We start from the raw sequence: 230,686 nt of genomic DNA on the forward strand, positions 1-230,686 counted from the left end.
ACTGTCCCTTGAGACCCATCTTTATAATTTACAAGAATGTTACCGTTATCTTGAGGAACTAAAGGATTAGAGCTTGCTAAGTAAGTCGATTTGTTAGTATTTAGTCTTTGTACTTTATCTTTACCTTGATTTTTTTCTTGTGTAGTAAAATTAGTAGGATTTACTACAAGAATTCTATTACCAGCAGACAAAGGAGTAAGTGGATAGTCAGTCGCTAAGCTCCCAACATTTACATTGATAGTTTTAGTTTGTTGGTTATTATCATTATCTGTAGCTGTTAATCTAAGGGAAATAACACTATTTAGAGCTTGACTACGACTGATAGTACCTGAAACTGTTAAAGTACCAGTTTCGTTATTAGAATTTTTAACAAAGGTCTGAGTCCATCCAGATGGTAATCCTTCTACACGTATTTGATTAAGTCCAGAACCTCCGTGATTTTCAGTTACAGGTATAGAGAATGAGACATGATTATCTCTATAATATTTTGCGTTTAATCCTACAGGCTCACCAAATGATGGAGGTGTGCTATCACCAGATAGAGTAATGATATTACTAAAGTTAGATTGAACATTCTCGTTAAAATAAGTGATAGCTTTTAATTCAGCGGCTCTTGGAAGACCCTGTACATAATCACTAGCTGTAAAAGTAACCGTTCCAGTAGGTGTAGCATCTGCACTTGCTATCACTGTATAGTTCTCAGGTTTAGTATAAGGATCTGAGAAAGGATCAGTTGAACCGTTTTGTCCTCCAACAACAAGTAAAACTTTAGCATTAGTTTCGTGTGGCACATTAGTAACTATAATTTCTGGCTTTTGACCTGCTTTTCCTCTAAGTTGCATTTCAGTTGTTTCAATTATCGGAGGATTAGGTTTAGCACGTACTTCGAATTGTTCTTCTCTATCTCCTAAACTTACTGTAATAAAATAATCTCCAGGTGCTAATGTTCCGACTAAAGAGAAGTTTTTCTCGTTGGCATTATTAGTTTGACCTTTAGATTCTTCTAATCTCAATGTATTTGGGTATCCATATACCGACCAAGTATTATCTCTAATAGGTTCATTACTCGTTAGTTGAACACGTATATCTTGCTGTTTAGGCGAATTATTATGCATATCTCCAGCCATAATTTCATATACTGGATGACCAGCTTTTTTAGATTCTGAATAACTTTCAATACTTTGTCCTTCATTGTTATGCCAATAAGAAATCTTTTGTTTAAGAGCTGGTTTAACATACAAATTTACTGGAACTAGAGTTTCTGGGTTATGGTGACGATCTCGCGCGTTAAATCCAATCATTAGCTTAATTGGATTTCCTGTGCGAGCAGCTTCCTCCAGATTATTCTTTGAGAATGTACTCTCGATTTCAACTGGATTTAATTCATCTGCACCGAAAATGCGGACTTGGTCGTAAGCATCATTATATCGCATAAAACCAAAGATAGATCTACTTATATGTTTTACATAACTTAAAGGATCGTCGGCATAATCAATAGTATGATCTCCATCAGAGTCCAATATAGCTCGATCGGTATTTTTACCTATAGATGGATCATATACATACTTAGTATTACCTAAATGCATAGTACGATTTTTAACTTCTACGAAAGATTGAATACGATTTTGATATTCTTTCATCGGTTCAACATATAATTGGTTGTAATTAAATAATTGTCTAAATTCTAGTGCACGACCACCTGCTGCATAATAAAGACGTTCTGTTGGAAGACCACTAGTTTTAAAGGAAATTCTATAACTTACATCTCCTTTACCAATAAAGCTATATATTGAATCTAAACCTTGTCCTAGTTCAGGTCTCTCACCATTTAAGAAAGCAAAGTTTTCGTCACCATAATAACGCGCTGTAGATGATGCACCATTTCGATTGAAATAAGAATTACGATCATATTCGTTGCTACCTCGAGCAAAATCCCAAAAGTTATTTATTTGAACGGTAGGCGTATTATAAAATGGATAACCATGAGCGGAACCATGTCTAAAATATCTAGCTACAGCGGGATCAATGCCTTCAGCAGTTTGCCAAAATTTAGGTAAAGGTGCGCCTGAACCTGAGCCCACACCACCATATGCTGAGCTTGTTCCATTTTTGTTTATGATAGAAAATGTCACTTGACCTACCGGTGTTTGATCACGTGGGATTCCAAACCAATAAATCATATTCTCATGATTTGAGTGTCCTTTGTTAAATAATATATCCCACTCGTAACCATCTTTAACCCTTTTAGTAGTTATATAAGCGATACCTTTTACATCTGATGCATGTAATGTGTTATAGGGTGTTGATGGTAATTGATAAGGCGCCCCTTTATTAGAAGCGTGTAAAAATGTTCCTATTGGATATCCGGAACCATCATCATCACTTGATACATAATATTCAGTCCATGCATCTAAATAAGCTGAATTAGATTTTCTACTAGCCCGATCTTTATTAACGCTTCTAGTAGAACGGTTGTTTTTATTTATTTTAGTTGTACGCATTGGCAGCGTACGAGCTAATTCAATCGCTTGTTCTAATTGTTGGTACATCAAATCAAGCTGTTTTGATTCAGAATTTTCACTATTACCAAGAAAATCATTAATTTTGTCAAAAGTAGCTTTAACTTTATTATATTCAATTGTATTAGCTTTATCAGTATCTATCATTCTGTAATCATGGTATGACGCATCATATAAAGCTTGTAGTCTAGTCTTATCTAAAGGCGGTTGAACAAGTTTTGGTTTGTTAGTATCTTCAACTTTTTTATTATTTGAATCTTCTTTAGTAGATTGTTTATTGATAATTGATTTTTCTTTTAAATTATCTTTTTGTTTTTCTTTATCACCTGTTAAAGATTTTACAGCGTGTGTTTTTATCTTAAGACTGTTTTTATCATTAGGATAGTTAGATGGTGAGTTCTTAGTATTTTCTCCCGTGCTCTCTTTAATTTCATCACTATTACTATTAGATGTTTGTACATTTGATAAAAGTTCAGTCTCGTTTTCAGGTACTGTATAGACATCATTTTTATTTTGGTCAATTTTAGAGTTAGTTTGTTGTTTTGCAGTGGAGTCTTCTTCACCTCCATTTAGTGCAGTTTTTTTAACTATTGTAGCAGGTTGATCTGATTCATTTGCTTGAGCTTGACCTGTATTAAAACCTATAAATACCAGGGTTGCGATTACAGTCGAAAATGTTCCAATGGCATATTTTCTGATACTAAATTTCTGTAATTTATCTCGATTATTCAAAGCTATTGTTCACTCCTATTCTAGATGTTATGTCTTTGTTGTTTGATGTGATTTAATATATCGTGTGCTTAAAATTGACCATAATGACGATATTTAAAATGAAAAGAATACCATTCAAAATGAGTTTAATAAAATTTAGAGCTAATGTCGGATTATAAAATCATAATTTGAATGCGGCATGCTCACTCATCTATCACAATAGAGTTTCGAACAATATTTTATTTGTTCTAAACAATAATATCACTTTATATAAAGAAAGTGAAATTAATTCACAATATTTATATAAAATAAATTTTATGTTGCGTAGATGATGGGTATAAAATAAACCAAATGGCTTTACGAATTAATTTCGATAAGTCCATTTGGTTTAATGGTTAAAAGTTGCTTGCTAGATATTTTCCTGAAACATACAACTCATGTTCGTTACAAATTGAAAGTATTTCATTTAGTTCATGTGCGTATGCCATTTCATTAAAGAGCTGTTCTGATTCAAGTGGCACTTGAGTGTGAATTTCAGCTAATGATTTTGATAAATGTAAATTGTTAATGTTATCGTTAATTTTCTTTTGCTGCGCTGGTGTCAATGTAGATATATTTCGGATTACGTTTTCAACGCTATGATGATTTTGAATTAATTTGATAGCTGTTTTCTCGCCGATACCTTTTACTCCAGGATAACCATCTGCCGTATCTCCCATGAATGCTTTAACATCTATTAATTGTTTGGGTTCTAATCCGTATTCGTCTTTAAATCGATCTAGAGTATAGCGATTATAAATAGTAAATCCTTTTTTAGTAAGCCAAACTTCTACATTCTCATTTATACATTGGAGAATATCTCTATCTCCTGTAATGATAAAAACTTCATTGTTATCAGAATAACTGTGAGCGAGGCTCCCAATCACATCATCAGCTTCATAATTAGTTACACCAATGTTTACAAATCCAAATTGTTGTGAGATTTCTTTAACGTAACCAAATTGTGGTATAAGTTCTGCTGGTGGTTCTGGCCGATTTTGTTTATACCCTTCAAACATTTCGTTGCGAAAGGTTTGTTGCCCCATATCCCAACATACTGCAACATGTGTAGGATTAATTTCTTTAATAGCACTGAAGATATGTCTTACAAAGCCTTGAACGCCATTTGTAGGAATACCTTTAGAGTTATACATAAATTGATTGTGTAGACTCGTTGCATAAAAATGTCTAAATAGTAGAGCCATTCCGTCCACGAGTAATACTCTATTTGTCATGATAGTGTCCTTCTTTCTTCTTAAATGATTTCATCAAGTTGTTTAGATTTAGTTTCCAGCTGTTGGATGAGCGTATCATCTAATTTGAATGATAGTAATTCATCAATTTGTTCTTGAATTTGTTGCTCTAGTTGTTTGAATTGCGTCTCAGCTTGACGTGACATCTGCTGCACATAGTCGTTCAGTTCTTGTTTTAATTCACTCAAACCATCTTGTAACAATTCTAATGTTACATTTGCAATTTGTTCTTGGATATCACGTTGTGAATTAGGATTTAGTATTTTACGTTTTGTTAATTGCTTCGGTAAGGCTGCAATCATATCATTTAAATCTATTTTTAAAAATGGTGTTTCCTTTACATCAGGTTCTACATCAAATTGAGCTTTAACTAGTACGTGTATGTGATTTAACTTCTTGATAATTGGTGCAATTTGCTCTTCTAATTGAGAATTAAAATACTTTTTGATTCTTTCAGTAATTAATGATTGTTCTAAATATAATCGTTGATGAATTTGATCAAGATAAGTTTTAGTAGAAATCTTTTTCTCTTCATTAAAATCACTATTTTGAGTCATTTGACTGTTATACACTGATTTCACTTCGTCTAATAATTGAAGATTGAGTCTATTGTTTAAATGATAGATTTGTTCATCAACTTCGTTATTAGTATGTTGCGATGTAGTATTGATCAATTGGCTATTAAGTCTATCTTGGTCTTTAATGTTTAATAATTTTTCTTGTCTAGCTTGTATTTGTTCCTTATTATTATGGAACTCTTCAATCATTTCTTTATAGGAATCATTCATTTGTTGAATTTGATGAACCATCTGTTGTTCTAAAATGGTTTTAGATTCGACATCAGCAAATCGCTGAATGCTATCGCGCAATTGATCTATACCTTGATCGCCCTCTTTTAAGCTTTTACGACTAGAAACGCTAAATATCTCAGAATGAAGGTTAACTTGTCCAAGTGCATCTGCAACATAATCACGCACTGTGTTGAGGTCGTCTTCATTTTCAGCTAAATCTACTGCATTAATAACCATCTTGAATGCTTGATTCTCATTTAATTGATTCATCGCTTTCATGTGCTCGATAAAAGCTTTATCGTTATCCGTGAATGAATGATTAAAATAACTTACGTAGAGGATTAAATCTGAAGAAGTAAGAATCTGCTCAGTTTCGTTAGTGTGTCGTTGATTATTAGAGTGAAGACCTAATGAATCGACGATAATTTTACCTTTTAACCATTCAAGTGGAAGGTTAAGATGCACGGTCTTAACGAATGTAGCGTATTCATCTTCTGCACTCCATTTTTTAACGTCTTCTTGAGAGACGGTATGCACTTCTCCCTCATTTAACATGTCTAGATACATATCATAATGTTTCTCAATGGCATCAATAAATGCGAGTTGATTCTTTTCAAGTTGTGTCTTAAGTTTCTTCAAATCACTGTTAATAAATGATTCTAATGAATCATATGACGCATTGTAATATTCAAGAACATTGTTGACTTCATCTAGTAATTGCTCAGATGATTTTAAGGTGATTTGGCTTTCTTCACCGTATGATAATTCAGTTGTCGCTGCTGTTGTAGGATTTGGTGAACTTACTAAATATTGACCGCCTAATAAAGCATTGATTAAACTACTTTTTCCTGCACTGAAAGTTCCGAATACACCAATTTTAGTGATTTGATTATTGAGGCGATGCATTGTGTCTTTGATGTCCTTTTTCGTACGATCAAATAGAGGGACATCTTCGACTACTTGAAGTGCATTCTGAATATCAACTTGATTTGCTGTTTCTGCTTCATCATGGTTGACCTGTTCATGTTTGTGGTGGTAAGCCGTTGAATTTTCTTCTTTAAGTTCGAAATTTGCTTCAGTTCTTCCGATTAATTTATCCAGTGAATCATCTAAATGGATATAATAATGTTGATAATTATGAGTAGTTAACGATTCTCTTAAATTTTTCAACTCAATGAATTTTTCATATTCTTGTTTATCCTCATTATCTTCTGTTGTTAACTCGCTTGCTTGAGCGTGATTCACAGCATCTTTGAAGATAGGGTTTGATTCATGTTCAATATGTTTATTTAAAGCTTTCACTACTTCATCTGAAAATGTAAGAACATACGTGTTGCTAATACTTGTCTGAGGTTGATATAAATCAGAAATTAATGATGGCTTTATAAGGTAATCTTGGTTTAGGATTTGATTATTAACTTCACTGTCATTTATAAAGCGTGTTAAGAATGACATGTCTTCTCGAAGTGGCTGACGTATTTGTTGGTTCACTTTATCTTGTAACGCGTCAGTAGCTTGATTCAGTCGTTGTTCCTGTTCTTCTTCTTTTTTCTTTTTCTTATTGAAAAGCCCGCCTACTTTGAAGTCTTCAGATTTACTTTCAAGATAAGATCTTAACTGTTCTCGCATATCATGTGTCATGATATAAGCGTTATCTAAAATATCTTTACGTTTCTGCTTTAAATAATTGAGTAATTTATCAGAGTCGTTTAATAGTTGAGCTTCTTCGCTTACTTCTTGATTTTGTTGGAACTTCATGTAAGCTTGCTCAAAGTCTTCCTCTTCGATATCAAGTGTATCGAGGATGTCTTGGATTTCATTTTGGATATAAGCAAGTTGTGCTTCAGTAATAAAATCGATAGTACGATTCACGTAATCTTCGACAGATTCTCGTTGATTGTCCATATAAACGAGGTAATTAGATAATTCATTAATTTGGTTCTCTGGATGCTCAAATTTAGATACATAATAAGTATCTGTTAATTCAATATCCCAATCTTTAATTGATTTCTCCACGCGTGATTTAAATGTATCAAATGATATTTCATCCTCATTATGTTTATCGATTTGATTAATGACAAACACGATAGGAATACCTACTTCATTAATACGTCGCATGAATTTAAAGTTTAATGCAGATTGTACGTGATTATAATCTACAGTATAGAAGAGAATGTTGCTCGTATACATAAATTGTTCAGTACTAGACTGGTGTGTGGCAACATTTGAGTCTACGCCAGGTGTATCTTGTAGTGTGAAACCGTTGTTGAATTTATTTGATGGGAAGTTAATTTCTACTGATTCAACATCCACATTTTGACGATTCATTTGTTTCACATCATCATAAGTTTTTAATTTAGTGTATTGTTGGTGAGGTAAATTCGCGATGATTCCTGGTTCTTCAGCGACTGACACGACTGCAGTATTACTTGTTGTAGGTACTGGTGAGCTAGGTAAGATATTTTGTTCAAGTAATAGATTAATTAGCGTTGATTTCCCAGCTGAAAAGTGACCAACGAAAGAAGCGGTAAATTGATTAAGATATACTTTTTTTATTACTTGGTTAATAGTGTTAACTAAAGCATAGTTGTTCGATTTCTCAACTTCCTTTTTCAACTTATATAAAATATCTAATTGTTCAGTGTTATCCATGTGTTTTGTATCCCCTTTAGCTCCATCGATATGTGATAGAGGTTTTTACTCTGATTATTATAAAAAGTGTAAGGAATTTATGTATATCAACTTCAAAAAAATTAAAAAAATTAGGTTAGTCTAGAAGACAAACCCTAATTTTCAAAAGTTATGATATTTTAAATTTTATCACATAGACAAAGTAAAACCTATGTTAAAATGGCATATTTATTAATCAAACCATGCAGGTTTATCGCCTTCTGTTCCAGGTTTATTAACACCAATATTTTCTTTAGAATGTAGCTCTGGATTTTTAGCGATTTGAACAGCTAATGAAGCAACACTTTTACGTGAAACTTCTGTACCTTTGAATGTCTCATCTTTAGTAGTAACTTCAAAAACATTTTCATTTTTATCAGTTAACCAACCTGGACGGATGATAGTATAATCTAAATTTGAATTTTCAATAATGTCCGATGCTTTGCGATATAGATTTAATTTATCTCCAAATTGTTCTTTATTCCATTCGTTAAATTGTTCAGGTAATTCATTATAGATACCAGGTGCTGCCACAAATATTAAATGTTTAACATTCTTATTAGCCATAGCTTCAACAATTGTCTTAGCTTGTCTATCAAGTGATCCAGATAAACTTGCAAAGACTACATCAACTTCATCTAATGCTTTCTCAAGATCTTCTAAGTTTTTTGCATCGCCTTCATATACTGTTACACGGTTAGAAGCATAGTCAGGGATACGGTGCGCATTTCTTAAGAATAAATCTACATTAAAACTAGAGTTTTCAAGGAAAATTTTAGTTGCTTCGATAGACACTCTACCGTTAGCTCCGATGATTAATACTGTTTTCATATTTATAATCCCCTTTCTAAACATCTTCAATATTTTATTTTTTAGTATTTTTAAAATTAAAACACTCCTATTCAACTGTACTATAGTCGAGATAAGAGTGCGAATGAATTGAATATTTAGGTTACTACTATTACACGGAAATAATAAAAAGTAAACCTTAATTTTTAAAATCGGGTTTTTTACCCCAATATTGATAATACGTACATTCGATATAACCATTGAATAATTTACGACGTTTAGTTGCTTTACGGTTAACTAAATACTCAAATTCTTTATTACTGGTTAAAATATATGTTGATAAATAAGGATGTTGCTTCATTAGTGAACCAATATAGCGATACATTTCTTCTACTTCTTCGCGATCACCTATACGTTCACCATATGGCGGATTTCCTACTAATGCTACTGGTCCTTCTGAATCAATAGTTAAAGTATTAACGTCTTTAACATTAAATTGAATAATATCGCCCAGTCCAACTTCTTCAGCATTACGTTTAGCAATTTCTACCATTTCAGGGTCAATATCAGATGCGTAAACTTCAATTTCTTTATCATAATCTGCCATTCTATCTGCTTCATCACGCAATTCATCATAAATATTTGGAGGCATGATATTCCATTCTTCAGATACGAAATCTCTATTAAATCCAGGGGCAATGTTTTGTGCAATTAAACATGCTTCAATCGCAATCGTACCAGAACCACAGAATGGATCAATTAGTGGAGAATCACCTTTCCAATTTGCTAAACGAATTAAACTAGCAGCTAATGTTTCCTTGATTGGTGCTTCCCCTTGTGCTAGACGATAACCACGTTTGTTTAATCCTGAACCTGATGTATCAATAGTTAATAAAACATTATCTTTGTGTATTGCAACTTCTACAGGATATTTTGCACCAGTCTCATTTAACCAACCTTTTTCATCGTATGCCTTTTTAAGTCTCTCGACGATGGCTTTTTTAGTAATTGCTTGGCAATCAGGTACACTGTGCAATGTAGATTTTACGCTTCGACCTTGAACGGGGAAATTACCTTCTTTATCGATAATTGTTTCCCACGGTAAAGCTTTTGTTTGTTCGAATAAATCATCAAATGTTTTAGCATCAAAGCGCCCCATTACTATCTTAATGCGGTCAGCTGTACGTAACCATAAGTTGCATTTAACGATGGCTGCTTCATCACCTTCAAAGAAGATGCGCCCATTTTCAACCTGTGTTTCATAACCAAGTTCTTGTATTTCTTTAGCCACGACTGCTTCCAGTCCCATTGGACAGACTGCTAATAATTGAAACATTTCATTGCTCCTTTATTTGTATTGTGTTTATTTTACCAAATTCATCATCTTTTTTTAATATAAGGATAAACTCATTTTTATTTTTTGAAAATGATTAAACAAATAGCTTTCATGAGAGCATTTGCGCCCATAAATATAAACAATAAAAAAGCTCTCCATATATAAGGGAGAGCTAAACTAGTCGTAATATTTCTGTAAGCCATGTTCTGTACCGTTGTACTCATCACGTGTACTAGTTACACTGGTACGTCGGTGGTAACCATCTGTCTACATACTTTCACGCTCGTGTGAAAGTCGTCTCGTTTATACGTTGAATTCCGCTAAACAAGTGCTCCTACCAAATTTGGATTGCTCACTCGAGGGGTTTACCGCGTTCCACCTTTTATATTTCTATAAAAGCTACGTCACTGTGGCACTTTCAAACTATTCTAACCATATCATGTGACTTAGGTTATTTCGTTGCCGTCAAATTAATGCCTTGATTTATTGTTTCATCAAGCACGAACACTACAATCATCTCAGACTGTGTGAGCATGGACTTTCCTCTATATTGCTATAGCGATTACCCGAAATATCACTTTTGCGATTATAACACAATTTCATGTGAATAAGTAACAAAAATTTTTATTACTTACCGAAAACTGCTTTTTCTAAATTAGAAATACGTTTTAAAATATCTACATTGTTTGATGAGTTGTTGCCATTATTAGAAGAAAAGTTTTTATTTTCCTGTGGTCTTGTTGTAGCAACGCGAAGTCTTAACTCTTCAAGTTCTTTTTTTAATTTATTATTTTCTTCTGATAGCTTAACAACTTCATTATTCATGTCCGCCATTTTTTGATAATCTGTAATAATATCGTCTAAAAAAGCGTCTACTTCTTCTCTTCTATAGCCACGAGCCATAGTTTTTTCGAAATCTTTCTCATAAATATCTTTTGCTGATAATTTTAATGAAACATCTGACATCTTTTATCCACCTCATTCGAAACTTTGATCTTGAGACCACTGCAAGTCGTTGATGAAGTCAGTGAGTTCATCAAACGTCACAATATCACAAGTATAGTTTGTTTTATCCATAAATTCAACTAACATAGTCTTGAAGAATTTAGGGCTTGCCTCTTGTTCTTCATCATAAATTAGAATGGTATAGTCGGTATGATCTAGCATGAATTGATCTGCTTGTTTAAACTGAAAAGGCCCTTGATAATCAGTATGATGAATACTCTCCGTAAAATCTGCTTGTTGAGCGATTGAAGCGTATTTAGCTTGGTTCTGTTCATTCCAACGATGCGTATGACCTAAGAAAGGTGTGATAATCCCTAACTTTAATTCTGGATAATCTTTCTTTAAGTCTAAAACAACCTCAGCTGTCCATAACTCAATACCCATTTGACCTTGAATCAGCACCCATTCTAGACCTTCATCTAATAATTGTTCTAATTTATGAGATATAAACTTCTTTAAATATGAAACTTCTGGTGCATCATCTTTGAATATATTTAATTCAAAAGATTTGTATCCAGTAACATATACAGTTTTAACCATATTCTCCCTCATTAAACATGATACGTTAAAATATTTTTTAAATCATACTGTACGCTTTTTATTTTTTCTGTGAAAAGCTTTCTACTCGTACGTTTAAAATGACATTCGACAGATAGCGATTGAATGTTTGATATAAGTAAATTAAATTTTAATGGTGTCATATACGGCGTATTAATGATTTGTTGATAATAATTGTTTAATTCATTAAGTTTTGAATCAATCGAATGTGCATAAGGTTTTACTACCTTATAAAAGTCATAATCAACTTCTGAAGATTTTACTCTTTCAAAACGATGATTCATTTCATCAATATCCGAGATAAGTTGTTCTATTAGTTTTCGCATTAGGATGCCTCCTACAAAGTTAATTTAACACAATAAGAAAGCTTAAGTCATGCAAAGTATCATTCTTTCATTGATTAGACATGATTGGATTTATAAAGATTTTGTTATCGGCGAATTTGTTTTGAAAGATTTATGTTACTTTTATCATTTAAGTCTCGTTTAAATAACTATAATTTTAATAAATAATAAATTATAGATTACGTTTATCTTTCATTTATGAAAGAAATCGTGACAGAATAGGCTAATCACGTTAAAATAATGAATGATGTATGTTTGTTAAATAACATATACATTCAAATACTAGAGTTTGATTGAGTTTTTTCATTTACATATCTAAAGTTTTCTCATCAAACTTGTGTGGTGAATATTATGAATTATCCTAATGGTAAGCCATACTCAAAAAATAAGTCTTCGGACGGACGAAAGCCTTCACCCTTTTCAAGTAACATTGAATATGGTGGACGCGGAATGTCGCTTGAAAAAGATATAGAACAATCCAATACGTTCTATTTAAAAAGTGGCATAGCAGTCATTCACAAGAAGCCTACTCCCGTTCAGATAGTCAATGTTCACTATCCTAAACGTAGTAAGGCTGTGATTAATGAAGCTTATTTTCGTACACCTTCAACTACCGATTATAACGGCGTTTATAATGGGTATTATATCGATTTCGAGGCAAAGGAAACGAAGAATAAAACTTCTTTTCCCCTTAATAATATACATGCACATCAAGTTGAACATATGAAAAATACATATCTTCAAAAGGGAATTGTTTTTCTTATGATACGTTTCAAAACACTTGATGAAGTCTATATATTGCCATATTCTAAGTTTGAATTTTTCTGGGAAAGATATACTCAAGAAATCAAAAAATCGATTACAGTTGAAGAAATTCGGAAAAATGGTTACCATATTCCTTATCAATATCAACCAAGATTGAATTACCTCAAGGCAGTTGATAAGTTGATATTAGATGAAAGTGAGGACCGCGTATGACGGAAAATAAAGGGTCTTCCCATCCTAAAAAAAATAATAGTAAAAATGGTGGGAAGTCCGACGAACAAAAGAATAGGAATGTTAAGAGAACGATTATCAAGATAATCGGCTTTATGATTATCGCCTTTTTCGTTCTGTTGTTACTTGGTATCTTGTTGTTTGCTTACTATGCATGGAAAGCGCCAGCATTTACTGAGTCGAAACTAGAAGACCCAATTCCGGCCAAGATTTATGATAAGAATGGGGATCTAGTTAAAACGTTAGATAACGGTCAACGTCATGAACACGTCAACATTAAAGACGTACCAAAACACATGAAATATGCCGTTTTAGCAACAGAGGATAATCGATTCTATCATCACGGTGCGCTAGACTATAAACGCTTATTTGGTGCTATTGGGAAGAACTTAACTGGTGGATTTGGTGCTCAGGGTGCGTCAACTTTAACACAACAAGTTGTTAAAGATTCATTCTTAACACAACAAAAATCTATCGGTCGTAAAGCTCAAGAAGCTTACCTTTCATACCGTCTTGAACAAGAATATAGTAAAGATGAAATATTCCAAGTTTACTTGAATAAAATTTACTATTCTGATGGTGTTACTGGTGTCAAAGCTGCAGCTAAATATTACTTTAACAAGGACTTGAAGGACTTAAACTTAGCTGAAGAAGCTTATCTTGCAGGTTTACCACAAGTTCCTAACTTATATAATATTTACAATAACCCTAAAGAAGCGAATAGCCGTAAAGACACAGTGCTCTATTTAATGCATAAACATCACAGAATTACTGATAAAGAATATGCTGATGCTAAGAAACTTGATCTAAAAGCGAACTTAGTAGAACGCTCTAAGAAAGATCGTCAAGTGAACGCTAATAATAATGATTCAGAGTATGATTCTTACGTTAACTTCGTTGAATCAGAATTAATGAATAATAAATACTTCAAAGACAAGAACTTAGGCAACGTCCTACAAAGTGGTATTAAAATTTACACTAACATGGACAAAGACGTTCAAAAAACGCTTCAAGATCGTGTTAATAATGGTGGTTCTAACTACTATAAAAATGATGACCAACAAGTTGGTGCTACAATCTTAGATAGTAAAACTGGTGGTCTTGTAGCTATTTCAGGCGGACGTGACTACAAAAATGTCGTAGAACGTAACCAAGCTACAGATGCTCACCCTACTGGTTCATCATTAAAACCATTCTTAGCTTATGGTCCAGCTATTGAAAATATGCAATGGGCTACTAACCACGCAATCCAAGACGAATCTTCATATTGGGTTGATGGTTCAGAATTCAAAAACTATGACACTAAAAGTCATGGTAAAGTTTCTGCTTATGATGCTTTACGTCAAAGTTTCAATATTCCTGCTCTTAAAACTTGGCAACAAGTTAAGAAACAAGCAGGTAACGATGCGCCTAAGAAATTCGCTTCTAAAGTTGGCTTAGATTACAACAGTAAAATAGGTCCATCTGAAGTACTTGGTGGTTCATCTTCTGAATTCTCACCTACTCAATTAGCTTCAGCATTTGCTGCAATTGCTAATGGTGGTACTTATAACAATGCTCACTCTATTCAAAAAGTAGTCACTAATGATGGTGACACTATTGAATATGATCATACTAGTCACAAAGCGATGAAAGATTATACAGCTTATATGTTAGCTGAAATCTTGAAAGGCACATTCAAAGCATACGGTTCAGCTTATGGACACGGTGTTTCAGGAGTTAATATGGGTGCTAAAACTGGTACTGGTACTTATGGTTCTGAAATTTATCAAAAATATAACTTACCAGACAGTGCAGCCAAAGACGTATGGATTAACGGATTCAGCCCTCAATATTCAATGTCAATTTGGATGGGCTTCAATAAAGTTAAACAATACGGTACTAACTCATTTGTAGGACATACTGAGCAAGAATATCCACAACATTTATTCGAAGATGTAATGTCTGATATCTCTTCTAAAGATGGTGAAGACTTCAAGAAACCTAATGATGTTAATGGTAGTGATTCGGATAACTTATCTGTTAAAGGTCACCCAGACAACGACACTACTAACCGTAGTGTTCACGGAGATAGTGATTCGTCATCAGGCAATAGCTCATCTTCAAACTCAGGTAATAGTTCTAGCAATAACAGTAGCTCTTCTCAAAGTAGCTCTGGTAACGCACTAACTCGTTTATTTAACTTAAATGCTATATTTGATAACAAAGCATCATAATTGATATAGCAAAGGTCCCAATTTCATGTTTTGAAATTGGGACTCTTTTTATATATTAAAAGAGTCAAATTGCATTGTTTGGAGGAACATCTTCCCTTTCATAACAATACAATTTGACTCTTAAATTTTTAAATAGGCTTACTTAACGATTGCGCTTCTTCCTTATTTGATAAGAGGCATTCATTTTAATTAACTCACTTTTTAACGTTTTCATTTGTCTATATCCCATAAAATGATATTTTCTAGCAATCATATAGTGATACCGTTCATCAAAATTCATAGGTACTACAGGATACTCATTTAAGTGATCAAAATTGATTTCACTGATTTCATTAATTTGTTTAAAGTAATTAAGTATCATCTCAAAATAATCATCAATAATAGGTTTAGCCTCTTGAGATTTTAACTTCTTCTGACTCGCTAACTTATCGAGTAGTGTTTCTAATTGTTCGAAATCATCTTTCTTAATCACTATAAATCACGCTTCCTTCAAACTAGCTTTATAACGTTTCTGACCTTCTCTACAATCATCTAATAAAGGACATATATCACATTTAGGTTTTCTAGCTAAACAATGATATCTTCCAAAGAAAATAAGTTGATGATGACTTCTATTCCATCTTTCGCGTGGGATGATATCACAAAGACGATCCTCAACTTGTCTAACATTGTCTTTCCATCGATTAATACCTAGACGTTTAGAAACTCTTTCAACATGCGTGTCCACAGCTAAAGAAGGTTCTCCAAATGCTACACTCATCACCACATTTGCAGTTTTTCGTCCGACACCTGCTAAACTTTCTAATTCTTTGTGAGTCTCTGGTATACGTCCATCAAATTGATCGAGTAATGAACGACATAATTTTTTTATATTTTTCGCTTTATTACGATATAGTCCTATTGAACGTATATCATTTTGAAGCTCTTCATCGCTAACATTAAGGTAATCTTCCGGTGTTTTATACTTTTCAAAGAGTGAACGTGTCACACGGTTGACTAAATTATCCGTACATTGAGCTGACAGTAATACAGCAATAGTGAGTTCGAATGCATTATCATGCTTTAATTCACACTCTGCGTCTGGAAACATATTCGCAATGACATCTATCATTTCTAATGCTTTCTTTTTACTTATCATCTGGTTTCTCTCCATTTAACCAATCAAATTTAGGAACTTGTTTGACTACATGTTTCATTTTAGGTTGCTTCTGATTAAATTGTTCTCTTATTTTTTTGGAGTCATCTACTGTTTTAACATTGTTCTTCTTCCAATTTAACAGTATGCGATCTATATATTTAAAACTTAATTTGTTTTGACTCAGTGCTTCGTCTAATGCTGCTTGAATGACGGATAAATCATGTTGATCCACATCTATCCATTGGTTTAATGTTTCTATTTCGTAGGGTGAAAGTGGTCTCCCAAAGGATTGTTCCATCAATTGAAATAGTTGTTTAAATTGCTCTTTACTATCTTGCTCTTGGTTATTTAAATTTTGTTTCTTTAGTATTAGGCTTAATTTCTCATAAAAAGGATCTAAATTCATATACTCAGTGAATTTACCTTCTTCGTCTTTACTCACATTTAATTCTAATAATTCGTGTTGTATTAAATTTTGTATGACGGCAGTGATTTCACGAGGTTGCATATGAGACCCTTTTTGAAGCAATTCTATAGAGGGCTGCTTATTAGATGTTTCTGATGCGTAAATCAATTTAATCAGAATCACTAAATCTTGTTCATCTATACCTAATTCCGCATAATGATCTAATAATTCTCTTCGAATTACGACAGGACGTGTTTTAAGTTGAAACAAATCCAAGTGTTTTCCCCTCCTATTTAAAATGAACGCCCAGCCGTATCAATTGACTGGACGTTTTGGCATCATTTTGAAAATGAAGTTCTTATTTCACCTCTATTATGGGTATAAACGATTTAATAAACGTGGGAATGGTGAAGTTTCACGCACGTGTTCTACTCCTGAAATCCACGCAACTGTTCTTTCTAAACCAAGACCAAAACCACTATGTGGTACACTGCCATAACGACGAAGATCTAAATAATAACTATAACTTTCTTCATCTAATTCATGTTCTTTAATACGTTGTTCTAATAAATCTAAATCATTAATACGCTCTGAACCGCCGATGATTTCGCCATAGCCTTCTGGTGCAATTAAATCAGCACATAATACTGTATCTTCATTGTCAGGGTTAGGTTGCATATAGAACGGCTTAATTTTAGTTGGGTAATTAGTTATAAACACTGGTAAATCATAATGATTAGCGATTGCAGTTTCATGAGGTGCTCCGAAATCTTCGCCCCACTCTATATCATCAAAGCCTTGTTCTTTTAAGAATTCAATCGCATCATCATATGAAATTCTTGGGAATGGTGTTGCTACTTTTTCTAATTTAGTCGTATCACGGTCAAGTGCTTTAAGTTCTAATTCACAATTTTTAAGCACTGATTGTACAACGTGAGTGACATATTGTTCTTGTACCTCTAAACTCTCAGCATGATTTGTAAATGCCATTTCTGGTTCAATCATCCAAAATTCAATTAAATGGCGACGTGTTTTAGATTTTTCAGCACGGAACGTTGGACCGAAAGAAAATACGCGACCATGTGCCATAGCTGCAGCTTCCATATATAATTGGCCACTTTGAGATAAGAATGCATCTTGGTCGAAGTATTTAGTATGGAATAACTCGCTTGTACCTTCAGGTGCACTTGCAGTTAAAATTGGTGGATCAATTTTAGTAAAGCCATTGTCGTTAAAGAATTCATATGTTGCACGAATAATTTCATTTCTAATTTTCATCACGGCATGTTGTTTCTTAGAACGTAACCATAAATGACGGTGATCCATTAAGAATTCAGTGCCGTGATTCTTAGGTGTGATTGGGTAATCATGCGCTTCATGAATGACTTCAATTGATTTTACTTGCATTTCATAGCCTAAATCAGAACGATTATCTTCAGTGATTGTTCCTGTTACATATAATGAAGATTCTTGAGTAATCTCTTTAGATAATTGGAAGGTCTCTTCATCAACTTCTGATTTCACTACCACGCCTTGCATAAATCCAGTACCATCACGTAATTGTAAGAACGCGATTTTACCACTAGAACGTTTATTTGTTAACCAAGCACCAATCGTTACTTCTTGGTTTAGATGTTGTTTCGCCTGTTTAATCGTAGTCTTCATAACCAAACTCCTATTTTTCTATTCTTTTTAATACTTATTTATTTTAACAAAATCTTCTATTAACTTCTACATGTTGACTTCTGTGATTGCTTTCTTGAAAATGACTTCGCTACGTCAAATTAAACTCTATTTTCCTTTTTTAATTGATTTCTGAATGTGCCCTAGTAATTTATTGAATTGTTGAATATCCCCTTTTTTCTGGCGATAATTTTCCAAGGTTTGAGCAAAGAAATTCTTAAAATTACTATTGACTAAGCGATCATCGAACGACACTATAAGCCCTTTATCATCCTCATTACGTATCAAACGACCTAATCCTTGTCTAAAGCGAGTGACAGCGTCTGGAAGGACGTAATCTTTGAACGTTGACGTAAATTCAGTGTCCATAAGCCAATATTTCGTATTGTGTTTATTCATAAATGGTAGCTTAGCTATCATGACACACTTAATACCATCAGCTTGAAAGTCGAAGCCTTCAAAGAATGTTGATGTACCTAACAAGATAGATTTTTCAAAGTTATTAAATTGTTGAACAATTTTATAATTTTGATTCTGTTGTTGAGTGAGTATCACGTAGTCCTCAAATGGTGGTAATTCGTTTAACATATCTTGAACCATATGCATCATCTTGTAACTTGTAAATAAGACGAGACATTTTGATTGAGTCATAGTGACATATTCGACAAGATAATCCACAATTGATGCCACGTAGTCTTCAATATTCTTATAATTATAAGAAGCTACATCAGTAGGAATAAAAACGCTCGTATTTTTAGAGGCTTTCATCGATGTTGATACTTCAAATGTATTAAATTTGGTATGATCGTTAAACCAATTCTTAAAGTTATCAAATGAATGATTGAAAGTTAACGTACCGGAAATAAAAGTGAGCGAATTAAATTTATCAAGAACTTGAGTTGTTAAAATATCTTTTACTGCAAAGTCTTTAACAAGCAAACGAATTGTAGACTTTTGAGTTAGATTTTTGATTGAAATATAACTTGTATGATTATCTTTTAAACTTTGCTCTATTTGTTTAAATCTATCGTTGAGATAAAGTAACTGTTTACGAATTGATTTAATTGTTTTATGTCTAATGCCATTAAAAATTTCCAACGTTTTATTTAGTTTATCAATGAGAGCGTGTAAATCTTTTAATATATTATCAGTCTCAAATTGGTAAACATAATGATACTTATGAACTTCATCGTCATAGACTTCAGATGACTGAATAATTTCATAAATCGTTGTAAATAAACGCTCATTCAATTCGTGGATGTCATTGATGTTTGATTTAAGTCCGAATACATCAATAGGTGCTATATCTAATTTCTCAAGAATACGTTGCTGTTCTAATTTGTCTATAGCTTTAAGTAGTTTTTCATTTTCGTTTCTACCGATTAAGCCTAATTGATATTTAATATCAGAATAGTTCAATTCATTAGTAACTTGATTTAGGGCATAATCTGGTAATCGGTGTGCTTCATCAATGATACAATCGTCGAATAATTGATATATTGAATTTTCTGCATCCGAATGAATTAAATGTGCGTGATTCGTAATACCGATTTGAATATTTTGAGCGTTACGTTTTATAAAATTGTAGTAATGGATGTCATGACGTACAGGAACGTAAGTTTCAATCTTTTGATCGAAATACATTTTCTGTCCGCCTTTTAAGTTTAATTCTTGGATATCACCTGTAGTTGTTTCTGTAATCCAAATTAATAATTGCATTTTTAGAATGCTAACTTCATAGTTATTAGTATCATCTTTTAAGATTTGACTAATCAAACCAAGTGAAATGTAATCATTTTTACTTTTGATCAGAGATGCGTTGATTTTAAATTTTAATGCCTCGTTTAATGCAGGAATATCTTTTTCAAGTAACTGACTCTGCAGTATTTTAGTATTTGTAGATATCATCACGTGTCGCCCAGTCTCAATATTGTACATGAGTGCTGCAAGTAAATATGCAAGGGACTTACCACTTCCTAGAGGCGCTTCAATCATTGCTTTATCACTATGCATCAGTTGATCAAGAATAATTTCTGAAAGATAAAGTTGTTGAGGACGATAAGTCATATTTAGAGCTTTCGTAGCTTTTTTATAAAGTGTTTTAAGAGAACCTTCAAACTTTGTTTGTGGACCTTTTAAATCTACTTGTTTACGATATATGATTTGTTCGAATTGACCAAATTGGTCATCCAATGGTTTCGATTGATTTGTTCTTACCATTTCGAAAAGGATATTGTATAAATCATATTTAAGATTTTTACTTAAATAATAAAGTTGCTTTTGCGTATCTAAAGGTAAACTTTCAAACTTTTTGAAGGCCTTAATCATTAACTTTGCAGTCGTTGTAGCGTCTTCATCGGCACGATGTGCTTTGTCTAAGGGTATATCATGTGCTTGAGCGAGCTCGCTTAACTGGTAACTTTTATCTGTTGGGAACGCGATTTTAAACAATTCAAGTGTATCCATCACTTTCTTAGGTTTGAATTGAATGTCACAGTTATTGAAAGCATTTTTAATGAAATTAAGATCAAAAGAAATATTATGTGCCACGAAAATGCAATCTTTAATTTGGTCGTAAATATCCTCAGCAACTTCATTGAAATAAGGTGCTTGAGCGAGCATGTCCTCTTCAATAGATGTCAAAGCTTGAATAAATGGAGGAATTTCTAAATCAGTGCGAATCATTGAATGATAAGTATCAATAATTTTATGATTGCGTACGAAAGTAATGCCTATTTGAATAATTTCATCATAATCTAGTTGATTACCAGTTGTTTCTAAATCAACAACTGCATAGGTTGCAATTCCCATAACGCCCTCTCTCCTTGTCTTCAGTGTTTATAAATCTATATCTGCACTCATTAGTCGATGTAAATTCCCTTCGTCATCTTTCACAAGTAAGAAACCATCTTGGTCGATATCAAATGCCTCACCTATAAATTGGTGACCATTCTCGGTAAATCTTAATTGACGATTCCACATATTTGTTGCTGCAATATATTCTTCTCGAATCGTCTCAAATGGTTGCTCTAAGAATTGTTTATAACGTTTATTAATCTCATAGAGTAGTATTTTTAGAAAATCATAACGATTTATTTTATCATCAGCATGCAACCTCATACTTGTTGCAATCTGACGTATTTCATCATTAAAGTCGTCCTCAACATGATTCATATTAATACCTATACCACATATAATTGCTTCTATAGCATCATAATTAGCTACCATTTCAGTTAAAAAACCACAAATTTTCTTTTTCCCAATGTAAATATCATTAGGCCATTTAATTGCTACACGATCATTAGAGAATTGTTGAATGGCATCCCTAATTCCCAATGCGATAAATAAATTGTATTTGGGAATCATTGCAAATGGAACATTTGGTCTTAATACTAGAGACATCCACAGACCTTTACCCTTAGATGAACTCCAATTGCGATTAAAGCGTCCTCGTCCTTCTGTTTGTTCATCACTTAAAATTAAAAATGATGATTTGTTGCCTACTAATGCTTTTTTAGCTTTAGTTTGTGTTGAATCAACTGAGTTATAAACTTCTATCTGATCAATTGAATCAAAATCTTTTACGATGGGTTGAACAATGCCACTGTACCATTGATCGGGGAGTGCATTGAGCTGATGACCTTTATGATTGACGGATTCGATGTCACAACCATCGTTTTTTAATTGATCGATAATTTTTTTAACGCCTGCTCGTGATATATTAAGTTGATCAGCTATAAATTGCCCTGAGATGTAATTTGGTTGATTCTCATATAACATTCTTACTACGTCTTGACTATACTTTGACATTCGCATCCACCCATTCTAGTATTTCAACTTTAGTATTCTTAATTTGTTGTGTGATAATTGCCACTTCTATTTGTCTTAACACATCTTTTAACCACGGTCCTGATTTCGTATTAAGGTGTTGGATAATATCACTACCATTGATAGCCATTTCCTTTCGATGATGGATAGGTAGCTGGTTATAAACTTCTTCAATAGAACGTTCATTTAAGATTAAAGGATTAGGTGTGTTAAGATTGTTTTTCTTGATTGTTTCCTTAGTAGCTAATACATTTTTAATATTTTTTATGTCATTATCATAAATCACAATAATTAAATCCTGCTTAGATTGTACCTGTGGTAATGTTTTAATTAAATTCGCTAAGGTGTGAATATTAGATTTTTCGTTATTGCTTATCTTTAGTAATTTAAGTGTATCAGTCATCGGTTGCTGAGCTAGCATGATAGCAATCCACATTTCAAATTCTAATGGTTCATCGATATGAACGCGTTGCATATTAAATGAATTAAAGAATGGAATGTGCTTAAAGGCATCTATCTCCTTCATTTGATTAAAACTTTGAGCAACATTGATACCCTTAATGAGTTTCTTTAGTTCAACAACAATGCGTTCTATAGATAGGTATTGAATATCAGCAATCTGCTTGCGCATCGCATCAAATGTATTGTCTACAATCTTAAAATCGAGTTGAGCTTGAAAACGTAGTCCTCGAATGATACGTAACGCATCCTCTTCAAATCGTTCACGAGGTTCACCTACTGTACGAATCAGCCGTTCTTTTAAATCGCGTTCACCCTCAAAATAATCATAGGTTTTATAATTAGAATCCATTGCAATGGCATTTACAGTGAAATCTCGACGTTGTACGTCTTGGTATAAATCACGTACGAAGTGCACTTCGCTCGGTCTACGATGATCCACATAATCTTCTTCAGCACGAAATGTTGTTACTTCATAATTTTCATGATGATAAACGACATTGATAGTACCATGTTCCTTACCTATTGGAATGGTCTTCTCAAAAATATCTTCAATTTCATTAGGCGTTGCACTGGTAGTAATATCAATATCATGGATGTCTCGTCCCATGAGATAATCACGAACTGAACCCCCAACGAAGTATGCTTCAAATCCATGATGCTGAATATGATCTAATATTGGTTTGGCACGTTCAAATAACTCGTTACTCATCTTAATTTTCACCTTGTTCTAACATTTTTTTATAATAATGTTCATACTGATCAGTAATCAATTCTGAAGCAAAGCGATCACGAATATCTTCAAGCATTTTTGATTGCATTTGTTTATATAAATTGGGATTTTCTAAGAGCTGAATCGCATATTGCGCTGCTTGTTCACTGTCACCAATATTTACTATAAAGCCCGTCTCTTCATGCTTAATTACCTCTTTGATACCTCCAGCATTTGTACCAATTGGTAATACACCCGTCTTCATTGCCTCTAATAAAGTTAAACCAAAACTTTCTTTTTCACTTAAAAGTAGCACGAGATCTGATAGTTGATAAAATGCACTTACATCATTTTGTTTACCTAAAAATAGTACATGCTCTTCTACATTGAGTTCGCGAGCTTTTTGGCGCATATCTAGTAATTCTGGACCGTCTCCAAGTAATATTAGTTTACTAGGAATTCGTTCATGTACTTTGGCGAATGTTTCAATGATTGTATCAATACGTTTTACTCTTCGGAAGTTTGATACATGAATGAGTACCTTCTCTTCAGGTAATATGCCGTAGCAATCCTTTAACTCTTCATTATGTCGTGTTGGGAATTCATTTTCACGAACAAAATTATAAATAGGTACAATTTCTTTATTTGTATCAATAATTTCATATGTTTGTTGTGCAAGAGAATGACTCACACTGGTAACAATGTCACTCTGTTCGATACCAAATTTAATAGCATTCTTAAGCGAATGATCATAACCAAGCACTGTAATATCTGTGCCGTGAAGTGTAGTCATGATCTTTACATCTTTGCCGGACATTTGCTTTGCTAAAATGCCACAAACCGCGTGTGGTACGGCGTAATGCATATGTAAAACGTCTAAATCGTATTCTTTAATGACGTCAGATATTTTAGTACTTAATGTGATATCATATGGCGGATATTGAAATACTGCATATTGATTCACTTCAACTTGATGGAAAGTAATATTCGGTAAAGGTTTACGTATTCTAAAAGGAATATTCGAGGTAATAAAATGAACGTCGTGTCCGCGTTCAGCCATCTTTATACCAAGCTCTGTTGCAATGATTCCAGAGCCGCCCATGGACGGGTAACAAGTAATACCGATTTTCATCTGTGCCCATCCTTTCTATATATTATTTTCTTTCGAAACGATCTTTATCTCGTGTATTAAATTTCTCCATCGTTTCATTAAAACTTTCAGTCATATCTATATCTAGTGAATTAGCGATACATAATAATACAAATAAGTTATCTCCTAATTCAGCTTTGATGGTATTGTCAGCTTCAGAATCTTTTTTCTTCTTTTCACCATAATGATGATTAATTTCTCTTGCTAACTCTCCTACTTCTTCAGTCATTCTAGCGAGATTTGCTAGTGGTGAGAAGTAGCCTGCTTTGAATTGACCAATATATTCGTCAACTTCTTTTTGCATTTGTTCCATCGATTTCATTTTATGGTATTCTCCTTTAATGCGTTTCTCATATAGTATATTACAATTTGTTAGTTGATGCATTTCAAGTGCAATAATAGAAACTGTAGATTTATGTTGAAAATAAAAAACCTGGTAAGTATTACATCTACATGTAATCTTAACCAGGTTTATAAAAAGTATTTATTTAATTATTCGCTTGATCTTGCAAGTAAAATGATACGTGCAAGTTCAGCTAATGCTACTGCTGTTGAAGCAACATAAGTCATTGCTGCTGCAGATAACACTTTCTTAGCGTGTTTGTATTCTTTCTCATTTACGATATTTAAAGCAGTGATTTGCTTCATTGCTCTTGAACTAGCATTAAACTCAACAGGTAATGTCACGATTGAGAATAATACTGCAAGTGACATTAATCCAGCACCAATCCATAATGCAGTTGAACCAAATGCACTTCCGAAAGCAGTTAACACGATACCTAACATGATAACCATGTAACTTAAAGAACTACCGATATTAGCAAGTGGTACAAGTGCACTTCTAAATCTTAATGGTGCATAACCTTGTTGGTGTTGAATTGCGTGCCCAACTTCATGGGCTGCAATTGCTGTACCAGCAACTGAAGGTCTATCGTAGTTTGCAGGAGATAAACAAACAACTTTTTTACTAGGGTCATAGTGGTCTGTTAAGAATCCGTCACCTTTAACGACATCAACATCGTAAATACCATTTGCATGTAGTATTTCTTCAGCAACTTCTCTACCTGTTTTACCACTAGTGGATCTCACTTGTGAATACTTTTCATAATTAGATTTAACTTTATGTTGAGCCCACATAGGGATGACCATTAATATTACGAAATATATAATCATAGATATTAAAGACATTAAACTCACTCTCCTCTAGTATTATTTTACTGACAAAATAGTGTTTAATCAAATGTTTTAACTTTCATAAAACGTTGTAAAACTAAGTATAAAATTAAGGCGCTTATACTCAGACATACTGATAATACTCCGATTTGAAATGTATGTGAAGCAATAAAGTCATAATAAGGAAATTGACCGAAACCATAATCGATTATGTCATTAATCAATACCCATATTAAAGCGACTAAGAACCCAGTCATTGTTACTTTAAAGCGTGGATAAAAATAGATAGCTTCAACGGCCATAATACCGTGGGATACAATTAACATAATACCGTTAATTGTCACTTCACCCTGCTCAACAAACATAAGAATATTCATGATAACTGCCCACACGCCATACTTAATTAAAGTTACAAAGGCTAGAGCATTTAAAATTGCGGAACGTTTGTTAAACAACATGAGCATGATAGATAAGCTTAGAAAAAGTGATGCTGTGGGGCTATCAGGTACAAATGGTTTAAAATAACGTGGAGTAATATATAGTTGTCCACTATACCAATCATAGCCGTAAATCGTTCCTGCCACATTACATATAATTAAGAAAATAAGCACCCATTTCCTATAAAGTGTCATTTCCCATATCCATTTATAGTCACTCATTGTTCTTCCTCGTGTATAGCATCAACGTCTTTCATTTTCAATGCATTTAAAATTTGTGTAAGTTGATAAAATCTTTCTGGTTCATTCATTTGTAAACTCAAATCAATATTTTCTTGTAAATTTTCAATCAAAGAAGATTGCTTTCTTTGATTCATTGAAATCGCATATAAATCTTGTACGTATGCGGAGTAACTTGGTGAATGAATCAATTGTGCCAAGATTAAATCGTCGTAGCGAGGTTCATACTTATGATTATCCGCAAAATGTATTTGAATATCTAGACGAATTGTATTATTAGCGATATATTCAAAGATTTCGTTCGTGTTAATGTATGTTTGATCGTCTTTAGTAAATTGAATTGCAGAAGCATGTGCGTTTACTTCTGCAATTTCTAAAGTATGATGTTGTTTAATTTTTCCACTTACGAAATGAACAAGGTTCAGTTTGTCATGATTTGCTTTTAAGTAATTAAGTACCCAAACGGTAATGCGTGATTTGAAACGGTATTGAAATAGTAAATATTCCAAAAAGCTTTGCTTCATTCGTATGAGCGATTCATTCATTAGTATTCACCCACTTAAGATTGGATTCTCGTAGCTTCATCATGCCAAGTTTCATTACTAGGGTCAATTTCTAATAATTTATCTAAAATTGATTTTGCTTTGTCTTTATGTCCAATTTCTAATAGATAGAAATAATAATCGCTTAAAAATTCAGACTGTGTATTTAAAGTCGGGTATGCTAATTCGAAGAAATGTTGAGCTTCTTTATCGCGTTCTTCATGACCATAAGCATATGCTAAATGCCACATAAACACAGGGTCTAAGTCTTCCTCATCTACAAAGGTAAGAAGTTGAATAATTGCTTCATAATCTTCTTCATTTCGGTATAAATCACTTAATATTAGCAATGGTTCATGATAGGCATTGTCGACTTCAAGTGCTTGTTTTAATAATTCAACACCTTCATTCGCATCGCCATGCTCTATTTCTAAGCTACCTGTAGACACCATAAGCTCTTTGTAGAACTGACTTAGTCTAAGCCCTTCTTTACCAGTTTCAATCGCATCTGGGTAGTTCTTTTCATTTTCATATAATGATTGTAAGTAGAAATAACCTTGAATAAAGTCAGGATCTTTAGACAATAATGTCTTCATGATTTTTATCGCTTCTTGCGTTAAATCGTTCTTTTCATAAGCAATAGCCTTCTTGAAATAATCCTCAGAGTTCATTTCATCTTCACTAATTTCATCAAATAACCCAATAGAATCGGTATAGTTACCACTTTGTAAACTACAGTCGGCCATTCTTGAAAATAAATTAACGCCATTCACTTGGTATTCGCCTGTCTCTAGTACTGTCTCATACTCAGTTGTAGCGCGTAAATATTGTCCATCAAAGTATAGTAATTCAGCTAAAGCGAAATGTATAATTGGGTCGTTAGGTTCAATTTCTAACGCTTCTTGAAGCTTATCAATGGCAACTTCCAACATATTAATTTGTTGATATAAATCAGCTTCTAGCATTAACTTTTCAGTTGATGTTTCAACTTCAGCTAAATATTCTAATGCTTCATCAGTTTGATTCTCAGACATTAATCCTTCAATAAAGTAAATAAGTAATTCACTTTCATCAGGATATTTATGATATAACGTTCTAAACACTTCTAAACCTTGAGGTGTTAAACCGAAATTATATAATGTTTCGCCTAAGATAAATAACGCGTCATCGTTATTTGAACTTAATGCTTCGTTTACACGAGAGTCTAAATTCTCTAATTTTTGTAGATTGATATCGTCTATTAATTTATAGATATCTTCCATAATTTATTTTCCCTCATTTTCTAAAAGCTTTAATTTTGGTAAGAAACCTGGGAAAGATACATTAACTGCGTCAAATTGCTCTATTGTTAAAGGTTCAGAACTTAGTAACGAAGCTACAGCTAACATCATACCTATACGATGATCCGTTTGACTATCTACTGTTGCATTCGCTTTAAATTCAGAAGGATGTATAATCAATCCATCGTTTGTTGGTTGTAGGCTGAAACCTAGCATATTGAGCATATCAGCAGTTGTATCTATTCGATTCGTTTCTTTTACCTTTAATTCTTCTGCATCTTTGATAATACAAGTACCTGAAGCTTGAGTGCATAATAATGCGACTACAGGAAGTTCGTCAATCGCTTTAGGTACTATATCACCTTCAATAGTAATTGGCTTTAAAGTTGGGGTGTATTTAACTCGAATAGAAGCTGTAGGTTCAGCGTCGTGAGTCACGTTGTTTAATTCAATATTACCCCCCATAAGTTCAACGATGTCTATGATACCTGAACGTGTCGGGTTAATGCCAACATTATGAATTGTAATATCGCTTCCAGGTGTAATTAGCGCGGCTACAATAAAGAACGCTGCTGACGAAATATCTCCAGGCACATGGAAATCCTGTGCTTTGATGTGTTGAATTGCATGAGGTGAAGTTCGAATCGTCTTACCCTCAATCTCTATTGGAATATTAAAATGTTCAAACATTGTCTCTGTATGATTTCTACTCACATCAATTTCAGTGACGGTTGTTGCTTCCTCTGAAAAGATACTCGCAAATAAAATTGCACTTTTTACTTGAGCACTAGCAACCTCCATTTGATATTCTATACCTTTAATAATAGATGGCTTAATAATTAAAGGGGTATAATTTCCTTCAATACCTGAAATATGAGCATTCATTTGTAACAATGGTTTTAGGACACGATCCATAGGTCTTTTACCAATAGAAACATCACCAGATAGTACGCTTTCAATTCCTAAACCACTAAGTAGTCCCGCCAATAAACGTGTTGTTGTTCCAGAATTCCCCGTATACAACACTTGGTGTGGTGTCTTAAATTGTTGATAACCAGGTGAGTCAATAATGATTGTCTCTTCATGTTCAGTTATTTTAACACCTAATAACTCAAATATTTCCATAGTACGGCGACAATCTTCTCCAAGTAAAGGCTTATAAATTGTAGTTTGACCTGTCGCTAGAGATGCAAGCATGATTGCTCGGTGTGTCATGGACTTGTCTCCGGGAACTTCTATTTCACCCTTTAAAGGGCCATTGATGTCGATAACTTCATTATTAGTCATGTTTATCACCTACCTAAAATATGACTGTAATTGATTAAATGCTTTAAGATGTCTCGTTTTATCAACATGAAGTACAATAGGACTACCCCAATCTTGAAGTAAGACCATTTGAATACCTTCACTGTTATTTTTCTTATCAAGTAACATAAATTGATATGTGTCTTCAAAACTAAGCTTAGGGATAATTTCTAAAGGATAATTTAAACATTGGAGATAATTAATGAAATGTTGAATATCATATTCGGTATGCAACATTTCATTAGCTACAATAAATTGATAGAGAATGCCTATCATTACTGCATGACCATGTGGTATTTTATGTTCATATTCCACAGCATGACCAAAAGTGTGACCTAAGTTAAGAAATTTTCTCATACCTTTTTCTTTTTCGTCTTCAACAACGATGTGCAATTTCGTTTCTATGCCTTTAAATAAGTAATAGTCTAGTTGATTTAAAGATTTTAACTGTTTATCAGAACTAAAATGCGCCTCTATATTTTGCGTAGCTTCCTTACCATTCAATAATGCATGTTTATAGACCTCAGCATAACCACTCAAAACTTCAGTATAAGGTAGCGTTTCTAAGAAATTTAAATCATAGATGACAGCTTTAGGTCGATAAAAGACACCGATAAGATTTTTACCATGCTTTGAATTAATACCTACTTTTCCGCCAACACTTGAATCATGTGCGAGAATCGTAGTAGGAACTTGGATAAATCCTACACCTCTTAATAGAGTTGCAGCAATGAAACCGGCGAAATCACCTGTTGCCCCTCCACCTAAAGCGATAATACATGTTTGTCGTGTTAATTGATGACTTAATAATGACTCCATTGTTTGATTGTATTGGGCAAATGTTTTAGTTTGTTCGCCAGCAGGAATGATAATTTTCTGCGCATGATGCTTTTTAGTTAAGGTATCTATTTTCTCTGAAAATTGGTGATACACATTAGCGTCAATAATGAAGAATACTTTGTCATAATCTTTGGTAAAAGAATCCAAGTATTCAATTGCATCGTGCTCCACAATAATTGGATAGTTGTTATTTTCATAAGTTGTTTCAAGTTTCATCTTATCACCTCTTAAGGATGGTGTATTTAAAATTCAATGTTTAACTGACGACGTTCTTCGATTTGTGATTTTAATTGATCGATGTGATTAGATTGGAATTCTTCCAGTAATGCTTTTGCCAATTCAAAAGCTACAACATGTTCACATACCACACTTGCAGCAGGAACCGCGCAACTATCAGAACGTTCAATCGTCGCTTTGAAGTCCTCTTTAGTATTGATATCTACTGAGTTTAAAGGTTTATAGAGTGTTGGAATAGGTTTCATTACTCCATTTACAATGATTGGCATCCCATTACTCATACCACCCTCAAATCCTCCAAGGTGATTCGTAGCTCTATAATAACCACTATCGCTATCGTAATGAATTTCATCTTGAATCTCACTACCTTGTTTTTCAGCGGCTTTAAATCCTTCGCCAAAACTAACACCTTTAAAAGCATTAATACTTACAACGCCTTGCGCGATGCGACCATCTAATTTACGATCGTAGTGAACATAACTCCCTACGCCAACAGGCATATTCTCTGCCATAACTTGAACTACACCACCAATTGAGTCGCCTTCTTTTTTTGCTTCATCAATTTTATCACGCATTTGTTGTGCGATATCTTCATTAATTACACGTACATCGTTTTTGTCAATATTGGCTTTGAAAGTTTCAGTATCATAAAGGCCTTCATCTTTAACGCCACCTATTTCAACCACACGACTGTACATATGAATATCTAGTTGTTCTAAGAGTATTTTAGAGACAGCCCCTACAGCGACGCGTGCTGCGGTTTCTCTAGCAGATGAACGCTCTAATACATTTCTTAAATCACGATGATTATATTTCATTCCTCCAACCAAATCAGCATGTCCAGGTCTAGGTTTTGTAATGGTACGCTTCATGTTTTCTCTTTCTTCATCGCTTATTGGTGCTACGCCCATAATTTTTCTCCAATGCGTAAAGTCATCGTTAGTCACGACTAAAGTAATTGGACTCCCAAGCGTATAACCATTTCTTACTCCAGAAACAATTTCAATTGCATCCTTCTCGATTTGCATACGACGTCCTCGACCATATCCGCCTTGACGTTTAAACATTTCCTTATTAATATCTTCAGCTTTAATTTCTAAATTAGCTGGTACACCTTCAATGATGACTGTAAGTTGTGGACCATGTGATTCACCTGAAGTGAGGTATCTCATGAGCGCACACTCCTTTCTCTTCTTTAATGCATTAAATTGTAATATGTTTAATATATTATCATATTCATACACACAACATAAGTCTTGAACTTTAGCGTCATGTAACTTCATTGGTGAAAATAGAGAGAACCGATTTAACTTTCGCTAAATCGGTTCTTAGTGGATAAAATGAAATTCATTTATTTATATTTTTTATTCGTATAACCAGTCTTCTCTTGGTGATGTATAATCAGCAATTTCATTGCTATTAAACCATAAACTAATTTCACGTTGCGCTGATTCTACAGAGTCAGAACCATGAATAATGTTTCTTCCAACTGTTAAACCAAGATCGCCTCTAATCGTACCAGGTGCGGCTTCAGAAGGATTAGTACTACCGATAATGTGACGAGATACTGCGACAGCATCTTCACCTTCTACAACCATCGCAAAAACAGGAGCTGAAGTTATAAATGAAATTAATTTTTCATAGAAAGGTTTACCTTCATGTTCGCTGTAATGCTTCTCAGCTAATTCAGTAGGTACTTGCATCAATTTACCACCAACAAGTTTTAACCCTTTGTTTTCAATTCTTGAAATAATTTCTCCAATTAAATTTCTTTGTACTGCATCTGGTTTGATCATTAAAAATGTACGTTCCACTTTGCGTGTCCCCCCGTAAGTTGTGTTTCATTCATTTACCGAAATATGTATAGGTTTATTTCCTATCGAACAAGATAAGCTTTTATCCTGCCACCATTTCATAGTAACAGGATAGTGAAGCGCTTTCAATACTTTTCGCAGAACTTACTTATTTCTACTGCCCATTTTTTTAATGAGTTTTTTAAATAAATTTTTATTAGGTCCCTCTTCTAATTCCTCAATTAAAGCAATTGCTTTATTTAAATACTTCTCACTTATTGCTTTAGATTCTTCAATGTTATCGGATTTTCGAATAGTTTGAATACATGTATCGAAATCAGATTGAGGACTTTGAGCATTTAAGTTAGTGATTTTTTGTTTGAAATCCTTATTCTTTCTCATTTCTAAAAGTACTGGCAAAGTAATATGACCGTTCATCAAATCGCTACCTACAGGTTTGCCCAATTTCTTTTCTGAGCTTGTGAAATCCAAAACATCATCAATGATTTGGAAACTCATTCCAATATAATGACCAATAAGTTTCAATTTGCGTATAGTTTTTTTAGAAGCACCAGAAGTAATTGCACCTACTTCAGTAGCTAATTGAATCAGTAAAGCAGTTTTACGATTAATACGACGCAAATAATTTGTAATATTTTGTTCGCTATTAAATTGATCTTGAAATTGAAATAACTCTCCCCTACATACGTCTACAATAGAGTTAGAAATAATAGAGTGAACGCGAGCATCTTTAATCTCAGATAGATGTTGAAGACCTAATGCAAGTAGGAAGTTTCCTGTTAATATAGCAGTGGTTTGATCCCATTTTTTAGAAATTGTGGGACGTCCTCGACGCTTGTCACTCTTATCAATAACATCATCATGGACGAGTGTAGCCATATGAATGAGTTCTAGTGCTACAGCCACACGATAGGTATCTTCTGAAGTACCTTCACTTGTGCCAAACTGACTGCTTAAAATTACAAAAACAGGACGTACTCTTTTACCACCTGAAGATAATAAGTGGAAAGAAGCCTCTTCTAGAGTTTGATCCGTACTTTGAATCGCACGTTCCAAACGTTCTTCAACTTTTTTTATTTCATTATTAATGTTTAACTTTGCCACGTTAATCACCTTTGGTAGAATCTTTTTCTTTATAGCCAAGGTGCATTGCAGCAACGCCACCTGTAAAGCTACGTACTGTTATATCATTAAATCCTGCTTCAAAGAATAAACGTTTTAACGTTTGCTTATCAGGAAAATTAAATGTTGATTGCTGTAACCATTCATACTCTTCTTTAGACTTAGCGAACATTTTACCGAATATAGGCATTACAAACTTGAAGTATAAGCTATAAACTTGTTTGAATAATGGTAAAGTAGGTTGACTTGTTTCAAGGCATACTACCATACCACCTGGTTTTAGTACACGGTGCATTTCTTGTAATGCAACAAGATAATCTGGTACATTTCTAAGTCCAAATCCAACTGTCACATAATCAAATGTATTATCATCAAATGGTAAGTTCATAGCATCACCATGAACAAGTTTCACATTGTTTAATGAAGATGTTTTTTCTTTTCCAACTTCTAGCATGTTCTCGCTAAAATCTAATCCAGTCACATGTCCCTTGTTGCCGACTGCTTTACTTAATGCGATTGTCCAATCAGCAGTGCCACAACAAACATCTAATGCTTGACTACCTTCTTTAACACGCATGTGTTTCATCACGTGTTTTCTCCAAACTTTGTGTTGTTCAAAGCTAATAATATTATTTAATCGATCATATTTTTGAGAAATATTTTGGAATACTGTATGTACTTGTTCTTTTTTTGCTTGATTTTCACCCATATTAATTACCTCTTCTTTTTATATAGCTTTGATTAATTGTATTGAAATATTGGTCGATTGCTTGTTCATCATATTGATTTAAATATGAAGGATAATAGCCATCATCATTGTTAGTTAATTCATAGAATAAAGCGTACTTATCAACTTTCTTTCCAAAATGAGCAAGCGTAATATAAGGGAAAAGTACTTCAATATCAATGATAGCTTCATTTATCTCATATTCTGACAATGTTTGCTGATGAAGTGAAGATTTTAATTCGTTTACTTTTACAATAGCTTCACTCATTGATAATTGGTAAGAAAGATCATTAATTTCTGCTAATAACGTATAATAATGAGCACTTAGCAAATCTCCAATTAAAATTCCATTTTTAGATAAGTTATTCTTAGCAATATCATCTAGATGACTCATTGAAGTGTCAATAGTGAGGCAAGCAAGCTTAGCTTTTTCAGGAATAGAATATGAATCAAGTAAATTTCCTAAAGAAGAATTAATATGAATTGATTCGTAATCGTTTATACCTTTAAGCCTTTGTTCTATTTGTTTATTTAGTTTGCTTATTGTCGTTTCCATGTTCACACCTCACGATATTATCATAATAATATTAACATTATATGTATGAAATTAAAATCTATAGGAGTTGTTCTTTTAAGTAAAACTCCATTTGTTTAAAAGTGTTAATGTAAATATTACTCTTAATGTTATATATGTAAAAAAATTGGGGGTAGAATAAAAAATTAATTCCTTTGTTAGGTTCATTATCCTCCCCCTATTTAGTCAATTTATTTTATTTAAAAAGAAAATTAAGTATGTAAAAAAGAATACCTACTATTAAATAATATAAGGAATACATTTGTCTTTGACTAATGCATAAAACCAACTAATAACAACAGAGTTGTTAAAGTTGGTCTAAAAATACAAAAAGCCCCTGTGGGGCTTTTTGTAAGTAAAATTATTTAACAGCATCTTTTAATGCTTTACCAGCTTTGAATGCTGGTACTTTACTTGCAGGAATGTCAATTTCTTTACCTGTTTGAGGGTTACGACCTTTACGAGCAGCACGTTCACGTACTTCGAAGTTACCGAAACCGATTAATTGTACTTTTTCACCTTTAGCAAGTGATTTTTGGATTGATTCGAATACAGCGTCAACTGCTGAACCAGCTTCTTTTTTAGTTAAGTCTGCTTGTTCTGCAACTGCATTGATTAAATCTGTCTTATTCATTATGAATTCACCTCCTGAGGTTTTATAATGATATATTAAATATCATTATGTTTTGACTTTAACACACTGATTACTGTCATCGCAACGATTTATGCGTTAGAAACATTGATTTTACGCGTTTCATGATGAATTTTTTGAATATTCCTTCTAAAAGCGTAATTATACACTTGTCATTCAGCTTTTTTACCTCTACCCATAAGCTCTTTAACGCTCTCATTAACAGGTACATCTTCAAATAGTACACGATATAATGCACTTGTAATAGGCATATCTACATGTTCTTTTTTAGCTAAATGATAAACAGATTTAGTCGTATAAACACCTTCAACTACCATTTTCATTTCTTGTAAAGCTTCATCCATTGTTTTACCTTGTCCTAATTTAAAGCCAAGCGTATAGTTTCTTGAATGTGTTGAGGTACATGTCACGATCAAATCACCAATACCTCCTAATCCTAAGAAAGTCATTGGATCAGCACCTAATTTTTCTCCTAGACGACTAATTTCTGCTAAACCGCGCGTCATTAGCGCAGCTTTAGCATTATCACCGAAGCCCATACCCGCTACAATACCGCTAGCAACGGCTATAATATTTTTGAGTGCGCCTCCAAGTTCAACACCCACCAAGTCATTATTAGTATAAACACGTAAATAATCATTCATAAATAGATCTTGGATTAAAGCACTGATTTTCTCATCCTTAGAAGATGCTGCTACAGTAGTGGGTTGTTTAATAACTACTTCTTCTGCATGACTTGGACCTGAAAGAACACCAATACCCGCATTGTGTTCTGATGAAATAGAATCATCTATCATTTCAGACACACGTTTAAATGTACCATTTTCAATTCCCTTAGCAACGTGTATAAATGTTTTTTTAGAAGTAAGCAGTTTATCAATATTAGTAACTACTTCTCTCATTGCTTTCGTAGGTAGAGCCATTAGATAAACATCTGCATGTTGTGTTGCTTCTTCAAGATGAGTTGTTGCTTGAATCGTTTCATCTAATTTAGCATCTTTTAAATAATTTTTATTCATATGGTGCGTATTTAATTCGTTAACACTATCGTTGTTTTTTCCCCACATTAATACGTCGTGACCATTTTGGGCTAAAACATTAGCAAGTGCAGTACCGAAACTACCCATGCCAAAAACTGTTATTTTTGTCATAATTAAATCCCCTTTTTTAATTAATTTCTCTTTCTAGGAATAATATGGATTGGCGTTCCTTCGAAACCAAACGCATTTCTAATTTGATTCTCTAGATAACGTTTATATGAGAAGTGCATTAATTCTACATCATTAACAAAAACTACAAAGGTAGGTGGTTCTATTGCAACTTGTGTTGTATAGAATACATTTAATCTTCGCCCTTTGTCTGTTGGTGTTGGATTCATTGAAATTGCATCCGTTACGACTTCATTAAGTGTTGAGCTTTGAACACGTTTTTTATGATTTTCACTTGCCTCAGTTATGTATGGGAAAAGTGTTCTTAAACGTAAGCTCTCTTTAGCTGATACAAATGCAATTTGAGCATAATCCAAGAATTGAAATTCATTTCTAACATCTTCAGTGAACTTTTTCATTGTTTTGCTATCTTTTTCAACGGTGTCCCATTTATTTACAACAATAACAATTGCTTTACCTTCTTCATGAGCATATCCAGCTACACGTTTATCTTGTTCAATAATACCTTGTTCAGCATCGATGACGACAAGTACGACATTTGAACGTTCGATTGCTTTTAAAGCGCGTAATACTGAATACTTTTCAGTGGATTCATAGACTTTCCCCTTTTTACGCATACCTGCAGTATCAATAAGAACATAATCCTGTCCTTCATATGAATATTCAGTATCCACAGCATCTCTAGTTGTACCTGCAACATTTGAAACGATAACACGCTCTTCCCCTAGAATTGCATTAACTAGACTAGATTTACCAACATTTGGTCTACCTATAATAGAAAGTCTAATTGTATCTTCATCATAAGGATCTTCGGTTTCTTCGCCAAAGTTCTCAACTACGGCATCAAGTAAATCCCCAAGTCCTAAGCCATGTGACCCAGATATTGGATAAGGATCCCCAAAACCTAATGAATAGAAATCATAAATATCATTACGCATTTCAGGATTATCTACTTTATTTACTGCTAATACAACAGGTTTCTTAGATTTATATAACATTTGTGCAACCATTTCATCACTTTGTGTAAGTCCTTCTCTTACATTCACCATGAAAATGATAACATCCGCTTCATCGATAGCAATTTCTGCTTGTGCACGTATTTGAGTTTGGAAAGGTGCATCCCCAATTTCAATACCACCCGTATCAATGATATTAAATTCATGAGTTAACCATTCACCAGAAGAATAGATACGGTCACGTGTTACGCCTGGGGTATCTTCAACAATCGATACACGTTCGCCCACTACTCTATTAAAAATTGTAGATTTACCAACATTAGGTTTGCCTACAATTGCAACTATCGGTTTAGTCATAAGGTAACTTCCTCTCTTTCTTAATCTCTATAATTTTATCACATGAATGCGCTTATTCAAAACTTCATTAGATGTTTATCGTCATGTATAAAGGGCTTTTTACAATTTTCATAGAAAAATAAAACTCCAATTAATGTTCTAAGAACTACTTAAAGTTCTAAGACTTAATTGGAGTTTATAATATAAAATATACAAGAAAATTAATCGATTATATTAAAATTTAAGGTCTTTAAATTTATCTCCGAAAACATCCCCTAAAGTTGGGTTATCTTCATCATTATCATTTTCTAAATAAGATTGTGTTGTAGATTCATCACTTTCGATAACATCTTCTTTAGGTAATGTAGCTTTAATTGATAAAGAAATTCTTTCATTTTCTTCATCTATTCCTAAGATTTTAACGTTAACTTGTTGACCTGGTTCTAATTTTTCACTAGGTGAACCAATATGTTTATGGTCGATTTCAGAAATATGAACTAAACCTTGTACGGCAGGTGCAATTTCTACAAATGCACCGAAGTTAGCTAAACGTACAACTGTACCTTCAATAACGTCATCTTCGTGGAATTTACCTTTGATATTTTCGAAAGGTGTTGGTAAAGTGTCTTTAATTGATAATGAGATACGCTCAGAATCTTTTTCGACTGATTTGACTTTGACTTTTACATTGTCACCTACAGATACAACTTGTTCAGGTGATTCAACATGTTCGTGTGATAGTTCTGAAACGTGAACTAAACCATCTACACCACCGATATCAATGAAAGCACCAAAGTTAGTTAAGCGAGCTACTTTACCGTCAATAACGTCACCTTCGCTTAATGAATCTAATAATGATGCTTTTTTAACATCATTTTCAGCTTGTTCTACAGCTTTACGGCTTAAAATGACTCTATTGTTTTCAGGATCTAACTCTTCCACTTTAATGCGAATAGTTTGTCCATCAAATACAGAGAAATCTTCAATGAAATCAGTTGAAATTAGTGAAGCTGGTACGAATCCTCTTTGACCAACATCTACGACTAATCCACCTTTTACTACTTCAGTAACTTCAGCTTCAATCACTTCATCATTATCAAGTTTTTCTTGTAAGTATTCATATGATTTTTCAGTTTCAAGCTGTCTCTTAGATAAAATATACGCGCCTGAGTCGTTTTCTTCATCAAACTCAATTTTAGTGACGTAAGCTTCAACCTCATCGCCGACTTTAACTACTTCACTTGGATTTTCGATGTGGTGAGTAGAAAGTTGACTGATTGGGATGATACCATTAACTTTACCACCGTTGATGTGCACAACAACTTGTTTATCTTCAACTTGTTGAACCTCACCAGTGACTTTGTCACCTTCTTTAATATCATTAATCATTGATTCATTGAATTCTTCAGTCATCTTGTTTGCCTCCTTATACACTACATAATTATAACATCTTATAAACTGACAGAATTGTCAAGAAATTCTACTTTAAATATACTTTCTTATTCAAGTTAATCACTTAAGAAAGTTGACTGTCAGTCATAAGCCAACCACTTCATTTAATATTATGGCTTAGATTATGATTTAAATCTTTTAAATGCATCCATCAATTCCTTAATATTATTTCAATGATATCTACTTATTAAGATATGTTAAATTATAAATTTGAAAAAATATAGTTTGTAACTATTCACGGATGCAAATCTTATTTTCCAAGTTAATTATATAGAACATTAATACTTAGTTAAACTGATATGCTTAATAAAAAGACTATAATCATATACCAAGTGGTACATCAATTATAGTCTTTAATAAATTATACTTATTTAAGATGATCTACCATAGATAAAATTTCGTTAGTTACTACTTCAATAGACTTTCCAGTTGTATCTAATGTGATTGCATCGTCAGCTTTCTTTAATGGTGAAATCTCTCTATTCATGTCGTAGTTATCACGATCTTCAATTTCTTGTTTTAATTGCTCTAGATTAGATTCAATACCACGTAATTCATTTTCCTTTTGACGACGTTCTGCTCTCTCTTCAACGGAAGCAATCATGTAAACTTTAAGTTCAGCATTAGGCAATACAACCGTACCTATATCTCTTCCATCCATAACAATCCCTTTTTTGGCTGCTAGATCTTTTTGAATTTGTACTGCAAATGAACGAACAGGTTCTTTTGAAGCAACGTAAGAAACATGATTAGTGACGTCATTTTCTCTCAAATAATCAGTCACATCTTTCCCATCTAAAATAATTCTTTGTCCTTTTTCTTTATCATAAGTTAATTCTAACTCAGTACTTTGAATTAACTCGTCAAAATTACTTGGTTTGCCATTTTGTAAGTATTTATATGTTATGGCACGATACATTGCTCCTGTATCAACATATATCATAGTTAAACGGCTAGCAACTTGCTTAGCAATGGTGCTTTTTCCTGCAGCTGCTGGACCGTCTAATGCAATATTGATTGAACTCATTATTCATTAACCTTCCTTGTTGTTTTGTAAATATTATTTTATCATAAAAAAGTAAAAGATTAATAGGAGGAAAGACAATGAAAAAACTCCTTGTTATACATACTGGTGGCACTATTAGTATGTCACAAGATGCTTCAAATAAAGTTGTAACCAATGATGATAATCCTATATCAAAACATCAAGATATTATTGGTCAATACGCTCGAGTGGAAGAGACACATTTATTTAATGTTCCTTCTCCCCACATGACTATAGAAAAAGTTACTCAACTTCAACATAAAATTATTCAATGCGTTGAAATAAGTGAATATGATGGTTATGTTATTACTCATGGAACTGATACTTTGGAAGAAACAGCATTTCTACTCGACTTATTACTTAAAATTGAAGAACCTGTTGTTATTACTGGAGCCATGAGATCCTCTAATGAAATTGGTTCTGACGGTTTATATAATTTCATTTCTGCAATAAGAGTTGCTTCTTCTAATGATGCCTCAGGAAAAGGCGTAATGGTGGTCTTTAATGATGAAATACATACAGCTCGAAATGTAACCAAAACCCACACTTCTAATATCAATACATTTCAAAGCCCTAACCATGGACCTCTTGGGGTTTTAACAAAAGATAGAGTACAATTTCATCATCATCCCTATCGTCAATCTTCTTTTAAGATGATAAACCATCAATTGTATGTGCCTCTTATTAAGTCTTATATGGGAATGGGTAGTGACCTTTTAGAGTTTTATGCGAACCAAGGTGTCGACGGTATAGTCGTAGAAGCTCTCGGGCAAGGTAACTTACCCACTACATGTTTACATGGACTTAAGCAAATCCTTGATAACTACATCCCTATCGTTCTTGTTTCAAGATCGTTTAACGGTATTGTAAGTCCTGTCTATGCTTATGAAGGTGGCGGTGCTGATTTGTTTGAAAAGGGTGTTATATTTTCAAATGGATTAAATGGACCTAAAGCAAGACTTAAATTATTAGTTGGTCTAAGTCAAAACATGAATCATCAAAAATTAAAAAATTATTTTGAAGAATAATTTATAAAAAACGAGTTGTATGCCTCTAAGTCAAGGTATACAACTCGTTTATTTTATTATGACTCAAGTGGTGTTTGTTTTTTACTAAGTATACTTTGTGTAATAATGCCACCGTGGTATTTACCATTTTCAATGAAGATAGTATTAGCATCATTACCTGCGGCAATGACTCCTGCGATATAGCAATTTTCAACGTTTGTTTCATACGTTTCACGATTGTAAACAGGTGCTGTACCATATTCATTAGTATTGATTTCTATACCAATAGATTCTAGGAAATTGTAATCAGGATGGTAACCAATCATTGCGAACACGTAATCATTTGGAATCTCAATTGTACGTCCATCCTTTTCATAAGTGACTGTATCTTCAGTAATTTGTGTTACATTAGCGTTAAATTCCATAGTTATTTTTTCATGGTTAACGAGTGATTCAAAATTTGGTAATATCCATGGTTTAATCGCTTTTGGATATCTTTCACCACGATAAATGACTGTTACATTTGCTCCAGCTTTTTCTAACTCTAAAGCTGCGTCTACTGCAGAATTTTTACCACCAATAATTACCACATTTTGATTGAAGTATGGGTGTGCTTCTTTAAAGTAATGAAATACTTTAGGTAATTCAGCGCCCTCAACCTCTAATTTATTATGTTGGCCGTAATAACCTGTCGCGACAGTTAAAAATTTGCATTCATAAACATCTTTAGTTGTTGTAATGGTAAACTTATTATCAATTTTTTTAACTGTTAAAACTTCTTCAAATGGATGTATGTTTAATTGATGATGTTTAACAACTTCTCTGTAATAGACGAGCGCTTGATTTCGTCTCGGTTTACTTTCTTCGACAATAAATGGAATATCTCCGATACTCAACTTATCACTTGATGAAAAGAAAGTTTGATGAGTTGGATAATTGTAAATTGATTCTACAACATTCCCTTTTTCTATTACTAAAGTTTCAATCCCTTTTTTCTTCTGCTCTATAGCAGCGCTTAAACCGCATGGGCCACCACCAATTATAATGCTTTCAACTCTTTGCATGATTTGCCCTCCTTTAATCACCAAATTATTATATCAGTTATTAATGATTTTAGCTAAGCATGAAAAGAATAAAATTAAAAAAATTTGAGTATATTCATGTGAATATAAATATAAAAGAATGAAGTTAAATTAAAAAACGTTCTCTTGGCAATTGCCGAGAGAACGTTTTTTATAGTGTGCTTTATGGTTTCTATTGAGGAATAACTAACGTTTGACCGTTATGAATGTCATTACTACTTAAACCATTAGCACGTTTGATTTTATCAACATTTTGCTGAGTACCCTCACCGTAATACTGGATTGCGATACGATATAGGTTTTCTTTACCGTTTACAGTATGAGATTGTTGACCTTGGGTATTTTGTTGATTGTTATTGTTACCTTGTGTAGAGTTACCATTATTTTGTTGATTATTTTGTGTACCTTGGTTTTGGTTGTTAGCAGTACCGTTTTGGTTAGATGAATTATCTGTGCTATTTGCATTTTGATCTGAACCAGCAGCACCACCGTTAGCACTATTACCATTTTCATCTGAATTTGAAGCGCTATTATTTGAAGAAGCTTTATCTTTGTCGCTGTCTTTATTGCCATCTTTATTTTTATCTTTGTCTTTGTCTGAAGAAGCTTTATCTTTATCATTTGCCTTTTTATCAGAATCTTTCTTACTTTGGTCAGAAACTTTATTATCATCGTTTTTACTATTATTATGATTGTTTAATGCCATTCCACCAAAGATAGCAATTGCACCAAGTATAAGCACTGCAGCAATCAGTGGTAATAATATCTTCATTATTCCACCTTTTTTCTTATTGTCACGGTTATCATTTCTACGGTCATAATTGCGGTCGTCTCTATTGTTGTTTCTATCGTCTCTACGCCCATGGTCATGTTGATTGCGATTATCTTTATGTTTGTCATGTTCATGTTTTGCTAATCCAGCAGCTCCAGCGGCACCTGCAGCGCCAGTTCCAACAGCAGCAGCTTTTTTACCTTTACCAGATTTCTTATCATGACGTTCTCTATCTTCATCAAAGTCTCGCTCTTCGTGGTCTTGTTGACGACGATGATTGTCATCAGTTAGATCATTATTATGACCTTCATTAACTTTAGGTCCAGGACGAGCACCTGTTTTTTTATTAGAATGTTGAGCAGCGTTACCAGTAGCTCCAGCACCTGCAGCTCCACCAGCTATAGTTGCATCTTTTCCGCTACCTAATCTATCATCTTGTGCACCTTGGTCTTCACGCACGTTATTACTTGAACGGTTTAAATTTTCATCATGATCGTGTTGACCGTGGTCTGTGCGAGATGCTGTGTCGTAATTATCGTTTTCACCATTATGTAATGATGCTTCATCATAGCGATCATCTAGTGAATTATTTTCATTCGAGTTGTCGTTACGGTCATCTTGTTGTTTATTATGATTAGTAGCAACATCACGACGTCTCTTACGACGTTGTGCGTTTCTAGGAGGAAATTGTTGATTTGATTTATCCTCGATATTTTCTTTTGATTCATCTTGCTGTTCATCGTTTACACGATTGTTGTGTTCTTCTGGATCAATAGATTGACGATTTTTTTCAAAATCATCTTTGAAACTATTATTAGACACAAACATCATCCTTTCTTTGTTTAAGTGAATTTAATAACGTTACATTTAATATACCCACGAATAAGTGTGAATATGTATGAAATTTAAAAATATTTAATACATTTAAATAAGTCTTACGTTTTAATTATAGCTTGATAAAATTCTTTAAGTAAAGCGATAGCTAGCCTGAGAATGAAGATTGCCAATTTAGTCAGAAATAAATGATGCTTCATAATCATTTTAACTAGATATAATTATCTGAAGTTAATCTTCAAATAAGTTTTGCAATTTTTCTTTATAATTCATTTTCCTTTTTACTTTTTTGCGATTAAAAGTTTTTATTTCTTCCAATTCAGTATCATTGTCGCAACATCTTACAGGTTTATCCGGATGTTCACCAAAAAACTCGAGTAAATAATTACGGCGACATTGATCTAAATTTTTATAACCTAGTATGCGCATATATCCTAAACGTTTACGTTGAAATGATTTTTTAAATATTGATTTAAGGTCATTAATTGTAAACTGACGATATAACGTATCTAGAATATCTTTTTTAACGGGTGGTAAAAATTCACCTAATTCAAACATAGAGATATCCTCTTCAGTCATCATATCTGCAAACAATAAGGTTTCTAAAATGAAACTATCATCGGGTTGATACAAACTAATGGCTTGACTCGGTTTACCATCTCTTCCTGCGCGACCAATTTCTTGTAAATAATTGGAAGGACTTGAAGATAAATGAAAGTGAATGACAGTTCGGATATCTTTTTTATTTATTCCCATCCCAAAAGCACTTGTGGCTACGATAATAGGTATATCATTATTTAAAAATTGTTGTTGAACAGTTTGACGTTCTTGATAACTCAAATCACCATGATAAATGCCCGTTAAGAATCCCGCCTCATAAATTAATTTAGCTAATTCTAGACATCTTTTCTTAGAGGAAATATAAATAATCGTGGGTCCTGAATAGCTTAAAAAAGGTATGAGCCACTTTATTTTCTCATCATCATCATTAAAATTCTTATGTTGTAAAGAAATGTTATCTCTATTCATACTCGTTTTAATGACATTTAAATCAATACTAAGAATATGTGATAAATCTTCTTCTAAATGTGGTGGAGCTGTCGCAGTTAACGCTAGTATACGCGCATTTTTGAAGTGAGAAGTGATTTGTCCAATAAGGGCATAATGTGGTCTAAAGTCATAACCCCATTCTGATAGACAATGAGCTTCATCTAAAACTATTAAACCAAAGTCTAAATGTGATATTAACTTGAAATTCTGTGGCTGTAATAGAAATTCGGGACTTAAATAAATGAATCGACTTTGTGAAATTTGATTAATATGGTTTCTCTTTTCGATTTCATCCATACCTGAATGTATATATGAGACGTGAGATTCACCATTAAGTTTCATTTGCATCACTTGATCATCCATTAAAGAAATTAACGGTGATATGACTAACGTTGGTTTCTCAATTAAATATGTAGGAAGTTGGTAACATAAACTTTTCCCGCTTCCTGTAGGTAAAATACCTAAGGTGTGCTTACCTGCTAATATGCTTTCAATAATCTCCTTTTGGCCACGTTTAAAAGTCTCAAATCCAAACCATTCTTTAAGTTTATCTTCTAACACGTAAGTCACCTCGCTCAATACCTACGATGATTAATTTTATTTGAAAATAAGTTAAGTCTTCAAATGCTTGTTTGTATTCTCTTAATCTTAGGCCTATGTGATGATCATAATATTGAATAAATTGATCAATTTGTTTTTGATTGACATAAGTGTTGTAATCATTCTGATAACCTTTAATAAATATTTCCAATACATGATCTTCAATAGTATTTATTTTAACGTTTTGATGTTCTGCTATTTCGTTCATATTCATACCGTGTAGTAATTTTTGATAACTTAGAAAAGTTTGATTTAACAACTGAGGTAAGATAATTGTTTGAGATAGTATAGGATAATTAGATTCGTCTTCAATCTCATCTAATAAATCTATCAGTTGATTCATCTCTAATTCAAATAGTTCAGATTGCTTTATATCCTCTATCAAACTAATTTGCTGACGAGTATACATAGGTTCCTCATACCCTTGTATATAGTAATGTAGCACATTCTTATTATTGCGACGTTCTATTGCGTCGAATAGTGAATATATTTCTGATATAAATGACGCTTCCAATTGAGAGAGTTTGATATGATTATATAGCTGTTTCACTTTCTGTTGTACGTAAGTATTTTGAACTACTGGAATAAATTTAAATGTATCTTTGCGAGTATTCGATAATGTTTGGATAAGTAGTTGTATACAACTAAATGTTCGGGTTAAACTATCATATGTATATCGAGGATGCGTTTTGATATCTAATTCATGATTAAAATCATCCTTTTGTAGTATAAATCGCTCAAAAGTAGGATATTTTAAATTGGGTAAACTATGATATAATGACAAAAGTTGTTGGCTCGAAGCGTCAAAAAAAGTTTGATGAGACTTCTTGCCTATTAAAATATTATAAATACTTTTATTTGTTTTGTAGTTAAATGCATGATCAATAGCATAAGATAATATATCGTACAAATTAAACCCTCACTCTATAAAACGAATATATTGAAATGAAAAATGTCGATGTCTACAATTGTATTAGTAATACTAGTGTAGCATTTTTATCAAAGGAGGCGAATGAAAATGGCTAAATATACAATCGTTGATATGGATACTTGTATAGCATGCGGTGCATGTGGTGCAGCAGCTCCAGATATTTATGATTACGACGACGAAGGTATTGCTTTCGTAATCCTTGATGATAACCAAGGTACTGCAGAAGTGCCTGAAGAGTTATACGAAGATATGGAAGATGCACTAGAAGGTTGTCCTACTGATTCAATTAAAATTGAAGACGAACCATTTGATGGTGACGCGCTTAAATTTGAATAATAAATTGACTCGAATTCTTAATTATAATTATTAGGAATTCGAGTTTTTATTTTTGATTACTACTTGCCTCATTTTTATTAAAGAATGATATCAAAAATGCTCTTGATACTAAGAAGTTTTGAGATAACTTATTATCAAGAGCATTTATTTATTTAAAAATATTTTTTAGTCTTTTATATAGTAAAACAAAGATAATTGAAATGATGATACCTTTGATAATATTAAACGGTATTACACCGGAAACAATTACAATTTTAAGATTTTTAACGACATCTCCTAAATTAAATATCATTCCATATAATGGAAGTAATACAAAGTAATTTAAGATACTAAGTACAATAGTCATAACAATCGTACCAACTATTAGACCATAAATTAAAGTGCGTGTTGAGCGTTTGTTTTTATATACATAATAAGCTGATAATAAGAAACTTGCCCCGGCTAAAAAGTTTGCTAAAGGCCCAACAGGGTCTCCCATGTTAAATAAAAAGTTTAAGATATTTTTAATGAATGCGACAATAATACCTGCAATGGGACCTAATAAAAAAGTAGCAAGTAACGTTGGCACATCACTAAAATCTAACGTTAAGTATGGTGGTAAGAATGGTAGCGGAAACTTTATAAATGTTAATACAAACGCAACCGCACTTAACATACTTATAGTTATAAGACGTTTATTTTGTTGCATATTTAATTTTCTCCTTCCATTCATCTTGCTTAGAAAAGGAGGAAATTTGCACAACAAAAAACCTCCATCTTCTCCCATCCAGACTATACTGTCGGCTTCAGAATCTCACTGAATCAAGAAATAATATGACAACTACGTGTGTTATCGAATTATTTCGTCGCAGGCTTAAATTTACTGCCGGTTGGGAATTGCACCCGACCCCGAAGATGAATATTGATAATGTTTTTATTTAATTTTTATATTACACGATAAAGGTGATAAACTCAATGACTCTGCTTTCTTATTAAAAAATAAAATCGTTAGTATAAAGTACTTAGTTATTTATTATCAAAAAGATATTCGATCAATATAAAAGTGCTTCCTTTCATCAAATCATTCAATTGACCTAATTTTCTATAAACCAAAGATGAAACTTTATCATTGATGTGAAGTTAGAACATATTAGAAACACAAAAATGCACCCCAAAAGTTAGAGTATATCTCCAACTTAATGAGATGCACATCGAATTTGTATTTTAAAATTTTGTTTACTCTGCTTCATTATTTTTAGGTTGAGGGAGCTTAATTATAAATGTGGTACCTTTACCGAGCTCACTTTTTACATCAATTTGTCCACCATGCTCTTCAATAATCATCTTACAAATAAAGAGACCTAAACCAGTTCCCTGCTTACCACGTTTACGTGAGGCATCCACTTTATAGAAGCGGTCAAACACTTGTTGTAAATGTTCTGGAGCAATACCTGTACCTGTATCGCTAATATATAAAATATTATATTGCTCATCTTTACTTGCAGTTACTGCAATTGTGTCACCTGGTTGTGTATATCTTGATGCATTATCAATGAGATTAGTTAAAACTTGATCCATTCGATCCATGTCATAATCCCATAGAAGATGATCATTGCCAGAGTTAAATTCCATCGTTAATCCTAAATCGTCTGCTTGCATACGGTATTTAGCTTTCATTTTATCTAAAAGATTTTTTATTGGTTGTACTTCTTTCTCAACCGATAGACCTTCAGCATCCATTCGTGCAACATTTAATAATTCATTAACTAGACGATTTAATCGTTTAGATTCATCTAATACAACACCAAGTGAATCACGAATTTCATCTGGTTCAGTGACTATACCATCAACAATTGATTCTGTATAACCTTGTAATAAGGAAATGGGTGTGCGTAATTCATGGGATACATTAGCGATAAAGTCTTTTTTCATTTGATCTAAATTATGTTCATTTGTCATATCACGAATAATCACTACAATACCACTTCTGCCATTCGGCTGAATACGATTGATATAACTTGTGATAAAGACGTAATAACGCGTACTAATTTCGATTTCGAGAAATTCAGTTCTTTTGGATTCAAATGTTTTTTCGATTTGTTGTTCGATTGATTCTTTTGAAAAATCATCAATAAAATGGATGATATCATCAGCCATTTTATTAGAAAAGATAACGACTCTTTGATCGTTTATACCTAATACACCTTCGACCATGGAGTTTAATAAACTGTCACGAATACTTTTAGATGATGATAAAGCGTCAATATGTTCTTGAATCTCGTAATTCATATTATTGAAAGCTCTTGATAAGTCGCCAATTTCATCTTTAGTAGATACGGAAGATATTTGACTATAATCACCTTCAGAAACTTTTTGTGCTTGTGTCTTTAATTGTCTCAAGGGTTTCGTAATTCTGTTCGATAAGAAGAATGCAAATACTGTACTAGCTGCTATAAATATAATTGCAGTAATCAAAATGATAATAGTTATAGCATTATTTGTATCTTCAATAGATTTTAAGTCTTTATAAATAAACACGCCACTATGCTTACTACTAGCATCTTCTTGTGGTTTCATTGGATAACCTAATAGTATATATGATTGTGTATTACCGTTATTTTTAATTGTGACGTTTTGAGTTTCAAATTCGCCGTTATTGAAGACTCTTTTAAATTTAGGGCTCTTTTTAATTTCATTGAGCATTTGAGTTTTCGTGTTATTATATGATACGTGTGGTTTATCATTAAAATTATTCATAATGATTAAACCACCAGGGCCATCTACAAGTTTTTGACTGTTTTGAATAGCAAGTGATTTATTGTGAGATTTCTCAACGAGTGAACTTATTCTTTTGGCATCTTCTTTAATAGAATTTTCAGTTTCTTGCGTAAAATAATATTGAATAAAGGTAATTAAGGATACACTTAATAAAATTAAAACTGTCGCTACTATTAAAATAATAGTTAACCACAGTTTTATAACTACGCTATTTAGTCGGTTCATCACTGGCTTTGACCTCGAACTTATAGCCTACACCCCAAACAGTTTGAATCATTTGAGCTGCATCGTTAGATACACGATTTAATTTCTCTCTTAAACGTTTTACATGTGTATCTACTGTTCGCAAGTCGCCATAAAATTCATAATGCCATACTTCTTTAAGTAATTGTTCACGATCGAACACCTTATTAGGTGTCTTAGCTAGATATATGAGTAATTCATATTCTTTAGGTGTTAAATTCACTTGCTCGTTATCTGCAAGTACTCTATGTGCATCATTATCAATCACTAAATGATTGAATTCAATAATATCACGTGCATGTGGTTCGCTTTGTTCTGAGTTTGCAGATTGAGTACGTCTTAATAAAGCTTTAACTCTTAATACAACTTCTCTAGGTGAAAAAGGCTTAACAATATAGTCATCGGCACCGGATTCAAATCCTTCAACTCGGTTAGTTTCTTCTCCTTTTGCCGTAAGCATAATAATAGGTGTATCTTTGTGTTCTCTTAGTTTAGATGCGACTTCTATACCATCCATTTCTGGTAGCATTAAATCTAAAAGAATGCACGCATAGTTATTATCCATCGCAAGCTGATAAGCTTCCTTACCATCACTAGCTTCATGGATTTCAAAAGATTCTCTTTCTAAGTATAATTTAAGCAATCTTCTGATTCTGTCTTCATCATCGACGATTAAAATTTCGTTAGCCATATTACTTTTTACCTCCTACACATGCTGTTCAAATTCATTTGTTATTATAGCACAGGTTGAACATATTAAGTGACTGATAGTTAAAACTATGTGAAAAAAATCTCAATCTTATTGGTAAAAACATATTTTTTGTGTTTATTTACCATTTTCGGCTAAATGTCTTAACGTTTTCACCTCGTGAGGGGTCAACACACGACCTTCTCCGGCATTTAAACCTTTCAAGTCTAAAGGACCAAATTGAATACGTGTTAATTTATTCACTTCATGACCAAAATATTCAAACATACGGCGCACTTGACGATTTCTACCTTCACTTATAGTAATTTCGACTAATGTAGTGTTTTTCTCTTTATCTTGTCTTTTTATTTTTACTTGAGCCGGTTGAGTAAAACCATCTTCTAATTCAATGCCTTGTTCTAATTCTTTAACTTGTTCTCTCATTAAATAGCCTTTTAATTTAGCAACATATTTCTTTTTAATGTGATAACGTGGATGAGTCATTAAGTTAGTGAATTCTCCGTCGTTTGTTAACAATAAAACACCTGATGTATCATAATCTAAACGTCCAACTGGATATATACGAGTTTCAATATCTTCAAAATAATCTGTCACAACTTTACGACCCCGATCATCAGATACACTCGTAATAACTTGAGTAGGTTTATAAAATAAGATATACATTTTATCTTCTTGTTCTATTTTAATGCCCTCTACTTCAACTGTGTCTGAGTGAGACACTTTTGTTCCTAATTCAGTCACAACTTGTCCATTTACTTTGACTTTTCCTTCGGTTATGAGTGTTTCAGCTTTGCGTCGTGATGTATAACCACTATTCGCGATTCTTTTTTGTAGTCTCTCTAATTCTTTACTCATTTGAATCTCCTTTTTGATTAACTAAATTACTAAAGAATTCATCCATTTCAGCATCATCCTCTTCAGTCGTTGGTAATGACTCAAGACTTTCTATACCAAATACATTTAAAAATAAATCAGTGGTTATTAAATGATGACTTCTAGAATGATCGACATCTTTAGCTTCTACTAAACCTCTAGCTATAAGTGTTTTAACAGCGCCATCGGAATTAATCCCTCTTATCATTTCTATATCGCTACGAGTGAGTGGTTGATTATAAGCGATAATTGAAAGTGTCTCCATAGCTGCCTGAGATAACTTCATTTTAGATTTTTGTTCGATGAGCTGTTCAATATAAGACGATGCGTCTTTTTTCGTTGTTAAAACATATGTTGTACCAAATTTTTGGATAACCAAACCAGGAGATTGATAGGTATCGATTAACTGGTCGAGTTCATTTTCATTCAACTCCAAAATTTCCAATAATTGCTTCTGCTCTAATCCTTCATCACCAGAAGTATATAATAAAGCCTCTAATATTCCTTGGTTATCCAATGTTGTAATTCACTCCTCTAATGATATCGATGTCCTCAAATTGATTGTTTTGATTAATATTGACGATACCAGATTTAGACATTTCTAATATAGCTAGAAAATGTGTTACTACTTGTTCTACTGGTTCGTGGAAAGTAAATAAACTAAAGAAATTAAATGATTCATTCTCTTTTAGACGATTTGTAACTTGTTCGGTTGCTTGTTGAATTGTAAATGTCTCTTTTTTAATTTCTACAGATTTAGGAGTATTGAGTTCTACTCTATTTTTAACTCTTTGATAAGCTACGATGAGTTCTGTTAAATCTATAGTCTGATTTGGATCCCATGATTCATCAGTTTCCAAATGTGATAAATCAGTAGGATACTTCGTATAATAAAGTTCTCGTTGATCTTTCATATCATTAAGTATTTCAGTATATTCTTTATAGTTTTGATATTCGATTAAACGCCCTACTAAATCTTCACGGGGATCTTCTTCAATGTCATCTTCTACACTCGTTTGAGGTAGCAATAATTTACTTTTAATCATTAAAAGTTCAGAAGCCATGACTAAATATTCACTAGCAATATTAATTTCAAGTTGATTCATCGCATGAACATATTGCATATATTGCTCAGTTAAAGCTTTCATGGGAATATCATAAATATCTATTTCAAATTTCTGTATTAAATGCAATAACAAGTCTAATGGTCCGTTAAACGCATCTAGTTTTACTTCATACATCCTATCTACCTCAATCTCGTGTTGCATCTTTAGTGCATATTTCACACAAATATTATAGCATGAATATATATAACTTTTAAATTTTGGGTGGATTGCCATGGATGACGCGTTAATTCATTTCTATTATCAATTTCATAAGCATCAACATTATTTTTTATGTCATGATATTTTAGAAGAAGCTTGGAAATTAAATCCCTCTTTCTCTAAAAATGACGCGGTAGTGAGTTTAATACTATTTGCCACAGCTTGTTATCATTATCGCCGGGATAATATTAAAGGTGCTTTAAAATCATATGAAAAGTCACTGTCTGTTATTAAACAAGCAAAAGATAAAACTCAATTACATTTAAATATTGATGAGTATCAGAGCATGATTTTACATCAAATAAATTCTATTAGAGATCATCATGTATTTGTACCTGTCAAACTACCTATACACACATCATTTGAGAAAGTTATTACACGTGTATATCAAGATTATAGTTTTACTCAATTTGTAATATCAGAGCCTTACATTGTTCATCATCATATAAAACGTGATCGAACAGAAGTTATACAAGCCCGTGAAGAAGCAAGACAATTACGTCGTTCACATACTCAACGGCCTTATAATACATTAAAAGACCAATAAACGTATGATAGCTACATTAAATCACTACGTTTATTGGTCTTTTAAATTACAATTAAGCTCTAGGATGAAATTGATTATACATTTTTCGAATTTGAGATTTTGATACATGTGTATATAACTGTGTCGTAGATATATCAGAATGGCCTAACATTTCCTGGACAGCCCTTAAATCAGCGCCATTTTCAAGAAGATGTGTAGCAAAGGAATGTCTTAACGTGTGAGGTGTTAATGTCTTGTTAATGTTCGCTTTAATACCATTCTGTTTAATCATCTTCCATATACCTTGTCGTGATAAAGGTTTGCCATGCATATTAAGAAATAATACATGTGTGACAGTTTGTTTTAATAATTGAGGGCGAACTGTTTCAATGTATGTAGTTAAATACTCAATAACAGCATCACCTAAAGGAACAATACGTTCTTTATTCCCTTTACCAAAAACTCTGACAAACCCCATCATTAAATTGACATCTTCGACTTCTAATTGAATAATTTCAGAAACGCGCATACCTGTAGCATATAAAAGCTCTAACATCGTCCGATCACGATAACCATTATTCTTACTCAAATCTGGTGTTTCTAATAAATCCAAAACTTCCTGAACCTCTAATACGTCAGGTAGTTTCTTTTCGTATTTTGGCGTTTCAATTAACACTGTCGGATCTTTCGCTGCATATCTTTCTCTTAATGCGAACTGATGAAAGCTTCTAATTGTAGATATAAAACGTGCAAGTGATTTTGAGGATTGACCCAAATCTATTAAATGACCTAGGCACTCCTGAATCACTTGACGATCCACGAAATCAATATGGGAAATTTTTCTTTCTTCAAGATATTCTTCATATTTTTTTAGATCCCTACGATAAGCGCCAATGGTATTACTACTCAAACCCTTCTCGATTTGAATAAAATTCAAATATTCTTCAATGATTGTATTCATATAAGCACCTCTATTGAAGCGGTGGCTTCTTTAAACTTATTAGATTGCGTTAGAATTTTTAAGTATATTTGTGAAAATAAACCCCTAATTAGCCTTTACCTTTCGCTTGGCAATCAGAACAAACGCCATGGAAAGTTAAACGATGGTCAAGTATTTTAAAGTTAAATTCATTTTCAACACGATTTTCAACTTCAGGTAGTAAATCTTCATCAATTTCATCTACCTTACCACATTCCATGCATACAAGATGATGATGGAAATGTTTAGCCCCTTCTTTACGTAAATCGAAACGAGCTACTCCGTCACCAAAGTTTATTTTATCAACGACTTTGAGTTCAGCTAACAACTCTAAGGTTCTGTATACCGTAGCTAAACCAATTTCAGGCGCTTTATCTTTCACTTTTAAATACACATCTTCAGCACTAAGATGATCTTTTTCATTCTCTATTAAAACTCTAACTGTAGCCTCTCGTTGTGGAGTTAATTTATAAGATGATTGTTGTAATTGTTGCTTCACGCGATTGAGACGTTCTTCCACGGAAGCCTCACTCCTCTACTAAGAATTATAATCATTTTAATTTAATCTATGATTCACTAAATAAAATATCAATATTCTCAATAAAAAGCAAGAGTTTACGCTAGTTATTTAGAATGATTATAATTTAATAATAAGTGCTGTAGAGCGATAATTGTTTTAGCATCCTCGAGTTCCTTGTTTTCTAACATAGATTTTACATTCTCAATAGATACCTTATGTAGTTCTACAAATTCGTCATCATCTAAATTCATTTCACCTTCAGACAACTGATCTGTAAAATAAATTGATAATTTCTCACTTGAAAAACCTGGAGATCCATACATATCTGTTACAAATTCTAGATTTGAAGCAATATATCCTGTCTCCTCTTGTAATTCACGTTTCGCAGCTTCTTCACGCTCTTCACCTTTTTCAAGTTTGCCTGCTGGTATTTCAAGCAAAGGTTTTTCAGCTGGCTTTCTAAATTGTTTAACTAATAGGACTTCGTCTTCAGGTGTTACTGCACACACTGCTACGGCACCATTATGATAAACTAATTCACGTTTAGATGTACTGCCGTCGGGTAATTCAACATCATGTAGTTCTAGGTCAATAATTTTTCCATTGTAAATGACTGTGCGGTCAATCGTTTTTTCGTTTAATCTCATATGTAAACACGTCCCTTTTATTTATATTTATAAATTGATAAACTGAATGCGTCAGTTAAAGTGTATCGAAAGGAGAATGGACATGCAAAAAAATATTTTAAAAAGTGGCATCGAAATTTCTGAACTTGGTTTGGGTTGCATGAGTTTAGGTACAGATTTTAATAAAGCGCAACCTATCATTGAAAGTGCAATCGAACAGGGTATTACATATTTTGATACTGCAGATATGTATGATCAAGGAATTAATGAGGAAATTGTAGGAAAAGCTTTAAAGAAATATCAAAATCGTGATGACATCGTAATCGGTACGAAAGTCGGCAATCGACTAACTGACGATGGAAACGTAACATGGGATCCCTCTAAGAAACACATTAAAGAAGGTGTGAAAGGATCTTTAAAACGTTTAGGACTAGACCATTTAGATTTATATCAATTGCATGGTGGAACAATTGATGATCCACTAGATGAAACTATCGGTGCTTTTGATGAATTAAAACAAGAAGGTATTATTAGAGCTTATGGTATTTCATCCATCCGTACAAACGTTATTGATTACTATTTAAAACATAGTCAAATCGAAACTTTAATGTCTCAATTTAATTTAATAGATAATAGACCTGAAAGTCTTTTAGATACTATTCATGAGCAACAAGTTAAAGTGTTAGCGCGTGGACCAGTGTTTAAGGGATTATTAACCTCTAATAGTGTCGATGCATTAGATAAAAAGTTTGAAGATGGTATTTTTGAATATACACGTGATGAGTTAGGTGAAACCATTGCATCAGTTAAAGAAATTGAAAGTAATTTAAGTGCCCTTTCATTTAAATATTTAACTTCTCATGATGCTCTTGGTTCAATCATCGTCGGCGCAAGTAGTGTAGAACAATTAGAAGAAAATGTACGTAACTATTATAAGGATGTAAGTTTAGATCAAATTAAATCTGCGCGTGAACGTGTGAAAAATTTAGAATATACTCAACATCTAAAATAATGTAAAAGAGAGTTTAAAATATAAAAGCTTTAAGATGATTTCAACTTACTTGAAATGGTCTTAAAGCTTATTTTTGTTTACTCTGAAGCGAAAGTAGTATGAGTAGTCTCATTATAGATTTCTTGAAACCAATAAACATGTTCTTAATAAAAGCCACCCATCTCAAAATAAGTTTCGATCATTAAAATTGTTTGATGTAAACATGGGGCTTTTGAGTCGTCTTTGCATTCACTTCTATTCCAAGAATCTGATGTTGAATTACAAGTTGATAAAATTTTGCCTCAATATATTCAATTTCAGCATCACTGAGCGTGTTATAAAATTCAGTACCAACTAAATATTCTAAAGTAAAAATCTTATTAATTGGTAGTCGTTTAGAATTAGCGATTGCTTTATTAATAATACCATCGATGCTACATATCATTTATAGCACTCCCTTTTAAAAAGACTTATAGCAAGCCTGCTTCATAATTAATTACTATTCTTTGTTTTTAAATAAATTCGGTAAACAATTTTCCAGTGTTCTCGGTGCAAGGTGATATAATTTTAAAATATTATGCATCCAACCAGGTTGATTGATTTCTTTTTTATTCTTTAAAATTCCTAAAATGATGCGCTCGGCAAGTTGCTCAGCATCAATCATTATAAATTTATATTTATTAAAAAAAGCAAGTGACGGGTCTGCCTTTTTATGAAATGGTGTATCGATAGGTCCAGGATGTACTGCCATAATATGAAGTTCGGGTTCTTCTAATCTCAATGCGTTAAGAACGGCAGTCAATGCAGCTTTAGAAGCTCCATAGTGTGCCGCGTTAGCTTGCGTAACAAAGGCCGCTTGACTTGAAATGCCGATAATATGTGCATGTTTTACTAACTTTGGTCGTAGAATTTGGTACATTAAATTAAAACTTACGAGATTAACGTCATATGTTTCAATGACTTCGTCTAAAGTATGGTTATTAATGGATTTAAAATAACCTAAACCTGAACTGTATATGAAACCATTGACTGGCGCTTTTATTTTTTCTGAGAGTTGGTAAATATCTTCTCGTTGTTGTAAGTTACATTGAATGACATTTATATTTTTAGAATGACTTCTGAAATCAATTTGATTAAATTTAGAAATATTTCTAGCTAAAACAGTGACATGAGCGCCTCTTTTAAGAAGTTGGTGAACGAGGGATAATCCAAGACCACTCGTTCCTCCTGTCACGATATAATGTTGTCCTATCATATTTAACATCCTTTTTGTACTAACAATGCATTTTATAAGGAAAATGAAGCAATATCATGCGTTTATACGAGTTATATTACTTCTTATAGATATGTGTTACTATGTATTTATAATCTTAAGCCAATATAAATGATTAATCAAAAGAGATGAAGGTGATGTGGTTAAAATGAAACTTGTATTCTATGGTGCAGGTAATATGGCACAAGCTATTTTTACAGGAATTATTAATTCTAATAATTTAGATCCCAATGACATTTATTTAACAAATAAATCAAATGAACAAGCTCTGAAAGATTTCGCGGAAAGATTGGGAGTTAATTATAGTTATGACGATAAAGAATTATTGAAAAATGCTGACTACGTTTTTCTTGGAACGAAGCCACATGATTTTGAAGCATTAGCAGAAAGAATTAAAGATGATATTACCGATGATAATCGCTTTATTTCTATTATGGCTGGCCTATCGATTGATTATATTAGACAGCAATTAGATACGAATAACCCATTAGCACGTATTATGCCAAATACTAATGCGCAAGTGGGACATTCTGTAACTGGAATTAGCTTTTCAAATAATTTCGGACCTAAATCTAAAGATGAAGTTAATGAATTAATTAACGCATTTGGATCGGTTATAGAGGTTTCTGAAGATCATTTACATCAAGTGACTGCGATTACAGGTAGTGGTCCTGCATTTTTATATCATGTATTTGAGCAGTATGTTAAGGCAGGTACTGAACTAGGATTAGAAAGAGATCAAGTAGAAGAATCTATTCGTAATTTAATTATCGGGACAAGCAAGATGATAGAACGCTCTGATTTAAGTATGGAACAATTAAGGAAGAATATTACTTCTAAAGGTGGAACTACTCAAGCAGGCTTAGATGCCCTATCTCAATACGATATTGTATCAATGTTTGAAGACTGTTTAAGTTCTGCTGTTAATCGTAGTGTAGAATTATCAAATAAAGAATCTGAATAAATAAGCTAAAACGCTTTTCCCCTTCCCGTCTTATAGGGTAAGGAAAAAAGCGTTTTTTATATTTTATATGTCTCGAAATCTTTAACGAAATAAAATTGTGGAATCTGAGATTGATTGTTAATTTCTTTATAAATGGATTCTACATCTTCTAAGTTGTATCGATTGCTAATATGAGTAATAAGACTTTTACCAACATTAGCGTTCTTAATCAATTGAAAGACATCATCTATGTGGCTGTGATGATAATTGTTGGCAAGTGTCTTTTCCCCTTCTATATAAGTAGCTTCGTGTACCATGACATCTGCGTTTTTAGCTAATACATATTCATTATCACAAGGTTTCGTATCTCCAAATATAGCAATGATTGGGCCAGGTTTCGCTTCTCCTTTAAAGTCATCAGATTGGTACATCAAACCATTATGTTCAAATGTATCTTGTATTTTTACTTCTTGATATTTTGGACCAGGTTCTAACCCAATGGCTTTTAGAGCTTCAACATTAATTGTTCCTGGTGTGGTTGGTGCTTCTATACGATAGCCATAAGATGTAATACCATGATTTAACACTTCTGCTTGTACCGTAAAACCCTCATGATGATATGTAAATTGTTGATTAATTTCGATATATGTAATTGGGTAATTAAGATGTGATTCCGATAACTTTAAAGACGTTTCAATATAATTTTGAATTCCTTTAGGACCAATTAGAGTTAAAGGTTTATTTTCTCCGCCTTGGAAAGAGCGACTTGTAAGTAATCCAGGAAGACCAAATATATGATCGCCATGCATATGAGTAATAAAGATGTGATCAACTTTTCCTAACTTTATTGAATGATGTAGGATTTGGTGTTGCGTTCCCTCGCCAACGTCAAATAACCATACTGAATTTGAATATGGTTCTAAATTTAAAGCGATGGATTGTGTGTTTCTCTCTTTAGTCGGTAACCCTGCACTCGTACCGAAAAATGTAACTTCCATGCATGATCCTCCTCTTCTTTCATATATTCTATCATATGTCATCATATTTTCTATATGAAGAAATAAAATATAATCAATACATTGTTTAATCCTTATACTTGCTAATCACTTATGTGTATTTGTATGGTAAAGATATATGGTTAAATAGGATATAATCATGATATGATTTTGTTAACATTAAAACAATGTACTTCATAGTGTTAGTGCTATTGGAATAATCATTTTCGGAAAAAATAAATTGTGCTTAATTTCAAGCATATTTGATGACCATAAGTAATGATTATCATATAATATAATAATCTAGTATAATGATATATTTATTAAAAATGAAAGCATTGATACTAATATAAATCGGTGAGTCAATTGATATTCATCATATATCTATTTAAGAATTGAGGTTTTGATCTTGAGTACTAAAAGTAAACACATCCCTTGTTTAATAACAATATTCGGTGCCACTGGTGACCTTAGTCACAGAAAGCTATTCCCTTCTATATTTCATTTGTTCCAACAAGATAATTTAGATGAGCATATTGCTATCATTGGTATAGGTCGTCGTGATTATTCAAATGAGGAGTTTCGTGATCAAGTTAAATCATCAATTCAGAAACATGTTAAAGACACGAATAGAATTGATGAATTTATGAATCATGTCTTCTATCATAAGACGGATGTAAGTGATGAAAGAAGTTATGAATCCTTACTACAATTTAGCAATCAATTGGATAAAGAATTAGGTTTACAAGGTAATCGTTTATTCTATTTAGCGATGGCACCTCAATTCTTTGGAGTTATCTCTGATTTCTTAAAGTCATCTGGCCTTACTAATACAAAAGGTTTTAAACGATTAGTGATTGAGAAACCATTTGGTAGTGATTTAAAATCAGCAGAATCATTGAATAACCAAATTAGACGTTCATTTAAAGAAGAAGAAATTTATCGTATTGATCATTATTTAGGTAAAGATATGGTGCAAAACATTGAAGTACTACGCTTTGCGAATGCTATGTTCGAACCCCTATGGAACAACAAATACATTTCTAATATTCAAGTAACGTCTTCAGAAATTTTAGGAGTTGAAGATCGTGGTGGTTATTATGAATCAAGCGGTGCTTTAAAAGATATGGTGCAAAATCACATGCTACAAATGGTTGCCTTATTAGCGATGGAAGCACCTATTAGCTTGAACAGTGAAGACATTCGTGCTGAAAAAGTTAAAGTTCTTAAATCATTACGTCAATTTAAACCTGAAGAAGTTAGAAAGAACTTCGTACGAGGTCAATATGGTAAAGGAACTATAGAAGGTAAAGAAGTTAAGTCTTATCGTGAAGAAGATCGTGTGGCCGAGGATTCTAATACACCTACATTTGTATCAGGAAAATTAACAATTGATAACTTTAGATGGGCTGGTGTCCCTTTCTACATTAGAACTGGTAAACGCATGAAATCGAAATCGATTCAAGTTGTTGTTGAATTTAAAGAGGTTCCTATGAACTTGTATTATGAAACAGATAAATTATTAGATTCCAATTTACTAGTCATTAATATTCAACCTAATGAAGGCGTTTCGTTACATTTAAACGCTAAGAAAAATATTCAAGGCATCGATACTGAACCAGTTCAATTATCTTATGCTATGAGTGCACAAGATAAAATGAATACGGTTGATGCATATGAGAACTTGTTATTTGATTGTCTTAAAGGTGATGCTACTAACTTTACGCATTGGGAAGAATTGAAATCAACTTGGAAATTTGTAGACGCTATTCAAGATGAGTGGACTATGGTTGAACCATGCTTCCCTAACTATGAAGCGGGTACTAATGGCCCTCTTGAAAGTGATTTATTATTAAGTCGTGATGGAAATCACTGGTGGGACGATATTCATTAATTTACTGTGATAACGTAATAGATTTTTAATGATTGTTTAGAAAGTAATTTAAATTTAAGTGAATGATGGCGAACTTATTTATAGTATTGCACATAAGGTGTTCTTATCTAATGAATACTTAGCAAGCTATACTTTAAAGTCCGTTGTTGTTCACTTTTTTGATTTTAATTTTAAAATACTAAGGCTTTCAGATGTATCTTAGGCCAAAATAATGTACAATAATGATTATGATTCAAAGTAATTGGAGTGAAAGTTTTGGACGTTATCAAGCAAATACAACAGGCAATCGTATACATTGAAGATCGTCTATTAGAGCCTTTTAATTTGCAAGAACTCAGTGATTACGTTGGTCTTTCGCCATATCATTTGGAACAATCATTCAAAATGATTGTTGGTCAATCGCCAGAACAATATGCTCGCGCTCGTAGAATGACGATTGCAGCAACAGACGTCATGCACGGCGCAAGTCGTTTAATGGATGTAGCTAAAAAGTATAGATATGCTAATTCTAATGAATTTGCTAATGACTTTAGTGATTTTCATGGCATTTCACCTATCCAAGCCTCAACAAAAAAAGATGAACTTAAATTTCAAGAAAGATTATATATAAAATTGTCAACGACAGAAAGAGCTCCGTATACATACAGGCTTCAAGAAACAGAGGATATTTCACTTGTTGGATACTCTAGGTTCATCCCTACTAAGGACTTATCTAATCCTTTTAATGTCCCTGATTTTTTAGAGGATTTATTGGTTGAGGGCCTTATTAAAGAACTTAGACGATATAATGATGTGAGTCCATATGAATTATTTGTCGTTAGTTGTCCGCTTGACCAAGGTTTAGAACTTTTCGTTGGTGTTCCTAGCGAACGTTATCCAGCTCACTTAGAAAGTAGATTCTTACCAGGACGGCACTATGCGACATTTAATTTACAAGGCGAAATTGATTACGCTACGAATGAAGCGTGGTACTATATTGAATCGAGCTTACAACTCACGTTACCTTATGAACGAAATAGTTTGTATGTTGAGGTTTATCCATTCGATATTTCATTTGACGACCCATTCACTAAAATACAATTATGGTTGCCTATTAAACAAGAAGCTTACGATTTTGATGAACTAGATTAAATTTGAAAATGATAAAAGGTAAAGTGATGTAAACTTTGAATAATACATCACTTTACCTTTTCTTTATGTGGAAGACTGTTGTTATTCGTCTTCTCACGTGGTGTTTAGACTTTAATGACAAACGCTTCATATGGCTGTATTTTGTCAAAGTCTATAACATGGCTACTATAGTTGTGAAGCATGACTTGCTGTTCATTTTCAATGAGATAAGGGACATTGAGTTTTGAAACTTGATCAGTAAGGTTTCCTACTACAAGTACCTTCTTGTTATTCAGTTTACGAGTGTATGCAAAGAGATTAGGATTGTCTTCATCCACTAAATTAAACTGTCCATATGTGTATACTTCATCAGATTTTTTTAATTGAATTAAATCTTTATAGAATTGTAGTATTGATTGAGGATCATGGATTTGTTGTTCAACATTGATTGTTTTATAGTTAGGATTCACCGGGAACCACGGTGTGCCATTGGTAAAACCTCCGTTAGTTGATTGATCCCATTGCATAGGTGTTCTTGAATTATCACGATTCTCCATTTTATATTTATTTAAAAGTGCATTAACATCGCCACCCTGAGCTTTAACGATGTTGTATTCGTTTTTTACTGCAACGTCATTGAACGTTTCTATACTATCAAATGGGTAATTAGTCATACCTATTTCTTGACCTTGATATATAAATGGTGTGCCTTGCTGTAAAAAGTATGTTACAGCATGACTTGTAGCAGATTCGTACCAATACTGTTTGTCATCTCCCCATGTTGATACACGACGTGGTTGGTCATGGTTTTCGATAAATAATGCATTCCAACCAACATCTTCTAAGCTTTTTTGCCAACGATTTAAAATAGTTTTGTAAGATTTTACATCAAATTTTGAATCTCCTGTACTCCATAAACCTAAGTGTTCGAATTGAAAAATCATATTAAATTTGCCTTCTTCTTCGCCAACCCATTCTTTAGCGTTATCAGGGTTTACACCATTAGCTTCACCTACTGTCATAATATCGTATTGACTTAGTGATTTATCCTTCATTTCTTGAAGCCATGGTTGGATACCAGGTTGATTCATATCAACATCAAAGGCTGGCGCATATGATTTTCCCTCTGGCAAAGGTAAATCTCCAGCTTCAAATGTCTTTTTGATATGAGTGATTGCATCAACTCTAAAGCCATCAATACCTTTATCAAACCACCAGTTCATCATTTCAAATACAGCATTGCGTACTTCTGAATTATCCCAATTCAAGTCGGGTTGTTTTTTACTAAATAAGTGGAAATAGTATTGGTTTGTTAATTCATCATATTCCCAAGCTGATCCATTGAAGATACTCTCCCAATTGTTAGGCTCAGAACCATCCTCTTTAGGATCCTTCCAAATGTACCACTCTCTTTTAGGGTTATCCTTACTTGATTTAGACTCTATAAACCACGGATGTTCATCTGATGTATGATTTACAACTAAATCTAAGATTAATTTCATACCTTTATGATGGACTTCTTTAAGTAAACGATCAAAATCTTCCATGGTGCCAAATTCGTCCATGATAGCTCTATAGTCACTAATATCATAACCATTATCATCATTAGGAGATTGATACATCGGGCTTAACCAAATCACGTCGATACCTAAATCTTTAAGGTAATCTAATTTTTCGATAACACCAGGCAAATCACCGATACCATCATTGTTACTATCATTGAAACTCCTAGGATACACTTGGTAAGCTACTGCTTCTTTCCACCATTTTCTGTTCATTTGGTTCACTCCTCATTCGTTATTGTCGTTTGTCTCTCTATAAAGTGTGTTGGATTGATACTCTCTTTTAATATACATTTGTAGTTTAACAATTTTATAATTCTTTGTGTGCATTTATGCAAGCGCTTGCATAGATATTGTAAATAGAGCCTCACTCCTTAAAATTAAAGTTTTGAGTGAGGCTAGTATCTTTATTTATTCAATATTGATAATTATTCTTCAACCCATTGTGTGTGGAATACACCTTCACGATCTTTACGTTCATAAGTATGTGCACCGAAGTAGTCACGTTGAGCTTGAATTAAATTTGCAGGTAAGTCTTCTGAACGATAACTATCGTAGTAGTTAATACTTGCTGAGAAACCAGGTGTAGGAACACCATTTTGAACACCTGTTGCAACAACATCACGTAGTGCATCTTGATATTCAGTTACAATATTTTTGAAGTAAGGATCTAGTAATAAGTTTTGTAATTCTGAGTTATTATCATAAGCGTCTTTAATTTTTTGTAAGAATTGAGCGCGAATGATACAACCCTCTCTCCATATCATAGCTAATTCGCCCAGTTTTAAATTCCATTCATGATCTTCACTTGCTTTACGCATTTGAGCAAAACCTTGTGCATATGAACAAATTTTACTCATATATAATGCTTTGCGAATCTTTTCTAAGAATTCTTCTTTATTACCTTCAAAAGAAGCTTTAGGACCATTCAATGTTTTAGAAGCATTAACACGTTCTTGTTTAATTGATGAAATAAAACGCGCAAATACTGATTCTGTAATAATTGTCAACGGTATACCTAATTCAAGTGCATTGATTGAAGTCCACTTACCAGTACCTTTTTGCCCTGCAGTATCAAGAATTTTTTCAACTAGTGCTTCCTTATCATCGTCTAATTTTGTGAAAATATCACCAGTGATTTCGATTAGATAACTTTCTAATTCACCAGCATTCCATTCTTTAAAGGTATTAGAAATTTCTTCATGAGACATTCCTAATAAGTCTTTCATCATCGCGTAGCTCTCTGCGATAAGTTGCATGTCAGCATATTCAATTCCATTATGAACCATTTTGACGTAATGTCCTACGCCATTTGGCCCAATATAAGTCACACATGATGCACCATCTTTAGCTTTTGCAGCGATTGCATCAAGAATATCACTTACTTTATTATATGCGTCTTCTTGGCCACCTGGCATTAATGAAGGTCCAGTTAATGCACCTACTTCTCCACCAGACACTCCCATTCCGATGAAATTAACGCCACTTTCAGCAAGTGCTTTATTACGACGGATTGTGTCTTGATAGTTTGTGTTGCCTCCGTCGATTAATATATCATCATCATCTAGTAAAGGTAATAAGCCATCAATTGTTGCATCAGTAGCAGATCCAGCTTTGACCATTAGTAAAATTTTACGGGGCTTTTCGAGTGAATTAACAAATTCTTCTAAAGAGTAAGTTGGGTGAATTTGTTTACCTTGTGATTCTTCAATCATTTCATCTGTTTTTTGTCTTGAGCGGTTATATACTGAAACACTATATCCTCGAGATTCAATGTTCCAAGCAAGGTTTTTACCCATTACAGCTAAACCTACTACTCCTATTTGTTGTGTCATATTACTTACCTCTCTTGTTCAAAATTTTCAATAATATTGTAACATAAAACGCATATTAACAATTACTAAAAGACTGTATTATTCGCTAACAAGTTCTATAATTTTTAAAATTTGACTTGATAACATACATAAATCTTTAGTAGCGATACGTTCAGATGTTGTGTGGATGTTTTCATAACCTACTCCTAAAATAACTGAAGGAATTCCATATCTATTCATTATATTTCCATCAGAACCACCGCCAGCAATACAAGTATCACCATTAAGTCCTAAAGCAACTGCACTTGCTATTGCATATTTTGTCACGTCTTCATGATCTTCCACCTTAAATCCTGGATAACTTGTTTCTATTTCTACATGAGCTTCACCACCAAATTCTTTAGCAGTGCTCTCAAAGGTATCTTTCATATGTTGAACTTGTACTTCAATACTTTGGTCATTGTGAGATCGTGCTTCAGCTTCAAGAACAACTTCATCAGCAACAATATTTGTTGCAGAGCCACCATGGAATTTACCAATATTTGCAGTTGTTAAATCATCGATTTGGCCTAAATTCATTCTACTAATCGCTTTAGCAGCGATATTAATAGCACTAATACCTTTAGTTGGGGTACTCGCGTGAGCCGTTTTACCTTTAATGGTAGTATAAATCTTCATTTGTGTAGGGGCACCGACAACAGTTGTACCTACCTCTTTACTTGCATCAACGGCATAGCCAAAGTCTGCATCTAGTAATTGCGTATTTAATGCCTTAGCTCCCAATAAACCTGATTCTTCACCAACTGTAATGACAAATTGAATTTGTCCATGAGGTAAATTATGCTCATTTATCTGTTCGATTGTTTCGAGTATAGCAGCTAAGCCTGCTTTATCATCTGCGCCTAGAATAGTTGTACCATCAGAGTAAATGTAACCATCGTCCTTCACTTGAGGTCGTATATTTACACCAGGCACTACTGTATCCATATGACTAGTGAAATAAAGCTTTGGTATCTGTTTGTTTGATAAATTACTAGGTAAAGTGCATATTAGGTTGTTAGCGCCTAATCCTTCTTGTTCTGAAGCGTTATCCTCCTTGACGATTAGCCCTAGATTTTCAAATTTTTCTTTAAGTATAGGTTGAATAGTTTGTTCATAACCTGTTTCTGAATTAATTTTTACTAACTCTAGAAAAGTATTCAATATACGTTCTTTGTTAATCATGATTGCAAGTCCCCTTTCGTATATAAATATATTTTAACTGACTTTCAAGTTTATCAAAAATAAATTGATTGCTTTTTAGAATTAAATCATATAAGGTTACGATATATAGACGTATTTAAGTCGTTGTTAAACGATTTATATAAATATACGGAGGAATTAAGAATTGAATAATAAAGTTTTACGTATCATTATTATTGTTATGCTTGTAGCCGTAGTACTTGCATTACTACTTACAAGTTTGGCACCAGTTATGAACTAATAAATAAACCGTTACATCGAACTTTTTTCAAAATAAGTTTAATGTAACGGTTATTTTTCATATTTCACTATGCAATTTTAACGAACCAAATTGTGATTTGATATTTAAGTATTCTTCTAATTCATTTAATATCTGTATAACATTTGCTCGTGAATTTAATGCTTGATGTGTAGTTGGTAACGGTAATTGATCTAAGGATAGTCGAATCTCATAAAGTGAGTGAAGTCGCAATGCTGTATAATCGTTACTATTAACGTTGCTGCCTATTTCTGACATTAATTGAGATATTTTTTCAAGGATAGGGTCATCAGTAGAAATACTCTCTATAAGATGCGTCATTCTTTTTAATAACTCTACTTGTTCTTCTCTCATATCAAAGTAGTGATAGTAGGAGTTTTCATTTCTGACAAAATGATTTTTAACATCCCTAAAAGCTAAGGACTTTGCTTTCTTGATGTTCAATAGTAGTGCGTCGAATTTAATATCTAGTTGATCTTTGCGCATTGTACAAGCATGACTAAAAATAGTGAAAATATCTGTAATTTGATGTTCAATATCATTTTTATAACGTTTTAAATTTTTGTCTAAACTTGGCATCATGAGATTCATAATAAAGGCAATACCTAAACCTACTGTTAAAAGTAGTATTTCATTAATCATCAAGTGCCCATTAATTTCTTTAGCATTAAAAACATGTAATAAAATGACGCAACTCGTTATTACGCCTTCTTGAGCATTGAGAACAACTGTTAAAGGAATAAATAAAAGGACAATTAAACCTAAAACTAATGCATGTTGACCTAATAAACTAAAAATAGCTGAGCCTAAAAACAAAATTAATAAACATGAGACTAGGCGTGAAACAATAGCTTGTACAGAATGCATTTTAGTATGCTTGATACATAATACGACTAAAATCGCACTAGAAGCATAATTATCTAAACCTAGTAACTTACAAATTATAACTCCTAGCGTCATTCCTACTGCAGTTTTGAGAGTTCTAAATCCAATCTTATAAGGATTTAACTTTAACATGTGTTTTAGGCCTCTTATCTTTCTTCACAATATTTTTCGAATAAGCCTTGTAATTGGTTGATTACATCCATAACATCATGACCTTCAATTTGATGACGTTCTATCATTTCAGTAATTTTACCGTCTTTAATTAATGCAAAAGAAGGACTTGAAGGTGCATATCCTTCAAAATAATCTCTTGCTTGTTGAGTTGCTTCTTTATCTTGTCCAGCAAAAACTGTGACTAGTCGATCTGGTAATTTATCATAGTGTAATGCGTGAGAGGCTGCTGGACGTGCAATACCACCAGCACAACCACAAACTGAATTGACCATAACTAAAGAAGTGCCATCTTGTTTTAAAACACTATCTACTTCATCAGCAGTTGTTAATTGTTCATAACCTGCTTCTTCAATTTCATTACGTGCTTGTTCAACAACCCCGTTCATATATAAATCGAAATTTAAATCCATATTAGGTCACCTTTCATTTCATTGTTAATTTTAACTTCTTTTATTCTACTAATTAAAAGTATATTGTTCAACAAGCTTGATTAAGTATTCTCACTCATTTTCAAATAAAATAAACTGTCGACAATATCAATGAAGTTGTCGACAGTAATATATGGATATGTGAGATTGAAATCTTAATAGATATTTGTATTCTCAATAGAATATTGTTCAATACGTTTTTTAATATGATTCATAAATTGACCTGTTTGTAGTCCGTCAAGGATACGATGATCGATCGAAATACATAAATTAACCATACTTCTAATTGCAATCATATCATCTATAACAACAGGCTTTTTAACCACAGATTCCACTTGTAATATTGCGGCTTGAGGATGGTTAATAATTCCCATTGAAGACACTGAGCCAAATGAACCAGTATTATTTACTGTAAATGTGCCACCCTCCATATCTGCTTGAGTAAGTTGGCCATTGCGAGCTTTTGTAGCTAAGTCATTGATTTCTCTAGCAATACCCTTGATAGATTTTTCATCAGCATGTTTAATGACCGGCACATATAATTTATCTTTATCAGCTACAGCAATTGAAATATTAATATCTTTATGAATAACTATTTCATCACCTTGCCATGTGCTATTTAGTAAAGGATGTGCTTTCAAGGCATCAGCTACAGCTTTTACAAAGAATGCAAAGAATGTCAGATTATAACCTTCGTTTTGTTTAAATGTGTTTTTGTGATGATTTCTTGTTTTAACTAAATTCGTTGCATCAGCTTCTATCATCATCCAACCATGAGGAATTTCAGTAACACTTGTCACCATATTTTGAGCAATTGCTTTACGAACCCCTTTAACAGGAATTGTACTTCCTTGATTGTATGTTATATCGGACTCAGATTGACTTTGAGATTGTAAAGTTTGTTGAGATGATTGGTTGTTTTGACTCTGATTACTAGTGGAATTGCTAGTTGTATTTTCAATAATTTCAGGATTATTAATTACTTTTTCAATATCTTTTTTAGTGACACGTCCACTGAAACCTGTACCCACTACTTGAGTTAAATCGATGTTGTTTTCAGAAGCTAATTTGAAGACAACAGGTGAAAAACGACCATTATTTTTAGGTTGTAAAGATGAATCATTAGTATTTTCATTTATTTCCGATTGAGACAAATTTTTTTTATGACTAGAAGATTGTTCTTCATAAGAATGATTTGCTTCTGTCTCACTATCTATATCATCTCTTTCTTCTCCTGTATCGATTTTACAAATTACTGCATCAACGCTTACTGTTTCTCCTTCATTAACTATAAGTTCGGTAACTTTACCTGAAACTGTAGAAGGTACTTCAGCGGTAACTTTATCTGTAATTACTTCACATAAAGGTTCATATTCTCCTACTTCATCGCCTACAGCAACTAACCATTGTTCTATTGTACCTTCATGAACACTTTCACCTAATTTAGGCATTTTAATTTCCAATTGATACCCTCCTTAGAATTCCGCTAATTCGCGCATTTTTTCTTGTATCTTTTCAGGACTCATCATTATTTCATTTTCTAAGACAGGTGAAAATGGCATAGATGGAACGTCGGGTGCAGCTAAACGCATAATCGGTGCATCTAGTTCAAATAAGCAATGTTCTGCTATAATTGCCGAAACCTCTGACATAACGCTACCTTCTAAATTATCTTCTGTAACGAGTAAAACCTTGCCGGTTTGTTTAGCACGATCAATAATAGTTTCTTTATCTAATGGATATACCGTTCTTAAGTCTACAACTTCAACATTAATACCGTCTTCAGCTAAAATATCAGCTGCTTGTAAACAATAATTAACCATTAAACCATAAGTGAAAACAGTGATATCATCGCCTTCTCTTTTTACATCTGCTTTTCCTAAAGGTACTGTATAGTAATCTTCTGGAACTTCTTCTTTTAAAAATCGATAAGCTTTTTTGTGTTCAAAGAATAAAACTGGATCATTAGATTCAATTGATGATAATAATAATCCTTTTGCATCATAAGATGAAGAAGGAATTACTATTTTTAATCCTGGGGTTGAAGCGAAAATGCTTTCAATACTTTGTGAGTGATACAAACCACCATGAACACCTCCACCAAAAGGTGCTCTAATAGTTATAGGACAGCCCCAATCATTGTTAGAACGGTATCTCATCTTAGCAGCTTCACTTATTATTTGATTAGTCGCTGGTAGAATGAAATCCGCGAATTGAATTTCTGCGATAGGACGTTTACCCATCATTGCTGCGCCTATTGCAGTTCCTATAATATTTGACTCTGCAAGTGGGGTATCAATTACACGTTCTTTTCCATATTTTTCTTGTAAGCCTTGTGTAACGCCAAATACGCCACCCTTTTTACCTACATCTTCACCTAAGATGAAAGTATTTTTATTTTTTTCAAGTGCTAAATCATGAGCTTGGCGAATTGCTTCTAAATAGGATAATTTAGTCATTTTCTTGGCCTCCTTCATCATAAACGTGTGCATATGCTTCTTCGATTGAAGGATATGGAGCCTCTTCAGCGGCCTTCGTCGCTTTATTAATTAATTCTTTGTGTTCTTGTTCTAAATCAGAAAGCCATTGTTCATCTATAATCTCATTTTCAAGTAAGAAGGATTTAAATTTAATATTACAGTCTCCTTCTTTAAGACTATCACGTTCTTCTTGAGTACGATATTTATCATCGTCATCTGAAGAATGTGGTGTCATTCGAGAAGTAACAGCTTCTATTAAAGTAGCGCCTTCTCCATTTAAAGCACGATTTCGTGCTTCTTTCATAGCTTTATAAACAGCAATAGGATCATTTCCATCTACTTGTTCACCATACATACCATAACCTAAAGCACGATCAGAGAGTTTTTCAGCAGCGTATTGTAATGAATCTGGTACTGATATAGCATATTTATTATTAATAATCACGCAGACAAAAGGTAAATCGTGCACACCTGCAAAGTTAAGACCTTCATGGAAGTCGCCTTGATTTGAACTTCCTTCCCCAACAGTTGCGGTAGCAATATTTTGTTTATTATCCATTTTTAATGCAAGGGCAGCACCTACTGAATGCGGAATCTGAGTTGCTACTGGTGAACTCTGAGATAAGATGCCTTTATCTTTATGACTAAAGTGAGATGGCATCTGTTTACCGCCGGAATTGATATCATCTCTTTTACCGAAAGCAGATAACATCGTGTCTAAGGGTGTTATACCCATATATGTAACAAATGCTAAGTCACGATAATATGGAGAAGAAATATCCCCTTCTTCCATAGCGTATGCCATACCAATTTGAGTGGCTTCCTGTCCTTGACCACTTACAACGAAAGGAATTTTACCTGCGCGGTTAAGAAGCCATAATCTCTCGTCTACCTTTCTTCCTAAGTCCATCCATTTATACATCATCTTGAGGTCTTCTTCAGTAAGGCCTGCTGACTTATAATCAATCATTATTTTACCTCCTACTATACGTGAATCGCTCTACCTTCAACTTTTAATCCTAATTCCATCAAAACTTCAGATAAAGATGGATGAGCATGGGTAGTTAATCCAAGTTCTAAAGATGAGCCATTCATAAATTGCAATAATGAAACTTCATTAATCAATTCAGTTACATGAGGTCCAATCATGTTAAGACCAATGATTTCATCATTTTCTTTATTAATAATCACTTCGCAAAAACCATTTTGCTCACCAATATCATCAATCATCGCTTTCCCAATTGCTTTAAATGATACTTTATAAGCACGCGCTTTAATGTTTTGAGCTTTGGCTTCTTCAATATTTTTACCAATTGAAGCGATTTCTGGATATGTGTAAACACATTTTGGTACCAGGTCATAATTAACGGGTATAGGACGCCCATCAAACATGTGTTCAACTGCAACTAAACCTTCTTTTGAACCTACATGAGCAAGCTGAAGTTTACCTATGCAATCTCCTGCAGAATAAATATGCTTATCTTCAGTTTGTTGATATTCATTAGTGATAATATGTCCTGCTTTATTTGTTTTGATTTTTGTATTATTAAGACCAATATCTTGTGTATTTGGTGTTCTACCAACAGATATTAAAACTTTATCTACTTTAATTGCATTATTTTCAAAATAAATTGTAACACTATCATCATCTTTTTTAATACTATTTTCATCTAATTGGATATTCTCGTAGAAAGTTACACCTCTATGAGATAATTCTTTTTTTAATGATGAAGCGATTTGAGTACTTTCAGTTGGTAAAATACGGTCATTTGCTTCGATAACAGTAACTGAAGTTCCTAGGTCATTCATTAGTGAAGCAAATTCTAATCCGATGACACCACCACCTATAATCGCCAAATGTTCTGGTAAAGACTCAATTGAAAGGATATCGTCACTTGATAAAATACGTTCATGATCAAATTCAATAAATGGTAATAATTTCGGTGTAGAGCCAGTAGCAATTAATACAAATTGATTTGGTATTAAATCAGACTCACCATCTTCGTATTCCACTGAAATCGTACCACTTTGAGGTGAAAATATAGATGTTCCTAATATTCTACCAGTTCCATTATATATATCTATGTGATGGTGTTGCATTAACTGGTTTACTCCTGTATGCATTTGATTCACAATATCATTTTTACGTTTTAAAATATTTTCAAAATTAACATTAAAATTACTTACATCAATACCAAAAGTACTAGCATTTTTAATAGTATGATGTATTTCAGCAGATTTTAATAAAGATTTAGTAGGTATACACCCTTTATGTAAACATGTGCCACCTAATAAAGATTTTTCAACTATTGCTACTTTCTTACCTAATTGCGAAGCTCTGATAGCAGCTACATAACCAGCAGTTCCTCCACCAAGGACGACTAAATCATATTGTTTTTCTGACATGGTCTTACTCCTTAAATATTTAGAAGACTAAATATGTCTGACATTTATAATCAAGACATCTTAGTCCTCTAATAAAATTACTTATTTTAATATTGAATTACATATTGAACTAAAGGTGATGTAATTCAAGATGTTCTTATAAATTAATACTTTCCTATTTTACATCAATTCGGATAGTTATTAAATTTAAAAATTAATGACAAATCTTTAAGAATCGATTCATTATACTCTTTTTGAGAAAAATTTTGAATGTGCTACTACTAAAATGGATAAAGATTAATCTCTGTGATTTTGAGCAATCATTTCTTTAGCGTTTTCTCTTGTTAAATCAGTAACACTAGCTCCGGAAATCATTCGCGCTACCTCGTTAATTCTATCGTCATCTAATAACTCTTTAACTTGAGTAGTTGTCCTGTCATCATGTGAGGCTTTACTTATTAGAAGATGATGATCACTCATTGAAGCAACTTGAGGTAAATGAGAAATACATATGACTTGTATGAATTGAGCTATGTCTCTCATTTTTTCAGCCATTTTCTGTGCTGCCTGTCCAGAAACACCTGAATCCACTTCATCAAATAGAATTGCTGTTTGGCCACGTGATTTAACAAATATGCTTTTTAATGCAAGCATTATTCGAGATAATTCCCCTCCTGAAGCAATTTTATTCAAGCTTTTTAAAGGCTCTCCTTTATTAGGGCTAATTAAAAATTCTACAAATTCGATTCCTTCGTAGTTAGGTTCATCAAGAGGTTTGAAAGATATTTCTAAATTTGCATCTTTCATTTGTAAATTTTGAATTTCAGAAACAATATGGTCACGTAATTCCCTAGCGACGCGTCGCCGTTCTTTTGATAATGCTTTACCTATATCAATTACTTCTTGATAAAGTTGGTTAATTTCTTCTCTTAATTGTGATGAACTTTGTTCATAGTTTTCAATTTTATTAATCTCATTCTCTAACTTACTTTGATAAGCAATGAGTTCAGGAACATCTTTTCCATATTTTCGTTTTAGGTTATTTAAAAGATTCATCCTTGATTCAAGTTCATTTAATACTTGTTCATCAAATTCGGTGTTTGCCATTTCATCATATATATCATGTTTTGCGTCTTCAAGAACATAGTAGAATTGGTCAATATCTTTTTTCAATTTTTCGTATTTTTCAGGAACAATATCATTGATAGATTGAAGATGATTACTTAATTCGTATAATCGATCCGGAATAGCATTCTCATCTGTTAGTACTTGATGCGCATTATTCAATGCTAGGCTCAATTTTTCAGAATTCTGAATACGTTTAATATCAACTTCTAGTTGTTCTACTTCATCTTCTTTTAAAGAAGCTTCTGTAAGTTCTTCGAATTGAAATTTCATCAAATCAAGACGCTGTAGCAATGCTTGATCGGCTGATTCCAAATCTTCTAATTCTTTTCTTTTATCTTTATATTGATTGAAAATATTTTTATATTGTTGTAGCAAATCAGAATATTGATTTTCTGCATAATCATCGAGTAATTGAAGATGATATTTTTGCTTGAGTAATGATTGAGTTTCATGTTGGCCATGAATATCTAATAATTCTTGCATCACTTTTCTTAAATCTTGAAGTGTGACAATTTGATTATTGATACGACAAATGCTTTTACCAGAACTAAAGATTTCTCTCTTAACTAATAAAAAGTCTTCATCAATATCAATGGATAAATCTTCTAGAATAGATATTGCATCTTTGCTTTCATCTATATCGAATATACCTTCAATGATAGCTTTTTTCTCGCCATGACGCACATAATCAGAAGAAGCGCGCATTCCTATTAGCTGTCCAATTGCATCAATGATGATAGATTTACCTGAGCCTGTTTCGCCACTTAGGACTGTTAATCCATCTGAAAATTGTATTTCAAGTTTATCAATGATAGCAAACTGTTTTATTGATAAGGTTTGTAACATAAATTCATCGCATCCTTATAATAAATTAAAAATTCTAGTTTTTATCTCTTCACTTGCTTCTTCATTTCTACAAATAAGTAGACATGTATCATCGCCACAAATGGTACCAAGTACTTCATCCCAATCAATTTGATCAAGTATAGCTCCAATTGATTGTGCGTTACCTGGAAGTGTTTTAAGTACAAGTAAGTTTCCAGTTCCCTCTATATTTACAAAAGAATCCATTAAATATCGTCCTAATTTTTCTAAAGGATGATATTTTCTATCATTCGGTAAACTATAAACATATTGACCTGAAGGTGCGGGAACTTTAATTAATTGTAATTCTTTTATATCTCTTGAAACTGTTGCTTGTGTCACGTTTAAATCATATTCATTTAATCGTTTTACCAATTCATCTTGTGTCTCTATTTGTTCGTTCGAAATAATTTCTCTAATTTTTATATGTCTAACTGATTTTTTTGGCACAATAAACACCTCTAGTTACGAATATTTATACAATGATTTTAACACAAGCGACTCGTAACTACTACTAAACACTATTTAACTTTAACATTATTATTTTTTATCTTTGGCATGATAAAGGCATTTATTATAAAAATCCAAACTTTAACATGATAAATTAATTAATTGAATAAAAATTAGAGAATGAATATTTTTTGTATATGGAAAACAAAATATATATCAAATAATAAGGATTTGTATCTAAGATTTCAAAATGAAAATATAATAGCTAAAACAAATCTAAAATTTAGCCTATAAATGAACTAGAACTCATCCATTTATAGGCTATAAATTAAAATCTAAATATCTTTATTAAATTTAATGATCTCTATTGTAAAATAAATCAACAATTTTTATTAATTCTGAAGTTTGATATTGTGAAGATATATTATTCAGACATTCCAAAGCTTGATTCTTATGATATTCCAGTTTGTCTTCAGCACCCTCTTTACCTAATAAGGAAACATAAGTACTTTTATTATTCGATTCATCACTACCTACCGCTTTACCTATTTTTTTCTCATCGCCATAAACATCTAATAAATCGTCTTTAATCTGAAACATAAGTCCTAAATGTTCGCTGAATTCATTTAGATTGTGAGACGTCTTCTGATCTACTTGAGCAATATCTACAGCAGCCATTACTGCAAAAGTAAGAAGAGCACCTGTCTTAGCTTTATGAATAGACTCTAAAGTTTTTAAATCAACTGTTTGATTTTCGCTTTGCATATCTAATGTTTGTCCGCCAACCATACCGATGTGTCCGCTTGCTTTAGATAATCGTTGTAAGACTTTTACTTTAACATTATCTTCAATTAAATCGTCATTTGAGACTAATTCAAATGCCTTTGTTAAAAGTGCATCTCCAGCTAATATTGCTTTCCATTCACCATAGACTTTGTGATTAGTTAGTTTACCACGACGGTAATCGTCATCATCCATTGCAGGTAAATCGTCATGAATGAGTGAGTATGTATGAATCATTTCTAAAGCTAAAGCACTTTGAAGTCCTTTATGATAATTTTCATTTAGCATATTTAAAGTAAGTAATAATAATACAGGTCGAATTCTTTTTCCTCCGGCCTGAAGTGAGTACATCATGCTCTCTTCTAAATCGGTATTTAGATGAGATTCAGGAATTGCCTGCTTAAGATTAGTATTAACTTCTTCGATTAAATTACTCATTGTTAGCTTCTTCATTTTCTTGTTCCTCAGCTTCTTCTTGCATTAATTTGTTCACTTTTTTCTCTGCATCTTTTAAAGTTGTATCACAAGCAGTTGATAATTTCATTCCTCTTTGATATAAGTCTAGTGATTCCTCTAATGAAACTGTTTCATTATCTAATTTTTGTACGATATTTTCTAGTTCTTGCATCATTTCTTCAAAGCTTTGCTTTTCTTTACTCATCATTACACCTTACTTTCTTTACAGTAGCATCAACGTTGCCATCTTTCATTGTTAAAGTGATTGTATCATTCTCAGTAATATCATGTGTACTTGTAACTACTTTATCATCCTTATTTACAATTGCATAGCCACGTAACATTGTATTAGTAGGACTCAAATTATTTAGATTTTCAATTTTATTTTTTAAATCTGTTTGTAATTTTGATAATTCATTTGTTATTGCTTGAGTCATACGTTCACGATATTGGGACACATGCATTTTATCTTGAGAAATGTTGTTATTGAGTGTTTTTAAATTGAAATGTTGTTTCAATAGCTTGAGGTTTTGAGTATGCTTTTCAAGATATGTCGACATCAATTGCTTAAGTTGTTTTTCAAGGTCATCACGCTTTTGAATTTGTTGATCATACAATAGTGAAGGTTGCTTAAATTTATAATAAGAATTTAGATGATTTAATTGTTTCTTCTGTTGTTCGATATATTGTTTAATAAACCTAGTTAATGAAAATTGATATTGTTTAATTTGTTGCATTAATTCATATTGGTCGGGTGTTGCGATTACAGCTGCTTGTGTAGGAGTAGCTGCTCTAACATCAGCTACAAAATCACTTAAAGTAAAGTCAGTTTCGTGTCCCACAGCTGAAATAATTGGTGTATTACAACTATATATTGCTTTAACTACTTCTTCCTCATTAAAGTTCCATAAATCTTCAATAGAACCACCACCACGCCCAACTATGATGGTGTCTACATCAAGTGTGTCAGCATGTTCAATTTTCTCTATAATATCTTGTTTTGCTTGCGTACCTTGTACCAATGTACTGATGTGTATCTGTTCAACTAAAGGATATCGACTGTTAATTGTTGAATGAATATCTCTAATTGCAGCACCAGTACTAGCTGTTAGGACCGCAATTCTTTTGGGAAATTTGGATATAGGTTTCTTAACGCTGCTATCGAAATAACCTTCTTTTGTAAGTTTCTTCTTAAGTTCTTCTAACTTTTGATATAAATTTCCAATTCCGTCAAGTTGCATCTTATTTACATAAATTTGATAGTTGCCCCTTCTTTCATAAACGGAGACACGAGCTTCGAGTAGAACTTCATCACCTTCTTTAGGTTCAAAGCCTAATTTAGAAGCATTACCTTTAAACATCATAGCGCTAATCACACTCTCTTTATCTTTAACGTTAAAGTATAAGTGTCCGCTTGAATGTTTCTTAAAGTTTGATAATTCTCCCTTTATTAAAACAGATTGCAAATGAGGATCTTGATCAAATTTATATTTAATGTATTTAGTTAAAGTAGTAACACTTAAATATTCAGTCATACATATCACTCATTTTAATTATTTATATTACTTAAAACACCATTAATAAATTTATAGTGACCATCATCACTAAATTGTTTAGTAAGTTCAACAGCTTCATTGATGATAACTTTTTCAGGAGTGTCACTGTGTAACATTTCAAATGTAGCCATTCTTAAGATAATACGGTCAGATTTTAGTAAACGTTCAATTGACCAATCTTTTAAATATGGTTTAAACTTCTCATCTAATACAGCTTCATGATCTTTTACTCCTGTAACTAACCAGTTAATAAAATCAAAGTCTAAATCTGGATAATCATCTTTTATAAAGTTGATTGCTTCAGTGATACTTAAATCAGATTCTTTCATTTCTAATTGAAATAAAGTTTGAAAAGCTTGAATTCTTGATTCTTTACGACTCATATTTTACTCCTTCAAACGTATTTATATAATTAATGAGGCTGAAACATAAAACATTGTCTCAGCCATAATTAGCATATTGGTGAAAATGACTGAATTAAAATTTTTTTAATTTTTTTTAATTCAAATCAGTCTAACCAGTAGGAATATCATAGAATGTACTACATTTATAAGTGACGCTTTATTTTGAATTAGAATTCTAATAAATGCTACTTCTATAATACCTCTACTTTGTATTATTTATTTTTCTACTATAATTTGTGTAATATGAATGTTAATTTGTTTTGGTTCAATTGCTGTCATAGTTGTTATTGAATTAAAAATTGCAGATTGAATATTATTGGCTGTTTTAGAAATATTTACTCCGTGCTTTAAAGCACAATAAATATCAATGTATATACCATCATCTTTAGCCTCAATTTTTACATCTCTATAGAGGTTTTTCCGACTAATTTTCTCTAAATTCGTCTTGCTTAATTCAGCAAAATGGCCTGTGATTCCATCGATTTCTGACGTGGCAATACTAGCAATAACAGATAAAACTTCTGGCGCAATTTCAATTTTACCTAAATTCGATTGAGAATAATCTGCTACATTGACCATCCGATAACCTCCTATTGATCATCATCCATAATATTGTATTTTTCTAAGAATTTTGTATTAAATTCACCACTTCTAAAGATTTCATTATTTAGTAGTCTAATGTGGAACGGAATAGTAGTATCTATTCCTAATACAAGATACTCACTTAGTGAACGAATACCAGTCATAATGGCTTCATCCCTAGTAGGTTCATGTACAATAAGTTTAGCTACCATAGAATCATAATATGGAGGGATTGTATAATTAGTATAACATGCTGATTCTATTCTCACTCCAAAACCGCCTGGTGCTAAATATTGAGTAATCTTACCTGGTGAAGGCATAAAGTCTTTATATGGATTCTCAGCATTTATACGGAATTCTATAGCGTGGCCATTAATTGAAATATCCTCTTGTTTGAATGGTAAAGCTTCACCCATAGCTACTTTAAGTTGTAATTTAACTAAATCCACACCAGTGACCATTTCAGTAACAGGATGTTCTACTTGAATACGAGTGTTCATTTCCATGAAATAGAAATTATCATCATCAAGATCGTAAATGAATTCTATCGTACCAGCGTTCTCATAGTTAACTGCTTTAGCTGCTCTAACAGCCGCATTTCCCATTTCTTGACGTTTTTCTTCACTTAAAATGGGAGAAGGCGCTTCCTCAACTAATTTTTGCATTCTACGTTGAATCGTACAATCACGCTCACCTAAATGTATGACATTACCATAACTATCTCCGACAATTTGAATCTCAATATGTCTAAAGTTCTCGATAAACTTCTCTAGGTATAAACCACCGTTACCAAAGGCAGTTTCTGCTTCTTGTTGAGTCATACGAATACCTGTTTCAAGCTCTTTCTCGTCACGTGCAACACGAATACCTTTTCCGCCACCACCTGCAGTAGCTTTAATTATTACAGGATAACCAATTTTTTTAGCTACTTTCTTAGCATCATCGATACTTTGGATAAGTCCTTCACTACCAGGTACGACAGGTACATTAGCTTTAATCATTTCTGCTTTAGCTACGTCTTTAATTCCCATTTTTTGAATAGATTCATAACTTGGACCAATGAATTTAAGTTGACATGCTTCACATAATTCTGCAAAGTCGCCATTTTCAGCTAAAAATCCATAACCAGGATGTACTCCGTCACAACCAGTAGAAGTCGCAATAGATAATATATTAGGTATGTTCAAATAAGAGTCCTTAGATAAAGTTGGACCGACGCAATATGCTTCATCAGCAATTTGAGTATGTAATGCATCTTTGTCCCCTTCAGAATAAATAGCTACTGTTTGGATACCTAAATCGTGAGCAGCTCTGATTATTCTAACAGCTATCTCCCCACGGTTTGCGATTAATATCTTATTCATTATTTCACCTTAAATAACGGCTGGCCATACTCTACCATTTGTCCGTCTTCTACTAAGATTTCCACGATCTCACCTGATGTTTCAGCTTGTATCTCATTAAATAATTTCATTGCTTCAAGAATACATACAGTTGTGTCGTTTGAAACTTTATCCCCTACTTGAACATAAGCATCTTCCTCTGGCGAAGGTGATTTATAGAATGTACCAACCATTGGCGCATTAATCGTTTCGTAATTATCACTAGCAGATTCTTGAGTTTCTTCCCCTGATTGAGTAGTTGATTGAGGTTGTGGCGCTGCTTGTGGTTGAGAAATCTGTTGTGCAGGTTGTTGAGCTACTTGAGGTGTAATGATTTCAGTTTCTTTCTCTTTTTTAAGATTAACAACGCTACCTTTGTTATCCTCAATGTTAATTTCAGTTAAATTAGATTGATCAAGAATTTCAATTAATTCTTTTATTTCTTTAAAGTTCATTTCGTACTGACTCCTTAGGTTTGTTTTCATCTACCCGTCTATTTTACTTGAGTCATTCACTCAATTCAAGCATGTTCATATGATGAAACATAGATAACAGGCTTAGTAACTAATAATTTAAAAAACAAAAATTGCAACAAACGGGTTTAGTAATAATTATTAATTAAATCAAGAAATATACTCAAATATAGATGCCATTATATTTTCTAGTAAGTTTTGTAGCGATAATGATGCGAAGACGTTTGAATGCTTATCAAAATGATTCTGAGGTTGGGTAAATAGTGGTTCAGATTAATAATTCTAAGTTAAATTAAACTACTACATGAATTAAAATGTTCAGTGGTGGATAAATTTTGATTTTATGTTACTTTTATTGAAGTAAAAGTCCAAAAAATATTAACCCCCTTAAGAATGCACACCAATTTCAATGTACACTTTAAGGGGGGATAGTTAATAAGTATAATTTGTCTAGCCTCTAGAAATGTAACTTCCGTCGCCTGTATTAATTACTAAAATATCTCCTTCATTAACGAATAAAGGCACATTTAAAGTATATCCAGTTTCTACAGTAGCAGATTTTGTTGCGCCTGTTGCTGTATCACCTTTAATACCTGGTTCAGTTTCAGTTACTTCTAATTCAACTGTTTTAGGTAATTCAACTCCAATAATTTCTCCTTCATATGATTGAACTTGAACTTCCATATTTGCTTTTAAATAGTTTAATTCATCTTTTAAATAATCACCAGGTAATTCGATTTGATCGAAAGTTTCATTATCCATGAAAATATGATTATCTCCATCAGCATATAAATATTGCATGCGACGGTTTTCAATCATCGCCTGTTCAACTTTCTCTCCTGCTCGGAATGTTTTTTCTTGGATAGCACCTGTTCTTAAGTTTCTTAATTTAGAACGAACAAATGCAGAACCTTTTCCTGGTTTTACGTGTTGGAAATCAATAACTTTCCAAATTCCATTATCTACAGAAATTGTTAAGCCTGTTTTAAAATCATTTACTGAAATCATTCAGTCTCCTCCTCAATTATACGCGCTTACTCTAAAATAATAAGGTCTTTTGTGCATTTAGTAAAGACATCACAGCCATTTTCTGTGATTAATATATCGTCTTCTATTCTAACGCCACCAAGTCCATCGACATATATACCTGGTTCAATTGTTACACAATTATTAACTTTCAATTCACCTTCGCTATTCTTAGATAGCAATGGTCCTTCATGAATATCTAAACCTATACCATGTCCAAGAGAATGACCAAATTCCTTTCCATAACCATGAGACTCGATATAATCTCTTGATAAAGCGTCAGCTTGTTGAACAGTCATACCAGGTTTTATTTCTTCGATTGCCTTAATTTGAGATTGTAGCACGATTTCATATATTTCTTTCATCTTTGGATCAGGTTCACCTATAGCGAAAGTACGCGTTATATCGGAACAATAACCACGATAGTACGCTCCAAAATCTAAAGTAATCATATCACCTTTTTCGATGCGTTTGTCACTAGCTACTCCGTGAGGTAATGCGCCTCTATAACCTGATGCTACAATTGTATCAAAAGATGGACCATCGGCACCTAATTCTAACATTTTACTTTCTAGGCGCGCTTTGATTTCTCTTTCACTCATACCCACTTTTGCTATTGATAAAATATATTCATATGTTTTATCCACAATTTCTGCTGATTTTTTTATAAGTTGAATTTCTTCTTTATTTTTCACTTCTCTTATCTTATCAATAGAATCCCTTATACTAATCAAAGTAATTATACCTTTATTAAGTTCAACATATGTATCATAACTAATAAAGTGTCCTTCAAAACCGACATTCGTTAACTTTTTACTTTCTAATATTTGTTTTATTTCTGAAATTAACCCACTTTGACGATTAATAATTTCAAATTCAGTTGCTTGATTAGTCGCTTGTTCAATATATCTAAAATCAGTTACAAGATAATTTTTATCAGGGGTTATTATCAAAGCGCCACTTGTTCCCGTGAATCCTGAAAGATATCTTCGATTAAAATCAGATAGAACAATAAGTGCATCCAAACGTTTATGCTCCAAGATTTCATGAACTTGTTTTAATTTATTCATTTGCATCACTCCTAATGATAACGTTTGTACATTTTTATTTTATACATTAAAATGATAGCATAATTAATAACGATTATAATAGTTTTTGGTTTAGGGAGAATACAATGAAAAAATTTATATTAGTGCTAGGAGCATCTTGTTTGTTAGCAGGTTGTGGAAGTCAAAACTTGGCTCCATTAGAGGATAAGACTACTAAATTACGAGATGATAATCACCAACTTAAGTTAGATATACAGCAACTTAATCAAGATATAAGTAACCAAAAATCAAAAATTGCTGGATTAAAACAAGATAAAGAAAATAGTAAAAAGACATCCTCTAACAAATTGAAAATCAAAAATTTAAAAGCATCGTCCAATTATTATGATAAAGTAGCTGAGGCTATAGGAGATTATAAGAATATAGAGGCAGATGTTACAAAGAACAAAGGTAAAAAAGATATTCAAGATAAGTTAGATAAAATTACGAATAAAATTAATGAAGCTTTTTCAACTTATAAAAGTTCGGTTGACAATGATTCTAATTCTGAAGAAGATAAACAGAAAAGAAAAGAGATTAGCAAATTTGATAAAGATTTATCAGGTGCGATGAATAAAATTAGAAACGGCTATCAATCAAAAGACGCTAAACAAATTAAAAAAGGTCAACAAAAACTTACTACCGTAAGTTCAAATATTAGTAGTTAATAGGAGTTTTTAGATGCGTTATATCATCTTTTATATTATATTGGCTATTGCTGCTTTTGGATTAATAATGAATTTAGATGAATTTCTTTTTTCAATAATTAAGACTTTAATAAGTTTTGCAGTAGTAGCTTTAATCATTTATCTCATTTATTATTTCTTTTTCTTAACTGAAGATCAAAGGAAGTATAAGAGAGCTGCTCGAAAGTACAAACGAAAAAATAGAAAGCATTAAACAAAAATAGCATTGAAGTCAAGTTTAATTCGCATACTTCAATGCTATTTTTATATTATTTACGAAACATCCAATCGTCAGAACGATATTTTTCTTCAAGTTCTTTTACCTCAGCAAGCTGTTGTTCTGATAATTCTAAAGGTTTGAACTCAATATTTAATCCAGTCTTGAACCCTTCTTCAAAGGCTTTTTCCATTTCACTTAAAGTAATATGAGTGTCAGAAATGTCATTAATTGCCACTGCTTTTTCAACGAAAGCTTCCTTCATTTTAGCTTTAAGTCTATCATTTTTGAAAATAAACATATCAAATAGTTCATCAATATCAATATCTTGTAAAATTGAACCATGTTGTAAAATGACGCCTTTTTGTCTTGTTTGAGCACTTCCTGCTATCTTTCTACCTTCAACGACTAATTCATACCAACTCGGAGCATCAAAACATACTGAACTTCTAGGTTGTTTTAACTTTTCTCGCTCTTCCTTTGAACGAGGAACGGCAAAGTATGTCTCAAACCCTAAATTTTTAAACCCTTCTAATAAACCTTGAGAAATCACTCTATAGGCTTCTGTAATTGTTGAAGGCATATTTGGATGGGACTCAGGAACTATCACGCTATAAGTTAATTCTTTATCATGTAAGACGCCTCTCCCCCCTGTTTGACGTCGAACTAAACCGAATCCTTTTTCATTAACCTTTTCAATATCTATTTCTTTTTGTAATCTTTGAAAATATCCAATGGAAAGTGTCGCAGGATTCCACGTATAAAATCTTATAACAGGATCAATCTCTCCTCTAGAAACAAAATTAAGTAATGCTTCATCCATAGCCATATTATAATATGGATCTTGACTTCCTGTATTAATAAAGTTCCAAGTTTCAGTCATAAAAAAACCCCTAACAAAATGTTTAAAGACTTAACTATTAAGTATATTTGTATATATCTAGTTTATATGATTTAAACATAAACTAACCCGAAAAAATATTTTGATAAATTGTCCTAACAGTCTTATAATTATAATATCGGTTAATTAGGGAGGATGCAAGATGGGTATCTCTTTGTACATTGCAATTGGAATCATCGTGATTATCATTGCGTATATGGTCATCCAACAAATTCTTAATAAACGAGCTGTTAAAGAATTAGACCAAAATGAATTCCACAAAGGCTTGAGAAAAGCTCAAGTTATAGATGTTAGAGAAAAAGTGGATTATGATTATGGTCATATTAATGGTGCGCGTAACATTCCAATCACAACTTTTAAACAACGTTACCAAGGTTTAAGAAAAGACCAACCAATTTATTTGTGTGATGCTAATGGAATAGCGAGTTATCGTGCTGCTCGTATATTAAGAAAAAATGGCTATAAAGATTTATACATGCTTAAAGGCGGATACAAAAAATGGACAGGTAAAATTAAATCTAAGAAATAATTTTACGACCATATCGTTTCGCCTAGTAATTTTCACCCTTGAAATGTTGTAATTTGAATTATAACTTTTTAAGGGTATTTATTATTGCAGTAAAAAATAATATTTAGGCTTTAAAGATAATCTTTTGAAAAATAAGTTATTTAGCTTAATAAGAGAAAAAAGCTCAATGATGTATTATAGCTTAAACATCATTGAGCTTTACTATTTTAAGTATAATTAATTTTCAATATTAATGTTCAATTGTTTTTTCTTGTTTTAAATCTTCGAATTTAAGAATTGGCTTACGTGCTGCAGTTGTTTCGTCTAATCTATCTATAATGGTTGTGTGCGGTGCTTCAAGCACTACATCAGGATTATCTTTCGCTTCATTAGAAATTTGTATTAGTGAATCTACAAAATGATCTAATGTTTCTTTAGATTCAGTTTCTGTAGGTTCGATCATCATTCCCTCTTCAACATTAAGTGGGAAATAAATAGTCGGAGGATGAACTCCAAAATCTAAAAGTCTTTTTGCCATATCTAATGTACGGACGCCAAATTGTTTTTGTTTCGTTCCGCTCAAAACAAACTCATGTTTACAATATTGGTCATATGGGATTTCGAAATGGTCTTTTAGACGTGCTTTAATATAATTAGCATTCAGCACAGCAGCCTCTGAAACTTCTTTAAGTCCTTCAGCACCCATAGTTCTAATATACGTATAGGCTCTTAAATAAATACCAAAGTTACCATAGAATGGTTTAACTCTTCCAATTGAGTTTTCAATGTTATTATCATACTTATAGAACTCGCCATCTTTAATGACCATCGGCTTAGGTAAGTAGCTAGATAACTCTTTTACCACACCTACTGGTCCTGAACCAGGGCCACCGCCACCATGAGGTCCAGTAAACGTTTTGTGTAAGTTCAGATGAACTGCATCAAAGCCCATGTCTCCAGGTCTAACTTTATCCATTATTGCGTTTAAATTTGCGCCATCGTAATAAAGTAGACCACCAGCTTCATGAACGATTTCTCTAATTTCCATAATATTCTTCTCAAATATACCTAATGTATTTGGATTAGTTAGCATGATAGCAGCTGTATTCTCATTTACAACTCTTCTTAAATCATCAATATCTACTTCTCCGCGCTCATTAGATTTAACAGTGACTGATTTAAATCCGGCAAATGAGGCTGAAGCAGGGTTTGTACCGTGAGCAGAATCAGGTACAATAACCTCATCTCTATGTCCTTGTCCATTATTCTCATGATAAGCTTTGAAAATCATGAGAGCTGTCCATTCACCGTGCGCGCCTGCTGCTGGTTGAAGTGTTACTTCATCCATACCTGTAATTTCTTTTAGCTCTTCTTGCAAACTATAAATAATTTCAAGTGAACCTTGAATGTGTTCTTCCTCTTGCAATGGATGAGATTCACTAAATCCAGGTATTCTAGCAACTTTTTCATTAACTTTAGGATTATATTTCATCGTGCATGATCCCAATGGATAAAAACCAGTGTCTACACCAAAATTTTTATTGGAGAGTTCTGTGTAATGTCGAACTAAATCTAGTTCAGCTACCTCAGGAAACTCGGCTTTATCTTTACGAATATATTTGTCATCTAATACAGAGGAAATTGTAATGTCCTCAATATCACTTTGAGGTAAAGAATACGCATATCTACCTTTTTTGGATCTTTCAAAGATTAATGGACTTGATTTACTAACCATTTAATTCACCAGCTTTCTGAACAAAATTATCAATTTCTTCTTTAGTTCTTAATTCAGTTACGGCAACTAGCATATGATTGTTGAAGTCATCAGAAACTTCACTTAAATCAAAACCACCAATAATACCTTGGTCAGCTAATTTTAAATTTACTTCTTTAATAGGTTCATCAAATTTAACTACAAATTCATTAAATGAATTACCATCTAATACCTCAAAGCCTTTATGTTTAAATAGTTGTTTAGCATAATTAGCATGTTTTAAATTTTGAACAGCAATATCATATATACCTTGTTTACCAAGAGCTGACATAGCAATTGAAGATGCAAGTGCATTAAGTGCTTGGTTAGAACATATATTTGAAGTCGCTTTATCTCTTCTAATATGCTGCTCTCTAGCTTGTAAAGTTAGTACAAATCCACGATTGCCTTCATCATCCTGAGTTTGACCTACTAAACGTCCAGGTACTTTACGCATTAACTTTTTAGTTGTAGCAAAATAGCCGCAATGAGGTCCACCAAATTGTGTTGGTATACCGAACGGTTGAGTATCTCCAACAACTATATCCGCTCCAAAAGTACCTGGTGGTGTTAAAAGACCTAAAGCTAGAGGGTTAGCATATACTATAAATAATGCTTTTTTATCTGCAATAAAACTATTTATTTTTTCAAGATCTTCAATTGAACCATAAAAATTTGGATATTGTACTGCAACTGCGGCAGTATCATCATCAATTGCTTGTTCTAATTTTTGTAAATCAGTTATTGTTCCATTTAAATCGATTTCAACTACTTCAAACTCTTTACGTGTTTTAGCGTAAGTATGTAAAACTTGTAAAGCTTGATAGTGTAAACCTTTTGAAACAACAACTTTATTCTTTTTAGTCTGACTGAAAGCTAAAATACAAGCTTCAGCAAAACTAGTCATACCATCATACATAGATGAATTTGCAACATCCATATCTGTTAGTTCACAGATTAAAGTTTGAAATTCAAAAATTGCTTGTAACTCACCTTGAGAAATCTCAGGTTGATAAGGTGTGTACGCAGTATAAAATTCTGATCTAGAAATCATGGCATCTACAACTGCAGGAGCATAATGATCATATACACCAGCACCTAAAAATGAAGCGTGAGTTTCTTTTGTGATATTTCTATTGGCAAGAAGATTAAGTCTTCTTACTAAACTAGTTTCTGCCTCTCCCTTAGCAATATTTAAATTTCGATCTAATAAAATATCGGCTGGGACATCACCAAATAATTCTGAAATTGATTTTGCTCCAATAGTATCTAGCATTTCTTGTTTATCTTGATCTGTTAAAGGTATATAACGATGACTCACTATTTACACCCCTCCGTATTATTTAGTAATTTGATTTTTCTTAACAATTTTTGCTTTAACTTGGCGCTTACGAACTTGTATAAGCACTTCTTTACCCATTTCGAATGCATCTCTATTTATAATAGCTAGTGCGATAGATTTACCTGAAGAGGGAGATTGAGTTCCGGATGTTACCTCTCCAATGTGGTTACCTTCTAAATCAAATACTTCGTAACCTGTTCTAGCAATACCTTTACCTATTATCTCTAATCCAACAGTTCTTTTAGTGGAACCATTTTCTTTTTGATCTTTAAGAACAGATTTGCCAATAAATTCTTCTTCAATAAGAGGTTTAGCAGCAAAAGCAATACCTCCTTCATAAGGAGTAATAGATTCTGTTAAATCTTGACCATGTAGAGGTAAACCTGCCTCAAGGCGTAAAGTATCACGAGCACCTAAACCACAAGGAACAACGTCATATTCTAATAATTGATTCCAAATGTCTACTGTGTCTTCAGATTTACAATAGATTTCGAAACCATCTTCCCCTGTATAGCCTGATTGTGAAAGAATGATATTTTTATCAAAAAACTTCACATCTTGTTTAAATTCAAACATACTCATGTCACTAACATCCACATCAGTATGTTCATTCACAAGATGTCTAGATTTTGGTCCTTGAATAGCAAGTTGACCATATATATTTGAAGAATTATTCACATTAACATCAAAATTGCTACTTTGCTTAGAAATCCAATTAAAATCTTTATCAGTATTTGCCGCATTTACTATTAATAAAAAGTGGTTTTCTGCTAACTTGTATGTAACTAAGTCATCTATAATACCACCTTCTTCATTACATAAAGCTGTATACATCGCTTTAGTATCTGTAAGATTGTTAGCATCATTTGATAAAATATACTGAACAAAGTTAAATGCTTCATTACCAGTAATTTCTATCTCTCCCATGTGGCTTACATCAAAAAGACCAATTTCATATCTCACAGCGTTATGTTCTTCTTTAATACTAGTGAATTGAACAGGCATAGCCCATCCACCGAATTCAACTATTTTCGCACCATTATCAACGTAGTTTTGATATAAAGGTGTCTTTTTAAGTTCAGTTGTCATTAGAAAACCCCCTATTTTTAATAAAAAACAGTATAGCATAGAGCTACCCTGTTAAAATAATTCATCCAGGAACGCGTTACAGTATTATCCTTTTGCCTGAGAGTTTCGTTAAATAACTTGCACCTTCGGCGATAAAGCTAAATATTTACAATATTCTTAAATTAATTATTATGTAGATATGTTTTAGCTTTATTCTCTCTAATACTGATCAATCGCAAAATAAATTTTGTAAAATCTTTTCATATATTTCAGAAACAGTGAGTGCGCTATTCACCTTCATGAATGCGGTTTCATTATATCTTGAAACCCTTGAACAATACAAGGTATTTAATTGTTCTAGAGATTTATCTTTAGCATTGGGTCTATGAGGATCACTAACTATACGTCGATAAATAACATTGATATCACAATCAAGCCATATAACACTCTTTTCATTTTTAAGTAGTTTCAAAGAATCTTTATTTTCGATTATTCCTCCACCAGTAGATATAATTTCGAATGTATTCAAACACTCTTTTAAATACTTAAATTCTAAATCACGGAATTTTTGTTCTCCATGTTCCTGAAATATATCGGGAATTGATTTGTTTTCATTTCTCTCGATATATTCATCTAAGTCTATATAACTTAAATTTTGTAAATCAGAAAGATATCGTCCAATCGTTGTTTTACCAGTACCCATGAAGCCAACAAATATAATAGGTGCTTTACTTTTAATCAATCTAATCTACCTCTTTTTTAATGTTTTAACAATAACATTATTATAGTAAATATCTAAGTTATGTATTGTCTTTAATTTTAAACCATATTGAGTAATATAAAAAGATATAATTGATAAATAAAATGAAAAAATTACTACTAAATATAAACTAATGAACGCTTTTTGGCTATAAATAGAGGTTTTTCTCTTTATAATAGTTCGTATCTACTTGCTTTATTTTTATTTTTAAAATATTATTGTTCGTATTTATTATTTTGAAAGAAACTACATTGTTTAATAGAGTGATGTTACCTCTCTGATTGATATTTTTATATATTTTTTTATTATTATAGATATATCTAATTTCCTCATCCTTTTTTCTAATTTTGATTGTTGAATCATTATCTTTACTCGGCGAATACTTGGAAGTTTGTACATCTTTAAGAATATCTCTACAAAAAAATTCAAAGTCTAAATCATCATTATTTTTAGCTAAATGTAGGTAGTAAGAAGTGAGATTAATAATATTAGGTGTTAAAGAAAGACATAATAAGGTTACTGATAATGCGAAGAGTATTTCAACGAAAGTAAAGGCTTTAATATTCAAATGAAACACATGTTTTAATGTTAAAGTCTCTATCTTTTCCACATATTTTCTTTTGATATAGTTGTATTTCATATTGATCCATTACAACTCCTTGTTTAAGTTGTTCCTTACTATATTTATACAAGCTGGTAATAATAGACTTTTTAATTTCTATGGTTTTTAAGTTATTATTATAGTTATTATTCATTGTGGAGAGTGTTGGTATCAAAATAAGTGTGATTAATCCGATGATTAGTAAACCTAATAAACTATCGAGTAATAATGAAGCTCTTAGTTTAAATTTTGACATATCTAATACGTCCTTTTTCAATATGTAAAATAATTTTATAGGTAGCTTTATTCATTGCAATTGTTAGAGAACCAAAACGGTTAATATTTCCTTCTCTATTGAAATTCAACGTATTAATTCTAGCAATATTAGTGATTTTCCCGTGAGGGACTTTAAATTTATATTTGCTCCCTTTTTCTTCTACAACTTGGATAACATTTGAATTATTTGTAAAAACTAAGGCTATCGATCTTTGAGAGGCAATTGCTTTAGATTTAAAGTAATTAAGTCTAGTAATGAATTGTTTAATTTCATGTTCTTCATTAATCATTTGTACGTTCATAAAACTTCTTGACCATAAAGTTGTCATTAATAAAACGCTAATGGTAAATAAGACCAACATCATTTCAATTAGAGTGAATGCACTATATTGTTTAGTTCGCAACAGCCTCACCATTTGAAATACTAATAGTTTGTCCGGATTTACAATTTTTCTGTCCTTCTTTTATAAAACCTTCAGCAATTAATTCTTCAATATTATTAGGGTTACGATTATGCTTTAATGTATATGCTTCAATTTGACTATTTACCATTTTTACTTGAGCATCACAACCAGTAGATTGGATATGTGCTGTTTGTTTGGCAATATTAGGTATAATTAAAATAAGTAATAAACTAATAATTAATAAAACAAGTAACATTTCAATTAAAGTGAAAGCTTTAGATTTTTTTAGTTTTTTTAATATTTTCATTAAGAGTCCTCCCTATTTGATGGTTTGCATTAGTTCAAACATAGGTAACATGATTACAAGATATAAAGAAACTATAAATAGACCTAATATAAAGAAAATGACTGGTTGAATAAATTTAGTTTGCTTGAGAACTTTATCTTCAAAATGATGTAGTAACATTTGGCTATATAACTTTAATTCAATATCTAGTTTTCCGCTTTTTTCCCCTTGCTCAATAAATTTGATTAGATCAGGTTGAAAGCATTTTAAGCTATTTAATATAGACGGTAGTGACATCCCTTTATCAATACTTTCTAATAAGTAGTCACCTAAATATTTAAAAAATTCATTGTTTTGCTCATTTCTATATATATGAACAATATGTTGAAGGCTTATACCATTTTTATAAAAAAGAGAGAGTTCATTAGATATTTGATAAGTTCTGAATATTTTATAGTAAGAATTGACAAAGGGGATTTTAACTATATATTTTATTTTTTTATTTATGGGAATTTTGTTTAGGAGTTTATAAATAATTATATATATCACAATTGAACAAAATGTAAGCAATAATACAAAAGCAGGCAACTTTGTAACGAAAACGGTAAGTATATTTTGTAAAGTAGATAGTTGAACATTCATAGTCGCGTATAATTGTTGAAATTGAGGTATCACAGTCATATTTAACACGATTAGCATGATTAGAAATATACTTATCAGCGCTATTGGATATTGAATAGTTTTTAGAAATGCCTTTTTAGCCTTCAAGTTTCTTCTCATATATTCAATGGCGTCTGCCATAGCAACTTCTAAATTTCCATACTGTTCTGCAAATTTTACTTGAGTAAGTATAATTTCGGGGTAACCAATCATCTTCAATACTTCATAACATGTTCCACCTGCTTGAATAGATTCTATTATTATTTTACTTATGTTTTTATCTCTATAAATAAAGTGTAAATTTAGAAATTGAAAGCTCTCATACAATGTGAATCCATGTTCAAATAAATGTTTTAGTCGTTGAAGTAGTTCAATGGATTGAGCTTCGATAAGATTCTTTTTTCTGTTAGGTTTAAGTATACTTATTAACAACCTCTTCACAAATTACCCCTTCCTTAGATAGATTAGTTAGATGTGTAGCCAGCTTAGTGAAGCTATTTGGTAGTTCATGATTGTGCTCAAAAAAGTATTCTACTTGATTTTGGTTCATTACTTCACAAACTAATTCACGCGTATTAGTTTGTGTGGTGATAAGTCTTTGATTAGATATTAAATTTATAGATTGACATAATTCTTGCACTGTTACACCCATTTCTAGTAGACGAAGTAAAGCCCCTTTACAATCATTGGCATGTAAAGTTGTAAGCACTAAATGACCACTTAGACTTGCTTGTATAACACATTTAGCAATATAAGCATCACGAATTTCTCCAATCAAAATGACATCAGGGTCACATCTAAGTATGGCTTTAATAGAGTTAGTATAATTTATTCCGGCCTTTTCATTAACTGAAATTTGAGTTATCCCATCTAATAATTGCTCAACAGGATCTTCAATTGAAATAACATTTAAATTTAAATTTTGATGGGCATGCATTACCATTTGATACATTAAAGTGCTTTTCCCAGAGCCAGTTGGACCACTAAAAAGTAATAATCCTTGTTTTTTATTCATTAAGTGCTTAAAATCTTTAAATTCATATGAGTCACGTCTTTGTTGGAAATATTGAGGTACGATTCTTATAACGCAACTTTCATTACCTAAAGATAAAGGCAGTGTAGAGATTCTTAAGTAATACATATTTTGCAATTTATAAGTATATCTTCCACTTTGGGCTAGCTGTTGGGTCGAAACATCTAAGCCTGATTTGAACTTCATATAAACAAGTAACTTTTTGTAAATAGCATGTGCCAGTGTATCGTAATTAATAAGTTGATCGTTGATTCTTAGTTTAATTAAAGTATGGTGCTCAGTAGGAATAAAATGTATATCACTTGCAGCGTGCTTTATAGCATAATTAACTATCTCTTGGAATAACATTTTCATAAAAAAATCACCTCCTACATATATCAACGTAGGAGGTGAAATAATTACTTTATTTAATTAACCATTTAAAAAAGGGTTTAATTGTTCATCATCAACAGTAGTATATGGACCGTGACCAGGGAATAACGGTAAATCGCCTTCAAGTTCAAATATCTTATCTTTAATAGAATCAACTAATGTTTCGTAGTCCCCTCTATAAAGATCAGTTCTACCAATGCCATTATTAAATAAAGTGTCACCCACTACAGCAAATTCATCAAAAACGTAAGTTAAACTACCTGGAGAATGTCCTGGAGTGTGTAATACGTCAAATTTGAAGCCCTCAATCTCTTTTGATCCTTCTTCTAATTTTGAAGGTTTAGCATAGCTTATAACTTGAGGCATACCATATTGTTTAAATTTAGATGCACCATTTTTTTCTGGATCTTGTAAAAAATCAAATTCCTCTTGATGCATATAAACAGGAACGTCATATTTAGAAATAATGTCATCTAAAGCTCCTATGTGATCGTAGTGAGCATGAGTTAATAGAATCGCTTTCAATGGCTTATTAATTTGATTTAATTTTTTAATGATTTTATCACTTTCACTTGAAGGATCTATTAATATAACACTTTCTTCATTTTCAATGAAATATGCGTTTGTATCCACTAAACCTAAAGTTAAATTTGAAATTCTCATTATTGTTCACCACTATTATTTAAATGTTTTTGAACAGATTTGAGTTTATCATTCATCTTTCTTGATTTATCGCGACGATCATCAATTCGAATATTTGTACATACTCTGTCTAACCCTTTGTTGAAAGGTAATTCATGTATTGCTTGAATGACTTCGAATAGGTCCTTTAGATCACCTTCGATAAGTGTGTTCATTGGTGTTAGTTGGTAATCAATTTTACCTTCTTCTTTAAATTCATTAAGTTTAGTTTGTATTTCTGCTATATATTTGCTTACGCTAGGACCTTCTGTTCCTACTGGAATAACTACGACATCTACAATTGCCATTACTTAACACCCTCTTTATCTAGTACATATGTTTTAATTAATCCTGCGGCACCTGTGATTCCAGCATCATTTCCAAGTTGTGCTTGTACAATTTCTGTTTCAAATTGAGCTGGAGTAAATGTTAAATTGCGATATTCAGTTTTAATATTTTCAATTAGAATTGGTCCAGCTGTAGACATGCCACCACCTAGTACAATATATTTAGGATTACTAGTAACACTTATAATGCTACATAAATAACCAATATAATTTGCAACTTTTTCTGTGATAAAAATACAGAATTGATCACCAGCTTTAGCAGCATCAAAAACAGCTTTAGCCGTTACTTTATTATCTTTTATTAATTGTAAAATTGAAGATTTAAAAGTAAGTTTAGGATAATAGAAATTTACTAAATTAACTACCCCAGTTGCGGATGCTACAGTTTCTATACAACCAGCTTTACCACAATTACAATTAAAACGTTGATCAAAATCTGCACGCATGTGGCCGATTTCAGCTCCTGATCCATTGTGACCATGTACAATTTCTCCATTTGAAATGATACCGCCGCCTAGTCCAGTACCTAATGTAATAGCAACAACATCATCTGAACCTTCTCCAGCACCTTTATGCTTTTCGCCTAACGCTGCAACATTTGCATCATTATCAACATAGACTGGGCAATCTACATATTTTTGGAATATTTCTCTAACATTAACGTTTCCTGTCCAATGCAAGTTTACTGCACCATTCACTACTCCAGTTTCGAAATTAACTGGTCCGGGCACCCCAATTCCTACTCCTTGAACATTAGTAAAATCATAGTTAAATTCTTTTACTTTCTCTACAAAAGAATCATAAATATTTTTCAGCAATAATTCACCTGTATGATCACTAGTATCTGTATGAATTGACCATTTATGTAATTGTTCTAGATGAGTATCAAAAATTCCCAATTTACAAGTTGTTCCGCCAATATCGGCCGCTAAAATAATATTTGTCATTTATGTTCATTCCTTCTCTGATTAATTATCAAAATACATTTTAGATATTCATCTTTAGATAATAGTTGAAAGTTATATAAAGATTTTACCTCTTGTAACATCATTTCATACATATCTTCTGGATCTTTAAAGTAAATGATGAAACCATATTTTTTTAGTAACTGTAAAACATCATAAAAGTTATTTATCTTTCGAGTCACTTGATTCACTCAACTCTTTTTGTAAATTTTTATAATTTGTATTACTAGGATCGCTCTTTGCAGCTTTTTTAGCATATTTCAATGCTTTTTTGTCATCACTTAATGAGCGATTTGCGATGGCTAATTCATAATTGAGTATACCAGAATTAGGATATTTTTTTATTCCTCTTTCCCATTCTGCGATAGCCTCAGATTGCGATTCTTCAGTTGCTGTAATTAAACCGCTCAAATAATAGGTTTCATCATCAGCATAATTTTTATTTAATGTTTGGTTAACCACGTTTCTCGCTTCTCCGTAGTGACCACCTAGCATTTGATCTTTAATAAGATTGTCATAAATATTGTCTTCTTTAATAGTAAATATTCTGATTTGTAATATAACAAATATCAATAGTAAAACAATTAATAATATCCAAAACAAATTACGATTTACATTAAAGTAATATCCTATAAGTGTAATTAAAAGGCCACCAATAAATCCACCTAAGTGAGCCATAATATTAATATTAGACATGAAAAGTGATAAACATATTAAAATTAGTAAGGCTATAAGTAATTGGCCAATAACTTTTCTATCAAAAGTCTTACTTAAGTACATTATTGCGAAAATTGAACCTATTAATCCAAATATTGCCCCACTCGCTCCTACTGAAATTGTGGAGGTATTAAATGATAAGGATACAAAATTACCAAATAATCCTGACACAAAATATATAACTAACATTCTCCAAGAACCCACTAATGATTCAACAATCTTCCCAAAAATGAATAAGGAAAGCATATTCATTAATATGTGTTCAAAATTAAAATGTAAAAACATCGAAGAAATAAGCCTATACCATTCTCCATGAACAACATTAAAATGTACAAGCCCACCTACTTCTAGTAATTTAACATCTGAGAATCGATTAAGATATAAAATCATACATAACCATATGATTACATTTGTGATAATTAAGACATATGTAGCCGGTGTGAATCTTTGCATGTGTCTATCAAGAGGATTATTGGTTAAAACTTTTCTTTTATAGTGAGAATAAGTCTTTTTATCCTCGTTGTTTACAAGCATTTTGTAAAGTACAAAATGTGGGGTAATTGCTTTTATATCTTTAACATTTCTAATAATGTGAAATTGAATTTTTATAGGATGACTCTCATTATTTTTTTCTTCTAGAAAGTCTTTATCAGTGAAATAATAAAAATTGAATGACTTTGGTTTAAAACCTATAGTTTGTTCTAATTGGTTAAAATTCTCTTTAACTTTAGACTTATCAAATCTGATTTCTTGTGAGGTAGTAACATCTCTTCTAAAAACCACTACAGATTTTTTTCTTTTATGTACTAGCCAAATTTCATTATTTTCCTTTTCACTGCTTAACAAATCATAATTTAAATATCTAATCCAGTAGTATAAGGTTTTCCAATAAAGTTTATCGATAATCATTTATTCCTCCACTACATTATTGTTATATATAATTAGTTGATCAACGGGTTGATCGAATGATTCTTTATCAAATGTAGTAAGTTGAAAATCATATAGCAAGCTAACAGTTCGAGTTTTAAATTGAGTTAAAAATTTATCGTAGTAACCGCCACCGTAACCGATACGATAGCCATTCTCTTCAAAGGCAACACCTGGGACTACTAATAAATCCATGTCATTAGTATGTTCAGTATTTGAAACAGCATGATAGATTCCTTTTTCATCTTTTTCAATATCATTAAGAGATAATAAGCGTTTGAATGACATACGTTTATTTTTATAATCTGTCTCAGGTACGTAGACTTTCTTATCATTCATTATAGAGGACTCTATTAAGTGATAAGTGTCGACCTCATGTGGCATTGATAACACAAAACCTATCGATTTAGCATCTTGATAAGCTTGTGTATTAAATAATTCATTAGCTAACCATTGATCTGCGATACTTTTTTTATCTTTATTAAAACCTTTAAGTTTTTCAATTGTTGCTCGTCTTATATGTTTTTTACTCAACATTTTCACCCACTTTGTTCACCTCATATTATAACGTTAATCAATTATGATGTCATTAAGTTGAGATGTATTCTCAGCTATAAAAAAAGAAACCTCATAATTGAGGTTTCTTGATTAGTTAGATTAAGTTTACTTTAGATAAACCTAATTATTTAGTTTCACGGTGTAAAGTTTGTTTATTATCACGTGCACAGTATTTTTTCATTTCAATACGTTCAGGGTTGTTTCTTTTGTTTTTAGTTGAGATGTAGTTTCTATCTCCACATTCAGTACAAGCTAATGTAACGTTTACGCGCATGATTATTCCTCCTTACCTTTTCTAAATACGACCTTATCATTATACCAATTACATAAGTAATTGCAAAGAAGATTTTATTAATAATTTATTATCAAATCTAATTATCATTGTTATCAGCGTTACTATTTTCATTAGTGCTTTCGTTTTGTTGTTTATTGTCAGAGTGAGATTCATCTTTATCATCTTTTTTGTCTCTGTCTCTGAAATAATAGTTGATAACATCTCGGCCTAGGTCTCCGCCATTTAACCAAGGTGGTGGTACAGGCTGGTTAGTATAAACAATAGAGAATGATAATTTAGGATCTTTAATAGGGGCATAACCAATATATGTTGAGTTAACTCTAGATTCTCCGTTTTGGAATACCTCTGCTGTACCTGTTTTACCTGCCGAAGGAACCACAGTATTTTTGAAACTAGCGTAACCAGTACCGTCTTTCTCATTAAACGCCATTTTAAATCCATCTTGTACTTCTTTAATTTCATTTTCGGAGTTGTTCACTTTATTTAAGACGTTTCCTTTAATTTTTCGTTTTAATGGACCTAAATCATCTTTATTTGTAGATTCATGTATTGCAAGACCGATATGTGGTTGAATTCTATAACCATTATTAGCAATCGTTGATACGTATTGTGATAGTTGTAATGGCGTATATGTGTCATATTGTCCTATAGACAAGTCTAGGTAATTACCTGGATTATTAGTCAATGGTTCGATTTGTCCAGGAGTCTCGTTAGGTAAATCAACACCTGTTTTAACACCTAGACCCACTTGATTTAATCCTTTACGCAATTTTTGTCCAGCTATCGCTATATCATTAGGTAGTGGCATACCTGAGAAATAAGGGTCTCCAGCTAATTTTAATGCTGTTTTAAACATATATACGTTTGAAGAGTGCATTAGGGCTTCTTTATCATTTATTGTGACTCTGCCATTTTTATTAAAGTATGAACGCTTAGTAAGACCTCCTTGGAATTTTAAAGGTTCATCAACCATTGTTTCTCCAACTTTAATTGCATGGTTTTGGTAGCCAGCTAATAATGTTCCGCCTTTAACTGAGGAGCCTACTGCATACTGAGCTGTAAAGTTACCAATATCAAAATCTTTTAACTTACCTTGTTTATTAATTTGTTTACCAGCCATCGCTAATATGTCACCATTCTTAGGATTTTGAACCACTATAAGTGCATTATCCATATCTTTAGCGCCTTGGCTTCTTAATGTTGAAATTTCTTTTTCAAGTAAAGATTCAACTTTCTTCTGTAAATCGATATCAATAGTTAATTGTAAGTCATGACCTCTTGAACCTGGATTAATGACCTCTGAGTTTATAACTTTGCCCGATTTATCTGTTGTATATTTCATTTGTTTTTTAGTGCCTTTTAGAACATCTTCATATTGATATTCTAAATATGATTTACCTACTCTATCATTTCTTGAATATCCTTTAGATAAATACTGTTCTGTTAGTTCTTTAGGGATACCTTCTGTTGAAGTAGATACATCACCAAAAATTCCTCTTAGTGAGTCTCCATATGGATATTTTCTATCCCAATCCATTGAAGTATTTACCCCAGGTAATTTTGAAAGTTGCTGGGATACAGCAGCATATTCTTTTTCTGTAACGTCTTCATTTTTTATAGTTTGTGGATCTAAAGTAGATCCTGCGTTCATTTCACGATAAATGGCTAAAACTTGTAAATCATTTTTACTAAGTTCATCTAATTGTTTTTTACCAATTTTGTCTCTTTGTTGATTATCATATTGTTCTTGAGTGATATTACCACTCTCTAACAATGACTGTTCTTTCTTCATTAATCGTTTTGCTTTCTCAGGATGTATTTGTACCCAGAAATCTTTTTTATCTCGTTCAGTAATTTTATCTGTATCCATTTTAATAAGTTCAGATAATTTTTTAGCAGTATCTAACATTTCTTGTTGAGTTGTTTTTCGATTTCGAGTATATGTAATTGCCATTTTTGAAGCATTGTCTACAAGGACTTTGCCATTTCTATCTAATATGCGGCCCCTGGGCACTGATTCGTTAACAGTTATGTTTTCATCATTCTTTATTAATTGTTTATAATGTGATCCTTGTGCTATTTGCAAATAACCTAACCTTAACACTAAAATTGCGAAGATTAACACGATAAAAGCGAATACGAAATTAATCCTCTTATTCATGGTGTTTCTGGTTCTCTCATCATTTGATTTTTCTTTTAATCTTTTCAGCAAAACAACCTACCTCTATTCAACGTGTCTCATACAAATGATATATTATATTAGATTATTTTTCTATCATTTTGACAAAAAAATAACGGTCTCTAGATGAGACCGTTAACAAATGTGCAAAATTATTTTGCTGCTTTGTATAATTCGTCAACTTTTTCCCAGTTAACAACGTTCCAGAATGCACTAATATAATCTGGACGTTTATTTTGATATTTAAGGTAATAAGCATGTTCCCAAACATCTAAACCTAAGATTGGAGTTTTACCTTCAGTTAATGGGTTATCTTGGTTTGGAGTAGTAACGATTTCTAATTGACCGTTATTTACTACTAACCATGCCCAACCAGATCCAAAGCGTGCAGCAGCTTTATCTGCAAATTCTTTTTTGAATTCATCTAAAGAACCCCATTGTTCTTTAATTTTGTCTACTACTTCACCTTTTTCTTCAGAATTTGGTGATAATAATTCCCAGAATAATGAGTGGTTTAAGTGACCGCCACCATTATTACGTACTGCAGTTTGAATATCTGAAGGTACGCTATCTAAATTAGCAACAATTTCTTCGATTGATTTAGCTTCTAAATCTGTTCCTTCAACTGCTGAGTTTAATTTAGTTACATATGTGTTATGGTGTTTGTCGTGGTGAATTTCCATAGTTTGTTTATCAATGTGTGGTTCTAATGCATCATATGCATAAGGTAATTTTGGTAATTCAAAAGCCATAAATAATCATCCTCCTTAATTGTCTGTACAATTATCATAACAAGTAGCTTTAATAGCAACAATGAATATGCTTACATAGTAATTATTATATATAGCTACTAATTATTTTGTTACATCATTAGTATATCTCAGTTTAAAGCCATTTAAACATGAAAATTCTTAGAAACTAATTTTTCAGACCATTGGCCTATGTTTTAACAATCAAGTTTTTGAAAATAAAAAAGCAACCCCTCTAAGGTTGCTGTGATATTTAAATCATAATTCATTCTATATTTAAGCATTTTTTTGACATGATTCACATACACCATACACTTCTAATTTGTGGGTATGAATTGTCACATTAGGTAAATATTGCTTTATTTGTTCAATTGGACAAAAGTCTATAACTTTAGTATCTCCACAATTTTCACAAATAAAATGATGATGGTGGTGGTTTGTGCAAGCTATTCTAAACTTCATTTCACCTTCTAACTCAGTACTCTCTATAATACCCAAATCTTTAAAAAGATGAAGATTACGGTATACAGTATCAAAAGATATACCTGGATAATCTTTATCCATTTTTTGTTGAATGTGCTTAGCGTTAAGATACTTATCCTCTTCAACGAATATATCTAACATGTCTTTACGTTTATCTGTATATTTTAATCCATTATCTTTTAAAATTTTAATAGCATCATTTGTATTCATTTGAAATTGCTCCCTTTTTAAACTTAACTTTTAACTTTTGGTAAGCCATCGTGATTATAAGCATGATTACTAATAATACTACAATAACACCACCAGGTGAAATGTTCATATAAAATGCAAGTACTAATCCCATTATTACGGATAACTCACCTAGCGCAACACTTAGTGCTATGAGCTGTTTAAAACCTTTAGTTATTCTCATTGAGATTGCTATAGGCAAAGTAATCAATGCACTAACTAGCAGAATTCCTACAACTCTCATTGAAGCAGAGATAACCATTGCAACAATAATAATAAATAAGAATTGTATCCATTTTGGAATACCAATGACTTTACTATATTCTTCATCGAAAGATAAGATAAATAATTCTTTATAAAATAATATTATAAAAAATACAACTATAATTGCGATTATGATAATGGTATTTAAATCACTTAAATTAACAGCGCTAATTGATCCAAAAAGTAATCCGACAATTTCTTGATTAAATCCATCTGCTAATGAAATAAAGATGGCACTCAGTGCGATGCCGGCACTCATAATAATAGGTATTGCTATTTCTTGATAATTTGAAAAAGATGTTCTTAGCTTTTCAATTAAAAGTGCACCTATAACAGCAAAAAGTATTCCAAACCACATGGGATTAACAAATGAAAGTGTAGGTAATATTGTAAGTAAAAACATACCAAAGGATATACCGCCTAAAGTGACATGGCTTAAAGCGTCAGCAATAAGAGATAGTCTTCTAACAACAATAAAAGCGCCAATTAAAGGTGCGATAAAGCCAATTAAAATACCGCTAATAAGAGAATATCTCATAAAATCAAAATTTAATAACGCATCAATCACAAGTTACACTCCTCAATAAATATTATATTTTTATCCAGTTTCAATATTTTCATTACAACAATCACGATTGTGTTGATGATCAACAAATTGTATTGGATGACCATATATTTTTGAAATTTCAACTTCATCTAAAGATTTAAAATCTTCAGTTGTACCATGGAAATGAAGATGTTTGTTTAAGCAAGCAACTTCAGTAGCAGTATCAGCTACAACTCCGATATCATGCGTTACTAAAATAATAGTAATACCCTCTTTTTTTAGCGTATCTAATGTAGCATAAAACTCACTAACATGTTTGGCATCAATGCCATTTGTCGGTTCGTCTAAAACTAATACACTTGGATTAGATATTAATGCTCTAGCAATTAAAACACGCTGTTGTTGGCCACCTGATAACTCTGCAATGTTTTTGTTAATTAAATGTGCAATATTTAATTTTTTTAGCACTTGTTCAACTTTCTTATTATCTTCTTTATTAAATCTTTGAAACAGTCTTTTAGTCTTTGTTAGTCCGCTCAGAACAACCTCTTTCACACTTGCTGGGAACCCCGCATTAAAAGCTGTTGCTTTTTGAGAAACATAACTAATTTTTAATGAAGTTTTATTTCCTTTATACATTTTTCCTTCAACAAAAATCTCGCCTTTTTGTAAAGGTAATAGTCCAAGTATCACTTTTAATAAGGTGGATTTTCCCGCTCCATTAGGACCAACGATGGCTAGAAACTCACCTTTGTTGATTTTAATATTAATATTTTCAAGTACATGTTTATTATCAAAATAGTAATTTATATTTCGTAATTCGAAAACTGGCGTTGTCATGTTTTCACCTCGCATAATACTATACAACTTCGTGAAAGTTATGTAAATAGTAATGTTTACGACTAAATAAAAGAAACGAGACAAAAATCATTCCAATTAATAGATGATTTTGTCTCGCCCTATTTATTTTTACCTAAAAGGTAAAAAACGATTTATTGATTTAAAATTTTATTCTTAAGATCTGAATCAAATTTTTGTGCCTTTAACATTTCAATTTCGAATTTATACGGTGGTTTTTTATTTTTCTTATCCTCACCTACATATGGTGTTTCTAAAATTTTAGGTATATCTTTAAATGCGTCATGGTGGACAACATAATTTAGCGCATCGAATCCAATATGACCAAATCCTATATTTTCATGACGGTCTTTATGTGCACCGATTTCATTTTTACTATCATTCACATGTACAACTTTAATACGGTCTACACCAATAACTTTATCAAATTCATTTAACACACCATCGAAGTCTTCTTTGACATTATAACCAGCGTCATGGGTATGACATGTGTCAAAACAAATTGATAAACGATCATTATGTGTAACGCCATCAATAATTTGAGCGATTTCCTCGAACGAACGGCCTACTTCTGAACCCTTACCAGCCATCGTTTCAAGGGCAATTCGTACATCATTGTCATGAGTTAATACTTCATTAAGTCCTTCAATAATCTTTTTAATACCTACGTCGGCACCAGCTCCAACATGAGAACCAGGATGAAGAACAATATCTTTCGCGCCGATTGCTTGCGTGCGTTCAATTTCGTTTTGTAAAAAATCGACACCTAAGTTGAATACTTCAGGTTTAGTCGTATTTGCGATGTTGATAATATAGGGTGCATGAACAATGATATTAGATAAACCATATTCTTTCATGGCCTCATGTCCTTTTTCTATATTTAAATCTTCGATGCTTTTTCTTCTCGTATTCTGTGGAGCTCCTGTGTATATCATAAACGTAGATTCTCCAAATTTATGGGCTTCTTCTGCAGAGCCTTGTAACATCTTCTTACCACTCATTGAAACATGAGAACCTAATAGCATGTCATTCACCTATCCTTTATTGTTTTTACGTTTTTGTTTATTTTGTCTCTTACTATAAATCTTTCTTTCTTGGCGTTTCATTTTTTCTACTTCTTGCTTAAACTTTTTCTTATATCCTGGTTTAACTTTTCTTTTCGATTTACTTCGAACTTTATGCTTAACTTCATTTGTTAAGTGATCATCTTTTCGTTGTCTAGTGCGTCTTGTATCGTGTGCTTTAATCGGTTTAAGTTCTCCATTTTTAATGTCCACATTTTCAAAGTGATAGCCTTTATCTTCGATTAATGAAATATTGTGCTCTTCATCAGGGCTATAAAGAGTAATTGCTACTCCTTTATAATTACCCCTTCCTGTACGACCTACACGATGTGTAAAGAAATCAATATCATTAGGTACGTCGAAATTTATGACGTGACTTACCCCTTCAATATCGATACCTCTCGAAGCGAGATCACTTGCAATAACGTATTGGAAGTCTAAGTTTCTAATACGTTTCATTTGTTGTTTACGTTCTCTAGGTGTCAAACCACCGTGAATCATACCTACTTTGATACCTTCTTTATTTAGAGAATCTGCAAGTTCGTTTGCATTTTCTCTACTATTACAGAAAATAATACAAAGATATGGATTCAAAATATCTATTAGATTTAGCGTTTTATCTACTTTAGCAGTCCCTTTTGTAGGTATTAAATAAAATTCAATGTTCTTTTTATTTTGAGACTTATGATCAACCTCAACGAATTCAGGTTGGCTTAAATATTTATTTAAAAATGGTTGCAATGATTTAGGAATCGTTGCACTAAATACAGCAATGTGCGCTTCATCATTTAATCTAGCTGCTATATAATCTACATCCTCAATTAATCCTAAATCAATCATTAAGTCAGCCTCATCAACAATTAAATTGCTGGCAAGGTGTGCATGAAGATGTCCGCCTTGAGCAAGGTCATTAATACGTGTAGGTGTACCAATAATTAATTGAGGTTGTCTATTACAGCGTTGTTTGTCTTTTTCAATATCTGTACCACCTATAAACAATTTAACGTTCACTTCTTGTTTAAATTTGCAAAGGTGACTCGCTGCTTGGAATAATTGTTGAGCAAGCTCTCGTGTTGGTGCAACTACAATGGCTTGGGGTTCTTGAAGACCAACATCAATCATTTGTATTAAAGGTAATAAGAAAGAATGCGTCTTTCCTGTACCAGTTTGTGATTGACCTATTAAGTTAGTGCCTTTTAATATTCTTGGGATAATTCTATTTTGTATTTCTGTAGGTTTTTCAAAATTAAGATCTTGAACCGCTTTAATTAAACTTTCGTCTAAATTAAAATGCTCAAATGGATGTTTTGCCATGTTATGGCCTCCTTTAAAGTCTAATAAGCAATTTGTTATTTATAAGTAAAAGGATCAGTATCAATATTTGAGGCTTCGATAGGGAACATATCTTTATACTCAAATAACCAATCTTCTAGTAACAATTTTAACCCTTGCTTCATTACATATTCGCTATAGTGATTGATATCAAGTAGATTGACTCCTTGTATTTTAGCGTCTAATGCATCGTGATGTTTGATATCTCCAGTAACAAATACATCTGCACCATTACTGTGAGCTTCATACTCGAAACCTATACCTGAACCACCGATCATTGCAACTTTATTAATCACCGCGTCAGAATTACCAGTATATCTTAAACTATTAATATTTAATTTCTCTTTAGCGTAACTAGAAAACTCATCTAAAGTCATAGTATGAGGAAGTTCACCTATAATACCTAATCCAAATTCGCTTTGTTTTTGTAGTTTAATAAAATCATATACAGGTGTTTCATAAGGATGATAGTTTATAATTGCTTGTTCTGTAATTTGCTTTTCATTTTCAGAAATCATAAATTCAAGTTTAATCTCATCTACATATTCTATACTATCAAGTTGACCAAGGTAAGGGTTAGCTTCTCCAACAGGTTTGAACTGTCCCTTTCCAGCACTTTCAAAGAAACAATATTCGTAATTCCCTTCTTTAGCTAAGCCGAGTTGGTTTAATTGGTCTTTAAAGTTTTCAACATTTTCTTTAGGAATAAAAGTTTGAACCTTATAATATGTCGTGTAACGTTGGTTAATCTGGTTAACGTTATTTAAATCAAGTGTATCTGCCAACATTTTATTGACGCCACTAGGATTTACATCTAAATTTGTATGCATTGCGATAAGATTAATATCATTTTGAATCAATTTGCGTATAATTTTGCCATAACCAGTTTGAACAATATTTTTTATACCTTTAAAGATGAGTGGATGATGTGCAATGATTGTATTGATATTTTTATCTATCGCTTGATTGACAACCTCTTCAGTACAATCTAAAGCGGTTAATATACCATTTACTTGTTGATTCTCATCACCGATTAATAATCCGACATTATCCCATGATTCTGCAGTGGAAAATGGGACATGATAATCTAAAATGGACATGAGTTTACTCAATTTCATTATCTAACACCTCTTGTATGAGATTTATTTCACTGTCAATTTCTTTTAGTCTCTCATGATGCGTTGATGAATTCAATTGTGACTTAATGTGATAAAGTGCTTCAAGTTCTCTATTCCATTTCTTGTAGAAATGTTCATTTTTTTCCTCTAATAAATACGGGCCAAATTTTTCTTCTTTTGTAGAAAGTGGCATTATAGATTGGTTAAATTCAGCAACTACAATTTCATAAATATGCCCTTTTTCTTCAAGGATAACCTCGTTTATAACTTCATAATTCAGTGAAGTTAATACATTTCTTAAAACTTGTGTTTGGATGTTGCTCTGTAAAATAAGTCTTGAGTGATGTGCTAATTTTTCTTGACCTTCTTTTAAAATTTTAGCAATGAGAGGTCCTCCCATGCCACAAATCGTTATATTATCAATTTCATCATCATGATTGATAACTGCTAAACCGTCTCCTAAGCGAACTTCAATCGAATCACCTAAGTTATTTTCAGCTACATTATTTAGCGCAGCTTTGTACGGTCCTTTGATGACTTCTCCAGCAATTGCACTGTTACATATCTTATTTTGGATGGCATAAATAGGTAGATATGCGTGGTCCGAACCAATATCAGCTAGCGTTCCTTCTTTTAAAAATGAACACACACGCAATAATCTTTGGTTTAAATTAATCATTTTTAAACTCCTCATATGTATTAAAAAAGAGCGGGATTGAATTCAGTATATTAAAAGTTGAATTCATTATCCCACCCTCTCAAGTGTGATGATTCAATTGGGCGAGGTAAAATTAATATGCATTAATTCATAGCTACTTCCCCAACATTATTATTTTAATCCATGAAATCTTTAAGTCTCTTACTACGACTAGGATGTCTTAATTTTCTTAAAGCTTTAGCTTCGATTTGACGTATACGTTCACGTGTTACGCCAAATACTTTACCTACTTCTTCAAGTGTTCTTGTACGTCCATCATCTAAACCAAATCTTAAACGTAATACATTTTCTTCTCTATCAGTTAATGTGTCAAGAACATCTTCAAGTTGTTCTTTTAACAATTCGTAAGCTGCATGGTCTGATGGGCTTTGAGCTTCTTGGTCTTCAATGAAGTCACCTAAATGACTGTCATCTTCTTCACCAATTGGCGTTTCAAGAGATACAGGCTCTTGAGCAATTTTCAAGATTTCACGTACTTTTTCAGGTGGTAAATCCATTTCTTCACCAATTTCTTCTGGTGCAGGATCTCGGCCTAAGTCTTGTAAAAGTTGGCGTTGAACACGTATTAATTTATTAATTGTTTCAACCATATGCACAGGAATACGGATAGTACGTGCTTGGTCAGCAATAGCTCTAGTGATTGCTTGTCTAATCCACCAAGTCGCATATGTTGAAAATTTAAACCCTTTACTAAAGTCAAATTTTTCTACAGCTTTAATCAAGCCCATGTTACCCTCTTGAATTAAATCAAGGAATAACATACCTCTTCCTACATATCTTTTAGCAATACTAACAACAAGACGTAAGTTGGCTTCAGCTAGACGAGATTTTGCTACTTCATCGCCTTGTTCAATTTTTTTAGCTAACTCTATTTCTTCTTGAGCGCTTAATAAGTTAACTCTACCAATCTCTTTAAGATACATACGAACTGGGTCGTTAATTTTGACACCAGGAGGGGCACTTAAATCATTTGGATTTAATTTCTCATCTGTATCTGAACTATCTTTTTCATTAACAAGCGTTATATCATTATCATTTAGTTGATCGAAGAAATCATCCATCTGGTCAGAATCCATTTCGAAATTCTGAAGCTTCTCAGCAATTTCTTCATGACTTAAATGACCTTCTTTTTTACCCTTGTCAATTAATTGTTTTTTAACATCTTCTAATGTTAAAGTCGGATCAATTGTTTGCTTTTTAATTTTCACTTGGTTATCAGACATGAAAAGGCCTCCCGATTTTGATAAATACTGATAATCTCTCAATAACTATATATTATATCAATTAAATATGATTTGTATATTGTAAATTTTAAATTTATCACTTTCAATTAAGTCATTTAAACACTTTCAATAATGTGTAGTTATATTATTATTTTAATCTAAGTTTACTATTAAAGTTGTGACAATAATTTTCTACCCGTTCAACCTCTCTAGTAACCATTAGTTCAAATCTAATCATTAATTGTAAAAGTCTGAACTACTAAATTTTAATTAATAGATTTAGCTTAAAATTACATTCTATTTTTGTTTTTATCGACAATAAGTTGTAAGTAATACTTTTGTAATTCAACATCTCCAATGCGCGATGCTTCCCTTAGTTTATGATTTAATGATTCAATTGACTCATCATCATTATTATTAATAATTAGTATGTAGTCCTCTATTTCATTCTCGTAAGGTTCATCATTGAGGGTATATTGTTCAAGTTCAATAAATGCCTCTCTAAGCTCATTGGAATCAATGTATTGCATAACATCACTGATACTATAATTATCATGTTCTGAAAAATAGTCATGCAAAATATTAAATATACTCTTAAAATATTTATTTGTAAAGTCTTCATCACTAATTTTTTGATAATAATTTATAAAGGTATCCTTATCTTTCATAAAATGCTTCAATAGAGCTCTTTCAGCTTTTTCATGTTTAGTTAAATTATTAAACAATTGTGAACCAGATTGCGGAGAATATCCATATTCTGCTGGTGCCACTTGTGGCATATTTTTAGAACCAACTTCATGATAGATCATTTCTGGGCTCATATTGAATATATTAGCAACATCTTGTATTAACTTATTACGTAAAATTGTTGATTGAACTTGAGCGATGTCATGAGTTGCTTCTCTAAAATGTCTTTCATAAGCTAAATCATTATTATTAATTTCATCTTGATGTGACTCCACTTTAAACAGCACAAATGCCTTTTTATCCTTAGCAACAAAGTTTAAAAAAGCCTCATTTCCATATTTGCCAATGTATTCATCAGGATCCATACCGGATGGTAATTGAATCGCATATACATTTAGACCTTGTTGTAATAAAGCTTGACCCGTTTTTAAAGTAGCCTCTCTACCAGCGTAATCTCCATCAAACATTAATGTAATGTTATTTGTTAATTTTTTTAGAAACGTCATATGTTCTTGGGACAACTGTGTACCCATACTCGCTACAACCTGTTTTAAACCAGCGTAATCTGATTTAATAACATCCATAAATCCTTCTAATAATACAATTTCGTCGTTTTGGCGGATCGATTTACGTGCTTTATCTAAATTATATAAGAGTCTACGTTTTTGAAAGATGGGTGTTTCAGGGCTATTCAAATATTTAGGTTCTTGGTTCGTATATGTTCTTCCAGAATATCCAACTATTCTACCTTGAGCATTCTTCAAAGGAAACATGATTCGGTTTCTAAATCTATCATAGTAACTAAAATTTTCTTCATTTCGAGACAATAGACCCGCTTCGTAAGCTAATTCTATGTCATATCCTTTCTTCTCTAGAAAATCATGACAAAAATGAGAGCTATCTGGCGCATATCCAATTTGTCTCTGCTTGATGAGTTCGTCAGTAAAACCACGCTGACGCAAGTAGTTTAAAGCCTCTTCACCCTCAACAGTTTTCATCAAGGCATAATGATAGTAATCTTGAATTAACTCATGCATTTCTATCATTTTTAAATCGTCTGAGGCCATTTGAGATTGTTGATTATATTGAGTTTGCCCCACATCAACTTTAATATCTACACGTTCGCCAAGTTCTTTAACAGCTTCTACGAAAGGTATATCTTTAATCTCCTGTGTAAATTGAAAGACATTGCCACCCTTTTTACAACCAAAACAGTGACAAATTTGTTTATCTTCAGATACTGTGAACGAAGGTGTCTTTTCATCATGAAAAGGACACAAGCCGATATAATTGCGTCCTCTTTTTTCTAATTTTACATATTCGCTTACTAAATCTAATATATCTGTTTTATCTTTAATTTCATTAATGACCGATTGATCTATACGCAAATGGAATCACCTATCAAATATTAGTCGTATAATTATATCTTTTTTCTACGGAAAATGAAATCATTTCGATTTACTTTCTTCAATTAAATGTATGATGTCATTCGCTGTTTCTTCAATAGCTTTGTCAGTAACATCTATGACCGGACAACCTACTTTATTAACTAATTCATCAAAATAATTCAATTCTTCTTGAATACGTGCCTCTGTGGCATACCTAGCCTTATCTCCTAAACCTAATTGTTTTAATCTTTCCTTACGTATGCGATTTAGTTTCTCTTCACTTATTTTTAAAGCAATACATTTAGAGGTATCAATATCAAATAATGCATCAGGCGGAGTTACTTCAGGAACTATAGGTATATTCATCACTTTATAACTTTTATGTGCTAAATACTGAGATAATGGCGTTTTAGAAGTTCTAGAAATACCTAACAGAACGATGTCGGCTTTTGGTAATCCTTTTGGATCTTTTCCGTCATCATACTTCACAGCAAATTCAATTGCATCAATTTTTTTAAAATACGCATCGTCTAGCCTGTGAACTATTCCTGGTTCATAATATGGTGTTTCATCAATTGAATCCGATAATAAATCCATTAGAGGTCCCATAATATCGACAGATTTTAATGAAAATTCTTCGACTTTTGCAAGCATATATTTTTTAATTTCTGGTTTAACCAAAGTGTATACAATAATTGCATTGGTATCTCTAGCAACTTGAATAACTTCATCTACATGTTCAAATGATTCAATATATGGATATCGAAGAAATTCATGTTTACATTGTTTAGGGTTAAATTGAGATACTCCTGCTCTTGCAACTAACTCTGCAGTTTCACCAATTGAATCTGAGGCTACAATTATCTTTATAATGTCCATGTATTTACCACCTATTCTTTGAATAATGATACGAATAATTTAGTTATAGTTGTTTTAGAGATTCGACCAATTACCTCGTATTTTTTATTGTCTTTCTTCCTTACAATTGGTAGTGAGTCAATCTCGTTATCTATCATTTGATTGGCAGCGTATATTACAAGTTCTTCCTCTTCTAAATATGTCACATGTGGCATTCTAGTCATATTTACACTGATAGGCATTGTATGTATATCCTCACCAATCATAGATGCTCTTAATAAATCTTTTCTAGAACATACGCCTACAAAGTCATTGTCATTATTAGTGATAAATAATGTCCCTGCATCTTCTAAAAATATAGTACATATTGCATCATAAACTGACATTTCTTCCTTAATGACAACTGGTTGAGACATATAATCTTTAACCACATATTGTCTCAATTGTTCATTAATAATTTTATTTTTCGATTTACCTGAATAGTAATAACCTACTCTAGGTCTCGCTTCTATAAAACCAGACATAGTAAGTATAGCTAAGTCCGGTCTTAACGTAGCTCTTGTTAAATTTAATTTTTCAGCGATATGCTCACCTGTGATCGGTCCTTTGGATTTGACAATCTCAATTATTAGTTCCTGTCTTTTACTAAGTTCTATAGGTCTTCACCCCTCTTGAATACTTTCTATTATAACTTTTATTATAAATTGCTACAAATACATATAAATACTTGCTATTAAAAATTCTTTCAATTAGAATAAAGTTAAAGCGAGTTAAGGATGGTGCGAGCTTAACAACTTATATTGGCGAATGACTTATTAATGAAATAAAAGCGAGTGTCTGCACTAATTTGGGTGGAACCGCGGGTTAAAAATTGTAAGTAACCATATTGTATTATAACAATACATATGATTAAAAATACTTTTTAAAACTCGTCCCAAGATAATAATACATTACTAATATGTATATATTGTCTTGGGGCGTTTTTTATGTCTAAGGAGAGTTAATTTATGGCAAAAGATATGGAAACAATTGTTCAATTAGCAAAACATAGAGGGTTCGTCTTCCCTGGTAGTGACATTTACGGTGGTTTATCAAATACATGGGATTACGGACCATTAGGCGTTGAACTTAAAAATAATATTAAAAAAGCTTGGTGGCAAAAGTTCATCACACAATCTCCATATAATGTGGGTATCGATGCAGCTATTTTAATGAATCCAAAAACTTGGGAAGCTTCAGGTCACTTAGGCAACTTTAATGACCCTATGATCGATAATAAAGATAGTAAAATTCGTTATCGTGCGGATAAATTAATTGAAGATTACATGCAAAAAGAAAAAGGTGATGAAAACTTCATCGCTGATGGATTAAGCTTTGATGAAATGAAACAAATTATTGATGATGAAGGTATTGTATGTCCTGTAAGTGGCACTGCAAATTGGACTGATATTCGTCAATTTAATTTAATGTTTAAAACTTTCCAAGGTGTAACTGAAGATTCCACTAACGAATTGTTCTTACGTCCTGAAACAGCTCAAGGTATTTTCGTTAACTATAAAAATGTACAACGTTCAATGCGTAAAAAATTACCGTTCGGTATTGGTCAAATCGGTAAATCTTTCCGTAACGAGATTACACCTGGTAACTTCATTTTCAGAACTAGAGAATTTGAACAAATGGAGTTAGAATTCTTCTGCAAACCTGGTGAAGAAATTGAATGGCAAAACTTCTGGAAAACATTTGCAAGTCAATGGTTAAAAGATTTAAATATTAATGAAGAAAATATGCGTTTAAGAGACCATGATGCAGATGAGTTATCTCACTACTCTAACGCTACAACTGATATTGAATACAAATTCCCATTTGGTTGGGGCGAATTATGGGGTATCGCAAGCCGTACAGACTTCGATTTACAAAAGCATAGCGAACACTCTGGTGAAGACTTTAAATATCACGATCCAGAAACAAATGAAAAATATGTTCCGTATTGTATCGAACCTTCATTAGGTGCTGATCGTGTAACGTTAGCATTCTTATGTGACGCATATGAAGAAGAAGGTGTTGAAGGAAGTAAAGATGCACGTACTGTAATGCATTTCCACCCTGCCTTAGCACCATATAAAGCTGCGGTATTACCTTTAAGTAAAAAATTATCAAGCGAAGCGATTAAAATCTTTGAACAATTAAGTCAAAGCTTCTCTATTGATTTCGACGAATCACAATCAATTGGTAAACGTTACCGTAGACAAGACGAAATCGGTACACCATATTGTATTACATTCGACTTTGATTCATTAGAAGATAATCAAGTAACTGTACGTGACAGAGATTCAATGGAACAAGTACGTATGCCAATTTCAGAATTAGAAACATTCTTAGCAGAGAAAGTTAAATTTTAATAACTTATTACCTAATAATACTCTTACTTTGACACAATAAGTGTTTAGGTAAGAGTATTTTTATTACATAAAAAATCCACACTATTCCGTTTATCGAAATAAAACGGTTTAGTGTGGATCACTTTCTAATCTTTTAAGTTGATTAATTAATTTTTGACTCTTAAAAAACATACCAGCATATTCTCTATAGAGCATGATAATAAGTTCTGACATCTCATCTAAGATTTCTTTATGAATACTCAGTGAATTCATTTTATTGATAGGTAGTTTTTGTAGTATATCTAATAGATAAAGCGAGCGATTTGTTAATTTGAAAGCGTGTGGATCCTGATATAATACTTCTTCAGAGATTGCTCCATCGAATTTGAAACTATAACCTACTAATTTAGATTGATCTTCATTTCCAGTAATCACACAATGATTAAATGAAGCTGCAAATCCAAATTTAGACATACACTTCAATAATACTACGATAGACATGAGTTGTGCTGATGTGCCCTCTGTTATTTTAGTAAGTACAAAATAGAGTAAGTCATAATTGTACTTCGAAACTTCATTTTCTTCCATAGATCTTTCAATAGTCTCTGTGCATAACGATGCATAACTACTTTCAAATAAATCAAGCTGTAATTCATAATGTTGATCAATCACATCTACAGAATTGAGTGTTCCCATACCACGCCATTTATTATAAATAAATAAGCCATACACAAACATTTGTGTATGAGCTTGTAATCCAGATTTAACTTTTTTCGCACGTCGAGCCATTAAAGGTATTTTAGCGCCATATTCATTTAAAATTGTGATGATTTTATCAGATTCACCATAATCTACTGATTTGATTATGATGCCTTTTTGTTTCATTAACATGACTCATTCACCGACTCTCTATCAATCAATCTTGGTCTTCTACATAACCAATTTGTCGTATAAAGTTTACTTTATTTCTCCAATCACGTTGTACCTTTACCCAGAGTTCTAAGTAAACTTTAGATCCTAATAGCATCTCTATATCATGACGTGCACGTTTACCTACCTCTTTAAGTTTTTTACCACCTTTACCGATGACTATACCCTTTTGAGAATCACGCTCAACGTAAATCGTTGCTTCAACTCTAACTCTGTCTTCATCTTCTTTAATCATTCTATCAACATTAACGCCTATTGCGTGAGGTATCTCTTCACTTGTTAAATGTAATATCTTTTCACGGATAATTTCGCTAACAACAAATTGTTCTGGGTGATCAGAAATTTGGTCGTCAGGATAGTATTTCGGACCTACAGGTAAATAAGATTTCAACACATCTATAAAGTGATCTACATTCAATCCCTCAAGTGCTGAAATTGGTATAATTTCTGTGAAGTCCATATATTCTTTATATTTTTCAATTCTAGGCATCAAAGCATCCGGATGCACAAGGTCAATCTTATTTAATACCAAAAAGATAGGCGTTTTAACATTTTTAAGCATTTCCATGATATATTCATCGCCACGACCAATATCTTCGTTTACGTTAACCATAAACATAATTGCATCTATTTCTGATAGTGTATTCTTGGCAACTCTCATCATATAATCACCAAGTTTATGTTTAGGTTTGTGAATACCTGGCGTATCAATGAAGATGATTTGTGCATCGTCTCTTGTCATGACGCCTTGAATTTTATTACGTGTTGTCTGTGCTTTATCTGACATAATCGCAATTTTATGCCCTATTACTCTATTTACAAATGTAGATTTACCAACATTAGGTCGACCAATGATGGATACAAATCCTGATTTATGTTCTTCTGTCATTAATTTAAATCCTTTCCTGAAAATCCTAATGGTAATAATTCGTTTACAGTAGACTTAATCATTTCACCTTTATGATTAGTCATATACACAGGCATATCATCATCGCAAAGTTCTTTAAGTACTTGTCTACAAGCCCCGCATGGTGAGGAGGGTTTATCCGAATCAACAGTAACGGTTATCGATTCAAAATCCCCTGGTTTATATCCTTCTGAGATTGCTGCAACAAGACTTGAACGTTCAGCACAAATTGCCATGGAATATGCAGCATTTTCTACATTTGCTCCATGAAAAGTACGTCCGTCCTTAGTTCTTAAATAGGCACCAACTTTGAAGCGACTATATGGAGCATAAGCTTTACTTTGTGCCTCCCTAACTTCCTTAAAGTAATGCGATTGATAACTCATTTATTTTCCTCCCAAAAATAAACTTAAAATATGTGGTACAAAAACTATTAATCCAATACATAATGCTAAAACAGACACAATTACAACACTAAAAGCAGCGATATCTTTAGCGTGTTTAGCATATTCATGATAATCGGTTGTTACCAAATCAACCACAAATTCAATTGATGTATTGATAGCTTCTAGACTCAATACTAAAGCTATTGAGAATAATATAAACATCCACTCAGATCGATTGATATGAAAAATAAACCCCATAATAATAGCGATAATTCCTGCTAATATGTGAAGTAAGAAATTTTGGTCTTTTTTCAAAATGGCTGTGAAGCCATCATAAGCGTATTTAAAACGTCTCATTATTATGATTCTCTTGTTAAACCGTATGCATTAAGAATTGCATCTTGTCGACCAAACATTTCTTTTTCATCTTCATCTGTCATATGATCATATCCCAATAAATGTAAAAAACCATGTAAAGCTAAGAAACCTAATTCACGTTCAAAAGAATGTCCGTAATTTTCAGCTTGTTCATGTGCTACATCTGTACATATAATAATATCGCCTAAAACTCGAGGTATATCAAGTTCATTCATATCGATTTCTGGCTCGTCTTCTTCTAAAGCGAATGAGATGACGTCAGTGACTTTATCTTTATCTCTATACATTTTATTGATATTTTGAATTTCATCTTTATCTACAAATGTTACTGAAAGTTCAGCCTCACTATCAATATGTTCTTGTTTTTTAGCAAAGGTAAGTAATGAATCTATTTGTTCATACCATTCATTCTTTACTAAATCGGTATGGTCACTAAAGTCAATTGTAAACATTTACTCAACTCCTTCATAACGATCTATAATTTTACTTACAAGTGGATGTCTTACAACGTCACTTTGATCTAATTTCATAATACTAATTCCATTGACTCCATATAATTTTTTAATTGCTTCTTTTAAGCCACTTTTTACGCCTTTTGGTAGGTCAATTTGAGTTTGGTCACCTGTAACTACCATTTTTGAACCAAAACCTAAACGAGTTAGGAACATTTTCATTTGTGCGTGCGTTGTATTTTGAGCTTCATCTAAAATAACAAACGCATCATCTAATGTTCTACCTCTCATATAAGCAAGTGGCGCAATCTCAATAATACCCCTCTCGATGAATCTTTCAGTTTGCTCTCTACCTAAAACTGTATTTAAGCCATCATATAGAGGACGTAAATATGGATCTACTTTTTCTTTTAGGTCACCTGGTAAGAAACCTAAAGATTCTCCTGCTTCAACGGCTGGCCTAGTCAATACGATACGTTTAACTGAACCTTTACGTAATTGTTTAGCTGCATATACAACTGCTAAAAAAGTTTTACCTGTACCAGCAGGACCTATTCCAAATACTAAGTCATTTCTCTTCATAGCATTGATATACATACGTTGTCCCATTGTTTTAGCACGAATCGTTTTACCAAATGCATCTTTAGTAATCTCTTCATCATACAAATCAAGTAAATGTTGAATTGTATCATTGTCTGCCATTTTAATAGCAGCCTCTACGTCTTTAAGTGTAATTGTATTACCTAATTCTATAACTTTAAGTAAATTGGTGAGAACTAATTCTGCTTTTTCAACATGCTCTAATTTTTCGCCTTTAACAGCTATTTCTTGACCTCTAGCATGTATCACGACATCAAAATTATCTTCAATAGTTTTTAAATGCTCATCATTATTTCCCATTAAAGCTTGTGATTGATTAATGTCGTCAATTTGAATTATTCCTGGCATAAACGCGCTCCTTTACAAGTTACAATAATAAGTTTTATTAGCTAAAAATTTTAGACTAATTTGTTATTTTTAATAAAAACAATATCCAAACACATTATATCATTCTTATTCATCTTAATGATGTGATTATGCTTTGCTTCAAAATTATTGAACAAATACTACTGAATATATATTATTTCTTACTAAAATTTTACTAAACTCATACTAATTAGACAAACTAAAAAGAGAGTAAAACAGTATTCAATATTTAAGCATGAATACATAGTTTTACCCTCTAACGTTAATACAATAGCTAATTCTTTAATTTTTAATTAAGAAATTTAAAGTTGCTTTGGCTTACTTAAAACTTCTGACCAAATCAAACCATTTATTACTTCATCTTTATCAAATTGAAAAGCAGAATGAGACATATTACGTTCAATGTTTTGAGAATTAAGTAATTGTTTTAAGCGATAACGTTTAGTTCTCTCTGATAAATACTTATCCTCAATAATGTCTCTTGCTTTTTTCTCAATCAATTCGAGTTGTTTTTCTTTTTCTCTATCAATTTCGTTGCGAACATTTTTTAAATCCTGAGTCAAATTGGACTCGAGTTCTTTTCTTAATTTTTCTGCACTTTCATCTCGTGAAGTTGAAGTAACAGGTTGAGGTCTAGGATTATCCTGGTTATATGGTGTTGGGTCAGGTTTAGGATGATTTTTGACTTCCGATTGTTTATGCGTTTCTTTAGACGATTTATTTTCTGTTTGAGAGTTAGCATCTTCATCTTCAAGGTTTTTACTTAAAGGTGGAAGCGTCTCTTCAAATTCTCTTCGTTGCTTTTTCTCGGGTTCATCATTTAATTCATCGTTAATTTCTTTAAATGTTTTTTCTAATTCTTCAAAGAAACCACCTTTTTTGGGTTGATTATCACTTTGCGTATTTTGAGGTGGCTTTTGATTTTGTCTGCTTTCATGACTTTTATCACGTAGCGCGCTAATACCGGTTACAATAACAGATATTATAAATATGATAATACCGATATTCATTTAATCACCTCATTATTTATTGTTCTGGTGATTCGTCATCATTCTGATCAGTACGTTTGTTAATAGCATTTCTCATGCCAGTATCTGCTTCAATATTTTTAAGATTATAATAATCCTTAACTCCAATATTACCTGATCTAAGAGCTTCAGCCATTGCTAATGGTACTTCTGATTCAGCTTCAACTACTTTCGCTCTCATTTCTTGTACTCGAGCTTTCATTTCCTGTTCAGAAGCTACTGCCATAGCACGGCGCTCTTCAGCTTTCGCTTGAGCAATATTCTTATCTGCAAGAGCTTGCTCAGTTTGTAAATCAGCACCGATATTTTTGCTAATATCTACATCTGCAATATCAATAGATAAAATTTCAAAAGCAGTACCTGAATCTAAACCTTTACTTAACACAGTTTTAGAAATATTGTCTGGATTTTCTAGAACCTCAGTGTGATGCTCACTTGAACCAATTGTAGAAACAATACCTTCGCCTACACGGGCAATAATTGTTTCCTCTCCAGCACCACCGACTAATCTTGCTATATTTGCGCGAACGGTAATACGAGCTTTTGCTTTAACTTCAATACCGTTCATCGCTACACCAGCAATAAATGGTGTTTCAATAACTTTAGGGTTAACTGACATTTGAACTGCTTCGAGTACATCACGACCTGCTAAATCAATTGCCGCTCCTCGTTCAAATGGTAAATCAATATCTGCACGTTGTGCTGCGATATTTGCATCAACAACTCTATCAACATTACCACCAGCTAGGTAGTGTGACTCCAATTGATTTGTTGTTAATTTTAAACCTGCTTTATGTGCTTTAATTAAAGGTGCAATGACCTTTCTTGGTGAAACTCTTCTTAAACGCATACCTACAAGGGTACCAATACCTACGTGAACGCCTGCTGCTATAGCAGAAATCCATAATCCTATAGGTACAAAAGAAAATAGTATGAGTAAAGCTACTACAATAATTACAGCAATGATTATAAAACCAATACCAAACATTAAATCGCTCCTTAATTTTATTCTATTTCTCTCACAACTACACGCGTACCTTCAACCTCAAGAATTTTTACTTGTCTATTTCTTAAAATAAATGTGCCGTCTGAAACTGCATCTATTCTTTCATCGTCACAAGTAATAATCCCAGCAGGTCTAAGGTCAGTGATTGTTTGAGCAGTTTTACCTACAAGGTGAGAGCGGTCGTCATGTGAACGATAACCAGCCTCTGAATTTGTTGAATCTTTTAAGATCACTTTATCAAGAAATGGTATTTTCTTGTTGAAAATTTTCACTAATATCACCCATTCAATTATTGATAAAATTAACGCAACTATTACATTACCGAGCATGAGTATAATATTATTTCCTAGCATGATGATACTGAGAGTTATGAGTAGCATACCAATAATACCTATCACGGCACCAATGATAAACAGTTCTATAATAACTAGTATGACACCAATAGTAAACAATAATACTGATAAAACATTTACATCTCCATTGATAAGGAATCCTAAAAATAAAAGTAATAATGCTAGTGAAGCAATAATTCCAATCAAGTTAATGCGTTTTGAATATAATTGATACAAAAAGCCTAGGAAGATTATACACGTAAGAATTAGTGAAATAAAAGGTTGCGTAATAAAACTTGATAGATTATCAGCCCAACTATTTTCACTAGTGAATCTTGTAAAAAGCAACGTATGTATTAGATAGGAGTAATTCACTATTTCACCTCGCCCTCACATTAATTATACATGAAAACGCACTCATTATATAGTATTTTACTAATATATAAATTGGTAATTTGTAGCTTAACAATTTAATTTTATTAATTTTAATAATATTTGTTTATTTATCTGAAAAATGAAAAAGATTTAATTAATTGAGCAATACGTTTAAATAATTTTACGAGAATAATTAAAGTAGTTAGCATAGTATAAAAAAATACCCTAGTTCTAATAACTAGGGTATCTATTATATATAATTAACATTCGTGTTGAGGGAGTCAACAGAGCTATTAATTATTTGAATTTACGTTTACGTGCAGCTTCTGATTTCTTTTTACGTTTAACGCTTGGTTTTTCGTAAAATTCACGTTTACGTACTTCTTGAATTGTTCCACTTTTTGATACTGAACGTTTAAATCTACGTAAAGCATCTTCTAGTGATTCGTTTTTACGTACTACTGTTTTAGACATCTGTATTTCCCTCCCTCCAAATATCAACGGAACTTTATAGTCATCACATAGTAAAAACTATGCAACTATTAGTATAATATAACTCAAATAGGTGGTCAATTAGTAAAATTTACATTTTTTAAATATTTAGACAAGTACTTCTTCTTCAGATTTATTCGTAGCATGCTCAACTACTCTAATGGCTTTACCATCATTTAGAGGATAGTCAGCTTTAAGAATTTTTACTTTAACAATTTGTCCAATTAGTGATTCATCACCTTCAAATTGAACTTTCATATAGTTATCTGCATAACCTACCAATGTATTCGGTTCTTCGCCTTTTTCTTCAGGTATTACTTCAAGCACTTCATTTTCAAATTTAGAGGCATACTCTTTAGCAAGTTGGTCACTTAAAGCAATCAATTTATGCACACGTTCATTCTTAACAGATTCATCGATTTGATCGTCCATTCGAGCTGCTGGTGTACCGATTCTTGGTGAATATGGGAACACATGTAATTCAGAGAATTGATGTTTGACAATAAAATCGTATGTTTCTTGAAATTCTTCTTCAGTTTCTCCAGGGAATCCTACTATTACATCACTTGTTACAGCTAAGTCAGGCAATGCTTTGTGTAATTCTGTTAATCTCTCAGAGAAATGTTCCATAGTATATTTACGTCTCATACGTTTTAAAACTGAATCTGAACCAGATTGTAACGGAACATGTAAATGTCTTACTACTTTGTTTGAATTGCCAATAACCTCTATTACTTCATCAGTTAATTGACTCGCTTCGATAGATGAGATTCGTATACGCTCTAAGCCTTCAATTTCATCTAAATCTCTTAACAATTGCGCTAGATTATAATTTTTTAAATCTTGACCATAACCACCAGTATGAATACCAGTTAAAACAATCTCTTTATAGCCAGAGTTTACTAATTGTGAAGCTTGTTCTACAACTTTCTCAGGATCACGTGATCTCATCAAGCCGCGTGCCCAAGGTATAATACAAAACGTACAAAAATTGTTGCATCCTTCTTGGATTTTTAAAGAGGCTCTAGTTCTATCGGTAAAGTAAGGAACTTCTAACTCCTCATATGTACGATTCTTCATTATATTACCAACACCGTTAATTGGTTGTCTCTCTTCTTGGAATTGATCAATATAGTCTAATAATTTATGACGGTCTTGAGTACCGACAACTACATCCACGCCAGGAATTTCCATAATTTCAGCTGAAGATGTTTGAGCATAACAACCTGTAACACATACAACTGCTTCAGGATTTTGTCTGATCGCACGTCTAATAATTTGTCTACTTTTTTTATCTCCAGTATTCGTAACAGTACAAGTATTAATAACAAATACATCTGCATTTGTTTCAAAATCTACTCTATCGTAATCTGCTTCTTTAAATAATTGCCATATTGCTTCAGTTTCATAGTGATTGACTTTACAACCTAATGTATGAAATGCAACTGTTGACATCGTCTTCACCCCAATAATTCTTTTTCAAAACTCACTGCACTTAAAGCATATAGAGGTGCAGTTTCTGCCCGTAAAATACGTGGACCTAAGCCTACTAAAGTACTATTTTCACTGAATAAAGACACTTCTTTATCAGATAAACCGCCTTCAGGTCCAAATATCATTAAAACACGATCTTGTGTTTTAAATTGCTTTATAATTTGTTTAAAATGACTTAAATCACCATGTTTAGCCTGTTCTTCATATGCTATAAGAACATAGTCATAATGACTTATAATATCATAAATTTCCTGTAAATTCGACTTAAAATAAATATTAGGAATTGTTAAACGATAACTTTGTTCTGCAGCTTCTTTAATAATTTTTTGCCATCTTTCTAACTTTTTAGCAACTTTAGATTCATTCAATTTAACTACTGAACGGTCCATACCTACTGCAATAAATTCATTAGCGCCCATTTCAGTTGCTTTTTGAATCATCCATTCATACTTATCAGCCTTAATCAATCCGCTACAAATAGTGATATGTTGAGGTAATTCTGTATCAATGTTTTGTTTATCTTTTAACTCTAGTTCAACATAATTATCGTTTAAAGCTTTTATTTGACACTTGTACACTGTTTGATCTAGAAATGTAACGATAACTGAATCACCTTCACTAAAACGCATGACATTTTTTATATGATGAATATCTTCTTTATTTTCAATAAAAAAGCGCTGAAGTTTATCAGCGCTTTGATTAATAAAATATCTTTGCAAATTAATCACTCACTTTCTGACCAACGATGCAGACCCAACCGTTGTCATGTTCTACAGAAATGATATTAAAACCAACACGCTTCATATGAGATTCTATCTCTTCATATTTTTCTTCTATAATACCTGAAGTAATAAAATATCCTTCTTCAAATAATGTATTATAAGCATCTTCTATCATTTCTTCAATAATGTGAGCAAGAATATTTGCAATAACGATATTATATTTCTCTTTTTCTTCTTTTAATAAATTACCGGGAACAGCTTCAATTGCGTCTTCACAACGATTCTTTTTGAAGTTCTCCTTAGCAACATTTACTGCCATTTCATCAATGTCTAATGCTTTAATTCTTTTAACACCAACGAGATGACTAGCAATACTTAATATACCTGAACCTGTTCCAACATCAATAATAGAATCAGTTGGTTGAACATATTCTTCAATAGCTTTTAAACACATACTAGTAGTTGGGTGGTCACCTGTACCGAAAGCCATACCAGGATCGAGTTCAATACATAACTCATCACTGTTTTCTTTTGTGTAAGTTTCCCAACTTGGAACTATGGTAAATCTATTAGAAGCTTTAAAGGGATGAAAATAATTTTTCCATTCATTCGCCCAATCCTTCTCCGCAATTTCCTTTTCTGAAAATGTAAGTACTTCTTTATCTAAATTTGATACATTTAAAATATTATTCTTAATACTCTTTCTGAGTTCATCATTGAATGTAAGTTCATTAAAATAAGCTTTTAAACGAACACCACTACTAGGATAATCCTCAGGATTTAATTCATAAATCTCACCAAATTTATCTGATGGTGGTGTTTCTAAGTCTCTTGAATCTTCAATGACTACACCATTAGAACCATGATCTTCAAGTATATCAGTTACTTCAAATTCAACATCGTGATTAACTACAATTGAGAGTTCCGTCCAATTCATTCTCTATTCTCCTTTGAAGAATCTTTTTGCTCTATCTTTAAAATTAGAAGGTTGTTCACTCACGTCTTCGCCATTAATTTCAGCAAATTCTTTCATAATTTCTTTTTGTCTATCGTTCATTTTAGTTGGAGTAACTACTTTAATATTAACGAATAAATCTCCATAACCATAACCGTGAACGTTCTTAATACCTTTATCTTTAAGACGGAATTGCTTTCCTGTTTGTGTACCTGCAGGTATTGTTAGCACTACATTACTATTTAAAGTTGGTATTTTGATTTCATCGCCTAAGGCAGCTTGAGGGAAGCTCACATTTAAATTGTAGTAAATGTCATCTCCATCACGTTCAAATGTATCGGAAGGTTGAACTCTAAACACTACATATAAATCACCGTGAGGACCACCGTTTACACCTGGTGAACCTTCACCAGCTAAACGAATTTGTTGTTCAGTATCTACACCTTCTGGAACTGTAACTTCTAATTTAACAGTTTTATTTTCAGTTCCTTTACCGTGACAAGTAGGACATGGCTCTTCAAATTCTTGACCACTACCTTCACATTTAGGACAAACTTGTTCAGTTCTGACTCTACCTAAAATAGTATTTTGTTCGACGGAAACATGACCAGCTCCATTACAATAGCTACAAGTTTTTTTACTTGTTCCAGGTTTCGCGCCTTCACCATCGCACGTATGACATGTTACATCTTTTCTAATAGAAATTTCTTTTTTAGTACCAAAAACAGCTTCTTCAAAGGTAACAGTCATAGTATATTGTAAATCATCACCTTTACGTGGCGCATTAGGATCACGTTGTCTTGAACCACCACCGAAGAATGAACTGAAAATGTCTTCAAATCCACCTCCGCTAAATCCGCCAAAGTCTCCGCCACCGAAACCTTGACTACCGAATCCTCCTTGTGGGCCTTCATGTCCAAACTGGTCATAATTTGCACGTTTATTATCATCACTTAAAACTTCATAAGCTTCGGAGATTTCTTTGAATTTTTCGTCTGCGCCTTCTTCTTTATTAATGTCTGGATGATATTTTTTTGATAATTTACGATAAGCTTTTTTAATTTCGTCCTTAGAAGCGCTTTTACTTACGCCTAAGACTTCATAATAGTCTCTTTTGGCCACAACTATCTCTCCTTTTATACGTTTAACAAGATTAGTTTATCTGATTAATTCTTACTATCCAAATAAAAAGCCAAAGCCAATGTTCAATTGACTTTGACTTTTTTGGCTTAGTCATAAATTAAACTTATATACTAACTCAACCTAGAATTATTTTTTATCTTCGTCATCTTTTACTTCTTTAAAGTCCGCATCTTCTACAGAGCTGTCTTGAGAACCTTGTTCTCCTTGAGCTTGTTGCTGTGCTTGTTGAGCTTGTTCGTATACTTTAGCTGATAAATCTTGAACAACTTTTTCAAGTTCTTCTTTTTTAGATTTGATGTCTTCCATATCTTCGCCTTCAAGTGCAGATTTAAGCGCATCTTTTTTCTCTTCAGCATTTTTCTTATCATCTTCACTAATATTGTCGCCTAAATCAGTGATAGTTTTTTCAACTTGGAATACTAAGCTATCAGCTTCGTTACGTAAGTCCACTTCTTCGCGACGTTTTTTATCTGCTTCAGCGTTTTCTTCAGCATCTTTAACCATGCGATCAATTTCTTCATCAGATAATGCTGAGCTTGATTGAATAGTGATATTTTGTTCTTTGTTAGTTCCTAAATCTTTAGCAGTTACATTAACGATACCATTTTTATCAATATCAAATGTTACTTCGATTTGAGGTACACCACGTGGAGCAGGTGGAATATCAGTTAATTGGAAACGACCAAGAGTTTTGTTATCTGAAGCCATTGGACGTTCACCTTGTAACACGTGAATATCAACTGCTGGTTGGTTATCAGCTGCTGTTGAATAAACTTGTGATTTAGATGTTGGAATAGTAGTGTTACGTTCAATTAATGTGTTCATGCGTCCACCCATGATTTCAATACCTAGTGATAATGGTGTTACGTCTAGTAATACCACGTCTTTAACATCACCAGTGATGACACCACCTTGGATCGCAGCACCCATAGCTACTACTTCATCAGGGTTTACACCTTTATGAGGGTCTTTACCTACTTCTTTTTTAACAGCTTCTTGTACTGCTGGAATACGAGTAGAACCACCAACAAGGATAACTTCATCAATATCAGAAGTTGATAAGCCAGCATCTTTTAGTGCTTGACGAGTTGGTTCCATTGTTTTTCTAATTAATGAATCTGCTAATTCTTCAAATTTAGAACGAGTTAAGCTAATTTCTAAATGTAATGGACCACTTTCTCCAGCTGAAATAAATGGAAGTGAAATTTGAGTTTGAGATACACCTGATAAGTCTTTTTTAGCTTTTTCAGCAGCGTCTTTTAATCTTTGTAGTGCCATTTTATCTTGAGATAAATCTACGCCATTTTCTTTCTTAAATTCTGAAACTAAGTAATCAATAATTACTTGGTCGAAATCGTCACCGCCAAGTTTATTGTCACCTGCAGTAGATAATACTTCAAATACTCCGTCACCTAATTCAAGGATTGACACGTCGAAAGTACCGCCACCTAAGTCAAATACAAGAACTTTTTGATCTTGTTCAGTTTTGTCTAAACCGTAAGCTAAAGCAGCTGCAGTAGGTTCGTTGATAATACGTTCAACTTCTAGTCCAGCGATTTTACCAGCATCTTTAGTAGCTTGACGTTCAGCATCATTGAAGTAAGCTGGAACAGTGATAACTGCTTTATCAACTGTATCTCCTAAATAACTTTCAGCAGTACTTTTTAAGTTTTGTAAAATCATAGCTGAAATCTCTTGTGGAGTGTATGATTTATCTTCGATATCTACTTTGTAGTCTGTACCCATATGACGTTTAATTGATTGAACTGTATTAGGGTTAGTGATTGCTTGACGTTTAGCAACTTCACCTACTTGAGTTTCACCATTTTTAAAAGCAACTACTGAAGGAGTAGTGCGTGCGCCTTCTGGATTTTGAATTACTTTTGGTTCGTCACCTTCTAATACGGCAACGCAAGAGTTTGTTGTACCTAAGTCGATTCCGATTACTTTACTCATAATAAAATTCCTCCAATATCATTTTGTAATTTTATACAATGTTTTTTCAATCAGTTTATTGATTTACTTTTACCATTGATGGTCTCAAGACGCGATCTTTTAGTTTGTAACCTTTTTGAAGTTCTTGAGTGATTTCCCCCGATTTAAAATCAGGATTATCATCTTGAACCACCGCTTGATGAAGATTAGGGTCAAATTCTTGACCTTCAGCTTCAATTTCTTCAAGACCATTATCTTTTAAAGCTCTAAGTAAACTTTCATGAACCATTTGGACACCTTTTTGTAGTGATTTAAATGATTCATCATCACCTTCAATTTGTAATGCACGTTCAATATTATCTATTGACGGAAGGATGTCAGTTAAAACACCTTGAGCTTGATAAGTTTTGTTAATTTGATTTTCATTTTGAATTCGACGCTTATAATTTTCAAATTCAGCGTACAATCTTAAATATTTCTCTTCATTATCATTTGCTAGCTTTTCTAATTCTTGAATTTTCTCATCTTTAGGATCTACATCCTCAGTTTGAACTTCTTCCTGAGAATCTTCTTGCAAATGATCTTCATTTACTTCACTATTGTCAGTATTTTCAACTGAGTCTTGAGAATTATCAACATTTTGAGTTTCTACATTCTCTTCTGAATTAACTTCTTCCTCAGTATTATTCACTGATTGATCTTTTTCTGTCATTTTCTGACCTCCAATACAATTCTAATTACTACCATATTTGGTTAAGTAATTGAATTACATTTTGATAATGCATCGCAGTTGGTCCTATGACCGCAATTTGTCCTTTAAGTGATTCATCAACATGATACTGACTAGTAACTATGGAGATATCACTTAAGCTCTCATCAATTTCCTTTCCTATTCGAACATTGATTTGAGAAGTAGAAATATCATCTAAAAGTTCAGTTATTCTATTTGATTCAATGTACTGCAATATAGGTTGAATCGATGATACGTTAGTTTCGTTTAACGCATCAATAAGTTTAACCTTTCCACCCATGTAAATGTTATTACTTTGATTATTAATATGAATATTAATTAATTCAATCATCTCATTTACTAACTCTTGTTCATCACTAGAATTAACAAAACTTTTAATCTCGTGTTGAATATCTTGGTTATGTTTATTGAAATGGACAGTTAAAAAGTTAGCTATTCTGTTTAGATTGAGATGATTAAGTTGTATTTGAGTTACAACATGAATATTTTCGACATGTCCGGATGAAAAGACCATAACTAATATAACCAAATGACTATTGGCTTGAATCAAATGAATATTATTAATAATATCTTGATTGTGATTTGGACGTACAACCAACGTTGCATATTGAGATTTCATAGATAGTTCATTAGCAAAGTATGTCAATGCTGTAGAAATATCATAGTGATTCTCAATCAATAATTGATTTAAACGTTGAATTTTGTTTTGATTTTGATGAGATGTTTGTTCTAATAAACGATTGACATAGTATCTAAAACCTAATTCTGAGGGAGTCCTGCCAGATGAAGTATGCGTCTTCTCAATGAAGTTCATATCTTCAAGCTGTTTCATTTCATTTCTAATAGTTGCTGGGCTTACCTCTAAATTATGTCGGTGAATTAATGTTTTAGAACCAATCGATTGTCCAAAATCAACATAATCTTCAACAATCGCATTAAGAATGCTTAATTGTCTTTCTGTAATCATGTTTTCACCTCATTAGCACTCTTTTCTCTCAAGTGCTAATTATAATTTATCAAAAAGGTCAAAGTAAGTCAATGTTAAAGCATTAAAATATCAAATTTTTTATACGTTGAGTAAAAAAGCCTCGAAAACCTCATTCCCAATGACTTTACCACGTTCAGTTAATGATATATAACCGCATTTATTTTCTAATAAATTTCTATTTATTAAATCCGTAATTGTTTGACCAAATACCTCTTCAATATTTATACCAAATTTTCTCTTAAATCTCGATATGCTAACACCTTGGTTCATTCTTAAGCCAAGAAACATCTCCTCTTCCATTCTCTCTTCAAAAGTTGGGGTGTTCTTTGTAAGTATAGGTTCCTCATTGTTATAAATAGCTTTAATATAATGAGTGACTGGATTGAGATTGGTATATCTTACACCATCCACATAACCACTTGCTCCTGCACCAAAACCATAATATTCTTCATTAAGCCAATAGACTTTGTTATGAGTTGATTCGTGACCTTTTTTCCCGAAATTAGAAATCTCATACTGATTTAAATTAGAATCCTCTAATCGTTTCATCAAATATTGGTACATATCTGCCCCTAAATCCTCATTAGGAAGCTTTAAATGTCCTTTTCTATACATGTTGTAAAATTGAGTTTTTGGTTCAAGAATAAGACCATAGCTCGAAATATGATCAATATCCATTTCTAAAGCTAATTCTAAACTTTGTTTAAAATCTTCTAATGATTGCTGGGGTAAATGATACATTAAATCAAGGCTAATTGAATTAATACCTGCCTTGCGAGCGTTGTTTACAGCGCTATAGATATCATTAGTTTTATGAGTTCGTCCAAGAATTTCTAACAACTCTGGCTTAAACGTTTGTACTCCCATCGAAATTCTATTAACACCATATTTTCTTAAAAGTACTACTTTCTCATAAGTTAATTCATCGGGATTAGCTTCAAATGAATATTCTCCATGAATAGTAAACGTGTTATTAATAGCTTTTAGTAGTTTTTCAAGTTGTACAATATTCAATGCAGTGGGTGTCCCTCCGCCAACATACATTGTCTCAAGCTTTCTATTATTTTCAACTTGCATTTCTTTAATGAGCGCATCTAAATATTCATCTACTGGCTGCTTATCTATAAAATACTTATTAAAATCACAATAAGTACAGATTCTTACACAAAATGGTATATGTATATAAGCACTTTTAACTGTCAAAAAATCCCCCCATTCACTAACGTAAAAAGAGCGGAAGTGAAATCAATTTCTTTATACAACGATTTCAACATCCCGCTTCAATGTTATTTAAATTATTATAAACTATTCATCTTCCATTTTAAGCACAGCTAGGAAAGCATCTTGAGGAATTTCAACATTTCCTACAGCTTTCATTTTTGCTTTACCTGCTTTTTGTTTTTCTAAAAGCTTACGTTTACGACTAATATCGCCACCATAACATTTAGATAAAACATTTTTACCCATAGATTTAATATTTGTACGGGCTATAATTTTTTGACCTATAGCTGCTTGAACAGGTACTTCGAACTGTTGTCTAGGTATAAGTGTTTTTAATTTTTCAACAAGTGCTTTACCTCTTTCATATGCAAAGTCTCTATGGACGATGAAACTTAAGGCATCCACTTTATCTCCATTAAGTAAGATATCCATTTTAACTAGATTACTTTCTTTATTTTCAATGAATTCATAATCAAATGAAGCATAACCTTTAGTATTAGACTTAAGTTGGTCAAAGAAGTCAAACACAACTTCAGATAATGGAATTTCATAAACAATATTTACTCTTATATCATCTAAATAATCCATATTTACAAATTGACCTCGCTTACGTTGGCATAGTTCCATCACTGCACCAACATAATCATTAGGTACCATCATTGTAGCTCTTACAAATGGTTCATAAATATGTTCTATTTTGTCTCTTTCTGGCATCTGAGCTGGATTGTCAACAGTAACTTCAGTTCCATCCTTTAAAATACATTCGTATATAACTGAAGGAGCCGTTGCAATTAATTCAATACCGAACTCTCTCTCAATTCTTTCTTGAATAATTTCCATATGCAACATGCCTAAGAAACCAGTTCTATATCCGAACCCTAATGCTTGTGATGACTCAGGCTCAAAATCGAGTGAAGCATCATTGAGTTGTAATTTTTCTAACGCTTCACGTAAATCATTGTAATCTTTATTATCTATTGGGAATAGACCACAATAAACCATTGGATTCATTTTTTTATAACCTTTGAGTGGCTTATCTGCAGGGCGATTAGCTAATGTGATAGTATCACCTACACGTGAATCATCTACATTTTTAATACTTGCAATGATATATCCTACATCTCCTACTGTTAATTCTTCAACAGGAAGCTGTTTAGGTGTATTAATGCCTACTTCTGTCACTTCAAATTCTTTACCCGTAGCCATCATTTTAATCTTATCCCCGGCTTTAACTACACCATCAATGATTCTAATAGATGAGATAACGCCTCTATAAGGATCATACTCTGAATCAAATATTAGAGCTTTTAAAGGTGCATCAGGATCTCCATCAGGAGCTGGTACAACTTCTACTATTTTTTCTAAAATTTCTTCTATACCGATATTTGATTTGGCACTAGCAAGTACTACATCATCTTGGTCTAAACCAATAACATCCTCTAATTCTTGTTTAACTCTTTCAGGTTCAGCTGCAGGTAAATCAATTTTGTTAACAACTGGTAATAACTCTAAGTCATTATCAAGAGCTAAATATACATTTGCTAAAGTTTGAGCTTCAATACCTTGAGCGGCATCTACAACTAAAATTGCGCCTTCACATGCAGCTAATGAACGCGACACTTCATATGTAAAGTCGACATGTCCTGGTGTATCTATAAGATGGAAAGTATATGTTTGACCATCTTTAGCATCATATTTCAAACGAACAGCATTTAACTTTATAGTAATACCGCGTTCTCTTTCAAGGTCCATGGAATCAAGTAGTTGATCTTGCATTTCACGTGTTTCAACTGATTTTGTATTTTCAAGGATTCTATCCGCTAACGTTGATTTCCCATGATCTATGTGTGCAATGATAGAGAAATTTCTGATATTTTCTCTTCTATTATAGCGTTCTTGCTTATCCATCTTATCCTTCTCACTTTCATAATATTAACCCGATATATGTATACATCTTTGATATGATAACGTTTTTAGAGGGTAATTGCAAACACTCTATCTAAGAGCTTAAATTTTCATTTTCTATTAATATTTATTTACCCTAACAATTTTAATTATATAGAGTTAAAACACACTTTCCAATAGTTAAAGTTACTAAACATGATTAATATTACGCATAAATAAATGATTGCACAAAGGTAAGACATTTGATAAAATATTTCTTGTTGTAATCAAATAAATTTTGATAAGTTAAGCTCACTTTTAGGAGGTGACAGAAATGCCAAACATTAAATCTGCAGTTAAACGTGTTAGAACAACTGAAACAGCTGAAGCACGTAATATCTCTAAAAAGAATGCAATGCGTACAGCAGTTAAACGCGCTAAAACAGCTATCTCTACTGATGCTGAAAACAAAAACGAATTATTAAGTTTTGCAATTAAACAAGTTGATAAAGCTGCTCAAAGCAACTTAATTCACTCAAACAAAGCTGATCGTATTAAATCTCAACTTATGACAGCTAACAAATAATTCAGTTTATTAAAAAAGATCAAGCATAGTGCTTGATCTTTTTTGTTTAATCATTAATCTATAAAGATAAAATTAATAATTCTAAAATTAACTGTTTGTCCATATAAGCAGATTTTAATTTATAATCGGTTTCTGCACATGAATCAATAATGTTTAATAAATCATTTAATTGATAGTATCGTGCTTGGTTTAGAGCAAGTTTCACTCTATACGGATGAGCACTAACTGTCTTCGCAATCTGCTGGCCACTGTACCCTTTTTGTTCTAAAATCTTAGATTGATAATATAATCTGTAATTACTAGTTATTAAAGCTAAAAGTTTTATAGGTTCCTCTTTCATAGTAATTAAGTCATTCAATAATTGTATAGCCTTATCTTTTTTCCCTTTTTGAATATATTCAGTTAAAAGAAAAACGTTTTGCTCTAAGCTTCTATTTATAATTTGATTAACATCATCTTTATTAACTGTAGGTCTATCTCCTATATACAGCATAAGTTTCGAAAGCTCCTGTGAAACAATGTTGAAATTAATTCCTGTTAGTTCAATAAATAGATTTAAAGCATCTTGTTTAATATCTTTATAATTTTCGTGTAATTTATTTTGAATCCATTTTTTTATTTCTTCTTCAGACATTTGTTCAACTTTTTTGAGTTGCGCATTTTTTTTAAGTGATTTTGTTAATTTTTTACGTTCATCTAACTTATTTTGATAAACCTCAAAAAGAATCAGATTATCCCCGTCATATTTTTCTATAAATTCCATTAACTGCTCTGGATTATGATTGAGTTCCTTTGCACCTTTTTCACCTGTAAATATGTATGCATTTTTTACTACAATAGCTTTTTTATCAGAAAAAAAAGGCATAGTTAATGTTTCTTCAATGATGGGCGTTAGATCATTTTCATACATATTAAATTTAACGTAGTTAAAATCATCTTTTTCTTGTCCGAGATAATTATTTACTATTTCTGAACTTTTCTTCTCAACAAGTTCAGGTACTTCGCCATAGATAGTTATGATATTGTCGCTCATAAGTGCATCCTTCCTCTATTTCTCATACTTTTAAATTATATCATTTTATTGAGTGACTTCTCTAGCGATAGTTTTTAGATGATCTTTAACATTTAACACACTTAAATGGTGTTTATCTAAATTAATCGTCATTTCACCGTTTTGTTGCGTGTCATACACTAAGCTTCCATATCTCTTTAAACGTTCAATAACTTCGTCATTAGGTAATTTATATTTATTATGTTTTCCACTTGAAATCAAACTTAACCTTGGTTGAATTTTCTTAATAAATTCTTCAGAGCTACTTGTTCGACTACCATGATGTCCTACTTTTAAAATATCTATTGTAGGCAAATGATATTTCTTCAATAAAATATCCTCATTGTTTTTAGTGGCATCACCCATGAGTAAAATATTTCTATTGTTATATTTTATTAATGTAATGATTGAATACTCATTTTTATCGGAACTTGAGGATATAAATGTATCGTAAATTTCTAATTCAGTATCATCAATCTTTATTTGAGGTATATTTTTAGCTTCAATTATATTTATCCTTTTTTTCTTGCATTCGTTGTGAACTTGATTTAATAAATGCTTAGGAAAACCATCACTGTTTAATATTAAATTTTTAATTTTAACATGGTCTATGATATAAGGAAGTTCCCCCATATGATCCGCATGTGGATGAGTAATAATTAAATAATCAATCGTAGTAATACCTCTTCGCTTCAAACTTGGGAGAATTTTGTATTTAGCAATATTATGATGTTTAAATTCAAAGTTTTCTTCTCCTTTCCCTCCAGTATCTATTAATACAGTTTTATTTGTATTACTTTTGAAAAGTATGCTATCCCCCTGGCCTACATCAAAAATTGTTAACTCTACGTTTGAAGGTTTACTCAATGTAGATATTATTACTAAGGTAATTAAAAAGTATATTAGGGATTTAAAAATCTTTTTGTACACTAATAAATAATAAGCAATCAATATATTTATTAACAATATTAGTAGATAAATTTCGCTTAAAGAAGGTATAAACCACTTATAATTATTAAATTTCAAAAAGAAGTGGAGTAATAAATCATGTATTTCATAAATTTTATTCGTGTAAACATTTAGAATTTCAAAATTTGATACAATGTGAGTCATAATAAAAAAGCAAATTATTGAAGGAAAAAGTATGAAACTGTAGAAAGGCACAAAAACTAAATTCGGGAGGAAACCAATCCATTGAAATTGATTAAAATGATATGTACTTATAATAATAGAACTATATTGAGCTATACAGGTAATGGCTAATATGCTTTGAAATGAAGTTAATTTTTTTAAATAAGGTTGTGATAGTAAAATAAAAAAGCAAATTAAGAAAGAAAATTGAAAACCTATATTATAAACATAACCTGGATTGCTTATAAACATCATAATAAATATGATAGAAAGCAAATCAATAGAAGATTTTCTGAATCTTTTAGGAAGGATTAAAACTAATATTGCGATTGAAATTGCTCTTACTGCGCTAGGAACAAAGTCAGTATAAACAGCGTATAGTACTAAAACATTAATAATCATTGTTTTAATAATGACAAGTGGCGTGTTAAATCTCACTAAAAGTTGATGAATGAGAAGTATAATTGCTGCTACATGAGTCCCACTCACTGCTAGTAAATGATATATACCTATATCCTTCACTTTATCTCTATAATCAGCATTGATTAATAATGGATTACCTGTAATCAGTGCTAAAATTCGATTTGGATATTTTACACCTGAATGTTGAATCTTATCGATTATATAGTCTTGATGGAGATAAATGAATTTAAACCTATCATTATAAGTACATGAATTAGTGTGAATTTCATTCAGTGTAATTGATGGAGGAACTTTATCAAACTTGAATTCCCCATTTATACTACAAGTGTGATGTTTGAGGGAGGTAATGTTTGTCTTATTATTGTTATTATAAAAGAAATTATAATTTTTACCTTTATAAACTAATATTCCAGTAATAAAATTATTTTGAACTTTAAATGTTTTAAATTTTACGTAATCATTAACTTTGGGATTATACATTAGTATGCGTTGTTCATGGTCAACACGTTGGTTATATGTTTGTGTAATATAATTTGAAAAGAAAGGACACACAACAATAAGTAAGATTATTGGAAGTTTAAGTTTTTTGATGAAGATTAATAAGATTAAAAGGAAAAATAAAGAGATAGAGATAACTTTGAAATTCATCCAAAGTATCCCTACTAAAAATGATAGTGCTATGTATATCATTGATTACCCCTGTGTTAAATATTGAGCTACATATTCCGGTGTAAATGGAATTTTTTTATATTCAATACCAGATTGATTTAGTAACTTAATCGCATAATTATGATTGTGGTAATCTTCAGCATAATAAATTGTTTTAATCCCTGCTTGAATAATAGATTTAGTACAATTTAAACAAGGGAAATGTGTAACATATATTGTCGCTCCCTCTGTTGAAACGCCTTGTTTAGCACACTGAAGTAATGCATTCATTTCTGCATGAATTGTTCTGATACAATGTCCATCTTCTATTAGGCAACCTTCATCTATGCAGTGAACTTCACCGGCAACTGAACCATTGTAGCCTCCTGCTATAATTCGATTATCTTTAACAATAGTTGCTCCTACAGATAGTCTCTGACATGTTGATCTCAAAGCAAGTAAATGACTTTGAGCCATAAAATATTCTTCCCATTTAATTCGTTCCATGTAAAGGTGCCTCCTTATCTTGAATAACAATCAACATTTATAGCTTAATCATTTATAATTATAAATGCAATCATTGACCAGTTAAACAACAAGATGTTCTTTAAGTTTCTCAAATGTTTTTTCGCCAAATCCTTTAATTTTTTTCAAATCTTCTATATTCTTGAACCCTCCATTTTGCTCTCTATAATTAATTATTTCTCTTGCTTTAGAAGGCCCAACGCCTGGAATGCTTTTTAAATCCGTTTCAGTGGCATTATTCAAATTAATTTGTTTATTTCCCTCATTTTGATTGATATTATTATTTGAAATATTATTCACCGTATTATATTGACTGTGTTCTCCCTTTTTAGGAACATAAATTAGCTTTTGATCTATTAACCTTTCAGATAAGTTTACTTGTGATAAGTCTGCATCCTTATAAGGTTTAGCTTTATTAATTGCATCTATGACTCTTTCAGTGTTTGTCATCTGATAAACATTTGGATGTTCTACTGCGCCTTTAATATCTATAAAAATTTTTTCATTGTTTTTTCCTCTTTGAGATTGTCTTTCTTTTTCATTATTATCTTTGTTAGTTGAACTATATCTCTTAGAATTAACCTGCTTGCTATTAATCTCTTTGTTAAATTCGTCCTCTTTGCTATTGTCTTCATAATGATTAAATAGACTTAAAACTATCATTGCTAAAACTACTAGACCTATAATTAAATAAATTTTCCATTTAATAATAAATTCAATATACTTATTACCTATGTTAAACAAAAAAATCACCCCTTCACACTTAATAACGTATGAACGAGTGATTTTACTTCTATTTATTTCATAATCTATTTTTTTACAACGAAAAATAATCGATCAGCATCTTCTTCTTTTTGATTAAAATCAAAATCGGTGAAAGTTTTAATTTCTTTAAAACCAGCCTCATTGAGTAACCTTTTATAAACATCTTCTTCATATGTGCGTTGATAATGGGATTCATCAAAGCGTCGATAACTTCCATTATTATTATGAATGAAAAAAGTCATTTCATGATAAACACTTAATGGTTCATTTCCTTGAATTGCTTCCCAACCTAAGAAGACATTTTCTGTTTCATCAATATAACTTTGATTATTAAATAAAGTATTCATCTTATGTACAGTATGCACATCAAATAGAAATACTCCATCATCGGTTAAATGCTGGTAAACTTTATTAAAGGTTTCTTTAACTTCTTTACTTGAAGATAAATAATTCAGTGAATCACAAAATATTGTAATGATATTGAATTTTTGGTTCAACTTAAAACTTGTCATATCTCCTTCTAACCATCTAACTTCATTAGATTTTTGATTAGCGATAGTTAACATATCAACACTTAAATCCATTCCGATAACATTGCCTAATGGAACCAACATATGTGTTAAATTTCCTGTACCGCAACCTAAATCTAGAATGTCATTAGATTCTCTCTTTGAAAAGGTTTGAACTATATTGAACCAAGCATCATATGGTTGATCTTGAGTAAGCTGGTCATAGACCAAACTCAAATCTTCGTATTGACTCATATTTTAATAAGCAACCTGACCATATGACTCATATGGAGCATCTTGATATAATTTCTCGATATTATAATAATTTCGCTCATCCTTATGGAAAATATGAACCACAACATTAGCTAAATCAATTAATACCCATCTTGCGTCGTTATAACCTTCCATACGTTTAACATCAATACCTTGCTCATGAACAGCTTCTTTAACAGCTCTTGCAATGGATTGTACTTGTCGCTCATTGTTACCATGACACACAACAAAGTAATCAGTCATATCGCTGATACCTTGCATATTAAGAGAAATTACATCTTCTGCTTTTTTGTTTTCTGTCGCTTCGACAGCAATATTTAATAATTCTTCTGAACTCATTTAATCATCCTTTATTCTTTCGTCACTATAATTATAATAATTCAAGCATGCAATCGTAGCGCCATATACCGTAATGTCTTTACCGATTAAAAATAAAACTGTTCGCTTAGAAATTTCATAAATTGTTTTATCTAAGCTACCTTGATTGTATGCCATATCTCTAATTTCTTCAACTCCTGGGGTTTTTCTACCAGGTTCAATATAATCAGCAATAAAAATAAGCTTTTCTGTTTTAGTCATTTGCTGACGCCCAGTTGTATGATATTTTATAGCTAGTAAAACCTCTTCATCTTCAATGTGATAATCATGTTCCATGATTGCAGCGCAAACAGGTCCATGTAAGATTTCACTTCCATAACTAAGTAAGTCACTCTCTAATTCACATTGTCTAACAATTTGGTACATTGAACTTAAATCATCATACTTACAATAGTCATGTAAAACACCAGCTAATTCTGCTTTATCTTTATCTCCATCATATATTTCTGCTAATTTTACAGCTGTCTCAGCAACTCTAAGCGAGTGATTATAACGTTTCTCGGGCAATTTTTCTTTCACTAGCTTTTTAGCTTCACTAATTTCCATAAAGTCCTTCCTCCTCAATATAGTCCTCCACTTTATTAGGGACGAGTGCTTGTATAGATTTATGATTTTTAACACGGTCTCGAATCATTGTTGAACTAATATCAATACGAGGTATTTTAACCGATATCATACCAGTTTCGACACTTTGATAATCTGACTCACGATTAACTATAACGAAGGTGATCAACTTTTTTAATTCGTCAATTTTAAACCACTTATCAAGTTGCTCATATTGATCAGTTCCTATTACAAAATAAAATTCATCTTTAGGATTGTTACGCTTTATTTCAGACAACGTGTCATAAGTATAGCTTTGTCCTTTTCTATCTAATTCACTAGTACAAATTTTTCCAAAACCTAATTCCTCTATGACAAATTCAATCATCTTCATACGATAAGAAGCATCTAGGAAATCTTGATGTTCTTTCAACGGAGCCATGTAACTAGGTAAGAAATAAAATTCATCAGGTTGTAATTCATGGAACACCTCGCTAGCTACCACCATATGAGCGGTATGAATCGGGTTAAATTGACCGCCGTATAATACAATCTTTTTAGACATTAGGGTAAAACGATGTCTTTATTTTCTTGAGATTCTTTATAAAGTACAATCATTGACCCGATTACTTGTACTAATTCACTTTTAGTTGCTTGACTAAGTTCATTAGCTAATTCATTTTTATCATCAAAATTATTTTGTAATACATGTATTTTAATGAGTTCTCTTTTCTCTATCGTTTCATCAATTTGAGAAATCATATTTTCGTTAATTCCACCTTTACCTATTTGGAAAGTTGGATCAGTATTATGAGCTAAACTACGTAAGTATCTCTTTTGTTTTCCAGTTAACATTATAAATCTCCTTTTAATTTATCTAATACAGTATTTTTCATGATTTGAATATTAGGTTGTTCTCCTGTCCAAATTTTAAAGCTTTCAGCACCTTGATACACAAACATATCTAAACCATTATAAATGGGGTTACCTTTACTTTCAGCTTCTAATAAGATTGGAGTCTTATAAGGAATGTACACTATATCACTTACTAACGTATGAGGAGATAAATTTCTTAGATTTATCACACTATCATTATTTTTATCCATTCCAGCAGGTGTTGTATTAATAACGATATCAAATTCATCCAAATACTTCTCAGCGTCATTTAGAGAAATAGCATTAATATCTAAATTCCAATCTTCAAATCTTGACATTGTACGATTAGCAATTGTTAATTTGGGTTCAACAAATTTAGTTAATTCGTTAGCAATCCCTTTACTTGCACCACCAGCACCTAAAATGAGTATATAAGCATTCTTTAAATCATCATAAATTTGTTTTAAGCCAGTTACATAACCTATACCATCTGTATTATAGCCTATCCACTTACCATCTCTAATTAAAACAGTATTTACCGCACCTACTGTTTTAGATTGCTCATCTACCTCGTCTAGATAAGGTATTATCCACTCTTTATGAGGGATAGTGACGTTAAATCCACTAAGTTTCTTTTCAGTAATGATGTCTCTAAGTAAGTGGAATTCGTCATTAGGAATGTCTAGTGGTTCATAGGTGTAATTTAAACTTAAATTTGAAAAGTTAGCACTATGCATTATAGGTGATAAAGAATGAGAAATCGGGTGGCCAATTACTGCAAATTTCATTCTCAACCACTCCCTTTTATAAAATAGAATTTCTTAAAATGACGTCTACATTTTTGGGTACACGCACGATCACTTTTGCACCTTCGTCAATTGTGATAAATCCTAAGCCTGATATCATAACATCACGTTTAGCTTTACCAGTTTCTAATCTAACAGCTTTTACGTCATTTAAATCAAATTGACTTGCGTCATGTGGTGGTGTTAAAAGTGAACCCAATTGATTTTTCCATAATTCATTAGCTTTTTCAGTTTTTGTTCTATGGATATTTAAATCATTGGAGAAGAAACATACTAATGATCTTTTACCTCCAGATACATAATCAATTCTAGCTAAACCACCAAAAAATAATGTCTGTTCTTCATTTAGTTGATATACGCGTTGTTTTATTTCCTTTTTAGGCATAATGGTTTTTAATTCTTTATCAGAGACATAGTTTGTCATTTGATGCTCTTGTATAATACCAGGTGTATCATACATAAACGTAGTTTCATCAAGCGGAATATCAATCATGTCCAAAGTAGTACCTGGAAATCTTGAAGTAGTTACTACATCTTTTTCACCAACACTAATTTCAATTAATTTATTAATTAAAGTAGATTTCCCTACATTAGTCGTACCTACGACATAAACGTCCTCATTATTTCTCACTTGATTAATTGACTGCATCAACTCTTCAATGCCCCAACCTTTATCAGCTGAAATAAGTACAACATCATCGGCTTCTAAGCCGTATTTTCTAGCAGTTTTCTTTAACCACTCTTTTACACGACGCTGATTGATTTGTTTAGGTAGTAGATCAAGTTTGTTTGCAGCTAAAATGATTTTTTTATTACCTACAATACGCTTAATTGCATTAATAAATGAACCCTCAAAGTCAAAAACATCCACAACATTAACTACAATACCAGATTTATTAGAAAGACCAGTTAATAAATTTAAGAAATCCTCACTGTCCATCCCAACATCTTGAACTTCATTATAATTTTTTAATCTAAAACATCTTTGACATATAACATCTTCACGGAACATATTATGTTCAGGTACATAGCCTGGAGCATTTTTATCTTCTGATTGTAGTGGAGCGCCACAACCAATACATTTTAGTAATTCACTCAAACACTATTCCTCCCATTTGATATAACCTTTTTTTCTAAAATGATTTAATAAGCGTCTTTCAATTAGACGATTAAATTTAGTCACAAAGCCATCAGTTCTTTTAACTGGAACGACCATAATAGTATATAGTCCATTGCGATTACCACCGAAAACATCTGTAAGCATTTGATCTCCAATAACAACAGTTTCTTTAGCTTGTATATTCATTTGTTTAATAGCTTTTTTAAAAGCTTTACCCATTGGTTTACGTGCTTTGAATATAAAATCTACTTCTAAATCTTTAGAAAAACTAGATACACGTTCTTCATTATTGTTCGACACAATTGTAATTGTAATACCAAGCTCACGCGCTTTAGAGAACCACTCTTTAATTCTCTCGGTAGGCTCTTTAACGTCCCAACCAACAAGGGTGTTATCTAGGTCTGTAATGATTCCTTTAACTCCCATACTCGCTAATTTTTCTATATCTATATCGAATACAGATTGTACGTATGCATTTGGCATAAATAAATTTTTAATAATACCCATTTTATAAATTCACCTTTACTTTTATAATGATTTAACTAACAATTCAACTGTCTCACTCGAAGAAATCGCAGCTTGACCTAAAAATTCTTCAAATGAAATATCTGCTTCTCCATTAGCTAAATCTGAAACTGCTCTCGTCACAATAAATGGAACGTTAAATTGGAAACATGTTTGTGCAATAGCTGTCGCTTCCATTTCTACTGCCATTGCATCTGGAAATTGTGATTTAATTTTATTTCGTTGTTGAGCACTACCAATAAAACTATCGCCACTAGTAATCATGCCAACTTTACCATTTAGCTGTTGCTGTTTTAATATATCAATTGTTTTTTCTAATAATTTTTCACTAGACTCATAACGCTCTGGCATTTGTGGGATTTGACCATAAGCATAACCAAATGCTGTTGCATCTGCATCATGATAAATGACTTCATTACTAACTAATACGTCACCCACTTTTAAACTCTCATCAAGAGCGCCAGCAGAACCTGTATTAATTACTATATCTGGATTGAATTTTTCAATTAATAAAGTCGTTGATATAGTAGCATTCACTTTACCTATTCCACTTTGAGTTAAAACAATGTCTTTATTATTAAGTATACCAGTATAGAATTTTACGTGTGCCACACTAATTTCACTTAAGTCGACAATTTTATCTTTGAGTATACCTACTTCTTCTTCCATAGCTCCAATTATGCCTATCATTTCTATTTACACCTCTTTTAAAAAGTCCTAGCACTACGTATTTTATCACATTTTAAAATTCATCACGATAGGATAAGTTAATTATCAAAAGAGAGTTAAATAATTAAATTTTTAAGACTTTTTAATAAAAAAATACTTCACATCTTAACGACGTGAAGTAATAAAAAATAATTAACCTTTCCATAAGCTTGCTAAATCTTGTAGAGAGAAAATACCAGTGATAATCGTAACTATAACTGCTATGATTCCGAAAACAAGCATCCAAGTAGGATGTTTATAATCTCCAACAATAGATTTTTTACGACTAGCTATTAAGATAGCCCCTAGTGTAATTGGTAAAATCCAACCATTGATTGCTCCCGCAATTATAAGTAAACTTACAGGTTTACCAATGAATAAGAAAATTAATGTTGAGATAACTATAAACATAATGACTATTAAATTATTTTTATTAAATAAAGACTTATGTAATGTCTTCAAGAAGGTTGCACTTGTATATGCTGAACCGATAACAGATGACATCGCTGCTGCAAAAATAACTACACCAAATATATTTTTTCCTATTGGACCAATAGCGTGTTCAAACACTGAAGCAGGTGGATTTTCTGCACTTAACGTAACTCCAGTAACAACCACACCTAAAACTGCTAAGAAAAGTAAAGTTCTCATAACTCCTGTTGTTAAAATACCTGCAATCGCAGATCTGTTAACGAAAGGTAAAAACTCTTTACCTTTCATGCCAGAGTCTAATAATCGGTGTGCTCCTGCAAAAGTTATATAACCACCTACAGTGCCTCCGACTAAAGTAATTATAGGTAAAATAAGTTTGATTGGATGTTCAGGTGCAACCATGTGTACTAATGCATCACCGTATGGAGGATTAGAAACTACCATCACATATGCAACGACCAAAATCATTACTACCCCTAGAATCATAGATACTACATCCATTATTTTTTGGCCACTTTTACTTACAAAGATTAAGATAGAGAATATTGCAGTTATAGCTGCACCCCATTTAACATCTAAACCAAACATTGCATTGAGTCCAAGACCTGCACCTGCAATATTACCTATATTAAATGCAAGTCCCCCAAATGCTATTAATATTGATATCACTGTGCCTAATCCAGGTACAACTTTATTTGAAACTTCTTGACCACGCAATCCAGTAACTACTAAAACACGCCAAATATTAATTTGAGCACCAATATCAATTAATATTGATATTAAAATAGCGAATGCAAAACTAGCATAAAATTGTGCTGTAAAAACAGCCGTTTGAGTTAGAAATGCCGGACCAATGGCAGAAGTAGCCATCAAAAATACTGAACCATATAATAAACGTCTATGACCTTTTGTAAATTTAAAGTCTTTCCCACTTTGTTTTGTTTCTTGATTGTTGCTTTGTTTAAAATTTTCTCCCATCTCTGGTACCCCCTATAAGGATTGAATATCAATGCCTTCTTTCGTTAATTTTTTTCTAATTTGAGTTACAAAATCAAGTGCATGAGCACCATCACCATGGACACATATTGTATCGGCTTGTAAATCAATTTCTTTACCATTTTTACTAACAACTTTATTCTCAGTAACCATTTTTAACACTTGTTGTAATGCTTCATCCGTATTTGTAATTGTCGCATCTGATTCTTGACGACTTACAAGCTGACCATCATCTTCATAACGACGATCTGCAAAAACTTCTGAAGCAGTACGTAAACCAAGCGCTTCAGCTTCTGAAATTAACAATGTATTAGATAGTCCAACTAGCACTACGGATTTATCGAAATCATAAACCGCTTGTGCAATAGCTTGAGCAATTTCTTTATTTTTAGCGCCCATGTTATATAAAGCACCATGAGGTTTAACATGATTTATACGAGCTCCATGAATTTTACAAAAACCATTCAAAGCACCTAATTGGTAGACAACTAAATTGTAGATTTCTTTAGGTTTAATATCCATTTTGCGTCTGCCGAAACCTTGTAAATCAGGTAAACCTGGATGTGCTCCTATGCCTACATTATTTTCTTTAGCAAGTTGTATTGTCTCATTCATTACATTTTCATCACCGGCGTGAAAACCACAAGCAATGTTTGCCGAAGTAATTAATGGAATAATATCTTTGTCGCCACCAAATGAATAATTTCCAAATGCTTCACCTAAATCACAATTCAAATCGATTTGCATTATAAATCCACCCCTTTAATGATTTGATGCTTCTCTAAGAATTTAATATCAACTTCGCTTGCATCACCATCTGCATATAACGGATAACTTAATACTGCGTATAAGAAATCTGCTGTTGTAGTGAAACCTTCAATAACCATTTCATCTAATGCTACTTTCAATTTATTGATAGCTGTTTGTCTATTTGAGTCTTTTACAATCACTTTTGCTACAAGTGAGTCATAATATGGTGATACTTGATAACCGGAATATAATAAAGAATCTACTCGAATATTAAATCCTTGTGGTAAATGTAATTTCTTCACTTTACCAGGAGTGGGCTGGAATTTCTTTTCTGGATTTTCAGCATTAATACGTGCTTCAATTACATGTCCGTTAAATACTATATCTTCTTGTTGGAACGGTAATTCACCATATTGTAATAAATATAATTGTGCTTGTAAAAGATCTCTATCTGCTCGCATTTCAGTAACTGTATGTTCGACTTGGATACGTGCATTCATCTCAATAAAGTAGTGAGCATCCTCTGTTACTAAAAATTCAATTGTACCAGCACTTCTATAATTAGATGCCTTTGCTACTTTAACAGCATCATTACAAATCCGTTCTCGTCTTTCATCTGTTAATGCAGCACAAGGTGATTCTTCAATAAGTTTTTGATTTTTTCGTTGCACTGAACAATCACGTTCACCTAAATGAACATAGTTATTTTTACCATCACCGATGACTTGAACCTCTACATGCTTTGCAACGGGAATAAAAGCTTCAACGTATACACGATCATCATTAAAATATTTTTGACCTTCACTTTTAGCTTCTTTTAATGATTTTTCTAATTGTTCAGGTTCTTTAACGATACGGATACCCTTACCTCCACCGCCACTTGCAGCTTTAAGAACAAGGGGGTATCCTATTTCTTCCGCGAGTTTTTTAATTTCATCAACAGATTCAACCTCGCCGTCAGATCCAGGGATTACTGGAACATTTGCAGCATGAACGGTCTGACGAGCTGTAATTTTATCCCCCATCATTTCCATTGTCTTTTTATTAGGGCCAATGAAGTGGATATCATTTTCTTCAACAGCTTCAGCAAAAGTAGTTGATTCAGATAAGAAACCGTAACCAGGGTGTATCGCATTTGCTCCGGTAATTTCTGCTGCTGAGATAATACGTTCTATATTTAAATAGCTATCTAAAGGATTAGCTTCTCCAATACAAATCGCTTGATCAGCTAAACTTACATGCAGACTATCTTCGTCGCCTTTGGCATAGATGGCTACTGTTTCGATTTTCATCTCTCTACATGCACGAATAATCCTTACTGCTATTTCCCCTCTGTTTGCAATCAAACAACGATACATAAGTCTATTCCCCCTTACTTCACTTTGACTAATACTTGATCATATTCAACATTAGTACCATGTTCTACAACAATTTCAGTAACCTCACCACTTACGTCACTAGTGATCTCGTTCATTACCTTCATTGCTTCTATGTAACCAATGATATCTCCTTCTTTAACTTGATCACCAACTTTAATTTGGGGATCCGTTAATTCTTTACTATCTTGTAAGAAAAACGTACCAACCATAGAAGATTTAATTTCTTTGTCATCACTAGAATCTTGCGTTTGGTTGTTAGTATCTTGAGTTTCATTATTAGTTTGTGTCATTTCATTTGATTGTACATTTGCAGTTTGAGATAAACCTTGTGATGAATTACCCTCTGTGAAATCAAGTTCAATTTCATTCTCAAAGTCTTTATATTTAAACTTTTTTACATCATTTGATTTTACTAAATTTATAATTTCTTCTATTCTTTCAAGATTCATTATTATTTGTCCTCCTTAATTAGTGATGCTAATTTCTTAGAAGTGTTTCTTACATTACTTAAATTAAATAATGGTTGTTCTGACACGTTTTTTAGTTTTTGATCAAAATCATTTTCAAATTCTATTAATTGTTTAAACGCTTCTTCTGTAGATATCCATTCAAATCGAATAGTTTCTCCTGGTTTAAGTTGCGCTAATTTTTTTAAATCTAATTGAGTAACTGTAGCAATTTTAGTATAACCACCTACAGTTTGTTTATCATTTAATAGAATAATTGGGTTTCCGTCATTAGGAACTTGGATGCTTCCTAAAGCTACAGGTTCAGAAATAATGTCAGCCGTTTTCAAAGGTGAAACGGATGGACCAACTAATCTGTAACCCATACGATCTGACTGATCTGAAACCTTAAATTCAGAATTGATAAATGTATCTACTGCTTCCTCTGAAAATGAACTAAATTGAGGACCTTTAATAACATGAATAGTATTATCCTCTACTAATGGTTTATAGTCGGTTGCTTTACCTAAATTCTCATTATAAGATGCATTACTTTGAGTAGGTATAATGTCATGCTTTTTAAGCGCTCGTCCTTCAAAACCACCAAGTCCACTTCTAGTATGAGTAGAATAACTCTCTGCAATCCTTTCTATTTTTAACGGATGACCAAACACAAGATATCCTCTCGCACCTTCAGTAACCTGACCGATTTCTAATACATCGTTAGTCTGTACTTTATATACTACTTGTGAATCAATGGAATTACCGTTTAATTTTGCATTGGATGTTCCACCAATAAATGCAAAAGTATTTTCTTTAAGAAACTGTACTTTAGGGCCAATAACAGTGTATTCAATCGCAGGTCCATCATTACCAATTAATTTTTGAGCCATTTTAAAACTATAAAAGTCTAAAGCACCAGCTCCGGAAAATCCTAAATCTTGATAACCTATACGTCCTTCGTCTTGGATTGTTGAAAATAAGCCAGGTTGTAAAATTTTAATACTCATCTTTATTTGTCACCCACTTATCTATATCAAATTTTCCATTTTCAATTTCCTCAGATATATTGTTATATTCATGTTGATCAATCTCATAAAACTGAATATAATCTCCAGCTTCATACATTGTCATCGGAGTTCGATTGAGATCAAAAACCTTAAGAGGTGTACGACCAATAATTTGCCACCCTCCTGGAGAGTCCATTGGATATAATCCCGTTTGATTATTGGCTATTCCAACAGAACCAGCCTCAATCTTAAGTCTTGGCTCAGAACGTCTTGGTGTATGTAAACGTTCGTCAAGCCCCCCTAAATAAGGAAATCCTGGCATAAAGCCTAACATATAAATAAGGTATGGCTGACGAGTGTGAATCTGTTTGACTTCTTCTTTAGTTAAATGATTATGTTCTGCAACTTCAGCCAAGTCAGGTCCATATTCCTCACCATATAAAACAGGAATTTGAATAATACGCTTATTTCGAGTTCTAGCATCTGACTCGTTTTGTAAGCGGTTAAGTTCTAAATTTTCTAACAATTCATTTCCTTCTATCCTCTTATTATCGAAGTATATTAGAATTGCTCTATAAGATGGAATGATTTCTGTTATCTCTGAATGATTCTGTTTCTTTATGTATTGTACTGTTGATTGAACGAGTTGGTAAGTGCTTTCACTAATTTCATTATCAAAATAAATCATCACAGTTTGTTCATTTATAATTTGAGTTTCCAACTTTAAAATCCCTCCCCTTTAAATTTTTAAGGATTTATTTGCTGTAACTATTTAATTGTATCATTGCAATAAAATGTTTGTTTAATAATTAATTCAAATTGTTAGTGATAATTACTAATAATTTGATATTAAGAAATTAAGGTCTTTCAAAAAATATAGCATTTCTATTTCAAAAAATCGCTAATATTTATTTAATCATACATATTATTTTTTGTCATGATAAAAATGATGAATAACAAAAGGATTTTATCCTACTCATCTATTAAGAACTACATTTAATGGTGTAATGTTTCTTTAAAGCTAAAATTTCTATAATAATAATATAAAAAAGCCCAAGTCATAAAATATGACTCGGACTTAATACTAGAATTCAATAGTGGTAGCAATTTTAAAATAAAATATTTAATTATTTGATATCAACGATTTTAACGTTCATTTCTCCGCCGTTAGGAAGAGGAACACGAACTTCGTCATTTAATCCTTTACCTATTAAAGCATTTGCCATAGGAGATTCATTTGAAATTTTTCCTTTGAACGCGTCAGCTTCAGCAGAACCTACTATTTGATAACTTTCTTCTTCATCACCTGGTAATTCAACAAAAGTGACTGTTTTACCAATTTGAACAACGTTATTATCACCATTATCTTCAATGATAAGCGCATTTCTAATCATATGTTCAATACGTTGAATATCTTGTTCGATGAATCCTTGTTCATCTTTTGCTGCATCGTACTCAGAGTTCTCTGATAAGTCACCAAAAGAACGAGCTACTTTAATTTTTTCAACAACTTCTGGTCTTTTAACCGTTTTTAATTCTTCTAATTCTTGCTCAAGTTGTTCATAACCTTCTTGAGTCATTGGGTATTGTTTTTGGTTTTCCATAATGTCATCTTCCTTTACTATAAGTTACTATTTTTTGCTAACGAGTGATTGAATCTTCGTAGTCATAATATCAATTGCGACCTTATTACTGCCACCTTCAGGTATGATAATATCTGCATGTTTTTTTGTTGGTTCAATAAATTGTTCATGCATTGGTCTGACTACATTTAAATATTGATTAATTACAGACTCCATAGAACGTCCACGTTCTTGAGTATCACGTGTAAGTCTACGTAAAATTCTTAAATCTGCATCTGTATCAACATAAATTTTTACATCCATCATATCTCGTAAAGTTTTATTTTCTAAAGCAAAGATACCTTCTACGATAATAACATCTTTTGGTTCAAATGCAATCGTTTCATCACTACGAGTATGTTTCGAATAATCATAAGTAGGAACTTCGATGGCCACACCATTTCTTAAATCTTTAAGATTTTGTATAAGTAAATCATTATCGAATGCGAATGGATGATCATAATTTGTCTCAAGTCTTTCTTCAAAAGTTAAATGAGACTGGTCTTTATAATAGTAATCTTGAGCTAAAAGTGCAACACTGTGGCCTTCAAGATTCTTCATAATTTCATTAGTAACAGTGGTTTTACCTGAACCAGAGCCACCAGCAATACCAATAATTGTCGTTTGATTCATTAGCCGATTTCCTTTCTCATCATGTTATTAGCATAAATAGGTTTGTCGACTTTAATTTGAACAATTTGCAGTGGATGACGTGCGGCATCTAAACTATTACCTTCCTCATCATAAATAGCATCAACAATTTGCCTGAAACTATCAATTTCAGGACCAAAGAATTCAATTTCTTGTCCTGGTTTGAAATGGTTTCGCTGTTGTATGGTAGCAAGTTGCGTTTGTTCATCATAGTCGAGTACTAGTCCGCAAAAATCGTAAGCTGATTTCTTAGATTGTTCTTCTCCAAACATTTGCTCTTCATATCCAGGTGTCCCTTGGAAGAAAGCTGGCGCTGTATCACGATTTGCGCATTTATCCAGTTCTTTGAGCCATTCAGGTTTAATCTTAAAATTCTCAGGATCCATAGCATAAGCGTCTATGACTTTTCGATAAACTGATACGACAGTTGCAATATAATGAATAGATTTCATCCTACCCTCAATTTTTAAAGAGTCGATTCCTAATTCCATCATTTGTGGTATAGATTCAATTAATTTTAAATCTTTTGGACTCATTGCAAACGGTGTAACATCTCCATCTTCATAAAATAAATCAAGTTCTCCATCATTATCTACTTGAAGTAAATCATAGTCCCAACGGCAACTTTGACAACAGCCTCCACGGTTTGAATCACGAGCTGTCATATGATTACTTAATGTACAACGTCCTGAATATGCTATACACATTGCACCATGAATAAAAGCTTCAATTTCAATATCAACTTTTTCCTTCATTTCTTTCATTTCCATAGCGCCTGTCTCACGTGCTAACACAACACGGTCTAAACCTTCTTCTTTCCAAAATTCAACAGCTTTATAATTTGAAAGAGATTGCTGAGTAGATAAATGAATTTCAAGTCTTGGTGCGACCTCTTTGCATGTTTCTATGATTAATGGATCAGCTACAATAATTCCAGTTGCGCCTGTTTTATCTAACTGACGTAGATATTCCTCTAATCCATCCATATTTTCATCATGTGCAATAATATTTGTTGTAACGTAGATTTTAGCACCATAACGATTTGCAAATTCTACGCCTTCAGCAATTTCATCCATAGTAAAATTATCTGCATTTGAACGTAAACCATACTCTTGACCACCTAAAAATACTGCATCAGCACCATAATGTACAGCTATTTTAAGTTTCTCTAAATTTCCTGCTGGAGCAAGTAATTCTGGCTTTTTCATTTTTGGTTTCGAACTTGAGTGAACTTCTTCTAGAGTTTTCATTATTAATGATAAGCCTCCCTTAGTAAACCGTTTGTTTATATAAGAAACCTTCATCGAATGGACGATGTTCAGGTTGAATTTCCTCTATAGGATCGATTAACATGAATTTTTCATCATCATATGCTCCAGGGTCTTCATTATATAAGTCAATTGCTTCTCTATATTGCTCTGTTACTACATTGATATAGTCTTCTGATTGTAGAACGCCATCGATTTTGAATGCGTCAATTCCCGCTTCAAAAAATGGTTCTAATTCCTCGATTAAACAAATATCATTCGGAGACATAATATGCGTTCCATTATAATCTTCAAAAACTGGATATTTGTTATCGCGTTCTTCATCATATAAAAGTAAATCTTGTTGTGCATTATTGCGCTCAATCTTCATTTGTCTGTCTTGGAATGTATAGTAATTACCTAACAACATTCGTTTCGATTGAAACATGCATGTCATTCCATGTACTTGGACTTCGATTTCAACATTAGCATTCTTTTTAATATTAATCATCTCTTCTAAGCTAAGCTCTTTAGCTAAAACAGCTCTTGATGCACCCTTTTTCCCCCAATAATTACATTGGAAATAATTTGTTACTAATGCTCCAGCATCCCAATGTAAAGGGATAGGATTTGATTGTTTTTTAACAAACATTATTACTGCTGGATCACCGAAAATAATTCGATCCACTTGAATTTGATGTAAAAAATGTATGTAATCTTCTAAAGCATCTAAATGATAATTATGAAACAAACCATTGACCGCAGCATAAACTTTTTTATTGTTTCTATGTGCTATTTCAACAGCTTCTTTCATCATTTCACGATTAAATTCTCCTGGAAGTCTTAAACCAAATTTTTGTTCACCAATAACAAATGCATCTGCACCTTTTTCTATTAGTGTTTCCATATGAGTTATTGACTTAGGAGTAACTAATAATTCAACCATAGTCATTCTCCTTTAATTGATATTGCTAAACCATCATCTATATTTAAAAAGTTAGTTGTATACCCTGATTGCTCCATTAACCACTGGTTATATTGTTGTACCTTTTTAACCATTTGACGAACATTTCTAGATCTCACAATGTCTATATTCGATACAAAACCGTGGTATAAGACATTGTCAGTTACTACAATCCCACCTTTTCTTAAAAGAGGCGTATATAACTCAAAGAACTTTTTGGATTGAGCTTTGGCTGCATCGATAAATATCATATCATATTCTCTATCATTGACTTGTTGGTATGTTTCTAGCGCATTACCTTCAATCAATCTTATTTGTTCATTGTAACCATATTGATGAAAATAATTTCGCGCCAAAGCAATCATATCTTCGTTACGTTCAATGGTAGTTACATGTATATCATTTGCTACTGAAGAAAATTGCATTGAACTATAGCCAATAGCAGCACCAATTTCTAGAATGTTTTTGGTATGATTCATTCTTATTAATTGTTTAATCATATCTAAAGTTAATTTATCTACAATAGGAACTTGATTGTCTTCTGCATAAGGTCTTAAATTCTCTATGTTTGTATCTAACTTTTGATGCAATTGAGTTAAATAGTTTTGGTTCAAATCCATTTTGAAATAACTTCCTTTATTATAAAAACTAAAAAGATTTGTAGACATAAAATAAATCAGTCCAAAATTGATTATCATTTTAATCAATATAAATGACTGATTTCTATAATGGTGCTTCTATTTCTTTCATATTAGAAGTGAATGATCGTTTCATAGAAATTAACTTTACATATTTTACCATAAATTATTAATAAATATAAGTGCGAAATATGTGATTCAATTTATTTTAGTATGTTATTAAAGTAATTATAGTTTGCGTTTTTAAGTTCGATATTACTAACTCAATTAAATAACAATAAATTAACTCATTTTTAATCAAAAAAGCTCTAAGATGTATACTAAAAACTTACATCTTAGAGCTATGAGTTTTAAACAATTAAAGCTTACATATTAATAATGAGATACTATTCATTAATCTCAGTATTTACAACCTCTTCAATCATATCCCATTCTTCATCTGTTTCGATAGGTACTAATTTACCACCATCTCCAGATTCATCAGGTTCATTAATCATAGGTACGAGTTCAATCATATCATCTTCATCAGATTGAGCACCTTCTTCGGCTAATACAACATATTCCTTTTTGAATTCAGGATGGTAAAATTCTAACATTTTACGATATAAAACTTCATTGCCGTCTTCATCGAATAAAGTTAATAATTCTTCTTCGTTATTAATGCTTAAATCTGATTCATGATTTTGTTCGTGGTTATGTTCTGTCATTTTTATATCTCCTTTATTGGATAGAGTCTAAATAGCCTTGTAATATAAACACAGCTGCCATTTTATCTATAACTTTCTTTCTCTTTTGCCTAGAAACATCTGCTTCTAGTAATGAACGTTCAGCAGCCATCGTACTTAATCGTTCATCCCACATTATAATTTCTATGGAAGGCAAGGCTTCTTGAAGTTTCTCTTTGTATTGTAACGAAGCCTCTCCTCGAAATCCAATAGAATTGTTCATATTTTTAGGTAATCCTATAACTACAGTACCGACTTGATTTTTTTTAATAATATCGACTAATTCTTCTATGCCTAATTCGTTTTGTTCTTCGTTGATACGGAGTGTGTCTAAACCTTGGGCAGTCCATCCCATTAGGTCACTTATAGCAATGCCAACAGTTTTGCTTCCTACGTCTAAACCTATAATTTTATGTTGTAACATTTTAATGGTCAGACTCTTTTAAATAATAAGAAACAAGTTCTTCCATAATCACATCTCTATCAATATGACGAATTTGATTTCTCGCTTCATTTTGGCGAGGAATATAGGCAGGATCACCAGAGAGTAAATAACCTACAATTTGATTTACTGCGTTATACCCTCTTTCTTCTAATGTACGGTGCACATTGTTAAGTACTGATTTGACATCTTCTTTTGGAATCTCTTCATAGTCAAATTTCATCGTTTTATCAAAGTTTTCCATATGTGACACTCCTTTTAATGCATATTATTATTCAAGTTAATTCTACAATATTATGAAATTAAGTTATAGATTTTTAATGTAATCTTTAATGAAGTGTAATGCTTCTGTTATGTTTTCAGGTTGTGTGCCGCCACCTTGAGCCATATCCGGACGACCACCGCCTTTACCACCTACGATAGGTGCCATGTTTTTTATAATGTCTCCTGCTTTAACTTGATCTGTAAGTGATTTAGGAACAGTAGCTATTATGGAAACTTTACCATCAACATTACTTGCTAACACAATAATCGTGTCTTGTAACTTAGATTTAAAATCATCCATCGTTGAGCGTATCGCTTTAGTGTTTGGAACTTCAACTTCAGTTGCTAATACTTTCAAGTCATTGATAACTTCAACTTGGTCTTCAACATTTCCCATTTTAAGAGAGGTGATTTCTTTGTTACGTTGTTCTAATTGTTTAAGTAATGATTTTTCTTCTTCTTGTAACTGAGTTACTTTACCAACTACTTGTTCATCTGATTTGACTTTAACATGATTTTTAATGGTATTAAATTTAGACTGAATATCTTCGAGATAAAGGAAAGCAGATTTTCCTGTTAACGCTTCGATACGTCTAACTCCTGCACCAGTACCAGATTCACTTACAATTTTAAATAAACCAATTTCTGCAGTATTACTTACATGAATACCACCACATAATTCGATAGACAATGGAGCCATATTTACTACTCGAACAATATCACCATATTTTTCACCGAAGAGAGCCATTGCCCCCATAGATTTGGCTTCATCTATACCCATTTCTTGAATACGAACATCAATGCCTCTCCATATTTCTTCATTCACTCTTCGTTCAACTTGATCTAATTCTTCTTGCGTCATTGGGCCGAAGTGCGAGAAGTCAAAACGTAATCGATCTGCTTCTACTAATGAACCTGCTTGGTTTACGTGATCACCTAATACTTCTTTTAAAGCAGCATGTAATAAATGCGTAGCACTATGATTCTTTTGAATTGCACGACGGTCTTCTTTATTAACACTAGCATCCACTTCTGCTCCAACTGTAGCTTGTCCATATTGCACAATACCTTTGTGTAGATTCTGACCATTTGGTGCTTTCGTCACTTCAGATACTGCAATTTCAAATTTATCATTTCCAATTGTACCTTCGTCTGCTACTTGGCCACCACTGACAGCATAAAATGGCGTAGCTTTTAGTGTGAAATAAACAGTCTCTCCAGCTTCCACTGACTCGACTTCTTCACCATTGTATATTAAATGCGTGATTATAGATTGGTAATCAGTTGTTTCATATCCAACAAATGTACTATCATCAGTAATATTTTTTAGCACTTCACTTTGTATTTGCATAGATTGAGAGCTTTGACGTGCTTGTCTAGCACGGTCTCTTTGCTGTTGCATTTCATTTTCAAAAGTAGTCATATCAACTGATAAACCTTCTTGAGTTGCTAATTCTTCGGTTAATTCTACAGGGAAACCATAAGTATCATACAGTTTAAATGCATCTTCCCCTTTAATTTCATGATTGTCTTTTTTAGCTTTTTCAATTAACTGATTTAGAATTGATAAGCCTTCCTCGAGTGTCTCATGGAATCGTTCTTCTTCTGACTTAGTCACTCGTTTAATAAAATCGGCTTTTTCTTTAACATTTGGATAATATGGTTCCATAATTTCAGCAACAATATCCACAAGTTTAAACATAAATGGTTCATTAATACCTAGTGATTGACTAAATCTAACTGCACGACGTAATAAACGACGTAGGACATATCCACGTCCTTCATTTGCAGGTAATGCACCATCAGCAATAGCAAACGCAATGGTTCTAATATGATCTGCAATAACTTTAAATGCTACGTCTTGCTCTTCAACTTCTAAATATTTCTTTCCTGAAACATTTTCAACTTCATTTATAATAGGCATAAATAAATCTGTTTCATAATTTGTTCTGACATTTTGCGAGATTGAAGCCATACGCTCTAATCCCATGCCAGTATCAATATTTTTATTAGGAAGTGGTGTATACGTATTGTCTTTATTATGATTAAATTCACTAAATACTAAATTCCATACTTCTAAATATCTTTCATTTTCTCCGCCAGGATACATTTCTTCAGCAGGATCATTCTGACCATATTCGTCACCACGATCATAGAAAATTTCTGTATTAGGTCCCGATGGCCCTTCGCCAATATCCCAGAAGTTACCTTCGATTCGAATAATACGAGTTTCATCTAAACCAATATCTTCATTCCAAATTTTATAAGCACCCGTATCTTCTGGATGAATTGTTACATATAATTTTTCTGGTTCCATACCCATCCATTTCTCACTAGTTAAGAATTCCCAAGCGAATTCAATTGCTTCTTGTTTAAAATAATCTCCAATTGAGAAATTTCCAAGCATTTCAAAAAATGTAAGATGTCTCGCTGTAAAGCCAACATTTTCAATATCATTAGTACGAATGGCTTTTTGTGAGTTTACAATTCTTGGCTTTCTTGGCGTCTCGCGACCATCAAAGTATTTTTTTAGTGTTGCTACACCTGAGTTAATCCATAGTAATGAATCATCATCAATAGGTACAAGTGGTGCAGAAGGTTCAATCATATGACCTTTTTCAACGAAGAAATCTAAATATTTTTGTCTAATTTCACTAGCTTTTAAATTTTTCATCTATAGAACACTCCCTTGGGAAATAAGTATTTAATAAAGAAATACGAATTTTAACTTAATGATAATCACACGAAAAATAAAAAACGTTCATCCACAAAGGGACGAACGTTATCGCGGTACCACCCTAGTTATAAGAAAAATAATAGTAGCTATAAAAGAAACTATTTATAACTTAATTAAATTTCTTACCACTTAAAATTACGTATTCTCTATGACATAAAGTAGCGTTCGGTAACATTGATTGCACTTTACACCAGCCAGTACATCTCTAAAATCAACATGTTACTTACTCATCTTTATGTGAACTTAAGTTTATTTTATTTATTTTAATGACGAATGTCAATGCTCGGCAAAATCGTAAGGCGTCATTTCTCCCATATTAATCATAGGATCAATTTTAAATATAGTGGTTTCACTAAGAACAATGTCATTTTGTGGTGCGTCAGTTGTTGCGCTCTCTTCTTCAGTTTGTGTAGTATCATGTTTTTCAGTGCTATTTACAGATGAATGACCTGAACTACCTATAACTTCTTGCTCATCACCAAAATAAGATTTTAATAAGTGATTCAACTGAGTTAAACGTTCTTGGCCTTTTGTCTTCAGTCCTATATCAAATGCTTGGGGATCCCCAAGTAAAACAAGTGATTGCTTAGCACGGGTCAGACCCGTATAAAGGATAGGTCTTTGTAACATACGAAAGTATTGTTTAACTATAGGCATAATAACAATTGGAAATTCTGACCCTTGAGATTTATGAATAGATGTACAATAAGCATGAGTAAGTTCAAGTAAGTCTTGTCGAGTAAAGGTAATTTCATTTCCTTCAAAATCTACTACTATTACATCTTTATTAAGAGCATTTTCTTTAGCCCAAAATATGCCTACAATTACACCAATATCACCATTAAATATATTGTCATTAGGTCTATTGACCAACTGAAGTACTTTATCTCCTTTACGAAATACAACATCTCCGAATTCAATTTCACGACTATCTTTTTCCTTTGGATTTAAAATAGATTGTAATACTTGATTGAGACGTTTTATTCCTGCATTACCTTTATACATAGGAGCAAGGACTTGAATATCACTCATATTATACCCTTTACTCACTGCACTTTTAACAACTTTATCTACTACATCAGGTATTTGGTCTGAAGTACAGTTAATGAAACTGCGATCGTGAAAACGTTGAGTTATATCTATGGGTTCGCCTACTTTCATACGATGTGCTAAATCAACAATACTTGAGCCATCCTGTTGGCGATACACTTCCGTAAGATTAACACGCGGAATTCTTTTAGAATCAATGAGGTCTTTAAACACTTGACCCGGTCCAACTGAAGGGAGTTGGTCTTCATCTCCTACAAATACAATTTGAGCATCTAATGGAACAGCACTTAAAAATTGATGAAATAACCATGTATCTACCATAGACATTTCATCTATAATGATAAGCCGTGCATTAATTTCATTATTTAAAATATCTTCAGGTTGTGTTTCTTGATTCCAACCTATTAAACGGTGAATTGTCATTGCTTCTAATCCAGTAGATTCCTGAAGTCTTTTAGATGCGCGTCCAGTTGGTGCAGCAAGTACAACTGGATAATCATCCTCGTTGTAATCATCATAATCTAATGATAATCCATGTATTTCTGCATAAAGCTCTACGATGCCTTTAATGACAGTAGTTTTACCAGTACCGGGACCACCAGTAAGAAGCATCACTTTTGAATTGATTGCCGTCTCTAAAGCTTCTTTCTGTGAAGTTGCATAATTTACTTGATTTAGTGACTCAATTTCACCAATATGCATTTGTAAATCTGATTGTTCGATTTCTTTTAACTTTTTATTATTAGTTTGAATACGATAAAGATTTTGAACACTCTTTAATTCCGAATAATACAAACTTGGAATTGAAACTTGTTCTTCGCTTTGAATCAATTTTTTCTCTTCAGAGAGTTGCTCAATCTTTTGCTCTAGCATTTTAGTAGAAATTACAACTTCAGAGCTATCGTTAAGCATAGTTTGCGTTGATTCAATCACATATGAATTAGGCAAATATGTATGTCCTTGTTTGATACATTCTTCTTCAAGTGTATAAAGCAATCCTGCTTTCAAACGCTCTTCAGAATCTGCTGCAATACCAATGTTTCGCGCTAATTGATCAGCTTTATTAAAACCTATTCCTTTAATATCATAAACGAGTTGATAAGGATTTTCGTCTAGTATTTTCAATGTATCTCCCATATAAAACTGATAAATTGCCATTGAAAGTTTAGGACCAAATCCTAAATCATGTAACCGAATCATTATTTTTTCTGATTCTTGATTCGAACTTATTTGTTCTGCAATCTGCTTTTGCTTTTTCTTAGGTAAACTAGGGACTTTTTCTAACACTTCAGGATTATTTAATATATCATTGATTGCATTCTCGCCTAATGCATTAACAATATTTTGAGCAGTTTTCTTTCCTATTCCTTTAAATAAATCACTAGATAAATAACTAATAATTGCATCTTTGGTTTGTGGAAGTTCCTTTTCAAAAGTTTCAGCTTTTAATTGTTTACCATAACGTGGGTGGTCGACAATTTGCCCTTTAAACGTATAGACGTCTCCTTCAACTACATTTGGAAGAAACCCTACAACAGTTGGCATGCTATCAAAGGACTCATTCGTTTCAATCGTGTCTACTTTAAGAACTGTATAGAAATTATCATTATTTTGAAATAATATAGCATCTACAGTACCTTTGATCATTGATTTATCAAAAAGTGTAGGGTCAGACATGTTACTCCTCCTCTTTCATCGTCTTAAACGTTTTTAAAGCGTGTTGACTTAATAAATGCTGTTCATCAATAGAAACTGCTTGTTCAAAATAAGCAATAGCTTCATCAACATCTTCTTTTTTCATATAGCTTGCTAGGCCGAGATTATATATAGCATCTACATGTTTAGGGTCAATTTTTAATACGTGATTTAACTGATTAATGGCTTGTTCAAACATTTCGAGCTGGCATAAGACAAGTCCATATTGAAATTGAATCTCAACATCATCGTTATCGTCTTTTTCAGCTGCAGTCATCAAGAATGGTAATGCTTCTTTAAAAGCTTCTAATTGGTTAAATGACATTCCAATCATATAATTACAATCTACAGTAGCTACATTGTTTTTTAATGCCTTTTGATATAATTTAATTGCTTCTTTAAAGCGAACTTGATTATAGTAAACATTCGCTAAATTATAATATACAGCACCATTAGACGGATCAATAGTAATCGCTTTTTGGAAGAAACGCTCGGCTTTTTCTATTTCTCCTGCATCAGATAACACAATTCCTGCATTAATGTAGTTTTCAACTGCATTAGGATTTTCTTCAATATTTTCGAAAAGCGCTTTTAAAGCATCTTCGAACTTACCATCTTTAATATATTGATAAATCTGATTCTGTTCATGCATCATTCGTACCTCGTTTCTAAATAATTATAACATGTTAAAAAAATAAAAACCGTTAACCCAAAGATAGTCATCTTATGAATTAACGGTATTCAAGTTCACGGTTTAAACTACGTAACTAAGTTGACCTTCATTTTTGTATACATCATCTATAGTAGCTCCACCTAAGCAGACTTCTTCATTGTAAAAGACAACCGCTTGTCCAGGAGTAATTGCGCGTACAGGTTGGTCGAAAGTTACACGAATTGAAGATTCATCCTCTTTTTTAACGAATACTTTTGTATCTTTCTGACGATAACGGAATTTCGCAGTACATTCGAAACCATGCTCTAAGTCAATTTCATTTTCATTAACAAATGAGAAATCTGAAGCGATTAAGTAATCACTATATAAAGCATCATGATGGAAGCCTTGCTCAACATATAAAAAATTGTCATCTAAGTTTTTACCTACAACAAACCATGGATCTCCATCTCCACCTATTCCTAAGCCATGACGTTGTCCAATTGTATAATACATTAAACCGCTATGTTGTCCCATTTTTTTACCATCTAATGTTACCATGTCACCTGATTGTGCTGGTAAATATTGCGATAAAAATTCCTTGAAGTTTCTTTCACCAATGAAACAGATTCCTGTAGAATCTTTTTTCTTGGCTGTAGCTAAATCTTGTTCTTCTGCGATTCGTCTAACTTCACTTTTTTCAATGTCACCAATTGGGAACATAACTTTAGAAAGTTGTTCTTGTGATAGTTGGTTTAAAAAGTAAGTTTGATCTTTATTATTATCTACACCGCGTAACATTTCTACATGCCCATCCTCGTGTCGACGTATACGAGCATAATGTCCAGTTGCGACATAGTCAGCACCTAATTTCAAAGCATGCTCTAAGAATGCTTTGAATTTAATTTCTTTATTACACATTACATCAGGATTTGGTGTGCGTCCTTTTTTATATTCATCTAAAAAGTAAGTAAATACTTTGTCCCAATATTCTTCTTCAAAGTTAACTGCGTAATATGGTATACCAATTTGGTTACATACTGCAATGACATCATTGTAATCTTCTGTGGCGGTACATACACCATTTTCATCAGTGTCATCCCAGTTCTTCATAAAAATACCTATAACGTCATAACCTTGCTCTTTTAATAGGTGTGCAGTTACTGAACTATCAACACCTCCAGACATACCAACGACTACGCGTATATCTTTATTTGACACTATGATTCCTCCTTAAATTTATGATAAATTTTATGAATTTCGGCTACTATATATTTAATTTGTTGTTCGTTCATTTGTTCATTAAAGCTAAATCTAACAGAATGTTTTGCACGTTCTTCATCTTCAAACATTGCTGCTAAAACATGTGACGGTGTTGTAGAACCTGCTGTGCAAGCTGACCCAGATGATACGTATACATTAGAGAGGTCTAGTAGAGTTAACATTGTTTCAACATCAATAAATGGGAAATAAAGATTTAAAATATGACCTGTTGAGTCTGTCATAGAACCATTAAGTTCGAACGGGATCACACGTTCTTGCAAACTAACTAAGAATAATTCTTTTAAATTCATTAAATGAACATTATTTGCGTCACGATGTTGAACTGCTAATTCCAAAGCTTTAGTAAGTCCAACTATTTGAGGAACATTCTCAGTACCAGCTCGACGTTTCGTTTCTTGTTCCCCACCTAGCTGATTAAATTCAAGCGGAGTATGGTCCTTTACTAAGAGTATACCAGCTCCTTTAGGGCCCCCAAATTTATGTCCAGTTACACTCATAGTATCAATTTTGAAATCATGAAAGTCAATTTCTAAATGACCAATAGCTTGTACAGCGTCAACATGGAATAACGCATTAGTTTCAGCAATAATGTCCTCAATGTCATACATATTTTGAACAGTACCAACTTCATTATTAACAAACATAATTGATACAAGAATTGTTTTATCTGTGATTGTTTCACGTAATTGATCTAAATCAACCGCTCCAGTATCATCTACATCTAAATATGTTACGTCATAGCCTTCTCGTTCAAGTTGCTCAAATACATGTAAAACGGAATGATGTTCAATTTTAGAAGTAATAATATGATTTCCTAATTGTTCATTCGCTTTTACTAATCCTTTGATTGCAGTATTATTAGATTCCGTAGCACCACTTGTAAATATCACTTCATGAGGTTTTGCACCTAATAGTTGTGCAACTTTTCGGCGTGATTGATCTAAATATTTACGTGCATCTCTACCTATTGAGTGAATAGAAGATGGATTACCATAATGTTCTTTATAGATTTCCATCATTGCATCAACGACTTCTGTTTTTACTGGTGTGGTCGCGGCATAATCTGCATAAACTTCCATGTGTGGACACTCCTCGTCATGTTATCAATGTTCCTATAATAGCACCAATACTTGCTTTTTTCTACCTTTCTGTTTATGGAAAGAATTTTTATTTCTATAATATTTTAACATCTTAAATAGTAATTTTTCGATGATTAATCTTTAATGAAACTCATTTTCCAAAAAGATGAAACCTTTCTATGCATGAGCATATAAATGTTGCATTCAATATTCAGTTGTTATACTTCAACTATTAAATTGTCATGAAAGGAAGCTATAAAATGAAAGATATTAAATTATCAGCATTAAATCTTGTACCTATTAGAGAAGGTCAAGACGATAAAGACGCTATTAATGACATGGTTAAATTAGCTCAAGGTTTAGATGAATTAGGTTACGAACGTTATTGGATAGCTGAACATCACAACGCTCCAAATTTAGTTAGTTCTGCTACGGCATTACTTATTCAACATACTTTAGAACATACGGAAAGAATTAAAGTAGGTTCAGGTGGAATTATGTTACCTAATCACGCACCACTTATAGTGGCCGAACAATTTGGCACGATGGAAACACTTTTCCCACATCGCGTTGATTTAGGTTTAGGTCGCGCGCCTGGTACAGATATGATGACTGCTAGTGCATTAAGACGTGACCAACATAATGGTGTATACCAATTTCCTGAAGAAGTCGAACAACTAGAGAAATACTTCGGACCGGGGAATCAACAAGCATATGTAAGAGCTTACCCTGCTGTAGGTAAAAATGTTCCTCTATATATACTAGGCTCTTCTACTGATTCTGCTCATGTGGCTGCTAGAAGAGGATTGCCATATGTATTTGCCGGACATTTTGCGCCTCAACAAATGAAAGAAGCTATTCAAATATATAAAGAGTTATTTGAACCTTCTGATGTGTTAAGCGAACCTTATGTCATTGTATGTTTAAATGTGATTGTTTCAGATACAGATACGCATGCAGAATATTTAGCAAGCACAATGGCTCAAGTAATGGTAAGTATTACAAGAGGCAGAATGCAACCTGTTCAACCACCAACTGATGATTTAAAAGGATTACTTACTCCGAGAGAATATGAACTAGCTAAACAACGTTTCAGTGGCTCTTTAATTGGCTCAGAGGATTCTGTTAAGCGTCAACTTGAAGGCTTTATAAAGGAATATGGAGAAATTGATGAGCTAATGGCAATAAGTTACATTTATGACCAAGATAAACAACTTGAATCTTATCAAAGATTACAAAAAGTAATTCAGTCATAATATAAAATAAAGGGAGGGCGTCTGCCCTCCCTTTATAACTGTATGGTTAAGACTTATTTGTCGTCTTTGTCTTTTTTGTCGTCGTCTCCGCCACCAGTGTATTCGTTAATTTTATCTTTTGCTTTGTTAACTTGTTCGTTATCGCTATCCTTGAATTTTTCTGCTGCTTCTTTTGCTTTATCCATGAAACTCATAAATAATAGCTCCTTTCGAATTTGAAAAATTATTTTTTGCTTATTAATAAGGTCACTTGCTTTATCTTTGACATTTACAACGAATTCATTCGTTTCGCCATAAGCACTATTTTACGGACCTTCACTTTCAAGTTCTTGGTTGATGGTAGCATTTCCAATTGACTATTTGACGTTAGCTTAAGTTTATTTAAACTTAATTTCGTCTGCCATACTTACTACCTCTTCGATGTATTAATTGTTATACCACTTGAAAATGAGGATAAACATTATTAATTAAATTTTTCTATAAAAATTTAGGATTTATGCGATTAATGAGTATATTTCTAACTTAAATAGATTACTAAAATGTTAAATATAGAACATATAGCCATCTAAATCTTCATTGGTTTCTTTATAATCAGCAAGATATTTTAAAGTTGTGTTATCTAACACATCTCGAACTGAATCTCTCATTCTCAACCATAATTGTTTCTGTGCAGGTGGTTCAGATTCAATACTTTCTACAAACGTAATCGGACCTTCAAGTAAGCGAATAATATCGCCTGCTGTGATTTCATCAGCTGGTACTCTAAGTTGATAACCACCTTTAGCACCACGCACACTTCGAATTAATCCAGCATTTCTTAAAGGGCCGACTAATTGTTCAAGATATAAATCACTTAGTTTATTTTCTTCAGCAATAGACTTTAAAGATACACAACCTTGACCTTCTCTTTTAGCAAGAGAAATCATCAATGTTAATCCGTATCTCCCTTTTGTTGATATTTTCATTGTATAACCTCACTTAATTCGAATTATATATTCCCATTCTATCATTTTTTACGTTAAGATAATATTAGAAAGGTGTGACAAATGTGAGTACAGAACCTCTAGCGTCTCGAATGAGGCCTATGAATATAGATGAGATTATATCACAACAGCATCTCGTTGGTCCTAAAGGTATTATTAGAAGAATGGTTGAGACTAAACGACTTTCTTCCATGATATTTTATGGACCTCCAGGTATTGGTAAAACGAGTATTGCCAAAGCCATTTCTGGAAGTACGCAGTTTAAATTTAGACAATTAAATGCTGTAACAAATACTAAAAAGGATATGCAAATGGTTGTTGAAGAAGCCAAAATGTCTGGCCAAGTCATCTTGCTACTTGATGAGATACACCGTTTGGATAAAGCAAAGCAAGACTTTCTTTTGCCTCATTTAGAAAATGGCAAAATTGTCTTGATAGGAGCCACAACGTCTAATCCATATCATGCAATTAACCCAGCTATCCGTTCTAGAGCTCAAATTTTTGAACTTTATCCTTTAGATGACCATGATGTAAGAATTGCACTTGATCGTGCAATTGAGGATAGTGATAGAGGTCTTAAAAGTTATCATCCCATTGTAGACGAAGATGCTATGGAGTACTTTTCCACTCAAAGCCAAGGTGATGTAAGAAGTGCCCTAAATGCTTTAGAGTTAGCAGTTCTAAGTGCAGAGGTAGTTGAAAACCAACGTCACATTACATTAGATGATGCTAAAGATTGTTTACAAAAAGGTGCTTTTGTGAGCGATAAAGATGGGGATATGCACTATGATGTAATGAGTGCTTTTCAGAAATCAATTCGAGGTAGTGACGTTAATGCAGCATTACATTATTTAGCACGACTTATTGAAGCTGGCGACTTACCTACCATTGTAAGGCGTTTATTAGTCATTAGTTACGAAGATGTTGGCCTAGCTTCACCCTCTGCGGGGCAACGAACATTAGCGGCAATTCAGTCAGCTGAACGTCTTGGATTTCCTGAAGCTAGAATTCCACTTAGCCAAGCTGTGATAGAACTGTGTTTATCACCTAAATCTAATTCAGGAATCACAGCTATAGATAGTGCTTTGAGTGATATCAGAAAAGGTTTAGTAGGACAAATACCAGACTATTTAAAAGATGGTCATTACTCTGGCGCTAAAGACTTAGGAAGAGCAATTGGCTATAAATATCCTCACAATTATGAAAATGGTCACGTCGTGCAACAATATTTACCAGACAAACTTAAAAATAGAATTTACTATGAACCTAAAACAACGTCTAAGAGTGAGCAACAATTTAAAGATGTTTATGAAAATTTATTAAACAAAAAATAAAAGTTAGCTATATTCCAATAATAAGATAGTTGAATAGTAGTTATATGCAACTTCTGTTCAATCTATCCTATGGAATATAAGCTAACTTTTTTGAGGTTACTGACCTTTATCTTTAATACGTCTAACTGGAATATCTTTTAAAATATCATTAATAACATAGCTTGCACATATGAGTCCTACCACACTTGGTACAAAGGCGTTAGATGAAGGTGGCATTTGACCTTTACGATTAATCGCATTTTTATCGCCAACAGTTTCTTTTACATCCTCACGAATCACAATTGGACTTTCATCAGAGAATACGACTTTGACTCCTTTTCTAATGCCTTGTCTTTTTAATCTATTTCTAATCACCTTGGCCATTGGATCTGTATGCGTTTTAGAAATATCTGCAATTTCAAAACGTGTAGGATCCGTTTTATTTGCTGCACCCATACTTGAAATCATATCAATTCCACGCTCTAGACATTCTTTCATAAGGTGTACTTTATAAATAATGGTATCACTCGCATCAATAAAGTAGTCTATATGATAATTATTAAAAATTTGTTCATATGTTTCTTCTGTATAAAACATATGAAGCGACGTTACTTTACAATCTGGATTAATCAATTTAATTCGCTCTTCCATAAGCGTGACCTTACTTTGACCTATCGTAGATGTTAATGCATGAATTTGTCTATTAACGTTTGTAATATCAACATCATCTTTGTCAATAAGTATAATATGACCAATATTTGTTCTAGCAAGTGCTTCTGCAGCGAAAGATCCGACTCCTCCGATACCAAGAACTGCTACAGTTTTATTTTTTAATAAATCTAAGCCTTCTTGACCAATTGCCAATTCATTTCTGGAAAATTGATGTTTCATTCTGTACTCCTTTATCAAACTAAACCTTAATTAGCTTTTCATTTATGTATGTATATTCATCATTGTAAAAATTCACATAAAAATACGCAAGACCGAAGTCTTGCGTATCGATAGAGTCCGTAGGTGCCGTAGTTGTAAATAGCTTGATCATTCGGCCTGCTATATACAGGTGGGTGCCCTGTTTCTCGTTTTGCAAGTCCTCCTATAGAGGCGTGTGCGCTGCGAGAAAACCTATTGGGCTCCCTGATCAAAGAGTGTTAGGCCCAAATAAAAAGCAAACTTACGTACACCACAGATGACTATCTTATGAAATAATCTTACCACAAATTCGAATTTAAAGAAATTTTTAAACTCAAAGTATCAACTTTTTTATGTCTAAATTTTTAACTTTAGTAAGCGGTATTGAGTTTTCATCTAGGTCCACATTGCTCGTGGGATTTCTTTTTGAAATCCTTTATGTTGGGGCCCCTTTGTCCCGACTTGCATTGCTCGAGGGATTTCTTATCGAAATCCTTTGTGTCGGGAGCCTAACCCCAACTTGCATTGCTCGTAGAATTTCTTTTTGAAATTCTTTATGTTGGGGCCCCTAGTGTCTGATTCGTAGTGAGAGTTCTTCTAGTTGTTTGTCTGATACTTCTCCTGGTGCGTCTGTTAATAGGCATGTTGCTGATGCTGTTTTAGGGAATGCGATTGTATCTCTTAGGTTTGTTCTGTTAGTGAGTAACATCACTAGTCTGTCTAATCCTAATGCTATACCGCCGTGTGGAGGTGCACCGTATTTAAATGCATCAAGTAAGAAGCCGAATTGTTCTTTTGCTTGTTCAGTAGAGAACCCTAAAACTTCGAACATTTTTTGTTGTAATTCACCATCATGTATTCTTATTGATCCCCCACCAAGCTCATAACCATTTAATACGATATCGTATGCGTTTGCTTGAACATTTTCAGGTTCAGAATCTAGTTTAGAAATATCTTCTTGTTTAGGAGATGTGAATGGATGATGTGCAGCAACATAACGTTTAGCATCTTCATCATATTCAAGTAATGGCCAATCAGTTACCCATAAGAAGTTTAATTTAGACTCGTCGATTAATCCTAATTCTTTGGCCAATTTAATACGTAATGCTCCTAAACTTTGAGCAACCACACTAGGTTTATCGGCTACAAACATAACTAAATCACCAGGTTTAGCTCCAGTCAATGTTTTTAATGTTTCTACATTAGCATCTTCAAAGAATCTAGCGATTGGGCCACTTAAGCCATCTTCGACTACTTTAACCCAAGCTAATCCTTTAGCACCGTAAATATTTACAAATTCAGTTAATGAATCCATATCTTTACGTGTATATTGATCCGCAGCACCTTCAGCAACAATTGCTTTAATTTCGCCTTCATTTTCAACAGTATCTTTAAAGACTTTGAAATCCATGTCTTTACCTAATTGAGATACATTAATGAGTTCCATATCAAAGCGTGTATCAGGTTTATCTGAACCATATCGGTCCATAGCTTCAGCGTATGTCATACGTGGGAACGGTCCCTCTACATCGATACCTTTAACATCTTTAACAACTTTACGTAACATCTCTTCGCCCATTGAAATAACGTCTTCTTGATCAACAAAACTCATTTCAATATCTACTTGCGTAAACTCAGGTTGACGGTCTGCACGTAAATCTTCATCACGGAAACACTTAACGATTTGATAATATTTATCAAAACCACTTATCATTAATAATTGTTTAAACAGCTGAGGTGATTGAGGTAAAGCGTAAAATTCACCTTCATGAACACGTGAAGGTACTAAATAGTCACGAGCACCTTCTGGTGTAGATTTAGTTAATACTGGCGTTTCTATATCGAAGAAGCCATTATCATCTAAATATTGACGAATTGAACGTGTTGTTTGATGTCTCATTTTGAAAGTTTGAGCTAATTCTTGTCTACGTAAATCTAAATATCTATATTTTAAGCGGATGTTCTCGTCTACATTGACGTTTTCTTCGTTAATTGCAAACGGAGGCGTTTCTGACTTATTAATAATCTCTATATTTGAAACTTGAACTTCTACTTGACCTGTTTTAATTTTAGGATTAATTGTTTCTGGGTCACGTTTAGTAACAACACCTTGTACTTCTACAACATACTCAGAACGTACTGTTTCAGCTACTTTTAAGGCCTCTTCTGAAAAGTCCGGATTGAAAACGATTTGAACAATACCTTCACGATCTCTTAAATCTACGAAAATTAATCCTCCGAGATCACGGCGATTGTGTACCCATCCTTTTAAAGTTACCTTTTCATCTAATAAATCTTCTGTGACTAAACCACAATATGTTGTTCTCTTACTCAAAGTTATACTCCCTTTCTACTTTTTAAAATAATTAATTAACTGATCAAGTTGTATATTTTCTGACTCGCCTGTAGTCATATTTTTAATTGCAATGGAATTATTCTCAAGTTCTTGATCGCCAATGACAATTGTATATTTTGCATTTAATCTATCGGCTTGTTTCATTTGTCCTTTAATTTTTCTATTGAGATAATCTTTATCAGCTTTCACACCATTTTTTCGTAAGTCATTTAAAAGCTTCACTGCATAACGATCAGCTTCCTCACCCATCGTTACGATAAATAAATCAAAGTTTTCTTCAATATCTAACTCAATACCTTCTTCTTCTAGTGCAAGTAAGAGTCTTTCAATACTTAAAGCAAATCCAATACCAGTTTCACTTGGTCCATCTAATAACTGTAGTAAACCATTATAACGACCGCCACCGCATAATGTAGTGATAGCTCCATCATAGTTTGGATTATCCATCATAAGTTCAAATGCTGTGTGAGTATAATAATCCAGGCCTCTTACTAGATTTGGGTCTTCTACGTAAGGAATATTTAAGTCATCTAAATGATGTTTTACTTGTTCATAGTATGCTTTAGAATCGTCATTAAGATAATCTGTTATACGAGGTGCGGTTTTGATTGCTTCTTTGTCTCTGTCAATTTTACAATCTAAAATACGCATCGGATTTGTGTGCAAACGAGATTGGCAGTCTGAACAAAACGTATCAATAACAGGTTCAAAATGATTAACAAGCGCTTCGTTATATTCTTTTCGTGATTCACTATCACCGATACTATTAATAACGAGTTTAAGATGTTTTAAACCAAAAGATTCGTAAATGTGCATTACCATAGCTAAAACTTCAGCATCTATACTCGGATTTTCAGCACCAATCGCCTCTACACCAAATTGATTAAATTGACGATAACGTCCTTTTTGTTTACGTTCATATCTGAACATAGGACCGTTATAATATAATTTAACAGGTTGATTAGGATTACCTTGCATTTTATGTTCTATATAAGAACGAACAACCGCTGCAGTACCTTCAGGTCGTAAAGTTAAACTACGATCTCCTTTGTCTTTAAAGGTATACATCTCTTTTTGAACTACATCGGTAGAATCGCCAACACCTCTTGCGAATAGTTCAGTACTTTCAAATATAGGTGTGCGAATTTCTTTATAATTATATAATTCCATGAGTTCATCTAATTTATTCTCAATGTGGCGCCATTTGATTGAATCTTCAGGTAAGATATCTTGTGTGCCTCTTGGAATCTTGATCATATCATTGTCTCCTTTGTCGTTAGTTTCAGAATAGGTCATCATGACGACTAAGGTGATGATTATCCCCAATTAAGAAAATAAAAAGTCCCTTGTATAGTTTAAAACTATACAAGGGACGTAATAACCGTGTTGCCACCCTAATTGATCAGTCTCTTAATAAGAGCTTGACCCACTCAATACGCTTAACGTGCGTAAGCCGACATTAGTTTCCTAAAGTACCTCTTCTTGTGTTCAAGAATTAAACTACTCAGTACAATCTTACAGCCTAGGATTGTATTTCTACGCAATACTTTGCTACCTTTTTCGTTTAATCTTCCAAGAATAATAATGGTTTTATTTATAAAGTTCATTAATTATGATAACGAGTTTTATTTTAATTTGCAAGTTCTATGATGAGAAATATTGTTTAAGACCATCAACTACTGCTTGCTCTACGACATGACGATGTAGTTGGTCTTTAATCATATTTTCATCGGTTGGATTACTAATATATCCGAGTTCTAACAATACAGCTGGCACATCAGTTTGTCGGAGTACTTGATAATTCTGTTGTCGCGCACCTCTATTAGTAAGCAAGGCTTTTTTCTGGATATTAGAATTTAATGTTTGAGCGAGCGATTCTTGATTATCTTGTAACCAATAAACGGTTGCACCGTTAGCATTAGAGGAATCTAAAGAGTCATTATGTATACTGATAAATGCGTCACCTTTTATATTTCTATCATCTAAAGACACATATTTATCTGTGGTGCGAGTCATTTTGACTTTGGCACCTTCTTTTTCAAGTAATTTTTTAAGTTCTTTAGCAGTTTTCAAAGTGTAATTCTTTTCTAAACTTTTAGAGGGGGTGTTACTTGATGCACCCTGGTCACTACCACCATGACCAGGATCAAGTACAATTGTTTTACCTTTAAGAGGATTAGAAGCTTTAGAGTTGTCAGCATGTATATTTAAGTTAGTATGCCAACCGGCAACCCAGCCTTTTTCTGTTCCAGCCCGATTTTGGACTTCTATCCATTTACCTTGTTTATCTACTTTCTTAAAGCTATCACCTTTTTCAATTTTGTAAATGATAGGATAGGCTGCATTAGGACCTGTTCTTAATTCAGCATTTTCAGTGATTGTAATCTGACCAGTATCCTCATCACCTTGATTGAGAAACATAAATAACAAGATAATAAATAGAATGAATGCTATGACTACTACAAGTGTAAGCCAATTTTTTAGGCCATGTCGTGTTAACCAAGCATCTATTTTGTTCATAGAATTTTTCCATCCTGTGATTCATAGATTATAGTAACAGGACCATCGTTGTTAATTTCAACATTCATGTGTGTACCAAATTCGCCTGTTTTAACAGTTAAACCGTATGATTCTAATTCCTCATTAAATCTTTCATAAAGTTGTTTCGCTTCTTCAGGGCTTTTTGAATTTGAAAATCCAGGACGATTACCTTTCTTAACATCTGCATAAAGTGTGAATTGAGATACAGATAAGATTTGTCCATCAACTTGTTGAATATTAAGGTTTAATTTGTTATTTTCATCTTCAAATAATCGAGCGTTAGCAATTTTTTTGGCAACGATTTTGATATCTTCTTCAGTAGAATCTTTGCCTACACCTACTAGTAAACAAAATCCTCTCTCGATTTCATTATCGATAGAATCATTTATTACTCTTGCATGTTTAACTCTTTGTACAATTATCTTCATTTCTTTTGCACCTCTAGTTCCAAACTCTCGATACTGTATATACGTCACCTAGTTGTTTTATCTTTTCAACGACGCGATAAACATCGTTAACATTTTTCACCATCACGCTAATATTTATCACAGCATTTTTGTCTACATCAGAACGACCTGAAACTTTAATTAAACTACCTGCTGTCGAATTAACAGCTTGTAGCACTTCATTAAGTAAACCATTTCTATCGTATGCTGTCACTTCTAAATCAACTTGATAACGTTGAGTTGAATCTTTAGATTTAACCCACTCTACAGAAATCAACCGGTCTGTCTCGTTTTTTATATTTGGACAATCTGTACGGTGAACTTTTATACCGTGACCTTTGGTGATATATCCTACAATATCATCACCAGGTATAGGATTACAACATTTTGACAGTTTGATAAGGACGTTTTCTAATCCTTCAACATATACACCACTGTCAGTAATAATATCTTCTTTAATAGGAACTGATTTTGTAACTTCTTGGGCTTCATTTAAAGCTTTCTGTTTATCTAATATTCGTTGTTTTTCAGTTAGTTTATTAACAATTTGTACGGAAGTTACGCCACCAAATCCTACAGCCGCAAATAAATCCTCGTCGTTTGCAAAATGATACTTATCATTTACAACCTCTAAATTCTTTTCGGTTAAAACATCTTCAACACGGAATCCCTGTTCCTTTATTTCTGCTTCAACCATAAATTTACCTTTTTCAATATTTGAGGAGCGGTCTTGTTTTTTAAAGAAACTTTTAATCTTACTTTTCGCACTTGAAGATTTTACGATTTTCAACCAATCACGACTCGGTCCATATGAGTGTTTACTGGTACGTATTTCAATGATATCACCTGTTTGTAGTACATAATCAATAGGTACAATTTTGCCATTTACTTTTGCACCGATCATTTTATTACCTACTTCACTATGTATGGCATAAGCGAAATCAATAGGCACTGCTCCATATGGCAATTCAATAACGTCACTCGCAGGTGTAAACGCATAAACTTTGTCGCTTTGTAAATCGTATTTTAAAGACTCCATAAATTCTTGAGCATCAGTGGAGGTATGATCTGTTTCAGCTAGTTCTTTTAACCAATTAAGTTTGTTTTGGAAATCTTGAGTTTTCTCATTAACCGTTTTTCCCTCTTTATAAGCCCAGTGAGCCGCTACACCGTGTTCGGCAATTTCATGCATTTCATATGTTCTAATTTGTATCTCGAGTGGATCACCATTAGGACCTACAACTGTAGTATGAAGAGATTGATACATATTTTGTTTTGGCATAGCTATATAATCTTTAAACCTACCCGGCATAGGTTTCCATAATGTATGAACAAGACCTAAAATGGCGTAACAATCATTAATTGAATTAACAATGATACGTATTGCTAATAAATCAAAAATTTGATCAAATTGTTTTTTCTGTTTCATCATTTTACGATAAATACTATAAATATGTTTAGGTCTACCATTAATCTCACCAGAAAGGTTCATTTTTTCCATTTCTGCTTCAATTTTGTTTATCGCATTATCTATATATGCTTCACGTTCACTACGTTTTTTCTTCATTAGATTTACAATACGGAAGTATTGGACGCTATCAATATATCTTAATGCTGTATCTTCTAATTCCCATTTGATTGTGTTAATACCTAAACGATGCGCAAGTGGAGCATATATCTCCAAAGTTTCCTTTGAAATTCTGACTTGTTTCTCTCTAGGCATTGCTTTCAATGTTCTCATATTATGCAGACGGTCTGCTAACTTCACTAAAATAACTCGAACATCTTTAGCGATGGCTATAAATAGTTTTCTATGGTTTTCAGCTTGTTGCTCTTCTTTAGAGCGATATTTAACTTTTTTAAGTTTTGTTACACCATCTACAATACGAGCAACCTCTTCATTGAACATATCTTTAACATCTTCAAATGTATAAGGCGTGTCTTCTATGACATCATGTAGGAAGCCGGCTACGATTGTAGGCCCATCGAGTCTCATCTCAGTTAATATACCTGCAACTTGAATAGGATGCATGATATAAGGTAAGCCATTTTTTCTAAACTGACCCTGATGGGCTTCATAAGCGATATGATAACTTTTAAGTACATATTCATATTCACTTGCCGATAAATATGATTTAGCTTTATGAAGAACCTCATCCGCACTATATGGATATTCGTTGTTCAAATTATGACACCCCACTCAAATTTATTACTATTACATACCTTAGTATTTAAACGCTAAATAAACGAGTTAATTTATTTGCTTTTATAGGTTTTTGATTTTGAAAATTAAAATATAATATATTTGTAAAATTCTGATTATATAAAATCTATGTCCTTATCTATACAATAAGTAATACTTACTTCCACTTTACTATAACTTTTACCCTAACTTAAATAAGGTAGTTCACTTTAATTTAAATAATAGTTCTATGATACTACAATTTTTTAAATAAATAAACGTGGGTAGACTTTAAAGCTTACAATCTATTTATTAAATTTCGCTAAAATAAGGTTACTTTTGCAAATATAAAAAAGCTATATCCTGTATTAAAATTTAAATAATACAAGATATAGCTTTGAACATAACTTTAGTTATTCATCATATGAAATAAGACTCATGACATCATAATCTTTTATCTTTTCAATACCATGTAGATATTTTAATTCGATAATAAATGCAATACCTACAACGATGCCACCTAATTTCTCTACAAGTTTAATTGCCGCTTCAATTGTACCACCCGTAGCGAGTAAATCGTCTGTAATCAACACACGTTGACCTGGTTTAATCGCATCTTTGTGCATAGTTAAAATGTTTGTACCGTACTCTAAACTATATTCGTAACGAATAACCTCTCTAGGTAATTTACCTTCTTTACGCACAGGAGCAAATCCAATCCCCATAGAGTATGCCACTGGACAACCAATAATAAATCCTCTAGCTTCTGGCCCTACTACAACATCAACATCTCTTTCTCTCGCATACTCCACGATTTGATCAGTCGCGTATCCATATGCTTTACCATTATCCATAATTGTAGTTATATCTTTAAAACTTACTCCCGGTTTTGGCCAATCTTGAACTTCTGAGACATATTGTTTTAAATCCATTAAATTTCCTCCTAAATTTTAACTCAATTGAGACTTTATCCATTTTTTAATATTTGAAAAGTCATCGTACAGTAATCTTTTTTCTACTTCTATTCGAGATTGTCTTAATTGGTAAAGACGACTCGTCTCGATATCTTTTTTACTAGAGTGTGAATTTATTTTAATAAGACCATCCTCGTTGTAAATAAAATTAAGCTCATTAAAAACTTTAAGCATAAACTTTAATATTTCTGGCTTAACTTTTAAAAACTCACACAACATCATACCCTCTTTAGCTAAATTTGTTTCTTGTTTGTTAATTAAAGCTTTAAAACATTCTTTAAATAATGCTTTGCTTGGCATACCTTCAAAATAAATTGATTGATCATGTTGTAAAACAAGATAAAGCTGGGAAAATTGTAATTGTTTAAGCGTTTCTTCAATTTCATTCATTGTTGTAGGTAAATCTCTGAGAACTACTTTATCATATTGTGATTCTATAGTTTCACTATAATAATAATGATGCTCATTGGGTTTATCCTTTTTAGGATGAATCACATATGCTGTATTAGAATTATTTTCAGTGAATTGAAGATGCTTACGTTTGCTTCGATAATCTAAGATTTGTATTGTTTCTGTAGCAATATCTTGAATAATTAATTGGGGTGATTGATTTCCATTCCATTCATTGATTTGAAGGTTACCTATTAAATTAAGTGGTTGCCCCATTTCAATTTCTTTAGCAAGATGTCCATAACTCCAGTAAAGTGCCGCTAATTGATTCTCTCCAAGTGCCACTTTTAAATGTTTACCTTCCTGGCCAATAGCTTTAATCGATTTAACATTTAAATCATTAACTTCAAATGTAGGACTATTAAAGTCTGTACCAAATGGACGCAATTTTTGTATATCTTGAATATTTTTAACAGTAATTTCACTTTCATTGAGCAGTACATCTACATGTTTACGTGGTGCTAAAGATGTTGATTCTGAAAGTTGCTTCATCCATTCGTTAAGACCTTTTCGTAGTTCATCAATATTTTCTATATCCATAGTCATACCAGCAGCCATATGATGACCACCAAATTTAGTAATTAAATCCTGATGAGCATTTAAAATTTCAAACATTGACACCTGGTCTATCGAGCGTGCAGAGCCTTTAGCATGATTTTGCTCTAAATCAATATTCAAGATTAGAGTTGGCAGAGCATAAGTTTCAACAATCTTAGATGCTACAATACCGAGTACTCCTTCATGCCAATTCTCTTTAGCTAATAATAAAAATAAATTTCCTTGTTGAACTTGTTCCTCAGCTAATGAAAGCGCCTCTTCAGTAATTTCTGCTACAATATCTTTTCTTTCTTGATTGAAATGCTCCACTTGTTCAGCTAAAAATTCTGCTTCCTCAAACTCATCTACCATTAATAATTCAGCAGCTAGTGATGCATCTTCTAATCTACCTACCGCATTGAGTCGAGGTCCAATGATAAACCCAATTGTTTCTTCGTTGATTTGATCATTATAACCTGCTTGTTTCAATATAGCATTGATAGAAACAGGTGTCTGATCATTTAATATTTTCAATCCTCTTTTAACTATTGAACGATTTTCATCTGTTAAAGACACTAAATCTGCAATCGTTCCTATAGCTGCTAATGCTATAAATTGCTGAGGTGGATGACTTAATAAAGCTTGCGATAACTTATATGCCACACCAGCACCACAAAGATATTTGAACGGATAGTCAAAATCCGGGTGCATTGGATGTACAATGGCTAATGCCTCTGGTAAAGTACGTCCAATCTCATGATGATCTGTCACAATGACATCCACACCGAGGTCTTGAACCATTTTAATTTCATCATGCCCTTGTATTCCATTATCCATTGTTATGATTAGTGAGATCCCCTCATCATATGCATTACGAAAGGCATGTTCATTAGGTCCATAACCTTCAGAGAACCGATTAGGAATATACCATCCTACTTGAGCACCCAATTGCTGTAATGTATTAACAAGAATAGTTGTTGAAGTGACACCATCAGCATCATAATCGCCATAGACTAAAATACGTTCATTTTTATCAATAGCTAAATTTATGCGATCAATTGCTTTTTGCATATCACTTAATAACCAAGGATCATGGTCAAGTACTTTATCTTCTAATACATCTAAAATATTATTTTCTTGAACTAGATTCTTGCTTTCCAAAACTTTTTTTACAATAGGTGAAAGTTTAAGTTTCTTAGCAAGATCATCTGTTATGTATTCAGTTGGCTGGGCTAAATCCCAATGATATCTTGATTTAATCATAACAATCGTCCTCATTTCCAAAAGTCATTATACCGAACTTTATTTAAAATAAAAAGTACAACCCGTTAAGGATTAAATAATTTCAACAAAAAAACTGTCAATCAAGTATTAAATACTTAATTGACAGTTAACTAATAGATTAAACTAAGATTTTTTCATCATTTGATTTTTTCTCTTTATAAACCGTTAATTTACTGTTTGGAGATTTCTTCAATTGACGTTTTTTCATGATACCCCAAAGCGGTACAGCGATAAATACAGAAGAGAATACTCCTGAGATTAAACCAATTAATAACGCTAATGAGAAGTTAAATATAGTTGGTGCACCAAAGATGAGTATAGCAACAACTACAACTACAACCGTTAAGACCGTATTAATTGAACGTGTCATTGTTTGTCTAATTGATCTATTAACAATATCATCAATTTGCTCAGGTGACGTAACCACCTTAACCTTATGCAAGTTTTCTCGAACACGGTCGAAAGTAACAATTGTATCATTAATAGAATAACCTACAATTGTTAATACAGCTGCGATAAATGTTAAGTCAACTTCTAATCTAAATAAACTAAATACTGCTACGATTATAAATACGTCATGTAATAACGCAAGTACTGCAGATAAGCCCATTCGCCATTCAAATCGAAGTGATACATAAATAATAATACCTATTGAAGCTAGGATTAACGCTGTCATAGCATTTTTAGCGAGTTCTTGACCGATTAATGGTGATACTGAGTTAATTTGTGGTGTATCACCAAACTCTGATTTCATCTTATCACTTAGCTTGTTATCTTCTGCCCTTGTTAAATTTTTCTTGAATTGTACAGTAGCATTTTTATGACCGCTGCCATTAATTTGAACTTGGTCTGGCGATAAGCCGACATCTTTAACAGCTTTTTCGACTTTACCTTGAGTGAGTGATTGATTTGTCTCAATATCTGCTCTTGTACCAGAAGAGAAATCAATACCTAAATTAAGTTTAAAAATTGATAAAATAACTAAACCAACTATGACGATTAAAATACTTAACGCGATAAGCGGTTTTGCTAACTTAACGAAATTCCACTTTTCAAATGATGTTTTAAGGTCATGAACATCTTTACCTTCATTAATGTCATGGCGATCTTTTTTCTTAACTCCAAATAACCAATATTTTTTCTTAAAGAAGTTAGATGATACTAATAATGATAATAGTCCACGTGACAAGAAGACAGCTGTAACGAATATCATTAGAATACCTAATAGTAACATCGTCGCGAAACCTTTAACTGAGCTCTCACCGAAGAAGAACAGCACAGCTGCAGCAATAACAGTTGTTAAGTTTGAGTCAAAGATTGTTAGGAATGAACTTTTATTTGCTTTAGAATATGCCTGCTTGAGCGTTCGACCTATTCTTAGTTCGTCTTTAATCCGCTCATACATAATAATGTTAGCATCAACAGCCATACCTACACCAAGCACAAGTGCGGCAAGTCCCGGTAATGTTAACACACCAGAAATAAAGTTAAATGCAACTAATGTTAGGTAAATGTAAGTAGTCAATGCAATAATTGCTACTAAACCTGGTAATCTGTAGAAGCCTAGCATAAATAGATAAATTATTCCTACACCGATAAATGAAGCGAATATTGTTTTATCTAGAGCATCTTGACCAAATTGTGCGCCAACTGAATTAGAATAAATTTCTTTAAGATCTACAGGTAACGAACCGGCATTTAGTAATTCAGCGATTTGTTTAGCTTCTTTAACACCTTTTTTACCATTGAAACCACCGGAAATTTCGACGCTATCTGAATTAATTGGCTGATCTACGTTTGCGGCAGAAACATATTTAGGGTCTTTACCTTCTTGTTGCTTCTTAGCCTCTTTCTTGTAACTATCACCCTTTTTATAGTCCATCCAGACAACCATAACATTGTCACGTTTTTTTGAAATCTTTTCAGTAACCTTTTTGAATTTTTCTTTGCTTTTAACCTTAAATGTTACTGTTGGTTGATTAGTTTCTTGTTTAAATTCTTGTTTGGCTGAACCTTGTTTGATATCTGAACCAGACATTAAAACATGGTCTTGAGCGTCCCTAATTGTTAAATTCGCTTGCGTAGATAACAATTTACGTGCTTGAGCTTGGTCCTTAATACCAGCTAATTGAACACGTATACGGTTAGGATCTTCAATTTGAATTTTAGGTTCTGAAACACCTAGAACATTAACTCGGTTTTCGAGTGTTCTTGATGTTGCTTGAAGTGCTTTCTTGTCTATCTTTTCTCCTTTATCTAAAGGATTAACTTGATAAAGTACTTCGAAACCACCTTGTAAATCAAGTCCTAAATTAACATTTTTAACTACATTCTTATATGTAAGTCCCATTCCTGTAAAAAGAAGAGCCACAAGTAGTATGAATGCAATTAATCTACTAGTTTTCTTCACATGAACACCTCATTATTTACTTATGTATTTAGCATACTCGATGATTATTTTATCATGCAAGTTAAAATGATATTACGTTCACTCTAACGACCTATCTATATTAACATACTACACTCAATAGTGAAATTATTGGCTTAATTTAAAACTTTTAAACAAATTTAACATAATGATTTGTATATAAAAAAAGTGGAACTCCTTTTAAAGAGTCCCACTTTTAATTAAAACTGACCTCATATTATGAAGGGTCAACTTGTTTGATGGCTGGTTTCTCGAAAGTCATTTCCGTACCATGACCATTTACTGTAATGACAACTGTTGTTTCATCAACAGATTTAACAGTACCTTTAATACCGCCTATTGTAGTAACCTTTTGTCCTGATTCTACACGGCTAATCATTTCACGATGCTCTTTAGCACGTTTTTGTTGTGGTCTGATTAAAAAGAACCACATTAATACCAATAATAAAATTGGTAAAATCAATGATGTGAATTGGCCCATTGTCAAATTCTCCTTTTAAAAGTTCTTAGGGTTCTCTACATTTAATCCATACTGTTCAAAGAACGCATCTTTAAAGTCTAAAAGACGGTCTTCTCGAATGGCTTGTCTTATATCTTCCATTAATTTTAGCAGAAAATGTAAATTATGAATAGTAGTAAGACGGATACCAAAAGTTTCTTCCGCTTTGATTAAATGTCTAATATATGCTCTTGAATAATTACGACAAGTATAACAGTCACAATTATCATCTAATGGTCCAAGGTCATCTGCATATTTTGCATTTTTGATAACTACACGACCTTTTGAAGTCATACATGTACCATTTCGAGCGATTCTAGTAGGAAGCACGCAATCAAACATATCCATGCCTCTGATGCTACACTCTATTAATGCATCAGGTGAGCCTACCCCCATAAGATATCTAGGTTTATCTTTCGGCATAAATTGTTCGGTATGTTCAACCATGTCATACATAACTGGCTTCGGTTCTCCCACAGACAGACCTCCGATAGCATAACCAGGAAAATCAAGGTCAACAAGCTCTTTCGCACTTTGCTCACGTAAATCTTTGTATTCTCCACCTTGAATAATACCGAACAATGCTTGATCTTCGGGACGTTGATGCGCTTTTAAACATCTTTCTGCCCAGCGTGTGGTTCTTTCAATAGAGTTTTTAACATAATCGTATTCAGATGGCATGGGCGGACATTCATCAAACGCCATCATGATATCTGAACCTAAATCATTTTGTATTTGCATAGACTTTTCAGGGCTAAGGAAAAGTTTAGAACCGTTAGTATGATGTCTAAATTCAACGCCCTCTTCAGTTATTTTACGCAAATTACTCAAACTGAAAACTTGAAATCCACCAGAGTCTGTTAAAATCGGACCATCCCAATTCATGAATTGATGTAGGCCCCCAGCATGCTTGATGATATCATTTCCAGGTTGTAGCCACAAATGATATGTGTTGCCCAAAATGATTTTTGCTTCAATATCTTTAAGTTCTTCAGGGCTCATCGTTTTAACTGTAGCTTTTGTTCCCACAGGCATAAACATCGGTGTCTCAAATGAACCATGTGGTGTATGTACAATACCTAATCTTGCCCCTGATTGTTTACATGTTTTAATATGCTCATAAATTACCGCAGGCATACTTTAAACCTCACATTCTTCTTTAAATAATTAACATTGCATCTCCAAAACTGAAGAATCTGTACTCCATTTCTACCGCTTTATGATATGCATTTAAAATATTTTCTCTAGTACTAAATGCTGAAACTAGCATTACTAATGTAGATTTAGGTAGATGAAAATTAGTAATTAATCCATCAATCGCTTTATATTCAAATCCAGGATAAATAAATATATCCGTCCAGCCACTTTTTTCAACAAATTGCTCGTGGTCTCTTCTAATAGTTTCTAAAGTACGTGTAGATGTTGTTCCCACCGAAATTATTCTTTTACCTTTGGCCTTTGTTTGATTAAGTAAATCAGCAGTTTCTTGAGTCATTTGATAATATTCGCTGTGCATTTCGTGATCATCAATGTTATCAACGCTAACTGGTCTGAACGTGCCTAACCCTACATGCAATGTTATAAAAGCGATATTGACCCCTTTTTGCTTAATTTGATTTAATAAATCATCCGTAAAATGTAACCCTGCAGTTGGAGCTGCAGCAGAACCACTTTCTTTAGCGTATACAGTTTGATACCTATCTGGATCATCAAGACGTTCTTTAATGTATGGAGGTAAAGGCATCTCACCAAGCTCATCAAGTCGTTCTTGTAAAATACCATCATAGTGTAGACGCATAATACGTCCACCTTGTTCTAATTCTTTAATACATTCAGCAACAATTTTTCCGTCGCCAAATGATAAGCGATTACCCACCTTGATTCTTTTAGCAGGTTTTAGCAATACTTCCCAATCGTTTCCCTCAATTTGAGTAAGCATAAGCATTTCTACTTTAGCGCCAGTTTCCTCTTTTAAGCCAAATAGTCTTGCGGGCATCACTCGCGTATCATTTAAAACCAGTGTATCTCCAGGATTTAAATAATCAATGACATCTTTAAAATGGAGGTGAGTCATTTTACCAGTCTCTCTTTGAAGCACAAGCAAACGACTTTGGTCTCTATTTTTTAAAGGTGTTTGAGCTATTAAAGATTCTGGCAAATGATAGTCAAATTCTTCAATATTCAACTTACTCCCTCTTTTCATTCGTATTATTAAAATGCTCGTAAGCGAAAGGCGTCGCTTTTCGTCCACGTGGTGTTCGCTCTAAAAAGCCTTTTTGTATTAAAAATGGTTCATAAACATCTTCAATAGTAATGCGCTCTTCACCTATAGATACAGCAATTGTATCTAAACCAACCGGGCCACCATTATATTGATTGATAATACAGTTCATCATTTTATGATCTATATAATCTAAACCTTCTTTATCAACTTGAAGTAATTGTAATGCTCTTTTTGTTGTTTCAATATAAATTTGATCATCTTCATTGACTTGCTGAAAGTCTCTAACACGTTTCAATAAACGATTTGCTACTCTTGGTGTACCACGAGAACGTCGAGCTAATTCTAAAGCACTCTCTTCATCAATACCAGTACCAAGTACATCTGCAGTTCGAGTAATTATTTCTTTGAGATCATTTTCGTTATAATACTCAAGTCTCAAGTGCACCCCAAATCTATCTCTTAACGGTCCTGTTAAACTACCTGCTCTGGTTGTAGCACCCACTAGTGTAAATGGTGGTAAATCTATTCTAATACTACGTGCCTCGTCACCTTTACCAATAATAATATCTAAAAAGAAATCCTCCATTGCTGGATAGAGTACCTCTTCAACGACACTACTTAATCTATGAATTTCATCTATGAAAAGCACATCACCTGGCTGTAGTCCTGAAAGAATTGCAGCTAAATCTCCAGGTCTTTCTAATGAAGGACCTGAGATTGTACGTATATTAACTTCCATTTCATTAGCTATAATATTTGAAAGTGTTGTTTTACCTAATCCTGGTGGCCCGAATAAAAGCACATGATCGAGAGGTTCTTCTCTTAATTTAGCAGCTTTAATAAACACTTCTAAATTACTTTTAATAGAGGTTTGACCAATATATTGTTTGAGTTTAGTAGGTCTCAATGATAATTCGAAATCCGAATCTTCATTATGAAATTGTTGATCGACCATTCTTTTATCCATATTCGTGCCTCCATAAGATACATACTCTATTTATTAAGAAACTAACGTTTGTAAGCCTAATTTTACAGCTTCGTCTACACTAGATACACTTTGCTTGTTTAACACTTTTTCAACCTTAGAAAGTTCACGTTTTGAGTATCCTAATGCTTCTAATGCTAACATAGCTTCTTTAACAACTTGACTTTGTTCATTATTATTAACATCGACTTGAAGCAATGATTCTGAATCTTCCTCAGTAATGGTGACTTTACCTTTTAAATCTAATACGATTTGTCTGGCCGTTTTTTTACCAATGCCAGGGAACTGAGTTAGATAAGCATCATTTTCATTTTCAATTGCTCTTTTCACTTCATTTGGAGAACTAGCTGCTAAAATAGCTAAAGCTGACTTGGGACCAATTCCCGTAACTTTAATTAAACTATGAAACATATCTTTCTCTTCTTCACTAATGAATCCATACAACAATTGTGCATCTTCTCTAACAATCAAAGAAGTGAAAATTTGTACATCTTGATTTAAATATTTTTGAAAACGATAAGAATTAGGTGTTTGAATTTCATAACCTATTCCTGAAGTTTCAACCACTACATGAGTTGGAAATAATTGCGTTAATGTCCCTTTTACATAAGCATACATGTTGGCACTCCCTTTACATACTCATACTAATTAACTCAACTTTTGAAACATGCTCTATTTCTCTAAGTGTATTGACTACATCATCAATTGAGAGATAGGATGATTGAGCGTTAAGTGATAAAGTAATCGTAGCTTTATCTTCCATAGGTACACTTTGATGTATCGTTAATACAGATAATTGAAGTCTTGAAATTGTATTTAATACTTGTGCTAACATTCCTACTATATCATTAACATATAAAATGAGTGTAAACTCCCTATGATCTAGCATCTTTTCATCTACAGGAAATATAGTTTCCCTATATTTATAAAAGGCACTACGGGATAAGTTGAACTGTTTAACTGCATCATAAATGGACAATTCAGGATTGTTTTTTAAAGCATCTTTAACTTTCAAAGTTTTAACAACAGATTCAGGTAATACATCTTCTCTAATTAAATAAAACTTTCTATAGTCTTTATTGTCCATAGTCTACACTCCTATTCGACAAATTCAAATTCTCCACCTAGAATTCTAACGATATCTCCATTACTACATCCTCTTTCTCTTAACGCATCATCAATACCCATAGAACGCATTTGTCTTGCGAATCGACGAACGGCAGGATCGCTATTGAAATCAGTCATTTTGAACATTCTTTCAATTGCATTACCACTTACTACATAAGCACCATCGTCGTCTCTAGTAATTGTAAATGCATCTTGGGAAGGCGTGTGTTTATATAAAACACGATTGACGCCTATATTTTCATCTTCTTCAACTGAGAAGTCAACATCTTTAACTTCTTCTAGTTTATCAGCAATGAGATACAACAATTGATCTATGTTATCTCGTGTGATAGTTGATACCGGAACAATTGTAATATCTTCGCCAACTTCCTCTTTAAAAAGTTCTAAATTATCTTTAGCGTCAGGAATGTCCATTTTATTAGCCACTACAATCTGTGGGCGATCTTCAAGTCGTTGCTTATAATTAACAAGTTCTTGATTGATGATTTTATAGTCTTCAATAGGATCTCTTCCTTCAGAACCACTCATATCTATCATGTGAACAATCACTTTAGTTCGTTCTACATGTCTTAAAAATTGATGACCTAGACCAACGCCATCTGAAGCACCTTCTATAAGACCAGGTAAATCAGCCATAACAAAACTTCTACTGTCTGGCGTAGAAACTACACCTAAGTTTGGCTTAATCGTAGTAAAATGATAAGCTCCGATTTTAGGTTTTGCTTTTGAAACAATAGATAATAACGTAGATTTACCAACACTAGGGAAACCAACTAAACCGACATCCGCTAATAATTTAAGTTCTAAGGTTACATCTAGTTCCTCACCGGGCTCACCATTTTCGCTGAAATCGGGTGCTGGATTACGTGGAGTAGCAAAACGTGAGTTACCACGACCACCACGGCCCCCACGTACAACGATAGCTCTTTGACCGTCTTCAACTAAGTCAGCTAAAACCTCTTCAGTTTCTACACTTTTAATAATTGTACCTGGGGGCACTTTTAATACTAAGTCTTCAGCATTTTTACCATGCATATTGCTACTTTGCCCATTTTCACCTTTTTTAGCTTTAAAGTGTCTTTGATATCTAAAGTCTAAAAGTGTTCTTAAACCTTCATCTACTTCAAATACAACTGAGGCACCTTTACCACCGTCACCTCCAGCTGGTCCACCAAAAGGTACATATTTTTCTCTTCGATAAGCAGTGATTCCGTTACCTCCATCACCTGCTTTGAGAGATATTTTGACTTGATCGACAAACATATATCTCACCTCTTTTACTCTGAATTTTTCATCCTTATAATTATATCATTATCCCTATTTATAGAAAAATTTTTAATGTGTATATCAATTTAAACAAAAATAAAACACCAGAAGCATTCACTTCTGGTGTTAACTAGACAAAATTATTCAGCAACTGCGTATACAGAAACTTGTTTTTTGTCGCGACCTTTGCGTTCAAATTTAACAACGCCGTCGATTTTAGCGAATAATGTATCATCGCCACCACGACCTACATTTTCACCAGGGTAGATTTTAGTACCACGTTGGCGATAAAGAATTGAACCACCTGATACATATTGACCGTCAGCACGTTTAGCACCTAAACGTTTAGATTCAGAGTCACGTCCGTTTTTAGTAGAACTTACCCCTTTTTTAGATGCGAAGAATTGTAAGTTTAATTTTAACATCGGGATACACCTCACTTATAATTTAATCTGATATTCTCATTATATTCTTCTTCAATTGTTTGTAAAGAAACTAACATCGCTTGAAGAATTAATTGCGCTTCTTTGTTATTAGTATCAACACTTCTTATATGAAAATGACCACCATCATCATCGTAATCGATGTCAGGCTTTTCTGATGTCAATCCCATAATTGCGTTCACACTACCAAATAAAACTGCTGAGGCACCAGCACAGACAATGTCATGACCATATTCACCATGATTCGCATGACCATCCATGATCACATCTGTGACTTTGCCTTCATCATCAACTGTAATATCAACAGTAATCATAAAATTATGCGTTAATTTTATCGATAGTTAATTTAGTAAATGGTTGACGATGGCCTTTTTTACGTTTTGAGTCTTTACGACGTCTGTAAGTGAATACAGTGATTTTTTTGCCACGTCCTTGTTTGTTAACAGTAGCAGTAACTGACGCACCTTCAACAGTTGGCGCACCAACTTTTACTGAATCTCCACCTACAAATAATACTTTATCAAAAGTGAAGGAGTCACCTTCATTTACATCTAATTTTTCAACGAAGATTTCTTGACCTTCTTCTACTTTGATTTGTTTTCCACCTGTTTCAATAATAGCAAACATACTTTGCACCTCCTATATAATAAGTCACGCCATATACAGGTGACACCTTCATGAGCTATACAATGAAGCTAGCTTGAATAGACAAACAAAATAATATATTTGCCTTCGTACTTAAACCTGTATTTGAGCGGTTGTATGTAGCCTGAAACTACTCAACTACTGCATCTTACCATCACTAAGCTTTACTGTCAATTGCGTTTTGCATTTTTCGCGTAAATTTTATGATGATAGGATATAAAATTAATAATAAGATAAAATTAATTATAAACTTTGGGATTAATCTGAATAAAATAAAATCAATAAAATCAAATTGAATAAATCCAATTACTGCATATATGGCTGCTACATAAATTTCAAGTATCACTGTACTTAACAACACGATGCTAAATAGCATTGTATGGTCTCGATAAAACACTTTAAAGAATTTATCTACAATCACAACTAATATAATGTAACCAAACATATATAAACCGTATATACTTCCAAAATATAAATCTGTAACTATTCCGAAAAAGATAGCAAGAACAATTGATACACCAAGACCTCTATATACAGTCATTATCAATATGTACATTAAAGTTAAATGAGGAACAAAGATAATGTCGATTTTACCGAAATGCAATGGAATAACTAATCCTATAGCCGTATCTATATAAAATAAAAGTACTCCAATTAGTAAATAATAAAGCGTTCGCATTAGTTATCCCTGCTTTCATCATCGGGAATCGTGCTCACATCACGTTTTGCAACATATACATGATTTAAGTCAGCTAAATCAGCACCAGTCTTAACTCTTACCTCTTTGGCAAGTCCGTATTGATCATTTTCAACATCTGTAACTTCACCTATGTAAAGATCACTTGGTAACTGGTCAGCTAAGCCACTGGTTACTACCTTATCTCCTTTTTTCACACTATCTTTGTTGTTAATATCACTAATCACTAATTCTTCGTTTTTAGCATCATAATGATCAATCAAACCAAAAACATTTTTAGAACCGTGTTGTACGTTAACTGAAAGTTTACCTGCTCTCGTATGAGTGGAAATTAGATCGACTTGAGCAGAAAATTGATTTACCTTTGTGACTCTACCAACTAAACCTTCAGAAGTCATAACCGCCATATTATTTTTAATGCCAGATTTAGAACCCTTGTCTATCACAATTGTATTCATCCACTGATCTGGGTTTCTAGCAATCACTGTTGTTGAAATAGGCTCATATTTTGATAAATCTTTAACGTCTAATTCTTTTTTAAACTTTTTATTTTCAGTTTCTAACTTTTGATTCTTTGCCTCAAGTTGTTTAATTTTATTTTTATCTTCTTTCGATCCACCATTATTGAAAATATTTCCAATAGCTCCAGTTACAAAATGAATAGGATAACTCACAACTCTTTGTCCTAAAGAAACTGAGTCTCCTACATATTGTTCAGGAGGTGATTGGTTTTGGGAACGAATGGATAAACCAATTAACGCTATAAAAACGATAATTGCACATAAAACAACAATGAGCTTGTTATTTTTGAAAAAATTAAGCACCCAGAACACCTCTATAAGACTAAATTTATTATCCTTTTATATTTTATATTACTCACTACATGAAATAAAGCACTAACTAATCTAAAAGGTAAAATTTATAATAAGTAATGTTAAACTTTTTAAAAACATTATGCCTAAATACATAAAAAAACTACTAACCTTATCGTTAGTAGTTTAATAAAATATGACCTTAAATTTATTTAGTTTCATCTTCGCTATCATTTTTATCTTTCTTTTCGTCTTCGCTATATAGTGTTTCTTCTTTTCTCCAACGAGCAAAAAGATTTTGTGCTTTTGCTTGTTCGTTAGCTTGTTTTTCTTTTGATTGTTCAGCCATTAGAAATCACACCAACCTTTAATGTATTTATCTATATATAAAGGTTAACTTATTTAAAAATACATTTCAAATTCATAGTTTACAGTTTTTACTTAAAAGCTTCTGATGGTTTTAACTCTATATGTTGTCCTAATTTATTTAGATCCTGTTGCATTTCAAACTCTGTGTTATATACTCTTATAGAATCTGAACCAAATTTATATATTATGAATTCGTCCCCTCTTTGGCCTGCTAAGTATTTATTATTATAGCCCATTCTACCTATACCAGATACTGACATAAATTCTTTCTTATCAATCATATTAAATACATTTTTAATTTGACTAGAAGGGACATTATTGATGATGTCGTTTTCTTTTAATGAATAACTTTTGCCGTTTTGTGGCTGAGCAGGTAGTCTGTTATTTGCCGGAGTATCATGCATATTTTGTTGAATATAATTAGTACTTTCATGTAAAGGATTCCATTCTTGATCTCTAAGGAAAGGGGCATACTTCAATGCTATATAAATAATAGCAATAATAGCTAGCACAGCAATAATATTCTTAACTATACTAAATATAAATCTCATATTCGCCCTCCTTATCATATTTAATTAAGTATATGTTAAATGTTTTTAGTTTACATCAGACTATAGGTGTAGAAATATTATATCTGTAGACGGATGCTAACATTCATTAAATGAATTATAATAAGCAATATAACATGCATACGTGATGAGGAGGGACAGCATTTGATAAGTATCTTAACTATTATTTTGATAGTATTATTAGTCGTACTTCTCTTTAGAGTTGGTCTATCTATACTACGTTTCTTAATATCTGCAGGGATTGTTTTACTATGTATTTATTTGGCGTATCAAGGAGTAATTTGGCTATTAGATAACTATCAAAACTTGATATCTTATGTTAATTAATTTAAGAGTTAGCTATACATTGTGAGTGAATGTTTCAAAACCTCTTCAATGTTTTTTAGCTAACTTTTTATTATTTTTTAATTAATTTAGATAACCAATTTATTAATATATAACTCCCCACTAGAAGTAATCCCCACAATACACCTGTTATTATAGCTCCAATGATTATAAATATTAATTCATTCAATTGCTTTGTTACTATACTACCTAACAAAGATGCTGTAACTATACCTATAATCGATAAAATAATCGTTATGAAACCACGTCTAATAGTCATTATATTATCTAGGATATTAAGTCTTATTACGTAAACCACTGGCATGATTATACCTAAAATTAGAAATAAACTCATATAAAATATCTCCTTATTTTTTAATAAGAAAATTATACACTATGTGACTGATATAAACTAATTGATTTTAATGCTCCTCAAAATAGCCTGCTTCAACCAAACTTGTAAATTGATTATCTCCAATGATGATGTGATCAAGTACATCAATTCCTAAAATAGCACCACACTCTTTTAAACGTAAAGTCGTAGTAATGTCTTCTCTAGAGGGTGTTACATCACCTGAAGGATGGTTGTGAACAATAATGATAGCATTAGAGGATTCTCTAATTGCAATATTAAATACCTCACGTGGATGAATAATCGAACTATTAAGTGTTCCTTTAAAGATCCAAGATTGTTTTATAACTATATTTTTTGAATTAAGTAGTAATACTACAAAATGTTCCTGATCTAAATCTTTCATAGAAGACATCATCAAATCAGTCACGTCACTCGGATGAGTAATTTTAACTTTATCTATCGTGCTTGATGCATTTAGCCTTTCTCCTAACTCAAAAGCTGCTTGCAATATAATTGCTTTATACAATCCAATCCCTTTTACTTTTAATAAATCATTGATAGATAATTTTTTTAAATCTCTAATAGAATGATGACTTTTTATAAGTTCATTAGCAATATCAATGCTAGAGAAGCCTTTTCTACCAGTATTAATAAGTATTGCCAGCAATTCCACATTTGATAAGCTTTTTGCACCGTAATTCATAAGACGCTCTCTAGGTTTCTCGGAAATTGCCATTTCATTTATTTTCAATAATATGTTCCTCCTAATACAATATTTAAATCATTATAGAAAAGCGAACTGAAAATGAAAGAGAGGAAGACAAAAGGAATTAATGGAATATATTTTAAATCTTTATTAATCAAAAGTTTTATAAAAATGGATATAAAACCGCCAAAAATAAAAGTAAACATACATAAATAAATAAGAAAATTTAAAGGTAAGAATAAAGACAGCATGTTAAAAATTACGATATCTCCGTAACCTATATATTTACGTAGAATTAGATATAACAATTGCGAAATTAAAAAAGTAATTATAAAAGTATGAAGATATAAATGTGAACAAAAGAAGGCTACTATAACATAGACTGAGGACAATCTTATGTCGATCGATAGATTGTTAATATCGTATATAGAGAAACTGAGTAAAAAAAGAAAAGTTAATAAGAAATGAGAAAAATTGATATTACCATGTGAAAAGTAATACAAAAATATTGGTATAAGCGCTAAAACTTCCCCTATCAAATAATATATTTGTAATTTCTTGTGACAACAGCGAGCGCGCCCTTTGAGTAATATGTAGCTCAAAATCGGTAATAAGTCATAAGGCTTAACATTTTGATTACAATGATCACAAACGGATCTTGAAAAGAAATAATTAAATTTTAATGTACCCTTGTGACTAAATTGGTATAAAAAACTAAATATCACACTACATGAATAAGCCAGTAAAGCCATTTATCATCCTCCTTTAAAATAATTATAAGTAATTTCTTTTGAATGTAAATAGTTGCATAATTAGAGGAATTTTATCATTGGAGTACTTATTTATTGGCTATGTTTAATTTCCATATTTTAATGGCTTTCATATAAAAAAAGAGTAAAACAAGTTAGTATAACTACTCATTTTACTCTTTCTTAATTTAGTTAAATTTAATTTTTGCTTTTATTTCGCTTATAAAATACAAACTACCCGTGATGATTAAACCTTCACCAGTGTAATTTTCAATAAACTGTACATAATCTTCTACAAGTTCTACATTATCTAAATTAGTTTCATCAGCAATTTCTTCTTTAGTTAAAGCTTTAGGAAAATCGAAATCCGCTAAATAAAACTGCGAGGCAATTTCACTTAAATTATGAATCATCGAATTAATTGGTTTGCCTTTAATTGCTGAGAAGAGTACATCAATTTTATCTCTACCATAGTAATGTTTAATAGTATCGATTAAAGCTTCTACACTTTCATTATTATGTGCACCATCGATAACCATAAGCGGCTGTTCTTTCACTTGTTCAATACGTCCAGTCCAATTTACAGATTCAATACCATCAATCATCTTATTAAAATCTAAATCAATAATATCCGCTTCATTAAGTTCAATAAGCGCCGTAATTGCTAAGGAAGCATTTTCTTTCTGATGTTCACCCATCATATTTAAAATGATAGTTTCTAGTTCATAATCCTTATATCGGTAAGTAAACTCATCATCTTGTGAAATGATGGTTACTTCTCTATCTAACTCAATTGGTTTAGCGTTTTGTTCTAAAGCATAGTCTCTCACATACTTAAGAGCTTCATCGTTTTTCACAGCATAGATAACTGGTGTATATGGTTTAATTATTGCTGATTTATCTTTTGCTATATCTAGATAAGTTGACCCAAGAATATCAGTATGATCCAATCCAATACTAGTTAAAATTGATAAAATTGGTTTAAATACATTTGTTGAATCGTGTTTAATTCCTAAACCAGCTTCTATGATAACGAAATCAACTGGATGGATTTCACCGAAGTAAAGGAACATCATAGTAGTAATAATTTCGAACTCTGTTGCTCCACCAAGTTCTGTTTCATTTTCTAAAGCTTCACTAACTGGTTTAACACGCTCAACTAAATCTACAATTTCATCATTAGTAATTGGTGTGCCATTTAAACTAATGCGTTCATTAAAACTTTCTATAAACGGAGATGTAAAGGTTCCGACATCATAACCATTTTCAACCAAAGCAGTTCTTAGATATGCTACCGTAGACCCTTTACCATTGGTGCCGCCAACATGTATACCTCTAATTTTATCTTGAGGATTATTAAATTGTTCTAACATCCATTCCATACGTTTGACACCTGGTTTAATACCAAATTTCGATCTTTCATGTATCCAATACAAGCTGTCTAGGTAATTCATGATCATACTCCTATGCTTTTAATTGTTCGATTCGTGATTTAACACCATTATACTTCTCTTGATAATGTTGTTGTTTTTCTTTTTCTTCATTAATAATTTTCTCAGGTGCTTTATTTACAAAGTTTTCGTTTGATAATTTTTTGTCTACTCTATCTAATTCACTTTGAAGTTTATCTAGTTCTTTTTCTAAGCGAGCGATTTCTTTATCCATATCAATAAGTCCTTCAAGCGGTAACACAACTTTACCCGCTACAACTACTGATGTCATAGCTTTTTCAGGAATTTCAACTTCTGTATCAATAGTGAGTTCGCTTGGGTTACAGAATTTGTGTAAATAACTCGCATTATCTTTCAATGTTTGCTTAACGTTATCATCTTTAGTTTGAATTAAAATTGGTATTGATTTAGAAAGTGGCGTATTCACTTCAACTCTTGATTGACGAACAGATTTAATGATTTCAACAAGTTGCTGCATTGTTTGTTTACTTTCGTCAAACATATATTCAGAGTTAACAGTTGGCCAATCTGCGTTAACTATAGTTTCACCTTCATGAGGTAAACTTTGCCAGATTGTTTCTGTAACAAAAGGCATAAATGGATGTAACATCTTCATAATTTTATCAAGAACATAACTTAACACTGAACGTGTAGTTTGTTTCTGAGCTTCATCATCACCATTCATTGGTATCTTACTCATTTCAATATACCAATCACAGAATTCGTCCCAAATAAAGTTATAAAGCGCACGCCCTACTTCACCAAACTCATATTTGTCACTTAAATCTGTTACGGTTTTAATTGTTTCATTTAGGCGAGTTAAAATCCATTTATCAGCAAGCGATAAGTTTCCAGATAAATCGATATCTTCTACTTTAAACTCTTCACCAATATTCATTAAACTAAAGCGCGCAGCGTTCCAAATTTTGTTTATAAAATTCCATACAGATTCAACTTTTTCAGTCGAATAGCGTAAGTCATGACCTGGTGATGAACCAGTAGCTAAAAAGTATCTCAAGCTATCTGCACCATATTCATCAATTACATCCATTGGGTCTACACCATTACCTAATGACTTACTCATTTTACGTCCATCTTCAGCTCTTACTAAACCGTGTAGTAAAACATCATTAAATGGTCTTCTATCTGTGAATTCTAATCCTTGGAATATCATTCTTGCTACCCAGAAGAAAATAATGTCATAACCTGTAACTAAAGCATTCGTTGGATAATAACGTTTAAAGTCTTCAGATTCAGTATCTGGCCAACCTAAAGTAGAAAATGGCCATAAAGCACTTGAGAACCAAGTATCTAATACATCTGCATCTTGCTCCCAATTGTCAATGTCATTTGGTGCTTCTTCCCCTACGTAGATTTCACCAGTTTCTTTATGATACCAAGCAGGAATCTGATGTCCCCACCATAATTGACGAGAAATAGTCCAATCTCTTATTTCTTCCATCCAACGATTAAATGTGTTTTCGAAACGACCTGGGAAGAAATCAATTCTGTCGTCTGTTTTTTGGTTATCTAGTGCTCTTTGAGCTAAAGGTTTCATTTTAACAAACCATTGTGTTGATAAATACGGTTCGACGATTGCACCTGTTCTTTCTGAGTGACCTACAGAATGCGTATGCTCTTCGATCTTAATAACTAAATCTTGATCTTTTAAATCTTGAACGAGTTGTTTACGACATTCGAAACGATCCATACCTTCATATTTACCAGATCTCTCATTCATTTTACCGTATTCATCCATTACTATGATGTTTTCTAAATCATGCCTTTGCCCAATTTCAAAGTCGTTTGGATCATGCGCAGGTGTGACTTTCATTGCACCTGAACCAAATTCTATATCAACATATTCATCAGCTAAGATAGGCAATTCTCTACCAACAATTGGTAAAATTACTTTTTTACCAATAACATCTTTATAACGTTCATCATTAGGGTTAACAACAATCGCTGTATCACCTAACATTGTCTCGGGACGGGTAGTCGCAATTTCAATATAACCTTCACCATCTGCGTAAGGATATTTAAAGTGATAAAATGCACCTTGCACATCTTCATGAATAACTTCAATGTCAGACAAAGCCGTTCTAGCTTGAGGATCCCAGTTAATAATTCTTTCGCCTCTATAAATTATATCCTTGTTATATAAATCAACAAATACTTTTCTAACAGCTTTACTTAGACCGTCATCAAGAGTGAAACGCTCTCTACTATAATCCAATCCTAAGCCTAGTTTAGCCCATTGTTGTCTAATAAATGAAGCGTATTCCTCTTTCCAATCCCAAGCTTGTTCTAGAAATTTTTCTCGACCTAATTCATGTCTTGAAATACCTTGTTCATTTAATTTTGCTTCTACTTTCGCTTGTGTAGCTATCCCAGCATGATCCATACCTGGAAGATACAAAGTATCATATCCTTGCATTCTCTTCATACGAGTAATTATATCTTGTAACGTTGTGTCCCACGCATGTCCTAAATGTAATTTTCCCGTCACATTTGGCGGCGGAATAACAATAGTATATGTATCTTTCGATTTATCTTCTGATGGTTTAAAATAACCATTTTTTACCCATTCTTCATAACGACCAGCTTCTACTTCTCTTGGGTCGTATTTCGGTTTCATTTCCATGTAAAAACCTCCTAATAAAATAAAAAAACATCCACCCTAAAAATAGGACGGATGTTCCGTGGTACCACCTATATTCAAGAAAAATAAAGTCTTTTAACTTAAACATACTTTATTCTTCGAGCACTTAAGTATAAGATTAACGCTCTCACACGCTTTCACCTACTGAACATTTGTTCAGTGAAAGTTTCATTTTGGGCTACCTTCAATTAAAATCATCTACATATTCACACCAAACATATGCTCTCTTTGAAATGATTAGAATTTACTCTTCCCTATCATTATATTCATTTACTTATTTATAGTATAATGGATACATCAATAAGTCAATGTATTGGAGGTAAAATTTATGAATGAGTGCGCCTTTGGTACTAAAGATGAAACATATTTAGAATATCATGATTATTTTTGGGGTCAACCTTTATATGATAGTAAAGAACTTTTTAAGTTAATCGCCTTAGAATCCCAACATGCCGGTTTATCATGGCTTACCATCTTAAAGAAAAAAGAATCCTATGAAGAAGCATTCTATAATTTCGAACCAAAAAAGGTTGCCAAAATGTCTGATAAAGATATTGATCGCCTTATGGAATTTCCTAATATAGTTCATAATAGAAAAAAGTTAGAAGCTATTGTTAGCCAAGCACGAGGTTACTTACAAATTGAAAAAGATTATAAAAGTTTTAGTGATTTTCTTTGGTCATATGTTAATCATCAACCTATTAATATGGGTTATAAAAAACCCAGAGATCGTAAAACAGTAGATGATAGAGCTACACAACTTTCTAAAGATTTAAAAAAATATGGTTTTAAATTTTTAGGTCCTGTCACTGTATTTTCATTTCTTGAGGCTGCAGGATTATACGATTCACATCTTGAAGGATGCCCTGTTAAACCGAGTCATTCTTAGATAGAAATAAACGCATTTCCTATTAACTTAGGAAATGCGTTTTATTATTTATTTAACGAGATTTCGCTCTAAATTTTAAGAAGTAATTAATCACAGGTGCAACTAAGAAAAGAATGAAGAAAATTCTAAAGATGTGATAGCTTGAAATCATTGCTACATCAGCACCAGTAGCTATAGCTACTAAAACTATTTGACTCATACCTCCTGGGGCTGCACCTAAGAATAATTCATTAATTGAATTATGCGTGAAAAGATGAATGATAACCACCATTATAAAAGCCGAAATAATTAACATTATATTCTGAAAAGCAATAGCTACTGCGATACGACCTTTTAAATCATTAAGTAGATGAGCAATTTGAAGGCCTATACGTATCATATAAATCACTTGCGCAGATGCGAGTAACCAATTATCTAAAGTGAAATTTAAATTTGTAGTCATATTCCAAACAATTAAGACAAATATAGGAGCTAACAATTGTTTAGTAGGAAAGTTAATTTTCGCCATCAAGAAATAAACTATTGCTACAGCTAAAAATATTATGAATATTTGCCAAAAATCAAGAGCATGTGTCAATGCTGGCGCTTTGCTTACATGTTCCCCAGTGGTATTATGGGAATCTTGGGAAAAATATGATATCAACGGAACTAATATAACCACAAATATTATACGAGATGTTTGAGTTAAACTTACAACTAAAATATTAGCTTTCTTATCTTCCTCAGCCATAATTAACATTTGGCTTAATGCACCTGGAATTACACTTAAAATAGCTGTTTCCGAATTAACTTGAGCTATTTTCTTAAAGAAATAAGCTATTAATAATGCTAAGACTAATAAAAGTACAGTTACTATGATGATTGTTAACCAATCATTTTTTATATCACCGATCACTGTTTTCGTAAAAATAGAACCAATTTGTACGCCAAGAAATATTAAACCGATTTGACTTAACCAAAAAGGCCATTTGATCTCCAATTTAAATGCTTTCACACAAATAACCGCTGCAATAATTGGTCCAAACATGAAAGGCAACAGTATGTGAGAAATCTTCAATATTAAACTTATTATTATAGCTAATGCTAAGACAATAAAGTTATTTCTCTGTATATTATTCATCTTATCTCACTACTTTCATAAAAGAACATTAACAAAACTTAGACTGGGATAATAGCTATCACCCCAGTCATTTATCTTTTTTATTTTGTTCAATTTATCATACAATACGGCCTAGTGCGTTATCAAATGCTTGAATTGTTTTTTCAATATCCTCTTTAGTATGAGCCATTGAAAGGAAAGTACCCTCGAATTGAGATGGCGGTAAGAATACACCTTCTTTTGCCATTTCTCTATACATATTACTAAATAGTTCTAAATCACTTTTATTTGCTTCATCAAAATTAGTAACAGGGCCCTCATTTAGGAAGTATCCTATCATTGAGCCTGCTCTATTTACAGTAATAGGTACATTATGTTTAGCGAACACATCTTTTAGACCTTTTTCAAGAATGTCCCCTAATTCATTAAAATATTCATAAGACTCAGGAGTTAGCTGACTTAATGTTTCATACCCACTCGTCATTGCTAAAGGATTTCCTGATAGAGTTCCAGCTTGATAAATATTTCCTACTGGAGCTATTTGATCCATAATTTCTTTTTTACCACCAAATGCACCAACTGGTAATCCGCCACCAATAACTTTTCCTAAACAAGTTAAGTCTGGAGTAACACCAAAGTAACCTTGAGCACAATTATATCCTACGCGGAAACCAGTCATTACTTCATCAAAAATAAGTAAAGAACCATATTCATTTGTAATGTCACGTAAACCTTGTAAGAATCCTTCTAAAGGCGGAACTACACCCATATTACCTGCTACTGGCTCAACAATTACACCAGCGATATCGTCACCATATTTTTCAAAAGCTAATTTTAATGATTCTAAATCATTATAAGGAACTGTTATTGTGTTTTTAGCAATTCCCTCTGGTACACCAGGAGAGTCAGGTAATCCTAATGTAGCTACGCCAGAACCAGCTTTAATTAATAAAGAATCACTATGACCATGATAGCAACCTTCAAACTTAATTATCTTACTACGACCTGTATACCCTCTAGCTAAACGTAGAGTATCAAGTGTAGCTTCAGTACCTGAAGACACCATTCTTACTTTTTCTATTGATGGCACTCTGTCAATCACGAGTTCTGCTAGTTTATTTTCTTGTAACGTTGAAGCACCAAAACTTGTACCGTTATCAACTGCTTCATGAAGCTTTTCTATCACACGTTTATTTTTATGTCCTAAAATTAGTGGTCCCCAACTTAGTACATAATCAATGTATTCATTGCCATCTATATCATATATTTTAGAACCGTCTGCATGATCCATAAAAATAGCAGGTGTATCTACCGATTTAAATGCTCTGACAGGGCTATTAACACCTCCAGGCATTAAATTTTCAGCTGTTTCCATAGCTTTTATAGATTTTTCATAACCCATAAATAAAATCCTCCTTAGTAGTGATTCATTACTTATCTAAATAGCGACAAATATCCTTAGCAAAGTAAGTGATGATTAAATCCGCACCAGCACGTTTCATAGAAATCATTTGTTCCATCACAATTTTTTCTTCATCAATCCAACCATTGAGGGCCGCAGCTTTAGTCATGCTATATTCACCACTGACATTGTATGCAACAACAGGAACATTAGTATTATTTTTTACGTCTCTAACAATATCTAAGTAACTTAAAGCTGGCTTAACAATCATCATATCGCAACCTTCTTTAAGATCGCTTTCTAATTCTCTCAATGCTTCTAAACGATTTGCTGGATCCATTTGATAAGTTTTTCTGTCACCGAAAGATGGAGCTGAATCTGCTGCATCACGGAACGGACCGAAGAAACTAGACGCATATTTAATACCATAACTCATAATTGGAATATTTTCGTACCCAGCTTGATCTAAGCCTTTCCTAATTTCTGCAACGAAACCATCCATCATATTACTTGGAGCGATAATATCTGCGCCTGCTTCTACTTGTGATATAGCAGTTTTAACTAATAAAGGTAATGACTTATCATTGTCAACATCATGAGTATGATCATCAATAACGCCACAATGGCCGTGATCTGTATATTCACATAGACAAGTATCCGCAACAATTAACAAGTCATCATACATTTTTTTAGCAATACGCGTTGCTTCTTGTACAACACCGTTATGATCGTATGCACCTGAACCTACATCGTCTTTGTTATTAGGCACTCCAAAGAACATTATTGCTCTAATGCCTAAATCATAAGCATCTTTAATTTCTTCATGTAATAAATTTAAACTAATTTGATATACACCAGGTAGTGAATGAATTTCAGATTTAATGTCATCTTGTTCGACTACGAAAATAGGATAAATTAAATCCTCTTTTCTCACGTGTGTCTCTCTCACTAAATCTCGCATTGTATGAGAAGAACGTAGTCTTCTATGTCTATCAAATTTCATTATTCTCCCTACTTTCTAAAATTTTGGCTATTATTGATTCCGAAGTTTGTGAATCAGCAACTTGCACATTTTGATTATAATTTTTAAGAACTGTAGCTGTTTGCTTACCTATCGCATAGTAATGGTGAAACTCTGGAGTATCTCCATTTTCAAAATAATAACGAACTGCAGATGAGCTTGAGAAAGTTATAGCATCTAATTCATTATTTTTTACAAGTTGTTTAACCTCATTAATATTTTGATGGTGAGGTATAGGTTTATATAAATCAATCTTAATCACAACATTATTATTATTCAATTGATGTGCTAATTTCGGTCGTGCAAGCTGACTAGAAGGAAGTAAGATTCGCTGATTCATAGAATTAAACTCTTTAAGAAATCCTTCTTGAGAAAAATCACTTGGAATAAAATCAACATTTATATTTAAATCCTCACAGTATTGAGCCGTTTTCTCGCCGATAACTGCTACCTTCTTAACTTTAACGCTTTTTAAATACTCATAAAAGTATTTGACTGCATTTTTAGAAGAAAAAATAAGCCAGTCATAGTCATGATTAAGCAAATGCTCATTAAACGAAAGTTCTTGTATTTGAATCAATGGTTTATGAATAATATTGACTAAATTACTTTGAACTTTACTTGTTTGGGTCATAACTATAACTGGTTTCATCATTGAGTTCCACCTTTAAGACATGGTAATCTTTTTAATTATTTTCCTCATTTAACTTTCTAATAATTTCATAAGCGCCTTGTTCTTTCAATACGCGACTAACTTCTTGACCTAATTCAACAGGATCTAAACCTTTGGCAGTATGTTCATAACGTTCTTTTCCATCTGGTGTCATAATTAATCCTGTGAACTCGATTTGCTTATCACCATCTATAGTGGCGTATCCACCGATGGGTACTTGGCAACTGCCATCCATCTCCGACAAGAAGGTACGTTCAGCAGTAACACATTGTGCGACATCTTGATTATGCACTTTTTTAAGCAACTCTAAAAGTTCTTTATCATCGCTTCTACATTCTATACCTAGTGCTCCTTGTCCAATAGCTGGTAGAAGGACATCTTTATCTAAATAAGTTGTAACTATGTCGTCTGACCAACCCATACGTTTTAGACCTGCTGCAGCGAGTATAATTGCATCATAATCTTCTGTTTCTAATTTTTTTAAACGCGTATCTATATTACCGCGAATCCATTTAATTTCTAAATGAGGATATTTAGATAAAATCTGTGCGCCTCGACGAAGTGAACTTGTACCGACTATACTACCCTCTGTTAACTCACTCAGTGGGGTGTGGTTTTTCGAAATATAAGCATCGAATGGAACTTCACGATCTGGAATACATCCCAATGTAAGACCTTCGGGAATAATACTTGGCACATCTTTCAGAGAATGAATAGCCATATCGATTTCTTTATTAAATAATTCATTTTGAATTTCTTTAACAAATAGACCTTTACCTCCAACTTTGGATAGTTGTTTATCTACAATTTGGTCCCCTTTTGTAACAATTTCTTTGATTTCGATGTCTAAATCAGGATCGACTTTTTTTAATTTATCTATAAATTGTTGACTTTGAGTCAAAGCTAGTTTACTTCTACGTGATCCAACAACGAGTTTACGCATATGTTGAATGCCTCCTAGGTACTAAAATCTATTAAATACTCGAAATAGTAAAAATTAAGCAACTTTTTAATTAAAGTGCGTTGTAAAGAATAAATTAATCATACTAAGACAGAATAGAATGATATTAAAATAAATTAAATTTCTTTGTGTAATCCATTTTCTAATACGTAACAGGATGTAAACACCATATAATAAAGTAATAATTGAAGAAAAGATAACTTTTGGATCTATAAAAATACGATTACCGATGGCAAAAACGCCCCATTGAGCACCTAAAATAATACTCAAAATAAGAACGATAATGCCTATTAGTGTGGAGTAAAATATAATCGACTCTAAAGTAGCGACGCTACCAATTCTAAAGTAATTTTGATCAAAAATTTTCTCTTTTAAGTTTCTATATTGAATAATGTATAGCAAAGCATTCACAAATGCTACTGCAAAAAAGGCATAACTTAACACAGCTAAACCAATATGAACAAGTAAAAGTTCATTGATCACAGCTACTTGTTGTACCTGTGTTTGATAGTGTTCAGGCTGAAACGTGTTCATCGCCATAAGTGCTAATCCTACTAAATTCAAAAAGAAAACGGAGAAATTAAGAACTTTAATTAAATTCAATATTAAAGAAAGTGAAATAATAATCCACGTAAGTGTGAAAAAGACATCAAATATCGAATTTAAAGGCACTTTTTGAGTTTGAATGATAAAAACAGATAAAGAGATTGTTTGTAATACCCAAACAATCCCTAATGAATAAACGCCTAAAGTCCTAACTTTATAACTTTTACTAATAAAATCTATAAAATAGAACACTATACTTAGAATATATATAATTAATATAATTTCATGAAATCGAATAAACAGGGTTTCTTGCATATTATCACCATATTAATATGCTTATTCAAAACTAAAAATTCGACGAGCAGAAATCTCCTGTGCTTTACTCTCTTTTTCTAGCTTAGCCTTTTCTCTAGGATCTTCGGCTTCAATGTCAAAAATGTTTTGAAATAGCTCTAATTTTTCAGTACTTTTCTTATCACTACTTAATTCTTTAGCCTGTTTGATTGGATCTTTCAACATTTGATTAATAATACTTTTTGTATGCTTAGAAATTACTTTTCTTTCTCTTTCTGAAAGATGAGGTAATTTACGGTCAATACTATCCATCGTTTCTGATTGTATATCCATAGCTTTATCACGTAATGCTCGAATGACAGGTACGACACCTAACATATTAACCCATTCATTGTGTGAGTCAATTTCAGCTGGAATTTGTTGTGCAATCGTTTCAGCTGCATGTTGACGTTCTCTTAAATTAGCGTCAACTAAACCTTTTAAATCATCAACGTCATAGTTAAAAATATTAGTGATTGCATCGATACCTGGTTCAATATCACGCGGTACCGCTATATCAATCATAACTAATGAATCAACTTTTCTACGATCAGAAATTTGATTAATCATTTCATTAGTAATGATATAATCTTGAGAACTTGTAGAGCTGATTACAATATCAGTTTGCTCTAACAATGAAGGTAAAGCATCTAAAGAATCAAATGATACATTATGTTTATTAGCTAAAATTTCTGCTTTAGCTAGAGTACGATTGACAATAGTAATGTTTGAGATACCAGAACCTAAAAGATTTAAGAGTGATAATTCACTCATTTCCCCTGCACCAATAATGACAGCATGTTTACTTTTTAATTTACCGAATACCTTTTTAGCTAATTCAACTGCAGCGTATGAAACACTTACTGCATTATCTGCAATATCTGTTTCACTATGTGCGCGTTTAGCAAAAGTAATTGCCTGTTTAAATAAATGATTAAATATCGTTCCAGTAGTACCTGTTTCTTGGGCAAGGAAGAATGCATCACGCATTTGACCTAAAATTTGAGTTTCACCAAGTACTATTGAATCAAGACCAGAAATCACACGCAATAAATGTTCTACTGCGTCGTCCCCCACTTTGACTTCTGACATTACTTTAATATCATCTACATCGAATCCAAATGAACGTGCTAAAAATCGTTGAATATAGTAGCGTCCTGTATGGATTTGATCAACAACGGCGTATACTTCAGTACGATTACATGTAGATAAAATGACATTTTCTAAAATAGATTTAGTTTCATATAAATCTTCATGGGCTAATCGCAAGGCATCATCTCTAAAAGCAACTTGCTCTCTTAGTGCTACATCAGCAGTTCGATGATTTATGCTAATTGCAATAAAATGCATTTATAACGCCCTCCATATACTAACAATAATCCAAGTATAACACATTTATATACACATTTAAGTTGATTGCTCAAATAAATTAGAAATATTCTAATCTAACTTCAATTTTTTGTCAAAATCATTACAAGCATTAATATTATCTTCCATCAAATATAGTTCATATCAAAATTTGTACTCGTTTAAGCAATCTTAAACAATAATGATTATAAATAAGTTGAGATGAGATCCCAAATTGGTTGTTGCTTATTATTTTTAATAGAAGAATAACTAATAATACTGTCCTCAGGTTCTAATTCAAGTTTATCCTTAATATTTTTTAAATGCTTTTGCACTTTTCCTTTAGCGATTTTATCTTCTTTAGTGCAGATAACTAGAGTAGGTATATCAAAATGTTTGAGATAATTATACATAAGCACATCATCTTCAGTCGGATTATGTCTTAAATCAACGAGTTGTATGACAAGTCTTAGATTTTCTCGTTGAGTTAAATACTCTTCTATCATTTTTCCGAATTTTTCTCTTTGTGCTTTACTCACTTTTGCATAGCCATACCCTGGTACATCTACAAAGATAAGTTGTTCATCGATATTAAAGAAATTAAGTGTTTGAGTTTTACCAGGTTGTTGAGATGTTCGAGCCATATTTTTTCGTCCTATCATACTATTGATAAATGTTGATTTACCAACATTTGAACGACCGCTTAAAGCAACTTCTGACAAATTTGTCTCAGGATATTGAGCCTCTTGAACAGCACTAATTATTAATTCAATATTATTAGGATTAATATTCATGTTAGATCCTCTCTTTATCACTTAAATTTAACTTAACTCTAACATTATATATGATTTAGTGTCGATAAGATATATTTGATTATATGTTTAAATCAACACATAAAAAACAGTGTCACAGAAGTGTGACACTGTTTAGCTTTTAAATTAAGCAGAAGTTTTATCTTCATTAACAAGATTACCTTCTGAATCATATAATTCAGGTTCAATCTCTTCATTAATTGTATTTTCAGTTATAACAACTTTACTTACATTTTCAGTTGATGGCACGTCATACATAATATCAATAAGTGCTTCTTCAATAATAGAACGTAAACCACGAGCACCAGTCTTACGCTCAATAGCTTTTTCACTTATAGCAGATAACGCTTCTTCAGTGAATTCTAACTCAACATTATCTAACTCAAGCATTTTAGTATATTGTTTAACTAATGCATTTTTAGGTTGAGTTAAAATATTTTTAAGTGCTGCAACGTCTAATGTTTCAAGGTTTGCAACAATAGGAACACGTCCGATAAATTCCGGAATTAAACCATATGATTGTAAATCTTCAGGTCTAATTTGTTCTAATAGTGCTTCTTCATCGTATTTGTCTGCTTCATTACTAGCAAAGCCAATAACTTTTTCACCTAGACGACGTTTGATAACTTCATCAATACCATCAAAGGCACCGCCTAAAATAAATAATATATTTGTCGTATCAATTTGAATTAATTCTTGATTTGGATGTTTACGGCCACCTTGTGGAGGAACACTTGCAGTTGTACCTTCTAAAATTTTAAGTAATGCTTGTTGTACACCTTCACCTGAAACATCACGTGTAATTGAAGTATTTTCAGATTTACGAGCAATTTTATCAATCTCATCTACATAAATGATACCTTTTTCAGCTTTATCTATATCAAAGTCTGCAGCTTGGATTAAACGTAATAGTATATTTTCAACATCATCACCAACGTAACCGGCTTCAGTAAGACTTGTTGCATCAGCAATAGCAAAAGGTACATTAAGCGTTTTAGCTAATGTTTGAGCTAATAATGTTTTACCGCTACCCGTTGGACCTATTAAAGCGATGTTACTTTTCTGTAGTTCAACATCATCATCGCTTGGTCCTAATTGTTGAATTCGTTTGTAATGATTATATACAGCTACTGCTAATGATTTTTTAGCTTTTTCTTGGCCGATAACATATTCATTTAAATGATCCATTATTTCTTTAGGAGTTGGTAATTCAGTAAATCCTTCAGACGTATTTTGAGCTAATTCTTCTTCAACGATTTCAGAGCATAATTCAATACACTCATTACAAATATATACGCCACTTCCTGCGACTAATTTTTTAACTTGATCTTGGTCTTTACCGCAGAAAGAACATTTTAAATTTTCTTCATCTTCATTGAATTTGAACATTCTTATATACACCCCTATTCTTTAAAGACTATACTAGATTGCATTCTACAATGCAACTTTATACATTTACAATTTATCTGCTTACATAGTTATGAGGCTGGGACATGATTCATTGTCTCAGCCTCACTCAACATATTGGCAGTAGATGTCTGAATTGGAAGCGCGCTTATACCAAGATTCTTCCAACATATTCATCTTTGTCAACAGGGCCCAACATAGTGAATTTCATTTTAGCGAAATTCTACAAGTAGGGCAAGTTGGGAGAGGGACAATGAAAATAATTTTGACAAATTATATTTCGTCCCTCTCCCACTTTATGACATTAACATAGTATACGAACAATCAGTAATTGATTAAATAGCGCAAGTTAAATTAACTTTACTTGTTAATTAGTCTTCTTTTGTTGATTCAACATATTTAGCATTATCTCTTAATAAGTCAATAACTTTTTGGATACGAACATCATTTTTAACAATGTCAGTATTACCTAATGTTGATTTAATATCTTCAACTGAAATATTAAATTGTTCACTCATTTTTTCTAATTCTTTATCGATGTCTTCGTCTGAAACTTCAACATTTTCAGCATCAGCAATAGCAGTTAAAGTTAAGTTTGTTTTAACGCGTTGTTCTGCATCGTCTTTCATTTGTTCTCTTAGTTGATCTTCATTTTGACCTGAGATTTGATAATAAGTTTGTAAATCTAAACCTTGTTGTTGAATTCTTTGGCCAAACTCTTGAATCATACGATCTAATTCAGTGTTAACCATAGCCTCTGGAATGTCGATTGTAGTGTTCTCAGTTGCTTTGTTAATGGCTTCTTCTTTTTCAGTATTTTCAGCTTCAGTAGCTTTTTGTTCAGATAAACGTTTGCGTAAGTTTTCTTTATACTCATCTACTGTTTCAGCATTAGAATCTAATTCGTTCGCAATTTCATCATTAAGCTCTGGAACGTCTTTATATTTAATTTCATTGACTTTAGTTTTGAAAGTAGCTTCCTTACCAGCTAATTCTTCAGCATGGTATTCTTCTGGGAATGTAACGACTACATCTTTTTCTTCGCCAGTTTTCATACCTTCTAATTGTTCTTCAAATCCTGGAATGAATGAACCAGAACCAACTTCTAGGTCGTAACCTTCAGCTTGTCCACCTTCAAATTCTTCACCGTCAACAGAACCTGTGAAGTCGATGTTTACTGTATTGCCATTTTCAACAGCTCCATCTTCTTTAACAACCATTTCTGCTAAATGACCTAAACTATGATCAATTGATTCTTGCAATTCATCATCTGTAAGTTCAGTATCTTGTTTTTCAATTTCAAGACCTTTATAGTCGCCCAATTTAACTTCAGGTTCAACTGTTACTGTAGCATCGAAAATAAAGTCTTTACCTTTTTCAATTTGAGTAACGCTTACTTCAGGTTGCGCTACTGGGTTGATACCAGTTTCATCAATAGCTTCACCGTAAGCTTCAGGTAATAAGATATCAACTGCATCTTGGTATAATGCCTCTACACCAAAACGTTGTTCAAAAATTTGACGAGGCACTTTACCTTTACGGAAACCAGGCACATTAATTTGTTTAACTACTTTTTTGAATGCTTGATCTAATGCTTTGTCTACTTTTTCTGCTGGAACTGTAACTGTTAATACGCCTTCGTTACCTTCCTTTTTTTCCCAAGTTGCTGTCATGTATAAATACCTCCATGATTGACTAATTTATTTTTTCAACTTCCCTATTATATCATAGGTTCAAAACGTAAACAAACATTGAAAATACTGACTTTTTCATGTTTATTTGTTTTCAATAGATACTATATTAAAATTCTTTTAGCTAATTTGCAACAAATGAATTTTAGCTTTCAATATCTAAAGATTTTATGAATTCAAGTGTGTTTAAGTTTTCAACAGTTATATCTATACCAAGTAACGCTTTGAAATAAACATCGTATGCATTTATCCAATCTTCTATATCATACAAATCTTCAATATTTAATGGATATAGAAGAATCGAGTGATTATTCATGATATGATGAGCCTCATCTACAATATGCAAAACCCCATCTTCAAGCCTTTGAATTACTTGAGGAATAACTAGTTTCTTCATTATTGTATGTTCAAGTCCACATAATTTCGATGGTATAACTTCTGCACTAAGACGATATTTGTTAATATCAATTGTTCGTTGATAACCCGCAAATCTTAAATATTCTAGCATCAAGCTTTTTATATTATTAGGTAAATCTAATGTTGTTAATAAATGAGCGATACTTTCTTTAAATTGATAATGACCGTTATCAATAAGTTGGAGGATTAGTGCTGTCTGTTCTCTACTATTGAACTCATCAAATTGAGATAAAGAAGTTGAAATCATTTTTCTATCTTGATCAAGTTTAGATTGTGCATATTCTTTCAATGGAAATAATTCCATTCTCGTTTTATGATTTTTAACTTCATCGATAATTTGATTAATTACTTCGACCGCTTGGTAATATTGACCTAACCCATTTAAACTTTTTATATAATAAATCATTAAATCGTCATAGCAATTTAATCCACGCTTTAATAATATAATTGCTTCTTCTCTTAATTCTAAAAAAGAGCTCATCTGATGAAGCATCCAACATTTTTTCAATGCTAATTCTTCACTAAGTTCAAAATGCATTTCATACTTCTCAAACAAATCATACATTAAATCAAGATCAAGACTCGTTTGAGCTTCATTAATTTGCTTTCTTATTTTCTCCTCTGATTGTGGAAATGGAATTACATTTGACATTGATTATGCACTCCAATCTTTATAAATCTTGAAGAATTAAAGCACTCCATGTCTCAAAATCATCATACGACTCAATACTTCCCTTTTCTACCCATTTAATTCTAAGGGTATCTGTCTCTTTCGCTTCAACATCAGTAGTACTTACAGTTATTTTAAAAACAATGCCCATGTGAACTTTTCCTACTTCATTATTATCATCGTTAATAAATCCAAGATATTCCATGTTTTGAGAATCTTCTTTTGCAAGGCCAACTTCTTCTTCTAATTCTCTTTGAGCATTAACTCTTAGTACTTCATTGATAGAGTCTGCTCCCATAACGTCGTTCATATGACCACCTACTCCTATTGAAGATTGACCATGCAACCTTTCTTCTCCTCCGCCAGATAAGCGCTCATATACAAGGATTTCACCTTTTTCATTTTCTAATAAACAATATGAAATAAGCTGTTTAAATTTGGAATCCTCTTCCATATCTCCACGTCTTTTTACTTCGTATTCACTTAGTGCATTAAAGATATCTTTACCTTTAATATTATTTTTATGTAAAAATCCATTAAAAGCATTTTTCTCATCATTAAAAAGTACTTTTCGTGGAACAACGATAATTTGTTCATCAAATTTAGACATATTAATCTCCTTTAGGTATATACTTTTATATCAGTCATTTTAGCAAAAATCTACTTATTTTGCGATTTACTTTATTATGAAGTTTTAATCACAAAAATCTTAATGGCAATTGAAAATGATACCAACTATGAATTGCCATAAAAAAAGAGATGACACCTGAGTCATCTCTTAATCTAATATTATTTTAAAGCTTCTTTAGCTTTAGTAACTAATTCACCGAAAGCTTTGTCATCTGAAATAGCAATTTCTGATAACATTTTACGGTTAATATCGATTTCAGCTTTCTTCAAACCGTTCATTAAACGAGAATAGCTGATGTCGTGTTGACGTGCAGCAGCGTTAATACGTGTAATCCATAATTTACGGAAGTCACGTTTACGTTGACGACGGTCACGGAAAGCATATTGACCTGATTTCATTACTTGTTGTTTAGCTACTTTATATAATGTATGTTTTGAACCGAAGTAACCTTTAGCTAATTTAATCGTTTTTTTACGACGTGCTCTTGTTACTGTTCCACCTTTAACTCGTGGCATAATAATTCCTCCTTAGATATTATCTATCTTGTAATTTCGTATTAAATATTATTTTTTGTAAGCTAATAATTGTTTTACGCGTTTCATATCACTTTTTGAAACTAATTTAGCTTTACGTAATTGACGCTTTTGTTTAGTGTTTTTGTTTGCGAATAAGTGAGATGTGAAAGCTCTTGAACGTTTTAATTGACCAGAACCAGTTCTTTTAACACGTTTAGCAGCTCCACGGTGAGTTTTCATTTTAGGCATGATTCATTTCCTCCTATTATTTAACGATTATTTTTCATTGATAGGCGCTAACATGATAAACATTTGACGCCCTTCCATTTTAGGCTTTTGTTCAACTGTTGCTATATCTTTACATTCATCTGCAAATTGTTCTAATACGCGTTGACCAATTTCTTTATGCGTAATCGCACGACCTCTGAAACGAATAGAAACTTTACATTTGTCGCCTTTAGATAAGAATTTACGTCCATTTTTCAACTTAGTTTGGAAATCATGTTCCTCAATTGTTGGACTTAAACGTAATTCTTTAACATTAATGACTTTTTGTTTCTTCTTCATTTCTTTTTCTTTTTTCTGTTGTTCGAATTTATATTTACCGTAGTCCATAATTCTCGCAACAGGTGGTTTCGCATTTGGTGCGACAACAACTAAATCTAAATCAACTCGTTCAGCCATTTCTAAAGCTTCACGTTTCGATTTCACACCAATTTGATCACCATCTTGGCCGATTAAACGTAGTTCTTTTGCACGAATTCTCTCATTAACTTGAGTTTGATCTTTTGCTATGGTTGACACCTCCTAGAGTTTTACGAAATTGTCCCAAGCAAAAAAGAAGAGCGAGTAACAATACCCGCTCTTCTTCCACACATTTATTGTGTAACATGATTAACCTGCCAACTGCTATTGCGTCGCTACAGGTGAGAAGCGGGTGCTTCTACTTGGTTCGTTTCGTATTCAACGTTACTAATCATATCAATAATAAACATGTAAGTCAATTGTTTTTTTATTATTTATTGTGATGTCTAATTTCATCCATCGAAACATCTTGTCTTAAATCAACTTTTTTAAGTGGAATCATTTTCGTTTTATAGCGTAGCTTATGGTAAATGAAGAATGCTAAGAAAACAGGTATTCCCATATAAGTAATAACAAAACGATTAAGATCAAAATGTCCTGTTTTTATAAAGTCTACATCTTGTCCGATGATAACAATTATACATAATATACCTGCAAATATAGGGCCAAATGGGAACAGCTTAGCCTTATATTTAAGTTTACTTTTATCATAATCTTGTTTATCAAATGCTCGTCTGAATCTATAGTGACTTATTGCTATACCTACCCAAGCGATAAACCCTGTCATACCACTAGCTGCAACAATATATTCATATGCATCTCCACTTATATGCTGTAAAGCAAAGATGATTACAACAAGTACACCAGTAGCAATTAATGATAAATAAGGTACGCCACTTTTGTTAGTCTTACCAAAAGAAGAAAATGCTAATTTGTCTTTACTCATTGAATATAACATACGAGTTGATGCATACATTCCTGAGTTACCAGCAGATAAAACAGACGTTAATATAACGGCGTTCATAAATGATGCTGCAAAAGCAAGACCAGCATTTTTGAACACAAGTGTAAATGGAGAAGTAGAAATGCTATCTCCACCGCCCATTAGAGACTTACTATCATAAGGAATTAACATACCTATAATGAATATTGCTAGAATGTAAAATAATAAGATACGCCAAAACACTTGCTTAATCGCTTTAGGGACGGCTCTTTCTGGATTTTCAGACTCACCAGCTGTGATACCTATTAATTCTGTTCCTTGGAATGAGAAACCTGCAACAAGGAATACTCCTAAAATTGATAATAGGCTACCACCTAAATTTCCACCTAGAATAGGACCATCACCTTTGTTAAATGTATCAAAACCGACGTATTTACCACCCATAATTCCAACAATTGTTAATAAACCAATGACAATAAATATAACTACAGTTATTACTTTTATTAAAGCGAACCAATATTCACTTTCACCATAAATTCTCACTGATAAAGAATTTAGGGCAAATATAATTACTAAAAAGATACAACTCCAAACCCACGCTGGTATACCTTGCATAGGTGACCAATACTGTATAACCTGTGCAGCTATGGTAACATCAGCAGCAACAGTTATTACCCAGTTAAACCAATAGTTCCAACCTAATGCAAATCCCAGTGATGGATCAACAAAGCGTGTAGCATATGTACTAAATGAACCGGAAACTGGTAAATAAGTAGCCATTTCCCCAAGAGATGTCATCAGGAAGAATACCATTGCACCAATAATTGCATAAGCAATTAAAGCACCTAACGCACCAGCATCATGAATAGCACCACCAGATGTCATGAATAGACCTGTACCAATACAACCGCCTATAGCGATCATTGAAATATGACGGTCTTTTAATCCTCTTTGGACACCGTCATTTTGATTTTCTTTTTTACTCATAGAAGCTCCCTTTCCTTGTCTTAGAGGCTAACATGTAACTATTTTTCTCTTTGTGTAATAAATATATATTTTAAATATGAAAGTTTGATTAAAAAATTTATAAGCAACAAACTTTGTGACAATAATAGCACTAAATCATTTATTAAGCTAAATACTACACAATACGAAAATAAAAAGTGGTTACATACCTTTAAGATATGCAACCACTTAGGTTTTATCTATATAAGGTAGCACATCACATTCTGTGACAGTACAGCTTCTTGTCGAAAACTGTCCCAACAATTATAAATTATGGTTTTACAATTGTTTCGGCATCGTTACCTTTCACTAATTCAACACATGTCCCATACGACTTCTGACTAGTTACTAATTAAAGATGCAACCTCTAACTCTAATTTTATTTCATTCATTTGTAATATACATGATACGACCTATCTTTTCAAGGTTATCTATGTTTTTTCAAACGAATTTCATCCACCAAATTCCAAATAAATTCATCTTTTTCAAGTGTTTCTTGATCTTGGGAACCATATTGTCTTACATTGACTTCATTATTTTCTACTTCTTTATCCCCTACAACAATTTGGTATGGTATTTTTTGCATTTGCACTTCACGAATTTTATAACCCATTTTTTCATTACGATCATCAATCTCAACACGAACGCCTTGCGATTTAAGTTCATCTTGTAATTGGCGGGCGTAATCATAATGTAAATCTACATTAACTGGAATGATTTCGACTTGTTTTGGTGCTAACCATGTTGGGAAAGCTCCTTTAGTTTCTTCAGTAAGGAATGCGACGAAACGTTCCATTGTAGAAACAACACCTCGGTGAATAACTACTGGTCTATGTTGTTCACCATCACTACCAATATAAGTGAGTTCAAAACGTTCAGGTAGTAAGAAATCAAGCTGCGCAGTAGATAAAGTTTCTTCTTTACCCATTGCAGTTTTAACTTGAACATCAAGTTTAGGACCATAAAATGCCGCTTCACCAATAGCTTCTACATATGGTAGACCCATTTCATCAACTGCTTCTTTGAGCATTGATTCAGCTTTATTCCACATTTCATCATCATCCATATATTTTTCTTTATCTTCTGGGTCTCTGTAGCTTAATCTGAAAGTGTAATCCTTAAAACCGAAGTCTTCATAAACTTCTTGAATCATATTGACTACTCTTTTGAACTCTTCTTTAATTTGATCTGGTCTCACGAATATATGAGAATCGTTAAGAGTCATTCCACGAACACGTTGTAAACCTGAAACTGCACCACTTGCTTCATATCTATGCATAGTACCTAATTCCGCAATACGGATTGGTAATTCTCGGTAAGAGTGTGGTTTATTATTATAAATCATCATATGGTGTGGACAGTTCATTGGTCTTAATACCATTTCTTCAGTTTCATCTAATTTCATAGGTGGAAACATGTCGTCTTGGTAATGATCCCAGTGACCAGAAGTTTTATATAAATCAACATTTGCTAATACTGGAGTATATACATGGTCATATCCCATGCTCACTTCTTTATCTACAATATAGCGTTCAATTTCACGTCTGATTGTAGCGCCATTTGGTAACCATAAAGGTAATCCAGCACCAACAAGTTGGCTATTAGTAAATAATTCTAAATCTTTACCGATTTTACGGTGATCTCTTTCACGACGTTCTTCAAGCATTTGTAAATGCGCTTTTAAATCCTTTTTATCAAAAAACGCAGTACCGTATATACGTTGTAACATTTTATTGTTACTGTCACCACGCCAATAAGCACCTGCAGTTGATAGTAATTTAAACTCTTTTATCTTAGAAGTCGAAGGTACATGTACACCACGACATAAATCTGTGAATTCACCTTGTGAGTATAAAGTAACGCTCTCATCTTCTGGAATTGCATCAATAAGTTCTAATTTATATGGATCATCTTTGAAGAATTCTTTAGCTTCATCTCTACTTACAACTTTTCGTTCTATTTTATAATTCTCATTAACGATTTGCTTCATCGTTTTTTCTATTTTTTCAAAATCATCTGATGATACTTTTTCATCCATATCAAAGTCATAGTAAAATCCGCCTTCAACCACCGGACCTACACCAAATTTCACATCACCATATAAACGCTTCAAAGCTTGTGCCATTAAATGCGCAGTTGAATGTCGTAAAACCTCTAAAGCCTCTTCACTACCTGGTGTAACAATCTCAATTGATCCATCTTCCTCAAGTGGTCTAGTTAAATCTACCATTTGACCATTAAATTTACCTGCTACAGCTTTCTTTCTTAAACCTGGGCTAATAGATTGAGCGATGTCTTCAGTAGTAGTACCTTTATCAAATTCTTTTGAATTACCATCTGGAAATTGAATATTAATTTGATCCATATTAAACCCTCCTAAATATTAAAAAGATCTGATCGTTGACTTATTGAATGATTAAGATAAATATCCACAAAACAAAAAACTCGCCCCCTATAACAAGGGACGAGTTTGTCGTGGTACCACCCTAGTTGCTCAGCTTTATAAAAATAATAACTAAGCTACTCTACATGAGATAACGGTCTCGAGCCGGATATTCATTACAAATATCATTATGAAGTAGTAATAATTTAATATATTAGCCATATTCTCATCAACTAATGACTTTCTGTGTAATAGTGATTAAATTATCTTATCTTCAATAGTTTCAACGATTAAGATTTAAGTCCATTATACACCTCATAAGATAAAATTCAATTGTTTCTATAATTTTTACCTTCTAAATAATATGGCGTAGATAGTGTTTTAACACGTTCGATAATTCTAGCTGCTTTAGTTTTCTCAGCTCCATCTCTCGTCATAGATAAATGATGCTCTAATTCACTATAGTCGAAGTTCGAACTGAAAAACGTAGGTAACTCATGAACCATTCTATAATGTAATAATGGTCCGATAATTTCATCTCTTACCCATGGTGTAACCTCTTCAGCACCTATATCATCAAGCATAAGTATATTAGCTTCACGCACACGTTCTAGTTTCTTTTCAAAACTACCGTCTTTGAAGCCACCTTTTAAAGTACGAATAAATTCAGGTAAGTAAACAATAGTGGATGAAATCTTCTTCGATTTGAGTTGATTAGCAACTGCACCTAATATAAATGACTTACCTGTTCCAAATGGGCCATACAAATATAATCCTTTTACTTTTTCATTATTAGCTATATTTGTGCATATTTCATCTGCAGCCATCGCTACGTCCAAACGATCACGTTCAGTCATGTAAATATCTTTTAATTTTGCATCTAATGTATCACGTTGCATATGATGTGAGGTGATGAGTTGAGAGTTAAAGCGTTCTTCATCATGTTTAATTTTACATGGACATTTCAAATATCTAATCTTAATTCTTTCATTTTCTATATACAACTCAGGTACGTGCCCTTTAACAAAATTAGGACATTCTTCAAAACGATGACCATCATAATGCTTCTGTTGATCTTTATACTCTTGTAAAACATTTAAATCTTCATCAATCATTGCATTCGTAAGTTGAGATTGATGTTGCTCTAAAAACTCTTTAACATCTGGGTCTTTTATAACATTTTGCTTGATTTTCTCAATACGTTTATTTAAGTCGTCTGACGCACCCATTATGTTCTTGAAACTTTTCATTACTCATTGCCCTCCTCCCATTTTTTATTCAAACGTTCTAAGAATGCTTTTCGATCTTTTTCTAATTTTTCATCTTTTGTGGTTGAATCTTTTGTAGCTGATGAATTTGATTGAGCCTCTCTATTTTCAAGCCATTTTGGAGTTTTCTCTTTTGAAATAAGTTGCTTGTTTTGTTTGGAATAGTTTCTATTCCCTTTGAAATTTTGGTCATAACTTTTAGGTTGATTAACTTGAAGTGCATAGTTGTAAGCTTGCTTAGCTGTTTTAATATCTTTTTTCTTCCAATTTGATGCAATTTCGAATATGTAAGATTTGGGTAACTTCATATCTTCTTTTAGCATAACAAATTGCAACAGTATATTAATCACACCGAAACTCATTTTTTCTCTATCAATTAATTCTTCAATCATACTTTTTTGTGATTGCGTAGGTTCAGAACCTGACCAACTCGCTAACATATCTATAGGACTAGTTTCGTCCAGTAGTTGTAACCATTCATCAGTATTATCTAGGGGTGTATCTTTTTCTTGAGGTGATTTATCAAAAGACTCACCTTTCAATTGTAATTTTGGCAAATGATTTTCGTTTTCAATCAAATAATATGATCGTGCTTGCTTGCGCATTTCTTCAAATGATAATTGTTGTGCACTAGTAATTGAATTTAATATAACTTTTTTCATTCCATCGGCAGTCAAACCATATAACGTAGCCAATTGAATAATTAATTCTTTAGCATCTTTAGTTACGATTTCATTACTGATAAAGTGTTGATTTAACATATGCCTCAACATTTCGAAATCAAATGTCTCATTGGATAAATCAATACCACTATAGTGATTAGCTTGTTTAAGATTAGATAAATCTTGATTTAAAACCTTTTTGGGTACATTAAAAACTTCAGTAAACTTCCTAGTCGTTTGTTTATAACGACTTAAATCCTTTTTGTCTTTTTCAAAATGATACTTTAAAGACTGATAACGATTTTTATCTACTTCACTATATAAAAAAACAGATAACATAGGATCATTAAAAAATTGATAAGCTGTAGGAGGTTGTATTAATTGATATACAAATCGTGTTTGCTGCTCTTCATGCTTAACAAAGGTTTTAATTAACCCGATAGCTTCTAAATAATCCATCTGCTTTCTAAAGTCTAAAAGATTGATTTTTAACTCATTCATAAATATGTAGTGAGTGAGTGGATAATGATGATGGACGTCTACAAATTGATTGATAAAGTGATAAAGCCCTATAGATTGCGGACCGATTAACGGCGTAAAGAGACGGTTCAATATTTCTAAATGTTCTGTCGTTAATTGAAATTCTTTGATGACCTCGAAGCTATCTTGAGGTCTTAACCCATACTCATACGACTGTAATCCCATTTAATAATCACTCCGTTTATTATCACTCAAGATTCCTTGCATTGAAGCAAGTAATTGGTCAACGTCCTTAAACTCTTTATAGACAGATGCAAATCTAACATATGAGACTTGATCAACATGCATTAATAATTTCATTACATGCTCTCCTATATCTCTTGAGGATATTTCAGTTTGACCTTCGTCACGTAATTGCCATTCGACTTTATTGGTAATATCTTCCAATTTTTGGTATCTTACTGGTCTCTTTTCACAAGATCTTACTAACCCATTTAATATTTTTTCTCTTAAAAATTGTTCTCGAGTACCATCTTTTTTAACAACGATAAGCGGACTTACTTCAATGTGTTCAAAAGTAGTAAACCGAGTTCCACAATTTTCACATTCTCTTCTTCGTCTTATTGCATTTGCATCATCTGCGTGTCTAGAATCAACTACTCTAGAATGTGTTGAATTACATTTTGGGCATTTCATTTATGTCACCCTCTTAAGTTTGATTAACGTACATTATACTACATAATTGTATTGTAAAAAAGAAAGGTTATTTACGCTAGAATTTAGATTTTAATACTATAAATATAGATTTTTAAATGATATTTTACTATAAAATTGAATCTTTGGATAAATGTTTAAAACAGAAATTTAAATTAAGTTAATTACGCTTTCTAATGTTTTTATTATAAAGATATAAGTCTTAATACAAATTTCCAATAGGAAAGCTGTCAACAAAGGATAAAGATCAACCAATATGAGTTAGATGAATACTAACTTTATGATTGTTCATACTTTGTCGACAGCTTATAATTACATGTCTTATACTGTTTTTTAATTATACTGCTTTAACAGTGGCCTCTTTCTCAATCAGTTCTCCAATTTGTTCAGCTACTTCTACAACACGATTAGAGTAACCCCATTCATTATCATACCAAGCAATTACTTTTACTTTATTCTCACCCATAACCATAGTAGATTGAGAATCTAAAACTGCAGAATTAGGATTCGTATTAAAGTCTACTGATACTAAAGGTGCATCTTCAACATCTAAAATGCCATCTAAGCCCGATTGTCTAAATGCTTCATTTACTTCTTCAGCAGTGACATTTTTTTCTAAATCAACGACTAAATCAACAAGTGAGACATTCTTAGTTGGAACACGTAAAGCCATTCCATGAAGTTTCCCTTCAACTTCTGGTAACACTTCTTTAAGCGCTTTAGCGGCACCAGTTGAAGTTGGAATAATACTTTCATTGCAAGAACGTGCTCTACGTAAATCCTTATGAGGATTATCAATATTTTTTTGATCGTTAGTAATGGCATGAACAGTTGTCATTAAACCATTTACAATGCCAAACTTATCATTCAAGACCTTTGCAACTGGACCGATACAATTGGTAGTACATGAAGCATTACTAAAGATGTCGTATTGATTAATATCAAGTTTGTCATCATTAACACCTTTAACAATCATTTGTACCTCTCCACCTTTTGAAGGGCCTGTGAGTAATACTTTCTTTGCACCTGCATTAATATGAGCAATGGCTTTATCTCCATGATTAAATTTACCAGTAGCTTCAATAACAATGTCGATATCTAATTCATTCCATGGTAAGTTTTCTGGATTTCTATCAGAAACAAGTTTAATTTCATGATTATCTACTTTAATACCATTTTCTGTTGCTTCAACTTTTTTATCATATGTACCATGAGTTGTATCATAATTAATTAAATGTGCAATAGTTTCAGAAGGATAACTTGCATTAATCGCTACGACATTTAAGTTTTTGTTTTTTAAAGCTATACGTAGCACCATTCTTCCAATTCTACCCATTCCATTAATCGCGATATTCGTTGACATTAAAAAGCACCCCTTGAACATTTATTTATATGTTATACTTTATGAAATTAGTATAACATATTATCTGTCTTTTGAAAGCGTTTCCCTATAATCATGTTCGAACTTTTATCTATCATTTTAAATAAGTTATACTTATTATTTAACATACAAAAAATAAAAAACGTACACAAAACAATGCTTTGTGTACGCTAACTTTATTAATCGATATAACCTTCTTTTTCAAGAAGTTGTTGTAAATTTTGTTTTAATTCAAGTTTATCACCTAGATTGTCTATGACATGATCAGCCATTCTACTTTTCTTATCAATAGATATTTGACTATACACACGTGCCTTAGCATCTTCTTGTGATAAATCATTTCTTTCCATTAAACGTTCAATTTGAATACTTTCAGAAGTGTAAACTACCCAAACTTCATCAACAGTATCTTGTAAATCATTTTCAAATAACAAAGGAATATCCATAATGACATTGTATCCCTCATTTAGGTAGTGATTCTTCTCTTCTTCCATTATTTCTCTAACAATAGGATGAACTATCTTATTAAGTTCTATTCGTTGTTCTGGATTATTAAAGACAAGTTCTCCAACATATTTACGATTCATCTCACCATTGTCGTCAATTGCTTCTTGACCAAATTTCTCTCTTATTTGATCTAATCCTTTTGAACCCTTCTTAACAGCTTTTCGAGATGCAACATCCGCATCAACAACCTTAAATCCATAAGCAGTTAATAATTCTGAGACTGTTGATTTACCAGTTGCGATTCCACCTGTTAGTCCAATAATCTTTGGCATATTTTCACGCTTCCTTTATTTCTGACAATTTGGGCAAAAATGACTATTTCTAGTGGCAATCACTTTTGTTTCTATTTCATGCCCACATGTTTTACAGTATTTCTGTTTATAAACATTTAAATGCAATTGCATTTCTCCGGTTTTACCGTCAGCTTGGCGATAATCAGAAATACTTGTTCCACCGTATTTAATACCCTCTTCAAGAACTTCTCGAACATAATAAAATAACATCTCTTTTTGTTGATGACTCAATGAGTTAGCAATTTTATCAGGTCGAATACCAGTTCTATAAAGTGCTTCACAAGCATAAATATTACCAGCACCGGCAATCACTTTATGATCTAAAATCATTTGTTTAATAGGTTTATTAGCGTATTTATTAATATCAAAACAACTTAGATAATGTATCATTGCTTCTTTATCAAATGGTTCTGGAGCTATTTCTAGAAAAGGAGGATAACTTTCATAATTGGCAATATTTCTAATTTCTCCAAAACGTCTAATATCTGAGTAAACTAATTTTTTACCATTGTTAAGTTCGAAAATCACTTGCCAATGTTTACGGTAATTTGGCGTTCCAATTTCTTCTAAATCATCTACTACAAAAAATCCTCCTGCCATACCTAAATGACTTATCAAAATTCTATGATCATTGTCTTTTTCAATATGAAAAACGATGTACTTACTACGCCTAAGAACTTCAGATATAACATAACCTTCAGTTAATTTTTTAAAACTATCTAACTCTATACCTTTTATAATTGTTTCTCTTTGATTATTTTTACCTTCGATTACCTTCTCTGAAAAAATAACTTTATCAATTTTTTCATTTATTACAAAAGGTTCTATACCTCTTTTAACATGTTCAACTTCTGGTAATTCTGGCATATTTTAATCCTTTCCTTATTTAGCGTCATACCATGTTGGTCCATAACTTGAATCTACTTTTAGAGGTACATCTAAATCTAAAGCTTGTTCCATAATTTCTTCAACAAACTTACTAAAATCTTCGACTTCAGATTTAGGCAACTCGAAAATCAATTCATCATGAACTTGCAATAATAATGTCGCGTGATAATTAGTATCTTTAACTTTTTCATAAAACTTAACCATAGCTAATTTAATAATATCTGCTGCGCTACCTTGTATCGGGGTATTCATTGCTGTTCTTTCTGCAAAACTTCTTAAGTTGAAATTACGACTTGTAATATCTGGAATATAACGACGTCGATGTAGAAGTGTTTCAACATATCCATCTGCTTTTGCATCTTTAACAATGTCAGACATGTATTGTTTTACACCAGGAAAACTAGCTAAGTAATCATCTATAAAAGCTTTCGCTTTTTTACGTGTAATTCCTAAACTTTGACTTAAGCCATAATCGCTAATTCCATACACAATACCAAAGTTTACTGCTTTGGCTTGTCTACGCATTAAACTATCTACTTCATTAGCTTCTACGTTAAATACTTTCATAGCTGTCGCAGTATGAATATCGTTACCATTAATAAATGCCTCTTTCAAACTTTCATCTTGAGTAATATGTGCAAGCACACGTAACTCTATTTGTGAATAGTCAGCCGATAAGATTACGCTATCCTTATCTGTAGGTTTAAAGGCTTTTCTAATTTTTCTTCCTTCTTCTAAACGAATAGGTATATTCTGTAAGTTTGGATCTACACTTGAAAGTCTACCTGTTTGTGCTAACGTTTGATTAAAACGTGTGTGAATTCTCTGATCTTTACTAATCACTTTTTGTAATCCTTCAACATAAGTTGATTGTAATTTTGACAATTGTCTATACTCCAATATATGTTCAATAATTGGATGCTCTCCCTGCAATTGTTCTAATACGTCTACTGCTGTTGAATAGCCTGTCTTAGTTTTCTTGATAACAGGTAGTTTTAGCGTTTCAAATAAAACTACTCCTAATTGTTTAGGAGAATTAATATTAAATTCTTCTCCTGCAGCTTCATGAATGTTTTTAATTAAAACATCTAATTTTTCTTGGATTTCGTTCTCCATTTGTTTTAAGTCTTCAACATCAGTATAAATACCAATTTCTTCCATTTCACTTAAAATTTTAGCAAGTGGTAATTCTAAATCTTTGAGTAACTCAACTTGATTATACTCTTCTAATTGAGCCTCCATTTCAGGTTTAGAGTTAGCAATTGCCTCTGTGATTGAAGCTACATGTTTATTTAATACTTCTTCTTCAGGAACTTGATGTTTTTTCCCCTTACCGTAAACTGACACATTATCTTTAACATAATTCTGTCCATAAAGTGAAACTACTGATTTTACATCATCTATTGAACGAGAAGGATCAATAATATAACTAGACAACATTACATCAAACTGCACATTTTGAATATCGATATTTAAACGATGCGCAGCCACATAAGTTTTTTTGGCATCGTATACAGTTTTAGTCGTATTTTTATCTTCTAACCATTGGACTAAATCTTGATATTGCTTAATATCTTCAGCATTAATGACCACATGTGAATCATCAGCATAAAAACCGAATTTTAGGATATTATCTTTAAGATAATTTGTGCCCTCTAATTCAAAATGAATAATTGCATGCTCTAAACTATCAAAGTTGATATGTTGAAAATCCGATTCAATTTCAAAGGTCTTTTCGTTAACTACATCGTTATTAGCTTTTTCATCAATATCTGCCAATAATTGTTTAAATTCAAGCTTTTTAAACAATTCTATTTTGTTAGTATTATCATCTTGATTTTCTAATTTTGTATCATTTAGATTAACCTCAATGGGACTTTCAACATTAATTGTAGCTAAGTCTTTACTCATCAAGGCATCATCTTTACTATTCACGAGTTTTTCTTTTAATTTTTTAGCTGTGACATCATCAATATGTTCATAAACACCTTCTACAGAAGTAAATTGTTTAAGAAGTTTGATTGCAGTCTTTTCACCAACGCCAGCAACCCCTGGAATATTATCTGAAGTATCTCCCATGAGACCTTTCATATCAATGATTTGTTTCGGTTGTAGCCCATCATATTTTTCAGCTATAAAACTTGGCGTGTAGTGATCTACATCTGTCACACCTTTTTTAGTGTAATAAATTGTGACATTATCAGTAGCTAATTGTGTTAAATCTCGATCCCCTGTAATAATAATCGTTTCGAAACCAGCCTTATCAGCCTCTCTACTTAGCGTGCCAATAATGTCATCCGCTTCATAATTTTCTAATTCATAGTGTTTAATGTGATAAGCATCTAATAATTGACGAATATAAGGAAATTGTTCACTTAATTCTGGTGGTGTTTTTTGACGTCCACCTTTATATTCACTGTACTTAGAATGTCTGAAAGTAGTTTTACCAGCATCAAATGCAACTAAAAAGTGATTGGGTTGTTCTTCTTTAATAATTTTCTCAAGCAACATCGCAAAGCCATATATAGCATTTGTATGAATACCAGCTTTATTAGAAAGTAATGGTAAAGCATAAAACGCTCTAAAGCTTAAACTGTTACCATCTATTAACACTAATTTATCCAAAATACGTAACCTCCAGAACTGATTTACATACATTTTAGCATACATAGGAACGCTTAACGAATATAGAGTTTAGCGGTCCTTAGTGCATTTGCATCAGCAAATGTAATCCTTTACCAGCACAATTGAACATTGAAATACTTAGTACCACTTACGCATTAGTCTTTAGCTAATGTGTTCCTCTTTTTTACTCTTAACGAATTTAAGACTTCTAACATAAAGTTAAATGTATACAACAAAAAGCTTTTCAAAAGAAGAAACTGCAATGTCAAAAATGACATTGCAGTTCCTCAAAATTATTCATCTATAAAAGTAACTTTGAAGGTCGAACCTTCTCCAAGTCTACTATTTATGTTGATTCGTCCGTTATGGGCTTCGACAATATGTTTAGTTATTGATAAACCTAAACCTGTACCGCCAGAATCTCTACTTCTCGCTTTATCTACTCTGTAGAAACGTTCAAAGATATGTTTTTGATCCTTGGCGCTAATACCAATTCCGAAATCTTGAATTTCTAAATTAACCTTTTTACCCTCTCTAAATACTCGTACAATAACCTTATTGTCCTCAAGAGAATAATTAATCGCATTTGAAAGTAAGTTAGTAATAACTTGAGCAATTTTATTTTCATGAGCTTCTATTATGACATCTTTTTCAATTTCAGGTTGAATTTCAATATTTTTATTTATAGCTTGAGTCTGCAAGTTATCAATCGTATTATAAGCTAATTCAGATAAATTCATATAGTTCGTTTCAATCTCGGTTTGTTGTTCGATATGCGATAAATCCAATAAATCCATAACTAACGATTCTATTCTATTAGATTCTTTCAAAATGATGTTCAAGAACATATCAAGAGATTGCTCATCATTTTTAGCACCTTCAATAAGCGTCTCCGCAAAACCTTTAATAGAAGTAATTGGTGTTTTCAATTCATGTGACACATTAGCCACAAACTCTCTTCTAAGATTTTCTAATTTTTGAAGGTTAGTAATATCATGAAGTACGACAACCATACCTTGTAATTTCTTCTTAGATTTGGACAAAATTGGGACACATGATACATCAAAGTATTTAGTATGTACATTATTTATGTCTACTTCAATTTGATCATAGATTACCTTCTCAGTTCTAAAGCTTTCTATTATTAGCTTCTCAATACTATCATCTATAAAACCAATATAATTCTTATTTTCAACCTGTTGATCCGGACTAAATACTTCATAGTAAGCATGGTTCGCAACAACTATTTCGCCATGTTTATCAATCATTAAAACAGAACTTGGAATATTCTCAAGTGTTGTTTTCAAACGATTTGATTGTATTTTTTGACTATTGTTCAATTTCTGCAATCTTCTGGCTAGCTCATTCGTTGTTACAAAAAGTGCTCGTGTTTCCTTAACATTACTTTCAGGAACACGAACATGATAATAACCATCTGCCAATAATGATGTTGCATACGTCACTTCATTAATAGGTCTTATATATGTTCGATTGATACTTCTACTAGCTAAGTAAACTGTGAATAACACTATGACGCCTATTATAGAAAGGTATTTCCACATTTCTCTTTGTAAATCTATGATTTCATCATTAATTCCACTTATGTATACGGTTTTGTTACCTATATTATCTTTAAAAGTATAGCGTGTACCGATATTAGTTTTTTTAGTAATTAAGTTAGAAGGATTGGCTGCATTATCAATTCTACTATCTATCTTTTTACTATCACCTGATGAAAAAATGATGTGTCCATCAGCTTCGTTTTTTATAACAACGATATTTTGTTGATTATCAGCAAGGTTGTCAATCTCTTCACCTTTTTTATGATTTAGTAAATTGACATAATTATGTGCTTCATTTCTTAATTCATTGATTTGATTGCTAGTTAAAGTTTGATAAATTGTGTTGTGAATAATTGCACCTAAACCAATAAAACTAATTATTGTTATAGTACTAATTAATAATAATAGACGATGATGAAACTTTAGCATTAAGCTTTAGGTCTCTCCAATTTATAACCTAATCCTCGCACTGTTTTAATTAATTTAGGTTGTTTTGGATTCTCTTCCAATTTATCTCTTAAATGACTAATATGTACATCGACGATTCGAGAGTCGCCAGCAAATTCATAATTCCAAACTGAATTGAGCATATGCTCTCGTGTAATGACACGGCCTTGTCTTTCAATTAAGTATAATAATAATTCGAATTCTTTAGGAGTTAACTCTAATAATTCTTCATCTTTATATACTTCAAAGAATTCAGGACGTATACGAATAGAGTCGATGATGATGTCTTCCTCATCTGTGTCCTCTTTCTCAATTTCATTAACAAACTTAGAACGTCTTAAAATAGCCTTAACTCTTGCAACCACTTCTCTAGGTGAAAATGGCTTTGTCATGTAATCGTCAGCACCTAGTTCAAGTCCTAAAACACGATCAAACTCATCATCTTTTGCGGTTAACATTAAAATAGGTACTAAATTTTTGTCAGATCGAATTGATTTACACACCTCAATACCATCCTTCTTAGGTAACATGACGTCCAATACAATAAGTTCAGGTTGCTCTTCTTCAACCTTTTTTAATGCTTCCTCGCCGTCATACGCGACTTCAACTATGTATCCTGCTGTTTCTAAATTATACTTTAGTAAGGTCACGATTGATTGTTCATCATCAACCACTAATACTTTTTGTGACATGGTGTGCCTCCCTATTTTGTTATTACAATTTCATTATAACTGAAGTTCAAATAAAAATAACATAGCTACACATCAATTTTACATAAACTTAACAAAACAAATATATTTGCACATATATTAAGAAAATATTTGTTTAATATTGTCTTAACATTAATTAACCTATCATCTTTTGAAGTAAAAAGATAATGATAACTTACATTTTTACATAATCTTTAAAAAAAGGGTTGGCTTTCGCCAACCCAACAAAGATTAGTATCTTATTTATTTTTAAATCTAATTTAGTTTACTTTAAGTTTTTAATTAACTCGTCAGCGAACTCTGAAGTTGAAACTTCTTCAGCGCCATCCATTAAACGAGCAAAATCGTAAGTTACAATTTTAGAAGCGATAGTTGCTTCAATTGAATCAGTGATTTTATCAGCAGCTTCTTGCCAACCTAAGTGTTCTAACATTAGAACTGAACTTAAAATTTCTGATGATGGATTAACTTTATTTAATCCAGCGTATTTTGGAGCTGTACCATGAGTTGCTTCAAAGATAGCGTGGCCTGTTTCGTAGTTAATATTAGCACCTGGAGCGATACCAATACCGCCAACTTGTGCAGCTAAAGCATCTGAAATGTAGTCACCATTTAAGTTCATAGTTGCTACTACATCATGTTCAGCTGGACGAGTTAAGATTTGTTGTAAGAAGATATCAGCAATTGAATCTTTGATAATAATTTTGCCTTCTTTTTCAGCTTTATCTTGAGCTTCATTTGCTGCATCTTTACCTTCTTTTTCAACAATTTCATCATATTGTTGCCAAGTAAATACTTTATCACCAAATTCATTATGAGCTAAGTCATAACCCCATTGTTTGAATGAACCTTCAGTGAATTTCATAATGTTACCTTTATGCACTAAAGTCACAGATTTACGATTGTTATCTAAAGCATATTGAATAGCTGCTCTAACAAGACGTTCTGTACCTTCTTTAGATACAGGTTTAATACCAATACCTGAAGTTTCTGGGAAGCGGATGTTAGTAGCTCCCATCTCATTTTGTAAGAAATCAATTACTTTTTTAACTTCTGAAGTTCCTTCTTTAAATTCAATACCTGCGTAGATATCTTCAGTGTTTTCACGGAAAATAACCATATCTACATCTTCAGGACGTTTAACTGGAGATGGTACACCTTGGAACCAACGAACAGGACGTAAGCAAGTAAATAAATCTAATTCTTGTCTTAAAGCAACATTTAGTGAACGGATCCCGCCACCAATTGGCGTAGTTAAAGGTCCTTTAA

Annotated in this window: 227 protein-coding genes, 2 other RNA genes, 3 riboswitches and 3 other annotated features (1 of these 235 cut by a window edge); of the genes, 19 read left to right on the forward strand and 210 right to left on the reverse strand. The window is 32.5% G+C overall.

Annotation, left to right across the window (positions count from 1 at the left end; genetic code table 11):
• From ebh to HMPREF2706_RS03345, 9 genes are all read right to left on the reverse strand, one after another.
• Positions 1–3,251: hyperosmolarity resistance protein Ebh (gene ebh, locus HMPREF2706_RS03305; RefSeq protein WP_070862190.1), on the reverse strand; the 3,251-nt coding region annotated here is incomplete at its 3' end.
• Between the two features lie 374 nt (positions 3,252–3,625).
• On the reverse strand, positions 3,626–4,504 hold the full coding sequence (locus tag HMPREF2706_RS03310) for a 5'-3' exonuclease (RefSeq protein WP_070862191.1): 879 nt from the start codon (positions 4,502–4,504) through the stop codon (positions 3,626–3,628).
• Between the two features lie 20 nt (positions 4,505–4,524).
• Positions 4,525–7,965: a dynamin family protein gene (locus tag HMPREF2706_RS03315; protein WP_049428677.1), complete on the reverse strand. Its 3,441-nt coding sequence runs from the start codon at positions 7,963–7,965 to the stop codon at positions 4,525–4,527.
• Between the two features lie 210 nt (positions 7,966–8,175).
• The gene (locus HMPREF2706_RS03320; protein WP_049428679.1) at positions 8,176–8,814 is read right to left on the reverse strand and encodes an SDR family oxidoreductase; all 639 of its coding nucleotides are present in this window, start codon (positions 8,812–8,814) and stop codon (positions 8,176–8,178) included.
• A gap of 157 nt (positions 8,815–8,971) precedes the next feature.
• Complete coding sequence (locus HMPREF2706_RS03325) at positions 8,972–10,108, reverse strand: THUMP domain-containing class I SAM-dependent RNA methyltransferase (protein WP_037549159.1); 1,137 nt, start codon at positions 10,106–10,108, stop codon at positions 8,972–8,974.
• Positions 10,109–10,298: 190 nt separating this feature from the next.
• An RNA gene (gene rnpB / locus HMPREF2706_RS03330) (RNase P RNA component class B) lies at positions 10,299–10,682 on the reverse strand.
• A 53-nt stretch (positions 10,683–10,735) separates the two neighbouring features.
• Entirely contained in the window at positions 10,736–11,074 is a 339-nt protein-coding gene (gene gpsB / locus HMPREF2706_RS03335) for a cell division regulator GpsB (protein ID WP_023350258.1), read from the reverse strand.
• Between the two features lie 12 nt (positions 11,075–11,086).
• Entirely contained in the window at positions 11,087–11,653 is a 567-nt protein-coding gene (locus tag HMPREF2706_RS03340; protein WP_002433797.1) for an SLOG family protein, read from the reverse strand.
• A gap of 11 nt (positions 11,654–11,664) precedes the next feature.
• Positions 11,665–11,997, reverse strand: a complete 333-nt coding sequence (locus HMPREF2706_RS03345; RefSeq protein WP_002433589.1) for a DUF1798 family protein — start codon at positions 11,995–11,997, stop codon at positions 11,665–11,667.
• Between the two features lie 369 nt (positions 11,998–12,366).
• Here HMPREF2706_RS03345 and recU point away from each other — a divergent pair, with 369 nt between their 5' ends.
• Positions 12,367–12,993: a Holliday junction resolvase RecU gene (gene recU / locus HMPREF2706_RS03350; RefSeq protein ID WP_002433974.1), complete on the forward strand. Its 627-nt coding sequence runs from the start codon at positions 12,367–12,369 to the stop codon at positions 12,991–12,993.
• The gene (locus HMPREF2706_RS03355) at positions 12,990–15,227 is read left to right on the forward strand and encodes a transglycosylase domain-containing protein (RefSeq protein ID WP_070862192.1); all 2,238 of its coding nucleotides are present in this window, start codon (positions 12,990–12,992) and stop codon (positions 15,225–15,227) included. Before recU ends, HMPREF2706_RS03355 begins: the two co-directional genes overlap by 4 nt.
• Before the next feature lie 142 nt (positions 15,228–15,369).
• Here HMPREF2706_RS03355 and HMPREF2706_RS03360 read toward each other — a convergent pair whose 3' ends face one another.
• The 25 genes from HMPREF2706_RS03360 to cmk all read right to left on the reverse strand — a co-directional run bounded on the left by HMPREF2706_RS03360 (position 15,370) and on the right by cmk (position 40,486).
• Positions 15,370–15,699, reverse strand: a complete 330-nt coding sequence (locus HMPREF2706_RS03360) for a YpoC family protein (RefSeq protein ID WP_049428685.1) — start codon at positions 15,697–15,699, stop codon at positions 15,370–15,372.
• A gap of 6 nt (positions 15,700–15,705) precedes the next feature.
• Positions 15,706–16,365 carry an endonuclease III gene (gene nth / locus HMPREF2706_RS03365; RefSeq protein WP_002433690.1) on the reverse strand — a complete coding sequence of 220 codons (660 nt, stop codon included), beginning with the start codon at positions 16,363–16,365 and terminating at the stop codon, positions 15,706–15,708.
• Positions 16,355–17,047: a DnaD domain-containing protein gene (locus HMPREF2706_RS03370; protein WP_002433943.1), complete on the reverse strand. Its 693-nt coding sequence runs from the start codon at positions 17,045–17,047 to the stop codon at positions 16,355–16,357. The genes nth and HMPREF2706_RS03370 overlap by 11 nt, the downstream gene beginning before the upstream one ends.
• Before the next feature lie 96 nt (positions 17,048–17,143).
• Positions 17,144–18,436 carry an asparagine--tRNA ligase gene (asnS, locus tag HMPREF2706_RS03375; RefSeq protein ID WP_049428687.1) on the reverse strand — a complete coding sequence of 431 codons (1,293 nt, stop codon included), beginning with the start codon at positions 18,434–18,436 and terminating at the stop codon, positions 17,144–17,146.
• Positions 18,437–18,562: 126 nt separating this feature from the next.
• The gene (locus HMPREF2706_RS03380) at positions 18,563–21,265 is read right to left on the reverse strand and encodes a helicase C-terminal domain-containing protein (RefSeq protein ID WP_049428689.1); all 2,703 of its coding nucleotides are present in this window, start codon (positions 21,263–21,265) and stop codon (positions 18,563–18,565) included.
• Positions 21,266–21,292: 27 nt separating this feature from the next.
• Positions 21,293–22,264 (reverse strand): biotin--[acetyl-CoA-carboxylase] ligase, encoded by a 972-nt coding sequence (locus HMPREF2706_RS03385; protein ID WP_049428691.1) that lies wholly within the window; start codon positions 22,262–22,264, stop codon positions 21,293–21,295.
• Entirely contained in the window at positions 22,251–23,453 is a 1,203-nt protein-coding gene (locus HMPREF2706_RS03390) for a CCA tRNA nucleotidyltransferase (protein ID WP_049428692.1), read from the reverse strand. The genes HMPREF2706_RS03385 and HMPREF2706_RS03390 overlap by 14 nt, the downstream gene beginning before the upstream one ends.
• A 1-nt stretch (position 23,454) precedes the next feature.
• Positions 23,455–24,585: an N-acetyl-alpha-D-glucosaminyl L-malate synthase BshA gene (bshA, locus tag HMPREF2706_RS03395; RefSeq protein ID WP_023350248.1), complete on the reverse strand. Its 1,131-nt coding sequence runs from the start codon at positions 24,583–24,585 to the stop codon at positions 23,455–23,457.
• A 22-nt stretch (positions 24,586–24,607) separates the two neighbouring features.
• Entirely contained in the window at positions 24,608–24,925 is a 318-nt protein-coding gene (locus tag HMPREF2706_RS03400; protein WP_002453277.1) for a nucleotide pyrophosphohydrolase, read from the reverse strand.
• A 170-nt stretch (positions 24,926–25,095) separates the two neighbouring features.
• The gene (locus HMPREF2706_RS03405; protein WP_002433625.1) at positions 25,096–25,791 is read right to left on the reverse strand and encodes a zinc metallopeptidase; all 696 of its coding nucleotides are present in this window, start codon (positions 25,789–25,791) and stop codon (positions 25,096–25,098) included.
• Positions 25,792–25,835: 44 nt separating this feature from the next.
• Complete coding sequence (locus HMPREF2706_RS03410) at positions 25,836–26,435, reverse strand: DUF1405 domain-containing protein (RefSeq protein WP_049307528.1); 600 nt, start codon at positions 26,433–26,435, stop codon at positions 25,836–25,838.
• Entirely contained in the window at positions 26,432–26,998 is a 567-nt protein-coding gene (locus HMPREF2706_RS03415) for a YpiB family protein (protein WP_037549175.1), read from the reverse strand. The genes HMPREF2706_RS03410 and HMPREF2706_RS03415 overlap by 4 nt, the downstream gene beginning before the upstream one ends.
• Positions 26,999–27,012: 14 nt before the next feature.
• The gene (locus tag HMPREF2706_RS03420) at positions 27,013–28,257 is read right to left on the reverse strand and encodes a tetratricopeptide repeat protein (RefSeq protein WP_049428696.1); all 1,245 of its coding nucleotides are present in this window, start codon (positions 28,255–28,257) and stop codon (positions 27,013–27,015) included.
• A gap of 3 nt (positions 28,258–28,260) precedes the next feature.
• Positions 28,261–29,562: a 3-phosphoshikimate 1-carboxyvinyltransferase gene (aroA, locus tag HMPREF2706_RS03425; RefSeq protein ID WP_070862193.1), complete on the reverse strand. Its 1,302-nt coding sequence runs from the start codon at positions 29,560–29,562 to the stop codon at positions 28,261–28,263.
• Positions 29,563–29,571: 9 nt separating this feature from the next.
• Positions 29,572–30,636 (reverse strand): 3-dehydroquinate synthase, encoded by a 1,065-nt coding sequence (gene aroB / locus HMPREF2706_RS03430; protein WP_049428697.1) that lies wholly within the window; start codon positions 30,634–30,636, stop codon positions 29,572–29,574.
• Positions 30,637–30,662: 26 nt separating this feature from the next.
• The gene (gene aroC / locus HMPREF2706_RS03435; RefSeq protein ID WP_049428699.1) at positions 30,663–31,829 is read right to left on the reverse strand and encodes a chorismate synthase; all 1,167 of its coding nucleotides are present in this window, start codon (positions 31,827–31,829) and stop codon (positions 30,663–30,665) included.
• A gap of 192 nt (positions 31,830–32,021) precedes the next feature.
• Positions 32,022–32,471, reverse strand: a complete 450-nt coding sequence (gene ndk / locus HMPREF2706_RS03440; RefSeq protein ID WP_023350242.1) for a nucleoside-diphosphate kinase — start codon at positions 32,469–32,471, stop codon at positions 32,022–32,024.
• Positions 32,472–32,615: 144 nt separating this feature from the next.
• Positions 32,616–33,575 (reverse strand): polyprenyl synthetase family protein, encoded by a 960-nt coding sequence (locus HMPREF2706_RS03445; RefSeq protein ID WP_049428700.1) that lies wholly within the window; start codon positions 33,573–33,575, stop codon positions 32,616–32,618.
• A gap of 1 nt (position 33,576) precedes the next feature.
• Positions 33,577–34,302, reverse strand: coding sequence for a demethylmenaquinone methyltransferase (locus HMPREF2706_RS03450; RefSeq protein ID WP_002433785.1), 726 nt, complete (start codon positions 34,300–34,302; stop codon positions 33,577–33,579).
• A gap of 1 nt (position 34,303) precedes the next feature.
• The gene (locus tag HMPREF2706_RS03455) at positions 34,304–34,876 is read right to left on the reverse strand and encodes a heptaprenyl pyrophosphate synthase subunit A (protein WP_049428702.1); all 573 of its coding nucleotides are present in this window, start codon (positions 34,874–34,876) and stop codon (positions 34,304–34,306) included.
• Positions 34,877–35,255: 379 nt separating this feature from the next.
• Entirely contained in the window at positions 35,256–35,528 is a 273-nt protein-coding gene (locus HMPREF2706_RS03460) for an HU family DNA-binding protein (RefSeq protein WP_002433931.1), read from the reverse strand.
• Between the two features lie 170 nt (positions 35,529–35,698).
• Positions 35,699–36,697 (reverse strand): NAD(P)H-dependent glycerol-3-phosphate dehydrogenase, encoded by a 999-nt coding sequence (locus HMPREF2706_RS03465; protein ID WP_049427657.1) that lies wholly within the window; start codon positions 36,695–36,697, stop codon positions 35,699–35,701.
• A gap of 20 nt (positions 36,698–36,717) precedes the next feature.
• Complete coding sequence (gene der / locus HMPREF2706_RS03470) at positions 36,718–38,028, reverse strand: ribosome biogenesis GTPase Der (RefSeq protein WP_002453287.1); 1,311 nt, start codon at positions 38,026–38,028, stop codon at positions 36,718–36,720.
• A gap of 213 nt (positions 38,029–38,241) precedes the next feature.
• Positions 38,242–39,420: a 30S ribosomal protein S1 gene (gene rpsA / locus HMPREF2706_RS03475; RefSeq protein ID WP_049427654.1), complete on the reverse strand. Its 1,179-nt coding sequence runs from the start codon at positions 39,418–39,420 to the stop codon at positions 38,242–38,244.
• A 406-nt stretch (positions 39,421–39,826) separates the two neighbouring features.
• A complete protein-coding gene (gene cmk, locus HMPREF2706_RS03480; protein ID WP_002433890.1) occupies positions 39,827–40,486 on the reverse strand; it encodes a (d)CMP kinase in 660 nt (219 codons plus the stop codon).
• A 77-nt stretch (positions 40,487–40,563) separates the two neighbouring features.
• Here cmk and HMPREF2706_RS03485 point away from each other — a divergent pair, with 77 nt between their 5' ends.
• Positions 40,564–41,532, forward strand: a complete 969-nt coding sequence (locus HMPREF2706_RS03485; protein WP_049427652.1) for an asparaginase — start codon at positions 40,564–40,566, stop codon at positions 41,530–41,532.
• 56 nt (positions 41,533–41,588) lie between these two features.
• Here the strand turns inward: HMPREF2706_RS03485 and ypdA are convergent, their stop codons facing one another.
• From ypdA to HMPREF2706_RS03505, 4 genes are all read right to left on the reverse strand, one after another.
• Complete coding sequence (ypdA, locus tag HMPREF2706_RS03490; protein ID WP_023350237.1) at positions 41,589–42,575, reverse strand: bacillithiol disulfide reductase YpdA; 987 nt, start codon at positions 42,573–42,575, stop codon at positions 41,589–41,591.
• A gap of 190 nt (positions 42,576–42,765) precedes the next feature.
• Positions 42,766–44,187, reverse strand: coding sequence for an elastin-binding protein EbpS (ebpS, locus tag HMPREF2706_RS03495; protein WP_049427650.1), 1,422 nt, complete (start codon positions 44,185–44,187; stop codon positions 42,766–42,768).
• 243 nt (positions 44,188–44,430) lie between these two features.
• Positions 44,431–45,810, reverse strand: coding sequence for a RecQ family ATP-dependent DNA helicase (locus HMPREF2706_RS03500; RefSeq protein ID WP_023350235.1), 1,380 nt, complete (start codon positions 45,808–45,810; stop codon positions 44,431–44,433).
• Positions 45,797–46,759 carry a YpbB family protein gene (locus tag HMPREF2706_RS03505; RefSeq protein ID WP_049427649.1) on the reverse strand — a complete coding sequence of 321 codons (963 nt, stop codon included), beginning with the start codon at positions 46,757–46,759 and terminating at the stop codon, positions 45,797–45,799. The genes HMPREF2706_RS03500 and HMPREF2706_RS03505 overlap by 14 nt, the downstream gene beginning before the upstream one ends.
• Positions 46,760–46,867: 108 nt before the next feature.
• Here HMPREF2706_RS03505 and HMPREF2706_RS03510 point away from each other — a divergent pair, with 108 nt between their 5' ends.
• Entirely contained in the window at positions 46,868–47,116 is a 249-nt protein-coding gene (locus tag HMPREF2706_RS03510; RefSeq protein WP_002433578.1) for a ferredoxin, read from the forward strand.
• A 148-nt stretch (positions 47,117–47,264) separates the two neighbouring features.
• Here HMPREF2706_RS03510 and HMPREF2706_RS03515 read toward each other — a convergent pair whose 3' ends face one another.
• From HMPREF2706_RS03515 to HMPREF2706_RS03540, 6 genes are all read right to left on the reverse strand, one after another.
• Entirely contained in the window at positions 47,265–47,804 is a 540-nt protein-coding gene (locus tag HMPREF2706_RS03515) for an ECF transporter S component (RefSeq protein ID WP_049427645.1), read from the reverse strand.
• A 62-nt stretch (positions 47,805–47,866) separates the two neighbouring features.
• A riboswitch (FMN riboswitch) is annotated at positions 47,867–48,016 on the reverse strand.
• 315 nt (positions 48,017–48,331) lie between these two features.
• The gene (locus tag HMPREF2706_RS03520; protein ID WP_049427644.1) at positions 48,332–50,098 is read right to left on the reverse strand and encodes an ATP-binding protein; all 1,767 of its coding nucleotides are present in this window, start codon (positions 50,096–50,098) and stop codon (positions 48,332–48,334) included.
• On the reverse strand, positions 50,082–50,807 hold the full coding sequence (locus tag HMPREF2706_RS03525) for a response regulator transcription factor (protein ID WP_002433904.1): 726 nt from the start codon (positions 50,805–50,807) through the stop codon (positions 50,082–50,084). The genes HMPREF2706_RS03520 and HMPREF2706_RS03525 overlap by 17 nt, the downstream gene beginning before the upstream one ends.
• A 135-nt stretch (positions 50,808–50,942) precedes the next feature.
• Positions 50,943–51,680 carry a pseudouridine synthase gene (locus tag HMPREF2706_RS03530; protein WP_002433632.1) on the reverse strand — a complete coding sequence of 246 codons (738 nt, stop codon included), beginning with the start codon at positions 51,678–51,680 and terminating at the stop codon, positions 50,943–50,945.
• The gene (gene scpB, locus HMPREF2706_RS03535) at positions 51,673–52,215 is read right to left on the reverse strand and encodes an SMC-Scp complex subunit ScpB (protein WP_049427641.1); all 543 of its coding nucleotides are present in this window, start codon (positions 52,213–52,215) and stop codon (positions 51,673–51,675) included. Before scpB ends, HMPREF2706_RS03530 begins: the two co-directional genes overlap by 8 nt.
• Positions 52,208–52,939, reverse strand: a complete 732-nt coding sequence (locus HMPREF2706_RS03540; protein WP_070862194.1) for a segregation and condensation protein A — start codon at positions 52,937–52,939, stop codon at positions 52,208–52,210. The genes scpB and HMPREF2706_RS03540 overlap by 8 nt, the downstream gene beginning before the upstream one ends.
• A gap of 97 nt (positions 52,940–53,036) precedes the next feature.
• Here HMPREF2706_RS03540 and HMPREF2706_RS03545 point away from each other — a divergent pair, with 97 nt between their 5' ends.
• Positions 53,037–53,570 carry a DUF309 domain-containing protein gene (locus HMPREF2706_RS03545; RefSeq protein WP_049427638.1) on the forward strand — a complete coding sequence of 178 codons (534 nt, stop codon included), beginning with the start codon at positions 53,037–53,039 and terminating at the stop codon, positions 53,568–53,570.
• A gap of 52 nt (positions 53,571–53,622) precedes the next feature.
• Here the strand turns inward: HMPREF2706_RS03545 and xerD are convergent, their stop codons facing one another.
• From xerD to HMPREF2706_RS03560, 3 genes are all read right to left on the reverse strand, one after another.
• Positions 53,623–54,510, reverse strand: coding sequence for a site-specific tyrosine recombinase XerD (gene xerD / locus HMPREF2706_RS03550; protein WP_002433630.1), 888 nt, complete (start codon positions 54,508–54,510; stop codon positions 53,623–53,625).
• An 88-nt stretch (positions 54,511–54,598) separates the two neighbouring features.
• Positions 54,599–55,048, reverse strand: a complete 450-nt coding sequence (locus HMPREF2706_RS03555; RefSeq protein WP_002433885.1) for a ferric iron uptake transcriptional regulator — start codon at positions 55,046–55,048, stop codon at positions 54,599–54,601.
• Between the two features lie 104 nt (positions 55,049–55,152).
• Positions 55,153–55,695: an NUDIX domain-containing protein gene (locus tag HMPREF2706_RS03560; RefSeq protein WP_002433666.1), complete on the reverse strand. Its 543-nt coding sequence runs from the start codon at positions 55,693–55,695 to the stop codon at positions 55,153–55,155.
• An 82-nt stretch (positions 55,696–55,777) separates the two neighbouring features.
• Between HMPREF2706_RS03560 and HMPREF2706_RS03565 the strand changes: the two genes are divergently transcribed.
• Positions 55,778–56,686 carry an aldo/keto reductase gene (locus HMPREF2706_RS03565; RefSeq protein WP_070862195.1) on the forward strand — a complete coding sequence of 303 codons (909 nt, stop codon included), beginning with the start codon at positions 55,778–55,780 and terminating at the stop codon, positions 56,684–56,686.
• 181 nt (positions 56,687–56,867) lie between these two features.
• Here the strand turns inward: HMPREF2706_RS03565 and HMPREF2706_RS03570 are convergent, their stop codons facing one another.
• Positions 56,868–57,110: a hypothetical protein gene (locus HMPREF2706_RS03570; RefSeq protein WP_049427635.1), complete on the reverse strand. Its 243-nt coding sequence runs from the start codon at positions 57,108–57,110 to the stop codon at positions 56,868–56,870.
• Between the two features lie 54 nt (positions 57,111–57,164).
• A complete protein-coding gene (locus HMPREF2706_RS03575) occupies positions 57,165–57,920 on the reverse strand; it encodes an SDR family NAD(P)-dependent oxidoreductase (RefSeq protein WP_049427632.1) in 756 nt (251 codons plus the stop codon).
• Between the two features lie 166 nt (positions 57,921–58,086).
• Between HMPREF2706_RS03575 and proC the strand changes: the two genes are divergently transcribed.
• The gene (gene proC, locus HMPREF2706_RS03580) at positions 58,087–58,902 is read left to right on the forward strand and encodes a pyrroline-5-carboxylate reductase (protein ID WP_002433940.1); all 816 of its coding nucleotides are present in this window, start codon (positions 58,087–58,089) and stop codon (positions 58,900–58,902) included.
• A 56-nt stretch (positions 58,903–58,958) separates the two neighbouring features.
• On the opposite strand, the gene rnz is transcribed toward proC, so the two are convergent.
• Complete coding sequence (gene rnz, locus HMPREF2706_RS03585; RefSeq protein WP_047796309.1) at positions 58,959–59,879, reverse strand: ribonuclease Z; 921 nt, start codon at positions 59,877–59,879, stop codon at positions 58,959–58,961.
• Between the two features lie 406 nt (positions 59,880–60,285).
• On the opposite strand from rnz, the gene zwf reads away from it, so the two are divergent.
• Both zwf and HMPREF2706_RS03595 read left to right on the forward strand, forming a co-directional pair.
• The gene (gene zwf, locus HMPREF2706_RS03590) at positions 60,286–61,770 is read left to right on the forward strand and encodes a glucose-6-phosphate dehydrogenase (RefSeq protein ID WP_002433925.1); all 1,485 of its coding nucleotides are present in this window, start codon (positions 60,286–60,288) and stop codon (positions 61,768–61,770) included.
• A gap of 255 nt (positions 61,771–62,025) precedes the next feature.
• Positions 62,026–62,901: an AraC family transcriptional regulator gene (locus HMPREF2706_RS03595; RefSeq protein ID WP_002433855.1), complete on the forward strand. Its 876-nt coding sequence runs from the start codon at positions 62,026–62,028 to the stop codon at positions 62,899–62,901.
• Between the two features lie 104 nt (positions 62,902–63,005).
• On the opposite strand, the gene HMPREF2706_RS03600 is transcribed toward HMPREF2706_RS03595, so the two are convergent.
• From HMPREF2706_RS03600 to HMPREF2706_RS03610, 3 genes are all read right to left on the reverse strand, one after another.
• Positions 63,006–64,658: a glycoside hydrolase family 13 protein gene (locus HMPREF2706_RS03600; protein WP_049427617.1), complete on the reverse strand. Its 1,653-nt coding sequence runs from the start codon at positions 64,656–64,658 to the stop codon at positions 63,006–63,008.
• A 212-nt stretch (positions 64,659–64,870) separates the two neighbouring features.
• Positions 64,871–66,277, reverse strand: a complete 1,407-nt coding sequence (gene gndA / locus HMPREF2706_RS03605) for an NADP-dependent phosphogluconate dehydrogenase (RefSeq protein ID WP_049427616.1) — start codon at positions 66,275–66,277, stop codon at positions 64,871–64,873.
• A 78-nt stretch (positions 66,278–66,355) separates the two neighbouring features.
• Positions 66,356–67,480, reverse strand: a complete 1,125-nt coding sequence (locus tag HMPREF2706_RS03610; RefSeq protein WP_049427614.1) for a M20/M25/M40 family metallo-hydrolase — start codon at positions 67,478–67,480, stop codon at positions 66,356–66,358.
• A gap of 163 nt (positions 67,481–67,643) precedes the next feature.
• On the opposite strand from HMPREF2706_RS03610, the gene prli42 reads away from it, so the two are divergent.
• Positions 67,644–67,739, forward strand: a complete 96-nt coding sequence (prli42, locus tag HMPREF2706_RS12210; RefSeq protein WP_150130644.1) for a stressosome-associated protein Prli42 — start codon at positions 67,644–67,646, stop codon at positions 67,737–67,739.
• Between the two features lie 57 nt (positions 67,740–67,796).
• Here the strand turns inward: prli42 and HMPREF2706_RS03615 are convergent, their stop codons facing one another.
• The 17 genes from HMPREF2706_RS03615 to HMPREF2706_RS03695 form a co-directional block, all read right to left on the reverse strand.
• Positions 67,797–68,774 (reverse strand): aromatic acid exporter family protein, encoded by a 978-nt coding sequence (locus HMPREF2706_RS03615; protein WP_023350221.1) that lies wholly within the window; start codon positions 68,772–68,774, stop codon positions 67,797–67,799.
• Between the two features lie 14 nt (positions 68,775–68,788).
• On the reverse strand, positions 68,789–69,226 hold the full coding sequence (gene brxB, locus HMPREF2706_RS03620) for a bacilliredoxin BrxB (RefSeq protein WP_002433599.1): 438 nt from the start codon (positions 69,224–69,226) through the stop codon (positions 68,789–68,791).
• Positions 69,227–69,399: 173 nt separating this feature from the next.
• The gene (locus HMPREF2706_RS03625; RefSeq protein ID WP_049427611.1) at positions 69,400–70,707 is read right to left on the reverse strand and encodes a dihydrolipoamide acetyltransferase family protein; all 1,308 of its coding nucleotides are present in this window, start codon (positions 70,705–70,707) and stop codon (positions 69,400–69,402) included.
• 12 nt (positions 70,708–70,719) lie between these two features.
• Positions 70,720–71,703, reverse strand: coding sequence for an alpha-ketoacid dehydrogenase subunit beta (locus HMPREF2706_RS03630; RefSeq protein ID WP_049427609.1), 984 nt, complete (start codon positions 71,701–71,703; stop codon positions 70,720–70,722).
• Positions 71,696–72,694 (reverse strand): thiamine pyrophosphate-dependent dehydrogenase E1 component subunit alpha, encoded by a 999-nt coding sequence (locus HMPREF2706_RS03635; RefSeq protein WP_037549217.1) that lies wholly within the window; start codon positions 72,692–72,694, stop codon positions 71,696–71,698. The genes HMPREF2706_RS03630 and HMPREF2706_RS03635 overlap by 8 nt, the downstream gene beginning before the upstream one ends.
• A gap of 14 nt (positions 72,695–72,708) precedes the next feature.
• On the reverse strand, positions 72,709–74,130 hold the full coding sequence (gene lpdA / locus HMPREF2706_RS03640; RefSeq protein WP_049427607.1) for a dihydrolipoyl dehydrogenase: 1,422 nt from the start codon (positions 74,128–74,130) through the stop codon (positions 72,709–72,711).
• Between the two features lie 276 nt (positions 74,131–74,406).
• Positions 74,407–76,083 (reverse strand): DNA repair protein RecN, encoded by a 1,677-nt coding sequence (gene recN / locus HMPREF2706_RS03645; RefSeq protein ID WP_049427605.1) that lies wholly within the window; start codon positions 76,081–76,083, stop codon positions 74,407–74,409.
• 15 nt (positions 76,084–76,098) lie between these two features.
• The gene (gene ahrC, locus HMPREF2706_RS03650; RefSeq protein ID WP_002433875.1) at positions 76,099–76,551 is read right to left on the reverse strand and encodes a transcriptional regulator AhrC/ArgR; all 453 of its coding nucleotides are present in this window, start codon (positions 76,549–76,551) and stop codon (positions 76,099–76,101) included.
• 354 nt (positions 76,552–76,905) lie between these two features.
• Complete coding sequence (locus HMPREF2706_RS03655; RefSeq protein ID WP_049427603.1) at positions 76,906–77,787, reverse strand: polyprenyl synthetase family protein; 882 nt, start codon at positions 77,785–77,787, stop codon at positions 76,906–76,908.
• Positions 77,765–77,995: an exodeoxyribonuclease VII small subunit gene (locus HMPREF2706_RS03660; RefSeq protein WP_002433880.1), complete on the reverse strand. Its 231-nt coding sequence runs from the start codon at positions 77,993–77,995 to the stop codon at positions 77,765–77,767. The genes HMPREF2706_RS03655 and HMPREF2706_RS03660 overlap by 23 nt, the downstream gene beginning before the upstream one ends.
• A complete protein-coding gene (gene xseA / locus HMPREF2706_RS03665) occupies positions 77,988–79,325 on the reverse strand; it encodes an exodeoxyribonuclease VII large subunit (protein ID WP_030059020.1) in 1,338 nt (445 codons plus the stop codon). The genes HMPREF2706_RS03660 and xseA overlap by 8 nt, the downstream gene beginning before the upstream one ends.
• Before the next feature lie 14 nt (positions 79,326–79,339).
• Complete coding sequence (gene nusB, locus HMPREF2706_RS03670; RefSeq protein ID WP_002433628.1) at positions 79,340–79,729, reverse strand: transcription antitermination factor NusB; 390 nt, start codon at positions 79,727–79,729, stop codon at positions 79,340–79,342.
• Between the two features lie 237 nt (positions 79,730–79,966).
• Entirely contained in the window at positions 79,967–80,329 is a 363-nt protein-coding gene (locus tag HMPREF2706_RS03675) for an Asp23/Gls24 family envelope stress response protein (protein WP_002433947.1), read from the reverse strand.
• 11 nt (positions 80,330–80,340) lie between these two features.
• Entirely contained in the window at positions 80,341–81,696 is a 1,356-nt protein-coding gene (gene accC / locus HMPREF2706_RS03680) for an acetyl-CoA carboxylase biotin carboxylase subunit (RefSeq protein ID WP_070862196.1), read from the reverse strand.
• Positions 81,696–82,169 carry an acetyl-CoA carboxylase biotin carboxyl carrier protein gene (gene accB, locus HMPREF2706_RS03685; protein WP_002433598.1) on the reverse strand — a complete coding sequence of 158 codons (474 nt, stop codon included), beginning with the start codon at positions 82,167–82,169 and terminating at the stop codon, positions 81,696–81,698. The genes accC and accB overlap by 1 nt, the downstream gene beginning before the upstream one ends.
• Before the next feature lie 468 nt (positions 82,170–82,637).
• Positions 82,638–83,195 (reverse strand): elongation factor P, encoded by a 558-nt coding sequence (gene efp / locus HMPREF2706_RS03690; RefSeq protein WP_002433618.1) that lies wholly within the window; start codon positions 83,193–83,195, stop codon positions 82,638–82,640.
• A 26-nt stretch (positions 83,196–83,221) separates the two neighbouring features.
• On the reverse strand, positions 83,222–84,283 hold the full coding sequence (locus HMPREF2706_RS03695; protein ID WP_064212361.1) for a M24 family metallopeptidase: 1,062 nt from the start codon (positions 84,281–84,283) through the stop codon (positions 83,222–83,224).
• Positions 84,284–84,387: 104 nt separating this feature from the next.
• Between HMPREF2706_RS03695 and HMPREF2706_RS03700 the strand changes: the two genes are divergently transcribed.
• Together HMPREF2706_RS03700 and HMPREF2706_RS03705 are read left to right on the forward strand one after the other, a co-directional pair.
• On the forward strand, positions 84,388–84,969 hold the full coding sequence (locus HMPREF2706_RS03700) for a hypothetical protein (protein ID WP_037549228.1): 582 nt from the start codon (positions 84,388–84,390) through the stop codon (positions 84,967–84,969).
• A 13-nt stretch (positions 84,970–84,982) separates the two neighbouring features.
• Positions 84,983–85,201 carry an SA1362 family protein gene (locus HMPREF2706_RS03705; RefSeq protein ID WP_002433847.1) on the forward strand — a complete coding sequence of 73 codons (219 nt, stop codon included), beginning with the start codon at positions 84,983–84,985 and terminating at the stop codon, positions 85,199–85,201.
• 55 nt (positions 85,202–85,256) lie between these two features.
• On the opposite strand, the gene HMPREF2706_RS03710 is transcribed toward HMPREF2706_RS03705, so the two are convergent.
• A complete protein-coding gene (locus HMPREF2706_RS03710; RefSeq protein ID WP_002433604.1) occupies positions 85,257–86,087 on the reverse strand; it encodes a lipoate--protein ligase family protein in 831 nt (276 codons plus the stop codon).
• A gap of 160 nt (positions 86,088–86,247) precedes the next feature.
• Between HMPREF2706_RS03710 and HMPREF2706_RS03715 the strand changes: the two genes are divergently transcribed.
• Positions 86,248–86,634, forward strand: a complete 387-nt coding sequence (locus HMPREF2706_RS03715; RefSeq protein WP_002433796.1) for a rhodanese-like domain-containing protein — start codon at positions 86,248–86,250, stop codon at positions 86,632–86,634.
• A gap of 229 nt (positions 86,635–86,863) precedes the next feature.
• Here the strand turns inward: HMPREF2706_RS03715 and gcvPB are convergent, their stop codons facing one another.
• The 30 genes from gcvPB to HMPREF2706_RS03865 form a co-directional block, all read right to left on the reverse strand.
• Positions 86,864–88,348: an aminomethyl-transferring glycine dehydrogenase subunit GcvPB gene (gene gcvPB, locus HMPREF2706_RS03720; protein WP_023350207.1), complete on the reverse strand. Its 1,485-nt coding sequence runs from the start codon at positions 88,346–88,348 to the stop codon at positions 86,864–86,866.
• Positions 88,341–89,687, reverse strand: coding sequence for an aminomethyl-transferring glycine dehydrogenase subunit GcvPA (gene gcvPA, locus HMPREF2706_RS03725; protein ID WP_037549230.1), 1,347 nt, complete (start codon positions 89,685–89,687; stop codon positions 88,341–88,343). The genes gcvPB and gcvPA overlap by 8 nt, the downstream gene beginning before the upstream one ends.
• Before the next feature lie 18 nt (positions 89,688–89,705).
• A complete protein-coding gene (gene gcvT, locus HMPREF2706_RS03730; RefSeq protein WP_049427596.1) occupies positions 89,706–90,797 on the reverse strand; it encodes a glycine cleavage system aminomethyltransferase GcvT in 1,092 nt (363 codons plus the stop codon).
• Between the two features lie 74 nt (positions 90,798–90,871).
• Positions 90,872–91,009, reverse strand: a riboswitch (glycine riboswitch).
• The gene (locus tag HMPREF2706_RS03735; protein WP_371106843.1) at positions 91,006–91,524 is read right to left on the reverse strand and encodes a shikimate kinase; all 519 of its coding nucleotides are present in this window, start codon (positions 91,522–91,524) and stop codon (positions 91,006–91,008) included. (Overlaps the previous riboswitch by 4 nt.)
• 160 nt (positions 91,525–91,684) lie before the next feature.
• Entirely contained in the window at positions 91,685–92,176 is a 492-nt protein-coding gene (comGF, locus tag HMPREF2706_RS03740) for a competence type IV pilus minor pilin ComGF (RefSeq protein ID WP_070862197.1), read from the reverse strand.
• Entirely contained in the window at positions 92,094–92,393 is a 300-nt protein-coding gene (locus tag HMPREF2706_RS03745) for a hypothetical protein (RefSeq protein ID WP_070862198.1), read from the reverse strand. Before HMPREF2706_RS03745 ends, comGF begins: the two co-directional genes overlap by 83 nt.
• Positions 92,380–92,829: a competence type IV pilus minor pilin ComGD gene (gene comGD / locus HMPREF2706_RS03750; RefSeq protein WP_162488576.1), complete on the reverse strand. Its 450-nt coding sequence runs from the start codon at positions 92,827–92,829 to the stop codon at positions 92,380–92,382. Before comGD ends, HMPREF2706_RS03745 begins: the two co-directional genes overlap by 14 nt.
• Positions 92,807–93,118 carry a competence type IV pilus major pilin ComGC gene (comGC, locus tag HMPREF2706_RS03755; protein ID WP_029625707.1) on the reverse strand — a complete coding sequence of 104 codons (312 nt, stop codon included), beginning with the start codon at positions 93,116–93,118 and terminating at the stop codon, positions 92,807–92,809. Before comGC ends, comGD begins: the two co-directional genes overlap by 23 nt.
• 18 nt (positions 93,119–93,136) lie before the next feature.
• Entirely contained in the window at positions 93,137–94,204 is a 1,068-nt protein-coding gene (gene comGB, locus HMPREF2706_RS03760; protein ID WP_070862199.1) for a competence type IV pilus assembly protein ComGB, read from the reverse strand.
• Entirely contained in the window at positions 94,176–95,150 is a 975-nt protein-coding gene (comGA, locus tag HMPREF2706_RS03765) for a competence type IV pilus ATPase ComGA (protein WP_049427590.1), read from the reverse strand. Before comGA ends, comGB begins: the two co-directional genes overlap by 29 nt.
• A 57-nt stretch (positions 95,151–95,207) precedes the next feature.
• Complete coding sequence (locus HMPREF2706_RS03770; protein WP_023350199.1) at positions 95,208–95,831, reverse strand: MBL fold metallo-hydrolase; 624 nt, start codon at positions 95,829–95,831, stop codon at positions 95,208–95,210.
• Positions 95,831–96,157 carry an MTH1187 family thiamine-binding protein gene (locus tag HMPREF2706_RS03775; protein ID WP_002433945.1) on the reverse strand — a complete coding sequence of 109 codons (327 nt, stop codon included), beginning with the start codon at positions 96,155–96,157 and terminating at the stop codon, positions 95,831–95,833. Before HMPREF2706_RS03775 ends, HMPREF2706_RS03770 begins: the two co-directional genes overlap by 1 nt.
• Positions 96,157–97,143, reverse strand: a complete 987-nt coding sequence (locus HMPREF2706_RS03780; protein ID WP_023350198.1) for an ROK family glucokinase — start codon at positions 97,141–97,143, stop codon at positions 96,157–96,159. Before HMPREF2706_RS03780 ends, HMPREF2706_RS03775 begins: the two co-directional genes overlap by 1 nt.
• Positions 97,140–97,343, reverse strand: a complete 204-nt coding sequence (locus tag HMPREF2706_RS03785; protein WP_002433937.1) for a YqgQ family protein — start codon at positions 97,341–97,343, stop codon at positions 97,140–97,142. Before HMPREF2706_RS03785 ends, HMPREF2706_RS03780 begins: the two co-directional genes overlap by 4 nt.
• Complete coding sequence (locus tag HMPREF2706_RS03790) at positions 97,324–98,787, reverse strand: rhomboid family intramembrane serine protease (protein WP_064212364.1); 1,464 nt, start codon at positions 98,785–98,787, stop codon at positions 97,324–97,326. Before HMPREF2706_RS03790 ends, HMPREF2706_RS03785 begins: the two co-directional genes overlap by 20 nt.
• Entirely contained in the window at positions 98,788–99,339 is a 552-nt protein-coding gene (locus HMPREF2706_RS03795; protein WP_030063896.1) for a 5-formyltetrahydrofolate cyclo-ligase, read from the reverse strand.
• A 148-nt stretch (positions 99,340–99,487) separates the two neighbouring features.
• Positions 99,488–99,637, reverse strand: coding sequence for a 50S ribosomal protein L33 (gene rpmG, locus HMPREF2706_RS03800; protein WP_002433802.1), 150 nt, complete (start codon positions 99,635–99,637; stop codon positions 99,488–99,490).
• A 97-nt stretch (positions 99,638–99,734) separates the two neighbouring features.
• Positions 99,735–101,870, reverse strand: a complete 2,136-nt coding sequence (locus tag HMPREF2706_RS03805) for a peptidoglycan D,D-transpeptidase FtsI family protein (RefSeq protein ID WP_070862200.1) — start codon at positions 101,868–101,870, stop codon at positions 99,735–99,737.
• Between the two features lie 119 nt (positions 101,871–101,989).
• Positions 101,990–102,589: a superoxide dismutase gene (locus tag HMPREF2706_RS03810; RefSeq protein WP_002433778.1), complete on the reverse strand. Its 600-nt coding sequence runs from the start codon at positions 102,587–102,589 to the stop codon at positions 101,990–101,992.
• Positions 102,590–102,862: 273 nt separating this feature from the next.
• Positions 102,863–103,279: a Fur family transcriptional regulator gene (locus HMPREF2706_RS03815; RefSeq protein ID WP_049427584.1), complete on the reverse strand. Its 417-nt coding sequence runs from the start codon at positions 103,277–103,279 to the stop codon at positions 102,863–102,865.
• Positions 103,266–104,129, reverse strand: coding sequence for a metal ABC transporter permease (locus HMPREF2706_RS03820; protein ID WP_002453342.1), 864 nt, complete (start codon positions 104,127–104,129; stop codon positions 103,266–103,268). The genes HMPREF2706_RS03815 and HMPREF2706_RS03820 overlap by 14 nt, the downstream gene beginning before the upstream one ends.
• A 30-nt stretch (positions 104,130–104,159) precedes the next feature.
• On the reverse strand, positions 104,160–104,963 hold the full coding sequence (locus tag HMPREF2706_RS03825; RefSeq protein WP_087671590.1) for a metal ABC transporter ATP-binding protein: 804 nt from the start codon (positions 104,961–104,963) through the stop codon (positions 104,160–104,162).
• A gap of 137 nt (positions 104,964–105,100) precedes the next feature.
• Positions 105,101–105,991, reverse strand: coding sequence for a deoxyribonuclease IV (locus tag HMPREF2706_RS03830; RefSeq protein WP_002433664.1), 891 nt, complete (start codon positions 105,989–105,991; stop codon positions 105,101–105,103).
• A gap of 9 nt (positions 105,992–106,000) precedes the next feature.
• Positions 106,001–107,344, reverse strand: coding sequence for a DEAD/DEAH box helicase (locus HMPREF2706_RS03835; RefSeq protein ID WP_070862201.1), 1,344 nt, complete (start codon positions 107,342–107,344; stop codon positions 106,001–106,003).
• Positions 107,345–107,379: 35 nt separating this feature from the next.
• On the reverse strand, positions 107,380–108,480 hold the full coding sequence (locus HMPREF2706_RS03840) for a Nif3-like dinuclear metal center hexameric protein (RefSeq protein ID WP_037549250.1): 1,101 nt from the start codon (positions 108,478–108,480) through the stop codon (positions 107,380–107,382).
• The gene (locus tag HMPREF2706_RS03845; RefSeq protein ID WP_049427570.1) at positions 108,467–109,159 is read right to left on the reverse strand and encodes a tRNA (adenine(22)-N(1))-methyltransferase; all 693 of its coding nucleotides are present in this window, start codon (positions 109,157–109,159) and stop codon (positions 108,467–108,469) included. Before HMPREF2706_RS03845 ends, HMPREF2706_RS03840 begins: the two co-directional genes overlap by 14 nt.
• Positions 109,160–109,314: 155 nt before the next feature.
• The gene (gene rpoD, locus HMPREF2706_RS03850; RefSeq protein ID WP_002436727.1) at positions 109,315–110,421 is read right to left on the reverse strand and encodes an RNA polymerase sigma factor RpoD; all 1,107 of its coding nucleotides are present in this window, start codon (positions 110,419–110,421) and stop codon (positions 109,315–109,317) included.
• A gap of 290 nt (positions 110,422–110,711) precedes the next feature.
• Positions 110,712–112,496, reverse strand: a complete 1,785-nt coding sequence (gene dnaG / locus HMPREF2706_RS03855; RefSeq protein ID WP_049427568.1) for a DNA primase — start codon at positions 112,494–112,496, stop codon at positions 110,712–110,714.
• Between the two features lie 60 nt (positions 112,497–112,556).
• Positions 112,557–113,375 (reverse strand): pyruvate, water dikinase regulatory protein, encoded by an 819-nt coding sequence (locus tag HMPREF2706_RS03860; RefSeq protein WP_002453349.1) that lies wholly within the window; start codon positions 113,373–113,375, stop codon positions 112,557–112,559.
• An 11-nt stretch (positions 113,376–113,386) separates the two neighbouring features.
• Entirely contained in the window at positions 113,387–114,010 is a 624-nt protein-coding gene (locus tag HMPREF2706_RS03865; RefSeq protein ID WP_072093086.1) for a transcriptional regulator CcpN, read from the reverse strand.
• A gap of 351 nt (positions 114,011–114,361) precedes the next feature.
• Between HMPREF2706_RS03865 and HMPREF2706_RS03870 the strand changes: the two genes are divergently transcribed.
• Entirely contained in the window at positions 114,362–115,753 is a 1,392-nt protein-coding gene (locus HMPREF2706_RS03870; protein WP_002436742.1) for a glycine--tRNA ligase, read from the forward strand.
• A 108-nt stretch (positions 115,754–115,861) separates the two neighbouring features.
• On the opposite strand, the gene recO is transcribed toward HMPREF2706_RS03870, so the two are convergent.
• The 19 genes from recO to lepA form a co-directional block, all read right to left on the reverse strand.
• Positions 115,862–116,617, reverse strand: a complete 756-nt coding sequence (recO, locus tag HMPREF2706_RS03875; protein WP_165764336.1) for a DNA repair protein RecO — start codon at positions 116,615–116,617, stop codon at positions 115,862–115,864.
• A 31-nt stretch (positions 116,618–116,648) separates the two neighbouring features.
• On the reverse strand, positions 116,649–117,551 hold the full coding sequence (gene era, locus HMPREF2706_RS03880) for a GTPase Era (protein WP_002436750.1): 903 nt from the start codon (positions 117,549–117,551) through the stop codon (positions 116,649–116,651).
• Positions 117,551–117,955 (reverse strand): cytidine deaminase, encoded by a 405-nt coding sequence (gene cdd, locus HMPREF2706_RS03885; protein WP_002436745.1) that lies wholly within the window; start codon positions 117,953–117,955, stop codon positions 117,551–117,553. The genes era and cdd overlap by 1 nt, the downstream gene beginning before the upstream one ends.
• Complete coding sequence (locus tag HMPREF2706_RS03890; protein ID WP_002453353.1) at positions 117,956–118,312, reverse strand: diacylglycerol kinase family protein; 357 nt, start codon at positions 118,310–118,312, stop codon at positions 117,956–117,958. It lies immediately after the preceding gene.
• Positions 118,313–118,314: 2 nt separating this feature from the next.
• A complete protein-coding gene (gene ybeY / locus HMPREF2706_RS03895; protein WP_002436567.1) occupies positions 118,315–118,785 on the reverse strand; it encodes an rRNA maturation RNase YbeY in 471 nt (156 codons plus the stop codon).
• Positions 118,786–119,733, reverse strand: coding sequence for a PhoH family protein (locus HMPREF2706_RS03900; RefSeq protein ID WP_023350187.1), 948 nt, complete (start codon positions 119,731–119,733; stop codon positions 118,786–118,788).
• Positions 119,734–120,053: 320 nt separating this feature from the next.
• Entirely contained in the window at positions 120,054–120,761 is a 708-nt protein-coding gene (locus HMPREF2706_RS03905; protein ID WP_049427563.1) for a hypothetical protein, read from the reverse strand.
• Positions 120,762–120,777: 16 nt separating this feature from the next.
• Complete coding sequence (gene floA / locus HMPREF2706_RS03910) at positions 120,778–121,767, reverse strand: flotillin-like protein FloA (protein WP_002436747.1); 990 nt, start codon at positions 121,765–121,767, stop codon at positions 120,778–120,780.
• A 17-nt stretch (positions 121,768–121,784) separates the two neighbouring features.
• Positions 121,785–122,465 carry an NfeD family protein gene (locus tag HMPREF2706_RS03915; RefSeq protein WP_016898195.1) on the reverse strand — a complete coding sequence of 227 codons (681 nt, stop codon included), beginning with the start codon at positions 122,463–122,465 and terminating at the stop codon, positions 121,785–121,787.
• 324 nt (positions 122,466–122,789) lie between these two features.
• A complete protein-coding gene (rpsU, locus tag HMPREF2706_RS03920) occupies positions 122,790–122,966 on the reverse strand; it encodes a 30S ribosomal protein S21 (protein WP_000048060.1) in 177 nt (58 codons plus the stop codon).
• A gap of 126 nt (positions 122,967–123,092) precedes the next feature.
• Complete coding sequence (gene mtaB / locus HMPREF2706_RS03925; RefSeq protein WP_049427558.1) at positions 123,093–124,439, reverse strand: tRNA (N(6)-L-threonylcarbamoyladenosine(37)-C(2))-methylthiotransferase MtaB; 1,347 nt, start codon at positions 124,437–124,439, stop codon at positions 123,093–123,095.
• Positions 124,440–124,444: 5 nt separating this feature from the next.
• Entirely contained in the window at positions 124,445–125,197 is a 753-nt protein-coding gene (locus HMPREF2706_RS03930) for a 16S rRNA (uracil(1498)-N(3))-methyltransferase (RefSeq protein WP_049427556.1), read from the reverse strand.
• A 1-nt stretch (position 125,198) separates the two neighbouring features.
• Positions 125,199–126,137: a 50S ribosomal protein L11 methyltransferase gene (gene prmA, locus HMPREF2706_RS03935; protein ID WP_023350183.1), complete on the reverse strand. Its 939-nt coding sequence runs from the start codon at positions 126,135–126,137 to the stop codon at positions 125,199–125,201.
• Positions 126,138–126,140: 3 nt separating this feature from the next.
• Positions 126,141–127,277 (reverse strand): molecular chaperone DnaJ, encoded by a 1,137-nt coding sequence (gene dnaJ, locus HMPREF2706_RS03940; RefSeq protein WP_002436548.1) that lies wholly within the window; start codon positions 127,275–127,277, stop codon positions 126,141–126,143.
• A 147-nt stretch (positions 127,278–127,424) separates the two neighbouring features.
• The gene (gene dnaK / locus HMPREF2706_RS03945; RefSeq protein ID WP_049427550.1) at positions 127,425–129,254 is read right to left on the reverse strand and encodes a molecular chaperone DnaK; all 1,830 of its coding nucleotides are present in this window, start codon (positions 129,252–129,254) and stop codon (positions 127,425–127,427) included.
• A 55-nt stretch (positions 129,255–129,309) separates the two neighbouring features.
• Positions 129,310–129,945 (reverse strand): nucleotide exchange factor GrpE, encoded by a 636-nt coding sequence (gene grpE, locus HMPREF2706_RS03950; protein WP_002453363.1) that lies wholly within the window; start codon positions 129,943–129,945, stop codon positions 129,310–129,312.
• Positions 129,946–129,973: 28 nt separating this feature from the next.
• Positions 129,974–130,951, reverse strand: coding sequence for a heat-inducible transcriptional repressor HrcA (gene hrcA / locus HMPREF2706_RS03955; protein WP_049427548.1), 978 nt, complete (start codon positions 130,949–130,951; stop codon positions 129,974–129,976).
• Positions 130,952–131,050: 99 nt separating this feature from the next.
• Positions 131,051–132,175 (reverse strand): radical SAM family heme chaperone HemW, encoded by a 1,125-nt coding sequence (hemW, locus tag HMPREF2706_RS03960; RefSeq protein ID WP_070862202.1) that lies wholly within the window; start codon positions 132,173–132,175, stop codon positions 131,051–131,053.
• A gap of 102 nt (positions 132,176–132,277) precedes the next feature.
• Positions 132,278–134,101: a translation elongation factor 4 gene (gene lepA, locus HMPREF2706_RS03965; protein ID WP_002436542.1), complete on the reverse strand. Its 1,824-nt coding sequence runs from the start codon at positions 134,099–134,101 to the stop codon at positions 132,278–132,280.
• Positions 134,102–134,411: 310 nt separating this feature from the next.
• Between lepA and rpsT the strand changes: the two genes are divergently transcribed.
• The gene (gene rpsT, locus HMPREF2706_RS03970; RefSeq protein ID WP_002436569.1) at positions 134,412–134,663 is read left to right on the forward strand and encodes a 30S ribosomal protein S20; all 252 of its coding nucleotides are present in this window, start codon (positions 134,412–134,414) and stop codon (positions 134,661–134,663) included.
• 58 nt (positions 134,664–134,721) lie between these two features.
• Here the strand turns inward: rpsT and holA are convergent, their stop codons facing one another.
• The 32 genes from holA to HMPREF2706_RS04130 form a co-directional block, all read right to left on the reverse strand.
• Positions 134,722–135,696, reverse strand: coding sequence for a DNA polymerase III subunit delta (gene holA / locus HMPREF2706_RS03975; RefSeq protein WP_049427545.1), 975 nt, complete (start codon positions 135,694–135,696; stop codon positions 134,722–134,724).
• A 45-nt stretch (positions 135,697–135,741) separates the two neighbouring features.
• On the reverse strand, positions 135,742–137,958 hold the full coding sequence (locus HMPREF2706_RS03980; RefSeq protein WP_049427543.1) for a DNA internalization-related competence protein ComEC/Rec2: 2,217 nt from the start codon (positions 137,956–137,958) through the stop codon (positions 135,742–135,744).
• A gap of 3 nt (positions 137,959–137,961) precedes the next feature.
• Positions 137,962–138,423 carry a ComE operon protein 2 gene (locus HMPREF2706_RS03985; RefSeq protein ID WP_002436740.1) on the reverse strand — a complete coding sequence of 154 codons (462 nt, stop codon included), beginning with the start codon at positions 138,421–138,423 and terminating at the stop codon, positions 137,962–137,964.
• Between the two features lie 81 nt (positions 138,424–138,504).
• Complete coding sequence (locus HMPREF2706_RS03990; RefSeq protein ID WP_070862203.1) at positions 138,505–139,185, reverse strand: helix-hairpin-helix domain-containing protein; 681 nt, start codon at positions 139,183–139,185, stop codon at positions 138,505–138,507.
• Between the two features lie 65 nt (positions 139,186–139,250).
• Entirely contained in the window at positions 139,251–139,970 is a 720-nt protein-coding gene (locus HMPREF2706_RS03995) for a class I SAM-dependent DNA methyltransferase (RefSeq protein WP_070597841.1), read from the reverse strand.
• Positions 139,971–139,973: 3 nt separating this feature from the next.
• Positions 139,974–140,327: a ribosome silencing factor gene (rsfS, locus tag HMPREF2706_RS04000; protein WP_002436550.1), complete on the reverse strand. Its 354-nt coding sequence runs from the start codon at positions 140,325–140,327 to the stop codon at positions 139,974–139,976.
• Entirely contained in the window at positions 140,328–140,912 is a 585-nt protein-coding gene (gene yqeK, locus HMPREF2706_RS04005) for a bis(5'-nucleosyl)-tetraphosphatase (symmetrical) YqeK (RefSeq protein WP_002436723.1), read from the reverse strand.
• The gene (locus HMPREF2706_RS04010; protein WP_002453369.1) at positions 140,902–141,474 is read right to left on the reverse strand and encodes a nicotinate-nucleotide adenylyltransferase; all 573 of its coding nucleotides are present in this window, start codon (positions 141,472–141,474) and stop codon (positions 140,902–140,904) included. Before HMPREF2706_RS04010 ends, yqeK begins: the two co-directional genes overlap by 11 nt.
• Positions 141,474–141,764: a ribosome assembly RNA-binding protein YhbY gene (gene yhbY, locus HMPREF2706_RS04015; protein WP_049427536.1), complete on the reverse strand. Its 291-nt coding sequence runs from the start codon at positions 141,762–141,764 to the stop codon at positions 141,474–141,476. Before yhbY ends, HMPREF2706_RS04010 begins: the two co-directional genes overlap by 1 nt.
• On the reverse strand, positions 141,764–142,573 hold the full coding sequence (gene aroE, locus HMPREF2706_RS04020) for a shikimate dehydrogenase (RefSeq protein WP_070862204.1): 810 nt from the start codon (positions 142,571–142,573) through the stop codon (positions 141,764–141,766). The genes yhbY and aroE overlap by 1 nt, the downstream gene beginning before the upstream one ends.
• Positions 142,574–142,589: 16 nt before the next feature.
• Entirely contained in the window at positions 142,590–143,690 is a 1,101-nt protein-coding gene (yqeH, locus tag HMPREF2706_RS04025) for a ribosome biogenesis GTPase YqeH (protein WP_049427531.1), read from the reverse strand.
• A 3-nt stretch (positions 143,691–143,693) separates the two neighbouring features.
• Complete coding sequence (locus HMPREF2706_RS04030; RefSeq protein WP_049427529.1) at positions 143,694–144,218, reverse strand: YqeG family HAD IIIA-type phosphatase; 525 nt, start codon at positions 144,216–144,218, stop codon at positions 143,694–143,696.
• A 21-nt stretch (positions 144,219–144,239) separates the two neighbouring features.
• Complete coding sequence (gene mtnN / locus HMPREF2706_RS04035; protein ID WP_049427527.1) at positions 144,240–144,926, reverse strand: 5'-methylthioadenosine/S-adenosylhomocysteine nucleosidase; 687 nt, start codon at positions 144,924–144,926, stop codon at positions 144,240–144,242.
• Between the two features lie 171 nt (positions 144,927–145,097).
• Complete coding sequence (locus HMPREF2706_RS04040; protein WP_023350169.1) at positions 145,098–146,354, reverse strand: NRAMP family divalent metal transporter; 1,257 nt, start codon at positions 146,352–146,354, stop codon at positions 145,098–145,100.
• Positions 146,355–146,366: 12 nt separating this feature from the next.
• On the reverse strand, positions 146,367–147,119 hold the full coding sequence (gene pxpA, locus HMPREF2706_RS04045) for a 5-oxoprolinase subunit PxpA (protein WP_049427524.1): 753 nt from the start codon (positions 147,117–147,119) through the stop codon (positions 146,367–146,369).
• Complete coding sequence (locus HMPREF2706_RS04050; protein WP_002436565.1) at positions 147,119–148,480, reverse strand: acetyl-CoA carboxylase biotin carboxylase subunit; 1,362 nt, start codon at positions 148,478–148,480, stop codon at positions 147,119–147,121. The genes pxpA and HMPREF2706_RS04050 overlap by 1 nt, the downstream gene beginning before the upstream one ends.
• A gap of 14 nt (positions 148,481–148,494) precedes the next feature.
• On the reverse strand, positions 148,495–148,950 hold the full coding sequence (locus HMPREF2706_RS04055) for an acetyl-CoA carboxylase biotin carboxyl carrier protein (protein ID WP_002453375.1): 456 nt from the start codon (positions 148,948–148,950) through the stop codon (positions 148,495–148,497).
• A 2-nt stretch (positions 148,951–148,952) separates the two neighbouring features.
• Complete coding sequence (locus HMPREF2706_RS04060; RefSeq protein WP_037549312.1) at positions 148,953–149,957, reverse strand: 5-oxoprolinase subunit C family protein; 1,005 nt, start codon at positions 149,955–149,957, stop codon at positions 148,953–148,955.
• The gene (pxpB, locus tag HMPREF2706_RS04065; protein WP_002470041.1) at positions 149,947–150,678 is read right to left on the reverse strand and encodes a 5-oxoprolinase subunit PxpB; all 732 of its coding nucleotides are present in this window, start codon (positions 150,676–150,678) and stop codon (positions 149,947–149,949) included. Before pxpB ends, HMPREF2706_RS04060 begins: the two co-directional genes overlap by 11 nt.
• 406 nt (positions 150,679–151,084) lie before the next feature.
• Positions 151,085–151,561, reverse strand: coding sequence for a transcription elongation factor GreA (gene greA / locus HMPREF2706_RS04070; protein WP_002435980.1), 477 nt, complete (start codon positions 151,559–151,561; stop codon positions 151,085–151,087).
• Positions 151,562–151,588: 27 nt separating this feature from the next.
• Complete coding sequence (gene udk, locus HMPREF2706_RS04075) at positions 151,589–152,212, reverse strand: uridine kinase (RefSeq protein ID WP_002436118.1); 624 nt, start codon at positions 152,210–152,212, stop codon at positions 151,589–151,591.
• Positions 152,212–153,480, reverse strand: coding sequence for a peptidase U32 family protein (locus HMPREF2706_RS04080; RefSeq protein WP_049427520.1), 1,269 nt, complete (start codon positions 153,478–153,480; stop codon positions 152,212–152,214). Before HMPREF2706_RS04080 ends, udk begins: the two co-directional genes overlap by 1 nt.
• A 19-nt stretch (positions 153,481–153,499) precedes the next feature.
• The gene (locus tag HMPREF2706_RS04085) at positions 153,500–154,423 is read right to left on the reverse strand and encodes a peptidase U32 family protein (RefSeq protein ID WP_049427518.1); all 924 of its coding nucleotides are present in this window, start codon (positions 154,421–154,423) and stop codon (positions 153,500–153,502) included.
• 2 nt (positions 154,424–154,425) lie between these two features.
• Positions 154,426–155,061 carry an O-methyltransferase gene (locus HMPREF2706_RS04090; RefSeq protein ID WP_049427516.1) on the reverse strand — a complete coding sequence of 212 codons (636 nt, stop codon included), beginning with the start codon at positions 155,059–155,061 and terminating at the stop codon, positions 154,426–154,428.
• A 404-nt stretch (positions 155,062–155,465) separates the two neighbouring features.
• The gene (locus HMPREF2706_RS04095) at positions 155,466–155,786 is read right to left on the reverse strand and encodes a DUF1292 domain-containing protein (RefSeq protein ID WP_002436074.1); all 321 of its coding nucleotides are present in this window, start codon (positions 155,784–155,786) and stop codon (positions 155,466–155,468) included.
• A gap of 13 nt (positions 155,787–155,799) precedes the next feature.
• On the reverse strand, positions 155,800–156,228 hold the full coding sequence (gene ruvX / locus HMPREF2706_RS04100) for a Holliday junction resolvase RuvX (RefSeq protein WP_002435990.1): 429 nt from the start codon (positions 156,226–156,228) through the stop codon (positions 155,800–155,802).
• Position 156,229: 1 nt separating this feature from the next.
• On the reverse strand, positions 156,230–156,490 hold the full coding sequence (locus HMPREF2706_RS04105) for an IreB family regulatory phosphoprotein (protein WP_002435994.1): 261 nt from the start codon (positions 156,488–156,490) through the stop codon (positions 156,230–156,232).
• A 63-nt stretch (positions 156,491–156,553) separates the two neighbouring features.
• Positions 156,554–159,184 (reverse strand): alanine--tRNA ligase, encoded by a 2,631-nt coding sequence (alaS, locus tag HMPREF2706_RS04110; RefSeq protein WP_070862205.1) that lies wholly within the window; start codon positions 159,182–159,184, stop codon positions 156,554–156,556.
• Between the two features lie 339 nt (positions 159,185–159,523).
• Positions 159,524–161,974 carry an SF1B family DNA helicase RecD2 gene (locus tag HMPREF2706_RS04115; RefSeq protein ID WP_049427512.1) on the reverse strand — a complete coding sequence of 817 codons (2,451 nt, stop codon included), beginning with the start codon at positions 161,972–161,974 and terminating at the stop codon, positions 159,524–159,526.
• A 1-nt stretch (position 161,975) separates the two neighbouring features.
• Positions 161,976–162,644, reverse strand: a complete 669-nt coding sequence (locus tag HMPREF2706_RS04120) for a tetratricopeptide repeat protein (protein ID WP_049427510.1) — start codon at positions 162,642–162,644, stop codon at positions 161,976–161,978.
• Positions 162,645–162,746: 102 nt separating this feature from the next.
• Complete coding sequence (mnmA, locus tag HMPREF2706_RS04125; protein ID WP_049427509.1) at positions 162,747–163,865, reverse strand: tRNA 2-thiouridine(34) synthase MnmA; 1,119 nt, start codon at positions 163,863–163,865, stop codon at positions 162,747–162,749.
• Positions 163,865–165,007: a cysteine desulfurase family protein gene (locus tag HMPREF2706_RS04130; protein ID WP_049427507.1), complete on the reverse strand. Its 1,143-nt coding sequence runs from the start codon at positions 165,005–165,007 to the stop codon at positions 163,865–163,867. The genes mnmA and HMPREF2706_RS04130 overlap by 1 nt, the downstream gene beginning before the upstream one ends.
• Positions 165,008–165,267: 260 nt before the next feature.
• Here HMPREF2706_RS04130 and HMPREF2706_RS04135 point away from each other — a divergent pair, with 260 nt between their 5' ends.
• Positions 165,268–166,263 (forward strand): LLM class flavin-dependent oxidoreductase, encoded by a 996-nt coding sequence (locus HMPREF2706_RS04135; protein WP_023350159.1) that lies wholly within the window; start codon positions 165,268–165,270, stop codon positions 166,261–166,263.
• 53 nt (positions 166,264–166,316) lie between these two features.
• On the opposite strand, the gene HMPREF2706_RS12065 is transcribed toward HMPREF2706_RS04135, so the two are convergent.
• Both HMPREF2706_RS12065 and cymR read right to left on the reverse strand, forming a co-directional pair.
• Entirely contained in the window at positions 166,317–166,457 is a 141-nt protein-coding gene (locus HMPREF2706_RS12065; RefSeq protein ID WP_002436115.1) for an SAS049 family protein, read from the reverse strand.
• Positions 166,458–166,805: 348 nt separating this feature from the next.
• Complete coding sequence (gene cymR / locus HMPREF2706_RS04140) at positions 166,806–167,228, reverse strand: cysteine metabolism transcriptional regulator CymR (protein WP_002436108.1); 423 nt, start codon at positions 167,226–167,228, stop codon at positions 166,806–166,808.
• Between the two features lie 83 nt (positions 167,229–167,311).
• Here cymR and HMPREF2706_RS04145 point away from each other — a divergent pair, with 83 nt between their 5' ends.
• Positions 167,312–168,580, forward strand: coding sequence for a replication-associated recombination protein A (locus HMPREF2706_RS04145; protein ID WP_030064671.1), 1,269 nt, complete (start codon positions 167,312–167,314; stop codon positions 168,578–168,580).
• Positions 168,581–168,676: 96 nt separating this feature from the next.
• Here HMPREF2706_RS04145 and HMPREF2706_RS04150 read toward each other — a convergent pair whose 3' ends face one another.
• From HMPREF2706_RS04150 to HMPREF2706_RS04260, 24 genes are all read right to left on the reverse strand, one after another.
• A complete protein-coding gene (locus tag HMPREF2706_RS04150; protein WP_002435982.1) occupies positions 168,677–169,450 on the reverse strand; it encodes a tRNA threonylcarbamoyladenosine dehydratase in 774 nt (257 codons plus the stop codon).
• Positions 169,451–169,560: 110 nt separating this feature from the next.
• Positions 169,561–169,751, reverse strand: a non-coding RNA gene (ssrS, locus tag HMPREF2706_RS04155) — 6S RNA.
• 285 nt (positions 169,752–170,036) lie between these two features.
• The gene (gene aspS / locus HMPREF2706_RS04160) at positions 170,037–171,803 is read right to left on the reverse strand and encodes an aspartate--tRNA ligase (RefSeq protein WP_002436088.1); all 1,767 of its coding nucleotides are present in this window, start codon (positions 171,801–171,803) and stop codon (positions 170,037–170,039) included.
• 15 nt (positions 171,804–171,818) lie between these two features.
• The gene (hisS, locus tag HMPREF2706_RS04165) at positions 171,819–173,081 is read right to left on the reverse strand and encodes a histidine--tRNA ligase (protein WP_023350155.1); all 1,263 of its coding nucleotides are present in this window, start codon (positions 173,079–173,081) and stop codon (positions 171,819–171,821) included.
• 387 nt (positions 173,082–173,468) lie between these two features.
• The gene (locus HMPREF2706_RS04170) at positions 173,469–174,344 is read right to left on the reverse strand and encodes an N-acetylmuramoyl-L-alanine amidase family protein (RefSeq protein WP_002436126.1); all 876 of its coding nucleotides are present in this window, start codon (positions 174,342–174,344) and stop codon (positions 173,469–173,471) included.
• Positions 174,341–174,793 (reverse strand): D-aminoacyl-tRNA deacylase, encoded by a 453-nt coding sequence (dtd, locus tag HMPREF2706_RS04175; protein WP_049427503.1) that lies wholly within the window; start codon positions 174,791–174,793, stop codon positions 174,341–174,343. The genes HMPREF2706_RS04170 and dtd overlap by 4 nt, the downstream gene beginning before the upstream one ends.
• Before the next feature lie 13 nt (positions 174,794–174,806).
• Positions 174,807–176,996: a RelA/SpoT family protein gene (locus HMPREF2706_RS04180; RefSeq protein ID WP_002436070.1), complete on the reverse strand. Its 2,190-nt coding sequence runs from the start codon at positions 176,994–176,996 to the stop codon at positions 174,807–174,809.
• Between the two features lie 410 nt (positions 176,997–177,406).
• Positions 177,407–177,925: an adenine phosphoribosyltransferase gene (locus HMPREF2706_RS04185; protein WP_002453394.1), complete on the reverse strand. Its 519-nt coding sequence runs from the start codon at positions 177,923–177,925 to the stop codon at positions 177,407–177,409.
• A gap of 18 nt (positions 177,926–177,943) precedes the next feature.
• Positions 177,944–180,217 (reverse strand): single-stranded-DNA-specific exonuclease RecJ, encoded by a 2,274-nt coding sequence (recJ, locus tag HMPREF2706_RS04190; RefSeq protein WP_070862206.1) that lies wholly within the window; start codon positions 180,215–180,217, stop codon positions 177,944–177,946.
• Positions 180,218–180,356: 139 nt separating this feature from the next.
• Positions 180,357–182,648, reverse strand: coding sequence for a protein translocase subunit SecDF (gene secDF / locus HMPREF2706_RS04195; protein WP_023350151.1), 2,292 nt, complete (start codon positions 182,646–182,648; stop codon positions 180,357–180,359).
• 235 nt (positions 182,649–182,883) lie between these two features.
• A complete protein-coding gene (yajC, locus tag HMPREF2706_RS04200) occupies positions 182,884–183,147 on the reverse strand; it encodes a preprotein translocase subunit YajC (protein ID WP_002436110.1) in 264 nt (87 codons plus the stop codon).
• A gap of 15 nt (positions 183,148–183,162) precedes the next feature.
• The gene (gene tgt / locus HMPREF2706_RS04205; protein WP_049427500.1) at positions 183,163–184,302 is read right to left on the reverse strand and encodes a tRNA guanosine(34) transglycosylase Tgt; all 1,140 of its coding nucleotides are present in this window, start codon (positions 184,300–184,302) and stop codon (positions 183,163–183,165) included.
• A 22-nt stretch (positions 184,303–184,324) separates the two neighbouring features.
• Positions 184,325–185,350 carry a tRNA preQ1(34) S-adenosylmethionine ribosyltransferase-isomerase QueA gene (gene queA, locus HMPREF2706_RS04210; protein WP_002436078.1) on the reverse strand — a complete coding sequence of 342 codons (1,026 nt, stop codon included), beginning with the start codon at positions 185,348–185,350 and terminating at the stop codon, positions 184,325–184,327.
• 1 nt (position 185,351) lies between these two features.
• The gene (ruvB, locus tag HMPREF2706_RS04215; RefSeq protein WP_002436053.1) at positions 185,352–186,356 is read right to left on the reverse strand and encodes a Holliday junction branch migration DNA helicase RuvB; all 1,005 of its coding nucleotides are present in this window, start codon (positions 186,354–186,356) and stop codon (positions 185,352–185,354) included.
• A 33-nt stretch (positions 186,357–186,389) separates the two neighbouring features.
• Positions 186,390–186,992: a Holliday junction branch migration protein RuvA gene (gene ruvA / locus HMPREF2706_RS04220; RefSeq protein WP_002436096.1), complete on the reverse strand. Its 603-nt coding sequence runs from the start codon at positions 186,990–186,992 to the stop codon at positions 186,390–186,392.
• Between the two features lie 13 nt (positions 186,993–187,005).
• On the reverse strand, positions 187,006–187,461 hold the full coding sequence (locus tag HMPREF2706_RS04225) for an ACT domain-containing protein (protein ID WP_002436060.1): 456 nt from the start codon (positions 187,459–187,461) through the stop codon (positions 187,006–187,008).
• An 11-nt stretch (positions 187,462–187,472) separates the two neighbouring features.
• Positions 187,473–188,765, reverse strand: coding sequence for a GTPase ObgE (gene obgE, locus HMPREF2706_RS04230; protein ID WP_070862207.1), 1,293 nt, complete (start codon positions 188,763–188,765; stop codon positions 187,473–187,475).
• Between the two features lie 143 nt (positions 188,766–188,908).
• Positions 188,909–189,193 (reverse strand): 50S ribosomal protein L27, encoded by a 285-nt coding sequence (gene rpmA, locus HMPREF2706_RS04235; RefSeq protein WP_001830822.1) that lies wholly within the window; start codon positions 189,191–189,193, stop codon positions 188,909–188,911.
• A gap of 11 nt (positions 189,194–189,204) precedes the next feature.
• Positions 189,205–189,525 (reverse strand): ribosomal-processing cysteine protease Prp, encoded by a 321-nt coding sequence (locus HMPREF2706_RS04240; RefSeq protein WP_002436010.1) that lies wholly within the window; start codon positions 189,523–189,525, stop codon positions 189,205–189,207.
• A 4-nt stretch (positions 189,526–189,529) separates the two neighbouring features.
• Positions 189,530–189,838, reverse strand: coding sequence for a 50S ribosomal protein L21 (rplU, locus tag HMPREF2706_RS04245; RefSeq protein ID WP_002436008.1), 309 nt, complete (start codon positions 189,836–189,838; stop codon positions 189,530–189,532).
• A gap of 12 nt (positions 189,839–189,850) precedes the next feature.
• Positions 189,851–189,981, reverse strand: a sequence feature (ribosomal protein L21 leader region).
• 32 nt (positions 189,982–190,013) lie between these two features.
• Positions 190,014–190,535 (reverse strand): rod shape-determining protein MreD, encoded by a 522-nt coding sequence (mreD, locus tag HMPREF2706_RS04250; protein ID WP_070862208.1) that lies wholly within the window; start codon positions 190,533–190,535, stop codon positions 190,014–190,016.
• Positions 190,535–191,377, reverse strand: a complete 843-nt coding sequence (gene mreC / locus HMPREF2706_RS04255; RefSeq protein ID WP_030064686.1) for a rod shape-determining protein MreC — start codon at positions 191,375–191,377, stop codon at positions 190,535–190,537. The genes mreD and mreC overlap by 1 nt, the downstream gene beginning before the upstream one ends.
• Positions 191,378–191,573: 196 nt before the next feature.
• The gene (locus HMPREF2706_RS12070) at positions 191,574–191,714 is read right to left on the reverse strand and encodes a hypothetical protein (RefSeq protein ID WP_002436055.1); all 141 of its coding nucleotides are present in this window, start codon (positions 191,712–191,714) and stop codon (positions 191,574–191,576) included.
• 88 nt (positions 191,715–191,802) lie between these two features.
• Positions 191,803–192,285 (reverse strand): DUF4930 family protein, encoded by a 483-nt coding sequence (locus HMPREF2706_RS04260; protein ID WP_002436062.1) that lies wholly within the window; start codon positions 192,283–192,285, stop codon positions 191,803–191,805.
• Between the two features lie 165 nt (positions 192,286–192,450).
• Here HMPREF2706_RS04260 and HMPREF2706_RS11855 point away from each other — a divergent pair, with 165 nt between their 5' ends.
• Positions 192,451–192,630 (forward strand): hypothetical protein, encoded by a 180-nt coding sequence (locus HMPREF2706_RS11855; RefSeq protein WP_037560643.1) that lies wholly within the window; start codon positions 192,451–192,453, stop codon positions 192,628–192,630.
• A gap of 70 nt (positions 192,631–192,700) precedes the next feature.
• Here HMPREF2706_RS11855 and HMPREF2706_RS04265 read toward each other — a convergent pair whose 3' ends face one another.
• The 5 genes from HMPREF2706_RS04265 to HMPREF2706_RS04280 form a co-directional block, all read right to left on the reverse strand.
• Positions 192,701–192,982 (reverse strand): hypothetical protein, encoded by a 282-nt coding sequence (locus tag HMPREF2706_RS04265; RefSeq protein ID WP_049427491.1) that lies wholly within the window; start codon positions 192,980–192,982, stop codon positions 192,701–192,703.
• Positions 192,983–193,049: 67 nt separating this feature from the next.
• A complete protein-coding gene (gene radC / locus HMPREF2706_RS04270) occupies positions 193,050–193,733 on the reverse strand; it encodes a RadC family protein (protein WP_070862209.1) in 684 nt (227 codons plus the stop codon).
• On the reverse strand, positions 193,730–194,440 hold the full coding sequence (locus HMPREF2706_RS11860; RefSeq protein WP_083319927.1) for a prepilin peptidase: 711 nt from the start codon (positions 194,438–194,440) through the stop codon (positions 193,730–193,732). The genes radC and HMPREF2706_RS11860 overlap by 4 nt, the downstream gene beginning before the upstream one ends.
• Before the next feature lie 185 nt (positions 194,441–194,625).
• Positions 194,626–195,891 carry a bifunctional folylpolyglutamate synthase/dihydrofolate synthase gene (locus HMPREF2706_RS04275; protein WP_030061502.1) on the reverse strand — a complete coding sequence of 422 codons (1,266 nt, stop codon included), beginning with the start codon at positions 195,889–195,891 and terminating at the stop codon, positions 194,626–194,628.
• 10 nt (positions 195,892–195,901) lie between these two features.
• Entirely contained in the window at positions 195,902–198,532 is a 2,631-nt protein-coding gene (locus HMPREF2706_RS04280) for a valine--tRNA ligase (protein ID WP_002469671.1), read from the reverse strand.
• Between the two features lie 40 nt (positions 198,533–198,572).
• Positions 198,573–198,820 (reverse strand) — a binding site (T-box leader).
• Positions 198,821–198,878: 58 nt separating this feature from the next.
• On the opposite strand from HMPREF2706_RS04280, the gene HMPREF2706_RS04285 reads away from it, so the two are divergent.
• The gene (locus HMPREF2706_RS04285) at positions 198,879–199,439 is read left to right on the forward strand and encodes a DNA-3-methyladenine glycosylase I (protein ID WP_023350138.1); all 561 of its coding nucleotides are present in this window, start codon (positions 198,879–198,881) and stop codon (positions 199,437–199,439) included.
• 52 nt (positions 199,440–199,491) lie between these two features.
• On the opposite strand, the gene HMPREF2706_RS04290 is transcribed toward HMPREF2706_RS04285, so the two are convergent.
• The 27 genes from HMPREF2706_RS04290 to icd all read right to left on the reverse strand — a co-directional run.
• Entirely contained in the window at positions 199,492–200,559 is a 1,068-nt protein-coding gene (locus HMPREF2706_RS04290; protein ID WP_070862210.1) for an AbrB family transcriptional regulator, read from the reverse strand.
• 97 nt (positions 200,560–200,656) lie between these two features.
• Positions 200,657–201,940, reverse strand: coding sequence for a glutamate-1-semialdehyde 2,1-aminomutase (gene hemL, locus HMPREF2706_RS04295; protein ID WP_002435979.1), 1,284 nt, complete (start codon positions 201,938–201,940; stop codon positions 200,657–200,659).
• A gap of 28 nt (positions 201,941–201,968) precedes the next feature.
• Positions 201,969–202,943 carry a porphobilinogen synthase gene (gene hemB, locus HMPREF2706_RS04300; protein ID WP_023350136.1) on the reverse strand — a complete coding sequence of 325 codons (975 nt, stop codon included), beginning with the start codon at positions 202,941–202,943 and terminating at the stop codon, positions 201,969–201,971.
• The gene (locus HMPREF2706_RS04305; protein WP_037549820.1) at positions 202,933–203,613 is read right to left on the reverse strand and encodes a uroporphyrinogen-III synthase; all 681 of its coding nucleotides are present in this window, start codon (positions 203,611–203,613) and stop codon (positions 202,933–202,935) included. The genes hemB and HMPREF2706_RS04305 overlap by 11 nt, the downstream gene beginning before the upstream one ends.
• A 34-nt stretch (positions 203,614–203,647) precedes the next feature.
• On the reverse strand, positions 203,648–204,577 hold the full coding sequence (hemC, locus tag HMPREF2706_RS04310; protein ID WP_002436130.1) for a hydroxymethylbilane synthase: 930 nt from the start codon (positions 204,575–204,577) through the stop codon (positions 203,648–203,650).
• Between the two features lie 66 nt (positions 204,578–204,643).
• Positions 204,644–205,456, reverse strand: a complete 813-nt coding sequence (ccsA, locus tag HMPREF2706_RS04315; RefSeq protein ID WP_049427483.1) for a cytochrome c biogenesis protein — start codon at positions 205,454–205,456, stop codon at positions 204,644–204,646.
• Between the two features lie 21 nt (positions 205,457–205,477).
• Positions 205,478–206,824: a glutamyl-tRNA reductase gene (gene hemA, locus HMPREF2706_RS04320; protein ID WP_070862211.1), complete on the reverse strand. Its 1,347-nt coding sequence runs from the start codon at positions 206,822–206,824 to the stop codon at positions 205,478–205,480.
• 203 nt (positions 206,825–207,027) lie between these two features.
• Positions 207,028–207,615: a ribosome biogenesis GTP-binding protein YihA/YsxC gene (gene yihA / locus HMPREF2706_RS04325; RefSeq protein WP_037549386.1), complete on the reverse strand. Its 588-nt coding sequence runs from the start codon at positions 207,613–207,615 to the stop codon at positions 207,028–207,030.
• Between the two features lie 144 nt (positions 207,616–207,759).
• The gene (gene clpX / locus HMPREF2706_RS04330; RefSeq protein WP_002436051.1) at positions 207,760–209,022 is read right to left on the reverse strand and encodes an ATP-dependent Clp protease ATP-binding subunit ClpX; all 1,263 of its coding nucleotides are present in this window, start codon (positions 209,020–209,022) and stop codon (positions 207,760–207,762) included.
• A 389-nt stretch (positions 209,023–209,411) separates the two neighbouring features.
• On the reverse strand, positions 209,412–210,713 hold the full coding sequence (gene tig / locus HMPREF2706_RS04335) for a trigger factor (protein WP_023350131.1): 1,302 nt from the start codon (positions 210,711–210,713) through the stop codon (positions 209,412–209,414).
• A gap of 163 nt (positions 210,714–210,876) precedes the next feature.
• Positions 210,877–211,800 (reverse strand): hypothetical protein, encoded by a 924-nt coding sequence (locus HMPREF2706_RS04340; protein ID WP_049427479.1) that lies wholly within the window; start codon positions 211,798–211,800, stop codon positions 210,877–210,879.
• 19 nt (positions 211,801–211,819) lie between these two features.
• Positions 211,820–212,428, reverse strand: coding sequence for an NUDIX domain-containing protein (locus tag HMPREF2706_RS04345; protein ID WP_049427477.1), 609 nt, complete (start codon positions 212,426–212,428; stop codon positions 211,820–211,822).
• A gap of 179 nt (positions 212,429–212,607) precedes the next feature.
• Entirely contained in the window at positions 212,608–212,964 is a 357-nt protein-coding gene (rplT, locus tag HMPREF2706_RS04350; RefSeq protein ID WP_002436058.1) for a 50S ribosomal protein L20, read from the reverse strand.
• Between the two features lie 48 nt (positions 212,965–213,012).
• The gene (rpmI, locus tag HMPREF2706_RS04355) at positions 213,013–213,213 is read right to left on the reverse strand and encodes a 50S ribosomal protein L35 (RefSeq protein WP_001830767.1); all 201 of its coding nucleotides are present in this window, start codon (positions 213,211–213,213) and stop codon (positions 213,013–213,015) included.
• Between the two features lie 27 nt (positions 213,214–213,240).
• Positions 213,241–213,768, reverse strand: coding sequence for a translation initiation factor IF-3 (gene infC / locus HMPREF2706_RS04360; RefSeq protein ID WP_002436083.1), 528 nt, complete (start codon positions 213,766–213,768; stop codon positions 213,241–213,243).
• Positions 213,769–213,795: 27 nt separating this feature from the next.
• Positions 213,796–213,919, reverse strand: a sequence feature (ribosomal protein L20 leader region).
• 60 nt (positions 213,920–213,979) lie between these two features.
• Positions 213,980–215,479: an amino acid permease gene (locus tag HMPREF2706_RS04365; RefSeq protein WP_049427474.1), complete on the reverse strand. Its 1,500-nt coding sequence runs from the start codon at positions 215,477–215,479 to the stop codon at positions 213,980–213,982.
• 220 nt (positions 215,480–215,699) lie between these two features.
• Positions 215,700–215,875, reverse strand: a riboswitch (Lysine riboswitch).
• A 49-nt stretch (positions 215,876–215,924) separates the two neighbouring features.
• On the reverse strand, positions 215,925–217,862 hold the full coding sequence (thrS, locus tag HMPREF2706_RS04370; RefSeq protein ID WP_049427471.1) for a threonine--tRNA ligase: 1,938 nt from the start codon (positions 217,860–217,862) through the stop codon (positions 215,925–215,927).
• 347 nt (positions 217,863–218,209) lie between these two features.
• Positions 218,210–219,130, reverse strand: coding sequence for a primosomal protein DnaI (gene dnaI, locus HMPREF2706_RS04375; RefSeq protein WP_002469660.1), 921 nt, complete (start codon positions 219,128–219,130; stop codon positions 218,210–218,212).
• Positions 219,130–220,515: a replication initiation and membrane attachment family protein gene (locus tag HMPREF2706_RS04380; protein ID WP_049427468.1), complete on the reverse strand. Its 1,386-nt coding sequence runs from the start codon at positions 220,513–220,515 to the stop codon at positions 219,130–219,132. The genes dnaI and HMPREF2706_RS04380 overlap by 1 nt, the downstream gene beginning before the upstream one ends.
• Entirely contained in the window at positions 220,516–220,986 is a 471-nt protein-coding gene (nrdR, locus tag HMPREF2706_RS04385) for a transcriptional regulator NrdR (protein ID WP_070862212.1), read from the reverse strand. It abuts the gene before it with no gap.
• Between the two features lie 355 nt (positions 220,987–221,341).
• On the reverse strand, positions 221,342–222,367 hold the full coding sequence (gene gap / locus HMPREF2706_RS04390; RefSeq protein WP_049427466.1) for a type I glyceraldehyde-3-phosphate dehydrogenase: 1,026 nt from the start codon (positions 222,365–222,367) through the stop codon (positions 221,342–221,344).
• A 197-nt stretch (positions 222,368–222,564) separates the two neighbouring features.
• Positions 222,565–223,164 carry a dephospho-CoA kinase gene (gene coaE, locus HMPREF2706_RS04395; RefSeq protein ID WP_002436006.1) on the reverse strand — a complete coding sequence of 200 codons (600 nt, stop codon included), beginning with the start codon at positions 223,162–223,164 and terminating at the stop codon, positions 222,565–222,567.
• 15 nt (positions 223,165–223,179) lie between these two features.
• Positions 223,180–224,052: a bifunctional DNA-formamidopyrimidine glycosylase/DNA-(apurinic or apyrimidinic site) lyase gene (mutM, locus tag HMPREF2706_RS04400; RefSeq protein ID WP_070862213.1), complete on the reverse strand. Its 873-nt coding sequence runs from the start codon at positions 224,050–224,052 to the stop codon at positions 223,180–223,182.
• A gap of 15 nt (positions 224,053–224,067) precedes the next feature.
• Positions 224,068–226,698 (reverse strand): DNA polymerase I, encoded by a 2,631-nt coding sequence (gene polA, locus HMPREF2706_RS04405; RefSeq protein ID WP_049427464.1) that lies wholly within the window; start codon positions 226,696–226,698, stop codon positions 224,068–224,070.
• A 293-nt stretch (positions 226,699–226,991) separates the two neighbouring features.
• Positions 226,992–228,689 (reverse strand): two-component system histidine kinase PnpS, encoded by a 1,698-nt coding sequence (gene pnpS / locus HMPREF2706_RS04410; protein WP_023350122.1) that lies wholly within the window; start codon positions 228,687–228,689, stop codon positions 226,992–226,994.
• Positions 228,689–229,399, reverse strand: coding sequence for a response regulator transcription factor (locus HMPREF2706_RS04415; RefSeq protein WP_002434702.1), 711 nt, complete (start codon positions 229,397–229,399; stop codon positions 228,689–228,691). Before HMPREF2706_RS04415 ends, pnpS begins: the two co-directional genes overlap by 1 nt.
• A 283-nt stretch (positions 229,400–229,682) precedes the next feature.
• On the reverse strand, positions 229,683–230,686 hold the 3' portion of the coding sequence (gene icd / locus HMPREF2706_RS04420) for an NADP-dependent isocitrate dehydrogenase (RefSeq protein WP_023350121.1). The gene runs 265 nt beyond the window's last position; only the last 1,004 of its 1,269 coding nucleotides appear in the window; the start codon falls outside the window, past its right edge — the gene reads right to left on this strand; its stop codon occupies positions 229,683–229,685.

The organism is Staphylococcus sp. HMSC067F07, assembly GCF_001837405.1.
Classification (GTDB): domain Bacteria; phylum Bacillota; class Bacilli; order Staphylococcales; family Staphylococcaceae; genus Staphylococcus; species Staphylococcus capitis.

Bases quoted from the DNA above. Each gene is read 5' to 3' on its own strand.
- HMPREF2706_RS03325 (WP_037549159.1), bottom strand. From the start codon at position 10,108: ATGTTTCAATTATTAGCAGTCTGTCCAATGGGACTGGAAGCAGTCGTG.
- comGD (WP_162488576.1), bottom strand. From the start codon at position 92,829: ATGGTGAGGCTGTTGCGAACTAAACAATATAGTGCATTCACTCTAATT.
- HMPREF2706_RS04090 (WP_049427516.1), bottom strand. From the start codon at position 155,061: ATGGATTTGAACCAAAACTATTTAACTCAATTGCATCAAAAGTTAGAT.
- HMPREF2706_RS03790 (WP_064212364.1), bottom strand. From the start codon at position 98,787: ATGATTATCGATAAACTTTATTGGAAAACCTTATACTACTGGATTAGA.
- nusB (WP_002433628.1), bottom strand. From the start codon at position 79,729: ATGAGTCGTAAAGAATCAAGAATTCAAGCTTTTCAAACTTTATTTCAA.
- rsfS (WP_002436550.1), bottom strand. From the start codon at position 140,327: ATGAGTTCAGAAGAATTATTAAATATTGCTGTCGAAGCGACAGAAAAC.
- HMPREF2706_RS03635 (WP_037549217.1), bottom strand. From the start codon at position 72,694: ATGATTGATTATAAGTCAGCAGGCCTTACTGAAGAAGACCTCAAGATG.
- HMPREF2706_RS03770 (WP_023350199.1), bottom strand. From the start codon at position 95,831: ATGAGAATTTCAAATTTAACTTTAGGTTTAGTGGATACAAACGCATAT.
- HMPREF2706_RS04290 (WP_070862210.1), bottom strand. From the start codon at position 200,559: ATGAATAATATACAGAGAAATAACTTTATTGTCTTAGCATTAGCTATA.
- HMPREF2706_RS03415 (WP_037549175.1), bottom strand. From the start codon at position 26,998: ATGAATGAATCGCTCATACGAATGAAGCAAAGCTTTTTGGAATATTTA.
- recO (WP_165764336.1), bottom strand. From the start codon at position 116,617: ATGAAACAAAAAGGCATCATAATCAAATCAGTAGATTATGGTGAATCT.
- brxB (WP_002433599.1), bottom strand. From the start codon at position 69,226: ATGGATTTAAATTTCGATTTATATATGAACGGGGTTGTTGAACAAGCA.
- HMPREF2706_RS03575 (WP_049427632.1), bottom strand. From the start codon at position 57,920: ATGATAGGACAACATTATATCGTGACAGGAGGAACGAGTGGTCTTGGA.
- grpE (WP_002453363.1), bottom strand. From the start codon at position 129,945: ATGACAGAAAAAGATCAATCAGTGAATAATACTGAGGAAGAAGTTAAT.
- coaE (WP_002436006.1), bottom strand. From the start codon at position 223,164: ATGCCAAAGATTATTGGACTAACAGGTGGAATCGCAACTGGTAAATCA.
- hemC (WP_002436130.1), bottom strand. From the start codon at position 204,577: ATGCGTAAACTCGTTGTTGGATCACGTAGAAGTAAACTAGCTTTGACT.
- comGA (WP_049427590.1), bottom strand. From the start codon at position 95,150: ATGAAAATGTTATTCCAAGAGATAGTTAATTATGCTATAAAGCACGCT.
- HMPREF2706_RS03710 (WP_002433604.1), bottom strand. From the start codon at position 86,087: ATGACTGAAACTTGGAACTTTATTAATACAGGAAGTCAAGATCCATAT.
- HMPREF2706_RS04130 (WP_049427507.1), bottom strand. From the start codon at position 165,007: ATGGAAGTTTATGCAGATTATGCCGCGACCACACCAGTAAAAACAGAA.
- HMPREF2706_RS04380 (WP_049427468.1), bottom strand. From the start codon at position 220,515: ATGGGATTACAGTCGTATGAGTATGGGTTAAGACCTCAAGATAGCTTC.
- ypdA (WP_023350237.1), bottom strand. From the start codon at position 42,575: ATGCAAAGAGTTGAAAGCATTATAATTGGTGGTGGCCCATGCGGTTTA.
- dnaK (WP_049427550.1), bottom strand. From the start codon at position 129,254: ATGAGTAAAGTAATCGGAATCGACTTAGGTACAACAAACTCTTGCGTT.
- HMPREF2706_RS03775 (WP_002433945.1), bottom strand. From the start codon at position 96,157: ATGGCAATTGTAGATGTCGTAGTTATTCCAGTAGGAACAGAAGGTCCT.
- HMPREF2706_RS04305 (WP_037549820.1), bottom strand. From the start codon at position 203,613: ATGAAACCAGTTATAGTTATGACCCAAACAAGTAAAGTTCAAAGTAAT.
- HMPREF2706_RS03600 (WP_049427617.1), bottom strand. From the start codon at position 64,658: ATGAACAGAAAATGGTGGAAAGAAGCAGTAGCTTACCAAGTGTATCCT.
- pxpA (WP_049427524.1), bottom strand. From the start codon at position 147,119: ATGCAAATCGATTTGAATTGTGATTTAGGTGAAGCATTTGGAAATTAT.
- HMPREF2706_RS03310 (WP_070862191.1), bottom strand. From the start codon at position 4,504: ATGACAAATAGAGTATTACTCGTGGACGGAATGGCTCTACTATTTAGA.
- HMPREF2706_RS03510 (WP_002433578.1), top strand. From the start codon at position 46,868: ATGGCTAAATATACAATCGTTGATATGGATACTTGTATAGCATGCGGT.
- aroC (WP_049428699.1), bottom strand. From the start codon at position 31,829: ATGAGATACCTCACTTCAGGTGAATCACATGGTCCACAACTTACAGTC.
- floA (WP_002436747.1), bottom strand. From the start codon at position 121,767: ATGTTTGGTATTGGTTTTATAATCATTGCTGTAATTATTGTAGTAGCT.
- rplT (WP_002436058.1), bottom strand. From the start codon at position 212,964: ATGCCACGAGTTAAAGGTGGAACAGTAACAAGAGCACGTCGTAAAAAA.
- era (WP_002436750.1), bottom strand. From the start codon at position 117,551: ATGACAGAAGAACATAAATCAGGATTTGTATCCATCATTGGTCGACCT.
- dnaI (WP_002469660.1), bottom strand. From the start codon at position 219,130: ATGAAAAGTTTCAAGAACATAATGGGTGCGTCAGACGACTTAAATAAA.
- HMPREF2706_RS04275 (WP_030061502.1), bottom strand. From the start codon at position 195,891: ATGAATTACCTAGACAGCTTGTATTGGATACATGAAAGATCGAAATTT.
- HMPREF2706_RS03995 (WP_070597841.1), bottom strand. From the start codon at position 139,970: ATGAGTCAATACGAAGATTTGAGTTTGGTCTATGACCAGCTTACTCAA.
- yajC (WP_002436110.1), bottom strand. From the start codon at position 183,147: ATGGGCCAATTCACATCATTGATTTTACCAATTTTATTATTGGTATTA.
- rpmA (WP_001830822.1), bottom strand. From the start codon at position 189,193: ATGTTAAAATTAAACTTACAATTCTTCGCATCTAAAAAAGGGGTAAGT.
- rplU (WP_002436008.1), bottom strand. From the start codon at position 189,838: ATGTTTGCTATTATTGAAACAGGTGGAAAACAAATCAAAGTAGAAGAA.
- cmk (WP_002433890.1), bottom strand. From the start codon at position 40,486: ATGAGTTCAATCAATATTGCATTAGACGGTCCAGCAGCTGCAGGAAAA.
- pnpS (WP_023350122.1), bottom strand. From the start codon at position 228,689: ATGCTAAAGTTTCATCATCGTCTATTATTATTAATTAGTACTATAACA.
- yqeK (WP_002436723.1), bottom strand. From the start codon at position 140,912: ATGGAAATTAGTGAAGCTAAAAAGCTAGTGAAAGAAAAATTGCCCGAG.
- udk (WP_002436118.1), bottom strand. From the start codon at position 152,212: ATGAATCAAACGACAATTATTGGTATTGCTGGTGGCTCTGGTTCAGGT.
- xseA (WP_030059020.1), bottom strand. From the start codon at position 79,325: ATGACTGAATATTTAAGTGTTACTACTTTAACTAAATACATTAAATAT.
- HMPREF2706_RS03860 (WP_002453349.1), bottom strand. From the start codon at position 113,375: ATGGACATTATAAAGATAATTGTAGCCTCAGATTCAATTGGTGAAACT.
- HMPREF2706_RS04010 (WP_002453369.1), bottom strand. From the start codon at position 141,474: ATGTCTAAAAAGATTGTATTATACGGCGGTCAATTTAACCCGATTCAT.
- HMPREF2706_RS03410 (WP_049307528.1), bottom strand. From the start codon at position 26,435: ATGAGTGACTATAAATGGATATGGGAAATGACACTTTATAGGAAATGG.
- HMPREF2706_RS03835 (WP_070862201.1), bottom strand. From the start codon at position 107,344: ATGGCAAAACATCCATTTGAGCATTTTAATTTAGACGAAAGTTTAATT.
- bshA (WP_023350248.1), bottom strand. From the start codon at position 24,585: ATGAAAATCGGTATTACTTGTTACCCGTCCATGGGCGGCTCTGGAATC.
- HMPREF2706_RS04085 (WP_049427518.1), bottom strand. From the start codon at position 154,423: ATGGTTGAATTATTAGTTACTCCTAAGTCAATAACTCATATGGAAACA.
- aroE (WP_070862204.1), bottom strand. From the start codon at position 142,573: ATGAAATTTGCAGTAATTGGCCACCCGATTTCTCATTCTTTATCACCT.
- clpX (WP_002436051.1), bottom strand. From the start codon at position 209,022: ATGTTCAAATTCAATGAAGATGAAGAAAATTTAAAATGTTCTTTCTGC.
- rpoD (WP_002436727.1), bottom strand. From the start codon at position 110,421: ATGTCTGATAACCAAGTGAAAATTAAAAAGCAAACAATTGATCCGACT.
- HMPREF2706_RS03780 (WP_023350198.1), bottom strand. From the start codon at position 97,143: ATGACAAATATTATTTTAGCGGCCGATATTGGCGGAACAACTTGTAAA.
- HMPREF2706_RS03465 (WP_049427657.1), bottom strand. From the start codon at position 36,697: ATGACAAAAATAACAGTTTTTGGCATGGGTAGTTTCGGTACTGCACTT.
- HMPREF2706_RS03815 (WP_049427584.1), bottom strand. From the start codon at position 103,279: ATGAATACAAATGATGCTATTAAAATTTTAAAAGATAATGGATTAAAA.
- lepA (WP_002436542.1), bottom strand. From the start codon at position 134,101: ATGGATAAGCAAGAACGCTATAATAGAAGAGAAAATATCAGAAATTTC.
- ruvB (WP_002436053.1), bottom strand. From the start codon at position 186,356: ATGGATAAAAGAATGGTCGATCAACAATTTCATAATGAAGATTCGGAT.
- HMPREF2706_RS04415 (WP_002434702.1), bottom strand. From the start codon at position 229,399: ATGTCACAAAAAGTATTAGTGGTTGATGATGAACAATCAATCGTGACC.
- HMPREF2706_RS03830 (WP_002433664.1), bottom strand. From the start codon at position 105,991: ATGCTATTAGGTTCTCATGTTTCAATGAGTGGTAAGAAGATGTTACAA.
- HMPREF2706_RS03485 (WP_049427652.1), top strand. From the start codon at position 40,564: ATGAAAAAACTCCTTGTTATACATACTGGTGGCACTATTAGTATGTCA.
- HMPREF2706_RS03420 (WP_049428696.1), bottom strand. From the start codon at position 28,257: ATGGAAGATATCTATAAATTAATAGACGATATCAATCTACAAAAATTA.
- HMPREF2706_RS03610 (WP_049427614.1), bottom strand. From the start codon at position 67,480: ATGATTAACAAAGAACGTATATTGAATACTTTTCTAGAGTTAGTAAAA.
- HMPREF2706_RS04120 (WP_049427510.1), bottom strand. From the start codon at position 162,644: ATGCATGAACAGAATCAGATTTATCAATATATTAAAGATGGTAAGTTC.
- HMPREF2706_RS03900 (WP_023350187.1), bottom strand. From the start codon at position 119,733: ATGCCAGGAATAATTCAAATTGACGACATTAATCAATCACAAGCTTTA.
- prmA (WP_023350183.1), bottom strand. From the start codon at position 126,137: ATGAATTGGACGGAACTCTCAATTGTAGTTAATCACGATGTTGAATTT.
- HMPREF2706_RS03810 (WP_002433778.1), bottom strand. From the start codon at position 102,589: ATGGCTTTTGAATTACCAAAATTACCTTATGCATATGATGCATTAGAA.
- HMPREF2706_RS03675 (WP_002433947.1), bottom strand. From the start codon at position 80,329: ATGGTCAATGTAGCAGATTATTCTCAATCGAATTTAGGTAAAATTGAA.
- HMPREF2706_RS03455 (WP_049428702.1), bottom strand. From the start codon at position 34,876: ATGGAAACGACAATAAGCAAACTAAATAAACAAATAGAACAAAGGCTT.
- recN (WP_049427605.1), bottom strand. From the start codon at position 76,083: ATGTTACAAACCTTATCAATAAAACAGTTTGCTATCATTGATAAACTT.
- HMPREF2706_RS03840 (WP_037549250.1), bottom strand. From the start codon at position 108,480: ATGAAATTGAGTAAACTCATGTCCATTTTAGATTATCATGTCCCATTT.
- HMPREF2706_RS03825 (WP_087671590.1), bottom strand. From the start codon at position 104,963: ATGCGAGGTGAAAACATGACAACGCCAGTTTTCGAATTACGAAATATA.
- HMPREF2706_RS03890 (WP_002453353.1), bottom strand. From the start codon at position 118,312: ATGAGACGTTTTAAATACGCTTATGATGGCTTCACAGCCATTTTGAAA.
- HMPREF2706_RS03695 (WP_064212361.1), bottom strand. From the start codon at position 84,283: ATGAATAAATTAAAACAAGTTCATGAAATCTTGGAGCATAAACGTTTG.
- HMPREF2706_RS03340 (WP_002433797.1), bottom strand. From the start codon at position 11,653: ATGGTTAAAACTGTATATGTTACTGGATACAAATCTTTTGAATTAAAT.
- gndA (WP_049427616.1), bottom strand. From the start codon at position 66,277: ATGACACAACAAATAGGAGTAGTAGGTTTAGCTGTAATGGGTAAAAAC.
- holA (WP_049427545.1), bottom strand. From the start codon at position 135,696: ATGAGCGACAATATCATAACTATCTATGGCGAAGTACCTGAACTTGTT.
- ruvA (WP_002436096.1), bottom strand. From the start codon at position 186,992: ATGTATGCTTATGTAAAAGGGACATTAACGCAATTATTTCCAACTCAT.
- HMPREF2706_RS04280 (WP_002469671.1), bottom strand. From the start codon at position 198,532: ATGGAAATGAAACCGAAATACGACCCAAGAGAAGTAGAAGCTGGTCGT.
- HMPREF2706_RS12070 (WP_002436055.1), bottom strand. From the start codon at position 191,714: ATGGCTGAACAATCAAAAGAAAAACAAGCTAACGAACAAGCAAAAGCA.
- aroB (WP_049428697.1), bottom strand. From the start codon at position 30,636: ATGAAACTTGAAACAACTTATGAAAATAACAACTATCCAATTATTGTG.
- HMPREF2706_RS04050 (WP_002436565.1), bottom strand. From the start codon at position 148,480: ATGTATCGTTGTTTGATTGCAAACAGAGGGGAAATAGCAGTAAGGATT.
- HMPREF2706_RS03345 (WP_002433589.1), bottom strand. From the start codon at position 11,997: ATGCGAAAACTAATAGAACAACTTATCTCGGATATTGATGAAATGAAT.
- HMPREF2706_RS03320 (WP_049428679.1), bottom strand. From the start codon at position 8,814: ATGAAAACAGTATTAATCATCGGAGCTAACGGTAGAGTGTCTATCGAA.
- HMPREF2706_RS03570 (WP_049427635.1), bottom strand. From the start codon at position 57,110: ATGATATGTAGCATCGATGGTATTATTAATAAAGCAATCGCTAATTCT.
- hemB (WP_023350136.1), bottom strand. From the start codon at position 202,943: ATGAAATTTGATAGACATAGAAGACTACGTTCTTCTCATACAATGCGA.
- HMPREF2706_RS03525 (WP_002433904.1), bottom strand. From the start codon at position 50,807: ATGGCTAACGAAATTTTAATCGTCGATGATGAAGACAGAATCAGAAGA.
- HMPREF2706_RS03715 (WP_002433796.1), top strand. From the start codon at position 86,248: ATGGGTATCTCTTTGTACATTGCAATTGGAATCATCGTGATTATCATT.
- HMPREF2706_RS03660 (WP_002433880.1), bottom strand. From the start codon at position 77,995: ATGAGTAAAGAAAAGCAAAGCTTTGAAGAAATGATGCAAGAACTAGAA.
- HMPREF2706_RS03385 (WP_049428691.1), bottom strand. From the start codon at position 22,264: ATGTCAAAGTATAGTCAAGACGTAGTAAGAATGTTATATGAGAATCAA.
- rnz (WP_047796309.1), bottom strand. From the start codon at position 59,879: ATGGAAGTTACATTTTTCGGTACGAGTGCAGGGTTACCGACTAAAGAG.
- HMPREF2706_RS03745 (WP_070862198.1), bottom strand. From the start codon at position 92,393: ATGTCAAAATTTAAACTAAGAGCTTCATTATTACTCGATAGTTTATTA.
- mreD (WP_070862208.1), bottom strand. From the start codon at position 190,535: ATGCGAACGCTTTATTATTTACTAATTGGAGTACTTTTATTTTATATA.
- HMPREF2706_RS03380 (WP_049428689.1), bottom strand. From the start codon at position 21,265: ATGGGAATTGCAACCTATGCAGTTGTTGATTTAGAAACAACTGGTAAT.
- HMPREF2706_RS03315 (WP_049428677.1), bottom strand. From the start codon at position 7,965: ATGGATAACACTGAACAATTAGATATTTTATATAAGTTGAAAAAGGAA.
- HMPREF2706_RS03355 (WP_070862192.1), top strand. From the start codon at position 12,990: ATGACGGAAAATAAAGGGTCTTCCCATCCTAAAAAAAATAATAGTAAA.
- HMPREF2706_RS03540 (WP_070862194.1), bottom strand. From the start codon at position 52,939: ATGTATGAAGTAAAACTAGATGCGTTTAACGGACCATTAGACTTGTTA.
- HMPREF2706_RS03870 (WP_002436742.1), top strand. From the start codon at position 114,362: ATGGCAAAAGATATGGAAACAATTGTTCAATTAGCAAAACATAGAGGG.
- HMPREF2706_RS03545 (WP_049427638.1), top strand. From the start codon at position 53,037: ATGGATGACGCGTTAATTCATTTCTATTATCAATTTCATAAGCATCAA.
- HMPREF2706_RS04030 (WP_049427529.1), bottom strand. From the start codon at position 144,218: ATGGGTATTATTAAAAATTTATTTATGCCAAATGCATACGTACAATCT.
- accC (WP_070862196.1), bottom strand. From the start codon at position 81,696: ATGAATAAGATATTAATCGCAAACCGTGGGGAGATAGCTGTTAGAATA.
- HMPREF2706_RS03655 (WP_049427603.1), bottom strand. From the start codon at position 77,787: ATGAAGAAGCTAACAATGAGTAATTTAATCGAAGAAGTTAATACTAAT.
- HMPREF2706_RS04260 (WP_002436062.1), bottom strand. From the start codon at position 192,285: ATGAGATTTATATTTAGTATAGTTAAGAATATTATTGCTGTGCTAGCT.
- HMPREF2706_RS03560 (WP_002433666.1), bottom strand. From the start codon at position 55,695: ATGAGATTAAACGAAAAAACGATTGACCGCACAGTCATTTACAATGGA.
- HMPREF2706_RS03845 (WP_049427570.1), bottom strand. From the start codon at position 109,159: ATGATTAATTTAAACCAAAGATTATTGCGTGTGTGTTCATTTTTAAAA.
- lpdA (WP_049427607.1), bottom strand. From the start codon at position 74,130: ATGTCAGAAAAACAATATGATTTAGTCGTCCTTGGTGGAGGAACTGCT.
- HMPREF2706_RS04265 (WP_049427491.1), bottom strand. From the start codon at position 192,982: ATGAGTTTATTTCTAATTTTAGGTATAATCATGCCAGTGGTTTACGTA.
- alaS (WP_070862205.1), bottom strand. From the start codon at position 159,184: ATGAAAAATTTAAAAGCTAGTGAAATTAGACAAAAATATTTAGATTTC.
- HMPREF2706_RS04285 (WP_023350138.1), top strand. From the start codon at position 198,879: ATGAATGAGTGCGCCTTTGGTACTAAAGATGAAACATATTTAGAATAT.
- gcvPB (WP_023350207.1), bottom strand. From the start codon at position 88,348: ATGGTTAGTAAATCAAGTCCATTAATCTTTGAAAGATCCAAAAAAGGT.
- HMPREF2706_RS04115 (WP_049427512.1), bottom strand. From the start codon at position 161,974: ATGTCTGACCCTACACTTTTTGATAAATCAATGATCAAAGGTACTGTA.
- proC (WP_002433940.1), top strand. From the start codon at position 58,087: ATGAAACTTGTATTCTATGGTGCAGGTAATATGGCACAAGCTATTTTT.
- HMPREF2706_RS12065 (WP_002436115.1), bottom strand. From the start codon at position 166,457: ATGAGTTTCATGGATAAAGCAAAAGAAGCAGCAGAAAAATTCAAGGAT.
- ybeY (WP_002436567.1), bottom strand. From the start codon at position 118,785: ATGTTTACAATTGACTTTAGTGACCATACCGATTTAGTAAAGAATGAA.
- HMPREF2706_RS03400 (WP_002453277.1), bottom strand. From the start codon at position 24,925: ATGAAATCGATGGAACAAATGCAAAAAGAAGTTGACGAATATATTGGT.
- HMPREF2706_RS04105 (WP_002435994.1), bottom strand. From the start codon at position 156,490: ATGGAAAACTTTGATAAAACGATGAAATTTGACTATGAAGAGATTCCA.
- mtaB (WP_049427558.1), bottom strand. From the start codon at position 124,439: ATGTCAACAGTTGCATTTCATACATTAGGTTGTAAAGTCAATCACTAT.
- mutM (WP_070862213.1), bottom strand. From the start codon at position 224,052: ATGCCAGAATTACCAGAAGTTGAACATGTTAAAAGAGGTATAGAACCT.
- hisS (WP_023350155.1), bottom strand. From the start codon at position 173,081: ATGATCAAGATTCCAAGAGGCACACAAGATATCTTACCTGAAGATTCA.
- HMPREF2706_RS04365 (WP_049427474.1), bottom strand. From the start codon at position 215,479: ATGAGTAAAAAAGAAAATCAAAATGACGGTGTCCAAAGAGGATTAAAA.
- HMPREF2706_RS03460 (WP_002433931.1), bottom strand. From the start codon at position 35,528: ATGAATAAGACAGATTTAATCAATGCAGTTGCAGAACAAGCAGACTTA.
- HMPREF2706_RS04080 (WP_049427520.1), bottom strand. From the start codon at position 153,480: ATGAAAACTCTAGAAGAAGTTCACTCAAGTTCGAAACCAAAAATGAAA.
- HMPREF2706_RS03390 (WP_049428692.1), bottom strand. From the start codon at position 23,453: ATGAGTAACGAGTTATTTGAACGTGCCAAACCAATATTAGATCATATT.
- aroA (WP_070862193.1), bottom strand. From the start codon at position 29,562: ATGACTAATAATGAAGTTATCGACATCAATGGCCCTTTAAAGGGTGAA.
- HMPREF2706_RS04340 (WP_049427479.1), bottom strand. From the start codon at position 211,800: ATGTCAAATGTAATTCCATTTCCACAATCAGAGGAGAAAATAAGAAAG.
- hemA (WP_070862211.1), bottom strand. From the start codon at position 206,824: ATGCATTTTATTGCAATTAGCATAAATCATCGAACTGCTGATGTAGCA.
- HMPREF2706_RS03520 (WP_049427644.1), bottom strand. From the start codon at position 50,098: ATGAACCGACTAAATAGCGTAGTTATAAAACTGTGGTTAACTATTATT.
- HMPREF2706_RS03515 (WP_049427645.1), bottom strand. From the start codon at position 47,804: ATGCAACAAAATAAACGTCTTATAACTATAAGTATGTTAAGTGCGGTT.
- HMPREF2706_RS03615 (WP_023350221.1), bottom strand. From the start codon at position 68,774: ATGTTAAAGTTAAATCCTTATAAGATTGGATTTAGAACTCTCAAAACT.
- rpsU (WP_000048060.1), bottom strand. From the start codon at position 122,966: ATGTCTAAAACAGTAGTACGTAAAAACGAATCACTAGAAGATGCTTTA.
- rpmG (WP_002433802.1), bottom strand. From the start codon at position 99,637: ATGCGCGTAAACGTTACATTAGCTTGTACTGAATGTGGAGATAGAAAC.
- yhbY (WP_049427536.1), bottom strand. From the start codon at position 141,764: ATGTTAACTGGAAAACAAAAGAGATACTTACGTAGTTTAGCTCATAAT.
- nrdR (WP_070862212.1), bottom strand. From the start codon at position 220,986: ATGAAATGCCCAAAATGTAATTCAACACATTCTAGAGTAGTTGATTCT.
- HMPREF2706_RS03985 (WP_002436740.1), bottom strand. From the start codon at position 138,423: ATGGAACGAATTAAATGGGAAGAATATTTTATGGCTCAAAGTCATTTA.
- HMPREF2706_RS04060 (WP_037549312.1), bottom strand. From the start codon at position 149,957: ATGAGTATTAAAATTTTACAACCTGGCTTATTTTCAACAATCCAAGAC.
- cymR (WP_002436108.1), bottom strand. From the start codon at position 167,228: ATGAAAATATCAACAAAAGGGAGATACGGATTAACATTGATGATTTCT.
- yihA (WP_037549386.1), bottom strand. From the start codon at position 207,615: ATGAATATTAATCCTAATAATATTGAATTAATAATTAGTGCTGTTCAA.
- asnS (WP_049428687.1), bottom strand. From the start codon at position 18,436: ATGAAGACTACGATTAAACAGGCGAAACAACATCTAAACCAAGAAGTA.
- mtnN (WP_049427527.1), bottom strand. From the start codon at position 144,926: ATGATAGGCATAATTGGAGCTATGGAAGAAGAAGTAGGTATACTCAAA.
- gcvT (WP_049427596.1), bottom strand. From the start codon at position 90,797: ATGACAACTGAACTTAAAAAGACACCTTTATATCAAAACTACGTTGAT.
- dtd (WP_049427503.1), bottom strand. From the start codon at position 174,793: ATGAAGATAATTGTACAAAGAGTTAAACATGCAAGAGTAATAAATGAT.
- efp (WP_002433618.1), bottom strand. From the start codon at position 83,195: ATGATTTCAGTAAATGATTTTAAAACAGGCTTAACAATTTCTGTAGAT.
- tig (WP_023350131.1), bottom strand. From the start codon at position 210,713: ATGACAGCAACTTGGGAAAAAAAGGAAGGTAACGAAGGCGTATTAACA.
- HMPREF2706_RS04170 (WP_002436126.1), bottom strand. From the start codon at position 174,344: ATGAACAAAATAGATGCTTGGTTAACACGACATGGCCTAAAAAATTGG.
- HMPREF2706_RS04240 (WP_002436010.1), bottom strand. From the start codon at position 189,525: ATGATTACTGTTGATATTACAGTTGATGATGAAGGCAAAGTCACAGAT.
- HMPREF2706_RS03565 (WP_070862195.1), top strand. From the start codon at position 55,778: ATGCAAAAAAATATTTTAAAAAGTGGCATCGAAATTTCTGAACTTGGT.
- HMPREF2706_RS04185 (WP_002453394.1), bottom strand. From the start codon at position 177,925: ATGGATTTAAAACAATATGTCTCAGAAGTTCAAGATTGGCCAAAACCG.
- HMPREF2706_RS04225 (WP_002436060.1), bottom strand. From the start codon at position 187,461: ATGGACAATAAAGACTATAGAAAGTTTTATTTAATTAGAGAAGATGTA.
- comGF (WP_070862197.1), bottom strand. From the start codon at position 92,176: ATGAAATACAACTATATCAAAAGAAAATATGTGGAAAAGATAGAGACT.
- HMPREF2706_RS11860 (WP_083319927.1), bottom strand. From the start codon at position 194,440: ATGGCTTTACTGGCTTATTCATGTAGTGTGATATTTAGTTTTTTATAC.
- nth (WP_002433690.1), bottom strand. From the start codon at position 16,365: ATGATAAGTAAAAAGAAAGCATTAGAAATGATAGATGTCATTGCGAAT.
- HMPREF2706_RS04150 (WP_002435982.1), bottom strand. From the start codon at position 169,450: ATGAAACATCAATTTTCCAGAAATGAATTGGCAATTGGTCAAGAAGGC.
- HMPREF2706_RS04345 (WP_049427477.1), bottom strand. From the start codon at position 212,428: ATGTCTAAATTTGATGAACAAATTATCGTTGTTCCACGAAAAGTACTT.
- thrS (WP_049427471.1), bottom strand. From the start codon at position 217,862: ATGGATCAAATTAATATTCAATTTCCAGATGGTAATTCAAAAGAATTT.
- hemL (WP_002435979.1), bottom strand. From the start codon at position 201,940: ATGGGTTATGAAAAATCTATAAAAGCTATGGAAACAGCTGAAAATTTA.
- tgt (WP_049427500.1), bottom strand. From the start codon at position 184,302: ATGCCTGCGGTAATTTATGAGCATATTAAAACATGTAAACAATCAGGG.
- HMPREF2706_RS04095 (WP_002436074.1), bottom strand. From the start codon at position 155,786: ATGACAGAACATAACCACGAACAAAATCATGAATCAGATTTAAGCATT.
- HMPREF2706_RS03630 (WP_049427609.1), bottom strand. From the start codon at position 71,703: ATGACTAAATTATCCTATTTAGAAGCAATTCGCCAAGCTCATGATTTA.
- greA (WP_002435980.1), bottom strand. From the start codon at position 151,561: ATGGAAAACCAAAAACAATACCCAATGACTCAAGAAGGTTATGAACAA.
- gpsB (WP_023350258.1), bottom strand. From the start codon at position 11,074: ATGTCAGATGTTTCATTAAAATTATCAGCAAAAGATATTTATGAGAAA.
- rpmI (WP_001830767.1), bottom strand. From the start codon at position 213,213: ATGCCTAAAATGAAAACTCACCGTGGAGCTGCTAAACGTGTTAAAAGA.
- cdd (WP_002436745.1), bottom strand. From the start codon at position 117,955: ATGAGTTATCAATCGCATTACTTTAAGGAAGTTAGGGAGGCACAAAGT.
- rpsA (WP_049427654.1), bottom strand. From the start codon at position 39,420: ATGACTGAAGAATTCAATGAATCAATGATTAATGATATTAAAGAAGGT.
- HMPREF2706_RS03700 (WP_037549228.1), top strand. From the start codon at position 84,388: ATGAAAAAATTTATATTAGTGCTAGGAGCATCTTGTTTGTTAGCAGGT.
- accB (WP_002433598.1), bottom strand. From the start codon at position 82,169: ATGAACTTTAAAGAAATAAAAGAATTAATTGAAATTCTTGATCAATCT.
- recJ (WP_070862206.1), bottom strand. From the start codon at position 180,217: ATGATTAAATCAAGATATCATTGGGATTTAGCCCAGCCAACTGAATAC.
- ccsA (WP_049427483.1), bottom strand. From the start codon at position 205,456: ATGCAAGAAACCCTGTTTATTCGATTTCATGAAATTATATTAATTATA.
- HMPREF2706_RS04040 (WP_023350169.1), bottom strand. From the start codon at position 146,354: ATGGGAGAAAATTTTAAACAAAGCAACAATCAAGAAACAAAACAAAGT.
- HMPREF2706_RS03905 (WP_049427563.1), bottom strand. From the start codon at position 120,761: ATGAATATCGGTATTATCATATTTATAATATCTGTTATTGTAACCGGT.
- hrcA (WP_049427548.1), bottom strand. From the start codon at position 130,951: ATGATTACAGAAAGACAATTAAGCATTCTTAATGCGATTGTTGAAGAT.
- HMPREF2706_RS03405 (WP_002433625.1), bottom strand. From the start codon at position 25,791: ATGTCTTTAATATCTATGATTATATATTTCGTAATATTAATGGTCATC.
- HMPREF2706_RS03980 (WP_049427543.1), bottom strand. From the start codon at position 137,958: ATGATATACATAGCACTATCATTTTTAGTAGGGATACTTTGGATGAAT.
- HMPREF2706_RS03705 (WP_002433847.1), top strand. From the start codon at position 84,983: ATGCGTTATATCATCTTTTATATTATATTGGCTATTGCTGCTTTTGGA.
- recU (WP_002433974.1), top strand. From the start codon at position 12,367: ATGAATTATCCTAATGGTAAGCCATACTCAAAAAATAAGTCTTCGGAC.
- HMPREF2706_RS04055 (WP_002453375.1), bottom strand. From the start codon at position 148,950: ATGAATCTTGAAAGAATAGAAGAAATTATAAATTTAGTAAAATCAAAT.
- HMPREF2706_RS04135 (WP_023350159.1), top strand. From the start codon at position 165,268: ATGAAAGATATTAAATTATCAGCATTAAATCTTGTACCTATTAGAGAA.
- xerD (WP_002433630.1), bottom strand. From the start codon at position 54,510: ATGAATACAATCATTGAAGAATATTTGAATTTTATTCAAATCGAGAAG.
- HMPREF2706_RS03530 (WP_002433632.1), bottom strand. From the start codon at position 51,680: ATGAGTAAAGAATTAGAGAGACTACAAAAAAGAATCGCGAATAGTGGT.
- der (WP_002453287.1), bottom strand. From the start codon at position 38,028: ATGACTAAACCGATAGTTGCAATTGTAGGCAAACCTAATGTTGGTAAA.
- HMPREF2706_RS03450 (WP_002433785.1), bottom strand. From the start codon at position 34,302: ATGGGTGAAAATCAAGCAAAAAAAGAACAAGTACATACAGTATTCCAA.
- gap (WP_049427466.1), bottom strand. From the start codon at position 222,367: ATGTCAACGAATATCGCGATTAATGGAATGGGTAGAATTGGAAGAATG.
- rpsT (WP_002436569.1), top strand. From the start codon at position 134,412: ATGCCAAACATTAAATCTGCAGTTAAACGTGTTAGAACAACTGAAACA.
- obgE (WP_070862207.1), bottom strand. From the start codon at position 188,765: ATGTTTGTCGATCAAGTCAAAATATCTCTCAAAGCAGGTGATGGAGGT.
- ruvX (WP_002435990.1), bottom strand. From the start codon at position 156,228: ATGTTACAACATAAAATTATAGGTTTAGACGTAGGAAGCAAAACTGTT.